Source organism: Pseudomonas sp. LRF_L74 (assembly GCF_965644255.1).
GTDB lineage: Bacteria > Pseudomonadota > Gammaproteobacteria > Pseudomonadales > Pseudomonadaceae > Aquipseudomonas.
The window spans coordinates 109,082-339,767 of the sequence record NZ_CBFFRH010000006.1 but is presented as its reverse complement, the minus strand read 5'-3'; the positions used below and the strand labels follow the sequence as shown (position 1 = coordinate 339,767).

At 64.3% G+C, this 230,686-nt stretch carries 193 protein-coding genes, 2 tRNA genes and 2 pseudogenes (2 of these 197 cut by a window edge); 89 read left to right on the top strand and 108 right to left on the bottom strand.

Annotation, left to right across the window (positions count from 1 at the left end):
* Window positions 1-420 carry the 5' end (the start) of a glutamate-5-semialdehyde dehydrogenase gene (locus ACSZPK_RS17320; RefSeq protein ID WP_437882715.1) on the bottom strand. Its footprint begins 846 nt before the window's first position, so the window shows 420 of its 1,266 coding nt (coding positions 1-420); the start codon lies at window positions 418-420; its stop codon lies off the left edge, out of view.
* A gap of 162 nt (window positions 421-582) precedes the next feature.
* On the opposite strand from ACSZPK_RS17320, the gene ACSZPK_RS17315 reads away from it, so the two are divergent.
* Complete coding sequence (locus ACSZPK_RS17315; protein ID WP_437882714.1) at window positions 583-1,257, top strand: DNA-3-methyladenine glycosylase; 675 nt, start codon at window positions 583-585, stop codon at window positions 1,255-1,257.
* Entirely contained in the window at window positions 1,257-2,573 is a 1,317-nt protein-coding gene (locus ACSZPK_RS17310) for a bifunctional DedA family/phosphatase PAP2 family protein (RefSeq protein WP_437882713.1), read from the top strand. The genes ACSZPK_RS17315 and ACSZPK_RS17310 overlap by 1 nt, the downstream gene beginning before the upstream one ends.
* A gap of 55 nt (window positions 2,574-2,628) precedes the next feature.
* Here the strand turns inward: ACSZPK_RS17310 and ACSZPK_RS17305 are convergent, their stop codons facing one another.
* From ACSZPK_RS17305 to ACSZPK_RS17295, 3 genes are read right to left on the bottom strand one after another with little or no spacing between them, the layout of a single operon-like run.
* Window positions 2,629-3,216, bottom strand: coding sequence for an LON peptidase substrate-binding domain-containing protein (locus ACSZPK_RS17305; protein WP_437882712.1), 588 nt, complete (start codon window positions 3,214-3,216; stop codon window positions 2,629-2,631).
* 11 nt (window positions 3,217-3,227) lie between these two features.
* On the bottom strand, window positions 3,228-3,944 hold the full coding sequence (locus tag ACSZPK_RS17300; RefSeq protein WP_437882711.1) for an LrgB family protein: 717 nt from the start codon (window positions 3,942-3,944) through the stop codon (window positions 3,228-3,230).
* A complete protein-coding gene (locus tag ACSZPK_RS17295; RefSeq protein WP_437882710.1) occupies window positions 3,941-4,303 on the bottom strand; it encodes a CidA/LrgA family protein in 363 nt (120 codons plus the stop codon). Before ACSZPK_RS17295 ends, ACSZPK_RS17300 begins: the two co-directional genes overlap by 4 nt.
* A gap of 115 nt (window positions 4,304-4,418) precedes the next feature.
* Between ACSZPK_RS17295 and ACSZPK_RS17290 the strand changes: the two genes are divergently transcribed.
* Together ACSZPK_RS17290 and ACSZPK_RS17285 are read left to right on the top strand one after the other, a co-directional pair.
* Window positions 4,419-6,119, top strand: a complete 1,701-nt coding sequence (locus ACSZPK_RS17290) for a C13 family peptidase (RefSeq protein WP_437882709.1) — start codon at window positions 4,419-4,421, stop codon at window positions 6,117-6,119.
* Window positions 6,120-6,180: 61 nt separating this feature from the next.
* Window positions 6,181-6,822 carry an oxidoreductase gene (locus ACSZPK_RS17285; RefSeq protein ID WP_437882708.1) on the top strand — a complete coding sequence of 214 codons (642 nt, stop codon included), beginning with the start codon at window positions 6,181-6,183 and terminating at the stop codon, window positions 6,820-6,822.
* A gap of 30 nt (window positions 6,823-6,852) precedes the next feature.
* On the opposite strand, the gene ACSZPK_RS17280 is transcribed toward ACSZPK_RS17285, so the two are convergent.
* The 4 genes from ACSZPK_RS17280 to ACSZPK_RS17265 all read right to left on the bottom strand — a co-directional run bounded on the left by ACSZPK_RS17280 (window position 6,853) and on the right by ACSZPK_RS17265 (window position 11,160).
* Window positions 6,853-7,140 carry a YceK/YidQ family lipoprotein gene (locus ACSZPK_RS17280; RefSeq protein ID WP_437882707.1) on the bottom strand — a complete coding sequence of 96 codons (288 nt, stop codon included), beginning with the start codon at window positions 7,138-7,140 and terminating at the stop codon, window positions 6,853-6,855.
* Window positions 7,133-7,762 (bottom strand): flavin prenyltransferase UbiX, encoded by a 630-nt coding sequence (gene ubiX, locus ACSZPK_RS17275; protein WP_437882706.1) that lies wholly within the window; start codon window positions 7,760-7,762, stop codon window positions 7,133-7,135. Before ubiX ends, ACSZPK_RS17280 begins: the two co-directional genes overlap by 8 nt.
* A 2-nt stretch (window positions 7,763-7,764) precedes the next feature.
* Window positions 7,765-9,117: a UDP-N-acetylmuramate:L-alanyl-gamma-D-glutamyl-meso-diaminopimelate ligase gene (mpl, locus tag ACSZPK_RS17270; RefSeq protein WP_437882705.1), complete on the bottom strand. Its 1,353-nt coding sequence runs from the start codon at window positions 9,115-9,117 to the stop codon at window positions 7,765-7,767.
* Between the two features lie 132 nt (window positions 9,118-9,249).
* Complete coding sequence (locus ACSZPK_RS17265) at window positions 9,250-11,160, bottom strand: sigma-54-dependent Fis family transcriptional regulator (protein WP_437882704.1); 1,911 nt, start codon at window positions 11,158-11,160, stop codon at window positions 9,250-9,252.
* Window positions 11,161-11,451: 291 nt separating this feature from the next.
* Here ACSZPK_RS17265 and exaC point away from each other — a divergent pair, with 291 nt between their 5' ends.
* From exaC to ACSZPK_RS17230, 7 genes and pseudogenes are all read left to right on the top strand, one after another.
* A complete protein-coding gene (exaC, locus tag ACSZPK_RS17260) occupies window positions 11,452-12,972 on the top strand; it encodes an acetaldehyde dehydrogenase ExaC (RefSeq protein WP_437882703.1) in 1,521 nt (506 codons plus the stop codon).
* Between the two features lie 181 nt (window positions 12,973-13,153).
* Complete coding sequence (locus ACSZPK_RS17255; RefSeq protein ID WP_437882702.1) at window positions 13,154-13,606, top strand: N-acetyltransferase family protein; 453 nt, start codon at window positions 13,154-13,156, stop codon at window positions 13,604-13,606.
* A 207-nt stretch (window positions 13,607-13,813) separates the two neighbouring features.
* Entirely contained in the window at window positions 13,814-14,479 is a 666-nt protein-coding gene (locus tag ACSZPK_RS17250; protein WP_437882701.1) for a DedA family protein, read from the top strand.
* A gap of 1 nt (window position 14,480) precedes the next feature.
* Window positions 14,481-15,308, top strand: a complete 828-nt coding sequence (locus tag ACSZPK_RS17245) for a M90 family metallopeptidase (protein WP_437882700.1) — start codon at window positions 14,481-14,483, stop codon at window positions 15,306-15,308.
* Between the two features lie 76 nt (window positions 15,309-15,384).
* Window positions 15,385-15,912, top strand: a complete 528-nt coding sequence (gene ppa, locus ACSZPK_RS17240; protein WP_437882699.1) for an inorganic diphosphatase — start codon at window positions 15,385-15,387, stop codon at window positions 15,910-15,912.
* Between the two features lie 171 nt (window positions 15,913-16,083).
* Window positions 16,084-16,236: pseudogene (locus ACSZPK_RS17235) on the top strand (Arm DNA-binding domain-containing protein); the annotation flags it as partial.
* Window positions 16,237-16,431: 195 nt separating this feature from the next.
* Complete coding sequence (locus ACSZPK_RS17230; RefSeq protein WP_437882698.1) at window positions 16,432-17,661, top strand: O-antigen ligase family protein; 1,230 nt, start codon at window positions 16,432-16,434, stop codon at window positions 17,659-17,661.
* On the opposite strand, the gene cysC is transcribed toward ACSZPK_RS17230, so the two are convergent.
* The 5 genes from cysC to ACSZPK_RS17205 form a co-directional block, all read right to left on the bottom strand.
* Window positions 17,653-18,261, bottom strand: a complete 609-nt coding sequence (gene cysC, locus ACSZPK_RS17225; protein WP_437882697.1) for an adenylyl-sulfate kinase — start codon at window positions 18,259-18,261, stop codon at window positions 17,653-17,655. The two genes, ACSZPK_RS17230 and cysC, sit on opposite strands and share 9 nt — an antisense overlap.
* Window positions 18,262-18,352: 91 nt before the next feature.
* Window positions 18,353-19,495: a non-hydrolyzing UDP-N-acetylglucosamine 2-epimerase gene (wecB, locus tag ACSZPK_RS17220; RefSeq protein ID WP_437882696.1), complete on the bottom strand. Its 1,143-nt coding sequence runs from the start codon at window positions 19,493-19,495 to the stop codon at window positions 18,353-18,355.
* On the bottom strand, window positions 19,486-21,252 hold the full coding sequence (locus ACSZPK_RS17215; RefSeq protein WP_437882695.1) for an ATP-binding cassette domain-containing protein: 1,767 nt from the start codon (window positions 21,250-21,252) through the stop codon (window positions 19,486-19,488). The genes wecB and ACSZPK_RS17215 overlap by 10 nt, the downstream gene beginning before the upstream one ends.
* Complete coding sequence (locus tag ACSZPK_RS17210; RefSeq protein WP_437882694.1) at window positions 21,249-22,307, bottom strand: glycosyltransferase family 4 protein; 1,059 nt, start codon at window positions 22,305-22,307, stop codon at window positions 21,249-21,251. Before ACSZPK_RS17210 ends, ACSZPK_RS17215 begins: the two co-directional genes overlap by 4 nt.
* Window positions 22,304-23,584: a hypothetical protein gene (locus ACSZPK_RS17205; RefSeq protein ID WP_437882693.1), complete on the bottom strand. Its 1,281-nt coding sequence runs from the start codon at window positions 23,582-23,584 to the stop codon at window positions 22,304-22,306. The genes ACSZPK_RS17210 and ACSZPK_RS17205 overlap by 4 nt, the downstream gene beginning before the upstream one ends.
* Window positions 23,585-23,684: 100 nt before the next feature.
* Here ACSZPK_RS17205 and ACSZPK_RS17200 point away from each other — a divergent pair, with 100 nt between their 5' ends.
* From ACSZPK_RS17200 to ACSZPK_RS17165, 8 genes are all read left to right on the top strand, one after another.
* Entirely contained in the window at window positions 23,685-24,809 is a 1,125-nt protein-coding gene (locus tag ACSZPK_RS17200; RefSeq protein ID WP_437882692.1) for a nucleotidyltransferase family protein, read from the top strand.
* Window positions 24,810-25,089: 280 nt separating this feature from the next.
* Window positions 25,090-26,190, top strand: coding sequence for a hypothetical protein (locus tag ACSZPK_RS17195; protein WP_437882691.1), 1,101 nt, complete (start codon window positions 25,090-25,092; stop codon window positions 26,188-26,190).
* On the top strand, window positions 26,190-27,119 hold the full coding sequence (locus tag ACSZPK_RS17190; RefSeq protein WP_437882690.1) for an NAD-dependent epimerase/dehydratase family protein: 930 nt from the start codon (window positions 26,190-26,192) through the stop codon (window positions 27,117-27,119). The genes ACSZPK_RS17195 and ACSZPK_RS17190 overlap by 1 nt, the downstream gene beginning before the upstream one ends.
* 56 nt (window positions 27,120-27,175) lie before the next feature.
* The gene (locus tag ACSZPK_RS17185; protein WP_437882689.1) at window positions 27,176-28,486 is read left to right on the top strand and encodes a hypothetical protein; all 1,311 of its coding nucleotides are present in this window, start codon (window positions 27,176-27,178) and stop codon (window positions 28,484-28,486) included.
* 19 nt (window positions 28,487-28,505) lie between these two features.
* Entirely contained in the window at window positions 28,506-30,350 is a 1,845-nt protein-coding gene (gene asnB, locus ACSZPK_RS17180) for an asparagine synthase (glutamine-hydrolyzing) (RefSeq protein ID WP_437882688.1), read from the top strand.
* On the top strand, window positions 30,343-31,344 hold the full coding sequence (locus ACSZPK_RS17175) for a class I SAM-dependent methyltransferase (protein WP_437882687.1): 1,002 nt from the start codon (window positions 30,343-30,345) through the stop codon (window positions 31,342-31,344). The genes asnB and ACSZPK_RS17175 overlap by 8 nt, the downstream gene beginning before the upstream one ends.
* Window positions 31,341-32,618: a hypothetical protein gene (locus ACSZPK_RS17170; RefSeq protein ID WP_437882686.1), complete on the top strand. Its 1,278-nt coding sequence runs from the start codon at window positions 31,341-31,343 to the stop codon at window positions 32,616-32,618. The genes ACSZPK_RS17175 and ACSZPK_RS17170 overlap by 4 nt, the downstream gene beginning before the upstream one ends.
* Window positions 32,608-33,387: a WecB/TagA/CpsF family glycosyltransferase gene (locus ACSZPK_RS17165; protein WP_437882685.1), complete on the top strand. Its 780-nt coding sequence runs from the start codon at window positions 32,608-32,610 to the stop codon at window positions 33,385-33,387. Before ACSZPK_RS17170 ends, ACSZPK_RS17165 begins: the two co-directional genes overlap by 11 nt.
* Window positions 33,388-33,456: 69 nt before the next feature.
* On the opposite strand, the gene ACSZPK_RS17160 is transcribed toward ACSZPK_RS17165, so the two are convergent.
* Window positions 33,457-34,113, bottom strand: a complete 657-nt coding sequence (locus tag ACSZPK_RS17160; protein WP_437882684.1) for a hypothetical protein — start codon at window positions 34,111-34,113, stop codon at window positions 33,457-33,459.
* A 186-nt stretch (window positions 34,114-34,299) separates the two neighbouring features.
* On the opposite strand from ACSZPK_RS17160, the gene ACSZPK_RS17155 reads away from it, so the two are divergent.
* Window positions 34,300-36,102 carry a monovalent cation:proton antiporter-2 (CPA2) family protein gene (locus ACSZPK_RS17155; protein WP_437882683.1) on the top strand — a complete coding sequence of 601 codons (1,803 nt, stop codon included), beginning with the start codon at window positions 34,300-34,302 and terminating at the stop codon, window positions 36,100-36,102.
* Window positions 36,103-36,204: 102 nt separating this feature from the next.
* Here the strand turns inward: ACSZPK_RS17155 and rlmE are convergent, their stop codons facing one another.
* On the bottom strand, window positions 36,205-36,828 hold the full coding sequence (rlmE, locus tag ACSZPK_RS17150; RefSeq protein ID WP_437882682.1) for a 23S rRNA (uridine(2552)-2'-O)-methyltransferase RlmE: 624 nt from the start codon (window positions 36,826-36,828) through the stop codon (window positions 36,205-36,207).
* A 201-nt stretch (window positions 36,829-37,029) separates the two neighbouring features.
* Here rlmE and ACSZPK_RS17145 point away from each other — a divergent pair, with 201 nt between their 5' ends.
* Together ACSZPK_RS17145 and ACSZPK_RS17140 are read left to right on the top strand one after the other, a co-directional pair.
* Window positions 37,030-38,649: an NAD(P)/FAD-dependent oxidoreductase gene (locus tag ACSZPK_RS17145; RefSeq protein WP_437882681.1), complete on the top strand. Its 1,620-nt coding sequence runs from the start codon at window positions 37,030-37,032 to the stop codon at window positions 38,647-38,649.
* Between the two features lie 11 nt (window positions 38,650-38,660).
* A complete protein-coding gene (locus ACSZPK_RS17140; RefSeq protein ID WP_437882680.1) occupies window positions 38,661-39,389 on the top strand; it encodes a TrmH family RNA methyltransferase in 729 nt (242 codons plus the stop codon).
* 4 nt (window positions 39,390-39,393) lie between these two features.
* Here the strand turns inward: ACSZPK_RS17140 and ACSZPK_RS17135 are convergent, their stop codons facing one another.
* From ACSZPK_RS17135 to ACSZPK_RS17105, 7 genes are all read right to left on the bottom strand, one after another.
* On the bottom strand, window positions 39,394-40,020 hold the full coding sequence (locus tag ACSZPK_RS17135; protein WP_437882679.1) for a dimethylsulfonioproprionate lyase family protein: 627 nt from the start codon (window positions 40,018-40,020) through the stop codon (window positions 39,394-39,396).
* Window positions 40,021-40,150: 130 nt separating this feature from the next.
* Window positions 40,151-41,014 (bottom strand): methylenetetrahydrofolate reductase, encoded by an 864-nt coding sequence (locus ACSZPK_RS17130; protein ID WP_437882678.1) that lies wholly within the window; start codon window positions 41,012-41,014, stop codon window positions 40,151-40,153.
* Window positions 41,015-41,181: 167 nt separating this feature from the next.
* Window positions 41,182-43,074 (bottom strand): UvrD-helicase domain-containing protein, encoded by a 1,893-nt coding sequence (locus ACSZPK_RS17125; protein WP_437882677.1) that lies wholly within the window; start codon window positions 43,072-43,074, stop codon window positions 41,182-41,184.
* Window positions 43,075-43,162: 88 nt separating this feature from the next.
* Entirely contained in the window at window positions 43,163-44,062 is a 900-nt protein-coding gene (locus ACSZPK_RS17120) for a transglutaminase family protein (RefSeq protein ID WP_437882676.1), read from the bottom strand.
* Window positions 44,059-46,554: a circularly permuted type 2 ATP-grasp protein gene (locus tag ACSZPK_RS17115; RefSeq protein WP_437882675.1), complete on the bottom strand. Its 2,496-nt coding sequence runs from the start codon at window positions 46,552-46,554 to the stop codon at window positions 44,059-44,061. Before ACSZPK_RS17115 ends, ACSZPK_RS17120 begins: the two co-directional genes overlap by 4 nt.
* Window positions 46,555-46,765: 211 nt before the next feature.
* Window positions 46,766-50,065, bottom strand: coding sequence for a DUF2126 domain-containing protein (locus ACSZPK_RS17110; protein WP_437882674.1), 3,300 nt, complete (start codon window positions 50,063-50,065; stop codon window positions 46,766-46,768).
* 274 nt (window positions 50,066-50,339) lie between these two features.
* Window positions 50,340-52,661 carry a YgiQ family radical SAM protein gene (locus tag ACSZPK_RS17105; protein ID WP_437882673.1) on the bottom strand — a complete coding sequence of 774 codons (2,322 nt, stop codon included), beginning with the start codon at window positions 52,659-52,661 and terminating at the stop codon, window positions 50,340-50,342.
* Between the two features lie 200 nt (window positions 52,662-52,861).
* On the opposite strand from ACSZPK_RS17105, the gene ACSZPK_RS17100 reads away from it, so the two are divergent.
* A complete protein-coding gene (locus tag ACSZPK_RS17100; protein ID WP_437882672.1) occupies window positions 52,862-54,670 on the top strand; it encodes a diguanylate cyclase domain-containing protein in 1,809 nt (602 codons plus the stop codon).
* Here ACSZPK_RS17100 and alr read toward each other — a convergent pair.
* The 8 genes from alr to rnr form a co-directional block, all read right to left on the bottom strand.
* Window positions 54,661-55,737: an alanine racemase gene (gene alr / locus ACSZPK_RS17095; protein ID WP_437882671.1), complete on the bottom strand. Its 1,077-nt coding sequence runs from the start codon at window positions 55,735-55,737 to the stop codon at window positions 54,661-54,663. The two genes, ACSZPK_RS17100 and alr, sit on opposite strands and share 10 nt — an antisense overlap.
* Before the next feature lie 83 nt (window positions 55,738-55,820).
* Window positions 55,821-57,215: a replicative DNA helicase gene (gene dnaB / locus ACSZPK_RS17090; protein WP_437882670.1), complete on the bottom strand. Its 1,395-nt coding sequence runs from the start codon at window positions 57,213-57,215 to the stop codon at window positions 55,821-55,823.
* 153 nt (window positions 57,216-57,368) lie between these two features.
* Window positions 57,369-57,815, bottom strand: coding sequence for a 50S ribosomal protein L9 (gene rplI, locus ACSZPK_RS17085; protein ID WP_437882669.1), 447 nt, complete (start codon window positions 57,813-57,815; stop codon window positions 57,369-57,371).
* Between the two features lie 21 nt (window positions 57,816-57,836).
* Window positions 57,837-58,721: a hypothetical protein gene (locus tag ACSZPK_RS17080; protein ID WP_437882668.1), complete on the bottom strand. Its 885-nt coding sequence runs from the start codon at window positions 58,719-58,721 to the stop codon at window positions 57,837-57,839.
* 35 nt (window positions 58,722-58,756) lie between these two features.
* Window positions 58,757-58,987, bottom strand: a complete 231-nt coding sequence (rpsR, locus tag ACSZPK_RS17075; RefSeq protein ID WP_003452992.1) for a 30S ribosomal protein S18 — start codon at window positions 58,985-58,987, stop codon at window positions 58,757-58,759.
* Window positions 58,988-59,015: 28 nt separating this feature from the next.
* Window positions 59,016-59,441, bottom strand: a complete 426-nt coding sequence (rpsF, locus tag ACSZPK_RS17070) for a 30S ribosomal protein S6 (RefSeq protein WP_437882667.1) — start codon at window positions 59,439-59,441, stop codon at window positions 59,016-59,018.
* 270 nt (window positions 59,442-59,711) lie between these two features.
* On the bottom strand, window positions 59,712-60,461 hold the full coding sequence (gene rlmB, locus ACSZPK_RS17065; protein ID WP_437882666.1) for a 23S rRNA (guanosine(2251)-2'-O)-methyltransferase RlmB: 750 nt from the start codon (window positions 60,459-60,461) through the stop codon (window positions 59,712-59,714).
* Window positions 60,458-62,959, bottom strand: coding sequence for a ribonuclease R (rnr, locus tag ACSZPK_RS17060; protein WP_437882665.1), 2,502 nt, complete (start codon window positions 62,957-62,959; stop codon window positions 60,458-60,460). Before rnr ends, rlmB begins: the two co-directional genes overlap by 4 nt.
* A 207-nt stretch (window positions 62,960-63,166) precedes the next feature.
* On the opposite strand from rnr, the gene ACSZPK_RS17055 reads away from it, so the two are divergent.
* Together ACSZPK_RS17055 and ACSZPK_RS17050 are read left to right on the top strand one after the other, a co-directional pair.
* Window positions 63,167-63,253: transfer RNA gene (locus tag ACSZPK_RS17055), tRNA-Leu, on the top strand.
* A gap of 109 nt (window positions 63,254-63,362) precedes the next feature.
* Window positions 63,363-63,449, top strand: a tRNA-Leu gene (locus ACSZPK_RS17050).
* A 75-nt stretch (window positions 63,450-63,524) separates the two neighbouring features.
* Here ACSZPK_RS17050 and ACSZPK_RS17045 read toward each other — a convergent pair.
* The 14 genes and pseudogenes from ACSZPK_RS17045 to ACSZPK_RS16980 form a co-directional block, all read right to left on the bottom strand.
* Entirely contained in the window at window positions 63,525-64,409 is an 885-nt protein-coding gene (locus ACSZPK_RS17045; RefSeq protein WP_437882874.1) for a methyl-accepting chemotaxis protein, read from the bottom strand.
* A pseudogene (locus tag ACSZPK_RS17040) lies at window positions 64,383-64,643 on the bottom strand (HAMP domain-containing protein); the annotation flags it as partial. The gene ACSZPK_RS17045 and the pseudogene ACSZPK_RS17040, both read right to left, overlap by 27 nt.
* A gap of 972 nt (window positions 64,644-65,615) precedes the next feature.
* Window positions 65,616-66,911 carry an adenylosuccinate synthase gene (locus ACSZPK_RS17035; RefSeq protein ID WP_437882664.1) on the bottom strand — a complete coding sequence of 432 codons (1,296 nt, stop codon included), beginning with the start codon at window positions 66,909-66,911 and terminating at the stop codon, window positions 65,616-65,618.
* Window positions 66,912-66,966: 55 nt separating this feature from the next.
* Window positions 66,967-68,154, bottom strand: a complete 1,188-nt coding sequence (locus ACSZPK_RS17030; protein ID WP_437882663.1) for an ATP phosphoribosyltransferase regulatory subunit — start codon at window positions 68,152-68,154, stop codon at window positions 66,967-66,969.
* A gap of 35 nt (window positions 68,155-68,189) precedes the next feature.
* Entirely contained in the window at window positions 68,190-68,375 is a 186-nt protein-coding gene (locus ACSZPK_RS17025) for a DUF2065 domain-containing protein (RefSeq protein ID WP_437882662.1), read from the bottom strand.
* A 111-nt stretch (window positions 68,376-68,486) separates the two neighbouring features.
* A complete protein-coding gene (gene hflC, locus ACSZPK_RS17020; protein ID WP_437882661.1) occupies window positions 68,487-69,356 on the bottom strand; it encodes a protease modulator HflC in 870 nt (289 codons plus the stop codon).
* The gene (gene hflK / locus ACSZPK_RS17015) at window positions 69,356-70,528 is read right to left on the bottom strand and encodes an FtsH protease activity modulator HflK (RefSeq protein WP_437882660.1); all 1,173 of its coding nucleotides are present in this window, start codon (window positions 70,526-70,528) and stop codon (window positions 69,356-69,358) included. The genes hflC and hflK overlap by 1 nt, the downstream gene beginning before the upstream one ends.
* Before the next feature lie 95 nt (window positions 70,529-70,623).
* Window positions 70,624-71,925 carry a ribosome rescue GTPase HflX gene (gene hflX / locus ACSZPK_RS17010; protein WP_437882659.1) on the bottom strand — a complete coding sequence of 434 codons (1,302 nt, stop codon included), beginning with the start codon at window positions 71,923-71,925 and terminating at the stop codon, window positions 70,624-70,626.
* Window positions 71,926-71,937: 12 nt separating this feature from the next.
* Window positions 71,938-72,192, bottom strand: coding sequence for an RNA chaperone Hfq (hfq, locus tag ACSZPK_RS17005; RefSeq protein WP_437882658.1), 255 nt, complete (start codon window positions 72,190-72,192; stop codon window positions 71,938-71,940).
* A 96-nt stretch (window positions 72,193-72,288) separates the two neighbouring features.
* Window positions 72,289-73,263: a tRNA (adenosine(37)-N6)-dimethylallyltransferase MiaA gene (gene miaA, locus ACSZPK_RS17000; RefSeq protein WP_437882657.1), complete on the bottom strand. Its 975-nt coding sequence runs from the start codon at window positions 73,261-73,263 to the stop codon at window positions 72,289-72,291.
* A 9-nt stretch (window positions 73,264-73,272) separates the two neighbouring features.
* Entirely contained in the window at window positions 73,273-75,156 is a 1,884-nt protein-coding gene (mutL, locus tag ACSZPK_RS16995) for a DNA mismatch repair endonuclease MutL (RefSeq protein ID WP_437882656.1), read from the bottom strand.
* A complete protein-coding gene (locus tag ACSZPK_RS16990; RefSeq protein WP_437882655.1) occupies window positions 75,153-76,598 on the bottom strand; it encodes an N-acetylmuramoyl-L-alanine amidase in 1,446 nt (481 codons plus the stop codon). The genes mutL and ACSZPK_RS16990 overlap by 4 nt, the downstream gene beginning before the upstream one ends.
* An 88-nt stretch (window positions 76,599-76,686) precedes the next feature.
* Window positions 76,687-77,151 (bottom strand): tRNA (adenosine(37)-N6)-threonylcarbamoyltransferase complex ATPase subunit type 1 TsaE, encoded by a 465-nt coding sequence (tsaE, locus tag ACSZPK_RS16985; protein ID WP_437882654.1) that lies wholly within the window; start codon window positions 77,149-77,151, stop codon window positions 76,687-76,689.
* The gene (locus ACSZPK_RS16980) at window positions 77,139-78,638 is read right to left on the bottom strand and encodes an NAD(P)H-hydrate dehydratase (RefSeq protein WP_437882653.1); all 1,500 of its coding nucleotides are present in this window, start codon (window positions 78,636-78,638) and stop codon (window positions 77,139-77,141) included. The genes tsaE and ACSZPK_RS16980 overlap by 13 nt, the downstream gene beginning before the upstream one ends.
* Before the next feature lie 78 nt (window positions 78,639-78,716).
* Here ACSZPK_RS16980 and queG point away from each other — a divergent pair, with 78 nt between their 5' ends.
* Window positions 78,717-79,778 (top strand): tRNA epoxyqueuosine(34) reductase QueG, encoded by a 1,062-nt coding sequence (queG, locus tag ACSZPK_RS16975; protein ID WP_437882652.1) that lies wholly within the window; start codon window positions 78,717-78,719, stop codon window positions 79,776-79,778.
* 47 nt (window positions 79,779-79,825) lie between these two features.
* Here queG and orn read toward each other — a convergent pair whose 3' ends face one another.
* Both orn and ACSZPK_RS16965 read right to left on the bottom strand, forming a co-directional pair.
* Window positions 79,826-80,371, bottom strand: coding sequence for an oligoribonuclease (orn, locus tag ACSZPK_RS16970; protein WP_437882651.1), 546 nt, complete (start codon window positions 80,369-80,371; stop codon window positions 79,826-79,828).
* A 47-nt stretch (window positions 80,372-80,418) separates the two neighbouring features.
* Entirely contained in the window at window positions 80,419-81,189 is a 771-nt protein-coding gene (locus ACSZPK_RS16965; RefSeq protein WP_437882650.1) for a class I SAM-dependent methyltransferase, read from the bottom strand.
* Window positions 81,190-81,349: 160 nt separating this feature from the next.
* Here ACSZPK_RS16965 and rsgA point away from each other — a divergent pair, with 160 nt between their 5' ends.
* Complete coding sequence (rsgA, locus tag ACSZPK_RS16960) at window positions 81,350-82,381, top strand: small ribosomal subunit biogenesis GTPase RsgA (RefSeq protein WP_437882649.1); 1,032 nt, start codon at window positions 81,350-81,352, stop codon at window positions 82,379-82,381.
* Window positions 82,382-82,412: 31 nt separating this feature from the next.
* Here rsgA and motB read toward each other — a convergent pair whose 3' ends face one another.
* Entirely contained in the window at window positions 82,413-83,441 is a 1,029-nt protein-coding gene (gene motB, locus ACSZPK_RS16955) for a flagellar motor protein MotB (protein ID WP_437882648.1), read from the bottom strand.
* A gap of 5 nt (window positions 83,442-83,446) precedes the next feature.
* Complete coding sequence (motA, locus tag ACSZPK_RS16950) at window positions 83,447-84,298, bottom strand: flagellar motor stator protein MotA (RefSeq protein WP_437882647.1); 852 nt, start codon at window positions 84,296-84,298, stop codon at window positions 83,447-83,449.
* Window positions 84,299-84,417: 119 nt separating this feature from the next.
* On the opposite strand from motA, the gene ACSZPK_RS16945 reads away from it, so the two are divergent.
* From ACSZPK_RS16945 to ACSZPK_RS16925, 5 genes are all read left to right on the top strand, one after another.
* On the top strand, window positions 84,418-85,932 hold the full coding sequence (locus ACSZPK_RS16945) for an HDOD domain-containing protein (RefSeq protein WP_437882646.1): 1,515 nt from the start codon (window positions 84,418-84,420) through the stop codon (window positions 85,930-85,932).
* 140 nt (window positions 85,933-86,072) lie between these two features.
* Window positions 86,073-86,888 carry a rhodanese-like domain-containing protein gene (locus ACSZPK_RS16940; protein WP_437882645.1) on the top strand — a complete coding sequence of 272 codons (816 nt, stop codon included), beginning with the start codon at window positions 86,073-86,075 and terminating at the stop codon, window positions 86,886-86,888.
* Window positions 86,889-87,065: 177 nt separating this feature from the next.
* Window positions 87,066-87,932, top strand: a complete 867-nt coding sequence (gene asd, locus ACSZPK_RS16935; protein ID WP_437882872.1) for an archaetidylserine decarboxylase — start codon at window positions 87,066-87,068, stop codon at window positions 87,930-87,932.
* 124 nt (window positions 87,933-88,056) lie between these two features.
* Window positions 88,057-89,862 carry a molecular chaperone gene (locus ACSZPK_RS16930; RefSeq protein ID WP_437882644.1) on the top strand — a complete coding sequence of 602 codons (1,806 nt, stop codon included), beginning with the start codon at window positions 88,057-88,059 and terminating at the stop codon, window positions 89,860-89,862.
* A 255-nt stretch (window positions 89,863-90,117) separates the two neighbouring features.
* The gene (locus tag ACSZPK_RS16925; protein ID WP_437882643.1) at window positions 90,118-92,184 is read left to right on the top strand and encodes an EAL domain-containing protein; all 2,067 of its coding nucleotides are present in this window, start codon (window positions 90,118-90,120) and stop codon (window positions 92,182-92,184) included.
* Between the two features lie 66 nt (window positions 92,185-92,250).
* On the opposite strand, the gene serB is transcribed toward ACSZPK_RS16925, so the two are convergent.
* A complete protein-coding gene (gene serB / locus ACSZPK_RS16920) occupies window positions 92,251-93,465 on the bottom strand; it encodes a phosphoserine phosphatase SerB (RefSeq protein WP_437882642.1) in 1,215 nt (404 codons plus the stop codon).
* A 295-nt stretch (window positions 93,466-93,760) separates the two neighbouring features.
* On the opposite strand from serB, the gene ACSZPK_RS16915 reads away from it, so the two are divergent.
* On the top strand, window positions 93,761-95,224 hold the full coding sequence (locus tag ACSZPK_RS16915) for an AhpA/YtjB family protein (RefSeq protein WP_437882641.1): 1,464 nt from the start codon (window positions 93,761-93,763) through the stop codon (window positions 95,222-95,224).
* Window positions 95,221-95,775, top strand: a complete 555-nt coding sequence (locus ACSZPK_RS16910) for a metal-dependent hydrolase (protein WP_437882640.1) — start codon at window positions 95,221-95,223, stop codon at window positions 95,773-95,775. Before ACSZPK_RS16915 ends, ACSZPK_RS16910 begins: the two co-directional genes overlap by 4 nt.
* Here ACSZPK_RS16910 and waaA read toward each other — a convergent pair.
* Entirely contained in the window at window positions 95,734-97,008 is a 1,275-nt protein-coding gene (gene waaA / locus ACSZPK_RS16905) for a lipid IV(A) 3-deoxy-D-manno-octulosonic acid transferase (protein ID WP_437882639.1), read from the bottom strand. The two genes, ACSZPK_RS16910 and waaA, sit on opposite strands and share 42 nt — an antisense overlap.
* A gap of 135 nt (window positions 97,009-97,143) precedes the next feature.
* Here waaA and ACSZPK_RS16900 point away from each other — a divergent pair, with 135 nt between their 5' ends.
* From ACSZPK_RS16900 to selO, 7 genes are all read left to right on the top strand, one after another.
* A complete protein-coding gene (locus ACSZPK_RS16900; protein ID WP_437882638.1) occupies window positions 97,144-97,476 on the top strand; it encodes a DMT family transporter in 333 nt (110 codons plus the stop codon).
* A gap of 268 nt (window positions 97,477-97,744) precedes the next feature.
* A complete protein-coding gene (locus ACSZPK_RS16895) occupies window positions 97,745-98,920 on the top strand; it encodes an NAD(P)/FAD-dependent oxidoreductase (protein ID WP_437882637.1) in 1,176 nt (391 codons plus the stop codon).
* Window positions 98,917-99,720, top strand: a complete 804-nt coding sequence (locus ACSZPK_RS16890) for an aldo/keto reductase (protein WP_437882636.1) — start codon at window positions 98,917-98,919, stop codon at window positions 99,718-99,720. The genes ACSZPK_RS16895 and ACSZPK_RS16890 overlap by 4 nt, the downstream gene beginning before the upstream one ends.
* Window positions 99,721-99,821: 101 nt before the next feature.
* Entirely contained in the window at window positions 99,822-100,718 is an 897-nt protein-coding gene (locus ACSZPK_RS16885; RefSeq protein WP_437882635.1) for a metal ABC transporter ATPase, read from the top strand.
* A 481-nt stretch (window positions 100,719-101,199) separates the two neighbouring features.
* Window positions 101,200-102,945, top strand: a complete 1,746-nt coding sequence (locus ACSZPK_RS16880) for a potassium/proton antiporter (RefSeq protein WP_437882634.1) — start codon at window positions 101,200-101,202, stop codon at window positions 102,943-102,945.
* A 103-nt stretch (window positions 102,946-103,048) separates the two neighbouring features.
* Entirely contained in the window at window positions 103,049-106,354 is a 3,306-nt protein-coding gene (gene mscK / locus ACSZPK_RS16875; protein ID WP_437882633.1) for a mechanosensitive channel MscK, read from the top strand.
* Between the two features lie 105 nt (window positions 106,355-106,459).
* Window positions 106,460-107,923, top strand: a complete 1,464-nt coding sequence (gene selO, locus ACSZPK_RS16870) for a protein adenylyltransferase SelO (RefSeq protein ID WP_437882632.1) — start codon at window positions 106,460-106,462, stop codon at window positions 107,921-107,923.
* Between the two features lie 27 nt (window positions 107,924-107,950).
* Here selO and ACSZPK_RS16865 read toward each other — a convergent pair whose 3' ends face one another.
* From ACSZPK_RS16865 to glnE, 14 genes are all read right to left on the bottom strand, one after another.
* The gene (locus ACSZPK_RS16865; RefSeq protein ID WP_437882631.1) at window positions 107,951-108,838 is read right to left on the bottom strand and encodes a glycosyltransferase; all 888 of its coding nucleotides are present in this window, start codon (window positions 108,836-108,838) and stop codon (window positions 107,951-107,953) included.
* Window positions 108,831-109,973 carry a glycosyltransferase gene (locus ACSZPK_RS16860; protein WP_437882630.1) on the bottom strand — a complete coding sequence of 381 codons (1,143 nt, stop codon included), beginning with the start codon at window positions 109,971-109,973 and terminating at the stop codon, window positions 108,831-108,833. Before ACSZPK_RS16860 ends, ACSZPK_RS16865 begins: the two co-directional genes overlap by 8 nt.
* The gene (locus ACSZPK_RS16855; RefSeq protein WP_437882629.1) at window positions 109,970-110,914 is read right to left on the bottom strand and encodes a glycosyltransferase family 2 protein; all 945 of its coding nucleotides are present in this window, start codon (window positions 110,912-110,914) and stop codon (window positions 109,970-109,972) included. Before ACSZPK_RS16855 ends, ACSZPK_RS16860 begins: the two co-directional genes overlap by 4 nt.
* Window positions 110,901-112,655, bottom strand: a complete 1,755-nt coding sequence (locus tag ACSZPK_RS16850; RefSeq protein ID WP_437882628.1) for a carbamoyltransferase family protein — start codon at window positions 112,653-112,655, stop codon at window positions 110,901-110,903. Before ACSZPK_RS16850 ends, ACSZPK_RS16855 begins: the two co-directional genes overlap by 14 nt.
* Window positions 112,656-113,055: 400 nt before the next feature.
* On the bottom strand, window positions 113,056-115,479 hold the full coding sequence (locus ACSZPK_RS16845) for a glucose/quinate/shikimate family membrane-bound PQQ-dependent dehydrogenase (protein WP_437882627.1): 2,424 nt from the start codon (window positions 115,477-115,479) through the stop codon (window positions 113,056-113,058).
* Between the two features lie 199 nt (window positions 115,480-115,678).
* Window positions 115,679-117,121, bottom strand: a complete 1,443-nt coding sequence (locus ACSZPK_RS16840) for a lipopolysaccharide kinase InaA family protein (RefSeq protein WP_437882626.1) — start codon at window positions 117,119-117,121, stop codon at window positions 115,679-115,681.
* Entirely contained in the window at window positions 117,121-117,864 is a 744-nt protein-coding gene (locus tag ACSZPK_RS16835) for a lipopolysaccharide kinase InaA family protein (protein ID WP_437882625.1), read from the bottom strand. Before ACSZPK_RS16835 ends, ACSZPK_RS16840 begins: the two co-directional genes overlap by 1 nt.
* Window positions 117,861-118,592, bottom strand: coding sequence for a lipopolysaccharide kinase InaA family protein (locus ACSZPK_RS16830; protein ID WP_437882624.1), 732 nt, complete (start codon window positions 118,590-118,592; stop codon window positions 117,861-117,863). Before ACSZPK_RS16830 ends, ACSZPK_RS16835 begins: the two co-directional genes overlap by 4 nt.
* Entirely contained in the window at window positions 118,592-119,398 is an 807-nt protein-coding gene (rfaP, locus tag ACSZPK_RS16825) for a lipopolysaccharide core heptose(I) kinase RfaP (protein WP_437882623.1), read from the bottom strand. Before rfaP ends, ACSZPK_RS16830 begins: the two co-directional genes overlap by 1 nt.
* Window positions 119,395-120,516: a glycosyltransferase family 4 protein gene (locus ACSZPK_RS16820; RefSeq protein ID WP_437882622.1), complete on the bottom strand. Its 1,122-nt coding sequence runs from the start codon at window positions 120,514-120,516 to the stop codon at window positions 119,395-119,397. Before ACSZPK_RS16820 ends, rfaP begins: the two co-directional genes overlap by 4 nt.
* Window positions 120,516-121,523, bottom strand: coding sequence for a lipopolysaccharide heptosyltransferase I (gene waaC / locus ACSZPK_RS16815; protein WP_437882621.1), 1,008 nt, complete (start codon window positions 121,521-121,523; stop codon window positions 120,516-120,518). Before waaC ends, ACSZPK_RS16820 begins: the two co-directional genes overlap by 1 nt.
* Window positions 121,524-122,552: a lipopolysaccharide heptosyltransferase II gene (gene waaF, locus ACSZPK_RS16810; protein WP_437882620.1), complete on the bottom strand. Its 1,029-nt coding sequence runs from the start codon at window positions 122,550-122,552 to the stop codon at window positions 121,524-121,526.
* A gap of 72 nt (window positions 122,553-122,624) precedes the next feature.
* Complete coding sequence (locus ACSZPK_RS16805) at window positions 122,625-123,548, bottom strand: branched-chain amino acid transaminase (RefSeq protein ID WP_437882619.1); 924 nt, start codon at window positions 123,546-123,548, stop codon at window positions 122,625-122,627.
* Window positions 123,549-123,639: 91 nt separating this feature from the next.
* Entirely contained in the window at window positions 123,640-126,543 is a 2,904-nt protein-coding gene (gene glnE, locus ACSZPK_RS16800) for a bifunctional [glutamate--ammonia ligase]-adenylyl-L-tyrosine phosphorylase/[glutamate--ammonia-ligase] adenylyltransferase (protein ID WP_437882618.1), read from the bottom strand.
* Window positions 126,544-126,788: 245 nt separating this feature from the next.
* Between glnE and aceE the strand changes: the two genes are divergently transcribed.
* Together aceE and aceF are read left to right on the top strand one after the other, a co-directional pair.
* Window positions 126,789-129,437 carry a pyruvate dehydrogenase (acetyl-transferring), homodimeric type gene (gene aceE / locus ACSZPK_RS16795; protein ID WP_437882617.1) on the top strand — a complete coding sequence of 883 codons (2,649 nt, stop codon included), beginning with the start codon at window positions 126,789-126,791 and terminating at the stop codon, window positions 129,435-129,437.
* A gap of 15 nt (window positions 129,438-129,452) precedes the next feature.
* Complete coding sequence (gene aceF, locus ACSZPK_RS16790; protein WP_437882616.1) at window positions 129,453-131,435, top strand: dihydrolipoyllysine-residue acetyltransferase; 1,983 nt, start codon at window positions 129,453-129,455, stop codon at window positions 131,433-131,435.
* 67 nt (window positions 131,436-131,502) lie between these two features.
* Here the strand turns inward: aceF and ACSZPK_RS16785 are convergent, their stop codons facing one another.
* Both ACSZPK_RS16785 and ACSZPK_RS16780 read right to left on the bottom strand, forming a co-directional pair.
* On the bottom strand, window positions 131,503-132,528 hold the full coding sequence (locus ACSZPK_RS16785; protein WP_437882615.1) for an ABC transporter substrate-binding protein: 1,026 nt from the start codon (window positions 132,526-132,528) through the stop codon (window positions 131,503-131,505).
* 176 nt (window positions 132,529-132,704) lie between these two features.
* Complete coding sequence (locus ACSZPK_RS16780; protein WP_437882614.1) at window positions 132,705-133,478, bottom strand: class II aldolase/adducin family protein; 774 nt, start codon at window positions 133,476-133,478, stop codon at window positions 132,705-132,707.
* Window positions 133,479-133,616: 138 nt separating this feature from the next.
* On the opposite strand from ACSZPK_RS16780, the gene ACSZPK_RS16775 reads away from it, so the two are divergent.
* Window positions 133,617-135,011, top strand: a complete 1,395-nt coding sequence (locus tag ACSZPK_RS16775; RefSeq protein WP_437882613.1) for a PLP-dependent aminotransferase family protein — start codon at window positions 133,617-133,619, stop codon at window positions 135,009-135,011.
* Window positions 135,012-135,157: 146 nt separating this feature from the next.
* On the opposite strand, the gene ACSZPK_RS16770 is transcribed toward ACSZPK_RS16775, so the two are convergent.
* Window positions 135,158-135,691, bottom strand: a complete 534-nt coding sequence (locus ACSZPK_RS16770) for a hypothetical protein (RefSeq protein WP_437882612.1) — start codon at window positions 135,689-135,691, stop codon at window positions 135,158-135,160.
* Between the two features lie 78 nt (window positions 135,692-135,769).
* Between ACSZPK_RS16770 and ACSZPK_RS16765 the strand changes: the two genes are divergently transcribed.
* The 5 genes from ACSZPK_RS16765 to ACSZPK_RS16745 all read left to right on the top strand — a co-directional run bounded on the left by ACSZPK_RS16765 (window position 135,770) and on the right by ACSZPK_RS16745 (window position 141,731).
* Window positions 135,770-138,460: a putative bifunctional diguanylate cyclase/phosphodiesterase gene (locus ACSZPK_RS16765; RefSeq protein ID WP_437882611.1), complete on the top strand. Its 2,691-nt coding sequence runs from the start codon at window positions 135,770-135,772 to the stop codon at window positions 138,458-138,460.
* A 104-nt stretch (window positions 138,461-138,564) separates the two neighbouring features.
* Window positions 138,565-139,209, top strand: a complete 645-nt coding sequence (gene msrA / locus ACSZPK_RS16760; RefSeq protein WP_437882610.1) for a peptide-methionine (S)-S-oxide reductase MsrA — start codon at window positions 138,565-138,567, stop codon at window positions 139,207-139,209.
* A 145-nt stretch (window positions 139,210-139,354) separates the two neighbouring features.
* Window positions 139,355-140,338, top strand: coding sequence for a DctP family TRAP transporter solute-binding subunit (locus ACSZPK_RS16755; protein ID WP_437882870.1), 984 nt, complete (start codon window positions 139,355-139,357; stop codon window positions 140,336-140,338).
* Between the two features lie 133 nt (window positions 140,339-140,471).
* The gene (locus ACSZPK_RS16750; protein WP_437882609.1) at window positions 140,472-141,287 is read left to right on the top strand and encodes an HD-GYP domain-containing protein; all 816 of its coding nucleotides are present in this window, start codon (window positions 140,472-140,474) and stop codon (window positions 141,285-141,287) included.
* Window positions 141,288-141,308: 21 nt separating this feature from the next.
* Window positions 141,309-141,731, top strand: coding sequence for a hypothetical protein (locus tag ACSZPK_RS16745; RefSeq protein WP_437882608.1), 423 nt, complete (start codon window positions 141,309-141,311; stop codon window positions 141,729-141,731).
* Between the two features lie 85 nt (window positions 141,732-141,816).
* On the opposite strand, the gene ACSZPK_RS16740 is transcribed toward ACSZPK_RS16745, so the two are convergent.
* The gene (locus ACSZPK_RS16740) at window positions 141,817-142,656 is read right to left on the bottom strand and encodes a 23S rRNA (adenine(2030)-N(6))-methyltransferase RlmJ (RefSeq protein WP_437882607.1); all 840 of its coding nucleotides are present in this window, start codon (window positions 142,654-142,656) and stop codon (window positions 141,817-141,819) included.
* Between the two features lie 131 nt (window positions 142,657-142,787).
* On the opposite strand from ACSZPK_RS16740, the gene ACSZPK_RS16735 reads away from it, so the two are divergent.
* Both ACSZPK_RS16735 and ACSZPK_RS16730 read left to right on the top strand, forming a co-directional pair.
* Window positions 142,788-144,590, top strand: coding sequence for an acyl-CoA dehydrogenase (locus ACSZPK_RS16735; RefSeq protein ID WP_437882606.1), 1,803 nt, complete (start codon window positions 142,788-142,790; stop codon window positions 144,588-144,590).
* A gap of 203 nt (window positions 144,591-144,793) precedes the next feature.
* Window positions 144,794-145,804: an MsnO8 family LLM class oxidoreductase gene (locus ACSZPK_RS16730; RefSeq protein WP_437882605.1), complete on the top strand. Its 1,011-nt coding sequence runs from the start codon at window positions 144,794-144,796 to the stop codon at window positions 145,802-145,804.
* 32 nt (window positions 145,805-145,836) lie between these two features.
* Here the strand turns inward: ACSZPK_RS16730 and ACSZPK_RS16725 are convergent, their stop codons facing one another.
* On the bottom strand, window positions 145,837-148,560 hold the full coding sequence (locus ACSZPK_RS16725) for an ATP-binding protein (protein ID WP_437882604.1): 2,724 nt from the start codon (window positions 148,558-148,560) through the stop codon (window positions 145,837-145,839).
* A 6-nt stretch (window positions 148,561-148,566) separates the two neighbouring features.
* Window positions 148,567-149,013 (bottom strand): TadE/TadG family type IV pilus assembly protein, encoded by a 447-nt coding sequence (locus ACSZPK_RS16720; RefSeq protein ID WP_437882603.1) that lies wholly within the window; start codon window positions 149,011-149,013, stop codon window positions 148,567-148,569.
* Window positions 149,014-149,159: 146 nt separating this feature from the next.
* Between ACSZPK_RS16720 and ACSZPK_RS16715 the strand changes: the two genes are divergently transcribed.
* Window positions 149,160-149,621, top strand: coding sequence for a prepilin peptidase (locus tag ACSZPK_RS16715; RefSeq protein ID WP_437882602.1), 462 nt, complete (start codon window positions 149,160-149,162; stop codon window positions 149,619-149,621).
* A gap of 144 nt (window positions 149,622-149,765) precedes the next feature.
* On the top strand, window positions 149,766-150,536 hold the full coding sequence (locus tag ACSZPK_RS16710) for a response regulator transcription factor (RefSeq protein WP_437882601.1): 771 nt from the start codon (window positions 149,766-149,768) through the stop codon (window positions 150,534-150,536).
* 8 nt (window positions 150,537-150,544) lie between these two features.
* Here the strand turns inward: ACSZPK_RS16710 and ACSZPK_RS16705 are convergent, their stop codons facing one another.
* From ACSZPK_RS16705 to cpaB, 9 genes are read right to left on the bottom strand one after another with little or no spacing between them, the layout of a single operon-like run.
* Complete coding sequence (locus ACSZPK_RS16705) at window positions 150,545-152,296, bottom strand: pilus assembly protein TadG-related protein (protein ID WP_437882600.1); 1,752 nt, start codon at window positions 152,294-152,296, stop codon at window positions 150,545-150,547.
* A gap of 10 nt (window positions 152,297-152,306) precedes the next feature.
* Complete coding sequence (locus ACSZPK_RS16700) at window positions 152,307-152,570, bottom strand: DUF3613 domain-containing protein (protein WP_437882599.1); 264 nt, start codon at window positions 152,568-152,570, stop codon at window positions 152,307-152,309.
* Window positions 152,563-153,297 carry a tetratricopeptide repeat protein gene (locus tag ACSZPK_RS16695; protein WP_437882598.1) on the bottom strand — a complete coding sequence of 245 codons (735 nt, stop codon included), beginning with the start codon at window positions 153,295-153,297 and terminating at the stop codon, window positions 152,563-152,565. The genes ACSZPK_RS16700 and ACSZPK_RS16695 overlap by 8 nt, the downstream gene beginning before the upstream one ends.
* Window positions 153,294-154,193, bottom strand: coding sequence for a type II secretion system F family protein (locus ACSZPK_RS16690; protein WP_437882597.1), 900 nt, complete (start codon window positions 154,191-154,193; stop codon window positions 153,294-153,296). The genes ACSZPK_RS16695 and ACSZPK_RS16690 overlap by 4 nt, the downstream gene beginning before the upstream one ends.
* Entirely contained in the window at window positions 154,193-155,083 is an 891-nt protein-coding gene (locus ACSZPK_RS16685) for a type II secretion system F family protein (RefSeq protein WP_437882596.1), read from the bottom strand. The genes ACSZPK_RS16690 and ACSZPK_RS16685 overlap by 1 nt, the downstream gene beginning before the upstream one ends.
* Window positions 155,080-156,405 carry a CpaF family protein gene (locus tag ACSZPK_RS16680; protein WP_437882595.1) on the bottom strand — a complete coding sequence of 442 codons (1,326 nt, stop codon included), beginning with the start codon at window positions 156,403-156,405 and terminating at the stop codon, window positions 155,080-155,082. Before ACSZPK_RS16680 ends, ACSZPK_RS16685 begins: the two co-directional genes overlap by 4 nt.
* On the bottom strand, window positions 156,402-157,571 hold the full coding sequence (locus ACSZPK_RS16675; protein WP_437882594.1) for a pilus assembly protein: 1,170 nt from the start codon (window positions 157,569-157,571) through the stop codon (window positions 156,402-156,404). Before ACSZPK_RS16675 ends, ACSZPK_RS16680 begins: the two co-directional genes overlap by 4 nt.
* 6 nt (window positions 157,572-157,577) lie before the next feature.
* Window positions 157,578-158,804: a type II and III secretion system protein family protein gene (locus ACSZPK_RS16670; RefSeq protein WP_437882593.1), complete on the bottom strand. Its 1,227-nt coding sequence runs from the start codon at window positions 158,802-158,804 to the stop codon at window positions 157,578-157,580.
* Window positions 158,805-158,816: 12 nt separating this feature from the next.
* Entirely contained in the window at window positions 158,817-159,764 is a 948-nt protein-coding gene (gene cpaB, locus ACSZPK_RS16665; protein WP_437882592.1) for a Flp pilus assembly protein CpaB, read from the bottom strand.
* A 334-nt stretch (window positions 159,765-160,098) separates the two neighbouring features.
* Here cpaB and ACSZPK_RS16660 point away from each other — a divergent pair, with 334 nt between their 5' ends.
* The 4 genes from ACSZPK_RS16660 (at window position 160,099) to ACSZPK_RS16645 (ending at window position 165,467) form a co-directional block, all read left to right on the top strand.
* Window positions 160,099-160,299: a Flp family type IVb pilin gene (locus ACSZPK_RS16660; RefSeq protein ID WP_437882591.1), complete on the top strand. Its 201-nt coding sequence runs from the start codon at window positions 160,099-160,101 to the stop codon at window positions 160,297-160,299.
* A 26-nt stretch (window positions 160,300-160,325) separates the two neighbouring features.
* Window positions 160,326-160,718, top strand: a complete 393-nt coding sequence (locus ACSZPK_RS16655) for a response regulator (RefSeq protein WP_437882590.1) — start codon at window positions 160,326-160,328, stop codon at window positions 160,716-160,718.
* 162 nt (window positions 160,719-160,880) lie between these two features.
* Window positions 160,881-162,131 carry a serine hydroxymethyltransferase gene (gene glyA / locus ACSZPK_RS16650; RefSeq protein WP_437882589.1) on the top strand — a complete coding sequence of 417 codons (1,251 nt, stop codon included), beginning with the start codon at window positions 160,881-160,883 and terminating at the stop codon, window positions 162,129-162,131.
* 435 nt (window positions 162,132-162,566) lie between these two features.
* Window positions 162,567-165,467 carry a calcium-binding protein gene (locus tag ACSZPK_RS16645; RefSeq protein WP_437882588.1) on the top strand — a complete coding sequence of 967 codons (2,901 nt, stop codon included), beginning with the start codon at window positions 162,567-162,569 and terminating at the stop codon, window positions 165,465-165,467.
* A 50-nt stretch (window positions 165,468-165,517) separates the two neighbouring features.
* Here ACSZPK_RS16645 and yjiA read toward each other — a convergent pair whose 3' ends face one another.
* From yjiA to ACSZPK_RS16630, 3 genes are all read right to left on the bottom strand, one after another.
* Complete coding sequence (yjiA, locus tag ACSZPK_RS16640; protein ID WP_437882587.1) at window positions 165,518-166,489, bottom strand: GTPase; 972 nt, start codon at window positions 166,487-166,489, stop codon at window positions 165,518-165,520.
* 102 nt (window positions 166,490-166,591) lie between these two features.
* Entirely contained in the window at window positions 166,592-166,795 is a 204-nt protein-coding gene (locus tag ACSZPK_RS16635) for a YbdD/YjiX family protein (RefSeq protein WP_437882586.1), read from the bottom strand.
* 10 nt (window positions 166,796-166,805) lie between these two features.
* Window positions 166,806-168,863: a carbon starvation CstA family protein gene (locus ACSZPK_RS16630; protein ID WP_437882585.1), complete on the bottom strand. Its 2,058-nt coding sequence runs from the start codon at window positions 168,861-168,863 to the stop codon at window positions 166,806-166,808.
* A 479-nt stretch (window positions 168,864-169,342) separates the two neighbouring features.
* On the opposite strand from ACSZPK_RS16630, the gene ACSZPK_RS16625 reads away from it, so the two are divergent.
* The 5 genes from ACSZPK_RS16625 to ACSZPK_RS16605 all read left to right on the top strand — a co-directional run bounded on the left by ACSZPK_RS16625 (window position 169,343) and on the right by ACSZPK_RS16605 (window position 175,178).
* Complete coding sequence (locus tag ACSZPK_RS16625; RefSeq protein WP_437882584.1) at window positions 169,343-170,719, top strand: cache domain-containing protein; 1,377 nt, start codon at window positions 169,343-169,345, stop codon at window positions 170,717-170,719.
* Window positions 170,716-171,342 (top strand): response regulator, encoded by a 627-nt coding sequence (locus tag ACSZPK_RS16620; RefSeq protein ID WP_437882583.1) that lies wholly within the window; start codon window positions 170,716-170,718, stop codon window positions 171,340-171,342. Before ACSZPK_RS16625 ends, ACSZPK_RS16620 begins: the two co-directional genes overlap by 4 nt.
* 105 nt (window positions 171,343-171,447) lie before the next feature.
* Window positions 171,448-172,626 carry a DUF3142 domain-containing protein gene (locus ACSZPK_RS16615; RefSeq protein ID WP_437882582.1) on the top strand — a complete coding sequence of 393 codons (1,179 nt, stop codon included), beginning with the start codon at window positions 171,448-171,450 and terminating at the stop codon, window positions 172,624-172,626.
* Window positions 172,613-174,817 carry a hypothetical protein gene (locus tag ACSZPK_RS16610; protein ID WP_437882581.1) on the top strand — a complete coding sequence of 735 codons (2,205 nt, stop codon included), beginning with the start codon at window positions 172,613-172,615 and terminating at the stop codon, window positions 174,815-174,817. The genes ACSZPK_RS16615 and ACSZPK_RS16610 overlap by 14 nt, the downstream gene beginning before the upstream one ends.
* Window positions 174,810-175,178: a PilZ domain-containing protein gene (locus tag ACSZPK_RS16605; protein WP_437882580.1), complete on the top strand. Its 369-nt coding sequence runs from the start codon at window positions 174,810-174,812 to the stop codon at window positions 175,176-175,178. Before ACSZPK_RS16610 ends, ACSZPK_RS16605 begins: the two co-directional genes overlap by 8 nt.
* A gap of 96 nt (window positions 175,179-175,274) precedes the next feature.
* Here the strand turns inward: ACSZPK_RS16605 and ACSZPK_RS16600 are convergent, their stop codons facing one another.
* Entirely contained in the window at window positions 175,275-175,436 is a 162-nt protein-coding gene (locus tag ACSZPK_RS16600) for a hypothetical protein (protein ID WP_437882579.1), read from the bottom strand.
* 107 nt (window positions 175,437-175,543) lie between these two features.
* A complete protein-coding gene (gene radA / locus ACSZPK_RS16595) occupies window positions 175,544-176,908 on the bottom strand; it encodes a DNA repair protein RadA (RefSeq protein ID WP_437882578.1) in 1,365 nt (454 codons plus the stop codon).
* 195 nt (window positions 176,909-177,103) lie between these two features.
* Here radA and ACSZPK_RS16590 point away from each other — a divergent pair, with 195 nt between their 5' ends.
* Window positions 177,104-177,595: a GNAT family N-acetyltransferase gene (locus ACSZPK_RS16590; protein WP_437882577.1), complete on the top strand. Its 492-nt coding sequence runs from the start codon at window positions 177,104-177,106 to the stop codon at window positions 177,593-177,595.
* An 11-nt stretch (window positions 177,596-177,606) separates the two neighbouring features.
* Here the strand turns inward: ACSZPK_RS16590 and ACSZPK_RS16585 are convergent, their stop codons facing one another.
* A complete protein-coding gene (locus ACSZPK_RS16585) occupies window positions 177,607-177,873 on the bottom strand; it encodes a DUF465 domain-containing protein (protein ID WP_437882576.1) in 267 nt (88 codons plus the stop codon).
* A gap of 210 nt (window positions 177,874-178,083) precedes the next feature.
* Between ACSZPK_RS16585 and mscL the strand changes: the two genes are divergently transcribed.
* A complete protein-coding gene (gene mscL / locus ACSZPK_RS16580) occupies window positions 178,084-178,485 on the top strand; it encodes a large-conductance mechanosensitive channel protein MscL (protein ID WP_437882575.1) in 402 nt (133 codons plus the stop codon).
* A gap of 75 nt (window positions 178,486-178,560) precedes the next feature.
* On the opposite strand, the gene ACSZPK_RS16575 is transcribed toward mscL, so the two are convergent.
* From ACSZPK_RS16575 to ACSZPK_RS16555, 5 genes are all read right to left on the bottom strand, one after another.
* Window positions 178,561-180,108, bottom strand: a complete 1,548-nt coding sequence (locus ACSZPK_RS16575) for a TerC family protein (protein WP_437882574.1) — start codon at window positions 180,106-180,108, stop codon at window positions 178,561-178,563.
* Window positions 180,109-180,291: 183 nt separating this feature from the next.
* Window positions 180,292-181,068 carry a ferredoxin--NADP reductase gene (locus ACSZPK_RS16570; RefSeq protein WP_437882573.1) on the bottom strand — a complete coding sequence of 259 codons (777 nt, stop codon included), beginning with the start codon at window positions 181,066-181,068 and terminating at the stop codon, window positions 180,292-180,294.
* 150 nt (window positions 181,069-181,218) lie between these two features.
* Window positions 181,219-182,232: a 4-hydroxy-2-oxovalerate aldolase gene (dmpG, locus tag ACSZPK_RS16565; RefSeq protein ID WP_437882572.1), complete on the bottom strand. Its 1,014-nt coding sequence runs from the start codon at window positions 182,230-182,232 to the stop codon at window positions 181,219-181,221.
* Between the two features lie 11 nt (window positions 182,233-182,243).
* Window positions 182,244-183,182 (bottom strand): acetaldehyde dehydrogenase (acetylating), encoded by a 939-nt coding sequence (locus ACSZPK_RS16560; protein WP_437882571.1) that lies wholly within the window; start codon window positions 183,180-183,182, stop codon window positions 182,244-182,246.
* 19 nt (window positions 183,183-183,201) lie between these two features.
* Window positions 183,202-184,509: an MFS transporter gene (locus tag ACSZPK_RS16555; RefSeq protein WP_437882570.1), complete on the bottom strand. Its 1,308-nt coding sequence runs from the start codon at window positions 184,507-184,509 to the stop codon at window positions 183,202-183,204.
* Window positions 184,510-184,704: 195 nt separating this feature from the next.
* On the opposite strand from ACSZPK_RS16555, the gene ACSZPK_RS16550 reads away from it, so the two are divergent.
* From ACSZPK_RS16550 to ACSZPK_RS16535, 4 genes are all read left to right on the top strand, one after another.
* Window positions 184,705-186,444: an IlvD/Edd family dehydratase gene (locus ACSZPK_RS16550; RefSeq protein WP_437882569.1), complete on the top strand. Its 1,740-nt coding sequence runs from the start codon at window positions 184,705-184,707 to the stop codon at window positions 186,442-186,444.
* A gap of 120 nt (window positions 186,445-186,564) precedes the next feature.
* Entirely contained in the window at window positions 186,565-187,803 is a 1,239-nt protein-coding gene (locus ACSZPK_RS16545) for an OprD family porin (RefSeq protein WP_437882568.1), read from the top strand.
* 90 nt (window positions 187,804-187,893) lie between these two features.
* The gene (locus tag ACSZPK_RS16540; protein WP_437882567.1) at window positions 187,894-188,616 is read left to right on the top strand and encodes a FadR/GntR family transcriptional regulator; all 723 of its coding nucleotides are present in this window, start codon (window positions 187,894-187,896) and stop codon (window positions 188,614-188,616) included.
* Window positions 188,617-188,662: 46 nt separating this feature from the next.
* Window positions 188,663-190,075, top strand: coding sequence for an FAD-binding oxidoreductase (locus ACSZPK_RS16535; protein WP_437882566.1), 1,413 nt, complete (start codon window positions 188,663-188,665; stop codon window positions 190,073-190,075).
* Between the two features lie 82 nt (window positions 190,076-190,157).
* Here the strand turns inward: ACSZPK_RS16535 and ACSZPK_RS16530 are convergent, their stop codons facing one another.
* From ACSZPK_RS16530 to araD1, 4 genes are all read right to left on the bottom strand, one after another.
* Entirely contained in the window at window positions 190,158-191,735 is a 1,578-nt protein-coding gene (locus tag ACSZPK_RS16530) for an aldehyde dehydrogenase (NADP(+)) (protein ID WP_437882565.1), read from the bottom strand.
* A gap of 76 nt (window positions 191,736-191,811) precedes the next feature.
* The gene (locus tag ACSZPK_RS16525) at window positions 191,812-193,368 is read right to left on the bottom strand and encodes a UxaA family hydrolase (protein ID WP_437882564.1); all 1,557 of its coding nucleotides are present in this window, start codon (window positions 193,366-193,368) and stop codon (window positions 191,812-191,814) included.
* Between the two features lie 56 nt (window positions 193,369-193,424).
* Entirely contained in the window at window positions 193,425-194,738 is a 1,314-nt protein-coding gene (locus tag ACSZPK_RS16520) for an MFS transporter (protein ID WP_437882563.1), read from the bottom strand.
* A 96-nt stretch (window positions 194,739-194,834) separates the two neighbouring features.
* Window positions 194,835-195,830 (bottom strand): AraD1 family protein, encoded by a 996-nt coding sequence (gene araD1 / locus ACSZPK_RS16515; RefSeq protein WP_437882562.1) that lies wholly within the window; start codon window positions 195,828-195,830, stop codon window positions 194,835-194,837.
* Window positions 195,831-195,932: 102 nt separating this feature from the next.
* Between araD1 and ACSZPK_RS16510 the strand changes: the two genes are divergently transcribed.
* The 4 genes from ACSZPK_RS16510 (at window position 195,933) to ACSZPK_RS16495 (ending at window position 199,911) form a co-directional block, all read left to right on the top strand.
* Window positions 195,933-196,862, top strand: a complete 930-nt coding sequence (locus ACSZPK_RS16510; RefSeq protein WP_437882561.1) for a LysR family transcriptional regulator — start codon at window positions 195,933-195,935, stop codon at window positions 196,860-196,862.
* Between the two features lie 101 nt (window positions 196,863-196,963).
* Window positions 196,964-198,376 (top strand): multidrug transporter subunit MdtD, encoded by a 1,413-nt coding sequence (gene mdtD, locus ACSZPK_RS16505; RefSeq protein WP_437882560.1) that lies wholly within the window; start codon window positions 196,964-196,966, stop codon window positions 198,374-198,376.
* Window positions 198,377-198,457: 81 nt separating this feature from the next.
* On the top strand, window positions 198,458-199,582 hold the full coding sequence (locus tag ACSZPK_RS16500) for a methyltransferase (protein WP_437882559.1): 1,125 nt from the start codon (window positions 198,458-198,460) through the stop codon (window positions 199,580-199,582).
* 104 nt (window positions 199,583-199,686) lie between these two features.
* Window positions 199,687-199,911, top strand: coding sequence for a hypothetical protein (locus ACSZPK_RS16495; protein WP_437882558.1), 225 nt, complete (start codon window positions 199,687-199,689; stop codon window positions 199,909-199,911).
* 76 nt (window positions 199,912-199,987) lie between these two features.
* Here ACSZPK_RS16495 and ACSZPK_RS16490 read toward each other — a convergent pair whose 3' ends face one another.
* From ACSZPK_RS16490 to ACSZPK_RS16475, 4 genes are all read right to left on the bottom strand, one after another.
* Window positions 199,988-202,375, bottom strand: coding sequence for a TonB-dependent siderophore receptor (locus ACSZPK_RS16490; protein WP_437882557.1), 2,388 nt, complete (start codon window positions 202,373-202,375; stop codon window positions 199,988-199,990).
* A gap of 85 nt (window positions 202,376-202,460) precedes the next feature.
* Window positions 202,461-203,444, bottom strand: coding sequence for a FecR family protein (locus tag ACSZPK_RS16485; protein ID WP_437882556.1), 984 nt, complete (start codon window positions 203,442-203,444; stop codon window positions 202,461-202,463).
* Entirely contained in the window at window positions 203,441-203,935 is a 495-nt protein-coding gene (locus ACSZPK_RS16480; protein WP_437882555.1) for an RNA polymerase sigma factor, read from the bottom strand. Before ACSZPK_RS16480 ends, ACSZPK_RS16485 begins: the two co-directional genes overlap by 4 nt.
* A gap of 183 nt (window positions 203,936-204,118) precedes the next feature.
* Window positions 204,119-204,745 carry a cation transporter gene (locus ACSZPK_RS16475; protein ID WP_437882554.1) on the bottom strand — a complete coding sequence of 209 codons (627 nt, stop codon included), beginning with the start codon at window positions 204,743-204,745 and terminating at the stop codon, window positions 204,119-204,121.
* 62 nt (window positions 204,746-204,807) lie between these two features.
* On the opposite strand from ACSZPK_RS16475, the gene ACSZPK_RS16470 reads away from it, so the two are divergent.
* Window positions 204,808-205,239 carry a MerR family DNA-binding protein gene (locus ACSZPK_RS16470; RefSeq protein ID WP_437882553.1) on the top strand — a complete coding sequence of 144 codons (432 nt, stop codon included), beginning with the start codon at window positions 204,808-204,810 and terminating at the stop codon, window positions 205,237-205,239.
* Between the two features lie 51 nt (window positions 205,240-205,290).
* Here the strand turns inward: ACSZPK_RS16470 and ACSZPK_RS16465 are convergent, their stop codons facing one another.
* Window positions 205,291-205,761 (bottom strand): SecDF P1 head subdomain-containing protein, encoded by a 471-nt coding sequence (locus ACSZPK_RS16465; RefSeq protein ID WP_437882552.1) that lies wholly within the window; start codon window positions 205,759-205,761, stop codon window positions 205,291-205,293.
* Between the two features lie 178 nt (window positions 205,762-205,939).
* Here ACSZPK_RS16465 and ACSZPK_RS16460 point away from each other — a divergent pair, with 178 nt between their 5' ends.
* From ACSZPK_RS16460 to ACSZPK_RS16450, 3 genes are all read left to right on the top strand, one after another.
* Window positions 205,940-207,238, top strand: coding sequence for an NCS2 family permease (locus tag ACSZPK_RS16460; RefSeq protein ID WP_437882868.1), 1,299 nt, complete (start codon window positions 205,940-205,942; stop codon window positions 207,236-207,238).
* Complete coding sequence (gene trmA / locus ACSZPK_RS16455; RefSeq protein ID WP_437882551.1) at window positions 207,235-208,320, top strand: tRNA (uridine(54)-C5)-methyltransferase TrmA; 1,086 nt, start codon at window positions 207,235-207,237, stop codon at window positions 208,318-208,320. The genes ACSZPK_RS16460 and trmA overlap by 4 nt, the downstream gene beginning before the upstream one ends.
* 136 nt (window positions 208,321-208,456) lie before the next feature.
* Window positions 208,457-209,428: an ABC transporter substrate-binding protein gene (locus tag ACSZPK_RS16450; RefSeq protein WP_437882550.1), complete on the top strand. Its 972-nt coding sequence runs from the start codon at window positions 208,457-208,459 to the stop codon at window positions 209,426-209,428.
* Between the two features lie 55 nt (window positions 209,429-209,483).
* Here the strand turns inward: ACSZPK_RS16450 and adeC are convergent, their stop codons facing one another.
* The 3 genes from adeC to ACSZPK_RS16435 are packed head-to-tail and all read right to left on the bottom strand — an operon-like array spanning window position 209,484 to window position 215,228.
* The gene (adeC, locus tag ACSZPK_RS16445; RefSeq protein ID WP_437882549.1) at window positions 209,484-210,926 is read right to left on the bottom strand and encodes an AdeC/AdeK/OprM family multidrug efflux complex outer membrane factor; all 1,443 of its coding nucleotides are present in this window, start codon (window positions 210,924-210,926) and stop codon (window positions 209,484-209,486) included.
* Window positions 210,923-214,063, bottom strand: coding sequence for an efflux RND transporter permease subunit (locus tag ACSZPK_RS16440; protein ID WP_437882548.1), 3,141 nt, complete (start codon window positions 214,061-214,063; stop codon window positions 210,923-210,925). Before ACSZPK_RS16440 ends, adeC begins: the two co-directional genes overlap by 4 nt.
* Window positions 214,064-214,073: 10 nt before the next feature.
* Complete coding sequence (locus ACSZPK_RS16435) at window positions 214,074-215,228, bottom strand: efflux RND transporter periplasmic adaptor subunit (protein WP_437882547.1); 1,155 nt, start codon at window positions 215,226-215,228, stop codon at window positions 214,074-214,076.
* Between the two features lie 195 nt (window positions 215,229-215,423).
* Between ACSZPK_RS16435 and ACSZPK_RS16430 the strand changes: the two genes are divergently transcribed.
* Window positions 215,424-216,059 carry a TetR family transcriptional regulator gene (locus tag ACSZPK_RS16430; RefSeq protein ID WP_437882546.1) on the top strand — a complete coding sequence of 212 codons (636 nt, stop codon included), beginning with the start codon at window positions 215,424-215,426 and terminating at the stop codon, window positions 216,057-216,059.
* Window positions 216,060-216,065: 6 nt separating this feature from the next.
* Here ACSZPK_RS16430 and ACSZPK_RS16425 read toward each other — a convergent pair whose 3' ends face one another.
* Window positions 216,066-216,443: a DUF4345 family protein gene (locus ACSZPK_RS16425; RefSeq protein WP_437882545.1), complete on the bottom strand. Its 378-nt coding sequence runs from the start codon at window positions 216,441-216,443 to the stop codon at window positions 216,066-216,068.
* Window positions 216,444-216,543: 100 nt separating this feature from the next.
* Between ACSZPK_RS16425 and ACSZPK_RS16420 the strand changes: the two genes are divergently transcribed.
* Entirely contained in the window at window positions 216,544-216,969 is a 426-nt protein-coding gene (locus ACSZPK_RS16420; RefSeq protein ID WP_437882544.1) for a DUF411 domain-containing protein, read from the top strand.
* A gap of 55 nt (window positions 216,970-217,024) precedes the next feature.
* Window positions 217,025-217,909 carry a KPN_02809 family neutral zinc metallopeptidase gene (gene ypfJ, locus ACSZPK_RS16415; protein WP_437882543.1) on the top strand — a complete coding sequence of 295 codons (885 nt, stop codon included), beginning with the start codon at window positions 217,025-217,027 and terminating at the stop codon, window positions 217,907-217,909.
* 5 nt (window positions 217,910-217,914) lie between these two features.
* On the opposite strand, the gene ACSZPK_RS16410 is transcribed toward ypfJ, so the two are convergent.
* Together ACSZPK_RS16410 and tesB are read right to left on the bottom strand one after the other, a co-directional pair.
* Window positions 217,915-218,505 (bottom strand): HAD family hydrolase, encoded by a 591-nt coding sequence (locus ACSZPK_RS16410; RefSeq protein WP_437882542.1) that lies wholly within the window; start codon window positions 218,503-218,505, stop codon window positions 217,915-217,917.
* Window positions 218,502-219,371: an acyl-CoA thioesterase II gene (gene tesB, locus ACSZPK_RS16405; RefSeq protein ID WP_437882541.1), complete on the bottom strand. Its 870-nt coding sequence runs from the start codon at window positions 219,369-219,371 to the stop codon at window positions 218,502-218,504. Before tesB ends, ACSZPK_RS16410 begins: the two co-directional genes overlap by 4 nt.
* Window positions 219,372-219,758: 387 nt before the next feature.
* On the opposite strand from tesB, the gene phaC (ACSZPK_RS16400) reads away from it, so the two are divergent.
* From phaC (ACSZPK_RS16400) to ACSZPK_RS16385, 4 genes are all read left to right on the top strand, one after another.
* On the top strand, window positions 219,759-221,453 hold the full coding sequence (phaC, locus tag ACSZPK_RS16400; RefSeq protein ID WP_437882540.1) for a class II poly(R)-hydroxyalkanoic acid synthase: 1,695 nt from the start codon (window positions 219,759-219,761) through the stop codon (window positions 221,451-221,453).
* A gap of 101 nt (window positions 221,454-221,554) precedes the next feature.
* Complete coding sequence (phaZ, locus tag ACSZPK_RS16395) at window positions 221,555-222,412, top strand: poly(3-hydroxyalkanoate) depolymerase (protein ID WP_437882539.1); 858 nt, start codon at window positions 221,555-221,557, stop codon at window positions 222,410-222,412.
* Between the two features lie 123 nt (window positions 222,413-222,535).
* A complete protein-coding gene (gene phaC, locus ACSZPK_RS16390; protein WP_437882538.1) occupies window positions 222,536-224,221 on the top strand; it encodes a class II poly(R)-hydroxyalkanoic acid synthase in 1,686 nt (561 codons plus the stop codon).
* Between the two features lie 23 nt (window positions 224,222-224,244).
* Window positions 224,245-224,859: a TetR/AcrR family transcriptional regulator gene (locus tag ACSZPK_RS16385; RefSeq protein ID WP_437882537.1), complete on the top strand. Its 615-nt coding sequence runs from the start codon at window positions 224,245-224,247 to the stop codon at window positions 224,857-224,859.
* A gap of 51 nt (window positions 224,860-224,910) precedes the next feature.
* Here ACSZPK_RS16385 and ACSZPK_RS16380 read toward each other — a convergent pair whose 3' ends face one another.
* From ACSZPK_RS16380 to ACSZPK_RS16370, 3 genes are all read right to left on the bottom strand, one after another.
* Window positions 224,911-225,771: a phasin family protein gene (locus ACSZPK_RS16380; RefSeq protein ID WP_437882866.1), complete on the bottom strand. Its 861-nt coding sequence runs from the start codon at window positions 225,769-225,771 to the stop codon at window positions 224,911-224,913.
* A 10-nt stretch (window positions 225,772-225,781) separates the two neighbouring features.
* On the bottom strand, window positions 225,782-226,198 hold the full coding sequence (locus ACSZPK_RS16375; RefSeq protein ID WP_437882536.1) for a phasin family protein: 417 nt from the start codon (window positions 226,196-226,198) through the stop codon (window positions 225,782-225,784).
* Window positions 226,199-226,382: 184 nt separating this feature from the next.
* A complete protein-coding gene (locus ACSZPK_RS16370) occupies window positions 226,383-226,661 on the bottom strand; it encodes a polyhydroxyalkanoic acid system family protein (protein ID WP_437882535.1) in 279 nt (92 codons plus the stop codon).
* Between the two features lie 165 nt (window positions 226,662-226,826).
* On the opposite strand from ACSZPK_RS16370, the gene ubiE reads away from it, so the two are divergent.
* From ubiE to ACSZPK_RS16340, 6 genes are all read left to right on the top strand, one after another.
* Entirely contained in the window at window positions 226,827-227,597 is a 771-nt protein-coding gene (gene ubiE / locus ACSZPK_RS16365; RefSeq protein ID WP_437882534.1) for a bifunctional demethylmenaquinone methyltransferase/2-methoxy-6-polyprenyl-1,4-benzoquinol methylase UbiE, read from the top strand.
* Window positions 227,597-228,205 (top strand): ubiquinone biosynthesis accessory factor UbiJ, encoded by a 609-nt coding sequence (locus ACSZPK_RS16360; RefSeq protein WP_437882533.1) that lies wholly within the window; start codon window positions 227,597-227,599, stop codon window positions 228,203-228,205. The genes ubiE and ACSZPK_RS16360 overlap by 1 nt, the downstream gene beginning before the upstream one ends.
* Window positions 228,202-229,797, top strand: coding sequence for a ubiquinone biosynthesis regulatory protein kinase UbiB (gene ubiB, locus ACSZPK_RS16355; RefSeq protein ID WP_437882532.1), 1,596 nt, complete (start codon window positions 228,202-228,204; stop codon window positions 229,795-229,797). The genes ACSZPK_RS16360 and ubiB overlap by 4 nt, the downstream gene beginning before the upstream one ends.
* Window positions 229,798-229,868: 71 nt before the next feature.
* Entirely contained in the window at window positions 229,869-230,270 is a 402-nt protein-coding gene (gene hisI / locus ACSZPK_RS16350; RefSeq protein ID WP_437882531.1) for a phosphoribosyl-AMP cyclohydrolase, read from the top strand.
* Window positions 230,263-230,598: a phosphoribosyl-ATP diphosphatase gene (locus ACSZPK_RS16345; RefSeq protein WP_437882530.1), complete on the top strand. Its 336-nt coding sequence runs from the start codon at window positions 230,263-230,265 to the stop codon at window positions 230,596-230,598. The genes hisI and ACSZPK_RS16345 overlap by 8 nt, the downstream gene beginning before the upstream one ends.
* A gap of 25 nt (window positions 230,599-230,623) precedes the next feature.
* Window positions 230,624-230,686, top strand: partial view of a twin-arginine translocase TatA/TatE family subunit gene (locus ACSZPK_RS16340; protein ID WP_437882529.1) — the start only. Its footprint extends 183 nt past the window's final position; the window shows 63 of its 246 coding nt (coding positions 1-63); its start codon is at window positions 230,624-230,626; its stop codon lies off the right edge, out of view.

Below are 230,686 nucleotides of genomic sequence, written 5' to 3'. Positions count from 1 at the left end.
GCACAGGCTGGCGGCGTCGATGGTCACGTTGGGCCGCGACTCGTAGATGATGCCGATCACGCCCAGCGGCACGCGCATCTTGCCGACCTGGATGCCCGAGGGCAGGTAACGCATGCCCTGGATCTCGCCGATGGGGTCAGGCAGGGTGGCGACCTGGCGCAGGCCTTCGATCATGCTGTCGATGACCTTCGGCGTCAGTGCCAGGCGGTCGAGCATCGCCGGCTCCAGGCCATTGGCCCGGCCGGCGGCCAGGTCCTTGTCGTTGGCGGCGACCAGTTCGTCGCGGGCGGCATCGAGGGCAGCGGCGGCGGCGTGCAGGGCACTGTTCTTCTGCGCGGTGCTGGCGCGCGCGAGCAGGCGCGAAGCCTCGCGGGCCGCGCGGCCAAGGCGGGTCATGTAGTCGAGCACGGACTCAGTCATGGTCTCGGAATGCCAGGCAGTTGAAAAAAGGGGCTGATTATAGCGGGCATGCCTCGCGCCGCACAGCACTGGCGGACAGCCGTAACATGGCGGCACAAGATTCGAGCGCTCGAGCGCGCCTGATTGCTAAGATCGCCCCCTCACGATTGCCCAGGACCTGCCATGCGCGCCCTGCCAGACGCCTTCTTCAATCGCGACGCGCAGATCGTCGCCCGCGAACTGCTCGGCAAGATCATCCGCCACCGTCATCAAGGCCACTGGCTCGCCGCCCGGATCATCGAGACCGAGGCCTACTACGCTGCCGAGAAGGGCAGCCACGCCTCGCTCGGCTACACGGAAAAGCGCCGTGCCCTGTTTCTCGACGGCGGGCACATCTATATGTACTACGCCCGTGGCGGCGACTCGCTGAACTTCAGCGCCGAAGGCCCCGGCAACGCCGTGCTGATCAAATCCGCCGCGCCCTGGCATGACGAGCGCTGCAGCCCTGACAGCCTGGCGCGCATGCAAGCCAACAATCCGGGCAGCCAGGGTCTGGCGCGACCGCTGGACAAGCTTTGCGCTGGCCAGACCCTGCTCTGTCGCGCCCTCGGCCTCAAGGTGCCGGACTGGGATGCCAGGCGCTTCGATCCCGAACGGCTGTTCGTCGAGGACCTCGGCCTACGTCCGGCCGCCATCGTGCAAACCACGCGCCTGGGCATTCCGAGTGGCCGCGACGAGCACCTGCCCTACCGTTTCGTCGATGCCGCCTTCGCTCGCCAATGTACCCGCAACCCTTTGCGCCGAGGTCAGGTCCAAGGCATCGACTATCAATTGCTGGACAACGAGGAAGCCTGTTGATGAGCGAATGGTTGCAGGGCATGAGCCAATGGCTGGAAGCCAACCCGGAATGGCTGGGCGTGAGCCTGTTCCTGATCGCCTGCCTGGAATGCCTGGCCATCGCCGGCATCATCATCCCCGGTACCGTGGTGCTGTTCAGCATCTCGGTGCTGGCCGGCAGCGGCGCCCTGACCTTGTGGGAAACCCTGTTGCTGGCCTACGCCGGCGGGCTGCTCGGCGATGCCCTGTCGTACTGGATCGGCAAGCGATTCCACCAGGGCATCCGCCAGTTGCCAGGTTTGCGCCAGCACCCCGAATGGCTGGGCAGCGCAGAAACCTACTTCCAGCGCTACGGCGTCGCCAGCCTGCTGGTCGGGCGCTTCATCGGCCCGCTGCGCCCGATGCTGCCGATGGTCGCGGGCATGTGCAACATGCCACTGCTGCGCTTCATCCTGGTCAGCCTGCTCGCCGCGGCCGGCTGGGCAGTCGCCTATACCCTTCCCGGCTGGGCCACTGGCGCGGCCTTGCGCCTGCCGCTGCCGGAAGGATTCTGGAAGCAGGCGGCCCTGGTTGCCGCGCCGCTGGCCGTGACGCTGCTGATCATCATCCAGAGCAGCCTGGGCAGGAAACGCTGGGCCAACCCGGCGAGCGCCACCCTGTGCGGTATGTTGCTGCTCGCCCTGATGCTCGGCTGGCCACACATGACGGCCCTGGACCAGGGGCTGATGACCCTGATCCAGGAGCAGCGCCACGCCGCCCTGGACAGCGCGGCCCTGCTGATCACCGGCATGGGCAACTTCGCTACCCAGGTCGCCGCGGCGGTCTTGGTCACGCTGTTACTGCTGTTTTGCCGCCACTGGCGTGCGGCGCTGTTCTTCGCCTGCTGCACCGGGCTTACCGCGCTGGGCAATACCGGACTGAAGATGCTGTTCAACCGGGCACGCCCCGAGGTGCTGCTACAGCCACTGGAAACCTTCAGCTTTCCCAGTGGGCACAGTTCCGGCGCTTTCGCCTTTTTCCTCGCCCTCGGCCTGCTCGCCGGGCGTGGCCAGCCGGCCCGCATGCGCCTGACCTGGTTGCTGCTGGCCGGCCTGCCGGCGCTGGCCATCGCCCTGTCGCGGGTCTACCTCGGCGTGCACTGGCCAACCGATATCCTGGCCGGCTCGTTGCTCGCCGGTACGGTCTGCGCCGCTACGCTGGCGGTGTTCCAGCGCGAGCTGCCCCTCGCGGCCTTGAGCGCGCGGGCCTGGTGGCTGGTTCTGCCGGCGGTGCTGGCACTGCTGTCGGGCGTCAGTGCCTGGGCATTGCCGACGGCATTGCTGAGGTATCAGTACTGAGTGCAAGCGGCAAGAAAGGGCAACCAGGCGCCGAGAGCTTTTACTTGAGCGCCTTTCAAGTCATATCGCCTTGCAGCTCGTCGAGCAGCGCCTGAATACGCTCAAGCCTGCCAAGCGCACTGCCTTCGCCAAGAATCCCGACCTTCTGCTCGATGCTGAACGGCAGCAGGTAGGCCAGGCGGTCGGCCAGCTCCAGTTGCGTGTCGGCACTCATGCTCATGTCCAGCCCGGCAACCAGCGGATGCTCGCCAAGCGCCTGGAGCAGCGCCGCCAGGTCGGCGTGTTCCTCGCCCAGCAGCGCATCGCGGGGCTCATCCAGCCAGCGCACCTGGGCGACCGTCAGTTGGTCCGCCTGCACCTGCGCCTCGATGATCTGGAAGCGCCGGGCACCTTCCACCCGAATCCCCAGCAGGCCATTGGGACGTTGCTGGAAATCACGTATCAGCGCCTCGCAGCCGTACCCGGCGTAGCGCTCGGCGGCAGTCCCCACTTCATTGCCCTCGAAGATTCCGACCACACCGAAACCTTCGCCACGGCGCATGCAGGCGCTGACCATGTCCAGGTAGCGTGCCTCGAACACTTGCAAGTCGAGGACGCAGCCTGGAAACAGCACGGTATTGAGGGGAAACAAGGGCAGATTCATCGGATTCCTCCTCAGGCGACCAGGGCCACGGCCAGCGGCAGGAGAACCGCGGTGGCCATGCCCATCAGGCTCATGGCCAGGGCGGCGAAGGCACCGCTTTCCTCGCTTTCCTGCAGCGCCCGCGAGGTACCGATGGCATGGGCGGTCATGCCCAGGGCAAGCCCCTGCGCCGCCGGGTGATGAACGCCAATGCGGCGCAGCAGTTCAGGGCCGATCATCGCGCCGAGCACGCCAGTGATCAACACGAAAACCGCCGCCAGGGCCGCGATGCCGCCCAACTGCTCGGCCACCAGCATGGCGATGGGCGAGGTTACCGACTTCGGCGCGATGGTCATCAACATCACGCGGTCAGCGCCGAAGGCCCAGGCGCAAGCCACGCCCAGGGCGGTGGCGACCACCCCACCCACGCCCAGGGTGATCAGCACCGGCCAGAACAATTGGCGGATGCGTCGCAGGTTCAGGTACAGCGGCACCGCCAGGGCCACGGTCGCCGGGCCGAGCAGCACGCTGAGCAGGAAGGTGCTGCCTCGGTACTCGTCGTAGGTCAGGCCACAGAGCAGCAGAATCGCGATGACCAGCGCCATGGACACCAGCACCGGCTGCAGGAACACCCAGCGCGTGCGCTCATAGGCGCTGATCGCCAGTTGATAGACGCCCAGGGTGATACCGACGCCGAACAGCGGATGATGGATGAGCGCCTGCCAGGCGGCGGACCATTCCGGGTTCATGACTGATCCTCCGCAGAGGGACGACGATCGATCAGCTTCTGCATCAGCCACCCGCAAAACAGCAGAGCAACCAGCAACGACAGGCCAAGCGCACCGGCCAATGCCCAGAAGTCCGCGGCAATCGCCTTGGCATAGGCCATCACGCCGACCGCCGGTGGCACCAGCAGCAGTGGCAGGTAGCGCAGCAGGCCGCTGGAGGCTTCGTTGATCGGCTTGCTGACCTCACCGCGAATCAGCAGAAAGATGAACAGCAGTAGCATGCCGATGATCGGCCCCGGCAGCATGGTCAAGACCAGCACGTTGAGGGCGGTACCGAGCAGTTGAAACAGTATCAGCCAGGTCAGGCCACGTAGCAGCATGGAAGTCTCCGGGGCGGTTACGGCCGCCATTATAGACAGGCTACCCACGTGGGCGCTGTTCCCCTTTTGTCGTGCCCTCAAGGCATACTCCAGGACCCGTTCAAGGAAGCCAGCCATGCCCCGTCGTCTCGCCCCGATCGCTCTCGCCCTGCTCCTGGCCGCCTGCGGCGAGGGCGAACCGCTGTTACCGCCCAACGCCGTACTGCCCGACGGCGGTCGCTATCGCGGCGAGATCGTCGATGGCCTGCTGCAAGGCGAAGGCCGCCTCGACTACCCCGACGGCTCCTGGTACGCCGGGCACTTCAAGGATGGCCAACTCGAAGGGCGAGGCGAATTGCACTTGGTCGATGGCCACGTCTACAGAGGTGATTTTCATCTGGGCCAGATGCATGGCCAGGGCGTACTCACAGGCTCGGACGGCAGCCGCTACGAAGGCGGTTTCAAACAGGGGCGCATGGATGGCGAAGGTTATCTGAAGCGCGATGGCATGACCTACCGCGGCGGTTTTCGTAACGACCTCTACCATGGCCAGGGCGTATTGGAATCAGGCGATGGCAATCGCTTCCAGGGCCAGTTCGCCAACGGCAGCCCGTCGGGAGCCGGCGTGCGCGTGGCCGACGGCGAGCAACTCAGCGGCACCTTCGACACGCATGGCCTGAACGGCCAGGGCAGCTACCAGAGCGACGATGGCGCGATCTACAGCGGTGGCTTTCACAACAGCGTATTCAGCGGCAAGGGGCGCTATCAGAGTGCCGAGGGGGATGTCTGGGTCGGTCAGTTCGTCGACGGCGCGATGAAAGGCCAGGGCGAGTTCATCGGTGCCGACGGCGAGCGTTACAAGGGCGCGTTCCGCAACTGGCGCTACTCCGGTGAAGGCACCCTGAACCGGGCCGACGGCAGCGTCTATCAAGGCGCTTTCGTCGCGGGCCAATACGCCGGCAGGGGCATCCTCACCGATGCGGACGGCAAGCGCCAGGGCGGCACCTGGAAAAACGGCCTGCGCATACGCGACGAAAGCGGCAAGTCGCTGCCCGACCCACTGGAAATCGGCCTGCTCACCCAGGGCCACCTGCTCGATCAGGCCATCGCCGCCCTGCCCGCCTCGACCCCGGCGGTCGAACTATACAGCCTGACCCTCGCCGGTGACGGCAACCAGAGCGTGTTCCTGCGCGAGGCCGACTACGTCGCCAAGCTGCTGCAGGAACGCTTCGGCGCCTACGGCAACATCACCCTGGCCAATCACCGCGAGCATATCGCCGACCGCCCGATGGCCACCCGCGAAACCCTGGCCCGTGCGGTGCGGGCACTGGCCGAGCGCAGCGGCAAGGAAGACCTATTATTCATCTATCTGACCAGCCACGGCTCCCACGACCACCAACTGAGCCTCGACCAGCCACGCATGAACCTGGACAGCCTGGCGGCCAACGACCTGGCCACATTGCTCGAACCGATCCGCGACCGTTACAAAGTGGTGGTGATATCCGCGTGCTACTCGGGCGGTTTCATCCCCGCGCTGAAGGATGACAAGACCCTGGTGATGACCGCAGCCAGGCCTGACCGTGTTTCGTTCGGCTGCTCGGAGGAAAACGACTTCACCTACTTCGGCCGTGCCCTGTTCGCCGACGCGCTGAACCAGACCGACGACCTGCAACGCGCCTTCGAACTGGCCCGCCAGCATGTTGCCGAATGGGAGAAGGAGGACGACTTCGAACCTTCGGAGCCACAGATCTGGGCTCCCCAGGGCGTGATCGAACGCTGGAAGGCCTTGCGTGCCCGGCAGGCCAGCCAGGCCTTGAATGCACGATACGGCGAATGATTGCGTCACCGCGCGTTCCAAACAGACCAGCGCATTAGGCAGTTGCATAGGGAGAGACCGCATGTATCTGACGCCCCAGCACATCCTGCTCGCCGGAGCCACCGGCCTTACTGGCGAGCACCTGCTAGACCGTCTGCTCAGCGAACCGACCATCAGCCGCGTACTGGCGCCAAGCCGGCGCGCCCTTGCCGAACACAGTCATCTGGTCAATCCGGTTGGCGAACTCGACGTCTTGCTGCCGCAACTCGACGGCAGCGTCGATACCGCCTTCTGCTGCCTGGGCAGCACCATCAGGCAGGCGGGTTCCCGGGAAGCCTTCAGCGCGGTGGACCGCGACATGGTCCTGGCCTTCGCCCACCGCGCCCGCCAACTGGGCGCCCGCCACCTGCTGGTGATCAGCGCCCTCGGCGCGGATGCGGGCTCCAGCGTTTTCTACAACCGCATCAAGGGCGAAATGGAACAAGCCCTGGTCGCCATGGACTGGCCGCAACTGACTATCGCGCGCCCTTCGTTGCTGCGCGGGCCACGCGAGGAAGTGCGTGTCGGTGAAAGCATCGCCGCACCGATCATGGCGCTGATGCCCGGCAAGTACCGCAGCATCCACGTCACCGTGCTGGCCCGCGCTCTATGGCGCCTGGCCCTGGAGGAAGGCAATGGCGTGCGCATCGTCGAGTCCGACGAACTGCGCCGCCTGGGGCGCTGAACACCGCGCCACGAGCGCCGAGCACAACGCTCAATTGCCGCCCTGGACCCGCACGCCGAGCCCCAGCGCCGCAGCCAGGGAGAGCGGCAGCAGCACGCTATCGAGGACGAAGCTGGCCGGCAGATCGACCCCGGCATATTTCGGCGCCAGGGCACCAAAACGATCCTGCGGGCAACAACCGCCGCGCAGCGAATACCAATCCAGGCGAGTGCCCGCGTAGACCACAGGTGCGCCAGGCTTGGCGGCGTCCAGGGTGCGAACGGTGGCGCAACCCGATAGCAGCGCCAGCAGTAGAACGCCCGCGACTGCTTTATTCATCGCCGCCAAGGTGGTGTTCACCCCAGCGCGGCAGCATGTCCTGCGGGATATTCAGCAGATTGAGCACCCGCGCCACGACGAAGTCGATCAGGTCGTCGATGGTCTGTGGCTGGTGATAGAAACCCGGCGATGCCGGCACGATCACCGCACCGAGGTTGGAGAGCTTGAGCATGTTCTCCAGGTGGATGCTCGAATAGGGCGCCTCGCGTGGCACCAGGATCAACTGCCGACGCTCCTTCAGCACCACGTCGGCGGCCCGTTCGATCAGGTTGTTGCAGGCCCCGCTGGCGATGGCCGACAACGTGCCGGTGGAACAAGGCACCACGACCATGGCCGACGGCGCACCTGAGCCGGAAGCTGGCGGAGCCATCCAGTCTTCCTTGCCATACACGCGAACCTGGCCGGGCGCGGCGCCAGTGTATTCGGAGAGAAACGCCTGCATCGCCTGGGGCTTGGACGGCAGGGTCACGTCCGTCTCGGTGGCCATGACCAGCTGCGCGGCCTTGGAGATCAGGAAGTGCACTTCGCGCTCTTCCTGCACCAGGCAATCGAGCAGGCGCAGGCCATACTGCGCGCCCGAAGCCCCCGTCATCGCCAGCGTTATGCGTTCAGGACCGCTCATGGTCAGCCTCCCAAAGCCTCGGCCAGCTTGCCGTGCAGGCCGCCGAAACCGCCGTTGCTCATGATCACCACATGGGTACCGGGTGCCGCCTGGGCCTTCACGCCGGCGATGATCGCCTCCAGCGAATCGCAGACCTCGGTCGGCACCGACGAACCGGCGACGGTGGCGGCCAGGTCCCAGCCCAGATTCGGTGGCGCGTACCAGTAGACCTGGTCGGCCAGGACCACGGAGTCCGGCAGGCCGTCACGGTGGGCACCGAGCTTCATCGAGTTGGAGCGCGGCTCGATCACGGCGATGACCTTGGCATCACCGACACGCTTGCGCAGGCCATCCAGGGTCGTGGCGATGGCGGTCGGATGGTGGGCGAAGTCGTCGTAGACCGTGACCCCCGCAACCTCGGCGACCTTCTCCATGCGCCGCTTGACGCTCTTGAAGCGACTCAGGCCTTCGATACCCAGCGCCGGCACCACGCCCACGTGACGTGCCGCCGCCAGGGTCGCCAGGGCGTTGGCGACGTTGTGCTGGCCAGTCAACGCCCAATCGACAGTCCCTTCGACCTTGCCATCGAACAGCACCTCGAAGCGCGAACCGTCGGCACTGAGCAAGCGCGCCTGCCACTGCCCGCCTTCACCAGTGGTCTGTACCGGACTCCAGCAGCCCATGCTGATCACACGACTCAATGCGGTCTCGGCCGTGGGATGAATGATCAGGCCCTGGCCCGGCACGGTACGCACCAGATGGTGGAACTGCCGTTCGATGGCCGCCAGGTCCGGGAAGATGTCGGCGTGATCGAACTCCAGGTTATTCAGGATCGCCGTACGCGGCCGGTAGTGGACGAACTTCGAGCGCTTATCGAAGAACGCGCTGTCGTACTCGTCGGCCTCGACCACGAAGAACGGCGTGTCGCCCAATCGCGCGGAAATCCCGAAGTTCTGCGGCACACCGCCGATCAGGAAGCCCGGGCTCATGCCCGCGTGCTCCAGCACCCAGGCCAGCATGCTGCTGGTAGTGGTCTTGCCGTGGGTACCGGCAACGCCCAATACCCAGCGGCCTTGCAGCACATGATCAGCCAGCCATTGCGGGCCGCTCACATAAGGCAGCCCCTTGTTCAACACATACTCGACCGCCGGGTTGCCACGCGACAACGCGTTGCCCACCACGACCAGGTCCGGAGCAGGCTCCAGGTGCTCCGGCAGGTAGCCCTGCATCAGCTCGATACCCTGTGCCTGCAACTGGGTGCTCATGGGCGGGTAGACATTGGCGTCGGAGCCGGTGACGCGGTGCCCCTGCTCCTTGGCCAGCACGGCCAGCGAGCCCATGAAGGTGCCGCAGATGCCGAGGATATGAATGTGCATGCGGACTCCGTCGAAGCACTACGAAAAATAGGTCGGCAGATTAGCATGCTGTTGCGGCGGCGGCAGGAGTGCCTCTGCGGCGCGCGGTGCCATGGCGCCTGTGTGCGAGACGATGCCGACGAGCAGAGATACTCAATGGGCCGCCCCACCGCGCGCCAGCCCATGCCTGCGCAACTTGCGGTAGAGCGTATTGCGGCTGATACCGAGCTGCTCGGCCACCCGGCTGACATGCCAGCGCTGCTGCTCCAGCGCAGCCAGCAAGGTACTGCGCTCGGCGTGCTCCAGCCCTCCCCTCGCCGACGCCGCAGGAGCCCTGCCGCCGCGCTGGATATCCACTGGCAGATCAGCCACCTCCACGCGTCCGTCCTCGCTCAGGGCGACCAGCGTGCGCAGCACGGTACGCAGTTGGCGAACGTTGCCTGGCCACGGATAAGCCAGCAAACGTTCGCGCACGCCGCTGCCGAACCGGATGGGTTGCTCGCGGCTCTCCTCGGCCAGCAATTGATCGAGCAACTGCCCCTTGTCGCGGCGCTCACGTAGCGCGGGCAGTTTCAGCACCAGACCGTTGAGCCGGTAATAGAGGTCTTCACGGAACCGGCCATCGGCCACCAGCGCCGCCAGGTCATGGTGGGTCGCACTGATCAGGCGGACGTCGACATCCTGCGGCTGGCCACCCAGCGGCACCACGCTGCGCTCTTCCAGGACCCGCAGCAGGCGAGTCTGCATGGCCAAGGGCATGTCGCCGATCTCATCGAGGAACAAGGTGCCGCCATCGGCCTGTTGCAGCTTGCCGCGCATGCCCTCCTTGCGCGCCCCGGTGAAGCTGCCGCCGCTGTAGCCGAACAGCTCGCTCTCGATCAGGCTCTCCGGGATTGCCGCACAGTTGAGGGCGACGAACGCCTTGGCCGAGCGTGGCCCGGCGCGATGCACAGCCTTGGCGAAGGCTTCCTTGCCCGATCCGGTTTCGCCGTATAGCAGCAACGGCACATCCCGCTCGTAAACCTTCAGCGCCCGGCGAAAATCGCCTGCCAGTCGCTCATCGCCCAGGCAAATCCCGGATGGCGTCGGGGACTGACTCGCCCGACGTACCAGCGGTGCCTGAGACGGCCGGGGCATGGCCCGTACCAATGCGAACAACGACCGCCCCTCCCGCGTACGCAGCGGCCAACTGTTGGTGATCAGCGAGGACGTGCGGGAAAACAGGTCGTCCAGCCGGCACTCGAAAATATCCTCCAGAGCGGCGCCGACCAACTGCTCGCGACTGCGCCCCAACAGGTTGAGGGCACTCTGGTTGACTGCGGATATGCGCCCATCCCCCTCGAACGCCAGCAAGCCCTCGCTGAACAGCCCCACGCACTCGCCCAGCACATGGAAACGCAACAGCCAACTGCATTCGAAACAACGCAGGAAATAGCAACTCTCGATGATCTTCGCCGAGAGGCTGACCAGCGCCATGCTATGAAACTGGCTCTGGCGCGACACCGCCACCCGCGCCGACGACACATCGAGTACCGCCATCAGTTCGCCATGGGGATCGAACACCGGGCTCGCCGAGCAGGTCAGGCCCGTGTGGCGACTGCGAAAATGCTCATCCTGCTGGATGGTCAGCGCCTGACGCTCGACCACACAGGTGCCGATGCCATTGGTGCCTTCGCTGGACTCGCTCCAGTTGGCGCCGAGCCACAGCCCGGCCTGCTCGAAGGACGCCCGTTCGGCATCGTCGGTGACGCAGTTGAGGATCACCCCCTGGGCATCGGTCAACAGCACCGCATGATCATTGCCGGCCAACTGCTGGTACAGGCTGTGCATCTCGCCCTCGGCAATCTCCAGCACCCTGCGCAGGCGCTCGCGGCGCTCCAGCATGCGCGCATGTTCGAGCACCTTGGGGTCACGGGGCAGGGATGGATCGAGATGATGCTGCTCCAGGCAGCGCAGCCAGGAACGGGCAATGGATGGATCGGCGGCCGGCCCGGCGGGTGGAATTTTTCCCCCGGCCACGGTGAGTACCTGGCGGGCATGGCGACTTGATGAACTGGCAGACATCTTATGCAGCTCTCCATTTGACTGGGCGCGGTCGGCTCCACGCTTCTCGAATGCGACTTGCAGCATCCCCCAGGCAACAGCCCGATGCAACGGCCACGCGCCGACTGTCACGCAGACGGTACAAATTGTCACGCAGGCGGCGTACCGAATGCGGGACAGCTACGCTGTCCTGGCAAAGCGTTGTGGGCCGGGCAAGTCCTCTATCGCGGGACATGCCCCAATCTGGCCCGGCCCTTGCTCCGACAGAACTCAGATGCATCGACAAACCGACAAGAATCAGGAGAACTTCCAATGATTTATGCCAATCCCGGTCAGCAGGGCGCCATCGTCACGTTCAAGTCCCGCTACGGCAACTACATCGGCGGCGAGTTCGTCGCGCCGGTCAAGGGTGAATACTTCACCAACACCTCGCCGGTCACCGGCGAAGTGATCGCCGAATTCCCCCGCTCCGGCGCCGAAGACATCGAGAAAGCCCTGGACGCCGCCCACGCCGCCGCCGATGCCTGGGGCAAGACCTCGGTGCAGGACCGCGCGTTGGTGCTGCTGAAGATCGCCGACCGCATCGAAGCCAACCTCGAACTGCTCGCTGTCACCGAAACCTGGGACAACGGCAAGGCCGTGCGCGAGACCCTCAACGCCGACGTGCCGCTGGCCGCCGACCATTTCCGCTACTTCGCCGGCTGCATCCGCGCCCAGGAAGGCAGCGCCGCCGAGATCAACGAGCACACCGCCGCCTACCACTTCCACGAGCCACTGGGCGTGGTCGGGCAGATCATCCCGTGGAACTTCCCGCTGCTGATGGCCGCCTGGAAACTCGCTCCGGCCCTGGCCGCTGGCAACGCCATCGTGCTCAAGCCAGCCGAGCAGACGCCGCTGTCGATCACCGTGCTGATGGAAATCATCGGCGACCTGCTGCCGCCAGGCGTGCTCAACGTCGTTCAGGGCTTCGGCCGTGAAGCTGGCGAAGCATTGGCCACCAGCACGCGCATCGCCAAGATCGCCTTCACCGGCTCGACCCCGGTCGGCTCGCACATCATGAAATGCGCCGCCGCCAACATCATCCCGAGCACCGTGGAACTGGGCGGCAAGAGCCCCAACGTGTTCTTCGAAGACATCATGCAAGCCGAGCCGGCGTTCATCGAAAAGGCCGCCGAAGGCCTGGTCCTGGCGTTCTTCAACCAGGGCGAAGTGTGCACCTGCCCGTCGCGCGCGGTGGTGCAGGAGTCGATCTACGAATCCTTCCTCGAAGTGGTGATGAAGAAGATCAAGGCGATCAAGCGCGGCAACCCGCTGGACACCGAGACCATGGTCGGTGCCCAGGCCTCGCAGCAGCAGTTCGACAAGATCCTCTCGTACATGGACATCGCCCAGCAGGAAGGCGCGCAGATCCTCACCGGCGGCGGCGTCGAAAAGCTGGAAGGCGACCTGGCCACCGGTTACTACGTGCAGCCGACCCTGATCAAGGGCAACAACAAGATGCGCGTGTTCCAGGAAGAAATCTTCGGCCCGGTGGTCGGCATCACCACCTTCAAGGACGAAGCCGAGGCCCTGGCCATCGCCAACGACACCGAGTTCGGCCTGGGCGCCGGCGTGTGGACCCGCGACATCAACCGCGCCTACCGCATGGGCCGTGGGATCAAGGCCGGGCGCGTATGGACCAACTGCTACCACCTGTACCCGGCGCACGCCGCGTTCGGTGGCTACAAGAAATCCGGCGTCGGCCGCGAAAACCACAAGATGATGCTCGACCACTACCAGCAGACCAAAAACCTGCTGGTCAGCTACGACATCAATCCGCTGGGCTTCTTCTGATGCGGGGCCGCCAGGTATCAATGCCTGGCGGCAATACCTGCAACCGCCCACCGCCGCTCCAGCCCGGGGCGGCTCTCGGCGCCGATGCTGGAGCTGGCTCAAACGCCCGCTTGGATTGCGCTTTCAAGTCGCCTTGTGCAGGATTCTTTCCATCAAATCCATGCACGCCGAGGCCCGATCTATGCGCATAGTCCAAGCCACGCTTGAGCACCTGGACCTGCTACTGCCCCTGTTCATCAAATACCGCGAATTCTATGGCGAGCTGCCGCTGCCGGACTCGTCGCGCAAATTCCTCGAGAACCGCCTCAAGCGCAAGGAGTCGGTGATCTACCTGGCCCTGGCCGACAACGAGGACAAGGCGCTCGGTTACTGCCAGCTGTTCCCCAGTTTCTCTTCGCTGTCGCTCAAGCGCGTGTGGATTCTCAACGACATCTATGTGGCCGAAGACGCCCGTCGCATGCTGGTCGCCGACCACCTGATGCAGACCGCCAAGCAGATGGCCAAAAAGACCAATGCCGTGCGCATGCGCGTCGCCTCCAGCCGCGAGTTCGAGACCGCGCACAAGACCTACGAGTCCATCGGTTTTCGCGAAGACACCAAGTTCAAGAACTTCGTCCTCGAACTCGACGAATGAACATCGGCAACACGCCTCAGGCCAAAAGAAGAATGCAGCCACGGCTTAACATTCTGTAACAGCCATATCTGCAATCATCGCCTCCCTCTCCACCGCGCCTGGCGCGGTGTTGCTGCACAGCACCGCCAAACAGCCGCTCATCCCCCTCGTATCCAAGCCGACAATGGCGAGTATACTGCCGCGTCGCTCGTTCCCTACTGGTGTTCAATGGAACTCAACCCGCTCGACCTGATCCTGCACCTAGACGCCTACCTCGACCTGCTCGTACGCAACTACGGGGTCTGGATCTACGCCATTCTGTTCCTGGTGATCTTCTGCGAAACCGGCCTGGTGGTGATGCCCTTCCTGCCCGGCGATTCCCTGCTGTTCATCGCCGGCGCCTTGTGCGCGAACGGCGCCATGGACCCCATGCTGCTCGGTGGCCTGCTGTTCATCGCCGCGGTCAGCGGCGATAGCCTCAACTACCTGATCGGACGAACCAGCGGCGAACGGCTGTTCCGCAACCCGAAATCGAAGATCTTCCGCCGCGACTACCTGCTGCGCACCCAGGCCTTCTACGCCAAGCATGGCGGCAAGACCATCACCCTGGCGCGCTTCCTGCCGATCCTGCGCACCTTCGCGCCATTCGTCGCCGGTATCGGCCACATGCATTACCCGCGCTTCCTCGGTTTCAGCGTGCTCGGCAGCGTGCTGTGGGTAGGCGGCCTGGTGACCCTTGGCTACTTCTTCGGCAACGTACCGTTCATCAAGCACAACCTGTCGCTGCTGGTGATCTTCATCATCCTGCTGTCGATATTGCCCATGGCGATCGGCTTCATTCGCCACCGCATCCAGATCTCCGCCGAGCGCCGTAACGCCAAATCGGCCAACTGACATGTGGTCGCTGCGCGCATGGCGCCGTCGTCGAATCCTCGCACGAGCGCCATATGACGCAGCGATGTGGCAGGCGGTTCTGGACCACCTGCCGATCCTCGACGGACTTGACCAACAGGAGCAGCAGCGCCTGTTCGAGCGCGCCGTACTGTTTCTCCACCACAAGCGCCTCACTGCGTTGCCTGGTGTCGACCTCAGCCTCCAGGACCGTTTGTGCCTGGCCGCCATGGCCGAGCTTCCGTTGCTGCACCTGGCCGACCTTGACTGGTACCAGGGCTTCCATGAGCTGATCCTCTACCCGGATGATTTCCTCAGTCCGCAGCGCTATCGCGACGGCAGCGGCATAGAACACGAATGGGACGCCGAACACAGCGGGGAAGCCTGGCAACATGGCCCGGTGATCCTGGCCTGGCCCGGCGTGCAGGCGAGCGGCGGCTGGGATGCCTACAACCTGGTGATCCACGAACTGGCGCACAAGCTGGACATGCTCGGCGGCGACGCCAACGGCCTGCCGCCCCTGCATCGCAACATGCACATCGAAGCCTGGGCCAGCGCCATGCAAAACGCCTACGACGAGATGAACCGCCAGCTCGATGCCGACCCGGACACGGAAACCGCCATCGACCCGTACGCTGCCGAAAACCCCGCCGAATTCTTCGCCGTCACCAGCGAATACTTCTTCACCGCACCGGATCTGCTGCACACGACCTATCCCGAGGTGTATGCCCAGCTCGCCTTGTTCTACAGACAAGACCCGCTCGTTCGTCTTCAACACCTGCAACGCAACCATCCGGACTACCAGGAAGTCGATATCGAGACGAAAGGCTGAGAATGCCGACGTAGTAACCCCGGCGGAATCTGCCTATAATCTCGCCCACTTTTTGGCCCACATAGGGAAACCCAACATGAGCTACAGCAAGATCCCGGCCGGCAAGGACGTGCCGAACGACATCTACGTCGCCATCGAGATCCCGGCCAACCACGCGCCGATCAAGTACGAAATCGATCACGACACCGATTGCCTGTTCGTCGACCGCTTCATGGCCACCCCGATGTTCTACCCGGCCAACTACGGTTTCATCCCGCACACCCTGGCCGACGACGGCGACCCACTGGACGTGCTGGTCGTGACCCCCTACCCGGTCGCACCAGGCTCCGTGATCCGCGCTCGCCCGGTCGGCGTACTGAACATGACCGACGAGGCCGGCGGCGACGCCAAGCTGATCGCCGTACCGCACGACAAACTGAGCGTCATCTATAAGGACGTTCAGGAGTACACCGACCTGCCAGCCCTGCTCCTGGAGCAGATCAAGCACTTCTTCGAGAACTACAAGGACCTCGAAAAAGGCAAGTGGGTGAAAGTAGAAGGCTGGGGCAACGCTGAAGAAGCCCGCGCAGCCATCGTCAAGGCCGTCGCGGCTTACCAGAAGTAAGCCCCGACTACCCCCTGAAAGCCGGCCACAAGCCGGCTTTTTTAATGCTTGCAGAAACCCAGCAAGATCCTGAAACCCTAGTAAATACGCCACTTACAGCCTAGCATCCGCCCCAGGACATCCAGCAGCCATCCATAAAATCCACAACCAAGGTGTGGGTCAGAAGGAGCAATGGGTAAACTGACCAGCAAGACCGTGGAGTCGATAGCCAAAGCCGCCACACCAGGAAAAACCAATGATGGCGACGGCCTGTACGTCCAGGTATCCAAGAGCGGCGGCACAAGCTGGATATTCCGCGACAAACTGGACGGCCGAGGCCGCGAAGGTGCGTTCGTTTCAGGGACATCATGCGACGACGATACGCTAAACAAGCCCACCGCCTCTCACGACTGAACATCACCCCGTGGGGACGTTCAACTGCAGACCGCAACACGCCATTGTTGTCACGCCTTTGCGATTGTTGTCAGCGGATGGCTTGCCACTGGCGTTGCATTGCCCCTTTAAGAGCCCTTCTTGCCCATGGTTGCCGAACACTACCGAAACAAGCTGTCAGGGGTTTGCACAACACTACTGGCCGTTGGTTTTTTCACGCTACTCAGTGGTTTTCTCTTCAACAATGATGGAAGCCGGCACGCCACACAGTTGCATGCCCTGCTTTTTCTTCCCGCCCTCCTGCTGCTGATCAACGAACGGCTCGCCTGTCATTTGTGGCGCCAACTCTGCGCCTACCTGCTACTGGCGTTGATCGGCTGGACGATAGTGCGCGGGACCCTGGGCTCCGATGCCGACCATCCAGGACTCTACTGGCTGCGAATCGGCCTGTTCATCCTGCTGTATGTCTTTGCCATCTACCACTTGCAGCGGATGCGCCTGCTGAACAGGATCGTCCTGGCGTCGATCATGCTCAGCGCGCTCTTCGCCTGGCTCACGCTCTACAACCAGTTCGTCATCCTGGACAAACCGCTCGCCTATGAAGCCATCCGAGACAATGGCCGCCTGGCCGCTCTAGGCTGGAAGGGTTTTGCCGACTTCTCCCACCCCATCGTGGCCGGCTTGTATTACGGATTCTTCTCACTGCTATTGCTCAGCCTGCTGGTTGAGTTCGAGCTTCGAGGGTGGGCTCTGGTGCTTGCCCTGATCGCTCTTGCAGGCCTGATGAGCTACCTGCTGCTGACGTTTTCCCGAGGTGCCTGGTTCTCCACCCTGGCATCGGGTGCTGTCCTGCTGGTACTGACGCCCAAGGCCCGCGGGCGCTATTGGCTCGCCTGGGGGACGCTCGCGTTGGCCTGCATGATCATCTTTTTCTGGCCGCATGTGCAGAACGAATGGCTGCGCGGCACAAGCCAGCGCAGCCCGATCTGGATGAACTGGCTTGAGCGACTGCCGGAGTTCTGGTTACTGGGCGATGGGCCGGGTCGGAAAATGGTCTACCGCTACCCATGGGGAGACACGGTCTACCACGCACATAGTCTTTACCTGCAACTCTGGTACGAGTTCGGCGTCGTGGCGATCACGCTGTTTCTCGCCCTGCTGGGCTCGCTGGTTCTGAAAGCATGGCGCCTGCGTAACCAGCTGGAAGCACGCGTGGGCTTGTCAGCCCTGGTGTTCGCGCTTGTGGCGATGGTCTCGGATATCTATGCCATCTTTCATCGCCCGAGTGTCTATTGGATCATCCTGTGGCTCCCCGTCGGCTTCCTGATCGCGCTGTCGCCATCAGCGGACAGCCCTGAGAAAGACACGCTAGCCTGACTGTTTGAGCGGAATGTGCAGGGTCACGTACTCGATCAGCCTGGCCAGGCAAATCGGCAAAGACGAGGTTCCCGAGTGGATCGTCAACTCGGGACTGAGAGGAACCTCATAAGGTGCGTCGATCCCCGTGAAGCCTGGGAGAGCGCCTGATCGGGCTCGTCGATACAAGCCCTTGGGATCTCGCGCCTCGCAGGTGGGCAGGTCTGCCTCTATGTAGACTTCATGAAACGCTGGCGCCGCTGCCAGCCGCGCCTGCTCTCGATCCTGGGCATAAGGCGAGATGAACGCGGCAATGCAGATCAGCCCCGCATCGGCAAACAGGGCAGCGACCTGCCCGGCACGGCGAATGTTTTCCGTTCGATCCGACGGGGCGAACCCCAGGTCCGCGTTCAAACCATGGCGCAGGTTATCCCCGTCGAGCACGTAACACGAATAACCCAGGGCCGTCAGAGCCCGTTCCAGGGCCATTGCAAGAGACGACTTCCCGGAGGCCGAGAGCCCGGTCAGCCACAGCACCGCCCCCGCGTGGCCATAGTGCTGCTCCCGCTCTTGCCTGCCGAGGCTGTGCGGCACAGCGGTCAGAATATTCTCAGTGCTCATGGTCTTTCACTGACCCGTGAACGGCCTTCCACGAGAATGAACCGGCATCGCCGACGCGGGCCGAATAATCGATGGAAAAGAATGACCGGGATCATAGGGGCTGACTCAACTCGACCTGCCCTGAACGCCAGGAGCCGTTCCCGGGCATGGAGCCCTCAAACGCGCCATGCAACACATCGAGGATACGCCGGTAGGCCTGACCGTCGCCAAAGGGGTTGCTCCAGGTGACCGTTGCCCGGGTCAATGCCCGGGCGGCCTCGATCAGAGCGACCGCGTCAACCGAAGGAACCAGCGCCGCACCGCCGGTTTCGAGACTCTCCGGGCGTTCGGTATTGGCCCTCAAGATCAAGCAGCGACGACGCAGTATACAAGCCTCTTCCTGCATCCCTCCGCTGTCGGTCAACACCAGCGCAGCACCCTGCATCAAGGCGAGCATGTCCAGATAGCCCACAGGCTCAATGGTTCGGATGCGCCGCTTGCTTTTCAACGTGTCCATATGACGCTGGTCCAAGCGCGGATGAACGGGAAAAATAACGTCCTGATCGAGCGCTTCGGCCAGGCAATCCACGGCATGCATCAGTTGAGCGAAATAGCTTGGGTCATCCGTATTGGATGGCCGATGACACGTCAACAGCAGATACTTATCGGGCTTCAACGACAACGCAGTGTAAATCCCCGAGTGTTGTTGGGCATGACCGCCATAGTGCAGCACGGCATCACTGCCCGTATTGCCGACTACATGGACATTTGTCCCCTGTATCCCTTCCCTGGCCAGTAACTCCGCTTGCAGCGATGAAGGGCAGAACCAGAACTGGGAAAGATGATCAAGCAGAATACGGTTGTTCTCTTCGGGCATGCGCTTATCAAAGCTGCGTAGCCCGGCCTCGACATGCGCCACCGCGATACCTGCCTTGCTGGCAGCCAGCCCTCCGGCCAACGCACTGTTGGTATCGCCCTGCACGATGACGCAGTCAGGCTTCACCCGCTCCAGAACCGGCTGTATGCCCAGCAGCATCCGGCCAAGCTGTATGCCTGCCGACGCTGAGCCAGCCCCCAGGTTGAACTCGGCGGCCGGCAGCTCGAACTCTTCGAAAAAACGGCTATCCATCGCCGCATCGTAGTGCTGGTTGGTATGAATCAGCGTGTACGGCACGCCCTCTCGCACACATGCCGCTAACAATGACGAAAGCTTGATGATTTCTGGGCGGGTGCCCAACACAAACGCTAAATGCATGTACCTCGGGTCTGACCCGCCTCCGTGTTTGCCGGAACATCCACGCCAGTGGCGTGCTCGCCCTGGTGATATGCCTGCAATTTCCCTTTGGTTAGTAACACCGACCGATCGACATAACGCAACGCACTCAAGCGATGAGTGATCAGCAGCACAGCCAATGCCGGCCGCGTGGCCCTCAAGGCTTCGAGGAATCGGCGCTCGGTCAATTCGTCCAGTGCTGCCGTGGCCTCATCCAGAACCAGCAGGTCATGGGCATGCAGCACTGCCCTCGCCAGACCCAGCCGTTGGCGTTCACCACTGGAAAGATGCGACTCGAACTGCGTCACAGGGGTATCAAGCCCATCGGGCAGACGATCCAGCCAAGTGGACATGCCCGCGATAGACAGCGCCTGAATCAATATCCCATCATCGACGGGCTCGTTCAGCAATGCGACGTTTTCACGAAGCGTGCCAGGCAGCAGCGAGGCCTGAGCGCCGGCATACCCGATAGCAGGGGCATGCCTCCAAACCAGTCCCCCTTCGGTTGGCGACCGTTGCCCGATCAACAGATCGACAAGCGTAGACTTGCCCGCTCCCGAAACGCCGACCAGCCCTAGCCACTCGCCTTGATCGATCTGCAGGTCGAGGTTGTGAAGCACGTGACTCTGGGTTCCTGAATAGGCGTAGGCAATCGCATTGCCGCTCAATAATTGCCCCGCAGGCAGCTCGGCAATATGCAAGGGACAGACCCATGTGCGCTCAGAAGCATCCAGCAGCGCATGAAGCTGCTCGACACTCGCCTGGACATAAGTCAACCGCCTCATGGACAAGAACATACGACGCAATGCCGGCAGCAAACGCAAACCAATAGCCGAACACAGCGCAACCGCCCCTATATCGAGTTGCTCGGCATGCTGACGCACGCCGAATAACGTCGCGCCCAGGATGAACAGCAGGGCCAGTTCGATTATCGGGGCCTGCACATCCTGCTGCATCCGCTCACGCGAGGTGACCTTCGCAAACTGCCAAGCCAACGGTCTGTAGCCAGCCAGAACAGCAGGGACCCGACCATAGAGCTGAATTTCCCGCTGACATGCACTGCTGTCCGTAACCCAGCGATGCATATGCTCCTGCAACCCGGCACGCACTTCCCCCTGACGGTGCTTGAGCACATGCTGGGCAGCGAGCCAGACGCCGCTCATCAGCAGCACGCCCATCAGGAACAAACCGCCCAGCAGGGGAAAATGCCAAGAAAGGTAGGCAAGCAACGCCGTCACCACCAGGCTCTCGGTCACCAGATCAAGGCTGGGAAACACCCCGCCGATCATGACCCGGGAAACCATGAGGTTGACGGTGATATTACGCCCCTGTGCGTGCTCCTGGGGCGCCCCGTCGAGCGCACGCGTCAACTCGGCCTCAAGCGCGGCAACCGAGACCTGCAAGGACCAACGGTCAATCAGTTGCCCTCGCACATAGCTCAGAAGGGGCGCCAGGATGGCTTTACACACGACCAAGGCGATAGCCAGCAAGGTCAGGATTACGCCTGCGGAGATGTCTTCTTCTGGCCAGATATCTGGCATGACCGAAGTCGCTGCGCTGCGCCCAAGCAGAACATACAGTGCCAGCGCAAACAGCATGGCCGACGCTGTATCCACACAGGCCCTGAGCAATGCCAGCATCAGCATCAAAAAGACGTTACGCCCCTTCACTCCGCAACGGGTGATCAATGAAAACACGCTCACGAGCGTAAAGTGCCGCATATCGTCAAGGCGCATCATGAATGGGATGTCAGTTCGGCATAAAGCGAGGTCAGCCTGGGGGCTTGTCCGCGCCAGGTAAATTGCGCATGCACGGCGTCGCGCACATGCTGCGGAACCTGCCGTTGGGCGGTATCAAAAGCACAGGCGGCAAGAGCAGGCACCTCCCCCACGGGATACATTGCATCCCAGCCAACCGCATGCAGGATCGCTCGGTTTCCTTCTATGTCCGAGCAGGCGATCGGGACACCTGCGAGCAAGGCTTCGAGCACGACAGTTGGCATGCCCTCGCGCGCGGAAGCCAGAACCATCGCATCGCAACCCGCCATCATGCGCGACGATGATTCGTCATCCTGCCAGCCATGGAAGCGTACGCGCCCTGCCACATCCAGTTGCGCAGCCAACGCCTCGAGGCGGGCACGATCCTCTCCCTGCCCGATGATATGCAGCACTGCCTCGGCCAATGGGCGCTGTGCCAGTGCCTGGACGACGTCGTCCAGGCGCTTGACCGGATCGAGGCGACCAATGGAGAGCAGAGCGGGCTTCCCTTCCAGGCGCTCTTCATCTGCGTGGCCGTCATGGCGCCGCGCATCGATGCAGTTGGGCACGATCAACAGCCTGGGCGGATGCAAACCGCGCGCGGCCAGATCGTCGATCCATCCTTCGTGCAGCAGGATTACCGCCCCGGCGCTTCGCACCAACGCGCGCTCGACCGTAAGGTCCCAAAGCCGCTTCAAGCGGCGGCGCCAGGGCGAGCCGGTGTCGTAATAGCAATGCGGGGTGTAGACGACCGGGACGCCTCGCAGCCAAGCCGACAAGGCCGCGAACGCGACGAAGGGCGTGCGTGCGCCATGCACATGCACCACATCACAGTCAGCCAGGCTGCGCCACAAGGCTGAGTAACGCCCCTGTACAACCGCGCAAGGAGCCGAAGTCGCATCGACGGTCGGCGCCAACACCCGAAACCTGAAGGCTCGATCTTCGCCCAAGGCCTGAACCAGCCCCTGAATGTGCCGGGCCACCCCGCTCGACAGGGGGTGGAACTCCTTGCTGACCTGCAGGACTCGAAGGCTCATGCCCGCTCCCGTGTTCCGGACATCCCCAGACGCGCCAACAGCCCGGAAAGCCCCGTTTCAACCTGACTGAAATTATCGTGCAACCATTGTATTTGCGCCTTGGCGACCTGCTGACGAAAAGCCGCATCGCTGCACAGGCGCTCGTACAAGGCGTGTGCCTGCTCCGCAGTGCTTGCCTGCAACGGCAGCGCCAGCAAATGGCAAGCCCCCTGGTTGCCCTGCAAGGGCGCAGCCAGGCGCATGACCCAGTGGCCTGCCAGTGCGGCGTCGAACAGCGCCGTGGTGCAACAGCCCATCACCAGTCGAGGGGCTTCGCCGGCGCGCAACTCAGGGTGCGGCGCAGGGTGACTCGCCAGCCCCGCCCGGCCCCGGTACGGACTGCGCTCCCGAGGGTGCAACAGTATCCGCGCGCGCGGCGCCAGCGCCAGCAGTTCATCGGCAAAATGACGTAGCCAGGCGCCAAGCCCTTCGCCGAATATCGGGGCATGCGTTTGCGAGAGCAGCGACAGTCCCGAAGGCGGCGTCTCAGGCATTGGGCACACAGCACCACGACCCAGCGCGTCCTCCACCAGCAAACGCTCCGGGCAGCCCGCCGCCGCGAACGCCTGGCGGCTGCGGGGGCCCCACACGACATACCAGTCGGCCCGCGTCGGAAAGAACTCGTCCGTCGGCAATCCGTGCTGAAGGCACACCGTGACCGCGCCCTGGCCAATGGCCGCCCGGCTCATCAGGTCGAAATCGTTGTGCAACACCACCAGGCCTTGCCGTCCCCCCAGCGTACGCGACAGGCTGTCGCGCCAAAGGACACGTCGTGCCAGGCAACTGGCGAGCAGCAGCGAGCGATGACGAAACCAGTGACTGAAGAACGTATGCAGGCTGTTCATCAAGCCCGCCGCCGACGGCCGCATTGGCCTGGCAAGCACGAGATCGGCAGGAAAAATACGCGAGGCAAGGCGCGGATGAGCCAGGACCGTTGCGCCCCCCTCTGGCAAGTGCGCCATGCTACGGGCCAACGTACCCCAACCACTCTCGCCGGCCAGGGTGGCAAGCAGGAGAACCGGGCGGTTCAGCGCCTCAGCCCTGGCGACAGGGCCACGCATCAATAGCCAGGCATCACGCAGCAACGCTACACAGGCTCGCGCCCCGATGGTCGCTGGAGATCGCCCGGCAGTCAGGAAAAAAAGCTCATGACGCACATCGACCGCGGCCTCGCCATAGCGACGGGATAACATCGCCACGTAGTGCGCAAACGATTCCTGCGACCAAGTCGGCGACATTTCGGCTATCCATTATTTAGAGGGCGCCACGCTACCTGTCCGGCTTGCGATTGCCAAGCAGGAAGAGCAGCGGCAGACTGTCGGCGTTTCGAATCGCGAGATGCGTCTTGTCACCATGCTCCCCCCTGCAGATAACGCACGCCTCTCTTCATTGTTGCAGCAAACACTGTGGACCCTCGGTTTTGGCAACCACCACCCCGAGCAGCCAGCCACTCGGTTGGCCAGCTTCGTACGCCACCATGGCGTGGCGGGCCTGATCGACGCCACGCGCCTGGCCAGCCTGCCAGACGCATGCCAAGAGGCACTCGCCCAGGAAAAACGGCATACGACCTTGCGTGCCCTGCAGCTCGCCGCCACCTTGAAGCGCCTGTTCAGTGCCCTGCACAGCGCCCAACTCACGCCCGTGGCACTCAAGGGACCGGCATTGGCAGTGCAAGCACACGGCTCACTGGGCACGCGCAGCAGTGTGGATCTCGACATCCTGATCAACGAAGCGCAATGGCCACAGGCACTGGCCGTACTGCACGAACAGGGCTATACGCCTTTGCCCGGTCAGTCACTGCCCCTGCCCGCCGGCACCCATGAACTGGTGCTGACACATCGCTCAGGCCTGCCTCGGGTCGAGCTGCACCGGCGACTGCTCCGGCACCGCGACCTGCTTGCAAACCTCCAGGGCAACAGTGTGCCGCTGGATATTCTCGCCACACCGATTCACTGCCTGCCCCCGACCTATGCCGTTCCCTACCTGGTCGCCCACGCCAACCAGCATTGCTTTCGCCGGCTGATCTGGCTGATCGACATTCACGCCCTGCTCCAGCACCCGGACTTCGATCCCCGAGAGGCGGCTGATATTTTCGTGCGCAGCGGCACTTGCGGGTCTCTCGATGCCTGCCTAAGCCTGCTGACGCTGCTGTTCGGCTCGTTCGTTGCCGAACAGCTGCAGGCAGTCCGGCGCCCCTGTCAGGCCAGCAAACGGATGGTTGATCTGGCCTTGCAAGGCATCGAGCAGTCGCTGTCGGACAAAGCGCTGGCACTGAACCAGGGCACTGCGAAGCGCGTGTTGATGGACCTGGCGCTACTGGACAATCTACCTGCCCGCCTGCACGCCATAGGCGACTGGCTCAGCCCCACCAACGCCGATCTCCAGTGGACCCGGCTACCCACTCGCCTGAACCTGCTGTATCCACTGCTACGCCTGTGTCGCCTGGTTTTCGGCACGCGCTGAATCACAGCGGCGCCAGCACCGATGTCCAGCACGCCCGGTTGCCGTTCTCAAGCACAGCGGTCGATTGCGCTGATTGCCTGGCCTATGGCACATTGCGCCCACTTCATTGCCTGAATACCTGGCCTTCCGCGCCAGATGGCATGAGGCTTTCCGCGTCTGACTTCGGGTTGATTGCATGCCTACTTCGACAGCGCCGAGCGCTTTTGGCCCAGGCGAGATTTCGCTTGGCGAATTGTGCCTGCGCATACTGCGCTTCTTTCAACGCTTCTATCGATTGCTCGTGATTCCAGCGTTGTTACTGGGAGGACTGGCAGCCCTGGGGATCGCTCAACGCCCCCTGTATTCCGTCAGTGCCTTGCTTGAGGTTCCGAATATTTCCCTGGAAGAATGGCGCCAGGCTCAATCCTATCTATGGGACCGGCGCTGGGTTGCCCATAGCTTCGCGGATGAAGACATCGATGCCGAGCGGCTATTGCGGGCCGCGAACAATCCGGTGTTCTGGGCAAACACCGTCCAGTATCGCTCATCGTTGAACCGCGACGACATTCGCGAAGTCCCTCTGGCGCAGATCGAGAAAGCACGAGGCCTGGGCCTGTCGCTCAACCTGCGTGCGCAAAACGAAGAGCAGGCCGAACATTATCTTGAGCTCCTGACCCGGCACATTGGCCAAGCGCTTCTGGCCAACAATCTGCTGGAGACCGTTCGTGAAGGACAGAAAACCCTGGCCGAACGCCCGCAGCTCAATATCCAGCGGTTGCAGACAACCTTCAACATCCAGCAGGCCGAGCAGCGCATCGCAGATATGCGCAGTGTGCTTGAGCGTTATCCAGAGGCACGTCAGATGGCGCCTAACACGGTGGTCTCCGTTCAGGACAACGGAGGCAAGTACCTGGCCCCTCTACCACAGATCATCGCCCTGGAAGCGACAGTCTCCGATGAACAGGCACACCTGCGGAAACTCCAGCGCGGACTCGCCAAGCTAGATGCCTACGCTCAACTCTTCTCCGGGCTGGACGAGGTGCACCATGCGGCCTCGGGTGACGAAATCCTCACCCGCCTGACGGCCAACAGAGACAAACTGATCAACAGCCAGACCGCGCTCACCACCGAACAGGACGAAGCCATTCAGGAGTTGAACGTCAAGCTGGATCAAGCCCAGGTCAGGCAGGCAGCAATCGGCCTGAAATCACGCTCGGCCCTCTCGCTGCAGCCTATACCGATGCGCAATCCAAAATGGGTGGGCCTACTGGTCTTCGCGGCTTCTCTGCTGGCGCTCTCGCTCTGGCTCGCGCTGTACGTCTGGCTGAGGGGAGAACGTCCCATCCTGACCAAGATTCCCGACAACATCCGACGCCACCTGGTGAACGAGGTGTCGCCGTGATGCGCCTGCTGGTCACAGGCGGCGCCGGTATGATCGGACGCCGTGTGGTTGCCCAGTGGCGCGCCTTGGGCGGTGACGTCGCGGTTCTGGATAACCTTTCCAGCGGTTTGCCCATGCCGGCGCAAGCCAGCCTGGCCGTCGAGGGCGACCTGTGCGACGAGGACACCCTGCACAGGCTGATGCGTACATTTCGTCCGCATGCGATCTTGCACCTCGCCGCGATCCATCACATTCCGACCTGCGAGAACCAGCGCGCCCAATGCCTGAACGTCAACGTGGTGGGAACCGAGCGCCTGCTTGCGGCGGCCACCGAATTCAATGTCGCGCGCGTTGCTCTCGCCTCCAGTGGCGCCGTGTATGCCTGGCAGGAAAACGCCCTGGACGAGCAGCACAGCCCGCTCTTGCCTTGCGACAACTATGCGCTGTCCAAATACTGCAACGAACAGCAACTGCGCTTCTGGAGCAGCCAGGGTCGCCAACGCATTGGCCGCGCCGCACGCATCTTCAACGCCGTCGGGCATGATGACCCGAACGCCCACTTGATCCCCGAAATCCTGAGCCAGTTGAAGCAGTCGTCGAGTGGCCGGGTCCGACTCGGCAACCTGACGCCACGCCGCGACTACCTGCATGCAGACGACATCGCGGCCGGACTCGTGGCGCTCGTCCAGGACTCACGCGAGACGCAGGCCTTCGACGCCCTGAATTTCTGCTCTGGTGTCGAGCACTCGGTGGCGCAACTGGTGCAGGCACTGGCCGATGTGCTCGAACGCACGGTCCAGATCGAGGTCGACCCTGCACGGGTCCGCAGCGTGGACCGGATCAGCCAGTTGGGTAATCCTGAGCGGACGCTGGCTGTACTGGGTTGGCAACCCCGCATGAGCTTCCGCCAAGCGCTGCACCGGGTTGTGTTCCCGGACGTGCTGGCGTGAACGCAGGGACTCGCCCGCATGCCGAAAAGGTAACGGCGAACCGCACGATGAAGCACATGCTCGTGCTGGCCGCCCTGGCATACGGCATCGGCCAAGGAAGCAACTTTCTTTTCCAACTGCAGTTGTTGCATATGCTGGGCGCTGCACAGTACGGCGCTGTAGGGCTGGCCCATCTATTGCTGATGACGCTGATCTTCGTGGCCGATCTGGGCTACGGCTCGTTGTTTCTACGCACCCCACTCGATCACCCACAATGGCTAAATGACTGGCGATGCGCATTGACACACCGCCTGATAGCCAGCTTGTTGCTGCTTGTGCTGGCCAGTCTCTTGATCACGTGCCAATGGCGGGATGCCGCTGCCTCAGCCTATTGGATCGGAGCCGCACCCGCGGCGCTGCTGGCCTTGATCAACTACTCAGGCCCTCTCATCGTGCAGGGTCGGCAAGCCCTGGCAATGATCTTGGGCCAGATTGCCTGGCCAATCGCGCTGCTCCTGAGCACCCTGCCCTACCAATGGTCGTCCTCCGCAGCCACTCGGGCGGGGCTCGCCGTTACCCTGGGCTTTGCCGTTCAGGCACTGGTGCACCTGGCCTACAGTCGCCGGGCAAGGTTGTGGCTCCCGCGACTTGGCCAAGGGCAATTGATTGCCGCCCTGAGGCTTTCGATGCTCGGCATCTGCGGCACGCTGCATGATCGCCTGACGCCTCTGTTGCTCGCGCCGCTAGCCCCCGGCTATTTCCCCTGGTACCTGATTCTGAGCCATGCCCTCAGCGGGCTCTCTGGCATTCAGGCCCAACTGTCGCGCCTGCTGCTGCCCGGTGCAGCGCACCCAACGGGTCGCCTCAGAGCCTTGCTGGCCAGTTCCTGGGGCCTTTGGGGAAGTGCAACTGCGCTGTCGTGCGTACTGCTGCTCCAGGCGCTACCGATAACCGCCGAGCAAAACCGCTGGCTGATGCTGTCCACTCTTGTGCTGCTGGCCTGGGGGCTTTCCATGGCCAGTGGTTTTCTGAGCCTGCCCCTGATCAGTGGCAGCCGGGAGCGCCCATTGCTCCGCCTGCTGCTAATCAGCATGAGCGTCAGCAGCCTGATTCAGTTAGCGGGGGCGTGGGCAGGCTCAGCCCATGGCCTGCTATGGGGTAAAGTTCTGGGGGCGCTAGGCATGATATTCGGCCTGCTCGGCCTGCTGCACATACGTTTCACGGCCTGGGGCTGGACGGCTATCCTGCTGTCGTTACTGGCAGCAGTTGCCAGCTACTCAACTGCAAGCCCATGGCTTGCCCTGCTGATGGCCGCACCAGTCTTGATAGGCCTGCTTGGCCAGCGTACCTGCTACCAGCCGCACGCCATTACCGAGGCCTCGTCATGATACGCAAAGGTTCTTCGCCATGTGCGGATTGATCGCGATACGGGCATTTGCTCACATGGACACGTTGCAGGCACGTGCTCGAGAGGCCCTGGCCAGCCTGGCTCGACGCGGTCCGGACGGTGAAGGATTGGCAACCGTCGAGCACGCTCCCGAGACCGTGCTGGGGCATCGACGCCTGGCTATCTATGATCCCCGGAGCGCAGCCGCACAGCCCATGCGCTGCCCCTATAGCGGCAACGTGCTGGTGTTCAATGGCGCCATCTACAACTTCAAGGCCCTGCGCGAAGAACTGCGTCGGGTTGGCTGCCAATTCGTTACCGACGGCGACACCGAAGTCCTGTTGCAAGGCTGGCGAATCTGGGGCGAAGCCCTGTTCGAGCGCTGTAATGGTATGTGGGCGCTGGTCATCTGGGATGCCCTTAGCGGCGACCTTGTTTACTGCCGTGATCGGCTGGGCGTAAAACCCCTCTACCTGTATCGCGACGGCCGGCATGTCATCCTCGCCAGCGAGATAAAGGCCATTGCCGCCTTTCAGGGCGCCTACCCGCCGCCGAATCCAGAGAAAGTCTTCGACTTCATGGTCACCGGCTTTTCAGAACAGGGTCAGGCCACCTTCTTCCAGGGTGTACAAGCCGTACCGCCGGGACAGGTATGCCGCTTGAGCCGCACAGGACGTTTCAGCACTCGCAGCTACCACCAGTGGCCACACCCTGGAGAGGTCCCGTCATTGAGCGAGGAGGCGCTGTGCGAATTGCTCAATGATTCCGTGCGTTTGCGCATGCAGGCCGATGTTCCGGTCGCCACCCTGTTATCCGGTGGCCTGGACAGCTCGATTATCACCCGACTGGCCCTGGAGGCCAGCTCCGCACAAGGCCCTCAATTGAGAGGCGCCTTCACCTATGCCTATAGCGAAGCGGAGCATGCCGCTTTCGATGAATCCGACAAGGCGGCCGCACTGCTGAGGGACAGCGGCCACGAGCACATGCACAAGGTTCTGCGTTTCTCGCCAACGCCCAGCGCAGAGGAACTCATGGCCCTGGTGGATGCCCAGGGCGAGCCGTTCCCAACCCCATCGATCCTCGCCAGCTATCGCACTTACCTCGCCGCTGCCGATCACGGGTTCAAAGTGGTACTCGGGGGTGAAGGCGCGGATGAACTCCTTGGAGGGTACACCGCCCGCTACCACTCCCTGGCAGTTCGCGACGCATTGTTGAGCGGCCGCTGGAAGCAGGCAGCCCAGTTGCTCAGCTACCGTACGTTCAGCCCCGCTCTGCTGCTTAACCGGTTGGTCTGGGAGTGCCCGCTGCCGATGGTCCGCACCCTGCTCCGTCATCAGCGCCCGAGCGTCGGGGCCATCAGCGGGGAACTCTGGAACGCACAACGTCATCGCCTGGAAGCCCTCGCCGATAACGCTCGCCTGGGGATCGAAGGACGCCTGCGCGACGACCAACTGAACACCCTGCTTCCAGGCGTGCTGCGCATGGCTGACCGCAACAGCATGAATGCGGGGGTCGAGCTGCGCAGCCCGTTCATGGATCACCGTCTGGTAGAGCGCGCCCTGGCCACACCCGCCGCTACGCGCATTGGAGCCCGCCGCTCCAAGGCGCTTCTGCGCTCGGCCTTTCAACGCAAGCTCCCCGCCGCCGTCGCCGATGCCCCTAAAAGCACGGGCTTCGGTCACGCCGAGCAGTTCTTGTTGAAGCGCCTGCCCTGGAAGACATTACTGGACGACCTGCCCGCAGAGCTTGAGGCGCTCATCGACCTCGCTCGCCTGCGCAACGAGCTGTCCGGCCCCAAGCAAGAGCACAGCACGCTCTGGCTAGCGCTTTCGGTCGCCCTCTGGTATCGGAGTATTTATGCCTGAGTACGTCTGGCGCGATGCCCTGGCAGCGGACAGTGGGCAATGCCGCCTGTGCGGTGCCACCGCCCACCAGCGGCACTTCTGGATGGAAGTCTACGCGAGGTCTGGCCAGCAATTGCGCCGCTGCGGTCACTGCGCAGGGGTGTACCTGGCTCCTGGCTTCACCGATGCCGGCCTGGTCGACTTCTACACCACGCGTTACAGGCAACTGTTTCCGAGCGAAGTCCCCTGGCGCAATCTCGCGCGTTTTTTTGCATGGCGTGGCGATCAGGCCGTTGCCCGATCGCGCCTGGCATTAATCGCCCCGCAGTTGCCCGACGGCGCGACCCTGTTCGAACTGGGCTCGGGCTTTGGCGCCTTTCTGGGGCAGGCATCATCAACGAGACCAGACCTGCGCCTGCTGGCCAGCGAACCTGACCGGAGCCACCGCCAGACCCTACTCGACGGCGCGCAGGTCCGGTTTCTGGAGGGACTCTCCGCACTCGAGCCGGAGAGCCTGGATGCGCTGGTCGCCTTCCATGTCCTCGAACATGTCGTCGATCCGCTCGGAACATTAGACTTGGCAGCCCGCGCCCTGCGACCCGGGGGGCAATTGTGGATCGAGGTCCCGGACTTGCTCGGTGACTGGCAAACCCGCCTGTTCGTCCACCCCGCACACCTGAGTTACTTCTGCATGGACAGCTTGCGGAGCCTGGCAATCGCTGCCGGTTTCGACGTTCTATCGTGCGGCCACCACCCTCTTGCGACCATGGGCGGCAACCTCTGGCTTCATGCGCGCCGCCCCACTGAACGGCAGCAAGTAGCGATACCTGCTGCGGCGCCGGAGCGTATTCAGCTGATCGACCGATGGATTGAACGAGTGGGCTGGGGGATCAAGGATCGCCTCAAGGCTGGCCTCAAACAGTGGGCCATTGCCGCATTGGGTCCTGGGTTGGTCGGTGAATGGCAACGCTGGCGGCAATACCAGGCTCGTCGCAACGCGGAGCGCAACAGGTGAGGCTCCCGCTTCTGCTCATCATCGTGCTCTGGGTCCACCTGGGCGACCTCGGCAGCGCCTGGCTCTACAACATCTGGCCGCACGCGGCAGACCTCAGGCTCTTGCGAGACAGCCTGGTGATCGCAACAGCAGCCTGCTGCCTGGCGACGCTTCGTCTTCCCGTGGGCATCATTTTGCCCATGCTGGGCTATGGCGCGCTCGCCCTGAGCTATCTGCTGATCGGCGTAGGAAACGCCCCCAGAGGCTTGCAGATCAGTTCCTTCGGCACGCTGATGATTCCGCCGCTGTTTGTGCTGGTGGGCTATTACTGCATCCGAAATCTGCGGGACCTGCACATGCTCGCGGCCTGGTTGGTCCTGCTGGCCATCGCCAGCACCGCTTTTGGCGCCTGGGAACAGCAGCACACCGACTTCTGGCTCACGACCATGCATTACCCCCAGTACATGCTTGAGGTCAAAGGCCTGAAGCTCGGGGCAAACCCGTTGGACGGCCTGCCATGGAATTTCTATGGTGGCGTCGACCTGCAGCGCCGCGCCGCCGGGCTGCTTGCCTCTCCATTGGCGCAAGGCATGTTCCTGGCCGTGAGCGCCGTGCTGGTGATCGCTTGGCTGGATGCGCGTGCCCGCCTGCTGGGACTGCTCCTGTCTGCATTTCTGTTCGCGGGCATCTGGATGTCAGGAACCCGCGGCGCCATGTTCGCCGGAGGCCTTGCCCTGCTCGGCTATCTGCTCGGCAATCGCTCACTGCTGCCGGGCCGAGGCTGGCGCTGGCTGATTCTGGGCACTACCCTGCTGGCTATCGTGGTCGCGTCCTGGAACATCCTGATCATGAGCATCAACCTTCTTGACGGCTCGAGCGTCGGGCACTGGGCAGCCTTGAAAAAGAACCTGGTCGACCTGCCTCGCGTACTGTTCACAGGCGCCGGGCTTGGCCAGCAGGGAGCGATGGCCGGGCAAGCGGCAGCCAGCACGATCGGGGGCGGCGAAGGCGCCATTTTCAGCATCGCATTCCAACTTGGCGTACCGGCGGCGCTACTCTTCCTGCTCTTCTACGGCAACATGAGCTGGATGTTCTGGCGCACCTATCGCCATCATGGCAGTGCGCTCGCCCTTGCCGCATTTTGGCTATCCGTAGGGCTCACAATCACGCTCGTCACATCCGAACACATGCTTGCAGTGTCGGGTACCGGGGCGTTCTGGCTGCTCTGCGGCGGTGTTCTTCGCAGCCTGTACAGGCTTCCTTCCCCGGCGCTGAAACATTCACATGAAAACTGAATCCATCCGAAGAGTCAGGTTCCTTGGTTGCCCGGCAGACCTGATCAGCCCGCAGGCCCTCCTCGACGACATCGAGCACGCCCTCATAAACGACACACGCATACGCCTGGAGGGGCTCAACGTCGCCAAGCTCGTTGACGCGCGACAAGACCCTGAGTTGATGTACGCCCTGGAACAGGTGGAACGCGTCCATATCGATGGCGCCGGCATCGCCCTCGGCATGAAGTGGCTCAAGTACACCGCTCCGGCCAGGCGAGCCGGAATCGATTTGCTGGGGGACTTGTGTGCCCTGTCTGCTCGCCTGAACGCCTCCATCTACCTGCTCGGCGCGAAGGAAAGCGTGGTGACGCGCACCGCCCAGTGTTTGGCGGCGCGCTATCCTGGACTGCGCATTGCCGGCATCCACGACGGCTACTTCAGTCCAGAGGAAGAACTCAGCGTGGTGGAGGGAATTCGCAACAGCGGCGCGAAACTTCTTTTCATTGGCATCAGCTCACCGAAAAAAGAAGTATTCCTGCGCAAGCATTGGGAACAGTTAGGGGTGAATCTGGGAATGGGGGTCGGCGGTTCGTTCGACGTCATTTCCGGCATGCTGCCCAGGGCACCGAAATGGATGCAACACATCGGCATGGAATGGTGCTTTCGCATGTTGATAGAGCCACGCAGGCTGGGGTGGCGCTACCTGCGAACCAACTTCATATATTCAACGCTATTGGCCAAGTCTAAATTCACCGGCACACAGCATATAGTTGAAGACAGCCATTATTAGACAACCTTGAATTAGGCACGACGCCTGAGCAAAAGGCGGCAGGATTTGCCGCCCCCTTTCTTCGCCTGCTCAATCCGCACTCGGCGCGCCATAACGCCAGCGGGTGAAGTGGTGCAAGGCCAGCAACCCGCAGATAATCGCCAACGGAATCATCAACACGCCCGAGATGATCGAGCCCCACCATGCGATGCTCGATTGCCAGGTCTTGCCTTTGCCTTCCGCCACGATGGCCAGCCGAGTCGCCACCTCCGCGAAACGGACATCAGGCGTCTGCACGCTCACCTGCAGGCGATAGTCACCTGGCTGCAAAGGAATGTGCGCCACGAATCGGGTGATCTCCTCGCTGCCATAGCTGGTGAGCTCCTGGGCTACGCTACCCTGCCCTTCGGCCAGCAATTCGCCGGCCGGGGTCGACAGCTTCCATGCCAGCGTCATTGGCACCGGCGGATACTCGACCCACTGCTCATTCTCCCAGACCTGTCCGCCGGACAGCTTGCGCACCGTGTAAAGCGGCAGCTCCGCAGTGGAAAACACCACGGCCAGCGTATCGAACTCGAGGGTCCGGACCTTGACCGGCAGGTCGATGGTGTTGCCCTGATCGAGCCTGACCGGAACGTCCAGCGGCAACGTGGTCGCCCAGACCGCGAACAGACGCAATGCGATGACCAGCGCCAGCAGGCTCAGGCCCATGCCCGACCAGAGGATCGTTTTGCTCTTGTGACTCAACGCCGACTCCCTACCCAACCATCTACATGAAAGACGTGCAAGGCTACTCGATATGCCGCCATGCATTCACCCTCCATCGAGCAATCCGCGTGGAAACAGGCAGAGAACAGTTTCCACGCGTCCCTGGCGACTCGTTTTAAAATAGGCATCCGGCACCGCCCGGCTTCATTTTCCAAGGAATTAGACATGCCACACGAAGGCGGCCTCCTCCAGGCCTCGGTGATCTTCCTGCTTGCCGCAGTGATTAGCGTGCCACTCGCCAAACGCCTGCAACTGGGCGCGGTGCTCGGTTACCTGCTGGCTGGCGTGATCATCGGCCCGCAGGTGCTCAAGCTGGTCGGCGACCCGGAAAACGTCGCCCACCTCTCCGAGCTGGGGGTCGTGCTCCTGCTGTTCATCATTGGCCTGGAGCTGTCGCCAAGGCGCCTGTGGCTGATGCGCAAGGCCGTGTTTGGCGTAGGCCTGGCCCAGGTCCTGCTGACAGCCATGGTCATCGGTGCGCTGGCCTTCACCCTGTTCGGCCAGTCGCTGGCGACCGCCACCGTGCTCGGCCTGGGGCTGGCCCTGTCGTCCACCGCCCTTGGCCTGCAAAGCCTCGCCGAGAACCATCAGTTGAACAGCCCGCACGGGCGGCTGGCCTTCGCCATCCTGTTGTTCCAGGACATCGCCGCCATCCCGCTGATCGCCCTCGTCCCGATGCTGGCCATCCATGCTGCCGAAGCAGGTGGCGAAGGCACCTGGGCATCGAGCGTGAAGGCCCTGGGCAGCATTGCCGTCGTCGTGGCCGGCGGCCGCTATCTGCTGCGTCCGCTGTTTCGCATCGTCGCCAGGACCGGGCTGCCGGAGGTTTCCACTGCCACGGCCCTGCTGGTGGTCATCGGTACCGCGTGGCTGATGGAAATGGCTGGCGTATCCATGGCGCTCGGCACGTTCCTGGCCGGTCTGCTGCTCGCCGACTCGGAATACCGGCACGAACTCGAATCGCAGATCGAACCGTTCAAAGGACTGCTGCTGGGCCTGTTCTTCATCAGCGTGGGCATGGGCGCCAACCTTGGCCTGCTGCTCGAAGTGCCTGGCTTGATCATCGGCCTGACCCTGCTGCTGGTGCTCATCAAGTTCCCGCTGCTGATGCTGATTGGCCGCGCCCTCGGCGGGCTGGAAACGATATCGGCATTACGCCTCGGTGCCGTGCTCGCCGCTGGCGGTGAGTTCGCCTTCGTCGTATTCAAGCTTGCCCTCGGCGAAGGACTGTTCGATAGCCGGACGTACGACATCCTGCTGGTGACGATCACCCTGTCCATGGCCGTCACGCCATTGTTGCTGCTCGCCATCGGCCATTGGCTGAAACGGCGCCCGCAACCCGTCCGGGCCGTGCCAGAAGAACTGAAGACGATAGAAAGCGACGGGCCACGAGTGGTCATCGCCGGCATGGGCAGGATGGGCCAGATCGTCGCACGCATCCTGCAGGCCCAGGACATTCCTTATGTCGGGCTGGACACCTCGGTCGAGACCATCGAAATGAGTCGTTCGCTCGAACAGGTCCCGGTGTTCTATGGCGACCCGACGCGCCCGGAAATCCTCAGCGCGGCCAAGGTCGGCCAGGCCAGATACTTCATCGTCGCCGTGGACGATGCCGGCCAGGCGACCCGTATCGCCGCCGTGGTCCAGCGGCTTTATCCACACGTCAGGGTCATTGCCCGCGCGCGCAATCGCCAGCACGTTCAGCAGCTATTGCATACCGGTGCCGAGCCCGTGCGCGAACTCCTCTATTCGAGCCTGGAAATCGCCCGTCGCACGCTCAAGGGCTTGGGCCTGAGCGCCACCAAGGTCGAGCACATGATCGAGCAGTTCATCATTCACGACGAGCAGTTGCTGAACGCCCAGCACGAGGCCCGCGGCGACCGCGCCAAGGTGCGGCAGACGGCGCAGGAGGCACGCCTGGAACTGTCGCGCCTGTTCGACGAGGACAAGGCGGACAAGCCGCACTGAGCGGAAACCGCACCACGGGTATCGTCGCTACGCGCCTCTACCTGGGCGGCCGCCCCATCCTGCGGATGCAGCGAATGCCCTTTTTGGCTTGGAGCTTGCGGCTCACTCGCCCTTGAAGCCCTTGGCCACCAGATAGACTTCCCGCGAGCGCGGGCGTGAGGCCTCCGGCTTGCGGATCACCACTTTGTCGAACGAGGTGCGTACATCCTTCAGGTATTCGTCGGAGCCTTCGCCCTGGAACACCTTGGCGACGAAGTTGCCACCCGGCTTGAGCACGCGGCGGACCATGTCCAGCACCAGTTCGACCAGGTACATCGACGCGGCCTGGTCGGCGGCCGCGACGCCGCTGATGTTGGGCGCGATGTCGGAAACGATCAGGTCCGGCAGCCGGCCGTCGAGCGTGTCGAGCAGTTGCTGGAACACGCCGTCGTCGGTGAAGTCGCCCTGGATGAAGTCGACGTTGTCCAGCGGGTCCATCGGCAGGATGTCGCTGGCGATGATCCGCCCCTTCTCGCCCACCAGGCCACCCGCCACCTGCGACCAGCCACCCGGCGCGGAGCCCAGGTCCATGATCAGCATGCCGGGGCGGATCAACTTGTCCTTGTCGTTCAGCTCGATCAGCTTGTAGCTGGCGCGCGAACGCAGGCCATCCTTCTGGGCGCGTTTGACGTAGGGATCGTTGACGTGTTCGTCCAGCCAGCGGCGGCTGCTTTTGGATCGTTTCATGAGAAAGCCATCAAGGTGAGGGCGCTGCCGCGAAGACGCTGGCGGGCGCGAAGCGGCGCAATTATAGGCCGATAACGCCAGCGGCGTTAAATCCACCGCGTCCGTCAGCCGATGCCTGACAGCATCCCGGGTGGACGCGTACAATCCGCGCCCACTTCCCTCCCGCCTCCTTTGCCGGATCGACCGGCCAGGATCAACGCCATGCTTCGCATCAACGAACTGTCCCTGCCCCTCGACCACAGCGCCGACGAGCTGCGCGCGGCCATCGTCAAGCGCCTGAACATCAGCGCCGCCGAGCTGCTGAACTACAGCGTGTTCAAGCGCAGCTACGATGCGCGCAAGAAGAACAGCGTCATTCTGTTCATCTACATCATCGACCTGCAGGTGCGCGACGAGGCGGCGGTCCTGGCGCGTTTCGCCGACGACCACAACGTGCGTCCGGCACCGGACACGAATTACTACCCGGTCGGCCAGGCGCCCGCCGACCTGGACGAGCGCCCGCTGGTGGTGGGCTTCGGTCCCTGTGGATTGTTCGCCGCGCTGCTGCTCGCGCAGATGGGTTTCAGGCCCATCGTGCTGGAGCGCGGCAAGGACGTGCGCAAGCGCACCAAGGACACCTGGGCGCTGTGGCGGCAGAAGGTCCTCACCCCGGAATCCAACGTGCAGTTCGGCGAAGGCGGCGCCGGCCTGTTCTCCGATGGCAAGCTGTACAGCCAGATCAAGGACCCGAAGTTCTACGCGCGCAAGGTGATGGCCGAATTCGTCCGCGCCGGCGCGCCGGAAGAAATCATGTACGTGAGCAAGCCGCACATCGGCACCTTCCGCCTCACCGGCGTGGTCTCGACCATGCGCGAGGAAATCATCGCGCTGGGCGGCGAGGTGCGCTTCGAGCACAAGGTCGAAGACCTGCTGATCGATGGCGGCCAGCTCGAAGGCGTGGTCCTGGCCAATGGCGAAACCATCCGCAGCCGCCATGTGGTCCTGGCCCTGGGCCACAGCTCCCGCGACACCTTCCGCATGCTGCACCGCCAGGGCGTGTACATGGAGGCCAAGCCGTTCGCCGTGGGTTTTCGCGTCGAACACCCGCAATGCATGATCGACCAGGCGCGCCTGGGCAAGTACGCCGGCCACCCGGAACTCGGCGCCGCCGACTACAAGCTGGTGCATCACGCCAGGAACGGCCGCGCGGTGTACAGCTTCTGCATGTGCCCGGGCGGCACCGTGGTGGCCGCTACCTCCGAGCCGGGCCGCGTGGTCACCAATGGCATGAGCCAGTACTCGCGCAACGAACGCAACGCCAACTCCGGCATCGTCGTCGGCATCAACCCCGAGCAGGATTTCCCTGGCGGCCCACTGGCCGGCGTCGAGTTGCAGGAGCGCCTGGAATCGCGCGCCTATGAACTGGGCGGCAGCGACTACTGTGCGCCGGCACAACTGGTCGGCGACTTCATCCGTGGCGTGCCGTCCACCGAGCTGGGCGAAGTGGAGCCCTCATACAAGCCCGGCATTCGCCTGGGCGACCTGGCACCGTCGCTGCCGGACTACGCCATCGAGGCCATCCGCGAAGCGCTGCCGGCCTTCGGCAAACAGATTCGCGGCTTCGACCGGGACGACGCGGTGCTCACCGGCATCGAGACCCGCACCTCCTCGCCGGTACGCATCAGCCGCGATAACGAGAGCTTGCAGAGCCTCAACCTGAAGGGGCTGTACCCGGCCGGCGAAGGCGCCGGCTACGCGGGCGGCATCCTCTCGGCGGGCGTCGACGGCATCAAGATCGCGGAAGCCGTGGCCAAGTCGCTGCTGTCCCGACCAGACTACTGAGCGCCGCATCGATGAAACTCGACGACATCAAGAAACTCCAGCAGAAAAAGTACCGCGCCGAGCTCGGTCACTTTCTGGTGGAGGGCGAACACCTGCTGCTCGAACTGCAAAAGGCGGCATTGCACAACCCACAGCTGCAAAGCAGCCACGTGTACGTGACCAGCGCCTACGAAGATTGGCAAAGCCCGTTCGACACCCAACTGATCAGCGACCGGCAGATGGCGCAAATCGCCGACACCAAGACCCCGCAGGGCATCGTCGCCGTGGTGCCGATGCCTGCGGCGACCACGCCGTCCGCCTCCGTCGCGGGGGAGCGCGCCATCTACCTGCACGAGATCCAGGACCCGGGCAACCTCGGCACCATCCTGCGCACGCTGGCCTGGTTCGGCAGTTTCCGCTGCCTGCTCAGCCCCGGCAGCGTCGATCCGTACAACCCCAAGGTGGTGCGTTCGAGCATGGGCGCGATCTTCCATGCACCGCTGGAACTGGATGTGGAACTGGGCAGCCTGCCCGCTCGCTTCCCGCGTATCGCCTGCCTGGACATGCAGGGCGAGCCGGTGCAGTCGGCCAGTTTCAAAAACTTCGATTGCTACCTGTTCGGCAACGAAGCCCGTGGCGTACCACGCGAACAACTTATCGCCCTCGCCGCCCAACCGTTCACCATTGCCGGCAGCGGCGCCATCGAATCGCTGAACCTGGCGTCGACGGTGAACATGTGCGCGTACGAGTTGAACAGGTAGCCCATCAGGGATGAATCAGCCCCCATAACGCCAGCAAGGGGCGCTCACCTGACTCCATCGAATGGAGTATCGAAGGTGTGTTGTAAATGATGCCGCCCGGCCCTGGGCGCCACCAGCCAGTCCCCTCGCGGAACCACAGGCCCTCGGACAGCACCACGTAGAACTCGCCAGGTGGGTGCTGGTGATAAGGGTAACGAACGCCGGGTTCCATGACCGCGAGGCCGAGCGTGAGTGACTCGCAGCTCAGGCTGGAGCCCGCCCCGATCAGCATGGCATGGCGGTGCCGTTCGACGAAATCGGCATCCTGACCCGGCGCGGCATTGCGCTTGATCCAGCCCGAGTGGGGCAGTAGCGCCTCGATACAGCCCAATAGAACGCCGTCGACTTCTGGCAAGCGACGTGCTTCGTCGAATGCCCGTTCAGCCCATCCACGGATAGGTGCAGGAGGCTCGTCGAGATGATCCCTGGCGGCAGAGTGGCCGAGCTGCGCCTGGACGACTGCGCGCCGGCAATTGGCGATACCGCGGCAATCGTCGGGCGGACCAGCGAAGCGTCCCAGCACATCAGCGATCACGCCAAGCAAACGAGAAGCCTGATCGAGAACGAGTGACTCGTTGTTTATCTCAACCATCAGCGTGGTTCCTCTTGCTGCGGCTTCGTCACAGGAGAGCGATGCATGAAGCCGATCTGCTGGGATCTGAAAATCAATCTGGCCAGACAATAGTTGCTACCGCTGAAACCTGCGATACGTAGGCGCTGAATCAGAGCACAGGCTGCTTCTGCAACGAAGTCGACAGGCGCTGGTTCATCCATTCGACAGCCTCAAGCATGCCGCCGAACGGGTACAGATGCCAGTGAACAGCGCCAAGCTCACGGGCCTCGATCCCGGTCTGCAGTTGCTGCAAATAGCGCTCGGCGCCGACCCGTTTCAGCAGGTTGGTCATCGACAAGCCGTAGCGCTTGAGGATGCCCGCGGAGGTCGATACGCCGAACTGCCGGGCATAGCGCAGCAGCCGGCCGACATCCGTCGGCCCTGGCAAACCGATGCGGATCGGTACGTCGATGCCCCCACCGCGGACCTGCCCGATCCAGCGCAGCGCGGCCTCGGCATCGAAGCCGAGCTGCGTGGTGATCTCCACCGAGCAGCCCGCGTCATGCAGGAAATCGAGTTTCCAGCGCAGTGCCCGCCAAAGTGCGTCGTCAGCGATTTTCGGATGCCCCTCCGGATACCCGGTGATGCCCACATGACGAATGCCATGGCGCGTCAGCACACCGCTGGACAGCAGCGCCAGCGAGTCCTGGAACGGTCCGGCAGGGGTCGCAGGATCACCGCCGACGAGAATAAACCGCGTCGGCGCCGCGACCTCGACCAGGGCGCCAAGCAGGTGGTCGCGGTCCTCGACCGAGCGCAAACGCCGCGAGGAAATGATCGGCACCGGCTCGAAGCCGCACTCGCGAATGATCCGTGCCGCCTCGATGCGCTGGGCATGGTCCTCGTTGCCAAGGAAGGCGATATTGATCGGCGTCGCTGGAGGAATCACATCCCTGGCACGCCTGACTTCGTCGCAGGCCTTGCCGGTAACCTCCAGTGTGTAGGGTGCTGGAACGAGGCTGCTGATGGACATATCGATCTCCGGAAAGTCAGGGAAAGAGCCGCTACGACCCTGGAGCGGGTATTCGCCACGACCACCGGATGATTTCACGACGGCAGGGCGCCGCTAGCCCTGTTGCGCCATCGGATGACACGATCCCGCCATCCTTGTGCCTCACTCGCCGCCTTGACCCGCCCCGCTCAACCCGCCAGCCGGCTCGCCTTGCGCGTGAACCACAACACCCGGCTCACGCCCCGCGTGATCGCCACGTACGCCAGACGCTGGCTCTCGTCGGCCATGGCCTGGTCGTAGCTGTTGCGGAAGAAGCCCGAGTGGGCGTACAGCGCGTTGCGCAGCGGGTGTTTTTCCGCCGTGCCGCCATCGTCGAGGATGATCGCCACTTCGGCTTGCAGGCCCTTGGCGCGGTGAATGGTCATGGCGCGTACCGGCAGTTTCTTGTCCAGTTCGGCCTGGATCGTCTGCAGCGGTTCGTTGCGCCGGCTGAGTACCAGCACGGCGGTGCGCTCGCGGCAGGCACGCGCCTCGGCGTGGGCGCATTGTTCACGAATGACGGCGAGCAGCTTCGGCAATTGGCTGTTGATGTCGAAACCGTTGACGACCTTCAGGCCGTGGTCGCCCTCTTCGGTGGGGCGAAATGCCTGGCAGGTTTTCTCCTGTTTGCAGGCGACAGTCTTGAGCAGCTTTTCGCCATCGCGGATTACCGCGTCGATGGAGCGGTAGTTGGTTTCCAGCACCAGCAAGGCGCTCTTGCCGGTGGCGCCCTGGCTCGGGAAATGCCGATCGAAATCCATGAACAGTTCCGGCGAGCTGCCGCGCCAGCCATAGATCGACTGCCAGTCGTCGCCGATGGCCATCAGGCTGAGGCTTTCGCCCTGGCGCGCCAGGTAACCATGCAGCGCTTGCAGCCACTGGACAATCTGCGGGGAAATGTCCTGGAATTCGTCGATCAGCAGGTGGCTGAACGGCTTGAGGTTATCCACGGCGAGTGAAGCGCCAGGCTGACTCAGGCGGTCGCTCAGGCGCTGGAAGGCAGCGTTGAACGTCATCAGTCCCTGCGCTTGGAGGTTACTTTCGAACTGCCTGTAGAACGGGATCAGCGCTTCGATGAACAGCCGCTCCTGCCCCGAGCAATTGAGTGTTTGCGGCACCAGGGTAGCCGGGCGGATACCGATGCCTTCCATGAATCCGGCCTGTGTGTAGAAGGCCTCGAACACGGGTACGGAGGCCCGTTCGCCTGGCAGCTTGAAGAGATCTTGCGGCGCCTTTCCGGGCTTCTCGGCAGACGGTTCGGGCAGGCCGAGCAAGCGGTGCACGCGCTGGCGGAATTCGCCATCGGCCCTGTAGCAATCCTCGTAGGCCTGTTTGAGCAGGCGCAATTGCGCGGGACGCAGGCGTGCCGAGGTCAGCGGGTTGTCCGGCTCGGCGGCGGCCTTGTCGCCCATCTGTTCGAACCAGGCGGGATTGCCGAGGACGTCCCGCGCCAGCACGGCCATCGCCGAGTGGAAGGTGCGCACGCTCTGTCGCGCCTGGCTGGCGTCGAAGGCGAACTGCCAGAACGCCAGGGTCCGGCACAGTTGCTCACGCAGTTGGGCACAGGACGCATTGGTGAAAGAGATGACCGTCAGCTTCTCCACCTCGATATCCAGGTGGCACAGCATGAACACCACGCGCAGCACCAGGGTAGTGGACTTGCCGGAGCCGGCACCGGCGAAGATTCGCGTGGCCGGTTGGCGGGCGAGGATCATCGCCCATTGCTCATCGGAAGGTGCGCTGACTACACCTGCGCTCACGGCCTCGGCGACCTTGGCGCGCATGGCCTGTTCCTGCGCGGCAGTCACTTTCATTCGTGTAGCAGGGTAAAGGCCCTTGGCAGCGGTTTTTTCGCCCTTGGCCTTGCTCTGGCTGGCCGGTTTGCGCTTACTGGCGGCCGCCTTTTTCTTCGTGCGAGGCGCAGGCTTGTTACGCTGCTGGGCGGCTTCACGCTCGGCATGCAGGTAGGCGCTGGTACGCGGGAAGCAGCGAACCAGCGCCTCATGGAAACGGCGTTTGTAACGCGCGAGGGTGGACAGCATCGGCGGTATCGACCTGGCGGAAAACTGAGCGCAGGGATGATAGGGGCTTCGACGCGAACGGGCCAGTGTCAACAGCCCCTGCCAAGGCCTACAGTTCCGCCAGCGGCTGCACCGTCACCCGCACGTCCGGATCATGACTGCCGCCACCGAGAATCACCCCGCGCAGCGGCGATACATCGGCGAAGTCGCGGCCCCAGCCGAGGGTGATGTGCTCCAGGGCCGGCAGCAGGTTATTGGTGGGGTCGAAATCCACCCAGCCCTGGCGCGGACAGAACACCGAGACCCAGGCATGGGAAGCGTCGGCGCCAATCAGCCGGGGTTGACCAGGCGGCGGCTGGGTCAGCAGGTAGCCACTGACGTAACGCGCGGCCAGGCCACGGGAACGCAGGCAGGCGAGCATCAGGTGGGCGAAGTCCTGGCACACGCCACGCCTGGCTTCCAGCACCTTGACCAGTGGCGTGGCGACCTGGGTTGCCGAGGCATCGAAGGTGAACTCATCGAAGATCTTCTGCATCAGCGCACGCACGGCGAGCAGCAGTGGCCGGCCCTCGGTGAAACACGCGTCGCCGAAGGCACTGAACGCATGCTTGAGGCGCACATAGGGCGACTCGAAACGGTAGCGGGTAGCCTCCAGCGCATCGGAGTCCAGTGCCTGGCCGGTATAGCGCAGCGCCGCGCAGGCCTGCTCCCAGGCCGGCGAATCGGCCAGCTCCAGGGATGGACGCGCCAACACATCCACCCGCAGGCTGGCGATCACCCGCAACTCGTCGTGCGGCCGCTCGAACGCCAGCCGGGTCAACGGGTTGCCATACACATCCAACCCATCCTGGCGCCGGGCCGGATCGGGGCTGATGGTCAGGTGGCGATCCAGGCAACGCTGCCAGGCGCACTCGCGCGGCCACAGGTGGGCAAGCTGCTGGGCCAGGGAAACGGGCGCCGAATAGCGGTAATGGGTGTCGTGAAGCACTTGGTAAGCGGCGTGACTCATAGCGAACTCGTCCGCTGGCTGGCATCGACATGGGCGAAGAAACGCAGGCCCAGTTGATCGGAAACCTGGCCGGCACTCTGGGCAATGGCCAGCAACAGGTCGGCAAGGCCGGCGAGCACCGCGCGGACGCCCGAGCTGCCGAACAGCGGGTTCTCCAGGCTGCCGAGGTTGAACGCACCCAGCGTACGTTCCAGGCTCGCCAGGGCGCCTTCGGCAACGAAGTCGAAGCTCTCGCCCAGGCGGCGGATCGAGCGCAGCAGCATGCGTAGCTGAAACAGCACGGCATGGGGATTCTGGGCATCGAGCAGCAGCAGGTCGAGCACCGGGATCAGTTGCGCCGAAGCCAGGTAGCGGGTGCGGTAGGTGATGCTGCTATTGCCCAGTTCCAACAGCCACTCCAGCGCCGACTGGTCATTGACTGCGCGGCTGACGATGAAGTCGGCGATGCTCTGGGCGATGAACTGCAGGCGTTCGATACAGCGCCCGAGCATGAGAAAACGCCAGCCATCGTCGCGGGTCATGTCGTCCAGGGCAAACCCGGACAATGACGCCAGCGACATCAGCAAGCGGTTGAGAAAGTCCAGTTGCGCCCCCAGGTCGGCCTGCTGCGCCTCCAGCGCATGGGCCTCGCGTTGCAGCTCGATCAGCGCCTGCCAGTTCTCCCTCGAGAGCTTGCCGCGCACGCTGCCGGCCGCCCACTGCAAACGCTGCAGGTTGGCGCGCAGGCTGGGCGGCCATTCGGCACCGAGCACCGCTTGCAGCAGGCGCTCTTCGAGCGTGCCGGTGGCCGCATCGGGCAACAGACCGGTGCGCTCGCCCAAGCCCAGGGCCGCTTGCAGCGCCAGGGGATCGTCGTCATCGTCGACGTAACGGGCCAGCATGATCCGCAGCAGGCGCGCGCTGTCTTCGCAGCGCGAACTGTAGCGACCGAACCAGAACAGGTTTTCCACCACCCGCGACGGCAGGTAAGGGTCGCTGCGCACCAGATCGGCCACGCCCAGCGGCCGCAGCCACTGCCATTGCTCGCCACCGGCCTGCCGTTCGCCGAGCACCCAGGTATCCTTGCTCGCCCCGCCGCGCTGCATCGACACCACTTCGGCATCCGCATCGGCGGCGACCCGGGTCAGACCGCCGGGCATCACCCGATAGCCGTCGACCGTCGCCACGGCGAACACACGCATGCCGATGGCGCGCGACTCCAGGCTACCCTGCGCGGCCTGCCAGATCGGCGCCTGGGACAGATGAGCCTGGGCCTGGGCGACGTAGGCATAAGGACGCGCGCGCAAACGCTTGACCAACGCCTGGCGCTGTTTCTCATTGAGGTCGCGGCCGAAGCGTGGCAGGAAACTCTGCGAAGGAAAGCTCGGCCGAATCAGCAGCTCAGGCAATTTCGCCAGGGCCTCCTCCAGCACCGGCGGCTCGCCACACCACCAACTGGCGACGCTGGGCAGCAGCAACTCCTCGCCGAGCAAGCGCTGGCTGATCGCCGGTAGAAACCCAGGCAAGCCCGGCGACTCCAGCACGCCACTGCCCAAAGCATTGGCGACCAGCACGCGGCCCTGGCGAACCGCTTCGAGCAGGCCGGGCACGCCGAGCGCGGAGTCGCTGCGCAGCTCCAACGGATCGCAGAAGTCATCGTCGAGCCGGCGCAGCACCGCATGCACGCGGCGCAAGCCGGCGAGCGTCTTGAGATAGACGCGAGCGTCGCGCACGGTCAGGTCGCTGCCCTCGACCAGTGGATAACCGAGCTGGCGCGCCAGGTACAGGTGCTCGAAATAGCTTTCGTTGAAGCGGCCGGGCGTCAGCAGCACCACCAGCGGCGACTCGTCGCCCTCGACCGGCGCCTGGCGAGCCAGGGTGTCTTGCAGGGCGCGGAAGAATCCGGCCAGGTGCTGGACCCGCAAGTCACGGTGCAATTCGGGAAACGCGCGGGAAATGATCTGCCGGTTCTCCAGCGCGTAGCCGGCCCCGGACGGTGCCTGGGTACGGTCGCCAGTGACCCACCAGCGGCCATCCGGCGCACGCGCCAGGTCCACCGCATACAGGTGCAGGAAGGTGCCGCCCGGCGGCTGGATACCCTGGCACGGCCAGAGGAAATTGTTGTGGCCGAAGACCAGCTCGGCCGGCAGCAAGCCCTCGGCGATCAGGCGCTGCGGGCCGTAGATATCGGCCAGCACGCCGTTGAGCAGGCTGGCGCGCTGGGCCACCCCGGCGGCGATCTCGCGCCACTCCTCGGCGGGTATCAGGTTGGGCAGCAGGTCCAGTTCCCATGGACGATCCGCGCCATTGGGATCGGCATAGACGTTGTAGGTCACGCCGTTTTCCTGGATCTGCCGGTTCAGCAGTTCCTGGCGCTGGTGCAACTGCGCGGAGGTACTGCGCTGCAGTTGCTCGGCCAGTCGCCGCCAATGCAGGCGGACAGCGCCCTTGGCATCGAGCAGTTCGTCATAGGCGGCCGTGTTGTGCGGATAGTCGGCAAGCAGGTCAGGCATGGTTCGATCTTGTTCGCGTCAGTTCATCGCATCGACGTTCAGGTTAGAGACTTGGGGCGGCGTTGAGGCAGGAGCGGACGTTTCGGTTTGCCGTCACTCCCGCGAAGGCGGGAGCCCAGATGCTTCGGGTCTTTTGGGTTCCCGCCTTCGCGGGAATGACGAATATTTCAACCGGTTGCAATTTGTGTCCGCTCCTGCCTAACCCCCTCCCTCAATGCCTGCGCAGGTCCAGCGTCATCGGCAGCTCATCGCTCACCGTCGGCAACAGGCCGGATAGTTTGCCGGGGCTGTGGCCAATACGGAAGAAGCGCGACAGGCGCCGACTCTCCGCCTCGTAGGCATTCACCGGCAGGGTTTCGTAGTTGCGCCCGCCTGGGTGGGCGACATGATACTGGCATCCGCCCAGGGAGCGATTCATCCAAGTATCGACCAGATCGAACACCAGCGGCGCATGCACGCCGATGGTGGGTTGCAGGCAGTTCGGCGGCTGCCAGGCGCGGTAGCGTACGGCGCCGACGAACTCGCCGACCCGGCCGCTGGCGCGCAACGGCACCGCCACGCCGTTGCAGGTCAACACGTAGCGATCCGGCGCGAGGCCGTCGAGGCGTACCTGCAAACGCTCCAGTGACGAGTCCACATAGCGCACGCTGCCGCCGACGGCCCCCTCCTCGCCCAGCACATGCCAGGGCTCCAGGGCCTGACGCAGCTCCAGGCCGATGCCCTTGACCGCGTGATCGCCAACCTTGGGGAAACGGAACTCGAAGTGCGGCGCGAACCACTCCGCGCGCACGGCAAAACCCGCCTCGCCGAGCTCTTGCAGCACATCGTGAAAATCCTGCTCGACGAAGTGCGGCAACAGGAAACGATCATGCAGCTCGGTGCCCCAGCGCGCCAGTTTCGGCGGCGCGTAGGGCTCGTTCCAGAAACGTGCGACCAGCGCGCGCAGCAACACCTGCTGAGCCAGGCTCATGCGCGCATGCGGCGGCATCTCGAAGGCGCGCAGCTCGAGCAGGCCCAGGCGCCCGGAAGACGAATCCGGCGAGTACAGCTTGTCGATACAGAACTCGGCGCGATGGGTGTTGCCGGTGACATCCACCAGCAGGTTGCGCAGCAGGCGGTCGATCAGCCACGGCGGGCTTTCCCGCCCCGGCTCGGGCATCTGCGCGAAGGCGACCTCCAGTTCGTACAGCGCATCGTTGCGTGCTTCGTCCACCCGTGGCGCCTGGGAGGTCGGGCCGATGAACAGGCCGGAGAACAGGTACGACAGCGAGGGATGGTTGTGCCAGTAGCTGATCAGGCTGCGCAGCAGGTCCGGCCGGCGCAGGAACGGCGAATCCGCCGGGGTCGCGCCACCGAGCACGAAATGGTTGCCGCCGCCGGTGCCGGTGTGACGACCGTCGATCATGAACTTCTCACTGGACAGGCGCGTCTGCCGCGCCGCCTCGTAGAGGAACTCGGTGCGCTCGACCAACTCGTCCCAGGTCGCGGCCGGGTGAATGTTCACCTCGATCACACCCGGGTCCGGCGTTACGCGGAACGTTTCGAGGCGCGCATCCCTGGGCGGTTCGTAACCCTCCATGACCACCGGGCAACGCAACTCGGCGGCGGTCTCCTCGATGGCCGCGACCAGTTCCAGATAATCCTCCAGACGACTCAGCGGCGGCATGAACAGATACAGGCGGCCATCGCGCGGTTCCGCACACAGCGCGGTACGCACGACATCGGCCGCCGACTCGAACGGCTTCGGCGCGACCTGCTCATTCAGCGCCTGGCGGGCATTCGGATACAGCGGCGCATGCAACTGGCGCTGCAACTGCTGGCGTCCCGGCAGCGGCGCAAACGCCTGGTTGGGGTCTTGCGCCTGGACGTAGGGGTAGTCGAATTCGCTGACCCAGGGCTGCGAGTCCAGCGGCAGCCGATAGCCCAGCGGCGAGTCGCCGGGAATCAACCGGCAATGCTCGTCGCGCAGGAACCACGACCCGGTCTGCCAATGCAGCTCGTCGGCACTGCGCGCCAGCGGCAGCACATGACCGACCACGTCGCCGACGCCCCGGCAGAACACCTTGCGCATGCGCTCGCGCTCCAGCGGGTCGGCCAGGCGCGGATCGTCCGGGCTGACATTGGCCGGCAGGCGACGCTCGCGCCACAGGTAATACAGCCAGTCCTCGTAGGCCGGGAACACATGCTCGCCAGCCAGCCCCAGATGGCCGGCCAGGGCCGTGAGAAAACGCCTGGCGAGGCGTGCATCGGCGCCGTAATAGCGGGTTTCATCGGCGAGCAGCGCTGGATCGTGCCAGATCGGCTCGCCGTCCTTGCGCCAGAAACAGTTCAACGACCAGCGCGGCAACTGCTCGCCGGGATACCACTTGCCCTGGCCGAAATGCACCAGTGCATGGGGCGCGTAGTGCTCGCGCAAACGATGGAACAGTTCGCCGGCCAGGCGCCGTTTGTTCGGGCCGAGGGCGGCGGTGTTCCACTCCGCATCGTCCGGGTAGTCGATGGCGACGAAGGTTGGCTCGCCGCCCATGGTCAGGCGTACGTCGTGGTAATCGAGGTCATCGTCGACCTGCCGGCCGAGCTCGACGATCGCCTGCCACTGCTCATCGCTGTAGGGCTTGGTGACCCGTGGCGCCTCCCAGATCCGCTCGATGCGCATCTCGTGGCTGAACTCGACCTCGCACTCGTCCACGCCGCCGCTGATCGGTGCCGCCGAGGACGGCTCCGGGCTGCACGCCAGGGGAATATGCCCCTCCCCCGCGAACAGGCCGGACGTCGGGTCCAGGCCGATCCAGCCGGCGCCGGGCAGATACACCTCGCACCAGGCGTGCAGGTCGGTGAAGTCCACGTCGGTGCCGCTCGGGCCATCGAGGGATTTCACATCGGCGGTGAGCTGGATCAGGTAGCCGGAGACGAACCGTGCCGCCAGGCCGAGGTGACGCAGCACCTGCACCAGCAGCCAGGCCGAGTCCCGGCAGGAGCCGGAGGCCAGGGCAAGGGTTTCCTCGGGCGCCTGCACGCCAGGCTCCATGCGGATCAGGTAGCTGATGTCAGCGGACAGGCGCTGATTGATCTCGACCAGGAAATCCACGCTCGGCCTGGGCGTACGCGCAATCCCGGTCAGGTATTTGGCGAACAACGGCGTGCTCGGCAACATCACCAGGTACGGCGCCAGTTCGCGCTGTTCGCCCGCGGTGTAGGCGAAGGGAATCTTTTCCGCATAGGGTTCGAGGAAGAAGTCGAACGGATTGAACACCGCCATCTCGGCGACCAGGTCGACGGCGACTTTCAGCTCGCGGGTCTTGTCCGGGAACACCAGGCGCGCCAGGTAATTGCCCTGCGGGTCCTGCTGCCAATTGATGAAGTGTTCGCCCGGCGATACGTCGAGGGCGTAGGAAAGGATGCGGGTGCGGCTATGCGGCGCCGGGCGCAGGCGGACGATCTGCGGACCGAGATTGACCAGACGGTCGTAGCGGTAATGCGTGACATGATGCAGTGCGACATGAATCGACACGGCGGGCCTCCTGCAAGCCAGAGCGATAGGGGACACCGCGCAAGAGTTATGCCAGCGTGCGAACGGCACTGGCACCAGCGCCTACGCAGCCCAGACGCACCAATATATGGCACAAGGATGCACAACGACGGGCAGCGCGCACGGAATTGGCCCTGCGAGAGCGGTTCGGGTGTCAGGCAACGATAGCTGGAGAATGTTGCGCCGAAAGGCGCCGGGAACCTTTCAGGCAGGCCGTTCCGAGGTCGGTGCGGGGAGCCCCGCCACCGCCCCGGTCTCAACGCGGTACGGCGGGCTTTCTCTTCGCTTTGCCTGGAGCGCCCTTGCCGCCGCGGCTTTGTTCCTTGCGCCGCGCCTCGGCGGCGGCCTTGGCTTCTTCGCGCTTGTCCCAGGCCTTGCTGCCATCGCTCGCGCGCGGCGGCAGGCCAGTGTGCTGGGTGAGGATGCGACCGCTGCTGGTTTGCTTGCCGGTGTTGCCGGCGACCTTCCTGCTGCCGGCGGGCGTGGAGTTCTTGCGCCGTGCGCTCTGGTACTCGTCGCTCTGCGGCTGGTGGGTCGGGATCAACTGGTGCTTGCCATTGCCGATCAGGTCGGCGCGGCCCATCCGCTCCAGCGCCGCGCGCAGCATCGGCCAGCCCTTGGGATCGTGGTAGCGCAGGAAAGCCTTGTGCAGGCGGCGTTGCTCCTCGCTCTTGACGATCTCCACGCCATCGCTCTTGTAGGTGACCTTGCGCAGCGGGTTCTTGCCCGAGTGGTACATGGCCGTGGCGGTGGCCATCGGCGACGGGTAGAAGGCCTGCACCTGATCGGCGCGGAAGTCGTTGCGCTTGAGCCACAGGGCGAGGTTCATCATGTCCTCGTCGGTGGTGCCCGGATGCGCGGCGATGAAGTACGGGATCAGGTACTGCTCCTTGCCGGCTTCCTTCGAGTACTTCTCGAACATGCGCTTGAAGGTGTCGTAGCTGCCGATGCCCGGCTTCATCATCTTGTCCAGCGGCCCGCGCTCGGTGTGCTCCGGGGCGATCTTCAGGTAGCCGCCGACATGGTGGGTCACCAGCTCCTTGACGTACTCCGGCGACTCCACGGCCAGGTCGTAGCGCAGGCCGGAAGCGATGAGGATTTTCTTCACGCCAGGCAATGCACGGGCCTTGCGGTACAGCTCGATCAGCGACGAGTGATCCGTGTTGAGGTTCTCGCAGATGCCGGGGAACACGCAGGACGGCTTGCGGCAGTGGGTCTCGATGTCCGTGCTCTTGCAGGCGATGCGATACATGTTGGCGGTCGGCCCGCCGAGGTCGGAGACCACGCCGGTGAACCCCGGCACCTTGTCGCGCATTTCCTCGATCTCGCGGATGATCGAGTCGTGGGAGCGGTTCTGGATGATCCGTCCTTCATGCTCGGTGATCGAGCAGAAGGTACAGCCGCCGAAGCAGCCACGCATGATGTTCACCGAGAAACGGATCATGTCGTAGGCCGGGATCTTCTCCTTGCCGTACACCGGGTGCGGGATGCGCGCATAGGGCATGCCGAACACGTAGTCCATTTCCTCGGTGGTCATGGGGATGGGCGGCGGGTTGAACCACACGTCCACCTCGCCATGTTTCTGCACCAGGGCGCGGGCGTTGCCGGGGTTGGTTTCCAGGTGCAGCACGCGGTTGGCATGGGCGTAGAGCACCGGATCGTTGCGTACCTTCTCGAAGGACGGCAGGCGGATCACCGTCTTGTCGCGCTCCAGGCGCGGGTGCGCGAGCAGTTGCACGACCTTGGCTTGGTTGGGGTCGTCCTGCTCGCCTGAGCCGGCCGCGCCCTTCTCCTGCTCGATGGCGCAGGCGGCGCTGTCCTGGGTGTTGACGTAGGGGTTGATGATCTTGTCGACCTTGCCCGGACGGTCGATGCGCGTGGAATCGATCTCGAACCAGCCCTCGGGCGTATCGGGACGGATGAAGGCCGTGCCGCGCACATCGGTGATGCGCTCGATCGGCTCGCCGAAGGCCAGGCGCTGGGCGATCTCGACCACGGCGCGCTCGGCGTTGCCGTAGAGCAGGATATCGGCGGTGGCGTCCATCAGGATCGAACGGCGCACCTTGTCCTGCCAGTAGTCGTAATGGGCGATGCGGCGCAGCGAAGCCTCGATGCCGCCGAGCACCACCGGCACCTGACTGTAGGCCTCCTTGCAGCGCTGGCTGTAGACCAGGCTGGCACGGTCCGGGCGCTTGCCAGCCAGGCCGCCCGGCGTGTAGGCGTCGTCGGAACGCATTTTCTTGTCGGCGGTGTAACGATTGATCATCGAGTCCATGTTGCCCGCGGCGACGCCGAAGAACAGGTTCGGCTTGCCGAGCTTCATGAAGTCGTCTTTCGAGCGCCAGTCCGGTTGGGCGATGATGCCCACGCGAAAGCCCTGGGCCTCCAGCAACCGGCCAATGATCGCCATGCCGAACGATGGATGGTCGACGTAGGCATCGCCGCTGACAATGATGATGTCGCAGCTGTCCCAGCCGAGCTGGTCCATCTCGGCACGGCTCATCGGCAGGAACGGCGCGGCGCCGAAACACTCGGCCCAGTATTTCGGGTAATCGAACAACGGCTTGGCGGCTTGCATGTTTTTTGATCAATCGGGCATTTCACGGGGCGCGGAATATAGCACAAAAAATGAACAAGTCCGACTGTGGCGGACGGACTTTATTTGCTCGGGATAGGCGCGCGTTCTGAAAGACCTTGTCGCTATACTCGCTGAAAATTCGTACAGGCTTGGAGTAGTGCCCGGTGCGGTTCGCGATCTTCTTTTCATGCGTAGCCCAGATGTTGTTGAACATCGCCCTTGCAGCCCCGGTGCAACTGGCTGCTGGCGATAGCGGCCGCAGTCTCAACGACAGCATCGAGCTTCTCGAAGACGTCGGCGCCCGGCTGAGCGTCGCCGACCTGGCCAGCCCCGACGTGCAGGCCCGCTTTCAGCCGGCCGACGGCAAGGCCAGTGTCGGCCAGAGCCGCAACCCCTGGTGGATCAAGGTGACCCTGCAACGTGGCCCGCAGGCGCCAACGCAGTGGTGGCTGGAAGTCGCCGCAGTGACCCTGCTCGACCTGCGCCTGTACCTGCCCGACGGCCAGGGCGGCTGGAGCGAGCGCCAGTCCGGCGAGCTGACCGGCTTCAAGGAAGGCCGCGACCACCCCTATCGGCGAATCCTCCTGCGCCTGCCGTCCCTCGAGGCGGACCAGCCATTGACCTTCTACCTGCGCAGCTTCGATCCGGCCGGCAACTCGTTCCCGCTCAAGGTCTGGCAACTGGACGATATCCGTGACCTGTCGACCTGGGAAAACCTGTTTCTCGGCCTGGTCTATGGCGTGATCTTCGCCATGCTCCTGTACAACCTGTTCATCTTCATCAGCCTGCGCGACGCCGCCTACTTCTGGTATGTGCTGGCCACCACCGGCGCACTGTTGATGATCCTGGCGATGACCGGCCACGGTTTCCAGTTGCTCTGGCCGAATGGCCCGGTGCCCGTCTGGCTGGATCGCATCAGCATCCCGGCGCTCTGGGGCTTCAGCGCCTGCCTGTTCACCCAGACCCTGCTGCAGACCCGCCAGTACGTGCGCTGGGCCCATCACATGCTGAGCTTCGCCTGCTGCCTGTACGTGCTGGCCGTGCTGGCCGACGTGGCCGGCTACCGGATGATCGGCGCCTGGGTCTTCGTGGTACTGGCCTTCACCGCGATCCCGGCCTCGCTGTGGTCGGCCTTTCGCCGCTGGCGCCAGGGCTACATGCCTGCCCTGCTCTACCTCTGCGGCTTCGGCATGATCCTCGGCAGCGTCAACCTGCTGCTGCTGCGCGCCACCGGCATCCTCCAGCCGGCGCCCTGGAATTCCTACGTATTCCCGGTGGCTGTCGCCGCCGAATCGATCCTGTTCTCCTTCGCCCTGGCCAACCGCATCCAGATGCTCAAACTGGCCAGGGCCGCCGCGCTGGAACGCGCTAACAAGGAAAAGAGCGCGCGCCTGGCGCATATCCAGGCCAGCGCCGCGCAACTGACCATCGCCGTGGAAGAGCGCACCGCCGAACTGGCCCTGGCCAACAAGCAGTTGAGCGAGCGCGAACGGGAACTGCAGCAGGTGGCGTTCCATGACGCGCTGACCGAATTGCCCAACCGCCGCTACCTGATCGAACGGGTCGAAGCCGCCTTCGCCGATGCCCGCCGGCGTGACGAATCGGTGGCCCTGCTATTGATCGACCTCGATCACTTCAAGCCGATCAACGACCGCCATGGCCACGATGCCGGCGACCTGATGCTGCAAGTCACCGCCCAGCGCATGCGTGATTGCGTGCGCGGCAGCGACATGGTCGCGCGCCTCGGCGGCGATGAGTTCGCCGTGCTGCTCTGCGGCGCGGATGTGCAGGCCCACGCCGGTGAAGCGGCAGACCGCCTGCTGCGAGAGCTGGCGCAACCGGTCGCCTATGCGGACACCTCGTTGGCGGTGAGCATCAGTATCGGCGTGGCCCTTTATCCCCGGCACGCCGAGCAGTTCGCCAGCCTGTACAAGGCCGCCGACGAAGCGCTGTACCAGGCCAAGCAGCAGGGCCGCTCGAACTGGGTACAACGCGCCGATCAGGCCTGATAGCGACGCGGCACGCGGGCGGTGACCTTGCTCAACAACTCGTAGCCGATGGTCCCGGCGGCACGCGCCACCTCGTCCACCGGCAGGTTGGCGCCCCACAGCTCCACCGCGTCACCGACCTGCGCCAACGGCACGTCGCTCAGGTCGACGGTGAGCATGTCCATCGAAACCCTGCCGGCCAGCGGAACGCGCTGGCCATGCAGCCAGGCTGGCGTACCTGCGGGCGCCTGGCGCGGATAACCGTCGGCATAGCCGCAGCTCAGCGTGCCGATGCGCGACGGCCGGCGGGCGGTCCAGCCGGCGCCATAACCGATGCTGTCGCCCTCGGCCACGTCGTGGATGGCGATGATTTCGGCCATCAGGCTCATGGCCGGCTTGAGCCCCAGTTCCGCAGCCGTCATATCCAGCAATGGCGTGGCGCCATAGAGCATGATGCCGGGGCGAATCCAGTCCAGGTGCGCGGCCGGCAATGTCACCACCGCCGCGGAGTTGGCCAGGCTGCGCAGATCGAAATCCAGGCCCAGCAGGCCGAGGAACTCGCCGATCTGCTGCTCGTTGAGCCAGTGGCCACGCTCGTCGGCACAGGCGAAATGGCTGATCAGGTTGAGTTCGGCGACCTGGGGCGCGGCGCGCAGGCGGGCATGGGCGGCACGCACCCCGTCGGCCGAAAAACCCAGGCGATGCATGCCGGTGTCGGCCTTGATCCAGACGTTGATAGGCCGTGGCAAATCGGCCGCCAGCAGCGCTGCCAACTGCTCTTCGCCTTGCACCACGATATCCAGGCCGAGCTGGGCCGCAATGGGCAGCTCGCTCGCGGAGAAACAGCCTTCGAGCAGCAAAAGGCGCGCGCTGGCATGCAGGGCGCGGACCTCGGCCGCCTCCTCCAGGCTGGCCACGGCAAAGCCATCGACCTCGTCATGCAAGGTGGTGACCACCTCGCGCACGCCATGCCCGTAGGCATTCGCCTTGACCACCGCAAAGGCCTGGCGGCCGGGCGCGCAACGCTTGGCGATGGCGTAGTTGTGGCGAATGGCGGCCAGGTCGACGACGGCAACGAGCGGGCGCATGCAAACAGCTCCAGGCAGAGACGAAAACGGGCGCCCATATTAACCGCTGGGCACCCGTTGTCATTGAGCCTGATCAGAATCGATCACTCGTCCTCGAACTGGTACATCCCCGGCGCCAGGTTTTCGAAGCGCGAATATTTACCGAGGAAGGCCAGGCGCGCAGTACCCAGCGGACCGTTACGCTGCTTGCCGATGATGATCTCGGCGACCCCCTTGAACTCGGTTTCCGGGTGATAGACCTCGTCCCGGTAGACGAACATGATGATATCGGCGTCCTGCTCAATCGCGCCGGATTCACGCAGGTCGGAGTTGATCGGGCGCTTGTTCGGCCGCTGCTCCAGGCCGCGGTTGAGCTGCGACAGGGCGATCACCGGACAATTGAATTCCTTGGCCAGGGCCTTGAGCGAGCGCGAGATTTCGGAAATCTCGTTGACCCGGTTGTCGCCGCTGGAGCCGGGAATCTGCATGAGTTGCAGGTAGTCGACCATGATCAGGCCGATCTCGCCGTGCTCGCGGGCCAGGCGCCGGGTGCGCGCACGCATCTCCGAGGGCGAGATACCCGCCGTATCGTCGATGAACAGCTTGCGGTCGTTGAGCAGGTTGACCGCCGAGGTCAGGCGCGGCCAATCGTCGTCGTCGAGGCGACCAGCGCGGACCTTGGTCTGGTCGATCCGTCCGAGGGAGGCGAGCATACGAATCACGATCGATTCCGACGGCATCTCCAGCGAGTAGACCAGGATCGCCTTGTCGCTGCGCATCAGCGCGTTTTCCACCAGGTTCATGGCGAAAGTGGTCTTACCCATCGACGGACGGCCGGCGACGATGATCATGTCGGCCGGCTGCAGACCGCTGGTGAGGTTGTCCAGGTCGGTGAAGCCGGTGGACAGGCCGGTGATCGCATCGCCGGCGTTGAACAACTCGTCGATGCGGTCGATGGCCTTGACCAGGATGTCGTTGATCCCCACCGGGCCACCGGTCTTCGGCCGCGCCTCGGCGATCTGGAAGATCAGGCGCTCGGCCTCGTCGAGGATCTCCTCGCCAGTACGTCCTTGCGGGGCATAGGCGCTGTCGGCGATCTCGTTGCTGATGCCGATCAACTGGCGCAGGGTCGCGCGCTCGCGGATGATCTGCGAGTAAGCCTTGATGTTGGCCACCGACGGGGTGTTCTTCGCCAGTTCGCCGAGGTAGGCCAGGCCGCCGACCTGGCTCAACTGGCCTTCCTTGTCCAGTTGCTCGGACAGGGTCACCACGTCGAACGGCTCGTTGCGCTCGGCGAGCTTGTAGATGGCGCGGAAGATCAGGCGATGGTCGTGGCGGTAGAAGTCGCCATCCGAGACCTGGTCGAGCACGCGCTCCCAGGACTGGTTGTCCAGCATCAGGCCGCCGAGCACGGCCTGCTCGGCCTCGATGGAGTGCGGCGGCACCTTGAGCGCGGCGGTTTCCAGGTCGTACTGCTGGGGGACGCTGATATCGTTCATGGCACCTGTGATTCCAGAGACTCAGAGGCTTGTGCAAAACCATGGTTTTGCAAAAGGCTCTGTACAAAAAACAACGGGCACGACACCGCAATGCAATGTCGTGCCCGATTGTCAGCAGGCCGGCACCGAGGTGCAAGCCCGCAGGTCGGCCAATTAAGCTGCGATCACGATCAGCTTGACGGTGGCCTCGACATCGCTGTGCAGGTGCACGGCCACATCGTATTCACCGGTCTGACGGATGGTGCCGTTCGGCAGACGCACTTCGCTCTTCGCCACTTCGACGCCAGAGGCGGTCAGGGCATCAGCGATGTCGTGGGTGCCGATCGAACCGAACAGTTTGCCTTCATCGCCAGCGGTGGCGGTGATGGTCACTTCCAGCTCGGCCAGTTGGGCAGCGCGAGTTTCAGCGGAAGCTTTCTTATCGGCAGCAGCCTTTTCCAGCTCGGCACGACGCGCTTCGAAAGCAGCGACGTTGTCAGCGGTGGCAGCGGTAGCTTTGCCTTGCGGCAGCAGGTAGTTACGGCCGTAACCAGCCTTTACTTTGACCTTGTCGCCCAGGTTGCCCAGGTTGGCGATTTTTTCCAGCAGGATGACTTCCATTTGGCATTAACCTCTTAACTTTTAACCTTCACCGTTCGTGGGACCGGTGCCTTTGTTCGGCTGGCGACCACGAAAACCAATCAGACTGTCGACGATGGCCAAGACCACCAGTAACGAATAAATCAACTGGACGAACACCAGCAACGATACATACAACCCTACCAGCCAGAACTTGCCGATCCGGCCCTGCGCACAGAGCCCATGCAGCAATGCGATCCCGGCGAATGCCAGCGGCACACTGCATATGGGCATCATCATCGCCATGCCCGGACCGAGATTCGGCCCCAGGAACATGAAGACCAACAGTGCAAACGCCACTACCGGCGAGAACCGCAGGGAACGGAATTCGTCCCCGAAACCTCCCGGGTTGTACAACATCGCCTGCCAGTAACGCCCCAGTATCAGGCATAGCAGGCTGGCGATCTGCAGCATGGCTGCCATCAAACCGATCAACATAGGTGCGATCAACGACTCGAGGCTCGCTCGCTCCTCCACCGAAAACTGCTGGTAAAACGACATCTGCGGCATCAATGCCTGCAACTGCTTCACCAACTCATCGATGGGCTCACGGAAAACCGCTCCCAGAATCAGACCGAACACCAGGCCAACCGCGACACTGACAAGCAGTACCCGCGCCCAGGATTGGCCAGCGCGCAAAACCAGCGCCAGGCCAAGCGAACCGGATAACGCCAAGAAGACGTTGGGTTCATCGAAATACCACCAGATCAACGCCGGTAGCATCGCCCAGGCCAGGACACCAACAGCATCCCTCGGCCCCCGCCGCAGCAGCACCAGGCAACTTGCAGCAGCACTCAACCAGAACAACAGCGGCAAAACTGCCGATCCAACCACTACGAGAGTGGCCTGCATGCGACCGCGCATGATGAATTCAGCAATGGCGCGCATGCGATTTATCCCTTACGACTGCCGACCGTCAGGCCTCAACGGCCGTGGCTGTCGGTGTAGGGCAGCAGGGCCAGGTAACGGGCGCGCTTGATAGCGGTCGCCAGCTGACGCTGGTATTTGGCCTTGGTACCGGTGATACGGCTAGGAACGATCTTGCCGGTTTCGGAGATGTAGGCTTTCAGGGTGTTGAGATCTTTGAAGTCGATCTCTTTCACGCCTTCGGCGGTGAAACGGCAGAACTTACGACGACGGAAAAAACGTGCCATGACAGTGGCTCCTCAATAGCTCTGTGGATTACTCGTCAGCGTTGTCGTTGCTGTCGCTGTTGTCGCCGTCGTCGCCTTCGGCGCCGTCGGTGTTTTCAACGCGATCGCGACGCTCACGACGCTCACTGCGGTTTTCCTCGGCCTTGAGCATCTCGGACTGACCGGTAACGGCTTCGTCGCGACGGATGATCAGGTTGCGGATGACTGCATCGTTGTAGCGGAAGTTGTCTTCCAGCTCGGACAGAGCCTTGGCGGACGCTTCGACGTTCAACAGGATGTAGTGGGCTTTGTGCACATTGTTGATGGCATAAGCCAGTTGGCGACGGCCCCAGTCTTCCAGGCGATGGATCTTGCCACCGTCTTCTTCGATCAGCTTGGTATAACGCTCGACCATGCCGCCGACTTGCTCGCTCTGGTCCGGGTGAACCAGAAAGATGATTTCGTAATGACGCATGAATGCTCCTTACGGGTTGTAGCCTGTCAACGAAAAGTGATCAGGCAAGGAGTGAATGACTCGTTCTGACTTGCCGACGGAAAGACGCGCGAGCGCCCGCCCGGACGGCAAGGGCCGACATTCTAGGGAAGCGGCCGGAATGGCGCAAGGCAAATTGAATGAAAAATAGACAGTAGCGGGAAGTGAAAGCAGGCCGTAACGGGCCGAGCACTGTAGAGTATTCAGGCAAACGAAGGGCGCCACTCGGGCGCCCTTCTCCCTGGATCGAGCTCAAGACTTCCGACCGCCCCTCTGCCTGACCACTTCGAACAGACAGACGCCAGCGGCAACCGAGACATTCAGAGAACTGACACTCCCCGCCATCGGCAGCTTGACCAGATAGTCGCAATGCTCACGGGTCAGACGGCGCATGCCCTTGCCTTCGGCGCCCATGACCAGCACTGTCGGGCCGGTCATGTCCTGCTCGTAGATCATCTGCGTGGCTTCGCCAGCCGTGCCGACGACCCACAAGCCCTTCTGCTGGAGTTTTTCCAGGGTCCGCGCCAGGTTGGTCACGGCCACCAGCGGGATCACCTCGGCCGCGCCACAGGCCACCTTGCGTACGGTGGCGTTCAGCGTGGCGGATTTGTCCTTGGGTACGATCACCGCCAGGGCGCCCGCCGCATCGGCGGTGCGCAGGCAGGCACCAAGGTTGTGCGGATCGGTCACGCCGTCGAGCACCAGCAGCAACGGCGCCCCCTCATGGCGATCGAGCAACTCGTCGAGCATCGCCTCGCCCCAGACCTGGCTCGGGCTGACTTCGGCCACGACGCCCTGGTGCACGCCCTCGGCCCACTCGTCCAGCTCGCGACGGTCCTTGTTGCCAACCGGCACACGACTCTCACCGGCCAGGCCGAGCAGCGTCTGCACCCGTGGATCGCCACGTCCCTCCGCCAGCCAGAGCTGCTTGACGCGCCTGGGATGGTGACGCAGCAGCGCCTCCACCGCATGCACGCCATAGACCTTTTCCAACTGGCTCATGACTTGGTCCCGCGCTTACGCGGCTTGGCCGCGCCAGACTTGGGCTCGGCCTTCGCCGCAGGCTTGCGCCCGCCGCCAGAGGATGCCTTGCCGGCTGGCTTGCCGCCGGTCTTGGCACCCGCCATCAAGGCCTTCTTGATATCGCGGCTCTTCTGCACATCGGCAGTCGAGGCGCCGGCAACCTTGCTACGCCGCTCGCTCTTCTCCGCGGGAGCGGCACGCCCCTTGCGATCCGTGGCGTCTGGCTTGCCTTCGGCCAGCTCGAAATCGATCTTGCGCTCGTCCAGGTCGACGCGCATGACCTTGACCGACACGCTGTCGCCCAGGCGGAAGCTGCGACCGCTACGCTCGCCGGACAGGCGATGGTGAACCGGATCGAAATGGTAGTAATCGCCCGGCAAGGCGGTGACGTGCACCAGGCCTTCCACATAGATGTCACGCAACTCGACGAAGATACCGAAGCCGGTGGCGGCAGTGATCACGCCTTCGAAGGTCTCGCCCACGCGATCACGCATGAACTCGCACTTCAGCCAGTTCACCACGTCACGGGTCGCTTCGTCGGCACGCCGCTCGCTCATCGAGCACTGCTCGCCAAGCTGCTCCAGCGCGGCTTCGTCGTACGGGTAGATACGCGCCTTGGGCATGCTCGCCGCACCAGCACGCTGCACGTGCTTGGTCTCCCGGCGTGAACGGATCACGCTACGAATCGCCCGGTGTACCAACAGGTCCGGGTAACGCCGGATCGGCGAGGTGAAGTGGGTGTACGCCTCGTAGTTGAGACCGAAGTGCCCATTGTTGTCGGCGGTGTAGACCGCCTGGCTCAGCGAACGCAGCATCACCGTCTGGATCAGGTGGTAATCGGGGCGCTCGCGGATGCTTTGCAGCAGCCTCTGGTAATCCTTCGGCGTCGGGCCGTCCTTGCCTTTGCCCAGGCTCAGGCCAAGCTCGCCAAGGAAGGCCTTGAGTTTCTCCAGGCGATCCGGCGGCGGACCGTCATGCACCCGGTACAGCGAGGGAATCTCGTGATCCTGCATGAACCGCGCGGTCGCCACGTTGGCCGCGAGCATGCACTCCTCGATCAGCTTGTGCGCATCGTTGCGCTGGGTCGGGCGGATCTCGGCGATCTTGCGTTCGCTGCCGAAGACGATACGGGTCTCCTGGGTCTCGAAGTCGATCGCGCCCCGCTCGTGCCGGGCTGCCAGCAGTACCTGATAGAGAGAATAGAGCTGCTTGAGGTGCGGCAGCACCTCGGCGTACTCATCGCGCAGCGCCTTGCCTTCCGAGCTTTTCGGCTGCTCCAGCATGTAGCTGACCTTGTTATAGGTCAGGCGCGCATGGGAATGGATCACCGCCTCGTAGAACTGGTAGTCGAGCATTTCCCCGGACTTGGAAATGCTCATCTCGCAGACCATCGCCAGGCGGTCGACATGCGGGTTGAGCGAGCACAGCCCGTTGGACAGCTCCTCCGGCAGCATCGGGATCACCCGCTCGGGGAAATACACCGAGTTGCCGCGCTTCTGCGCTTCTTCATCCAGGGGCGAGCCGACCCTCACATAATGAGAGACATCGGCAATCGCGACGTACAGCTTCCAGCCGCCGGAGAACAGCTTCCAGCGGCCACTGTTCTTCTCGCAGTAGACGGCGTCGTCGAAGTCGCGGGCATCCTCGCCATCGATGGTGACGAACGGCAGATGGCGCAGATCGACGCGCTTCTCCTTGTCCTTCTCCTCGACTTGCGGGCGCAGCTTGCGCGCTTCCTTGACCACCGCTTCCGGCCAGACATGGGGAATGTCGTAGCTACGCAACGCCACGTCGATTTCCATCCCCGGCGCCATGTAGTTGCCAACCACCTCGACGATGTCGCCCTGGGGCTGGAAGCGCGCGGTCGGCCAATGGGTGATCTTGATTTCGACGAACTGGCCGATCTTCGCACCGGCGGTACGACCAGGCGTCACCAGCACTTCCTGCTGGATCTTCGGGTTGTCGGCTTCGACATAGCCGATGCCGGCTTCTTCGAAGTAGCGACCGACGATGCTCTCGTGGGCACGCTCGATGACCTCGACGATGGCGCCTTCGCGGCGGCCGCGACGATCGAAGCCAGCGACCCGCGCCAGCACACGATCACCATCGAATACCAGGCGCATCTGCGCCGGGCTGAGGAACAGGTCGTCGCTGCCATCGTCCGGCGCCAGGAAACCGAAGCCGTCGCGGTGACCGCTGACGCGACCACGGATCAGGTCCAGCTTGTCCACCGGTGCATAGGTGCCACGGCGGGTGTAGATCAGTTGCCCATCGCGCTCCATCGCACGCAGGCGGCGACGCAGCGCCTCGAGGTCTTCATCCGTGGACAAGCCGAATTCTTCGACCAGTTCCTCGCGAGAGGCTGGAGAACCGCGCTCGGACAGATGACTGAGGATCAGCTCACGGCTGGGAATAGGATTATCGTATTTTTCCGCCTCGCGGGCGGCCTCGGGATCGAGGGATTGCCAATCGGCCATTAAGTGAAAGTACCTTTACGCATATATAGATGTGTGTTTGCCATGGGCGTATTGAAGCGCGAAACAGGCTTCAGGGTCAGCTTTTTGCATGACAATAATTTTTCGGCATCAGGGGTTTACAAGGAAAAACCCGGCCCGTATAGTTCGCGCCCACAACGTTGCCGAGACGTTGTAACACGGAAACAGCGATTAATCATTGTTTCCCGTGCCCAGGTGGCGGAATTGGTAGACGCACTAGGTTCAGGTCCTAGCGGTGGCAACACCGTGGAAGTTCGAGTCTTCTCCTGGGCACCACTTATTCAGAAGCCGAGTCAACGACTCGGTTTCGAATCGAACGGCGCAGCAAAGCCGATCAGGCAACTGATGAATGCTGCAAGAAGTCGATGAGCGATCATCGCAATGTGCCCAGGTGGCGGAATTGGTAGACGCACTAGGTTCAGGTCCTAGCGGTGGCAACACCGTGGAAGTTCGAGTCTTCTCCTGGGCACCACATTCGAAAAACCGAATCGCAAGATTCGGTTTTTTTTCGACCGCTGAAAAGGAGACGGCAACCGCACCAGGTCGATCAGACCTTGAACTGGGCGAAGCTGGCTTTCAACTGGCCGACAAGCTTATCCAGCACACGACCGCTCGCCGCCGTCTCGCTGACCTCACGGGCGGCAAGCTGCGCCTCATGATGAATCACCTCCACCCGCCCACGCACCGCACCCGCGCCATCGGCCTGCTCGGCAGCCGCACGACTGGCACTGTCGATGGCGCCGTGCACGTCATCCACCGACGCCTGCACGGTCTGCTGCAGGCGCACACTGTCGCGCAGCACCTGCAAACCCAGTGCGGCCTGCTCACCAGCCTGGCCAATGACACCGACCGCCTCGCGCGCGCCCTGCTGCAAGGCACCGATGTGTGCCTGGATATCGCCGGTCGACTGCTGGGTCTTGCTGGCCAGAGCACGCACCTCGTCAGCGACCACCGCGAAGCCACGTCCACTCTCCCCAGCCCGCGCCGCCTCGATGGCCGCGTTCAACGCCAGCAAATTGGTCTGCTCGGCAATCGAGCGGATCACTGTCAGCACAACTTCGATCTGCTCACTCTGTCGAGCCAGACGCTCGATCACCGCGGAACCGGTGCCAACCTGGGCAACCAACTCCTCGATCAGGGCACCGACCCGCTCCGCCATTGCCGCATTGTCACGCGCCGCCTGGCGAATCGCCGTGACCCGCTGACGCGCCTCCTCCATCGCCTGACGCTGGACCTCGGCCGTGCCGGCCATTTCCTGCAACGCCTGCAGGCTACCCGCCACCTCGTCACGCTGGCGCCCGGAGGCCGCCTCGGCGGCGGCACTCCTGGCAGTCAGGCTGCGGATTTCCTCACCCGTCTTCAGCGCCACCTCGCCCGCCTCACGCACGATAGGCTGCAACTTGGCGATGAAGCGATTCACCGCATCAGCCATATCGCCAACCTCATCGCGACTATCGAGTTGCACCCGACGGGTCAGGTCACCCTCGCCAGCCGCCAGGTCATGCAAGGCCGCAATCAGCAACTGCAGGCGACTGAGCACCCGCCAGCCGAGCACCAGCGCCACAGCAGCCAGCACCAACAACCCAACCACCAGCAATCCGCCAGCAATGCGCCAACGCAAGCTGCCGGCCGCCCCCTGCACCAGTTCCTCGCTGTTGCGACTCATGTCATGGGTGGCCTGCTCCGCAACCTGCAAACGCTGCTGCAACGCCTGAGAACTGTCCTGTGCCGCCCCCGCCAGGCTACTGTCGACCAGGGTGCCGGCATTGCCCACCAGCGTAGCGAAACGGCTGTCCAGAGCAGCCAATTGTTTCTCCGCCTCGGCCATGGACAAACCCAACTGGATCTTGCCGATCGACGAGCCCATCGGACTGATATCCACCTCGATCACATAAACGTCAGGGCTGCGCGACGCAGCATCCACCAGCTTGTCGAGCGGCGTATCGCCGTTACCTTTGGTGACCAGATCACGCACCAGGGGATTGCTACGGTTGAAGTTGCGCGTGAGACGCTGGCCTTCGGCATCGTAATAAATGGCGAACAACACGCTCGGATCGCGCTGCACGATGCGGGTATAGGCGGTGAGCGCCGGCGCGTCCTTGTCCCAGATGGCCTTGGGCGCCACACCGGCGAGCAATTGCGCCATGGAGTTGCCTGACTGTTTCAGGTTCTCTCCCAGCACCTTGCGCAACTGCTCCTGTTCTTCCTTCAACTGCGTGGTCAGCCCGCCGGACAGGCGGGTACGCGTGTTGCTGGACAGCGTCGACAACCCCTCGCGCATCTCGCGACTCGCCGTGTCGAGTTCGCTGGACAGGCGAGCGCTTTCATTTGCCAGGCGCGCAGTGAGATCAACGGCCAGCCCATCCACCGTGGTCCGCGTAAGCCATACCGCGACGCCGACCTGCGCCAGCACGGCCAGGCCAAGGGTGATGAAGACAGGACGCAGCAGGCGGCTTTTCAATAACGAAAACAGCATGGACCCGATACCTCTCCAGTCGAGCGAAGCTACAGCAGCTAAATCGGCTGCACTCGGCAAAACTGAAGCAAGAACAGGGCCTGTTTACGTTTATGCGCCCTCTGAGTGCAGCACAAACAAAGAAGGCCGCATGAGCGGCCTTCTTTTCGATCCGATCAAGGATCAGGCGTACGGATGACGCAGCACGATGGTCTCGTTGCGATCCGGGCCGGTGGAGATGATATCGATCGGCGCACCAACCAGCTCTTCCACACGCTTGATGTAGGCGCGGGCATTGGCCGGCAGCTCTTCCAGCGTCCTGGCACCAACGGTGGACTCGCTCCAGCCCGGCAGCTCTTCGTAGACCGGTTGCAGGCCGATGTAGCTGTCTGCGTCAGTCGGTGCGTCGACCAGAACCTCGCCATTCTGGTCCTTGTAACCCACGCAGATGCGGATGGTTTCCAGGCCGTCGAGTACGTCCAGCTTGGTCAGGCACAGGCCGGAGAGGCTGTTGATCTCGATCGCGCGGCGCAGAATCACGGCATCAAACCAGCCGCAACGACGGGCGCGACCGGTGGTGGAGCCGAACTCATGGCCGCGCTTGGCCAGATAGGCGCCGGTTTCGTCGAACAGCTCGGTCGGGAACGGACCGGAACCGACGCGGGTGGTGTAGGCCTTGGTGATACCGAGGATGTAATCCAGGTACAGAGGACCGAAACCGGAACCCGTGGCGGTCCCGCCAGCAGTGGTACTGGAGCTGGTAACGAATGGATAGGTACCGTGATCGATATCCAGCAGCGAGCCCTGGGCACCCTCGAACATGATGAAGGCACCTTCCCTGCGCAACTCGTGCAGGCGTGCGGCGACATCGGTGATCATCGGCTGCAGGATCTCGGCATAAGACAGCGCCTCATCCAGGGTCTTCTGGAAGTCGACCGCCGGTTCCTTGTAGTAATTCTGCAGCACGAAATTATGGTAATCGAGCAGCTCGCCCAGCTTGGCGGCAAAACGCTCGCGATGGAACAGGTCGCCAATGCGCAGGCCACGGCGCGCCACCTTGTCTTCGTAGGCCGGGCCAATACCGCGGCCAGTGGTGCCGATCTTGGCATCGCCACGGGCTTTCTCACGCGCCTGGTCCAAGGCAACGTGGTACGGCAGGATCAGGGTGCAGGACGGGCTGATGCGCAGACGCTCACGCACCGGCACGCCCTTCTCTTCGAGCTTGGTGATTTCGCGCAGCAGCGCGTCGGGAGCGACGACCACGCCATTGCCGATCAGGCACTGCACGTTCTCACGCAGGATGCCCGACGGAATCAGGTGCAGGACGGTTTTCTCACCGTCGATCACCAGGGTGTGGCCGGCGTTGTGGCCGCCCTGATAACGCACGACGGCGGCAGCCTGGTCGGTCAGCAGATCGACGATCTTGCCCTTGCCTTCATCACCCCACTGGGTGCCCAGGACGACGACATTCTTACCCATAACTCTGATCCTCTTCACGGAAGCTCGACACCGGTCTCGGCCGGCGAGAAATCATTCAGCGCGGCAGCGCGACAACCTGCCACTGTCCGTCACGCAGCTCCAGGCCGCGATCGCAATTCACTTCGATGGCCACGGACGCATCCTGGCCTGGCAACGCCTGCACGACGCGCACACCGTCACGGCGCAGGCGCTGGATTTCTTGCCACAACCGGACATCCCCGGCCTGCGGCGCCCAGACACCGGCAGCGACCTCGTCCACCTGCATGTCCCCCAGGCTGACCAGGGTCTTCAGGTCGGTCGAAAAACCGGTGGCAGGACGTGCCCGACCGAAATCAGCACCGATGTCGTCATAACGACCACCCTGGGCGATGGACTGCCCTTCGCCGGGTACGAACGCGGCGAACACCACGCCCGTGTGATAGTGGTAACCACGCAGCTCACCCAGATCGAAATAAAGCGGCAGCGCAGGGTAGCGCAGCGCCAGTTCGTCAGCGATGACCCGCAACTCATCCAGGGCGGACAGCACCGCATCGGGGGCACCGGCGAGAATGACCCGCGCCTGATCCAGCACATCACGCTCACCGCAAAGCTGTACCAGTGCGCGCAGCATGCCAGCCAGGTCGGCCGGCAGCGCGGCGGTCAGCGCCTCGACCTCGTCGATGGCCTTGCGTTGCAGAGCATCGAACAGGCGCTGCTCGACCTCACCGCTGAGCGAGGCGGCACGGGCCAGCCCTCTATAGATGCCGACATGGCCAAGGTCCATGTGCACATCCGGCACCCGCGCCACATCCAGGGTATCGAGCATCAGGCTGATGACTTCGACATCCGCCGCCGGACTGGCATCGCCATAAAGCTCGGCGCCCAACTGGATCGGGCTGCGCGAGGTCGACAAGGCACGCGGGCGTGCATGCAGCACACTGCCGGCGTAGCACAGCCGGCTGGGGCCTTCGCGGCGCAGGGTGTGCGCATCGATACGCGCGACCTGGGGCGTGATGTCGGCACGAAAACCCATCAGGCGCCCGGACTGTGGATCGGTGACCTTGAAGGTACGCAGATCCAGGTCCTGGCCGGCACCGGTGAGCAGGGATTCAAGGTATTCGATATGGGGCGTCACGACGAACTCGTAACCCCAGCATTGGAACAGGTCCAGCACCTGGCGGCGTGCCGCCTCGATTCGCGCCGCTTCCGGCGGCAGCACTTCTTCGATGCCATCTGGCAGTAGCCAGCGGTCTACCGTTGCCATTTCGCCATTCCTCTTTCGGTCTGGGCGGCGAGCCATCAGTGAAGCAGATAAAGGAGGACGGTTCCCAGCAGCATGCTGGCAAGTCCCATGACGCGCACCTGCCGGTCAGACAGTTGCGCCAGTAGCGCAAGCAACTTGCGCAAACGCTGCGGATAAGCAAAAGGAAGGATGCCTTCCAGCACCAGTAACAAACACAACGCGATGCCGATTTCCTGAAACATGATTCCCACAGACGCAAAAAAGCCGGGTTTTTCCCGGCTGCCGCATGATAACAACGTTTTCCCCGACGGTCACCCCGACACGGCCGAATGGCCGCGCCAGGGCGATCGATATCAGGGCTTGGACTGCTTCAGATAGCGGAAGAACTCGCTGTTCGGGTCCAGCACCAACACGTCACTCTTGCTGGTGAAGCTGTCGCGATAGGCGCCCAGGCTACGGTAGAAGGCATAGAACTCAGGGTCCGCACCGTAGGCTGCCGCATAGATCGACGCCGCCTTGGCATCGCCATCGCCACGCACTTCTTCCGCCTCGCGATAGGCCTCGGCCAGCAGCACGCGCTTCTGCCGGTCGGCATCGGCACGAATCCCCTCGGCCAGTTCCTTGCCCTTGGCGCGATGCTCGCGGGCCTCGCGCTCACGCTCGGAACTCATGCGATCGAAGACGCTGGTATAGACCTCTTTCGGCAAGTCGATGGCCTTGACGCGCACGTCGACGACCTCGATGCCCAGCTCTTTCTGCGCCATGGTATTCAGCGAACTGGTGATCGCCGCCATCAGGCTGTCACGCTCGCCGGACACCACCTGGTGCAGGGTGCGGGTACCGAACTGGTTGGCCAACGCGGAAATCAGGCGCTGCGACAGGCGATCGTCGGCAATCTGCTTCATACCCGAGGTCGCGGTGTAGAAGCGCTCGGCATCGGCCACCCGCCACTTCGCGTAGGCATCAACCATCACCGCTTTCTTTTCCTGGGTCAGGATGCGCTGGATGGGCGACTCCAGAGTCAGCAGGCGCGCGTCGAACTTGCGCACCTGGTTGACCACCGGGATCTTCACATGCAGGCCCGGAGCCACGTCGGCCACGTCGATCTTACCGAAGCGCAGCTGCACGGCCTTTTCGGTCTGGTTGACGATGTACAGGCTGTTCCAGGCGATGACCGCCAGAATGATCAGGCCGATCAAGCCGAATATGGACTTGTTGCTCATCAACGGCCCTCCCTGGTGCGCAGGTCACGCTGATCGAGACCATTGATGATCCGCGTGGTCGTATCGCCGGCACCTGCAGAATCCGAAACAGCGCCCGACTGCGGGCGATTACCACTGCCGACCATCTTGTCCAGCGGCAGGTACAGCAGGTTGTTCTGGCCGTCCTTGCCGGTGACCAGCACCTTGCTCGAAGTGCTCAGGACCTGTTGCATGGTGTCCAGATAGAGACGCTGGCGCGTGACTTCGGGCGCCTTGCGGTACTCGGTCAGCAGCTTGCTGAAGCGATCCGCCTCGCCCTGCGCGCGTGAAACCACTTCATCGCGATAGCCATTGGCATCTTCGATGATCCGCTGCGCCTGGCCACGCGCCTCGGGCACCACGCCATTGGCATAGCTCTCGGCCTGGTTGCGCTCTTTCTGCTCGTCTTCACGGGCACGAATCACATCATCGAAGGCATCCTTGACCTCGGCCGGCGCGGTCGCGCGCTGGATGTTCACCTGAGTCACGGTAATGCCGGTGCCATAGGTATCGAGGAAGTCCTGCAGACGCTTGCTCACCTCGACCGACATCTTTTCACGGCCGAGGGTGATCACCTCGTCCATCGAGGTGGAACCGGCGACGTGGCGCAAGGCACTTTCGGTGGCGTGCTGGAGACTGACCTCCGGCTGGTCCACGTTGAGCACGAAGTCCTTCAGGTTGGTGATCTTGTACTGCACGGTCAGCGGCACCTCGACGATGTTCTCGTCTTCGGTCAGCATCGTGCCCTGCTTGGTGAACGAACGCTCGCGGGTCACGTTCTCCTGGAACTTCTTGTCGATCGGCGGGAAGTAGATGTTCAGGCCCTGCCCGACCGTCTCGTGGTATTTGCCGAGACGCAGGATCACCGCCTGCTCCTGGGCATCGACGATATACACCGCGTTCCACAGCCAGATCAGCAGTACGACGACAACGCCGATGCCCAGCAGGCCGAAGCCGCCGCCACCCGAATGGCTACCGCTGTCGTCGCCACTGCTGCGTTTCTTTCCGCCACCGAAGATACCGTTCAGGCTCTCCTGCAGCTTGCGAAAGGCCTCATCCAGATCCGGCGGTCCCTTGCGACCACCACCGCCATTCCTGCGGCCTCCCCAGGGATCCTGATTGTTCGAGTTGCCCCCCGGCTCATTCCAAGCCATAGCGCTCTCCATCTGATAAAGCGAAGACGCGCCCGCGGCGCGCCGCCCAATGCTACAGATGCCTGGCTCACGCCGCAAAAACGACGATCCAGGCTTTATTGCAAAGTGTGTTGCTCGATGAACGCGTCGGGCTGCCACCCTTCTCGACTGACCAGGCGATTCAACTCTACACGTGGCAAGCGCACCGCCAATAGCGCAGCACCCTCCTCGTCATGCCCCTCACTACGCACCGCATTCAACGCAAAGAACTGTGCACGCAAACGTCCGAGCGCCTGCGGCAAGCGCAAAGTGCCAACGAAAAGATCGTCGCCGAGCAACTCGGCAACCGCCTGGCGCAGCAGATCGAGCCCCTTGCCCTGCCGGGCAGACAACCAGACTCGCTGCGGACGACCATCGCCATCGCGCTGGATCTGCGGCTCGACCGCCTCGAGCAGATCGATCTTGTTGTACACCTCAAGGATAGGCAGCTCGTTCGCACCGATCTCGCCCAGCACCGCCATCACCTGTTCGATCTGCTCGTCACGCTCGGGCTCATGGGAATCGATCACATGCAGCAGCAGGTCGGCATTGCTCGATTCTTCGAGCGTAGCCCGGAAAGCCTCGACCAGCTTGTGCGGCAAATGGCGAATGAAGCCTACGGTATCGGCCAAGACCACCGGCCCGAGGTCGTCCAGTTCGAGGCGACGCAGGGTCGGGTCGAGGGTGGCGAACAATTGATCGGCCGCGTAGACCTCGGACGTGGTCAAGGCATTGAACAGGGTGGACTTGCCGGCGTTGGTGTAGCCGACCAGCGACACAGAGGGAATATCCGCACGCCGACGCCCGCGGCGAGCCTGCTCACGCTGGCCGCGAACCTTTTCCAGGCGCTGCTTGATCTGGCGGATACGCACACGCAACAGCCGGCGGTCAGTCTCGAGCTGGGTTTCCCCAGGCCCGCGCAGACCGATACCGCCTTTCTGCCGCTCAAGGTGAGTCCAGCCTCGCACCAGGCGCGTGCTCATGTGTTCGAGCTGGGCCAGCTCGACCTGCAGCTTGCCTTCATGGGTACGCGCGCGCTGGGCGAAGATGTCGAGGATGAGCCCTGTACGATCAAGCACACGACACTCGAACATCCGCTCCAGGTTTCGCTCCTGGCTCGGCGTCAGGGTGTGATTGAAGATGACCAGCTCAGCCTCTTCGGCTTTGACCTGGTCGCGAATTTCCTCGACCTTGCCGCTACCGATCAGAAACTTTGCAGTGGGCTGATGGCGTGCCACGCTGACGAACGCCACTAGGTCCGCCCCCGCAGAAAGCGCCAGTTCACGGAACTCCTGCGGATCTTCGCGCGCCTCGGGATCGTTGCCCTCAAGGTGAACGAGGATCGCTCGCTCACCACCACCGTGGCGTTCAAAGAACAAGGCGAACTCCCGTCAAGCGTTGCCCGGCTCGTTCTGCTCGCCTTCACCGACGCTCGGCAGGCGCACGGGGCGGCTCGGGACGACGGTGGAAATGGCGTGTTTGTAGACCATCTGGCTGACCGTGTTCTTCAGCAGGATGACGAATTGGTCGAAGGACTCGATCTGGCCCTGCAGCTTGATGCCGTTGACCAGATAGATGGAAACGGGGACGCGTTCCTTACGCAATGTATTGAGGTAAGGGTCTTGTAGCGAATGCCCTTTTGACATGTGCCGCACTCCTGTAGGGGTCAAAGGTATTTAAGCAAAGTTGGCTTATGCCGTATCACGATTTAAAACAAAGGATAGCTGGCCGCCGAATGGGACTCACCCCAATATGGAGATCGAGTTCAGGTATTTCAAGGCAACGGGAAGATTGTCATTGGCCAGGCTATCGAGCCAATGCAGATCGCTCCAACTGCGCAACCAGGTGAATTGCCGCTTGGCCAATTGGCGGGTAGCGACGATTCCCCTGTCCAGCATTTCGTCATGCGTCGATTTGCCATCCAGATAATCCCACACCTGGCGATAACCTACCGCACGAATGGAAGGCAGACCCGGATGCAGATCACTGCGCTGGCGCAGAAGTTCGACCTCATCGACGAATCCCTGTTCCAACATCGTGCGAAAACGCAGAGCGATGCGCTCATGCAGGATCGACCGCTGCTGGGGGGCAATGGCAAAACGAGCGACAGTATAAGGCAAACGCGAGGCGTCGGAGCGCTCTGATCCGCCATTTTCAGCAGCTTGTCGCAGCCGATGGGCAGTCATGCTCATGCCACTCACCCGATAGACCTCCAGCGCACGGATCAAACGCTGCGGGTCATTGCGATGAATGCGCCGTGCCGACTCGGGGTCGACCTCGGCCAATTGGCGATGCAGCACCTCCAAGCCTTCCTCCGCCGCCAGCGCCTCAAGCTGCGCGCGCACGCCCTGATCGGCGGCCGGCATCTCGGCCAGGCCATCGACCAGGGCCTTGTAATACAGCATGGTGCCGCCGACCAGCAGCGGAATGCGCCCGCGAGCGGTGATATCCGCCATAGCGTCCAGGGCATCGCGACGAAACTCGGCGGCCGAGTAGGCTTGCGCCGGATCGCAGATATCGATCAGGCGATGCGGATATCGCGCCAGGGTCTGGGCGTCGGGCTTGGCGGTGCCGATATCCATGCCGCGATAGACCAGCGCCGAGTCGACGCTGATCAACTCGCAGGGCAAAGCATCGGCCAGGGCCATGGCCAGGTCGGTCTTGCCGGCAGCGGTAGGGCCCATCAGGAAGATGGCCGGGGGCAGAGAGGCGCTCATCAGGTTCTATCAGCGCCCACGCATGAACAGTTTGTCCAGGTCATCCATGCCCAGTTGGGTCCAGGTCGGTCGGCCATGATTGCACTGACCGCTGCGCTCGGTGCTTTCCATGTCGCGCAGCAGGGCATTCATCTCGGGAATGGTCAGGCGCCGGTTGGCACGCACGGAACCGTGGCAGGCCATGGTCCCCAACAACTCGTTGAGGTGGGCCTGGATGCGGTCGCTGGTGCCGTATTCGAGCAGATCGGCCAGCACGTCGCTGACCAGGCGGCTTGCCTGGGCCTGCTTGAGCAGCGCTGGAATCTGCCGGATCGCCAGGGTCTCCGGCCCCAGGCGCTGCAACTCGAAACCGAGACGCATGAACCATTGAGCATGTTCTTCGGCGCAATCCACCTCACGCTGACTCATCGCAACGGACTCGGGCACCAGCAACGGCTGACCACGCAATCCTTCATTGGCCATCGCCGTTTTCAGGCGCTCGTAAGTGATGCGCTCGTGAGCGGCATGCATGTCCACGAGGACCATGCCCTGGGCATTCTCGGCCAGGATATAAACGCCCTTGAGCTGCGCCAGGGAGTAACCGAGCGGCGGAATATCGCCTGCGCTTTCAGGCAGCGCTGCGGGTTGCTGTTCGGGCAGCGGTGCAAAGTACTCGCGATAGGCGCCCTGCACTTCGGCCAAAGGAGCGCCGGGCTGTGTACGCGGCGCCTGGTAACCGGCCCCTGGCGAACGCCATACCGACGCCGCCGGCTGCTGCACGGCTTGTTCGAGGACACTGGCCGACAGGCCCATCTCGGCCTGCGGGCCGAACTCGCCGGCGGCCTGGCCGGTAGCACGAATCACCGGGGCGACCGAGGCCGGCGCTGCCAGTTGGTCCTCAGGACGGACTTCGCCCAGGGCACGGTGCAGGGTGCCGTAGAGGAAGTCGTGGACCATGCGGCTGTCGCGGAAACGCACTTCGTGCTTGGTCGGGTGGACGTTGACATCCACCACGCTCGGATCGATCTCCAGGAACAGCACGAAAGTCGGGTGGCGCCCGTTGAACAGCACATCGCGATAGGCCTGGCGCACCGCATGGGCGACCAGTTTGTCGCGCACCATGCGGCCATTGACGTAGAAATACTGCAGGTCAGCCTGGCTGCGCGAGAAGGTCGGCAGGCCGACCCAGCCCCAAAGACGCAGGCCACCGCGCTCGATCTCTATCGGCAACGCCTGCTCGAGGAACGCCGCGCCACAGACATTGGCCACGCGGCGCGCGCGGGAAATCTCGTCTGGCGCCTCATGCAAGGCAAGGATGGTCTTGCCGTTGTGACGCAAGTGAAAAGCCACATCGAAGCGCGCCAGGGCTAGGCGCTTGAGGACTTCCTGCAGATGATCGAATTCGGTCTTCTCGGCCTTGAGGAATTTGCGCCGCGCCGGGGTATTGAAGAACAGATCACGCACCTCGACGGTCGTGCCGACCGGATGCGCGGCCGGCTGCACGCGCGCCTCCATGTCGCGCCCCTCGGTTTCGACCTGCCAGGCCTCGCTGGCATCGGCGGTGCGCGAGGTCATGGTCAGCCGGGCCACCGAGCTGATCGATGCCAGCGCCTCGCCACGGAACCCCAGGCTGATCACGCTTTCCAGGTCTTCCAACTCGCGAATCTTGCTGGTCGCGTGGCGCGCCAGGGCCAAGGGCAGGTCATCGGCGGGAATTCCCCCCCCGTCGTCACGCACGCGGAGTAACTTGACGCCACCCTGCTCGACCTCGACATCGACGCGCGAAGCACCCGCATCCAGGCTGTTCTCCAGCAGTTCCTTGAGCACCGAGGCCGGACGCTCGACCACCTCGCCCGCGGCGATCTGGTTGGCCAGGCGCGGGCTCAGCAGGTGAATGCGTGCCGTCTCGCTCATGGCTGCGCCGCCAGGGAGGTCGCCGGAATGTTCAGCAGTTGTCCGACCTTGATGGTGTCGTTCTTCAGCGAGTTTGCACTGCGCAGGGCGGCCAGGCTGACCTGGTAGCGCTGGGCGATCAGTGCCAGGCTTTCGCCGGAAGCGACCCGGTGCTCACGCGGTCCCGCATCGATCTTGCCGGAGTCGCGCAACCAGGCAACGTAAGTGCCCGGCGGCGGATTCTGCTGGAAGAACTGGCGAACCCCGGCGGTGATGGAACGCGCCAGAGCCTGCTGATGGCCGCTGGTGGCCAGTTTCTTGGCCTCGTTGGGGTTGGAGATGAAGCCGGTCTCTACCAGGATCGATGGAATGTCCGGTGATTTCAGCACCATGAAGCCGGCCTGCTCGACCCTGCGCTTGTGCAATGGCGTGACGCTGCCGACATGGCCGAGGACCTTCTGCCCGACATTGAGGCTGGAGGCCAGCGAGGCGGTCATCGACAGGTCCAGCAAGACGCCGGCGAGCATACGGTCCTTGTCATCCAGGCTGACGTTGCCGGCACCACCGATCAGGTCGGACTGGTTCTCGCTGTCCGCCAGCCAGCGCGCGGTCTCGGAGGTCGCCCCGCGCTCGGACAAGGCGAACACCGAGGCGCCGAAGGCACTGCGACTGGGCGCGGCGTCGGCATGGATGGAGACGAACAGGTCCGCACCTTTCTTGCGGGCGATCTCGGTGCGCTTGCGCAGCGGAATGAAGTAGTCGCCAGTTCGCGTCAGCTCGGCCCTGAAGCCTTTCTCGGCGTTGATCTGGCGTTGCAGTTCCTTGGCGATGGACAAGGTGAGGTTCTTCTCGAAGACGCTGCGATTCGGCCCGATCGCGCCGGGATCTTCGCCACCATGCCCGGCATCGATGGCGATCACGATATCGCGCTTGGCGCCGGGGGCCACAGGCTGCCTGGCCGGTGGCTCGGGTGCCGCCGGCACCACGGGCGCCTGGGCGACCTTGTCGGCGGCCGTGGTGCCGGCATCGCTCGGCGGCGGCGTTGTCGCGCCAGCAGCGGCGGCGGCATCGTCATACAGGTCGACGACCAGCCGGTTGCCGTACTGCTGATTGGGCGCCAGGGTGAAGCTCTTCGGCGTCACCACGGACGACAGATCGAGGACCAGACGCAGATCGGTCGGCGTGCGCTGGGCCGAGCGAATCGAGGTGATCGGCGTATTACTGAGCGACAACTGTTCGAGTTTGGTGGCCAGTTCGGCGCCATTGACGTCGATCACGATGCGATTGGGCGCCGCCAGGGTGAACACACTATGCTGTACCGGGCCGGACAGATCGAACACCAGCCGGGTGTTATCCGGAGCGCGCCACAGGCGGACCCCACGCACTTGCGTAGCGGCCAGCACATCGACAGCCATCGCCGCCAACAGAATCCCCACCCCGCCAATCAGTGCGCGCATGCGCATAGCTTTCCTCATTTCTTGTGTACAAAGCTCTTGGTATCAGGCGTGAAAGACGTCATACGGCCTGCCTGCAAAGCCGAGGACAGCAGGTTCATATGCCTGCCAGAGCGGTGCACCAGGTTTCGGCGCGCGGTGTATGGGGCTGCAGCAGAAGGCTGCGGCCTGTTTCGTGGGGACTAATGGTAATGTCCAGGTCGGCCTTTGGCAAAACGCCCGCGCCGCGCTGCGGCCATTCGATCAGGCACAGGCTGGTGCCGTCGAAGTAGTCGCGGATACCGAGAAACTCCAACTCCTCCGGGTCGACCAGACGGTAGAGGTCGAAATGGTAGACCCGCTTGCCCTCCAGCTCGTAGGGTTCGACTAGGGTGAAGGTCGGGCTTTTCACCGCCCCGCCATGCCCCAGGCCACGTACGATGCCACGTGACAGCGTGGTCTTGCCGGCGCCGAGATCGCCATGCAGATAAATGATTCCGACGCCGCCGGTCACGGCGGCCAGGCGAGCGCCCAGGGCATGCATGGCGTCTTCGCCATCGGCGTACAGGTTCAGGGCCGGCATGGGCTGTGCTCCTCCAGTAGCTGACGAATGGCCGCAGTCAGGTCGCTGGCCGCCAGGCCCCGCCCACCACGCGCCAGGCGTTCACCGGCGGTGGCGTGCAGCCAGACCCCCAGGGACGCGGCGTCGAAGGCCGGCAGCGCCTGGGCACGCAAGGCACCGATCAATCCCGCCAGCACGTCGCCGAAGCCAGCTCCAGCCATGGCCGGGTGACCACGATCGCACAGGCTCAATCGCCCATCCGGCGCAGCCACCAGGCTGCCAGCGCCCTTGAGTACCACAACCGCGCGATAGCGCCTGGCCAGTTCCAGTGCCGCCCCCGGGCGATCAGACTGGACCTCTGCCGTGCTGCGCTCCAGCAGGCGTGCCGCTTCGCCGGGATGAGGCGTGAGCACGCAATCGGCCGGCAGGTTGACGACCTGTTCGGCCAGCAGGTTGAGCGCATCGGCATCCCACACCTGGGGCAAATCCTGGGCCGCTGCGGCACTCAGCAGGCTGCGCCCCCATGCGCCCTGCCCCAGCCCAGGCCCGACCACCAGCACGTCCGCGCGCTGGCACAGGGTCGGCAACTGGTAGGTCGACTGGATGGCGTGGCACATGATTTCCGGATGACGCGTCAGGGATGCCGCAACATGTTCAGGACGGGTCGCCAGCGACACCATGCCCGCACCGGCGCGCAAAGCCGCCTCGCTACTCAACAACGTAGCGCCGCCCATGCCATGGTCACCGCCGATCACCAGCAGGTGGCCGAAGCGCCCCTTGTGCGAGGTCAGCGAACGCGGAGCCAACCGCGGCAGAGCGTCGCCAGCCAGACGCACAGCGCTTGACGGGTGCGCCGCGACGATCCTTGGATCGGCCTGCAAGTCAGCGAACTGCAATTCACCTACCCAGTCCGGAGCATCACCTGTGAACAGACCGAGCTTGAGGCCGATCAGGGTAACGGTGAGATCGGCACGCACCGCGTGCTCCGCCACCGTACCGCTATCGGCATGCAGCCCGGAAGGGATATCCACGGCCAGCACCGGCAGACCACTGGCATTGATGCGCTCGATGATCGCCGCGTAAGGCTCACGCAAATCGCCCTGGAACCCAGTACCGAGCAAGGCGTCGACCAGAACGCCCTGCAATTGCGCCTGCGCGCTCCATGGAAGGATCGAAACGCCGAGCCCCTTGGCTTCATCGTAGGCGAGAGCCGCATCTCCCTTCAGCTTGTCGATTCCACCCGCGCTCAGCACCTGCACCGACCAGCCGGCCTTGTGCGCCAGCGTGGCGATCAGATAACCGTCGCCGGCGTTATTGCCCGAGCCGGCCAGCACGGTCAGCGAATCGGCCTGCGGCCAGCGGCGACGCAGGGCACGCCAGATGGCATGGGCGGCACGCCGCATCAGTTCGAAACCAGGCGTACCGGCATCGATCAGGCGGGCGTCCAGCGCTCGAATCTGTGCGGCGCTATATAAAGGCAACGGCAGTGACGTCTCGTCTGTCGGCATATCCACAGGCTTCCGATTGGGGCTGATGCCCATAAAGTGGCAGAATTATACGCACCTCGTTCCCGGTTTCAGCCTGTCATGCATCCCGCCACACCCGACCTCGTCGAACTTGCCCTCGCCATCAAGGCGTGGGGGCGCGAACTCGGCTTCCAGCAGGTGGGCATTACCGACGTGGAACTGGGCGAACACGAGCAGCACCTGCAACGCTGGCTGGACGCCGGCTACCAGGGCGAGATGGACTATATGGCCGCCCATGGCAGCAAACGTTCCCGCCCGGACGAATTGGTGCCGGGGACGTTGCGCGTAGTCTCCCTGCGCATGGATTACCTGCCCGGCGACACGCGCATGAGCGAGTGCCTGGCCCAGCCGGAAAAAGCCTACGTTTCGCGCTATGCCCTGGGCCGCGACTACCACAAGCTGATCCGCAAGCGCCTGCAGCAACTGGCCGAGCGCGTGCAGCAGGCAATCGGCCCGTTCGGCTACCGCGCCTTCGTCGACAGCGCGCCAGTGCTGGAAAAGGCCATCGCCGAGAAGTCCGGGCTGGGCTGGATCGGCAAGAACACCCTGGCGCTCAATCGCAAGGCCGGCAGTTGGTTCTTCCTTGGCGAGCTGTTCATCGACATGGCGCTGCCAATCGATGCGCCGCATGGCAGCGAGCACTGCGGCAAATGCACCGCCTGCCTGGATATCTGCCCGACCAACGCCTTCGTCGGGCCTTATCGACTGGACGCCCGGCGCTGCATTTCCTACCTGACCATCGAGTACAAGGGCAGCATTCCCCTCGATCTGCGGCCGCTGATCGGCAACCGGGTGTTCGGCTGCGACGACTGCCAGATGGTCTGCCCGTGGAACCGCTTCGCCCGCCCCACCGAGCAGGGTGACTTCCAGCCACGCCACGGCCTGGACAACGCCGAACTGAGCGAGCTGTTCCGCTGGAGCGAAGAGGAGTTCCTCAGCCGTACCGAAGGCTCCCCCCTGCGCCGTGCCGGCTACGAGCGCTGGCTGCGCAACCTGGCGGTCGGCCTGGGCAATGCGCCGTCGAGCATTCCAGTCATCGAGGCCTTGCAGGCACGGCGGGATCATCCGTCGGAGCTGGTCCGCGAGCACGTCGGCTGGGCGCTGCACAGGCACGGAAGCTGAGGCGATAAGCCCATCCTAATGCGACGGGCCTGGCACTTTCACAGCGATCAGACCTTGAGGAAATGCTCGCGGTAGTACTTGAGCTCGGCGATGGATTCGCGGATATCGTCCAGTGCCTGGTGGCTGCCCTGCTTCTGGAAACCGTCCTTGAGCTGCGGCGCCCACAGGCCGGCAAGGATCTTCAGGGTCGAGACATCCAGGTAGCGGTAATGGAAGTACGACTCCAGCGCCGGCATGTACTTGTACAGGAAGCGTCGATCCTGGCCGATGCTGTTGCCGCAGATCGGCGACTTGCCCTTGGGTACCCACTGTTCGAGGAAGGCGATGGTCTGCGCCTCCGCCTCCGCCTGGCTGATGCGGCTTTCGCGTACGCGCTGGGTCAGGCCGCTCTCGCCATGGGTGCGGGTGTTCCACTCATCCATGCCGGCGAGGAGCTCGTCGCTTTGGTGCACGGCGATGACCGGGCCTTCGGCCAGGATGTTGAGTTCGCTGTCGGTAACGATGGTCGCCATCTCGATGATGACGTCCCGCTCCGGCTCAAGCCCGGTCATTTCCAGGTCGATCCAGATCAGGTTGCTGGCGTTCTGTGGCATGCAATGCACTCCTCGATTCAGGTGCACAGTTTAGCAGCCTGTCGCCTCTAGAGCCGCCAGATCAACAGTCGCGAATCGCGCCAATCGTTGAGTTCGATGACCTCATGGGCCGGCACCTCGGGAATGGCAAAGCTGTTGCTGATCAGCAACGCGCCGCCACGCATCTGTTCACGGGCCTTGCGCCACAGGCGCGGCATCGGCGCCGGCGAGAGGAAGCAATAGACGACGTCATAAGGCTGCAGATGCTCATCCCACAGGCTGCGGTAACGCACCGTGCAGTTACCCCAGGGCAGGCAGCGTAGCCAGGCGACGAGGAACACCAGCGGCGCGGTTTCCACGCCGACCACCTGGCTTTGTGGGTAACGCCTGGCGATCTCGACCAGCGTCGCCCCCAGGCCACAGCCAAGGTCGATAAAACGAAAGTCCGCCGGTAATTGCGCCAGCCGCTCACACAATTGTTGCCGCGTTCGCGCACCGCTCAGGTAGAGCGGCACCTGCTCGCGGAAGCTGTTCCAGTTGACCAGCAGGAGCGCCACGAATGCGGCCAGCAGCCAGGCGGACGGCAGCGCTCGACTCTGCAGCGCCAACAGCGCGGGAACGAAGACCAGGTTGATCGGCAACCACCAGCGGCGCAGCCCCAGGCAGTCCCCGATGACGGCGGCCAGCAGCCCCAGGAAAATCGCCGCCAGCCAGATCGGCAGGCGCGTCGAGAACAACGTGGCCAGCCCCCAGACCACGACGGCCATGATCGACAAAGCCAGCCCCTGGGCAAGAAGAGCACGGGCAGCGGGGAAGCGAAGGGGTGAAACGCTAGTCATCGGCTTGTCCTGGAAATCTGCCGCAGTTTTACCAACTCCGGCATTCGAGGAAAAGCATTGGCAATCCAGACCGCCCGATCAGCGGGCACGAGGCGTTTGCAAACGTTCGCTTGTTGAGCCCGTGCTAAACTCGCCGCCGTTTATCGCCCCCGGAATCAGCATGGCCAAACGCCAACTCACCCGCCGCCAGAACTGGCGCATCGAAAAGGTCCAGGAAGAACGCGCGGCGCGGGCCGCCAAGCGTGAAGCGCGCATGCTCGACGAGCTGGAGGGTGGCGACCTGGGCCCGGAACAGACGGGCCTGGTCATCGCCCACTTCGGCGTGCAGGTCGAGGTCGAGGCGCTGGAGGGCGAGCTGGCCGGTCAGGTGCAGCGTTGCCACTTGCGCGCCAACCTGCCGGCACTGGTGACCGGCGACCGCGTGGTCTGGCGCGCCGGCAACCAGGGCAACGGAGTGATCGTCGCACAGTTGCCGCGCACCTCGGAGCTGTGCCGCCCGGACATGCGCGGCCAGCTCAAGCCGGTAGCCGGCAACGTCGACCTGATCGTCATCGTCTTCGCGCCGCTGCCCCACGCCCACGCCAACCTGATCGACCGCTACCTGATTGCCGCTGAACATGCGGGTATCCAGCCGCTGCTGCTGCTGAACAAGGCCGACCTGATCGACGAAGACAACGCCCGCCATCTGGACCCGCTGCTGGATACCTATCACCAGCTCGGCTACCCCTTGCTCGAAGTATCCGCCCACAAGGGCACCAGCATGGACGAGTTGCAGGCCAGGCTGGATGGTCACGTCAGCGTGTTCGTCGGGCAATCCGGGGTCGGCAAATCATCCCTGGTCAACAGCCTGCTTCCAGGTGTCGACACGCGGGTCGGCGAGCTGTCCGAACTGACCGGCAAAGGCACCCACACCACCACCACGGCCCGCCTGTTCCACTTCCCGGCTGGCGGCGAGCTGATCGACTCCCCCGGCATTCGCGAATTCGGCCTTGGCCACGTCAGCCGCGACGACGTGGAAGCCGGCTTCATCGAGTTCAAGGATCTGCTCGGCACGTGTCGCTTCCGCGACTGCAAACATGACCGCGAACCTGGCTGCGCACTGCTCATGGCCCTGGAAGAGGGCCGTATTCAGCCTCAGCGCATGGCCAGTTACCGGCACATCATCGCCAGCCTGCCCGAGTCCGACTACTGATGAAAAAGCCGCGATTCTCGCGGCTTTTTCATCACTCCTTCACATCGTCGAACTTCAGCGCGCCCTGCTCGAAGATATTCAATTTCTGCCTGGATTGCGGCTGAGCACTGGCGGCCGGCGCGGCGCCCTGGGCTGGCGGCGCACTTTCGGTTGGCGGCAACGCTTCGCCCGGATCGCTCTCCTGGCCACCTTCGATGGCGCGCTGGGCCTTCTTGGTCAGGACCACAATATCGATGCGCCGGTTGACCGGATTGAACGGATCGGTGCGGTCGAACAACGCCGACGAGGCGAACCCGACGACACGCGCCACGCTGTCATCCGGATAACCGCCGGCCACCAGGGCCCGCCGCGCGGCGTTGGCACGGTTGGCCGAGAGCTCCCAGTTGCCGAAGTCGCCCTTGCCCGAATACGGCTTGGCGTCGGTATGGCCACTGATGCTGATCTTGTTCGGCACTTCCCTGATGGTCTCGGCCAGGGTCAGCAGGATGTCCTCGAAATAGGTCTGCAACTGTGCACTGCCCAGGTTGAACATCGGCCGGTTGTCGGCGTCGGTGATCTGGATGCGCAGGCCGTCCTGGGTGATCTCCAGCAGGATCTGATCCTTGAAGTTCTGCAGTTGCGGATTCTCGTCGATCTTGGTCTGCAGCTCCTTGAGCAACAGTTCCAGGCGCTCCTTCTCGATCTGCTCAGCGAGCTTCTCGGCTTCGTCGACATCCGGCTTGGTTTCCTTGATGTCATTGATCGAATCCACCGAGGAGTCCGGCGCGTCCGGCGAATCCTTGAGATCGGGATTGAGGGTGCGGTCCGGCGCCGGCGTGGGCGTGCCGCCCAGGTCAATGACGTAAGGGCTGGCGCTTTCGGTGAAGCCGACCGGGTCCTGGAAGTAGCCGGAGATGGCCTTCTTCTGCTCCGGCGTAGCCGAGGACATCAGCCACAACACCAGGAAGAACGCCATCATCGCCGTGGCGAAGTCGGCGAAGGCGATCTTCCAGGCACCGCCATGGTGCCCGGCAGCGGTCTTCTTGATCCGCTTTACGATAATCGGCTGGTTGTTTTCCATATCCGTCAGCTACCGCGCATCGCCTGCTCAAGCTCGCTGAAGCTGGGCCGGTGCGCCGGATACAGCACCTTGCGCCCGAACTCGACGGCCAGCGTCGGTGGCATGCCGGAAGCCGAGGACACCAGGCAGGCCTTGATCGCTTCGAATACGTTCAGCTCTTCCTTGGCGTCGTGCTCCAGGCTGACCGCCAGCGGGCCGAAGAAGCCATAGGCGGCGAGAATCCCGAGGAAGGTTCCGACCAGGGCCGCGCCGACGTGCACGCCGAGTTCGGCCTGGGCCACTTCGCCGAGCAGGGCCATGGTCACCACGATACCCAATACAGCCGCGACGATCCCGAAGCCTGGCAGGCCATCGGAAATCCGCGCCACGGCGTGGGCAGGGTGGTCGAGTTCCTCCTTCAGGCCGTTCAACTCCATGTCGAACAGGCCCTCCAGTTCGTGGGGTGCCATGTTGCCGGACGACATGATGCGCAGGTAATCGCAGATGAACTCGGTCATCCGCGTATCCTTGAGGATGCCCGGATATTTACTGAAGATCGGGCTGGCGGCTGGGTCCTCGACGTCGGCCTCGATGGCCATCATGCCTTCGCGGCGGCTCTTGTTGAGGATTTCGTAGAGCAGCTTGAGGATTTCCAGGTAGAACGCATGGGTGAAGCGCGAAGAAAACATCTTCAGCGACTTCTTCAGGATGTGCATGAATGCACTGCCCGGGTTGGCCTGCAGGAATGCGCCCAACGCCGCGCCGCCGATGATCATCACCTCGAAGGGTTGGATAAGGGCGGCAATCTTGCCGTGAGAAAGCACGTAGCCGCCAAGGACGCTGGCGAATACGACGATGATGCCGATGATTTTTGCCATGTAGATGAGCTTGCAGAGGTCGGTTTCAAGGGGCCCGCATGCGGGCTCTTCTATTTGTCGGAACTATTGCGCCAGACTATAGCCACTTATTGCGAAAAGCCAGTTTTGGCCGGACCTGCATGCCTACTACGAAAAACGCACCACGCACCCTCGACGCCTGGCTCAAGGAGCTCGACGGCGTACGCCTGCCCGTGGACAGCACGCAGCAGGAACGGGTGCGCCGGGCGATGCTCGACAATCGCCGCTCGCTACGCGACATCGCCGACCTGATCCAGAACAGCCCGACCATCGCCCTCGGCTTGCTGCGTGCGGCAAATCGAAGCAGCAACAGCCTCAGCGAGCCGTCGGAAAGCCTCGAGGTCGCCCTCAACCGCCTGGGCCTTAAACGCGCCGAATCCATCGTCTCGCAGATGCCGCCGCTCGGTAACGAGCCGCCTCCCCAGGCACTCGCCCAACTGCAACTGATCAGTCATCACGCCTCGCAGCAGGCCAGCGGCCTGTTCGCCTCGCGCCTGGCCCGGCTGTGGCAGGAAATCCACTGGAACAGCCTGCTGTTCCTCGCTCCGTTCTGGCCACTGGTGTACGCCTACCCTCACTACTTCGAGCAGTGGGAACGCCGGGTCCTCGGCGACGGCGAATCCGCCAGACGGGTCGAGCGTGAGCTGCTCGGCGTCTCGGTTATCCAACTGGGCCTGACCGTCGCCCAACGCTGGCGCCTGCCGGAATGGATAGTCCAGGGCTATCGCCTGCTGGGCCATGACCGGCGCCTGCTGGTGCAGGCCTTGCACATCGCGCACGACAACGAGCACCCGTTGCACCAGCAGCAGATGCTCGACGCCGATCCCAACCTGCGGCGCTGGCTCACCCAGCCGGCCAACAGCATCCTGCTGGCCAACGGCCTGGCCATCTCCAGCCACCAGAACTGGAGCGCGCCCCACACCCTGCGCTGGCAACAACTGACGGGGCTGTATCTGCAGGTGCCGCTGGGCGAAGTCCAGCAACTCATCCATCAGCATGCCGTCAGCAGCGCACGCCAGCACAGCGTCACAGGCCTCTGGCATCCGGCCCTCGCCCTGATCTGGCCATGGAGCGATTGCCGCCTGCGCAGCAAGCAGCCCCCCAAGCCGGCGAAGACCGAACCCAACGTGTGGAAGGAACAGTGCACCCGCCTGCTGGCCACCCCGTCACCGTTCAGTAATGTCCTGCAACTGACCGAATGCGCCCGCCTGGCACTGGAAGCCGGCGGAATGTCGCGCACGCTGATTCTTCTGGCCGACCGCAGCCAGAGCCGCCTGATGGCCCAGCAGGCCGTTGGCCTGGTGAAGGAAGCGGCGCAACTGCGCCTCGATCCAGCGACCAGCCAGGTGCTCAAGCATCTATTGAGCAAGCCGGGCCAGTTGCGCCTGACCCCCGCCAATATCGCCAAGTTCTCGGCCCTGTTGCCCGGCAGCCTGAAAGCCCTGTTTCCCAGCGAACACCTGCTGCTGCGCTCGATCGCCAGCAACGAGCGGGTGGTGATGCTGATCGTTGCCGACCAGGGCGGCCTGGAAATAAGCGACAATGTGTTTCAGGCCTTTGGCAAGACCGCACAGTGCATCGAACGAGCGTTGGCGACGTTCGCCAGGAAAACCTGAAGCGGGAAGCGTTTCCAGCGTGAATGCGTTGCCGGGCGCCTCGGATGTTCACTCCGGCCCAGGCGGCGTTGCCACTCATCCTCAAGCCACTGCCGTTTCCTATACAATTCGCCCTTTCCATTGATTGCCACAGGTTCAGCATGTCCGCATTCTCCACCTTGCCGCTGGTGATCGAACCGGCCGACCTTGCCGCCCGCCTGGACGCGCCAGAGCTGATTCTGGTCGACCTCAGCAGCGCCGCCCGCTACGACGCCGGACACATCCCCGGTGCGCGCTTCATCGATGGCAAGCGCACCCAGCGCGGCACGCCGCCCGCGCCAGGACTGGCCCCTGACCTCGAACAATTGCAGGCGCTGTTCGCCGAACTCGGCCATCGCGCCGACGCGGTCTACGTGGTCTACGACGACGAAGGCGGTGGCTGGGCGGGACGCTTCATCTGGCTGCTCGATGTGATCGGCCATCCGTATTACCACTTCCTCAACGGCGGCCTGAAGGCCTGGCTCGGCGAGGACCGCGCTGTCTCCAGCGAAGTGCCACCGGCAGGCAGCGCGCCGGTCACCCTGACCTTGCACGACGAACCGACCGCCACCCTCGATTACCTGCGCCAGCGCCTCGGTGCCAATGACCTGGCGATCTGGGATGCCCGCAGCGCCGAGGAATTCCGCGGCGAGAAGGTGCTAGCGGCCAAAGGCGGTCACCTTCCCGGCGCCCGCCATTTCGAGTGGACCGACGGCATGGACCCCGACCGCGACCTGCGCATTCGCACGGACATCCGCCAGCTCCTCGAACAGAAGGGCATCACCCCCGACAAGGAAATCATCACCCACTGCCAGACCCATCGCCGCTCCGGCTTCACCTACCTGGTGGCCAAGGCGCTGGGGTATCCGCGAGTCAAGGCCTACGCCGGCTCCTGGTCCGAATGGGGCAATCACCCCGACACACCCGTCGAACGCTGAGAACCTGCTAACGATCTGCTGCGCGTCGGCTAAACGGCGTTGAAAACCGCTTCGGCATGCTCATTTACAATACGTAAAGTCGCCCGCGACTCCGACCATGCCTCAGCCGTTTTCGCCACCGTTTATCTCTAGCTCGCGAGATCGTGAGCAGGTTCTGAGAACGGAGCTCAACAAGGAATATCGATGAAACAGTGCCTGTTTATCCTCAGCCAGTACCTGCTGCCCCATCACCTGCTGTCGCGCCTGATCGGCTGCGCCGCCGAATGCCGCGCAGCGTGGTTCAAGAATCGTCTGATCGGCTGGTTCGCCCGCCAGTACCAGGTCGACATGAACGAAGCACAGGTCGAGGACCTCTCCGCCTACGCTCACTTCAACGACTTCTTCACCCGCGCCCTGAAAGAAGGCGCCCGTCCGCTGGACCAGACGCCCGGCGCGATCCTCTCCCCCGCCGACGGAGCCATCAGCCAGCTCGGCCCCATCGAGCAAGGCCGCATCTTCCAGGCCAAGGGCCACAGCTTCAGCGTGCTGGAGCTGCTCGGGGGCGACGCGCAGCGCGCAGCGCCATTCATGGGCGGTGATTTCGCGACCGTCTATCTGTCGCCCAAGGACTATCACCGCGTACACATGCCGCTGGCCGGCACCCTGCGCGAAATGGTCTATGTGCCGGGCCGCCTGTTCTCGGTCAACCAGACCACGGCGGAGAATGTCCCGGAGTTGTTCGCCCGCAACGAGCGCGTGGTCTGCCTGTTCGATAGCGAACGCGGCCCGATGGCGGTGGTGCTGGTCGGCGCCATGATCGTCGCCAGCATCGAGACGGTCTGGGCCGGCCTGGTCACGCCACCCAGGCGCCAGTTGAAGAGCGTCCGTTACGATGAGGCGGCACGCGGCCCGATCCACCTGGAAAAAGGCGCGGAACTCGGGCGCTTCAAACTGGGCTCGACGGCCATCGTGCTGTTCGCTCCGCACCAGGTCGAATGGAACGCAGGCCTGGCGTCCGGCACCCCGGTGCGCATGGGCGAGGCGCTTGCCCTGCCACGCACCTGAGCCCCTGGGCTTTGGCACGCCGCCACGGCCATGAGAAAGCCTACCCAGCCCCGACGGCTGCACCGCCGTCAGGATGCTGCTAGAGTTCCGTACATTCCAAGCCTGAGCCTGTACTAGATCCCGCATGGACAAGACGAGCCCACACAAGCATTTGCGCGTTCCGGTCCCCGACAAGCAGGGTCTTTCCTTCTGCGACGGAAGCCCGCGTGACCTCAAACGCTGGATTGCCGGTCTGCCCAAGGCGAACATCGGCGAAACCGCTCGCCAGCTGTACCAGAGCCTGGTCGAACTCAACCAGGTGATCACTCCGGTCGACATCCGCCTGCAACTGCTCGAACTGCTGCGCCCCGAGGTGTACTTCGTCTGCACTCACCTGGAGCGCCATTTCCTCAACCAGTCCATCGTCCTCGACGAACGCCCGCGCAAGGTCGCCAACCTGTGCCAGGCCCTGCAGAACCATCTGGCGATCGGCTACAAGCTGATCATCACGCGCGTGGCGGATCGTTTCAGCAAGGACCGCGCGCAGATTCTCGCCGCCGCGCTGCAACGTGCCAGCCACAGCCTGTATGGCCCCCTGGTGCGCTCAAGCCAGCTTTACTGTCCGGTTCCCGAAGGCCTGTGGCTGGAACTGCACCAACTGCATGCCATCGCCCGCCAGTTCGGCCTGCACAAGGGACAGATCGCCGACAGGCTGGCCCAGGATGGCAAGGGCCTGAGCCAGGAGCAGGTCTACCTCGCCGCCCTGCTGCTGGGCTGTGCACGTTGCAATCAACTGCGCCAGAACAGCATCGCCCGCCTGGCGGAAGCACTCGAAGGCTGGAGCCTGCACGCCCGGCTGCTGCCGGCCGATGATCCATACAGCCTGTTCGCCTTCCTGCCCCAGCAGGACGGCCCGCCCCGTTATCGCTCGCTGTTCAAGGATGGCGAGCGCCAACACATGCTCGGCCTCGACCCTCATCAATTGGTCGACTCGATCAAGGAATACCTGCTGACCGACGCCAAGGACCGCAACGACAAACTCCTGCGGGTCCCGGAAAACATCAGTGAAGACCTGCTCCAGCACCTTGGCTCGGCCTGGGGCGATATCGCCGCGCGCACCTTCCAGCGCAACCCCGGGCGCGGCAGCCTGACCCTGTGCATCGGCATGAGCGCCGTGCACTTCTTCCTCGGCGGCAAGCGCAGTTTCAGCGACCAGCTCAAGCTGCCCGAGGCGCCGCAAAGCGTACAGTTCAAACCGGTCAGCGGCGCGCCGGACATCTGGTCCAATGCCTTCGATGCACAGCCTGGCAACAACGACTGGGAAAACGGCCTGCCCTTCGAAGAAATCAAGTACCACAAGCCGATCGCAGACGAACCCGAGCAGGACAAGCAGGGTGATGCCTATCCGCTCTTCGAGCTGGGTATCGTCAACCACAGCCCCGGCGGTTATTGCCTGAGCTGGCCCAAGGAAGTCCCCGGGCAGATGCAGGCCGGCGAAGTGATCGCCATTCAGGACACCCCCGGCCAGGCCTGGAGCGTCGGTGTGGTGCGCTGGATTCGCCAGGTCCGCGGCGGCGGCACGCAGATGGGCATCGAGCTGATCGCACCGCTGGCCCAGCCCTGCGGCCTGCAACTGGTGCGCAAGAGCGAGCAGAGCAGCCAGTTCCTGCGCGCCCTGCTGCTGCCGGCGATCAGCGCCATCTCGCGCCCGGCGACCCTGATCACCCCACGCCTGCCATTCCAGGAAAGCAACAAGGTCACGATCAACCTCAATGGCGAAGAAACCCGCGCCATCCTGGTGCGTCGCCAGACCAGCACGGGCAGTTTCAGCCAGTTCGAATACCGAAAACTTGACGAGGAAAACACCACGCCCGGGACACCTGTCACAGCCTCGCAAACCGCCAGCAAGAGCGGGGATGAAGACTTTGACTCACTCTGGAAGTCTCTGTAGGCTCCCCCGTCTGTCGCCTTTTTCACCCCTTGCTCGGCACTTTAAGAACCGGTCAAAGCCTCGCGGGCTAGAGCCAGGCAAGACCGAAGGCGGTCCCGCGAATCGAGCGAAGAAGGTACTGGGCTCGCGCTTGAATTTACGTGTTGTAAACGAGCATTTGATGGGGGCGCCTGGCCTGGACGCGTACCCAAGCTCGATTTCAACGCGGCATGACCGACGCGCAGCAGACTTTGAACAGGTTCTCAGAAGTAACCCATGGCTATCGAACGAAAGACTATCCGCCTGCTCATTCTCGAGGATTCACAGAACGAGGCCGAGCGCCTCGTCAGCCTGTTCCGCAATGCTGGCCGCGCAACCCGCGTTCACCGCCTGACCTCCAGCGAAGACCTCGCCGAGACCCTGCAACAGCCCTGGGACTTGTTGATCACGGCACCAAGCAGCGAGCATCTCGCCCCCCACGAAGCGATCACCGCAATCCGCCGCCAGGCCAAGGATCTGCCGGTCATCCACCTGACCGCCGGCAATGAATCCGATGACATCACCGAGGCCCTGGCCCTGGGCGCCCAGGATGCCGTGCCCCAGGGCGAGGACGAGCGCCTGATCCTGGTCGCCAACCGCGAACTGGCCAACCTCGAGGAACGCCGCGCCCGGCGTGCGGCGGAAGTCAGCCTGCGCGAAGCGGAGAAACGCTGCCAGTTGCTGCTCGACAGCTCTGTGGATGCCATTGCCTACGTCCACGACGGCATGCACATCTATGCCAACCGTGCCTACCTGCAACTGTTCGACTATGAAGACGGCGAAGAGCTGGAAGGCATGCCGATGATCGACCTGATCGACTCGGCCGACCAGGCAGCCTTCAAGGACTTGCTGAAGAACTACAGCAGCGAGGAAAGCGCCTCCGAGCTGACCTGCCACTGGGTCAGGGCCGACGGCCAGCGCTTCCAGGCCCGCATGAGCCTGTCGCAGGCGACCTATGACAGCGAGCCGTGCATCCAGGTGGTGATACGCAACGAGACCGACAACGCCGAACTGGAAGAAAAGCTGCGTGAAATCAGCAGCCAGGACCTGGTCACGGGATTGTTCAACCGCACCCACTTCCTCGAACTGATGGATGCCGCCGCCCAGCGCGTCGTCACCGATGGCCAGGTCGCGACACTCGCCTACCTGCGCGTCGATCGCTATACCCAACTGCAAGGCGAGATCGGCCTGGCCGACACCGACCTGCTGCTCACCGACCTGGCCCAACTGCTGCGCAAGCACTTTGGCAAGCATGCCGAGGTGGCCCGTTTCAGCGATGACGTATTCGCCATCCTGCTCCCTGGCATCGCGCCAGAGCACACCATCGACGCCTTGAAAAAGCTGCTCAAGGACGTCGAAGGCAACCTCTTCGACATCAATGGCCGTACCGTCCAGGCCACCCTGTCCATCGGCGTGGCCGGCCTCAACGAGACCACCACCAAGGCCCAGGATGCATTCGACCGGGCCCACCGTTGCGCCGAGGAGCTCAGCGACGGCAACGGTCTCAAGCTGTATGACCCGGCCGACGAACTGGCCGCCGCCGCCAACCGTGGCAACATCACCGCGATTGTCCAGCAAGCCCTGGACAACAACAGTTTCCGCCTGCTGTTCCAGCCGATCATCAGCCTGCGCGGCGACAACGACGAGCACTATGAAGTCCTGCTGCGCCTGGTCAATCCCAAGGGCGAGGAAGTCCCGCCGGCCGAATTCCTCGCCGCGGCGCAGGAGTCGGGACTGGGCAGCAAGCTCGACCGCTGGGTGATCCTCAACGCGATCAAACTGCTGGCCGACCACCGCAGCAAGGGCAACAGAACCCGCCTGTTCATCAACCTGTCCAGCAACAGCCTGCAGGACCCGACCCTGCTCAGTTGGCTCGGCGCGGCACTGAAGGCCGCGCGCCTGCCTTCCGATGCCCTGGCGTTCCAGCTTGGCGAGGCCGACGCGGTCACCTACCTGAAGCAGGCCAAGGCCCTCACCCAAGGGCTTGCCGAGCTGCACTGCAAGGTCTCGCTCAACCAGTTCGGCTGTGCGCTCAACCCGTTCAATACGCTGAAACACCTGACCGTCGACTTCGTCAAGATCGACGGTTCCTTCATCCAGGACCTGAGCCAGGCGGAGAACCAGGAAACGCTGAAGGTCATGCTTGCCAGCCTGCACGCCCAGGCCAAGCTGACCATCGTTCCCTACGTGGAAAGCGCCAGTGTCCTGGCGACCCTGTGGCAGGCTGGAGTCAACTACATCCAGGGCCATTATCTGCAGGGGCCGAGCCAGTCGATGGATTACGACTTCTCGGCGGATGAATGAAGGCGGACCAGCCCGAGGCAAAAGCGGCAGGCCTGAAATGGCCCGACGCCCTTACCTTTATGTCCATCATTCCTGCCCATCGCGGTCGCGAAAGCCCAGCAGATAGAGAATGCCGTCCAGCCCCAGGGTGGAGATGGCCTGCTTGGCCGATTGCTTGACCAGCGGCTTGGCCCGGAACGCCACGCCCAGGCCGGCCAGGGCCAGCATCGGCAAGTCGTTGGCGCCGTCGCCCACGGCGATGGTCTGCTCCAGGCGCAGGCCTTCGCGCTCGGCCAGTTCACGCAGCAGGTCAGCCTTGCGCTGAGCGTCGACGATCGGCTCGACCGCCACGCCGGTGACCTTGCCATCGACGATCTGCAGCTCGTTGGCGAACACGTAGTCGATGCCCAGCTTGGCTTGCAACTGCTTGGCGAAATAGGTGAAGCCGCCGGACAGGATGGCGGTCTTGTAGCCCAGGCGCTTGAGTTCGGCGAACAACACTTCGGCACCTTCGGTCAGGCGCAGCGACGCGCCGATATCGATCAGCACGTCTTCGGACAGGCCCTGCAGCAGTGCCAGGCGCTCCTTGAAGCTGGCGCGGAAATCCAGCTCGCCACGCATGGCGCGCTCGGTGATTTCGGCGACACGATCACCGACGCCGGCCGCCTTGGCCAACTCATCGATGACTTCGGCCTCGATCAGCGTCGAATCCATGTCGAACACCGCCAGGCGGCGGTTGCGGCGGAACACCGAATCACGCTGGAAGGCGATATCCACGTTCAGTTCCTGGGCCACGCTGAGGAACTCGGCACGTAGCGCGGCCGCGTCGGCCGGCTCGCCACGCACGGAGAACTCGATGCAGCCCTTGCCCTGGTCGGCCGGCATGTCCAGCGGCATGCGTCCGGACAGACGGTCGATATGGTCGATATTGAGGCCGTACTTGGCGGTGATCGAGCTGACCCGCTGCAACTGCTCGGCGGTAACCTTGCGCGTCAGCAGAGTGACCATGTAGCGCGGCTTGCCCTGCCCGTCGACCCACTGCTGGTAGTCCGCCTCGGCAACCGGGGTGAAACGCACTTGCTGGTCCAGCTTGTAGGCGCTGAACAGGACATCCTTGAGTACCGAGGAGGCCTGCGCGGTATCCGGGATTTCCACCAGAATGCCGAACGACAGGGTGTCGTGGATCACGGCCTGGCCGATATCGAGGATATTCACGCCGCCCTGGGCCAGCACGCCAGTAATGGCGGCGGTCAGGCCGGGTCGGTCTTCCCCGGTGATATTGATCAGGACGATTTCGCGCACGGTTCACTCCAGATACTTGATGAGGCAACGGCCCTCGGAACCTGCCCACGCTTGGCCAAACAGCGCTGAAAACGACTGCGGCATGTGCAGTAAAGTCGCCCGCGACTCCGACCGTGCCTCAGTCCTTTTCGCCACCGTTCATCTCTGGCTCGCAAGATCGCGGGAAGGCTCTTGAACCCGTGAAAAGGGCCACATTCTACCCAGTTCATCGATGACAGGGCACGTGCGACGTTTGACCCCCAAGGGGTGGCCGGTATACTGCGCGGCAATTCAATTGCCATAAGAGCCGCGCTCTGTGAACCGGCCCTCTCAGGTCAAACCCGATAATTTCTTCCTGCTGCTCTTCAATGCACTGCGTCAGCGGCGGATTCCCCTTGCCTTGCGCATCGCCAGTCACAGCCTGGTGCTGGTCGCCCTGGCCCTGCTGATCTATGCCTGGGTCATGGGTATGCAGTTCAAGCAGGCCATGCAGCAGCAGGCCGAGGCCGTTGGCCAGAGCCTGACCGCGCAGACCGCCGCGTCGGCCACCGAACTGCTGGTGTCGAACGACATCCTCAGCCTCAATGTACTGCTCAGCAATCTGGTGAAGAATCCGCTGGTCGCCCACGCCGCCATCTACAGCACCGATGGCCGTGTTCTCGCCGAGGCCGGATCGCGCCCCAGCCACAGCCTACTCGGCGACGATAACGAAGGCCTGTACTCGACCTCCATCACCTTCCAGGAGGTCATGGCCGGTCAGTTGCGCATCAGCCTCGACATGGCGCAGTTCCAGCAACCGATGACCGTCAGCCTGCAGAGCATGGGGCTGATCAGCCTGATCCTGCTGGCCCTGACCCTGTCGCTGAGCCTGCGCCTGGGCCGCTATATTTCCACGCCGCTGTTGCAACTGCGGGTCTGGCTGCGCGACCCGGACGATCCGGCTCCTGGCGCCGGCCGCCAGGACGAGATCGGCGACATCGCCCGCCAGTTGCAGGCCCGCCTGGTACCGCCCAGGCCACAGCCGGCCGAGCCCGAGGAGGACTTCGAGGAGCTGGACGAAGAGGCCTTCGAGGTCGACGACCTGCAGGACGATGACGAGCACGCCGCGCCGCGCCAGTCCATCGACGACGAAGAAGACGAAGACGACGCCTTCGCCGACCTGCGTGATGACTACGCCCCGCCGGCGCCGGTGACGCCGGTCGTCCGGCCCCCCGGCCATAGCGCCATCCTCGCCGTGCAACTGGGCGCTCAGGAACAACTGCGCCATCTGCCACGCACACGCCTGCTGGATCTGCTGCAACGCTATCGCGACTGCCTGAACCAGGCCGCGTCGCTGTACCAGGGCAAGCTCTACACCCTCAACGACGGCAGCAGCCTGATGCTGTTCGGCACCCAGAGCAGCGGCGCCGACTACCTGACCCATGCCCTGTGCTGTGGCGAACTGCTGCGCGCCCTGGGCCATGCCCTGCAGATCGAGGTGGCCGACAGCGGCCTCACCCTGCAGTTGCAACTGGGCCTGACCAGCGGCGACGAACTGGACCCGCCGAGCCAGACCGACCTGCTGCTCAGCGAGCTGGCCCAGGATGCCCTGGCGCTGTCACAGCACAGCCGCAACCTGCTGCTGGTGCAACGGCATATCGCCGACGACCCGCTGGTGCGCCAGCGCGCCCGTATCCGCGCCATCGCCAGCCCGGAAGGCAGCAGTTGCGTGGAACGCCTGCTCGATCCCTACCCGTCCATGCTCGAGCGCCAGCTGGCGCGCATGCACGAGCGCCAGTGACCACCCTGATCACCCACCCGCTGCCGATCCTGGCAGTCGGCCTGGCGCTCGGGCCACGTGTGATTCCGCCACGCCTGCTGCTCGCAGGATTGCTGGCAACCCTGCTGCCGGACGCCGATGTGCTGGCATTCAAATTCGGTATCGCCTACGCCGATGCCTTCGGCCATCGCGGCTTCAGTCACTCGCTGCTACTGGCGGGAATCCTGGGACTGCTGGCCGCGCTCGGCTGCCGCGGGCTGCATTGCGGCCCGCTCAAGGCCTTCGCCTGGATCAGCCTGGCGACCGCATCGCATAGCCTGCTCGACGCCGCCACCGACGGCGGCATGGGCGTAGCCTGGCTATGGCCGTGGAGTGAGCAGCGCTTCTTCCTGCCTTGGCGCCCCATCGAGGTCTCGCCTTTCGTGAAGGGCTTCTTCACCGAGCGCGGCCTGGTCGTGTTGGCGTCCGAGGCCCGCTGGGTGTGGCTGCCGTGCCTGGTCGTCGCCCTCGGCGGGATGAGCCTGCGCGCGCTATTTCGACGGCAACAGGCGAGCCAGCCCGGCCAGCAATAAGCCCAAGGCGCCCTGATTGGCCTTGATCACACTCAAGCCGGCATCGGCCATCGAAGCGGCCCGCGACGGCTCGTCGAACAGCGAACGCACCTGACGCTGCAGCCCCTCGACATCTTCCACTTCGAGCAAGTCGCCAGCCCCACGCAACTGCATGGCGATCTCGAGGAAATTGAACAGGTGCGGCCCACTCAGCAGCGGCTTGCCGAGCGCCGCCGGTTCCAGCAGGTTGTGCCCGCCATTGGGCACCAGGCTGCCACCGACGAAAGCCAGGTCGGCCAGGGCGTAGAGGAACAGCAACTCACCCAGGGTATCGCCCAGCAACACTCTGGTGTCGTCGAGCACCGGCTCGTCCAGGGAACGCCGTCGCGTGGCGAAACCTTCGCGCTGGCACAGCTCGAAGACACCCTGGAAACGCTCGGGATGGCGGGGCACGAGGATCAGCAATGCCTGCGGATGGGTCGCCAACACCTGACGATGAGCCGCGAGAACGATCTCATCCTCACCGGCATGGGTACTCGCCGCGATCCAGACCGGGCGCGCAGCGGCCTGCCAGTCCTGCCGCAACTGCGTTGCACGCACCTGCAGCGCCGGATCGACCGTCAGGTCGAACTTGATCGAACCGGTCACCTCGACGCAGCCGGATCGCGCCCCGAGCTGGCGGAAGCGCTCGGCCTCGACCTCGGTCTGCGCGGCGATCAGCGCCAGCTCGGCGAGCATCGGCGCGGTCAGCTTGCGCAACCTCGCGTAACCACGCGCCGAACGCTCGGACAGGCGGGCATTGGCCAGCACCACCGGAATGCCGCGGCGGGCACAGCGGTGAATATGGTTGGGCCACAGCTCGGTCTCCATGATCACCGCCAGGCGCGGACGGATGCGCCGCAGGAAACGCGCACTGGCCCAAGGGAAGTCGTAAGGCAGGTAACAATGCTGAACGCGATCACCGAACAGCGCCTGGATGCGCTCGGAGCCGGTCGGCGTCATGCAGGTCACGGTCACCGGCAAGTGCGGGTAGCGCGCCAGCAACTCACGAATCATCGGCGCGGCGGCGATACTCTCGCCCAGCGACACCGCATGCACCCAGATGCCGCCCTTTTTCATCGCCGGCAGGCCAAGGGCAAAACGCTCGCCGATACGCCGCGCATAGGCGGGTGCCTTCCAGGCCCGCCACAGCAAACGCAGGACAATCAAAGGCACAAGCAGGTGCAGCAGCAGGGTGTAGATGCGTCTATTCATGGGCGCGCAGCTTAGGGTCTGTCCGCGCCTCGCTGCAAGCCAGGTCGTTCGCCACGACAATTCACGACGGAAGCAGAACAACCCGTCGTCCCCGGCTCATGCCAGAATGCCAGCCAATTTCACCGGAGCGCTGTCATGAACGCTTACATCTATCTGGCCATCGCCGTCACCGCGGAAGTCATCGGCACCACGGCGCTGAAAGCTGTCGAGGGCTTCAGCAAGCCGATTCCCCTGGCCCTTACCGTACTCGGCTATGGCGTGGCGTTCTGGATGCTCAGCCTGGTGATGAAGAGCATTCCGGTGGGGGTCACCTACGCCATCTGGTCGGGCCTGGGCATCGTCCTGATCAGCATCGCCTCGCTGTTCATCTATGGCCAGAAGCTCGACCTGCCCGCCCTGCTGGGTATCGGCCTGATCATCTCCGGCGTGCTGGTGATCCAGCTGTTCTCCGGTGCCAGCGGGCATTGATACATGGCGATGAGTGCGGGGCCGCTTTGAGGCAGGAGCGGACGTTCGTTCTTCCGTCATTCCCGCGAAGGCGGGAATCCAGAAACGCTTTTTTGGGCTCCCGCCTTCGCGGGAGTGACGGAGGAATAACGAATGTCCGCAATTGCCTCATTCCCGCCATCCAAAAAACTCAAGCAACGCCGGAAAACAGCTCGCCGAACCGTACTTCCACCCTCAGTGCTTTTCATGGACGTTATACTGCCAACCCGTTTTCCATGAGCCTCGTTGCATGTCCCAAGCTCTCAGTACCGATGTCCTGATCGTCGGCGGCGGTGTCGCCGGTCTCTGGCTCAATGCCCGCCTGCGCCAACAGGGCTATGCCACGATTCTGCTGGAAAGCGGCGCGCTGGGCGGCGGGCAAAGCCTGAAGTCCCAGGGCATCATCCATGGCGGCGCCAAATATGCGCTGCATGGTGCCCTGACCGGCGCCTCCGAGGCCATCGCCGACATGCCACGGCGCTGGCGCGAGGCGCTGATCGGCAGCGGCGAGCTGGACCTCAGCGGCGTGCGCGTGCTGTCCGAATTCCACTACCTGTGGTCGCCCGGCACCCTGGCCGGCAACCTCACCAGTTTCTTCGCCAGCAAGGCCGTGCGTGGCCGCGTCGACCAGGTCAAGGGCGATGCCCTGCCAGCCGCCCTGCAACATCCGAAATTCAAGGGCAAGGTCTATCGCCTGGCCGAACTGGTGCTGGACGTGCCCAGCCTGATCGCACGCCTGGCCGAGCTGGCCGGCGACAGCCTGCTGGCCGGACATGACATCCAGCCGATCGACGAAGGCGATGAATGGGTCGGCCTGCGCGTGGACGGTCGCGAGATCCGCGCCCAGCGAATCGTCCTCAGCGCCGGCGAAGGCAACGCGGGGCTGCTCGAAACCCTGGGCCTGGAGCAACCGCGCCAGCAGACCCGGCCGCTGCACATGGTCATGCTCAAGAGCCCTCGGCTCAAGCCGCTGTACGCCCACTGCCTGGGCGGCGGGCCGAAGCCGCGCATTACCGTCACCACCCACCCGTCGAGCGACGGCCAATGGGTCTGGTACCTGGGTGGCGACCTCGCCGAGGCCGACGGAGTGGCACGCAGCGAAGCCGAGCAGATCGCCGTGGCGCGCAAGGAACTGGGCAACCTGCTGCCGTGGATCGACCTTGGCGACGCGCAATGGGCCACCTTGCGCGTCGACCGCGCCGAGCCGGCACAGTCCAGCCTGGTCCGCCCGGATAACGCCTTCCTTGCCGAGCAGGGCCGCCTGCTGGTCGGCTGGCCGACCAAGCTGGCACTGTCACCGGACCTGAGCGACCGCGTCTTCGCCGCGCTGACGCGCGACGCGATTCAACCCGCCAGCCACCCTGTAGCGCCAGAGCTGCCGCGCCCGCCCCTTGGCGAGCCGGCCTGGGAGAACCTGCTGCCATGAGCCTGCATGCCCTGCGTCGCCCCCTCGGCTCGACCGGGCTGGTCGTTTCTCCGCTCGGCCTGGGCACGGTCAAGCTGGGGCGCGACCAGGGCGTGAAGTACCCCAACGGCTTCGCCATTCCCGACGATAAAGCCGCCCTGGCCCTGCTCGCCCAGGCTCGCGAGCTGGGCATCAACCTGATCGACACCGCGCCAGCCTATGGCGTCAGCGAACAGCGCCTCGGCCCGCTGCTGCGCGGCCAGCGCCAGGACTGGGTGATCGTCAGCAAGGTCGGCGAGGAATTCGAACAAGGCCAGTCGCACTTCGATTTCAGCCCGGCCCATGCTCGCCACTCCCTGGAGCGCAGCCTGAAACGCCTGGAGACCGACTGCATCGACCTGCTGCTGGTGCACTCCGACGGCAATGACATGCAGATTCTCCAGCACAGCGGCCTCTATGAAGAACTGGCGCGCTTCAAGGCTGAAGGCAAGATCCGCGCGTTCGGCCTGTCCGGCAAGACCGCCGAGGGCGGGCTGTTCGCTCTCGATCACGGCGACTGCGCGATGGTCACCTACAACCTCGCCGAACAAGGCGAGAAGCCGGTGCTCGATCACGCCGCGGCCCACGGCAAGGGCATCCTGATCAAGAAGGCCCTGGCCAGCGGCCACGCCTGCCTGGCCGAAGGCCGTGACCCGGTCGAGGCCAGCTTCGAGCTGCTGTTCAGCCACCCCGGCGTCACCAGCGCCATCGTCGGCACCATCAATCCGCAACATCTCGCCGCTAATGTCGAGACTGCGGCGCGGGTCATCGCCCGGCAGTAGAAGCCCGCGCGCAGGTTGGGCAGTGAAGGCCATCGTCTACACTGCTCACTCCACTCACTCGCTGCCCGCCAGCCTTGCGGCAGCCAGCCGAAGGAACCGACATGCCGAGACTACTGGCCAGGAAAAACCCCGGCACCTTCAAGACCCTGCCGCTCTATGTCGAAGCCGGCGCGGACGCCCTCAACTACCGCGGCCTCGGCCTGCCAATGAATTTCAGCCAGACCCTGGGGCGGCGAAAACCGGTGGAGATCGCCGACGGTTCGCGCTTCGCTGTCGAGCTGGCCAACCTGGGCGTTTCCGTGCGCCTGACCCTGCATTGGCAAGGACAGGACTACTGGCTGCTGGTGCGCCAGCGCCGCCCGGATCGCGGCGACGTGGTGCTCAAGCTGATTTCCGGCTATGTCCCCGCCCATGAAATCGCCCTGCCACTGCTGACCGCCATCCAGGAAGTCGCCGAGGAGTGCCTGATCGAGACCGCCGACGGCTGGCTCGGCGGGCGCTTCGGCGATACCTGGCTGCCGACGCCCTACGAGGGTCGCCTGCGTTATCGCGAGACCAGTCATTTTCGCCTCAGTCCGCTCTCGGGATCGGCGCGTCCGGTGCAATGCGGCAACCTGACCCTGATGGAGCGCCCGCGCGCCTACGTGCACCTGCCGACCGCGTCGCTGCAACTGGTCTACGACATGACCCTGGAACTGCCCAGGGATTGCCGCCAGCCCAGCCTGTTCCATGTCGACGAATGCCTGACCGACGGCCAACTGGTGGCCCAGCTGGAACGCCGTCGCCCGGACCTCTACCTGCTGCGCCTGGCCAATGGGCGGCCCACCGACGAACTGTTCACCCTCAAGCAGGGCACGCCAATCCCAGCCAGCACGCGCGGTGTATGGCTCTCGGAAAGCTTCGCCCGCCAGGACGGCTGGGTGGTGCGCGACGAACGCATCCGCTGGAAGGACTGGAGGGAAGAAACAAAGGAGTCGCTGGCGGCTAGGGTCTGTTGACGTTTCGTCGCGACCGCGCCGGAGCCAGTTTTTACACGAGGCGAGGCGCGAGATGCGAAGTTTAGTGGGCTAAATGAGCCATCGAGTAACGCTGCATCGTGTAAAAACTGGCCCGGCCCTGCGGGTTGTGCGAGAAATAACCCCCGCTGTCGTTGCAGGACTTGGTAAGGGAATGGCCATTGCCTGCATCCTGCGCCTAACCGGGGGTTATTTCTCGCGACAACGCGGCTTGCGCCGAAACGTCAACAGACCCTAGGAGCTCCTGCCAGGGATAAGGGCGCTCGACAGAAGGACTCGCACAGGATGGTGCGAACCCGCCGGGCCGCGCGATCTCGCCATTACGCCAAGGAGTTGAATTACCGATCTTTTATCGCTGCAGACCCTTGCGGCCCCTTGCCTCCTGCGGGTTAGAATCAGGCTGGCATGCGCACTGCATGTCCTTCGCCTCACCCTCGAATCATGACCCCAGGAGCCTCACCCCGTGGATGCAACCGCCATCAATAGCCTGTTCCTGATCGGCGCGCTGCTGGTAGGCGCAAGCATCCTGGTGAGCTCGGTTTCCTCGCGCCTGGGCATCCCGATCCTGGTCATCATCCTCGCGGTCGGCATGGTCGCCGGGGTCGACGGCCCTGGCGGCATCGGCTTCAGCAACTACCCCATGGCCTACCTGGTCGGCAACCTGGCCCTGGCGGTGATCCTGCTCGACGGCGGCTTGCGCACACGGGTGTCGAGTTTCCGCGTGGCCCTGTGGCCGGCCCTGTCGCTGGCCACGGTCGGCGTCCTGATCACCACCGGCCTGACCGGCATGGCGGCGGCCTGGCTGTTCGACCTCAACCTGATGCAGGGCCTGTTGATCGGCGCCATCGTCGGCTCCACCGATGCGGCGGCGGTATTCTCCCTGCTCGGCGGCAAAGGCCTCAACGAGCGGGTCACGGCGACCCTGGAGATCGAGTCGGGCAGCAACGACCCGATGGCGGTGTTCCTCACCGTGACCCTGATCGACATGCTCGCCAAGGGCCAGAGCGACTTCAGCATCGCCTTCATCGGCCACCTGCTCAGCGAATTCGGCATCGGTGCGGTGCTCGGCCTGGGCGGCGGCTGGCTGCTGCTCAACCTGGTCAACCGCATCCACCTGCCCAACGGCCTCTATCCGTTGCTGGTGGTCAGCGGCGGCCTGCTGACCTTCGCCCTGACCAACGCCCTGCATGGCAGCGGCATCCTCGCCGCCTACCTGTGCGGCCTGGTGCTCGGCAACCGGCCGATCCGCTCGCGCCACAGCATCCTGCACATGCTCGACGGCATGGCCTGGCTGGCGCAGATCGGCATGTTCCTGGTGCTTGGCCTGCTGGTCACCCCGCACGACCTGCTGCCCATCGCGATTCCGGCCCTGGCCCTGGCGCTGTGGATGATTCTCTTCGCCCGTCCACTCTCGGTGCTGATCGGCCTGCTGCCGTTCCGCGCCTTCCATGACCGCGAGAAAGTCTTCATCGCCTGGGTCGGCCTGCGTGGCGCGGTACCGATCATTCTCGCGGTATTCCCGATGATGGCCGGCCTGGAATACTCGCAGCTGTACTTCAACCTGGCGTTCTTCATCGTCCTGGTGTCGCTGCTGCTGCAAGGTGCCAGCCTGCCGCTGGCGGCCAAGCTGCTGCGCGTGACCGTACCGCCGGAGCCGGCACCGTTCTCCCGGGCCGGGCTGGAAATCCATGCGACCAGCGAGTGGGAACTGTTCGTCTACCGCCTGGGTGCGGAGAAGTGGTGCATCGGCGCCGCCCTGCGCGAGCTGAAGATGCCCGAAGGCACGCGCATCGCCGCGCTGTTCCGCGGCCAGGAACTGCTCCATCCGTCTGGCAGTACGGTGCTGGAAGCGGGAGACGTGCTGTGCGTGGTCGGCCACGAACACGACCTGCCGGCCCTCGGCAAGCTGTTCAGCCAGGCGCCCCAGCGCGGCCAGGACCTGCGTTTCTTCGGCGACTTCGTGCTCGAGGCCGATGCCGAGCTGTCCGCCGTCTGCGCCCTTTACGGCCTGAAGCTGAACGACAACGAAGACAGCCACATGTCCCTCGGTCGCCTGATCGTCCATGAGATCGGCGGCCAGCCGATCATCGGCGACCAGATCGAATGGAACGGCCTGACCTGGACCGTCGCCCAGATGGAAGGGAACAAGGTGCGCAAGATCGGCGTCAGAATGCCCGAAGGTCAGGGCAAGCCTGGTCTGTTTCTCTGAAACAGCGCAATTGTCCATGACCTCTTTCATACCGCGCGGTGCCCCGCCGCGTGGCACCTGGCCTATGATTAGCCGCAACCTTTCCTCGAGCCGCCCGAACGCGATGTCACTCCTGCGCACCTTCATTCCCGCCGCCCTGCTCTGCCTGCTTGCCTGCAACCTGCAGGCCGCGACACTGCCCACCGCCAGTGCCATCCAGCAGAGCATCGATACCCTCGCCGAACGCAAGCTGCCCGAGGCCGACCAGAAGCTGGCGCAGCAGAGCCTGGAGCAGACCCTGGCATTCCTCGCCGCCAAGGCCGACAGCGAACAGCGCCTGGACAACCTCAAGCGCCAGCTGGCCGACGCCCCGCGCCAGATCAGCGAGGCCCAGCGCGAGTACACCCGGCTCAAGGCCAGCAACCCGACGCTGGTCGCCGAGCGTTACGGCAAGTCCAATGCCACGCAACTCGATGCCCTGCTCAGCCAGCGCTCCACCCAGTTGGCCGACTGGCAGCAGCAACTGACCGAAGCCAATAGCCTGATCGTCACCGCCCAGACCCGCCCCGAGCGCGCCCAGGCGGAAATCAGCAGCAACCAGAGCCGCTCGCTGCAGATCAACACCCTGCTCAAGGCCGGCAAGGACCAAGGCAAGACCCTGAGTGCCGAACAACGCGGCGCCCTGAACGCCGAACTCGCGGCGCTGGCGGCGCGCACCGAGCTGCTGCGCCAGGAGCTGGCCGGCAACGACCAGTTGCAGGATCTCGGCAACGCCCGCCACGACCTGCTCACCGAGCGCATCAAGCGCCAGGAGCAGGAAACCCTGGACCTGCAATCGCTGATCAACGACAAGCGTCGCGCCAGCTCCGAGGAGACCGTCGCACAACTCTCCCGCGAAGCGGCGACGGCCACCCCCGACGGTCTGATCGCCCAGGAGCGCGCCACCAATCTCAAGCTCTCCGACTATCTGTTGCGCGCCACCGACCGCCTCAATGCACTGACCCGGCAGAACCTGGAAACCAAGCAGCGCCTGGACACGGTCAACCAGACCGACCAGGCCCTGGAAGAGCAGATCAACGTGCTCAAGGGCAGCCTGCTGCTGTCGAAGATCCTCTACCAGCAGAAACAGGCGCTGCCACGCTTGCACAAGGACGACGGCAACCTGGCTGACGAAATCGCCGATATCCGCCTGTACCAGTTCGAGCTGAGCCAGCAGCGCGATGCGCTGAACAGCCTGCCCACCTATGTCGACAGCCTGCTCGCCAACCAGCCCAAGGAGCAGAACACACCGGAGCTGCGCGAGACCCTGCTGCAACTGGCCAGCACCCGCAGCGACCTGTACGACCGCCTGAGCCGTGAACTGAACTCGCTGCTCAACGAGTCGATAACCTTGCAACTGAACCAGAAACAGTTGCTCGACACCACGGTCGCCCTGCGCAAGAGCCTCGACGAGCAGATGTTCTGGATTCCCAGCAACAACCCGCTGGACCTGGCCTGGCTGAAACAAGCGCCGAACTTCCTGCGCAACCAGCTCGACGCCATGCCCTGGGCATCCGCTGCGCAAGAGTTGAGCGCCGGCCTCGCCGATCGCCCGTGGCTGTTCGTCCCCCTGCTACTGCTGATCGGCGCCCTGCTGTGGCGGCGGCGCTGGCTGTACCAGAAACTCACCGACCTGCACGAAGACATCGGCCATTTCAGGCGCGACAGCCAGTTGCACACCCCCTTGGCGATCTTCATCAACGTCTTGCTGGCGTTGCCGGTAACCCTGCTGCTGGCCCTCGGCGGCCTGGCCCTGCAGATCGACGCCCGAGGGCAGAACGCCGCCCTCGGCAGCGCCCTGCTGGAAATGGCCGAAGCCTGGCTGGTGTTCTACACCTTCTATCGCATCCTCTCCCCTGGCGGCGTGGCGGACCTGCACTTTCGCTGGCCACGGGCGCAGATCGCCTACCTGAGTCGCCAGGCCCGCAGCCTTGGCGTCACCGTGATGGCCCTGGTCGCGGTGGTCACCGTGGCCGAGCAGCAGCCCGCGGCCCTGGCCGAGGACGTGATCGGTATCGCCGTGGTCCTCACCTGTTTCGCCCTGATGACCTGGATCGTCGCCCGCCTGACCGTGGCCCAGCCGATGCGCGAAAACACCTCGCCGTTCCGCCTGCTGATCGGCATGGGCTTCACCGCCCTGCCGGTGGCGCTGATGCTGGCGGTAGGCTTCGGCTACTACTACACCGCCCTGAAGCTGACCGACCGGCTGATCGACACCCTCTACCTGCTGATGTTCTGGCAGATCCTCGAGGCCGCCCTGGGTCGTGGCCTGGCCGTGGCCGCCCGGCGCCTGGCCTACCAGCGTGCGCTGGCCGCCCGCCAGGCGCAGACCAGCGAAAGCGAGGACGGCACCGAAGTACCGATCGAAGAGCCGAAACTGGACATCGAGCAGGTCAACCAGCAATCCCTGCGCCTGGTGCGCATCGGCCTGCTGTGCGCCTTCATCGCCTGCCTGTACCTGGTCTGGTCCGATCTGCTCGGGGTGTTCACCTACCTGGACAACATCACCCTCTACCAATACACCAGCGGCACCGGCAGCGCCGCGAGCATGGTGCCGATCAGCATGCTCGACGTGCTCGGCGCCCTGATCATCATCGGCCTGACCCTGACCTTCGCGCGCAACCTGCCGGGCCTGCTGGAAGTGCTGGTGCTGTCACGCCTGAAGCTGTCGCAGGGTAGTGCCTACGCGACGACCACCTTGCTGTCCTACGCCATCGTCGGCCTCGGCGTGGTCACCACGCTGTCCACCCTGGGCGTCAGTTGGGACAAACTGCAATGGCTGGTGGCGGCGCTGTCGGTGGGTATCGGCTTCGGTATGCAGGCGATCTTCGCCAACTTCATTTCCGGCATCATCCTGCTGTTCGAGCGGCCGATCCGGATCGGCGACCTGATCACCATCGGCACGGTCACCGGCACGGTCAATCGCATCCGCATCCGCGCCACCCACATCACCGATGGCGACCGCAAGGCCGTGGTGGTGCCGAACCAGATCCTGCTGACCAGCCAACTGATCAACTGGACCCTGACCGACACCATCACCCGCGTGGTCCTGACCTTCGCCGTCAACCGCGGCACCGACCTGGAACTGGTGCGCAAACTGCTGCTGCAAGCGACCCAGGAGAACCCACGGGTACTGCGCGACCCCTCGGCCACCGTGCAGATCAGGGCCTATGGCGCCACCACCCTGGATCATGAGTTGAAGGTCTACGTGCGCGAACTCGGTGACCGCAGCCTGGCCACCGACGAGCTCAATCGCCGGGTCGACGAGCTGTTCAGGGAGAACGGCATCAACCTGATCACCACGCCGAAGATGGACATCACCCTGGGTCGCCGCATCGAGCAGCAGGCACCGGCGGTGACCCATGTCGATGAGGACACGCCCAAGGGCTGACACGAAGGGGCAGGTCCGCTGGGCCCTATCGGCATTCCTGCCCGGTATTGGACGCCCGTGCCCCAGGTGCGGACAATGCTTACTCATACAAGCGGGAGCCATCCCTTGAAACGCCTCGACGACCTGCAGTTCGACAATCGCTTCGCCCGCCTCGGCGACACCTTCTCCATCGAAGTGCTGCCCGAGCCGATCGCCGAGCCGCGCCTGGTGGTGGCCAGTCCATCGGCCATGGCGCTGCTCGACCTCGACCCCGCCGAGAGCGAGCGACAGGTATTCGCCGAGCTGTTCAGCGGCAACCAGCTATGGAGCGACGCCGAGCCACGGGCGATGGTCTATTCCGGGCACCAGTTCGGCAGCTACAACCCGCGCCTGGGCGATGGCCGCGGCCTGCTGCTCGGCGAAGTGCGCAACGCTGCCGGGCAATCCTGGGACCTGCACCTGAAAGGCGCCGGGCAGACGCCCTTTTCGCGCATGGGCGATGGCCGTGCGGTGCTGCGCAGTTCGATCCGCGAATTCCTCGCCAGCGAATACCTGCACGCCCTGGGTATTCCCAGCAGCCGCGCGCTGTGCGTGATCGGCTCGAGCACGCCGGTATGGCGCGAACGCCAGGAAAGCGCGGCGATGGTCTTGCGCCTGGCCCCCAGCCACGTACGCTTCGGCCACTTCGAATACTTCTACTACACCCGGCAGCACGAGCACTTGAAGACCCTGCTCGAGCATGTGCTCGCCCAGCACTTCCCGGCGTGCCTGGAGCAAGCGCAGCCCTATGCCGCCTTCTTCCGCGAGGTGGTGGAACGCAACGCCGAACTGATCGCCCGCTGGCAGGCCTACGGCTTCTGCCATGGCGTGATGAACACCGACAACATGTCGATCCTTGGCATCACCTTCGACTACGGTCCCTACGCCTTCCTCGACGACTTCGACGAAGGCCACATCTGCAACCACTCCGACAGCGAAGGACGCTACAGCTTCAGCAACCAGGTGCCCATCGGCCAGTGGAACCTGGCCGCCCTGGCCCAGGCCCTGACGCCTTACGTCGACGTGGATGAACTGCGCGCCAGCATCGCCTTGTTCCTGCCGCTGTACCAGGCCCAGTACCTGGACCTGATGCGCAAGCGGCTGGGCCTCAGCCAGGCCGAGGATGGCGACGAGGCCCTGGTGCGACGCCTGTTGCAACTGATGCAGCAGGGCCGCGCGGTAGACTACAACCTGTTTTTCCGTCGTCTCGGCGAGCAGGCCCCGGAAGAGGCGGTGAAGGTGCTGCGCGACGACTTCGTCGACCTGGTCGCCTTCGATGCCTGGGCCAGCGACTACTGCGCCCGTGCCGCCCGCGAAGAGCATGACCAGGCGCAACGCCGACAGCGCATGCACGCGGTCAACCCGCTCTACGTGCTACGCAACTACCTGGCCCAGCAGGCCATCGAAGCCGCCGAGCGCGGCGACTATGCCCCCGTGCGCGAACTGCATGAGGTGCTCGGCCAGCCCTTCACCGAGCAGGCCGGCAAGCAACGCTTCGCCGAGCGGCCGCCCGAGTGGGGCAAGCATCTGGAAATCAGTTGCTCGTCATGAAGCGCCACCCCTTGCGGACGGCAAGTATCAGGCGACTTGCTGGCGACTCTTGCCAAAGCACAGCCGGGCCAGGCCGCGCAGGGTCTTGCCATTCCAGTGACGCAGCGGCAGCTCAGCCAGCAGTTGCCGGGCCAGCGCCTTGTCGTCGCGGGCACACTTGAGCAGCATCGAGTTGCGAAAGCGCGCGCAGACACGCTCATAGGCGGGATGGTCCTGAAACTTCGCATACGTCGCCAGCACCGTGTCGACCATGAAGCGGCGGTTCTTGTAGGTGTTGGTATGGTGCACCCGGTACTTGGCCAGCACATCGGGCAGGATGTCGATGAAGTAACCGGCCTGGGTGATCTTCAGCTCGACCAGCAAATCCTCCAGGCGAATCTCCGGGTCGAAGCCGCCGACCCGTTCCAGCGCCTCGCGCCGGAACAGAAGGGTCGGCGCGGGGGCCCCGGTCTCGTCGCCCAGGAACACGCCGTCGAAATCCAGGCGGCGAAACGCGTGTGCGCGAAAGCGCTGGTCCAAGACCTGCCCCTGAGCGTCGATGAGCTGGATGTTGGACCCGCATATGCCGACTTCCGGCTTGCCGTGCATATGCTCTACCTGCCTGGCGATGCGCTCCGGCAGCATGATGTCGTCGGACCCCAGCGGCGCGATCAGGCTGCCCCTGGAACGCGCGATACAGTCGTTCAGGGTGCGTGCCAGCCCCTGGTTGGCCTGTGCCACGAAATCGAACGCATAGCGAGCCTGCAAGGCGCTGATCCGCTCGACGCTGTCGTCGCGGGAACCGTCATCGACGACGATCAGCTCGATGTTCGGATAGGTCTGCGCCAGCACGCTCTCGATGCAGGCCTCGATGTAGGGCGCGTGGTTATAGGAAGAGATGATCACGCTGACCAGGGGCTGGGCGGACTCAGGCATCGCTAGGCGGCTCCCGCTGCAACAGTTGCTCGATGGCCTGGCGGTACTGCCGGCGAAAATCACCGATGTCGTGCGCCTGGCGCAGGTAGCGATAGGCGCGCTCGCCCTCTTCGCGCCGCTGTTCCTCGCTCAGGCTCAGGACCTCCCGCAGACGCTGGGCCAGGACCGTGGCGTTTGCGGACGGAAATAGGCGCCCGCCACAGTCCTCGAGAATCGGCTTGAGGCTGGGGATATCCGAGCCCACCACCGGCAAGCGGGCGCTCATGCCTTCGAGCAGAGCCAGGGGCAGCCCTTCGCTCAACGACGGCATGACGAACACATCGAAGGCCTTGAGGTATTGCAAGGCATCGTCCCTGGCGCCCAGCAGATGCACGCGACCGCTCAGGCCTGCCTCGGCGATGACCGCTTCCAGCTCAGGACGAGCGCGTCCCTCGCCGATGATCGCAAGGTACGCGGCGGAGTCTTGCAACTCGGCGAAAGCACGAATCAGGTGGATGTGCCCCTTGACCGGAACCAGCCTGCCGATGGTGCCGAAAATCAATGCATGGGCTGGCAGCCCGAGCAATTCACGGCTCCTGGCCTTGTCATGCTGCAAGGCCTCGGCCTTGTCGATATCGATGGCGTTGTTGATCTGCAGCGTGTTGCCCGGCGTGAAACCGGCGTTACTGGCAAGCAGGTAATCGCGCACCGCACGCGACACCCCCACCAGGCGCCAGGCCGGCGTCAGGAGCCGGCGCAACTGCCAGCGCCGATAGGGCCGGTCATACTCGCCGAAGCCATGGGCCACGCCAATGAAGCCGCGCACCGGCAGCCAGCGGCCAAGCATCATGAAGATATTTATGGGCTTGAAGCGGTGCGCGACCACCAGGTCGTAGCCTTCGGCGCGACAATGCTTGTAGAGGGCCCAGAGCACGCGCAGGCGCAAACCGCCGGTGGCGCTCTTGCTGAAATCGAAGTAATGCACGTGTTCCGCCTTGCTCAACGGATCACCGCTGCCGGGGCGGCCACGCAGGAAGGCCGTCGTCACCTCATAGGCGTCCGTCGGAAGCGCCTGGACCACCTGCTCGGCGAGGTCGGAGGCATTGACGTTGTAGTAGTTCTGCAGTTGCAGCACCTTGATACGGCGTTCGCTCATCTAGCTGTGCCTCCCCGCAACCAGAGTCGTACGGCCTTGCGCGAATATGACCATCTGAAAATCACGCGCCAGTCCTGACGCACGGCCTCACGGAAAAAACGCTTGGCGTCGTCCGCTCGGTTGGCGATCAGCGAGGTGCGGAACAGCGACAGGCAGCGCTGCACGCGAAACTCGCCCTGCAACACCATCGCCGCCGCCGCCAGCCGCTGTGGCGAAAACACCTCGTCGACCAGTTCAAGCCCGCCAGCCAGCGCGTGCTGCGACTGGTGACGAAGGCTGTCGTCGTGCTTGTGTACGAACGCCAGGGGCTTGGCGAGAACCGAGCAGGGTTCGTTCCACAGCACTTGGGCGAACACCGGGATGTCCTCGCCACTGCGGAAGCTCTCGGGGTATACGCCACGCTGGAACACATCCCGATGCATGGCACACGCGCCATTCGACAGCGCCAGCTTCTTGTCCAGCAGGTAAGCCCTGAGCCGCTCCAGCGGCACGCTCGGCAGGTCATCCGGCAGGTGCTCGCGACGGCGCCCGTCGGGCGAGATCGAGCAGTGGCCGCCAATGATGAAGCGGCTTTGCGGATGGCTGGCGATATGTTCGGCCAGCGCGAGCAGCGCCTGGGGCGCCAGTTCGTCGTCGGCGTCGAGGAACACCAGGAACTGGCCGGTGGACTCGGCGATGCCACGGTTGCGCGCGGATGACGGCCCGCCGTTTTCCTTGTGGATAACCCGCAGGCGCCCGGGGAAACGCGCCAGCAAGGCATCGGCGACCGCCACGGTGTCGTCACGCGAACCATCGTTGACCAGCAGCAGCTCGGCGCTGGTCGTATCGAGCTGGGCGACCACCGACTCGACCGCGCGCGGCAAGGTGCGTGCGTAGTTGTACGCGGGAATCACCACACTGATCAGCGGGCGCTCGACGACCGACGGCTCAGACGCAGTCATACCAATCCTTGCCGTCCTTGACCACGAGGATGTCCTCCATGATCAGGTACTGCAGGTCGGAACCGTAGAACATGTTCAGCGCGTCGGTCGGCGAGCAGATCATCGGCTCGCCACGGCGGTTGAGCGAGGTGTTCAGCGACACGCCGTTGCCGGTGAGTTTTTCCAGCTCGACCATCAGGTCGTACCAGCGCGGATTGTGGCGACGCTCCAGGACCTGGGCACGCGACGTACCGTCTTCGTGGACCACTTCGCCGACGCGGTTCTTCCATTCGTCATTGACCTCGAAGGTGAAGGTCATGAACGGGCTCGGGTGGTCGACCTTGAGCATCTGCGGCGCCACGCTGTCGAGCATCGACGGGCAGAACGGCCTCCAGCGCTCGCGGAACTTGATCTGCTCGTTGATCCGGTCGGCGACGCCCGGCACGCTCGGGCAGCCGATGATCGAGCGACCGCCGAGGGCACGCGGGCCGAACTCCATGCGGCCCTGGAACCAGGCCACCGGGTTGGCGTCGACCATGATCCTGGCGATGCGCTGGGCGGTGTTGTCGATACGGCGGAACGTCGGCCTGGCCGGGTGACGGGCGCAGGCGGCGATCACGTCTTCGTTGCTGTACGACGGGCCGAGGTAGACGTGCTCCATCTTCTCCACCGGCACGCCGCGCTGGTGCGAGATGTAGGCGGCCGCGCCAACCGCGGTGCCGGCATCGCCGGAGGCCGGCTGGACGAACAGCTCCTTGACGTCGTCGCGGGCGATGATCTTCTGGTTCAGCTTGACGTTCAGCGCGCAGCCGCCGGCGAAGGCGATCTTGCCGGTTTCCTTGAGGATGTCGCCGAGGTAGTACTCCATCATCTGCAGCGCGAGTTTCTCGAACAGCGCCTGCATGCTCGCCGCGTAATGGATGTATGGGTCGTCGGCGATGTCGCCTTCGCGCTTGGGTCCGAGCCACTCGATCAGCTTGGGCGAGAAGTAGTAGCCCTTGCCTTTCTCCTTGTAGCGACGGAAGCCGATGACGTTGGCGTAGTCGGTGTTGATGATCAACTCACCATTCTCGAACGTGGCCAGGCGCGAGAAATCGTACTTGGCGGCATCGCCGTAGGGCGCCATGCCCATGACCTTGAACTCGCCGTCGAGCATCTCGAAGCCGAGGAACTCGGTGATCGCGCCATACAGGCCGCCCAGCGAGTCCGGGTCGTAGAACTCCTTGATCTTGTGGATCTTGCCGTTCTCGCCGTAGCCGAAGAAGGTGGTGGCGTACTCGCCCTTGCCGTCGATGCCGAGGATCGCGGTCTTCTCGCTGAAGCCCGAGCAGTGATAGGCGCTGGACGCATGGGCCAGGTGATGCTCGACCGGCTCGATCTTGACTTTCTTCAGGTCGAAGCCCAGTTGCTGCAGGCACCACTCGATGCGTTTCTTGTAGCGGTAGTAGCGGCGATTGCCCAGCAGGATCGCATCGAGGGCGCGGTCCGGCGCGTACCAGTAGCGCTTGGCGTAATGCCAGCGAGCCTTCTCGAAGAGGCTGATCGGCGCGAAGGGAATGGCCACCACGTCGACATCGGACGGCTTGATGCCCGCCTGCTCCAGACAGAACTTGGCCGATTCGTAGGGCATGCGGTTCTTGGCGTGCTTGTCACGCACGAAGCGCTCTTCTTCGACAGCGGCGATCAGCTTGCCGTCGATGTACAGGGCCGCGGACGGATCATGACTGAGCGCGCCGGACAGGCCGAGAATGGTCAATGCCAACGGAATAGCCTCTTGCAACTGCGGGCAGCACGACGCCGCCTCAAAAAAGGAAGGCCAGACGTGCCTGGCACGTCTAGCCGAAATAAGGCGGGGGATTATAACGGTATAAGGCGAAAAGACGAAAAAAGCGCTGGAAGCCGAAGGCTGGACGAAATCCTCTTCGTCCGGCCTCGGGCTTCCAGCGCTTCAGGATGTTTTCGCTTGTGCCTCAATGACTGCGTTGAGGCACAAGTGGTCGTCCTTACTCGGTGTATTTAGTCGTCGTTCCCGCGAAGGCGGGAACCCAGAAGACTCGACGCTTTTTTGGATTCCCGCCTTCGCGGGAATGACGAGGCCATAAACCGATCATCGAACAACTATCCGTTCACGCCTCAAAACTGCCTGCCGCAAACCTCTTGCACTACGGCAACGCGTAGGCGATCACGTAGTCGCCACGGTCCGGCGACTGACGGGCGCCACCGGCGGAGATGACCACGTACTGCTTGCCGGTCTTCGGCGACTTGTAGGTCATCGGGCCGCCCTGGCTGCCGACCGGCAGGCGGGCTTTCCAGATTTCCTTGCCGTTGGCGCTGTCGAAGGCGCGCAGGTAGTAGTCCTGGGTGCCGGCGATGAACACCAGGCCGCCCTGGGTCGACAGGGTGCCACCGAGGGTCGGCATGCCGATCGGCATGGGCAGGCCCATTTTCACGCCCAGCGGGCCGGTATCCTCGACGGTGCCGACCGGAACCTGCCAGGCGATCTGCCGGGTCTTCAGGTCGATGGCGCTGAGCGTGCCATAAGGCGGCGCCTGGCATGGAATGCCCGCGGCCGACAGGAAGCGGTTCTTGTTCACCGAGTACGGCGTGCCTTTCAGCGGCACCGCGCCCATGCCGGTGTTGACCGCCTCACCGCCCGACGAGGTCGCGCCCTCTTTGTTCTCGGTGGGGATCATCTGCACCCAGAGTCCCAGGCGCATGTCGTTGACGAAGATGAAGCCATGCACCGGATCGGTGGAGATGCCGCCCCAGTTCAGGCCGCCCAAGGAGCCGGGGAAGCTCAGCGACACATCGGTGCCCGGCGCGGTGTAGAGCCCCTCGTAGCGCATCTTCTTGAAGGCGATGCGGCACATCAGCTGATCGAACGGCGTGGCGCCCCACATATCCGACTCGGTCAGGGTCTGCGCACCGATCTGCGGCATACCGACGGAGCGCGGCTGAGTTGGCGAGTACGGCTCGTTGGTGATGTCCGCCGCCTTGACCGGGACCTCCTTGACCTCGGTCAGCGGCTTGCCGGTAACGCGGTCGAGGACGAACAACTGGCCGGCCTTGGTGCCGATGACCAGCGCCGGAACCTTGCTGCCATCTTCTTTGGGGAAGTCGATCAAGCTCGGCTGCATCGGCAGGTCGAAGTCCCACAGGTCGTTGTGCACGGTCTGGTAGACCCATTTCTCGTTGCCGGTGGTCGCGTCGACCGCCAGTATCGAAGCGCCGTATTTGTGGTTCAGTTGGGTACGTTCCACGCCCCACAGGTCGGTGGACGGGCTGCCCATCGGCAGGAACACGGTGTTCATCGCCGCGTCGTAAGACATCGGCGCCCAGGCGTTCGGCGTGCTGCGCACGTAGCTCTTGCCATCGACCGGCGCCTGCTTGTCCTGCGGGTTGCCCGGATCGAAGGCCCAGCGCAGCGCGCCGCTGATCACATCGAAACCACGGATCACGCCACCCGGCATGTCGGTCTTGACGTTGTCAGGGATGCGCCCGCCGACCACCACGGTGGTGCCGGCCATGACCGGCGGCGAAGTCAGTACATACTGCGGGTCGGGCGCATCGCCCAGGCCGGCGCGCAGGTCGACCCGGCCGTTGTCGCCGAAGCCCTGGCAGAACTCGCCGGTATCGGCGTCGATGGCGATCAGTTGCGCATCGATGGTGTTCATCAGCACGCGCCGCTGGCAGTTGGCACCGGCCGGCACGCTGACCTCGGTCACCGGAGTCGAGTCCGGCACGCTCGGCTGCGCCAGTTGCTCGGTGGCGTCGAAGTAGGCCAGGCCACGGCAGCGCATCCACACCGAGGACTTGGCGTTGATTTCGCGCTTCCACAGTTCCTTGCCGCTGTCGATACCGACGGCGATCACGTTGTTGTGCGGGGTGCAGAGGAACAGCCTGTCGCCGACCTGCAGCGGCGTCTGCTGGTCTTCCGCGCCGTTGCCGGTGGGGCTCTCAGGCACGTCGCCGGTATGGAAGGTCCAGGCCACCTTGAGGTCTTTGACGGTGTCGCGGTTGATCTGGTCCAGCGCGGCGAAGCGCGAGCCACCGGCGGTGTTGCCGTAGTGCGCCCAGTTCTTCTGCTCGGTTTCCGGCGTCACGGCGGTCACTTGCGGGCCGTTGCCATTGGCCACCGGCGGATGCGGGATGAACATGCCGTAGAAACCTGCGGCGATGGCTATGGCACACAACGCGGCGAAGGCATAACCGCCCTTGCCCGTGCGCTGGCCCACACCGCGCTTGAGGCTCGGCAGCAGCAGCGCCAGCACCAGGGCGATGACGCCGAACATGAACACGCGGGAAACCAGCGGCCAGAAATTCAGGCCGACGTCCCACAGTGCCCAGGCGACCGTGGCGGCGAAGACCACCCAGAAGCCATTGATGCCAGCCGGCCGCGCAGCCGCGACCAGCACACCGCAGACCAGCAGACCGATGCCGGCCAACAGGAAGTACCAGCTCCCCCCCAGGGTCGCGAGGTAAGCGCCACCCACGGCGAAGGCCAGGCCGATCAGGGTAATGGCCACCCCTACCAGCAAGGCGATCCAGCGCGCCGGTCCGTTGGCGCGCGTCGTTGTCTGATTCATCGAAAAACTCCTGCGATAGCAGATGGAGCCCGAGGCTCTGCAATATTTAGAGAAGTATTGTTCTTGGAAGGCGACGGATTCTGCCGATCAACGGCATGCGTTACACCTGGCTGAATCAACGGGCATCGCCCATCCGGCCCTGGGCGGACGGGTGATAGCCAATAACCATGCGGCTTTGCGTCGCAGCGCTTTGCGTTCGTTAATCGCCCACTTTTGCCAAAGGCAGGCGACTATCGAGCAAACGATAGAGCGATGAGCCCTCTGGCCAGTTGCGCAGCAGACGGGCGCGGTCACGGGCATAGGCTCGACGGAAGCTCCACTCACTGCGATGGGCCTGCATCGCGTCGAGATCGATCAGCATCCAGCGGCCATCGTCCCAGAGCAGGTTGTGCCCCTTCAGGTCGCCATGGCTGATGCGCTCACGCAGCAGGGCGGCGAGCAAGGTCTCCAGTGCCCGCAGATCCGCTTCGGGCGGCGCACTGTCGACATACGGGGCGAAGCGGGCAATCAGGTCAGGGCCGAAGCAGCGCTCGGTGACCAGGTAGGACTTGCTCCGCAACCAGCACCAGCGCCGCTCGACCACGGCCAGCGGCCTGGGCGTGGCGATGCCCAGCACAGCCAGGCGGTGCCCTTCGCGCCAGCTGTGCCAGGCACGGCTGGGGCGCCAGAAACGCTTGAACCAGTGGACGACGCCCTTGATGTTGTAGCGCTTGACCACCAACGGCCGAGCATCGAGCTCGATCAGCGATACCGTGGCCGTGCCGCCATCCTTCACCACCTGGCCGCCCTCGGTGAGCAGGTCGAGATTGTGCAACAGCGGTTGCAGCAGCGTTTCGTCGGCACGGCTGACCACCTGGAGCGCCGACGGTCCCTTGCGGGCGCTGAACAGGCTGCAGTCGCGAGCGACCTTCTTCAGGTAGTCGCGCAGGCGCCAGCGGCGCACCTTGGCGATTTCCTTGAGCAGCGCTTCCAGCGGCAACGCGTGCTCGCCGTTGGCCAACAGGTAATACACCAGCAGTTCTTCGAGAAAAGGCTCCAGCTCGACCGGCAACTGGGCGAAGAAGACCCCGAGGTTCTCCAGCACCCTGCCGCGCGACAGCGGCTGGCCCGGCACTTCGGCCTGCACGCCGCCGCCGTCGATCAGGTACAGCTCACCCTTGCAGCGCAGCAGGTTGTCCAGGTGCAGGTCGGCCTGCCACAGGCCTTTGCCGTGCAAGGTAGCAAGCGCCGTCAGCGCCTCGCCGAGAACCGTCTGCTGCCCGTCGTCGAGCAGGGGCCGCTTGGCCACCGCCTGCCAGGCCTCGCCCAGGCTTTCGGCCGGTTCGAGATAGTCGAACAACAGCCAGCCGCCCCCCGCGTCCAGGCCATCGACCAGCAGCGCCGGCGTGGCAAGGCCCTGTCCGGCAAGCAGGCGTGCCCCCCGCAGCTCACGCTCGAACTGGCGGGCGGCGCGACTGCCCACCAGCAGCTTGGCCAGCACCTTGCGCCCGCGCCACAGGCCGACGCCGACATAGCGCTGCCCCGGTAACACGCGCAACAAGCGCTCGACGACCAGCGTCGCCGTACCGGCCGCATCGGCCAGTTCGAGCTGCATGGGCAATGTCGGCGCGCGGCCGGTGCCGGCCAGTTGCGCGAGGCGCATCAGCGTGTCTCCTTGCGCTGCTGGCGAGCGAGCAGGCGAGCGCCCCAGGCATCCAGGTCGGCGGCGTCATCCAGGTAGGCGCCCAGCAGAATACGCAGATCATCCTCCCGCCACGCTGTCGCACGGCGCAGCAGGGGTTCCAGATCCTTGACCCGATCCCGCCGCCCAAGCAGCAGCGGGCGGGTTTTCTCAAGATCGATCAGGCAGGCATCGAAGCCCTCACCCTGCACCTTGAGAAAGATGTGCTTGGGATAAAAACAGCCATGCATCTGCCCCGCCGCGTGCAGGCGCCGGGCCAGCAGCCCGCACGCCTTGAGCACCGCACTACGCGTGGCCTCGCCATGCGACGGCCAGTTTTCCAGCCAGTGGCTGAGGTCCTGCCAGCCATCCAGGGCACGGGTCAGCAACACCGCGCGGCGCTCGCCAGCCGACTTGCGCTCGGCGAAGAACGCCGCCTGCAAGGCGGGAATACCCAACTCGAGGTAGTGGCGGATATTGCGGAACTCGCGGGCGAAGGTCGGCTCGCCGAAGGGGCGGGCAAGGCTGCGCGTCAGGTAATTGCTCTGGCGCTTGAGATAATAGGCCGCCTCGCCCAGGTCCAGGCGATAGACACTGCTCCAGCCACCGCGCTCGGTGTTGGGTTCGTCCACGGCCTGCAATTTCAGGTTCCAGAGCGCGTCGAAGCTGGCCAGGCCGTGACGCTCGAGCAGGGCCCGATCCTCGGTGGCGATGAAATCGTTCATTCCCGTCCCTCGAAATACTTGAGCACCTGCCTGATCCACTGCTTGTCATCGGTCGTCAACCGCTTATGGCAGCGGTAGCGCAGGAAAAAGCGCAGTCGCTGGCTGCGGCTCAGCCTGTACTTGGCCACCTTGTCCAGGCAGGCCAGGTCCTTGAGCATGCGCCGGCGCAGGAAGGCGCCCCACCAGAAGTCGCCGGTCGGGCAGTCGATCAGAAACAGGGTCTGCTGGTCGTCGACCAGCAGGTTGCGCCACTTCAGGTCGTTGTGGGCGAAGCCATGGCCATGCAGGGTCCGCGTGGCTTCGGCCAGTTGCCGGCTGATCGCGTCGACCCAGCGTGGATCGGCCAGGCGTGGATCGGCATCGCGGGCCAGCACCGCCAGATCCAGGGTATTGGGCAACTCGCGGGTGATCAGCGCGCCACGCCGGAACATGCCCAGACGGCGCTGCAAGCCATAGGCGACGATGGGCGCCGTGGGGATGCCCCACCTGGCAAAGCATTGCAGGTTCTGCCATTCGGCCTTGACCCGGGGCCGCCCGAGGAAACGTCGCAAGCCCTTGCCCGCGCCCCAGTAGCGCTTGACGTAGTAGCGCACGCCCTCGAACTCGACACGGATCACCTCCGACAGCGGGTCGCGAGTCAGGTGCTCGCCCTCCAGCGCGAACACGGCCTCAAGGCTGGCGAACGCCTGCAACTGCGCATAGGCCGGTTCCAGACGCCAGCCCGCCATCAGAGCGCACCGCCGTAGCGCAGCTTGCGCTGGTACAGCTTGGCCGCCTTGCGCTCCAGCCAGGCCAGCAGGCGCGCTTCGTCACGCAGGATCTGGCGCAGCGGCAGGCGGAAATAATCGCGCAGGAAACGCAGGCCGTCACGCCGGGTCATGCCGATATCCAGCACCGAGAAATACAGGGCTGCGAGGTCCTTGTTGCGCCAGCGCACCGGCACCGCATCGCGGGTCTGGGCACGGTGCAGATCGATCACCGACAAGCGCAGGTCGTCGGCGCTGACCGGCTTGTCGGTGTGTAGCAAGAAGTGGCAGATGTAGCAGTCACGGTGGTTGACCCCGGCGCGATGCATGGTGCCGACCATCTTCGCCACTTCGGCGATCAGCGCGCGCTTGAGGCGTGGCTCTGGCGGCTGCTGGAGCCAGTCCCTGGAGAACACATCAAGATCGACGGTCGGCGCCAGCTCTTCGGTGATGATGAAGGAGTGCTGGGTCGCCGGGTTGTCGCCACGTTCGCCATAGGCCAGCGCCGTCATGGTCGGCACGCCTGCCTGGTGCAGGCGCGCGAGGGCGGTCCATTCCTGGCCGGCGCCGAGCACCGGCAACTTGGCGGTCAGCAGGTTCTTGGCGATCTCGCCCCAGCCGATGCCGCGATGGATCTTGACGAAGAAACCGCGCCCGTCGACCTCGGTGCGCAGGGTGCGCCGGCCTTCCAGCTCGCGATAGACCTGGCCTTCCAGTGCCTCGACGGCTGCGAAGGGATCACGCCCGGCCCACAGGCTGGCGAACGGTTCGTTCAGCACGACTTTCATCCGCGCTCCGCCAGAATGACATCGGCCGCGTGCTGCGGCATGGAATAGAGATCGGCCGTTTCGGCGAAGCTCAGGCCATTGCGCTGCCAGCGGCGGCGCGCGGCATCGTCGGCAAGCATTTCAGCGAGCATGCGGTTCAGGGTTTCCTGCTGGAAGGGAGCCGGCACCACGCGGCCGGCATCGGCGTCGGCAATATAGTGGGCGTAGCCGCACACTTGCGTGACAAGCACCGGCAGGCCGGAGACCAGGGCCTCGAGCAGTACGGTGCCGGTGTTTTCGTTGTAGGCGGGATGGATCAGCAGATCGGCGCCGAGCAGGAACCGCGGGATGTCGCTGCGGCCCTTGAGAATCCGCACCCGATCCGACACCCCGAGGGTCTTGGCCTGCAACTGGAACGCACGCGGATCGTCCTGGCCGATGGCTATCAGCCGGGTGCGCGCCCTCAGCGCGCGCGGCAGCGAGGCAAGCGCCCTGAGGCTGCGGTCCAGGCCCTTGGTCTTGAACCCGGAGCCGATCTGCACCAGCAACAGCTCGTCGTCTTTCAACTCGAACTCAGCCCGGAATGCGGCACGCACCTCGGCGGCATTGGCCGGCGCGCGGCGGTCCTGGGCGATACCCGGCGGCAGCAGGTGGAAGCGCTCGGCCGGCGTGCCGTAGTGCTTGACGAACAGCGGCTGCTGCACCTCGGAGATCATCAGGATCTCGGTCGGCGAGGACGGATCGAACACGGCTCGCTCGTAGTTGGCGAAATGCTTGTAGCGGCCCCAGCGTCGATACAACGGGTTGCGCAGAGTCTGGGCCTTTTCCTCGAAGCAGCTGTCGGCGGCGTAGTAGACGTCCAGCCCCGGCATCTTGTTGAAACCGATCACCCGGTCCACCGGACGGCGCGCCAGGTCGGCCTCGACCCAGGCGGTGAGCTTCTCGTTACGCGTGTGGTTGAACAGCGCCTTGACCGGCACCACCACCACCTCGAAACCCGCCGGGATATCGCCTTCCCAGATCGGCGTGTACACGCGAATGGCATGGCCACGCTGCTGGCACTCCAGGGCGATGCGCAGGAAATCACGCTGCAAGCCACCGAAGGGGAAATACTTGTAGAGAATGAAGGCCAAGCGCATCAGGCCAGGCCCTCCGGCAGATTGAGCAGCAATGCCTGCAGTTCGGTGCTGACACGCTCCGCCCCCAGGGTGTCGAAGCAGGGGGCACGGCGGTCGCCGCTGCCGGCGCCGGGCCCGGTCGCGCACAGATGCACCTGGGAACGGCCATAGGCGCCCACGCGCCCAGGCAAAGTCGGGCCATAGAGAGAAATGGTCGGCACATCCAGGGCCGCCGCCAGATGGCCAAGGCCGGTATCCACGGCCACACAGGCCGTGGCCCCGGCGATCACCTTGGCCACCCCGGCCAGGCTCAGGCGCGGCAGCACCGCGGCGCCGGGAATCCCTTCGACAATCCGCTCGGCCCGCCTTTTTTCGCTCTCGTTGCCCCAGGGCAGGCGAATCGCCCAGCCCAATGCCGCCATGTCCTCGGCCAGGGCGCGCCAGTCGGCCTCCGGCCAATGCTTGCTCGGCCAGGTGGTGCCATGCAGGAACATCAGGTACGGCTGCGTGCCCGGGTCGGCCAGCAGGTGGCGATCCAGGCCGTAGTCGCCAATGCCATCTGGCGGCGGATAACGCAGCGCCTGGGCGAACAGCTGGCGGGTCCGCTCCAGGGCATGCTGCTCACGCGGCACGTTGAAGGTGCGGGCATAGAAACGCGTCGCGACCGGCTCACGCGCCGACTCGTGATCGAAGCCGGCGACCGGCGCCTTGACGTAGCGGGTCAGCCAGGCACTTTTCAGCAGGCCCTGGGCATCGATCACCAGGTCGTACTGGGTCTCGCGCAGGCGTGCCTTGAAGCGTCGCCACTCGCCATTGCACAGGGTCTTGAACAGGTTCTTGCGCCAGCGCCGGATCGCTACCGGGATCACCTGGGCAACGGCCGGGTGCCAGGCCGGAATCTCGGCGAAGCCCTCCTCCACCACCCAGTCGAACTGGATGCCGGGCAGCGCCCGCGCCGCATCGGTCAAGGCCGGCAGGGTATGGATGACATCGCCGAGCGATGAGGTCTTGATCAGCAGAACCCGCACTCAGACGCCCTCGGCCATGGCCAGGCGTTCCAGCGCTTCGATCACCGGCGCGGGCTTCAGCTCGCGCAGGCAGTTGTAGTGGCCGAAACGGCAGGTCCGCTCGAAACACGGACTGCACTCGATGCCCAGGCGGACGATCTCCACATGCTCGGCCAGCGGCGGGGTGAAGCCCGGCGAAGTCGAGCCATAAATGGCCACCAGCGGGCGATCCAGCGCCGCCGCGACGTGCATCAGGCCGGAGTCGTTGGAGGCAACCGCCGTGGCCGCCGACATCAGGTCGATGGCCTCGGCCAGGGAGGTTTCCCCGGCCAGGTTGCTGACTTCCTCGCGCAAACCGGGGATCAGTCGCTGGCGAATGGTCTCGCCACCGGGATGGTCCTTCTTCGAGCCGAACAGCCAGACCTGCCAACCCGCGCGAATCTTGGTCTCGGCCACTTCGGCGTAGTGCTCGGCCGGCCAGCGCTTGGCCTCGCCGAACTCGGCGCCGGGGCACAGCGCCAGCACCGGGCGGTCCAGGCTCAGGCCGAACTTGGCCAGGGCCTGTTCACGGCTGGCTTCGTCGATACGCAGGCGCGGCTGAGGATACGGCCTGGCCAGCGCAGTGCCCGCGTCATAGGCCAGGGCCATGAAGCGCTCGATCATCAGCGGGTAACGCGCCTTGTCCAGCTTGCGGATGTCGTTGAGCAGGCCATAGCGCATCTCGCCTTTCCAGCCGGTGCGCTTGGCGATGCCGGCGAAGAACGGCACCAGCGCCGACTTCAGCGAATTGGGCAGGAGGATGGCCTGGTCGTAGCGGCCCTTGAGCGACTTGCCGATCGTGCGCCGGGTCGCCAGGTCGAACACGCCATGGCCGAGCGGAAAACTCAGGGCGGCACGCACCTCGGGCATGCGCTCGAGGATCGGCCGGCTCCACTCGGGCGCCAGCACGTCGATCGCGCAGCCGGGATGACGCTGTTTCAGGCACACGAACAGGGTCTGCGCCATCACCATGTCGCCGACCCAGCTCGGTCCGATGATCAGAATATTCATAGAGCAGCTTCAAGCCGCAAGCCGCAAGCCGAAGTGGCTCGAACGAACCACGTGCAGCCTGCCGCCCGCCACTTACTTCACCAGGGTCCGCCATTCGCCGTGGGCGCTGGTCTTGCCGGTCACCAGGTCGAAGTAGGCTTTCTGCAGTTTCTCGGTGATCGGGCCACGGCTGCCGATACCGATCTGGCGGCCATCGACTTCGCGGATCGGCGTGACTTCGGCGGCGGTGCCGGTGAAGAACGCTTCGTCGGCGATATACACCTCGTCGCGGGTGATGCGCTTCTCGACCACCGGGATACCCAGCTCGCCGGCCAGGGTCAGCACGCTGGCGCGGGTGATACCGTTGAGGCAGGAGGTCACTTCCGGGGTGTAGATCACGCCGTTCTTGATCAGGAAGATGTTCTCGCCCGAACCCTCGGCCACGTAGCCTTCCGGGTCCAGCAGCATGGCTTCGTCGGCACCGCCGGAAACGGCTTCCTGCAGGGCCAGCATCGAGTTGATGTAGTTGCCGTTGGCCTTGGCGCGGGTCATGGCGATGTTGACGTGGTGGCGGGTGAAGGAGCTGGTGCGCACCTTGATGCCCTTCTGCAGCGCTTCTTCGCCCATGTACGCGCCCCAATGCCAGGCGGCGACGATGACGTGGACCTTCAGGCTGTCGGCGCGGATGCCCATGCCTTCGCTTCCGTAGAACACCATCGGGCGGATGTAGGCGCTTTCCAGGTTGTTCTCGCGCACGGCGGCGCGGGTCGCCTCGTTGATCTCGTCCTTGGTGAACGGGATCTTCATGTTCATGATGTGCGCCGAATCGAACAGGCGGTCGGTGTGCGCCTGCAGGCGGAACACCGCGGTGCCGTCCGGCGTGTTGTAGGCACGCACGCCTTCGAAGACGCCCATGCCGTAATGCAGGGTGTGGGTCAGCACATGGGTGGTAGCGTCGCGCCATTGCACCAGTTCGCCGTCATACCAGATCACGCCATCACGATCGGACATGGACATCGTTGCCTGCTCCTCAAATAAGTCGCTTGGTTAGATTCGTTCAACGCGCCGGCACGGCCTGGGGCCACGCCGACAGATGTTCCTGCCGGGCTCAGTTCAGGCCCAGCTCGCGCCAGATGCGCATCACGCCACGCCGCTCATCCTGGAACTGCTCGCCAGTGACCTTGCCCGGCTGCTTCTGCAACGCCTGGCGATGGGCGACGGAGCGGTAGGCCTTGTAGGCTTCCTGCAACAGTGCGACGTCGCTGGCGGGCATCAATCCGGCATCACACAAACCATCGAGGATGCGCATGTTGTCGGTATAGCGCAGCAGCTGTGGGTGCCGCCACGACCACGCCAGGGCCGCGTATTGCACCATAAATTCGATATCGACGATACCTCCGGCATCCTGCTTGAGGTCGAAGGCACTGTCCTGCTCGAAAGCATTGGCGCCCAGGCCGGCCTGGGTCGTCGGGGTGCCAAGGTTGTCGCGCATCTTCGCGCGCATCTCGCCGACCTCGCGGCGCAAGCCGTGCAGATCACGCTCGCGACCCAGCACTGCGGCGCGTACACGCTCGACGCCCTCGCCCACTTGCGGACAACCGACCAGCACCCGTGCGCGCACCAGCGCCTGGTGCTCCCAGGTCCAGGCTTCCTGCTGCTGGTAACGCTCGAAGGCGCCCAGCGAGCTGACCAGCAGGCCAGCGGCACCGGATGGACGCAGGCGCATGTCCACTTCATACAGTTGCCCAGAGGTGGTCTGGGTGGTCAGCAGGTGAATGATGCGCTGGCCCAGCCGGGCGAAGAACTGAGCCCCGTCGATGGGCTTGGCGCCATCGGTCTCGGCCTGGGAGTCGCCATCGTGGATGAACACCAGGTCGAGGTCCGAGCCATGCCCCAGCTCCAGGCCGCCGACCTTGCCGTAGCCGACGATCACAAAGCAGGGATCGCAGGCACTGCCATCGGCGCGGCGCGGCACGCCATGGCGCAGCGCCAGTTGGCGCCAGGCCAGGTTGAGCACCTGGTCGAGAATCGCCTCGGCCAGCCAGGTCAGGTAATCACTGACCTTCATCAGCGGCAAGGTGCCGGCGATTTCCGAAGCCGCCACGCGCAGGCCGTGGGCCAGCTTGAAATGGCGCAGTGCTTCCATCTGCTGCTCCAGGTCGTCCTCGGGAATCCGCGTCAGGCGCTCACGCAGCTCGGCGATCAGTTCCGGCGCCTGCGGCGGGCTGAACAGCCGTCCTTCGTTGAGCAACTCGTCGAGCAGCAGCGGGAAACGGCTGATCTGCTCGGCGATCCATGGACTGGCCGCACAGAGGCGCAACAGGCGCTGCAAAGCCAGCGGATTCTCGCTCAGCAGCACCAGATAGGCCGAACGGCGCGCCACCGCTTCGACCAGTGGCAACACACGTTCGAGTACCAGATCGGGATTGCCCTGCTCGACGATCTGCGCCAGCAAACGCGGCACGAAGGCATCCAGGCGCTCGCGCCCGAGGCGCTGCATGGTACGCACCTGGCTGCCGTTGCGCAGGCCGACCAGGCGTTGCTGCGCGGCGAGCGCATCGACGAAACCCGCCTCCTCCAACTGGCGCCGGGCGCCTTCTTCCTCCAGCGCGCCATTCCATAGCGGCAGCCACTCGCCACTGGGATCGACCTCAACCTCGCCATTCTCGTCCTCGTCAGGATCGGCGATGACCTGGCGGAAATGCCAGTCGACCCGCTCGCGCCAGTAGTCGAGACGCTCACGAAACGCGGCCCAGGAATCGAAGCCCATGATCAAGGCAACCCGCGCCTGGTCCTGGGCGTTGTCCGGCAGCATCTGCGTCTGCCGGTCGGCGATGGCCTGCAGGGCGTGCTCGGTGTAGCGCAGGAATTCGTACGCCTCGCGCAACTCGGCAACCACCGGCGACGGCAGGTAGCCCTGCCCCTCCAGGGTCGCCAGGACCTTGAGCAACGGCCGCTGCTGCAGGCTGAGGTCGCGCCCGCCATGGATCAGCTGGAAAGCCTGGGCGATGAATTCGATCTCGCGGATACCGCCGGAGCCGAGCTTGATATTGTCGGCCATGCCCTTGCGCCGTACTTCCTGCTGGATCAGCAGCTTCATGGCGCGCAGCGCTTCGATGGCGGAGAAGTCCAGGTAGCGGCGGTAGACGAACGGTCGCAGCATCTCCAGCAATTGCGCGCCGGCGGCCTGATCGCCACCCACCACCCGTGCCTTGATCATCGCGTAGCGCTCCCAGTCGCGACCCTGGTCCTGATAATACTGTTCCAGTGCGTTGAAGCTGAGCACCAGCGCACCCGCCGAGCCATAGGGGCGCAGGCGCATATCGGTGCGGAACACGAAGCCATCGGCGGTGATCGCATCCAGCGCCTTGATCAGCCGCTGACCGAGGCGGATGAAGAATTCCTGGTTGTCGATCGCACGCTTGGCGCCTTCGGTCTCGCCGCCCTCGGGGTAGCCGAAGATCAGGTCGATGTCCGAGGACAGGTTCAGTTCATGGGCACCGAGCTTGCCCATGCCGAGAATGACCATGTGCTGGGCCTGGCCGCTCCTTCGCCCCACCGGCGTACCGAAGGACTGGCAATGACGCGGGTACAACCATTGGTAGGCCTCGTCGATGCTGGCATCGGCGAGGTCCGACAGGTCGCGACAGGTCTCGGCCAAGTCCGCCAGGCGATTGACGTCGCGCCAGATGATGCGCAATTGCTGGCGATTACGGAAATGCCGCAGGACCCGGCCAAGATCGTCCTCACTGACGCACGCCTGCACCCGCTGCCGCAGCGCCTCACGCAGCTCGCCAGGCACATAGCGGCGCTCCAGCTCACCGCTGCCGGCAAGCTCGTCCAGCAGCCCCGAGTCGCGCCGCGCCTGCTCGATGACGAAGTCACTGCAGGCGCAGGCGCGGCGCAGAGCCTCGCGGCGCGCCTCGGGCCAGGCGGCACAATTCACCTCGCCACTACGGTCGGCGAGAGACAGAAGAACGGCGGGCAGGAACGCCAGTGGCGGCAGGCTCATGGTCTATCCTTGAAGGCTGACGCCCGCCCCGTGAGACGGGAACCTGGCGCGGCAGCACGCTGATTATTTTGTAGTTTTACTACGAAAGATGTGCCGAGGGCGCTGTAATAAACGTCGTTTTGTAGTAAAACTACAGGTCGGCCGTGCTAACCCCGGCCTAATAAAGACATTTACGTAGCCTGCCCAAAAAGCGGGCACGAACCCTGGCTTCCGATTCTGGAAGCCTTTCCGCCCTGGAGCAAGCCATGCAAGACCTTGATCCCGTCGAAACCCAGGAATGGCTGGACGCGCTTGAGTCCGTCCTCGACAAAGAAGGCGAGGACCGCGCCCACTATCTGCTGACTCGCATGGGCGAGCTGGCCACGCGCAGCGGCACCCAACTGCCTTACGCCATCACCACGCCGTACCGCAACACCATCCCGGTAACCCGTGAAGCACGCATGCCGGGCGACCTGTTCATGGAGCGCCGCATCCGCTCGATCGTTCGCTGGAACGCTCTGGCCATGGTCATGCGCGCCAACATGAAGGACCCGGACCTGGGTGGGCACATTTCCACCTTCGCTTCCAGCGCGACCCTGTACGACATCGGCTTCAACTACTTCTTCCAGGCTCCCACCGACGAGCATGGCGGCGACCTGATCTACTACCAGGGCCATGCCTCCCCTGGCATCTATGCCCGCGCCTTCCTCGAAGGTCGCCTGAGCGAAGACCAGATGAACAACTTCCGTCAGGAAGTGGACGGCAAGGGCCTCTCGTCCTATCCGCACCCGCACCTGATGCCTGACTTCTGGCAGTTCCCCACCGTTTCCATGGGCCTGGGCCCGATCACCGCGATCTACCAGGCACGCTTCATGAAGTACCTGGAAAACCGTGGCTTCATCCCGGCCGGCAAGCAGAAGGTCTGGTGCTTCATCGGCGACGGCGAGACCGACGAGCCGGAAACCCTCGGCGCCATCTCCCTGGCCGGCCGCGAGAACCTGGACAACCTGATCTTCGTCATCAACTGCAACCTGCAGCGCCTCGACGGCCCGGTTCGCGGCAACGGCAAGATCATCCAGGAGCTCGAAGGCGTGTTCCGTGGCGCCAACTGGAACGTCAACAAGGTCATCTGGGGCCGCATGTGGGACCCGCTGTTCGCCCAGGACGAAGACGGCCGCATGCAGCGGCGCATGGACGCCGCCATCGACGGCGAATACCAGAACTACAAGGCCAAGGACGGCGCCTACGTACGCAAGCACTTCTTCGGCCACGATCCGGAGCTGCTCAAACGCGTCGAGAACCTGTCGGACGAGGAAATCTTCAACCTCAACCGTGGCGGCCATGACCCGTACAAGGTCTATGCGGCCTACCACCAGGCGGTCAACCACAAGGGCCAGCCGACCGTCATCCTGGCCAAGACCATCAAGGGCTATGGCACCGGCGCCGGCGAAGCGAAGAACACCGCGCACAACACCAAGAAGGTCGATATCGAGTCGCTGAAGAAATTCCGCGATCGCTTCGACATTCCGCTGAACGACTCGCAACTGGAAGAACTGCCGTTCTACCGTCCGGCCGAAGACAGCGCGGAAATGAAGTACCTGCGCAAGTGCCGCGACAAACTCGGCGGCCATCTGCCACAGCGCAACCGCGGCACCATCAGCATCCCGACCCCGCCGCTGGACACCCTCAAGGCGGTGCTGGACGGTTCCGGCGACCGCGAAATCTCCACCACCATGGCTTTCGGGCGGATTCTCGCGTCGCTGGTCAAGGACAAGGAACTGGGCAAGCGCATCGTGCCGATCCTGGCCGACGAAGCCCGTACCTTCGGTATGGAAGGCATGTTCCGCCAGCTCGGCATCTATTCGCCGGTCGGCCAACTGTACGAGCCGGTCGACCGCGACCAGGTGATGTACTACCGCGAAGAGAAAGACGGCCAGATCCTCCAGGAAGGCCTCAACGAGGCCGGCGCGTTCTCCTCGTTCATCGCCGCCGGTACCGCCTACAGCAACTACAACACGCCGATGCTGCCGGTCTACATCTTCTATTCGATGTTCGGCTTCCAGCGTATCGGTGACCTGGCCTGGGCGGCTGGCGACGGCCAGACCCGCGGCTTCCTGCTGGGCGGCACCTCCGGCCGCACCACGCTGAACGGCGAAGGCCTGCAGCACGAGGACGGCCACAGCCACATCCTCGCCAGCACCATCCCCAACGTGCGCAGCTACGACCCGACCTATGCCTACGAGCTGGCGGTGATCGTCCGCGAAGGCACGCACCGGATGATGACCCTGCAGGAAAACGTCTACTACTACATCACCGTGATGAACGAGAACTACCAGCAGCCGGCCATGCCGGAAGGGGTAGAGGACGGCATCATCAAGGGCATGTACCTGCTCGAAGAGGACAACCGCGAAGCGGCGCACCATGTACAACTGCTGGGTTGCGGCACGATCCTCAACGAAGTCCGCGAAGCGGCGAAGATCCTGCGCAACGACTACAACATCGGCACCGATGTGTGGAGCGTCACCAGCTTCAACGAACTGCGCCGCGACGGCCTGGCCGTGGAGCGCAGCAACCGCCTGCACCCGGAGCAGAAGCCCAAGCAGAGCTACGTCGAGCAGTGCCTGAGCAGCCGCAAGGGCGCCGTGGTCGCCAGCACCGACTACATGAAACTGTTCGCCGAGCAGATTCGCCAGTGGGTGCCGGTCAAGGAATACAAGGTCCTGGGCACCGACGGCTTCGGCCGCAGCGACAGCCGCAAGAAACTGCGCGACTTCTTCGAAGTGGATCGCCGCTGGGTCGTCCTGGCCGCGCTCGAAGCGCTGGCCGATCGTGGTGAAATCGAGCGCAAGGTGGTGGCCGAGGCCATCGTCAAGTTCGGTATCGACCCTGAAAAACGCAACCCCCTGGACTGCTAATTAAGGAGCCAAGCGATGAGTGAATTGATTCGCGTGCCCGACATCGGCGGCGGTGAGGGCGAAGTAATCGAGCTGCTGGTCAAGGTCGGCGACCGTGTCGAGGCCGACCAGAGCGTCCTGACCCTGGAGTCGGACAAAGCCAGCATGGAAATCCCCTCGCCGAAGGCGGGGGTGATCAAGAGCCTCAAGGTCAAGCTGGGGGACACCCTGAAGACCGGCGACGAACTGCTGGAACTGGACGTCGAGGGCGGCGCCGCAGCCGCTCCGGCCGAGCAGCCGAAGCAGGAAGAAGCGGCCCCGGTCGCGGCATCGGCAGCCCCGCAAGCAGCCGCTGCGCCCCAGGCGCCGGCTGCTGGCAATGCCGCACCGCAAGAGGTCAAGGTTCCGGATATCGGTTCCAGCGGCAAGGCCAGCGTGATCGAGGTTTCGGTCAAGCCGGGCGACACCATCGAGGCCGATCAATCGTTGATCACCCTCGAATCGGACAAGGCCAGCATGGAAATCCCCTCGCCGGCTGCCGGCGTGGTGGAAAGCGTGTCGGTCAAGGTCGGTGACGAAGTCGGCACCGGCGACCTGATCCTGGTGCTCAAGGGCGCTGCCGGTGCCGCTCAGCCACAGGTTGCCAGCGCACCCGTCGTCGCTCCGAGCGAAGCCCCGACTCCGGCCGCAGCCCCCGCTGCTGCCGAAGAGCCGGCTGGCGAGAGCAGCGAAGAAGTCCGTATTCCGGACATCGGCGCCGACGCCGCTGGCGTCATCGAAGTGCTGGTCAAGGTCGGTGATACGGTCGAAGCCGAGCAATCGCTGATCGTCCTCGAATCGGCCAAGGCCAGTATGGAGATTCCGGCACCCAAGGCCGGCGTCATCGAGAGCATCTCGATCAAGCTCGGTGACCAGGCCAAGACCGGCGACCTGATCCTGGTCCTCAAGGTCCAGGGCAAGACCGCCACCAAGCCTGCCGCTGCGCCAGCTCCAGCCCAGGCTGCCGCGCCAGAACCAGCCAAGCCTGCCAGCGCTCCGGCCCAGACCGCAGCGCAAGCCGCGCCTGCCGCCGCCGCGCCGAACCGCGATGGCAGCAAAGCCCACGCCGGCCCGGCCGTACGCCAGCTCGCTCGCGAGTTCGGCGTCGACCTGGCGGCCGTAGCGGGCACCGGTCCGAAAGGCCGTATCCTCAAGGAAGACGTGCAGGCGTTCGTCAAATCCGAGCTGCAGAAAGCCAAGTCGGCGCCTGCCGCCGCAGCCGCTGCTGGCGCGACTGGCGGTGCCGGCATTCCGCCGATCCCGAGCGTCGACTTCAGCAAGTTCGGTGAAGTCGAGGAAGTCGCCCTGACCCGCCTGATGCAGGTCGGTGCCACCAACCTGCATCGCAGTTGGCTGAACGTGCCGCACGTGACCCAGTTCGACTCGGCCGACATCACCGAGCTGGAAGCTTTCCGCGTCAGCCAGAAAGCCGTGGCGGAAAAGGCCGGCGTCAAGCTGACCGTGCTGCCGCTGCTGCTCAAGGCCAGCGCCTACCTGCTCAAGGAAATGCCGGAGTTCAACAGCTCCCTGGCGCCGAGCGGCAAGGCCGTGATCCGCAAGAAGTACGTGCACATCGGCTTCGCCGTCGATACGCCGGACGGCCTGCTGGTGCCGGTGATCAAGAACGTCGACCAGAAGAGCCTGCTGCAACTCGCTGCCGAAGCCGCCGCCCTGGCGGAAAAAGCGCGGACCAAGAAGCTCTCCGCTGACGACATGCAGGGTGCCTGCTTCACCATCTCCAGCCTCGGCCACATTGGCGGCACCGGTTTCACGCCGATCGTCAACGCGCCGGAAGTGGCGATCCTCGGTGTCAGCAAGGCCACCATCCAGCCGGTCTGGGACGGCAAGGCCTTCCAGCCCAAGCTGATGCTGCCGCTGTCGCTGTCCTACGATCACCGGGTGATCAACGGCGCTGCCGCGGCGCGCTTCACCAAGCGCCTGGGCGACGTGCTGGCCGATATCCGTACGATGCTGCTGTAAGCGGACTGCGGAAATAAAAGACGCCCTTGCCTCTTCACGAGGCAAGGGCGTTTTTTATTGGAAGCGTTTAGCGAGCAACCCAAGCATTGAATCGCTCTTCAAGATCCTCGCCATGATCAACCCAAAACTCGTCATTGAGCCTCAGGGCACCTTCCAGATTTTGCGGTGAGGTATTCAAGCGCGCCACCAGACCTTTATCGAGAAGGCCACTGACCTTCTTGTTGGTCGAACCATAACCGAGTTTCTCGGTATGGATCTTCTGTTGCTCCGGCTGTAGCGACATTGCGATAAAGGCCTTGGCGGCTTCACGGTTCTTGCTACCTTTGGGGATCGCCCAGGAATCGCTGGAATAAATGCTGCCGCCCCAGATGATGCCCATATTCGCACCCTCCTCTTGCGCAGCAAAAACCCTGCCGTTGAATGCCGTACTCATCACGACATCGCCACTGGCGAGAAACTGCATCGGCTGCGCACCAGACTCCCACCATTGGATATACGGCTTGATCTGATCGAGTTTCTTGAACGCCCGAGTGACGCCTTCCGGCGTGGCCAGCACCTTGTAAACCTCGGCTGGACTGACGCCACCTGCCATCAGCGCGAACTCCAGGGTGTACTTCGCGCCTTTGCGCAAGGCACGCTTGCCCGGATATTTCTGCACATCCCAGAAATCCCCCCAACCTTGCGGAGCGGACTTGAGCTTGTCGGCGTTATAGGCGACAGCCATCGACCACACCAGCAGGCCTGCACCGCAATCGGACAACGTACCTGGAAGGAAATCCTCAGGTTTCAGGTCAAGCCCGGCCAGAGGCTCGAACAGTCCAGTCTCACAACCGCGCAGCAACTCAGGACCTTCGACCTGAACAACATCCCAGGTGACGTTGTTGGTAGTGACCATGGCCTGTATCAGCCCCATCTCACCGTTGTACTCACCGGCGATGACTTTGTTGCCACTGGCTTTCTCGAAAGGTTGATAGAACGCCTCAGTCTGGACCTGCTTACTGGCCCCGCCAAAGGAAATCACGGTTAAGTCCTTCGCTACTGCACCTGTTGCCAGGGTGGATGCGAGCACGGCGGAAAGAATCTGTTTTTTCATTACTACCTCTGCTTGGAATAATTGTTAATGGCAGTTGTTTCAACACGCCTCACTTCACGGCTTTAAAGTCGCATTCGGTTTTTCCGATGGTTGCGAGGGCTAGCACATACCTATTGTTATTGCAGGCCGATGTTCATTCCGGCTCAGGGTGTTGCTCTTGGATCTTCATTTCGACGTCATTGGCAGTATTCGGACCTCTGCTCGGCAATCAGGCGTTTGGTGGACTCCCAAGCCAACAGATGCAAGCCGCTATCGATTTCGTCTTGAGACTGGCGGGCTACCAGCTCACAAACCGATGCCGACGGATAACGCAACTGACGGCCGCCAGCCAGAGCGGCAACCTGCGCCTGACAGGAACGCTCAAGGAAATAGATCTGATTGAAGGCCTCGGCGATGCTGCCACCTACAGCTAGCAACCCGTGGTTGCGCAGGATCATCGCCTGATTGTTACCCAGATCAGCTACAAGCCGGCTGCGCTCGGCCGGATCGAGCGCGATACCTTCATAGTCGTGGTAACTGAGGCAGCCGTAATACTTCAGAGCATGCTGGCTGATTGGCAGGAGACCATCCTCCTGGGCCGAAACAGCAATGCCGGCGCTGGTGTGCGTGTGAACAACACAAGCCACATCCTCACGGGCGTCGTGCACAGCTGAATGGATATTGAAACCAGCCCGGTTGATGCTATCGGGCGACAACCGAGAGTCGACGATGTTGCCATGGATATCGACCTTGACCAGATCGCTGGCACGCATTTCGTGGAATAGCACGCCGTAACGGTTGATCAGGAAAAATCCCTCCTCTCCCGGCACGCGAGCAGAAATATGCGTATCGATCAGGTCCGTCATACGGAAATACGCAACCAGCCGGTAAAGGGCTGCGAGCTCGCAACGCTGCTCCCACTCCTCATCGCTGATAGCCTCGCGGGCGCTGGTGTAATCCTGCTCGTACATCGGTGTTCCCTTTGCAGTCTGTGTGTTTGGCTGTAAAGATGCTGCCGCAGCGGCCCCCTAACAGGCCATGCACAGCCACACTGCAAAAGCGGCAGGACTGTCAGGGTCTTTTCACCAGTACACCTTCGATGTCATTCCATGCTCCTGATCGACCCCACCTCAGCCACACCTCTAGTTCAACAGATAGTCAATGCCATTCGCCTGGCGATCGAGGAGCGTCGTCTGCGTCCCGGCAGCAAGTTGCCGTCGATCCGGAAGTTGTCCCAGACCAATCAAGTCAGCCATTTCACGGTGGTCGAAGCCTATGACCGCCTCGTAGCGCTGGGCTATCTGGAAGCCGTACGCAATGCCGGCTTCTTCGTTCGCGGCCAGCATGAAGAACCCACGTCCCTATCCAAGGCAGAACCGCAAGGTGATTTCGACTTCGACGACCATCTGCTGCTGCGCAAAGTCTTTCATCCACTGGATGTGGATATTCGCCCCGGAGTGGGCACGCTGCCGGAAAGTGTTCTGGTGCAGCAAGGATTGCCTCGCAGCCTGCATGCATTAGCCCGGGAGAACAGCCATTCGCTATACAGCTATGGCAACGCCAAAGGACATGCCGCCTTGCGTGGGAAGATCGCTGATCTGCTAGGCGATTTGCAGGTTTCAGCCTCGACGGAGCAGATTCTGCTGACTGGCGGGGCAAGTCAGGCCCTCGATCTGGTTAGCCGCTACTTGGTACAGCGTGGCGATACGGTACTGGTCGACGAGCCGGGTTATCACAACCTGTTCCTCAACCTGCGCGTCCAAGGTGCAAAGCTGGTGGGTGTACCGCGAACACCTGGCGGTATTGACCTGTTCGCCCTGGAAGCAACATTGCAGTTACACCGCCCCAAGGTTTACTTCATCAACACGCGCCTGCAAACCCCAACAGGTACCAGCCTGGAGGCCGCGGTATGCCACCGTCTGCTGCAACTGGCGGAGAAATATGACTTCCTGATCGTCGAGGACGACATCTACGCCGACATGGATCCCAAGGCCCAAGTCTGCCTGTCCAGCCTGGACCAGCTCTCACGGGTGATCTATATCGGCAGTTTTTCCAAGGTCATCGCACCGTCTCTGCGCTGCGGCTTCATTGCCGCCCGTCCGGAACTGATCGATGAACTGGAATCACTAAAGATGGCTTGCGGCCTGACCAGCTCGGAGCTGACCGAGGCACTGGCTTACGACATATTGCTGCAAGGGCGCCAGCGCAAGCATGTCAAGCAACTGCGCGAAGAGCTGATGCGAGCCCACGAACAGGTGGTACCCCGCCTTAAGGAAGCGGGCATGGAACTGTTCTTTGAGCCACGAGCCGGCCTGTTTCTCTGGGCCCGTCACAGAGAGATCGAAGATGCGACTGCCATGGCCATCCGTGCCCGTAATGCACGCATTCTGCTTGCTCCTGGTCAATTATTCATGCCCGAAGCACGGCCAGTGCCATGGCTGCGTTTTAACGTCCTACACAGCCTAGACGAGCGCTTGTACCGTTTTCTCAGCGCATTACGCTAGAGCCTGTCAGATCAACCGACGACTCTGGAAAACGATCGTCAAGCCCCATTGATCATCCAGAACGCAAGCCGAACGGGTACCAGCAGCCCCGACAACTGATTGATCGAGGCGGGCCTCAGGTATCTCGCTTGAGACCTAACTTGGCGTCAATTGCCCTTCTGCACGTTACGGATCAGAAAGCTGATCGCCTTGGCCAGTTCGTCGGCCCCTCTCTGGTCGCGCAGGACCTGCAACCAGGGGCTGCCATCGAGCGGATTGCGCAGGGTGCAGGCGATACCGCTTGCCGGACATTCGTAACGCACATAGGGGTCCACGCCAAACACCGATAGACTCTGGCGGTTCACAGCCATCTCGATACCCTTCTCGACCCTGGACTCTTCACGCACCAGCAACTCGCCAGGCGCAGAGACCGACAGGCGGTATTGCAGGCTACGACGATCCGCCTTGCCAACCTGGTAGCCAGCCCTCAGGGCATAGGTTTCCAGCAAGGCATTGACGTGCGCAAGCAGGGCCTCGCGCTCATCCTGGGTCATATACAAGCGTTTGATTTCATTGAGATAACGTACCTGTTCGTCGCCACTCAGCTGGGCCTCTTGCGCCACCGAGGGAAGCACCAGCGCCCCCCATAAGCCACAAAACAGCAATATCCCGCTCAGTCTTCTTGTCAGTCCCTGCGGCATGATGCACCCTTGCCAGAATTTGTCTGATTTCACAGGCCTAGGCCTGCCCCTGCCAGCATACTGGAAGCCCGCCGTTTGATGAAAAGCCATCCCGATTCCGCCAGTCGTCCGGCGGTCGAGGTTGTGACGCAGTTGCCAGTGCCGTCTCGGCTGGGAATGCTGCGCTTCGAACGTATTGACGAGGCAAGTTGGGCCCTGCTGTTCATCGATCCGGCCTGCGAGCGTCAGTTGGGCGTTGCCGCCGCGGATCTCTGCGCCCTGGTCGACGCGCCCTATGCCAGCCTGATGGAGCCGGAAGCCCGCCACCAGTTGCATGACGACATCCAGTTGCAGTTGGCGAGCGCCCCGCACTATCTGGTGCGCTACCGACTGCACACACCCGGCGGCCCGCTGCATATGCTGGAGATCGGCGAACCCTTCCAGCAACGTGGGCGCCAATTACTGCGCGGCTACCTGCTGATCACCGGCGACATCGGCGATACCGACGAACATCAGCGGCTGGGCGAACTGGAAGCGCAGAACACACGCCTGGCGACATCCCTGGAGCTTTATCAACGCGCCCAGGACGATCACCTGCAGCACCTGATCCGCTCTCGCGCACAGCAGAGCCTGATCGTACGCCTGGCTCGCCATCGCTACAGCGCGCTGGAACCATTCAGGGAAGCCGCCGAACTGATCACCCAGGCGGCCTGCGAGGTCTACGACGTCGCCCGGGCGAGCATCTGGCTGCTCAAGGGCTCGATCATGGAGCCGGTCGCCCTCTACCGTCGCGACATCGACCACCATGAACTACCGCCTTGCCTCGATTGCAGCCACTACCCCCGCTACATAGAAGCACTGCACAGCGGCCGCGCCATCGACGCCCACGATGCCCAGCAGGACCCACGTACCAGCGAATTGGCCAAGCACTACCTCAAGCCACAGAAAATCAACGCCATACTCGACGCCAGCGTGCGCCTGGATGGCGACGTGCAGGCCGTGTTGTGCCTGGAAAACATCGGTGCGCCGCGGGTCTGGCGTAGCGACGAAATCACCTTCGCCGGGGAGCTGGCCGACCAGTTCGCCCAGGTCATGAGTAGCCAGCAACGCGATGACGCAGCCAATGCCCTGCAGTTGTTCCAGCGCGCCGTCGAGCAGAGCGCCAGCGGCTTCCTGCTGATCGACGGCGATGGGCGGGTCGTCTACGTCAACCCGAGCTTCACCTCGATCACCCAGTACAGCAGCGAAGAAGTCCACGGGCGGCGAATCGCCGAGCTACCGGCCATGGAGAACCTCGGCGACCTGCTGTTCGACACCCAGTCGGGGCTGGCCGAGCGCAACAGTTGGCAGGGCGAGTTCCGCAGCCGGCGCAAGAACCTGGAACCGTACTGGGGCCATCTGTCGATCTCCAAGGTGTACAACGATGACGGCGAACTCACCCACTACATCGGCATCTACGAAGACATCACCCAGAGCAAGATGGCCCAGCAACGCATCGAGCGCCTGGCCTACAACGACAACCTCACCGGCCTGGGCAACCGCCCGTACTTCATCCGCAGCCTGGATGAGCGCTTCAAGCGCAACAATGGCAAGCCGTTCAGCCTGCTGCTGGTGGACATCGACAACTTCAAGCGGATCAACGACAGCCTCGGCCACCAGACCGGCGACAAGCTGCTGATGAGCCTCGCCCGCCGCCTGCGCAATACCCTGAACAAGAACAGCAGCCTGGCCCGCTTCGCCAGCAACGAATTCGCCGTGCTGCTCGATGGCGCCGACGCCGGTAACGGCCTGCAACTGGCCAGTACCGTGCTACAGACCCTGGACAAGCCGTTGTTCGTCGACAACCAGTTGATCAACGTCACCGCCTCGGTCGGCCTGGCCTGCGCGCCTGAGCATGGCGCCGATCCGAACATCCTGATGAAGCACGCCGGCCTGGCCCTGCATAAGGCCAAGGCCAACGGCAAGCATCAGGTGCAGATTTTCACCGAGTCGATGAACGCCGAGGCGCACAACAAGCTGTTCGTCGAAAACAACCTGCGCCGGGCGCTGACCCAGAACGAGCTGGAAGTCTACTACCAGCCCAAGCTATGCCTGCGCACGGGCCGTCTCAATGGTCTGGAGGCACTGCTGCGCTGGCAGCATCCGGAAAAAGGCATGATCCGCCCGGACCAGTTCATCAGTGTCGCCGAAGAAACCGGCCTGATCATCCCGATCGGCAAGTGGGTCACACGCCAGGCCTGTCGCATGTGCAAGGAGTTGGCCGCGCTGGGCCTGGGCGAAGTCCAGGTGGCGATCAACCTGTCGGCCAAGCAGTTCACCGACCCGGACCTGGTTGGCTCGATCGCCACCATCCTCCATGAAGAACAGATGCCCGCCCACCTGCTCGAACTGGAACTGACGGAAAGCCTGCTGCTGGAAGGCGACGAGGAAACCCGGCAACAAGTGGCACGCCTGAAGACCCTTGGCCTGTCGCTGGCGATGGACGACTTCGGCACCGGCTATTCGTCGCTGAGCTACCTGAAGAAATTCCCCATCGACGTGATCAAGATCGACCGCAGCTTCGTCAAGGACATCCCCGAGAACCAGGACGACATGGAAATCACCTCGGCGGTGATCGCCATGGCCCACGGTCTCAAGCTCAAGGTGGTCGCCGAAGGCATCGAGACCGCCGCCCAGCTCGCGTTCCTGCGCAAGCAGAAGTGCGACGTCGGCCAGGGCTACCTGTTCGACCGCCCGATTCCCAGTCGCGACCTGGTCGAGCGACTGCGCCGTTATCCACGCCAGGGCTGAGCAGGACACACGGAACGCCCGTACGGTTTTTCGTTCCGCGCCCCAACCGCCACGTTTGCCCCTAAACTGGGTGCCCACGCACCGTCATAGCCCCGGAGACAATCATGGTCCTGCGCTCCCAGATCCTCGTGCACAAGCAAAACCTGCCCACCGCCGAGCAGGCCCTGCCCGGCCGGGATGTTCCAGTCCCGGTTCCCCAGCATCACTATGTCAACGGCAATCCACTACAGGGGCCTTTCCCCTCCGGCCTGCAACAGGCGGTGTTCGCCATGGGCTGTTTCTGGGGCGTGGAACGTCGTTTCTGGCAACAGCCCGGCGTATGGAGCACGGCAGCCGGTTATGCCGGCGGCCTGACGCCGAACCCGACCTACGAAGAAGTCTGCTCCGGCCTGACCGGCCACACCGAAGTGGTGCTGGTGGTCTTCGACCCGCGCCAGATCGCTTACGACGACCTGCTCAAGCTGTTCTGGGAGGCCCACGATCCAACCCAGGGCATGCGCCAGGGCAACGACACCGGCACCCAATATCGCTCAGCCATTTATTGTCAGGACGAGAAACAACTGAGCGCCGCCCTGGAGAGCCAGGAACGCTTCCAGGCACAACTGGACAAGGCCGGCCTGGGCGCGATCACCACGCAGATCAGCCTGGCGCCGCCCTTCTACTATGCCGAGGCCTACCACCAGCAGTACCTGGCCAAGAATCCGAACGGCTATTGCGGCTTGCGCGGCACCGGCGTCTGCCTCGTTTGAGTGCCTGAACGCGCGCTGTTGCGCATTTCTGGTGCGCGACAGCGACAACTGACACATGCCTCCTGTAGATTCGCGCTGAAGCAGCCCTGCGCCGGCTGCCAAATGGACATTCCGCAGCAGTATCACGGAGGTTAGCGTGAGTCGAATTCTAAAAAGCGCGTATATCGTGGCCCTTGCCCTGTTCAGCCTGAATGGCACTGCCGCCGAGCCGATCGTCATCAGCTTCTCCCATGTGGTCGCCGACGACACGCCCAAGGGCCAAGGCGCACTGCTGTTCAAGAAACTGGTCGAGCAGCGCCTGGGCGGGCAGGTCAAGGTCGAGATCCACGCCAACTCCAGCCTCTATGGCGACGCCGACGAATTGCAGGCGCTGCTGGACGACAAGGTGCAGATGCTCGCGCCGTCGTTGGCCAAGTTCAGCGACTACACCAAACAGTTGCAGGTGTTCGACCTGCCCTTCCTGTTCGATGACCTGGATGCCGTCAACCGCTTCCAGAAGCGCCCCAAGGGCAAGCAACTGCTGACGTCGATGGAAAAGCGCAACATCACCGGCCTGGCCTATTGGCACAACGGCATGAAGCAACTCTCCGCGACCCGCGCGCTGCACGCTCCAGTCGATGCCCGTGGCCTGAGCTTCCGCATCCAGGCCTCGCCCGTGCTGGAAAGCCAGTTCGAGTCCCTTGGCGCCAAGGCGGTCAAGATTCCCTTCGCCCAGACCCTCGACGCCATGCGCAACGGCCAGGTCCAAGGAACGGAAAACACCTGGTCGAACCTGCTGAGCCAGAACTATGCGTCCGTGCAGCCGTACATGGTCGAAAGCAACCATGGCGTGCTGGACTATATGCTGGTGGCCAACAGCACGTTCTGGTACTCGATACCGCACAGCGTGCGTACCGAACTGGAAGGCATCATCGACGAAGTGACCTATTCAGTGAACAACGCCGCCGACACCCAGAACCGCGAAGCCCGCCAGCAACTGGCAAGCGACGCCAAGGTGCACCTGATCAGCCTCAGCAACGAGGAACGCAATGCCTGGCGCCAGGCGATGCGGCCGGTCTGGCAGCAATATGAAAACGAGATCGGCAAGGACATCATCGAAGCCGCACAAACGGTCAATCGTCGCCGCTGACCGAACACGCCAGAAAACCGACCTGCCCGGCGGGTCGGTCGGCGCTTCATCTGCCCCCGCGTGAAGGCCGCAGCTTGCGGCTAGACTAGGCTCTTATCACCTCGCTCCTCTTCCCGGACCGGCCAGAGCCTGCATGCCCGACAAGACCCAACTCATCACGCCAGAACAATTGTGCGTCGGCTTGTACATACACCTCGATCTCGCCTGGTGGGAACACGGTTTCACCTTCAGCAAGTTCAAGATCAAGGACGAGGCGCATATCGCCGCCCTGCACAAACTCGGCCTCAAACAGGTGCGCTACGACCCATCGCGCAGCGACTGCGAGCCGCTGCAGTTGCAGCCAGAGGCCCCACAAACAGCGACGCCCGCAGGGCCCGGCCCCGCGAGCGTAGAAGAGCAGGCTCGCCAGGAGCGGGTCGCCAAGCTCGGCGTACTACGCAAGCGCCTGGCCGAAGTGGAGCGCAAATTCGTGCAGACCAGCCAGATGGTCAAGCAGCTCAATCAGGCCTTGCGCAACAGCCCCGAAGACGTAGTCAAGCAGACTGGCGCGGTGGTCAACGAACTGGTCGCCGCGATCATGACCGAGGACGGCGTGGTGTTGCACAGCATCAACGGCAAGGCGGCGGAGGATGCCTACTTCCATTCGCTGAACGTCGCTGTCCTGTCGATGCTCCTCGGCCGCCAGCTCGGCTACGACAGCGAGGCTTGCCACACCCTGGGCATGGGCGGCCTGCTGCATGACATGGGCAAGCTCGACGTGCCGAGCCAGGTGCTGCTCAAGACCACGCCGCTGAACCGCGCCGAGCTGCAATTCCTGCAACTGCACACCGAGTTCGGCCTCAAGCGCGGGCAGAAACTGATGCTCGACGACGAGGTGCTGCGCATCATCCACGAGCATCACGAACACTGCGACGGCACGGGTTATCCGCGCAAGCTGGTGGAGTCGTAGATCGGCCGCCTGACCAGGGTCGTGAGCATCGCCAACCGCTTCGACAACCTGTGCAACCCGGTCAACCCTCGCGACGGGCTCAGTCCCCATGAAGCCCTGGCGAACATGTATGGCCAGGAGCGCAGCCATTTCGACGAGGTGATGCTCAAGGCCTTCATCCGCTGCATGGGCGTCTACCCGCCCGGTAGCCTGGTGCAGCTCAGCGACGAGCGCTACGCCCTGGTGCTGGGCATGAGTCCGACCCAACCGCTGAAGCCGACCCTGATCGTCTACGACGCCGAAGTGCCCAAGAGCGAGGCGCTGATCGTCGACCTGGAACAGGAACGCGACCTGTCCATCGCCCGCAGCCTGCGCCCGGCACAGCTTCCCCAGGCCGAACTGGAATACCTCAACCCGCGCCAGCAGGTGAGCTACTACGTCGATCCTCGGCAACGAGGGAAATAGACGCGGCCGGGCATTTTCGCGGGCAGAGAATATGCGCTCGACTGGCTGCGCCGCCCGGGCAGCACGGCGTCGGCCCCTTGGCCGCTCACTTGTCCTCGATCAACCAGTCCAGCCGCCAGTCACCCGCACTCTGCGCCAGATGCCCGCTCAACCAGGGCAACAGCCCGCGCAATTCATCCTCCAGCCCCCATGGCGGATTGGCGATGACCAGTCCCGAGCCGCTGAGACGGGTCGCATCGTCCGGCGCATGCACGAACAGCTCGGCACGCAGCAGTTTGGGGGCGCTGGATTTCTGCAGCTGTTGGTAGAAACGCTTGAGCTGGCGCTCGTCCTTGATCGGGTACCAGATCGCCACGACCGTCTGGCGCATACGGCCAATGGCTTCATCCAGGGCGGTGACGCAGCGCTCCAGCTCGTCGGGCTTCTCGAACGGCGGGTCGATCAACAACAGGGCACGCTTCTCCGGCACCGGCAGCAAGGCCCGTGGCACATGCCAGCCTTCGCCACGATGCACGGCCACGCGGCGATCGCCGCTCATGTTGTCCTTGAGCAACTGGCCATCTTGCGGATGTTTCTCGTTGAGCAGCACACGGTCCTGCTCACGGGTCAAGGCGCGGGCCAACTCGGGCGAACCAGGGTAGTAACGCAACGCGCCGTCCGGGTTCAGCGCCCGGATAACGCCAAGGTAATCGGCAGTCACCCCGGGCAGGTCGTCGGCCTGCCACAAACGTGCGATGCCCTCCAGCCACTCGCCCGTGCGGCTGGCCTGGTCGCCTTGCAGGTCATAGAGGCCGACGCCAGCGTGGCTGTCGAGGCAGACGAAGGGCGCATCCTTGCGTGACAGCAAGGCGATGATCCGGCTCAGGACAATGTGTTTGAGCACGTCGGCGTGGTTGCCGGCATGGAAGGCGTGACGGTAGTTCATGATCTAGGGTTCCTCGCGAGGCGCGCAGTTTACCAGCGGCCAGGGTTCTGCCGCGCCATCATCGTCATCGATGGTAATGGGCGCCGCGCATTCACAGGCCTACACTCGTCGCGACAATCAGGAGACCCGTCATGGCCGAAACCCTGCTCTGTGCCCGCAACCTGGCGTTCGAACTCTATGAAGTGCTGGATGCCGAAGCCCTGACCCGGCGCGAACGTTTCGCCGAGCACAACCGGGAAACCTTCGCTGCGGCCCTGGATACCGCACGCAGCATCGCCGAACAGTTGTTCGCCCCGCACAACCGCAAGGGGGATGAATACGAGCCGCAGTATCACGACGGCAGCGCCACCTTGATCCCCGAGGTCAAGCCGGCGGTCGATGCGTTTCTCGCCGCGGGTTTCCACAACGCCGCGCGCAGCTTCGAGCAGGGTGGCATGCAGTTGCCAACGCTGCTGTCCCAGGCCTGCTTCGCTCACTTCCAGGCCGCCAACGTCGGCAGCTCGGCCTATCCGTTCCTGACCATGGGCGCGGCCAACCTGATCGAGAGTTTCGCCAGCGACGAGCAGAAACGGCGTTTCCTGCAACCGATGATAGAGGGCCGCTGCTTCGGCACCATGGCCCTCACCGAGCCTCATGCGGGCTCCTCGCTGGCGGATATCCGCACCCGCGCCGAGCCGGCGGCAGACGGCAGTTATCGGCTCAAGGGCAACAAGATATTCATCTCCGCTGGCGACCATCCGTTGTCGGCAAACATCGTGCACCTGGTCCTGGCCAGGCTGCCGGACGCCCCTGCCGGGGTAAAAGGCATCTCGCTGTTCATCGTGCCCAAGTTTCTGCTCAATCAGGACGGCTCCCTCGGTAAACGCAACGATGTGGTCCTCGCCGGTCTGTTCCACAAGATGGGCTTTCGCGGCACCACCTCCACCGCATTGAATTTCGGCGACCACGGCGAATGCGTCGGCTACCTGGTGGGCAAGCCCCATGCCGGGTTGTCGTACATGTTCCAGATGATGAACGAGGCCCGCATCGGCGTCGGCATGGGCGCGGTGATGCTCGGCTACGCCGGCTATCTCTACGCCCTGGACTACGCCCGCGAGCGCCCGCAGGGCCGCCTGCCCGACGGCAAGGACCCGGCCAGCAAGCAGGTGCCGATCATCGAGCATGCCGACGTGCGGCGCATGCTGTTGACCCAGAAAGCCTATGTCGAAGGCGCCTTCGACCTCGCGCTGTACGCCGCGCGTCTGGTCGACGACAGCCAGACCCTGGCCGATGCCGAACAACGCAGGCAGGCCCATGAACTGCTCGACCTGCTCACGCCCATCGTCAAGTCCTGGCCCTCGACGTTCTGCCTGAAGGCCAACGAGCTGGCGATCCAGGTGCTCGGCGGTCACGGCTATACCCGCGAATATCCGGTGGAACAGTACTACCGCGACAACCGTCTCAACCCCATCCATGAAGGCACCCATGGCATCCAGTCCCTGGACCTGCTCGGCCGCAAGCTCGCGCAGAACGGGAGCGCCGGCCTCAGGCAGTTGCATGGGCTGATGCAGGACTGCTGCCAGCGGGCCCGCGCGCACGATGCGCTGGACGCACTGCGCCAGCCACTGGAACGGCTGCTGGGGCATCTGTCGACGGTCACCCAAACCCTGCTCGGCGAGCTGGAGCAGGGCAACGTCAACCTGGCCCTGGCCAACTCGGCGCTGTATCTCGACACCTTCGGCCATGCGCTGATCGGCTGGCGCTGGCTGGAGCAGGCGATTCGTGCCGAGGAGGGCCTGGCGCGAGGCAATGCCGAGGACACCGATTTCTACAAAGGCAAACTGCAGGCGGCGAAATACTTCCTGACCTGGGAAATACCCGGCTGCCATCATGCCCTGGCGCTGCTCGAAACGCGCGACCCGACATGCCTGGACATGCGCGCCGAGTGGTTTTGAACGACGGACTGCGGGCGGCTGATCGCCGGGCGCGACCTTGCAGTGCCCAAGCGCCTACCTGGATTCCCGTATCGCCCGCGATAGCCTGCCGAGCGTCTTGATCGACTCTGCGCTCTGACTTGACTGCGCCTGCCAGGTAGCCCGCCCCCTCTCGACAAGGGCTATCATCCGCGCCCTGGATCATTCCCCACAGGACCCACCCAGTGGCTCTACGACTCAGCGTGATCGACCAGACGCCCGTGCACGGCGACCGCCCGCGCCTCGCCGCGCCCCAGGCCTCGGTGGAACTGGCCGTGGCCTGCGAAGCCTTTGGCTACCACCGCTACTGGCTCGCCGAGCACCATGACAGCATCCAGTTCGCCGGTCCGGCGCCGGAGATCCTGCTGGCCCGTATCGCCAGCGCCACCGAGCGCATGCGCATCGGCAGCGGCGGCGTGATGCTGCCGCACTACAGCCCGTTCAAGGTGGCGGAGACCTTCGCCCTGCTCGGTTCGCTGTTTCCCGGTCGCATCGACCTGGGCATCGGCCGCGCACCGGGCGGCAGCCAGCTCAGCTCCATGGCCCTGGCCGCTCCGGGGTTGCTCGACCAGCACGACCACTACCCGCGCCAGGCCAGCGAACTCTGCGGTTTCCTGCGCGGTGATCTGCCGGCCAGCCACCCGTTCGCCCACCTGCATTGCGCGGTCGACGACAGCACGCGCCCGGAGCTGTGGATGCTCGGTTCCAGCGGCGGCAGCGCGGGCTTCGCCGGGCAGCTCGGCATGGGCCTGGCCCTGGCTCGCTTCATCGACCCGCAAGGCTGCGATCCGGCGATCTTCCACAACCACGCCCAGCAGTTCGAGGCCGCCGGTCATGGCTCGCGGCCGCCGCGCCTGCTGGCCCTGGCGGTGATCTGCGCGGCCTCCGACGAGCAGGCCCGCGACATTGCCGGCAGCGCCGCCCTGCGCAAGGTGCTCAGCGGCCAGCGTCCTCAACTGCCGCTGCTCAGCCCCGGCGAGGTCGCCGAACGCTATCGCGGCATGAGCGCGGCGCAACGCGAAGCGTTCGATAGCACCCTGGGCAACATGGTGGTCGGCTCACCGGCGACCTGTCGCCAGCAGATCATCGATCTGGCCGAACGCTTCGGCTGCGAGGAAATCGGTATCGTCACCGTCACTCACGGCCTGGCTGAACGCCTGGAGAGCTATCGACTGCTGGCGCGGGCGCTGCTCTGAGGCGAGAAGGGCATCGGCGCAGGAGCAGAGGCTCAGGCTTCTCCAGGCGCAGCGCCGTCCTCTACCGCGCTCGTGCTTTCGACTATCGGCAAGGCAATACAGAACCTGGCGCCCTGCCCGACGTTCTCCACGCTCAGCGTGCCGCCCATCTGCTGGACGATGCCGTAGCTGACCGACAGGCCCAGGCCGGTGCCCTTGCCGACCGGCTTGGTAGTGAAGAAGGGTTCGAAGATACGGCCGAGGATGCGCGGCTCGATACCGCCGCCGTTGTCCTCGACCCAGAGTTTCACCTGCTGCTCGTCGTGGCTCGCGCTCAGGCGAATCCAGGGTTGCAACCGCGGCTGTTGCTCCTGCTTGCCGAGCATGGCGTCGCGGGCGTTGACCATCAGGTTGATCAGCACCTGCTCAAGCTGATCCGCATGCCCCTGTACCGGCGCGGTAGCCTCGGGCACCTCGACCCGCAGCTCGACCCCCTTGCCGCGCAGGCCTTCGTCGAGCAGTGACAGGGCGCCTTCCAGCGCCTGCAACGGATCGAAGACCTGGCGCTCGATCTCCGAACGCCGACCGAACACCCGCATGTGATCGACGATGCGTGCCGCACGCTGGATCTGCGCCTCGATGCGCACCAGCTTGTCCTGCAGGTACTGGGGCGGCATCTGCGTATCCGATGCCAGCCGCTTGAGCACATTGGCCACGGCCATGCGCATGACGTTCAACGGCTGGTTCATTTCGTGGGCCATGCCGGTGGCCATCTCGCCCAGGGTGGCCATCTTCGCGCCCTGGAACAGTTGCTGCTGGGCGTGCCGCACTTCAGTGTTGTCGCGGCCCACGGCCTGGATTTCCAGCAGCCGCCCCTGTTCGTCGAAGATGCCACGGTCGGCCCAGATCCACCAGGCCTGCTGGCGGCCGGGCAGTTGCAGGTAGATTTCCGCCGTGCCCAACGGCTGCTCCGGCGTCAGTGCCAGCAGGCGCTCGTTGAAGGCCTGGCGCTGCTCGTCGGACAGCCAGTCGCCGAGGTTGGCGCCGACCATCTGCTGCGGCGTACGCTCCAGGTAGTCGGCCAACGGCCGGTTGGCGAAGATCAGCCGCAGATCGGGGGAATAGCGGCAGATCATCGCCGGCGAATCCTCGACCAGGATGCGGTAGCGCTCCTCACTCTCGCGGATACGTTCAGCGGCCTGGGTCGCCTCCGTTACGTCCAGCCACAGGCCGACCGCCTCGCGCGGCTGGCCCAGCTCGTCACGCAGCAGCTTGGCTTCGTCCAGCAGCCAGTGGTAGCTGCCCTGGTTGTCGCGCAGGCGATAGCGGCGGCTCACGCCACCTTCGCGCAGCAGCTCACGGGTGCGCGAGAAGAACAGTTCGATGTCTTCCGGATGCACCTTGTCGGCCAACTGGCTGGCGCGCAGGTCTTCAGTACGCCAGCCCAGCAATGGCGTCAGGCTGTCGCTGCAGAACTCCAGCTCCAGCGCACCTTCGGCATAGGCCTGCACGTAGATCACCGCTGGCGCGCTGGCCACCAGGTTGCGCAAGCGGGCATGGGCGGAGGTGGCCCGGGCCTCTTCATGCTTGATGTCGCTGACGTCCAGGGTGCAGCCGACGATGCGCCGCTGGCGGCCTTCGCTCAAGGCGAGGGCCTGCACCCGCTGCCATGCTTCGCCGTCCCTGCGCAGGCGCAGGCTCTGGACGAAGCCGGCGCTGCCCGACTCGACCCCGCGCAGGCGCACGCGGAACTCGTCGCGGTCGGCGGGATGGATCGCCTCCAGCCACTGTTCCAGCGAGGGCTGCTGCTCCAGTCCCCATACCTGGGCAAGCTCAGGCGCCACATCGAAACGTTGAGTCTCTGCCTGGTACTCCCACCAGCCACTGCCCAGCAAGCGCTGCAACGCCTGCATCCGCCCGAGGCGATGGGACTGCTCATGCTCGGCTAGGCGTCGCAGCAGCGGGCCGACGATCACCGCACAGAACTGCAGCCAGTCTTCGACCGGCACGTCGGGCGCCGCACCGCGTGGGTCGTAGCCCACGGCAATCAGGCAGGCCTGGCAGCGGCCGGCTTCGTGGAAGGGCACCAGCCAGCCGGAGCGATCGCCCAGCAACGCGGCGAGAGCGGGCGAAACGTCGATTGCCAGCGGGTCGATCAACGCAGGCCGCGCAAGGCCATTGTCCAGGGCTTCGCCCAGCGCCTGGCAATCACGCCACAAGCTCTCATCGCCCAGGCGATGGTAGTGGGCATAGACCTGCCAGCCCCGTTCGCCATTCAGGGCCAGGGCCAGGTTCGGCATGCGCAGGCGCTGGGCCAGTTGTTGCAGCACCTCGGCGCAGTTCTCGCGCATGTGCGCATAGACCGAGTCACGCAGGCGGGCGCCCAGGCGCCAGCTTTCCAGCAGCCCCTGCAGGCGCGACTCGCCGCTACGCGCCTGGGCCAGCACGTCGGAGATGTCCTGCAACACCAGTAGCCAGCCATCCTGCTCGCGCCGCAGCCAGCCACGGGTATTGAGCGGGGTTCCGTCCAGGCAAACGAAGTCCAGGTCCAGGGACGCGCCAAGGTGGCTGGCCAGCTCATCGTCCAGATAGGCCGCGCTCTCGCGGCTGAGGTACTCGCGCAGCGGGCGCGCGCCTTCGCTCCCGGGCAAGCGGGTCGAACGATCGCCACCGACCGCCAGCACCGTGCCCAGACGGTCGAGCTGCAACGCCAGGCCTCCCGGTGGCGCCTGCAGACCGAGGGCGTCGCTGACCTGCGGTTGTCCGAACAGACGCATGGGCGCTCACTCCGTAAGCTTGAGGGTCGAGGTGGAAACCAGGGTCGCCGGTACGTCGGGCAGCTTGCCGATACCCGGCAACAGCAGTGGCGGGATCAGTGGGTGGTTGCCGTAGTCGTACTGGATGCGAACGGTCAAAAGACCGTTGACCAGGGTGGTCTGGCTGCTCAGGTAGGGGCGGAAGGCCGCTGGCAGCCAGCTCATGCGCTGGCTCACCACGGTGTTGGTCTCCGCCGTGGCCAGGGCGCTGAAATTGCTCACCGCCGGATTGATCGCAATGACCCGCCGTACCGCCTCGGCCGAGGCTTCGTTGAGCGACTGCACCAGCAGGATCGGCAGGCTGTAGCTGACCGCGCCATAGAACAACGAGAAGAACATCACGAATACCAGGGCGAACTCGATAGCCGCCGCGCCACGCTGGGAATGTCTGCCTGAGCGGATCGGATTGTTCATCGATGGATACCTGTGGATGCCGCGCCCAAGCGGCGCCTGGACAGCGACGAATCGACGATTTGCCGCATACGACGCGGGTGCCAACTACACTGCGCCCAGTTGCCCTGAGCATAGAACCACTCCCCCGGACTTGCCCCGCACCCTCTATGGAAGCACTGATACTGCTGGCCTGGCTGGCCCTGTGTACCTGGCATGACCTGGCCGGATTGCGCATTTCCAACTGGCTGACCCTGGGTGGCTGCGCGGTTGCCCTCGCCTGCCTGCTGGGCAACGGCCAGACATGGCTCGGCGCGTCTCCCGCTGCCGCGCTTGGCGGCTTGGCCCTGGCCCTGTTGCTGGGCCTGCCCGGCTACGCCTTGCGCCGCTTCGGTGCCGGCGATGTGAAGCTGCTGTCGTTCATCGCCCTGGCCGCCACGCCCGGGATTCTCCTGCGCTGCGTGGCCGCTGCCGGCATCGTCCTGGCGCTGTGGGCGCTGGCGTCGCGGCCACTGTGGCCACGCCTGCCTGGAGCCATGCGTACCCGCCTGCATTACCTGGCGCCGGAAAACCTCCATGGCTATCCCTTCTCGCCTTTTCTGTTTATCGGCTACCTGATCAGCTGTTTTTGACTTGGCAGGCCGTTCATCTACAACTAGATAACAGTCAGGCGGGCCAGCAAGCGCGCGCCCAGACCAGCATGTCGCCATCAATCCATCCGGCCTTCGGGAAACCAGGTGAGGCGCTCGTGACAATAGACAAGGGGCGACTACGACATGGAACGGTTGAAGAAAGGCGTCAAACTGCTGATCGTCGATGATGACCACGCGGCCTTGCAGGAGCTGTGCGAATACCTCGACGACAGCGATTTCATCTGCCTGCCCTGCCAGCAGCCGCGCGAAGCCATCGAGCTGTTCCAGGCCGACCACGAGATCGGCCTGGTGCTGTGCGACCTGGACATGCCGCAGATGGATGGCATCGCCCTGGTCCGCGAACTGGAGCGCATCGCGGGCGATGATCATCCGTTCGAAAGCATCCTGTTGACCGGCAAGGGCCAGGCCAGCGACGTGGTCGACGCCATGCGCGTGGGCATCGCCGACTATTACCAGAAGCCGGTGGACATGACCCTGCTGCTGCTCGCCCTGCAGCGCCTGGAGCTCAAGCTGCGCGACCGCCTGGAGCACTACAACATGCTCGAAGCCCTGAACCAGAAGCTGCATTTCGTCGCCACCTCGGTGGACGAGCTGTACCGCGAGTTCAGCCATGCCAAGCGCAGCAGCGGCAAGACCGAACCCACCACGCTCAAGGAGCAGCAGCCCGTGGTGCTGCCGGCCTACTTCGAGGCACTGTCGCCGCGCCAGCTCGACGTTGCCCGCCTGGTCTGCAAAGGCATGACCAACTACCAGATCGCCTGCGAGCTGGGCATCACCGAAAACACCGTGAAACTGTACGTCTCCCAGGTGCTGCGCCTGACCCACATGCACAACCGCACGCAGTTGGCCCTGGCCCTGTCGCCGGGCAAGAGCGGCCGCGCGACGACCCACTGACCCCCGGCTCATCGCACCAACTGCGGTGAGCTGAGATGGACATCCTCCAGCGTCACGTCGGCGAAGCCTACCTTGATGCCCAGGGCGGTAAGCAGCGGGTTGAGGATAGCGCTGCTCAGTTGACTGACTGCCATGTTGAGCAATGCATCCGGTCCCCCCGCCAGGGCAAGCACCGCCTGCACCACCGCATTGGTCGCATACTGGATGACCCCATTGAGCAAACATCCCAGGTTCAGGACCGTAGGGACACACTGGCTGTAGAGAATCTGGACATTATCGACGACCACCGAAGGAAGACTGACGCTCACCGGCGAGTAAAGGGTCTGGGGATTAGGCGTGATGGTCTTGCTCAGGGTGCCGTTCGAATTCGCCGTGGTCGTCACCGTGTAGGCCAGGGTTCCCGATGCGCTACCGATCACGGCGCTATTTCCGCCCAGTTTCAGGTCAGCATTGAGAATCGTCAGCGCCCCCACACTGAGCCGGATGCTTCCTGGATTTGATTTCGAGCTGCTGGAGGTCAGCGCGATGCTGTCGGTGCTGGTCTGCGCTTCGATTTCCACCCTGCCAGGGTTTGTGCATTGAATACTCTTCAAACCGGCGGTCGCCTCCGCCAGGCCAACGCGAACGGCGATATCCACATCGGCATCGATCACATTGGTCCCGATGGGTAGCAGTTTGGATAACGAAGGATTGACCTTCAGCACCAGGCTCATCTGCCCGGTGCTGGCCTGGGTACGCCAGGTGCCGGTTGCCGGGTCGATGCCGGCCGGGCCGGAAGCGAACTTCGGCGCCTCGGTGATCTCCAGCGTCGCACTGGCCAGGTTGGCGACACTCAACGCCAGTTCCACCGAACGCGTGCCATTGGCAGCGATGGCCCCCACGGTCAGCAGGTCGAACAGGTTGACGGTGGTCTTCAGCGCCTCGCGGCCGGTCCCGGCGGCGAGGCCGAGCACCTGGCCCAAGGTCGTGGTCACGCCCGGCAGATTGAGCAGCTTGGCCCCTGACAGGTCCACGCTGCTGAGGCCACTGGTCTTCATCAGCGAGCCGACCACCTGTACATACGGCAGCACGCCGATACGCGTATCCAGCAACTCATCGAGCGTGCCGATACCCGCCTGGGCCTGGAGCAGGTCGAGAAAGTCCAGCAGGCTCACGTTGGCCGTCGCAATACCTTGCGGGGTCAGTACGCCAAGGTTGACGTTGCCGTCGAGTACGCCCTTGAGTACCGGCGCCAGCAATGGCGATGCACTGCCATCCAGGCGCAGCAGGCCACTGCCGACGGTGAAACTGGCCACCGCGGTGCGCCGCGCGATGGCTTCGGCCGGCAGCTCGACGGTGGCGCCGAACAGGCCACCGAAGATCAGGCTCGCGGCGACCTTCTTGCGCACCTTTACCTTGACCCCGTCGACCAGGGTCGCCGAGGCGTTCAGGTCGCGCTTGGCGTCGCTGCCGATCACCACCCCGCCGATCGTCGCTTCCAGCGTCGCGTTGGCGCCCGGAGCGAAGCCATTGCGCAGCGCACTCTGTAAGGCGCGGCCCTGGGCCGTGGCATTGTTCCAGGTAACGCCCGCAGCCGCGCACTCGCCACCGAGGTTGGCCGCCTCCAGCGCCGCCATGTCCGCCACGCGCTGCAAGGTGCGCTTCTCCATGTACAACCGGCCACTGTCCACCGCCAGGGCCACGAACAGCAGCAACAGGCCCAACAGGACCACCGCCATCAGGCCGATGGCACCGCGCTGGCGAGAGAAGGAGGCAGCCATGGTCGTTACCTCAGTCGCTGGAACCGCCCTGCTCGCCCGAACTGTCGTCGAACCATTCCGGGATCGCATGCTTGTAGCTCTCCAGCCAGCGCTGGTAGCTGAGTTCCCGCTCGCTGGGCGTCTGTACCTGCGCCTGGGCCGACGCCTGTTGCCCGCTGCGTTGCAGTTCCAGCCAACTGTCGACGTTGTCCGGCTTGCCCTCGCGCTCGGCGGCCTGCCCGCCCAGGGGCGACAGCAGCACGGCGATGACCAGCCATATGCGTGGGCTATTCATGCTTCACCTCCTTTGACGACTCGTTCAGCACGGGCCCGGCATCAGCCAACGGCAGCGCCGCTCCGGACGAAGCCCCCAGCTCCCGGGCCAGCGCTTCGGCGCTGCGGGTCTGCGCACTGCTCAGGCCAACCTTGTCGATCAGCTTGGCCGCCTGCTCCCAGCGTTCCTGATACAGCAGCAGCGCCAGCAGGTTGATCGCCGGGCGGCTCTGCGCCTGGTTCAGCTCCAGGGCCGTAAGCAGTTCGAAGCGGGCCGCCTCGACGCGGCCCTGGCGCAGGTAAAGCACGCCGAGGTCATTGCGGATACGCGCGTCGGTGGGCTCCAGGCGCGCGGCTTCGCCCAGTTGCAGCTCGGCCTCGCGCAGATCGCCACGACTCACCGCCAGTTGTCCCAGGCCGTGGTGCCCGGCAGCGCTCAGGCAGGTATCGAGCAGGCTCTGGTACAACCCACGCGCCTCGCTACGATCCAGCCGGCGCAGCAATTGCGCCTTGCCCAGGCGCACATCCGGCAGGCTGTCGGGCAGTCCCTGCAGATGCGCCAGCGCGGCGTGCAGGCGTCCCTCTGCCGCCATATCACGGGCAAGGTTGAGCTCCAGGTTCTGCTCCTGATTCGGCTTGGCACACGCCGGCGCCAGCGGCCCGCCCGCCTGCCGGGCCTGCAACAGTTCCGGGAGACTGGCGCAACCGGAAAGCCCCGCCAACGTCACTGCAACGATCCATCCTTTCATCCAGCCATGCCTCGCAATGCATGGCCGATCGCATTGAAGCCGGGGCCGGCCAATACGATCAGCAACGCGGGAAAGAGAAACAGCATCATCACCACCGCCATCTTCGCCGAGAGCCTGGAGATGTACTCCTGCAGCCGCGTCAGCCGACGCTGGTCGAGTACGCGCTTGAGCGCCAGCAAGGAATTCATCGCCCCGCCCCCCTGGCGAATCAGTTGCTGGAGAATGGCCAGGCAATCGGTCACTTCGTCCACCGCCAGCAAGTTGCCGAGCTGGCTCAACTGGTCGGCCAGTTCCGCACCGGAATCCACCCTGGCGAGAACGATGCGCAGCTCCCAGCTCAGTTGCGGCAGGATCTGCCGCGCCTCCTGGCTGAGCACGCGGATCGCCTGTTCCACGGTCAGGCCGGACTCGAACAGCACCCGCAGCAGCGGAATGAAGGTCGTGATCTCCACGGTGAGCTGCCGCTGGCGGCGCGTGGCCGCCATCACCAGCAGGCGCTTGGGCAGCAGATAACCCGTGCCTGCCGCGAGGAACGGCCAGATCCAGGCGTACTTGGAGGGGGTGGAAAACGCCTGGAACAGCACGGTGACGAAAATCAACAACAACGGCAGCAGGAACTGGCTGACCAGGAACATCGCCCGCCGCCTGGCGCGGCGCCAGCCGACACGGTTGAGCAGGACCAGGGTCTCGCTGTCCTTGGCCAGCATGCGCAGGCCCCAATCGCTGCTGCCGATACGAATCAGCAAGCCGTTCCAGAACGCCTGATCGCCTTCGTCGTCCACGCCGCTGTGCAGGCGATGCAAGACCCGGTTCGCGCGCTGCCCTTCCTGCAGCCAGGCGACGATCAGCAGTGCCGCCGCCAGGGCCAGGCACAGGGTGAACAGTAACCAGGGCATCACACCGACCTCGTCATGCGCCAGAGCAAGAAACTGCCGAACGCTTCGAGGCCCAGCGAGACCATCAGCATCTGCCGACCGTCGGCCTGGCTCCACATATTCATCAGATAGCTCGGGTTGACCGAAAGGATGTATACCGCCATCAGCAGCGGCAAACCGCCCAGCACCCAGGCGGTGATCCGTGTTTCGCCGGTCATGGCACGGAACTGGCGGGCGATGTGATCGCGCTCCTGGATCAGGTTGATCAGGTTCTGCAGCAATTCGCTCGCACTGCCGCCGTAGCGATGATTGACGCGTATGCCCAGGGCCAGGATCTGCAACTCTTCCAGGCCATAGATAGTGGCCGTCTCCTGCAACGCTTCATCCAGCTCCACGCCCAACTGCACGTTGCGGCTGACCCGGTGCATCGAGCCCCTGAGCGGCTCCGGCGCGGCGAGGATGGCACGAATCATCGCGTCGCCCAGGGTGCGTCCGGTCTGCAGGCTGCGCAGCACCTGATCGAGCATCAGCGGAAGCTGCTCGATCATGCGTTTATTGCGCCGCCGCGAACGCCAGTCCAGGTACAGGCGCAGCAGGATCGGCGGCAGAATCATCATCACCAGCCACAGGAACAGGCCGCCGAACAGCCCGCCGGTCATCATCAGGCCCAGCCACGACAGCAGTATCAGGCGCATGCGCTCGCTGGGCACGTTCAGGCCGGCGCGCAGGAACGCCCTTTCCAGCAGGGTCAGCGCCACCGTCCCGCGCAGCGCCGGCTCGCCGACCGTCACCAGGCCGAGCCGCGCCAGCACCTGTTCTTCCACGGTCTTGCGCTTGCCGCTCTGCCACAGCATTACCGCGCAGGCGGTCATCAGCAGCGCGAGCACGAGCATGATCAGTACCGCGGTCACCGTAGTTCACCTTGCATATGACGCAGTTTATCGCCCGCCGGATTGACCGCCTCGCGGGTGAAGCGGCCGGCGAGGCGGTCGAAACGGAACAGGGTGTTGGTCACATAGATATCGTCACGGATATCCACCACCTCGACGATCTCGGTGATGCAGCGCTTGCCATTGGGCAGGCGGGTGAGCTGGACCACTACGTCCAGCGCGGCGCAGATCATCTGCCGCAACGTGCGTTCGGCGACCTGCATGCCAGTGAGGCCGACCAGGGTTTCCAGGCGCAGCAGCGCGTCGAGGGCGTTGTTGGCGTGCACCGTGCTCATCGAGCCGTCATGGCCCGTGTTCATCGCCTGCAGCACGTCGAGCACTTCCACGCCACGCACCTCGCCGAGAATGATCCGGTCGGGACGCATGCGCAGGGCATTGCGGATCAGGTCGCGGGCCGCCACTTCGCCGGCGCCCTCGGCATTCGGCGGACGGGTTTCCAGGCGCACCACATGGGGGTGGTTGAGCTGCAACTCGGCGGTATCCTCGATGGTGACAATCCGCTCGTGGCTATCGATGAGCTGGCTGAGGACGTTGAGCAAGGTGGTCTTGCCGGTGCCGGTGCCGCCGCTGACCAGGATGTTGCAACGCTTGCCGACCGCCGCGCGGATGAAATTCAGCATCGGTTCGTCGAGGCTCTGGTAGGCGATCAGGTCGGTACTGCGCAGCAAATCCTTGCGGAATTTGCGGATCGACAGGCAGGGGCCGTCGAGAGCCACCGGAGGGATGATCGCATTGACCCGGCTGCCGTCCGGCAGGCGCGCGTCGACCATCGGGCTGGACTCGTCCAGGCGCCGCCCGAGGGGCGCGAGGATACGCTGGATCACCCGCTGGACGTGGCTGTCGTCGATGAAGCGCAGCTCGCTTTGCGCCAGCACGCCTTCGCTTTCGACGAAAATCCGCGCAGGACCGTTGACCAGGATTTCCGTCACCGTGGGGTCACGCAGCAACATCTCCAGAGGACCGAATCCGGTGAGCTCATCCACCAGTTCCTCGGCCATGTGCTCGACTTCGTAGCGCGACAAGGCCAGGCGATGGCGGTTGACGTACTCCACCACCTTGTCGGTGACGTACTGGGAAATGGCCGGACGCGCGGCCTCCAGCACATTCACCGCGTCTTCGTCGATGGAGTCGATGATGTAGCGGTGCAGCACCAGTTTCAGGCGCTGGCCATCGTTCGGCGTCGCGGCCTGGACGGCAGGCTGGGCAGGCGCGGCCTGGGCCGGTTGCGTGGGCACCGCGGCCGGACGCGCGCTGGCACCGCCGAAAAAACCCTCGGACTTCATGGCCGCCCGCTCCAGCGGCGGAACCAGCCGGTATGCGCCTCATGCTCGTGACCGATCAGCGCCTCGCCAAGCTGGCGCAAGGTCTGGCTGACCTTCTCGCGCGGTGCCGTTTCATACAGCGACTGGCCGAGGTTCTTGGCATTCAGCCGCGCTTCCGGGCAGAACGGCAGCACGCCATACACCGCCAGGTCGAAGGTTTCCCCCAGCGCCTTGGCATCCGGCGCCACACCTTTGAGGTAGCGGTCGACCAGCAGTTGCACATGGTCGAGCTTGAGCCCCGCGTCACGCCAGAAATTCAACAGGGACAGATTGCGCCGCGCCCCCGGCACGCTCTGGTCGCAGAGCCACAGCACATGGCTGGAGCGGTTGAGCAGGATGCGCAGCGCCTCGCTGTCGGGTTGCCCGGCAAGGTTGACCACGATCTGCTGGAACGACTGGTTGAAGGCACCCAGCAACAGGTAGATCTCAGCGGCGCTGGCGCTTTCCAGGGCGTCGCCATGCTCGGCGCAGGCCAGGATGCTCAGGCCTTGGGCATGCTTGGCAAAGGCACTGCTGATCAGGCTGGTGTCCAGGCGCCGCAGGTTGCGCAGCGCATCGCCGAAAAAGAAGGTCGACTCCAGCCCGAGCAGCCCCAGGCTGTCGGCGGCGGGCAGGCCGAGGTCGAGCAACAGCGTGCGTTGCCCGGCCGCCTGCATGGCCATGGCCAGGTGGGTGGCGACCAGTGCGCTGTCGCCCCCCTGGTCGCGGGTGAATATCGCGGTCATGCGCTCGCCCTGCCACACCGGCGGCACACTGGGCAGGCGCTTGGTCAGCCGCCTGGCCAGGCCAGCCACTTCGCTGGCACGGGCGCCATAGGCGATGAAGTCCCGGGCGCCGGCACGCATGGCGTTGAGCACCAGGTGATTGTCCAGGCCATCGCCGAGGGCGACGATGGCCAGCAGCGGCCGCGCCTCGACCATGCCTTCGATCAGCGAACTCTGCGTGGTCAGGTTGTCACGGTCGAGGCCGATGAACAGGATGGACGCGGATGTGGCATCGACCAACGAGAGCAATTCGTCCAACGACCCCCTGCCGGCGCTGAGCACCTGGCCCACCGGAACCAGGGCGCTCTGCAGCCAATCCATGTCGGTGGCGTTGCGGGTCAGGGCGAGGAAGGTCTGACTCATATCGAATCACTCCGATAAACCGGCGCGACTGTCGAAGTCGCCGTTTTCCTTGAAATAAAGCTCGAACGCACTGGGGTCGTAGCGCCGCAGCCGCTCCCCCGGCAGGTCGGGCAGGCGGGCGCCGACGGCCAGTGGCTGGACCAGGCGCGGGGTGACGATCATCAGCAGCTCGCGGTCCTGGCGATTGATGTTCGAGTTGCGGAAAAACGCCCCGAGCACCGGGATGTCGCCCAGGCCGGGAAACTTGTCGACACTGGCGGCGTTGCTGCTGCTGATCAGGCCGCTGATGACGAAGCTCTCGCCATCGGCCAGGGCAATGCTGGTATCGGTACGCCGCACGTTGAGCGCCGGCACCTGGGTGCCGGCGATGGAGATACCGGCGGTGAAGTCCAGCTCGCTGACCTCAGGCGCGACCTTGAGCAGGATGCGCTGGCTGCCGATCACCGTGGGCGTCAGGGTCAGGCGTATGCCGAACTCCTTGTACTCGATGCTGATGTTGCTGCCGTCGCCGCTTGGCACCGGCACCGGGAACTCGCCACCGGCCAGGAAGCTCGCGCTCTGCCCACTCAACGCCACCAGGCTGGGCTTGGCCAGGGTGTAGGCGAAGCCGCTGTTTTCCAGGGCATTGAGGATGCCCAGCACCTTGCTGCTGCCACCGCCCCAGACGATGTTGAAGCCGTCGTTGTTCAGCGGAATGGCCGAGGTGACCGAACTGACCGCCCCCGGTGAAACGGTCGTATCAGGCACCGTCCCCGGCGCGCCGAACAGGAAATTGTTCGAGCCCTTGCCAAAGATCGAGGTGCCCACTTCCTTGAGCTTGCCGCGACTGACTTCGACGAAGCGGATATCGGTCTGCACCTGGCTGGGCGCGATGTCCTGCGGCTGGGCGACCGAGGCGAGCAGTTCCGCCGTGGCCTGGCCTGCGACCCGTACCTGGCTGTAGCGTGGCGCCTTGCTGCAGGCGGTCCAGACCATCAGGCTGGTGCTGCCCGGCTTCTTGCCGGTGAGCAGGAATGCCTTGTTCCCCACCGGCTGCACATCGGCAATGCCTGGGTCGCCCACCGCGATGCGCTGTACCGGCAACGGAAACGGCACCTCCTGCTGGCTGCCCTGGACGATATCCACCACCGCAGGCGCCGCACTCAGCGCGGAGCAGGACGATGCGGCGTGCACGGCCTGGGCCAGCCCCCCTCCGATTAGAAATACCGCTGCGTACCTAGCGATTCTGCCCATGGCGTTCCTGCCTCAAGGTGTATTGCGGTTGGACTCGCTGCCACGAATGACTTCGATGCCGTTGCCTGCCTGCGCCCGTGGCGCCGGCCCCGTGGCTGGCCGCACGGCAGCGGCCAGCGGCACGGCCGGCACCCGCGCGGCCGCCGCGAGCTGGTCGATCTGCACCAGGCGCCGCTGCGCCTCGTCCTGGGCGACCTCGGGCACGCCATCCGAGCTCATGTACTGCGCCAGCAATTTCTCGTCGGCACTGCGCACCGCCAGGCGCAGCAATCCGGACTGGCTAGCCAGCAACAGCCGGGTGACCTGGGCTTCGGGAACGGCAAGCACCGCGGAATGCGCGGTTTGCCGGACAATGCCGTCTTCGGCGGATGTCGCAGGATTGGCCGGCTGGCCATCGTTCTTCAGGCCCAGCACCGGGCCGATGCCAAGCAGGCGCATGGAGGGCAGCACCACCTGGGCACTGTCGGCGTGGAGCGCATCGCCAGCGAGGAACAGCAGCACATCGACATAATCGCCGGGGCGCAAGTGATGGCCTGCGACGGTCACCTCGTCCACCGCCACCGCCACCGCGCGCTCGCCAGGGCGAATCATCTGCGCCAGCGAGCTGCCCGTGGCGAAACTCGACTCATTGAGCCAGGAGCCAGTCGGCAGATCGACCCAGGCGGTGCGGCCAACAACCTTGTCCGGGGAACCGAAACTGCCCGGCGGCACATTGCGCACGTGCTCGATGGCCAGGTCCTCGGCCACGACCGGGGTGAAAGCCTTGAGCGGACGGATCAACACCACGACCGGCGCACTGAGTGCCTGCTCGACCTGCTCGCCAGTCGTAGTGGCGGTGCCAGGCACCTGCCCGGGTGCGGCCGGCTGTGGCGCTCTGCTGAGATAGACCCCCCAGTAGCCGGCGGCCATCGCCCCGATCATCAAAAGCCCCGCCAGAGACAAAGTAACGCGGCTGTTCATACGGCAGACTCCTTCGCCGTTTCATCCAGAAAAAGCAGCCCCTAGAGACCGGCCCATGCGCACCCTGTGAACGATGCGAAGCACGGTGCCGTTCGTCAGCAGCATAGGTTCAATTCCATGGATGCGCAGGCAAGACATACGAGGAACTCCACTGCCGTGCCGCCAGAGCGAAACGCTTGCCAAGCGCGGCACGCACGCCAGTAAAACAACGCCACAAAATCGTCAGGATGGCCACTATCACTTTACGACTAATACTTTTTCGAGCTTGCACGAGCAGCGGCCACCGACTAACTCTCAAGACGTAACTTCGTCCGCAGTTCAGGAGTGCACCACGATGCTTAATCGAATCATGTTCAACATCCTCAGTCGTTTCGTCCGGGATGAGCGGGGTGCATCCGGTATCGAGTACGCGATCATCGCGGCGATGGTGGCCCTGGTCCTCATCGCCTTCGTCGCCGACGACGGCATCAGCGGCAGCATCAAGGGTATTTTCGAGGCCATCAAAACCTCGCTCTCCGGCGCGACCGACGAATAGCATCGCCCGCCGACAAGGAGCAGCCCATGCCGCTACCCGCCCGCCAGGAAATCCTCCTCGTCGACGACGAGGAGGACATTCTGCTCGAACTCGCCGAGCTGATCGAAAGCGAGGGTTTCGTCTGCCACACCGCGTCCTCGGTCCGTGCCGCGCTGGCGCAACTCGAACGGCACCCCGGCATCGCCCTGGCCATCACGGACCTGCGCATGCCCGAGGAGAGCGGTCTTCGTTTGATCCAGCGCCTGCGCCAGAACGAAAGCCGCCGCGACCTGCCGGTGATCGTCACGTCAGGCCACGCCGAGATGGACGATGTGGTCGAAGCCCTGCGCCTGCAGGTCATCGACTTCTTCCGCAAGCCGATCTACCACGACATGCTGTTCCAGACCCTGAACCGGCTCTTCCCGGTGGCCGGAGGCTAGCCTGGCGTTTTTCTCCAACCTTGTAGCTCAAGGCCCGCTGCCCGAGGCGGCCTTGAACGCCTTTCGTCCTCGCCATGATCGCCATTCATGTGCCAGCCCCCTGCGCTTGGGGTAGAATCCATGCCCTCTCACTACCGCCCAGCTGACTCCAGGGGATTTGCCATGTTCAGCCGTGATTTGACCATCGCCAAGTACGACGCCGAGCTCTTCGAAGCCATGCAACAGGAAGCCCTGCGCCAGGAAGAGCACATCGAGCTGATCGCTTCCGAGAACTACACCAGCCCCGCCGTGATGGAAGCCCAGGGCAGCGTGCTGACCAACAAGTACGCCGAAGGCTACCCGGGCAAGCGCTACTACGGCGGTTGCGAGTACGTCGACATCGTCGAGCAGCTTGCGATTGACAGAGCCAAGCAACTGTTCGGCGCCGATTACGCCAACGTCCAGCCGCACGCGGGCTCGCAAGCCAACGCCGCGGTCTACCTGGCCCTGCTCAGCGCCGGCGACACCATCCTCGGCATGAGCCTGGCCCACGGCGGCCACCTGACCCACGGCGCCTCGGTATCCTCCTCCGGCAAGCTGTACAACGCCGTGCAGTACGGCATCGACGGCAACGGCCTGATCGACTACGACGAAGTCGAGCGCCTGGCCGTCGAGCACAAGCCGAAGATGATCGTCGCCGGTTTCTCCGCCTATTCGCAGGTACTGGACTTCGCCCGCTTCCGTGCCATCGCCGACAAGGTCGGGGCCTACCTGTTCGTCGACATGGCCCACGTCGCCGGCCTGGTCGCCGCGGGCGTGTACCCGAACCCGGTACCGTTCGCCGACGTGGTCACCACCACCACCCACAAGACCCTGCGCGGCCCGCGCGGCGGCCTGATCCTGGCGCGCAAGAACGAAGAGATCGAGAAGAAGCTCAACTCCGCCGTCTTCCCTGGCGCCCAGGGCGGCCCGCTGGAGCACGTGATCGCGGCCAAGGCCGTGTGCTTCAAGGAAGCCTTGCAGCCTGAGTTCAAGGCCTACCAGGAACAAGTGGTGAAGAACGCCCAGGCCATGGCCCAGGTGTTCATCGACCGTGGTTTCGACGTGGTTTCCGGCGGCACCAAGAACCACCTGTTCCTGCTCTCGCTGATCAAGCAGGAAATCTCCGGTAAAGATGCCGACGCCGCCCTCGGCCGCGCGTTCATCACCGTGAACAAGAACTCGGTGCCGAACGACCCGCGTTCGCCGTTCGTGACGTCCGGCCTGCGCTTCGGTACGCCTGCCGTGACCACCCGTGGCTTCAAGGAAGTCGAGTGCCGCGAACTGGCCACCTGGATCTGCGACATCCTGGAAAACATGGGCGACGAGTCGGTAATCGACCGCGTCCGCGAGCAAGTCAAAGCCATCTGCGCCAAGCTGCCGGTTTACAAATAACCCGTAGCCAACCGCTAAAAAGAAACCCGGCCTCGAGCCGGGTTTCTTTTTGCTGCGTCATTTTCACTGCCAGCACCCTTGCAGAACGTTCACCCGATGCCTCAACGATAAAGCTTCTCTTTTTCGACAAAAAATTGTCAAAAATAAAACCTTTAAAATCATTCATATAAAATCACAAGAACAGAAAAGCCAAAATACCGCCGAACGGTCGTAGGCAGATAGCAGCAAAATCTTTAAACCATCTCGCTTCCGGTCTTTACCGCCGCACATCTGCTGCGGGCCGGATTCGGGGAACACGACATGGCAAACGACGAGGAAGGAGCAATCAAGGCCCAGGCATTGGAAACGAACGAGACAACAGCCAGAGACAGTCATGCAGTCGTCGCCTCGCTCGTCCTTCGTGACGCAAGCCGGCTTTCAAACACGCAACCACTTGTGCTCCTGCTGGGCACGGCAGCCAGCGAAAAGCTCAACGGCAGCGCTGCCGACGAGTACGTGCTCGGCCTGGAAGGCAACGACAAGCTTTACGGCAATGCTGGCAACGACCTGCTGGAAGGTGGCGCGGGGCGCGATACGCTCACGGGCGGCGAAGGCGCGGATACGTTCCGTTTCAGTTCCCGGCTGGACAGCTACCGCACCAGCACGACCGCCTACACCGACAACATCACCGACTTCGACGGCAGCCAGGACTGCATCGACCTGACCGGCCTCGCCTTCACAGGCCTGGGCAACGGCTACAACGGCACGCTCAAGGTCAGCTACAACGGCACCAGCGACCGCACCTACCTGAAGTCCTATGAAGCCGACGCCGATGGCAATCGTTTCGAACTGAGCCTGCTGGGCAATCAGGTGGACAGCCTCAATGCCGGCACGATCATCTTCAATCGTGTCTCCGGCACCGATGGCAACGACGCGATCAATGGCGGCGAGGGCAATGATCTGCTGCTGGGCAACGCCGGCAACGACAAGCTCAACGGCAGCGGTGGCGACGACACCCTGGTTGGCGGGGCTGGCAAGGACACCCTGAACGGCGGCGCCGGCAGCGATGTGTTCCGCTTCGACGACCTGCTCGACAGCTACCGCAACTACGGCGAGGCCAATATCGCCGCGGCCGATACCATCCAGGACTTCACCGTCGGCGTCGACAAGATCGACCTCTCGGCCCTGGGCATCGTCGGCCTCGGCAACGGCTACGACCATACCGTCTACATGACCCTCAACGACTCGGGCACCAAGACCTCGCTGAAGTCGCGCGAGCCGGACGCCGACGGCAATACCCTGGAAATATCCCTGACGGGCAACTTCATCGGCAGCCTGAGCGAAGCGGACTTCATCTTCGCCGAGGCCTCGCCGCAGAACACCCTGTTCGTGCCGACGCTCGGCCAGTCCAATGCGCGCATGCTGCGCATGAAGATGGACGACGAGCAATCCGGCGTCACCGAGATGGTCAAGGATCTGGCGCGCTACACCGACTTCGACAAGGTCGAGAGCCTGTTCTTCGATGCCAACGGCAACCCGGTGGACATCGCGGTTGGCGGTAGCACCGTGACGGGCCGCTCAACGGCATCCGAGGCCGAGAAAGCCAAGGCCTGGTGGTACAGCGATACCGACGCGCCTGGCCAGGCCTTGCTCAACGCGGTGGCCAACCTGAGCAGCCAGCTCGCCTCGCTGCAAGCCAAGGGCGACGTGACCATGGCCATCGTCTGGGGCCAGGGCGAAGACGACGCCATGACCTACGCCCTGGCCGAGGACAAGCAGGCGGCCATCGAGTTGTACAAGGCCAACACCCTCAAGGTCTTCGATTACCTGAAGGCCCAGCTCGGCCTGCCCGAACTCAACGTCTACGTGATGCTCACCGGCAACTACCAGGCCGAAGCCGCCGACCTGCGCGGCTACAGCGCCCAGGAAATCGCCGACATTGTCGCCGGCACCCAGGCCATCCGCCAGGCTCAGCTGGAAATCGCCGCCAGCCGCGACGACGTGAAGATCGCCGTCGACTACAGCGACCTGCCGATGCGCTATGACGTCGACCCGCTGCTCTACTACTACTACGACGTGTGGCACATGCCCGGCGACGCGGGCGAGATCATCGGCCAGCGCCTGGCCGACTTCATCGCCAGCGACCTCGGCTATCCGAGCGACCCCTGCGACAATGGCGACCCGGATGCGATCTCGCGCTACCCGGTCAATCACATCGCCGGCAGCGAGCAGGACGACGTGCTGGTCGGCACCGCCGCCGGCGACCTGATCGACGGCGGCGGCGGCAACGACTACATGGAGGGCGGCGAGGGCGGCGACGTGTACATCGTCGACAGTGCGGGAGACGTGATCGTCGAGAACGCTGCCAATGTCGTCGACGTCTATGACATGGTCATCGCCTCGGTGGACTGGAGTCTCGGCGCCAACCTGGAGAACCTGTCCCTGGCCGGCGAGGCACGCAACGGCACCGGCAACAACCTGCGCAACATCATCGGCGGCAACGACCACGACAACCTGCTCGACGGCGGCGCCGGCGTGGATGCGCTGATCGGCGGCAAGGGCAACGACAGCTACATCGTCGACGACGCCGAGGACGAGGTCGTCGAAGGCAGCGACGCCGGCCATGACCAGGTGTTCAGCTACGCCGCCGCCTACACCCTGTCGGCCAACGTCGAGGACCTCTACCTGCTGGCGCCCCACAACGCCAATGGCACCGGCAATGCCCTGGACAACGTGATCTACGCCAACGCGTACGACAACGCAGTCAACGGCGGTGCCGGCAACGACACCCTCTCCTACCAGTTCGCCGAAGCCGGCGTGACGGTACGCATGACCACGTCCCAGGCCCAGGCAACCGGCGGCTCCGGCTACGACAGCCTGCGCAACCTGGAGAACCTGATCGGCAGCGATTACGACGACAACCTGGCGGGCAACGCAGTCGCCAATATCCTCAAGGGCGGTGCCGGCAACGACGTGCTCAACGGCCGCGAGGGCGACGACGTACTCGACGGCGGTGCCGGCAGCGACAGCCTGACCGGCGGCAGCGGAGCCGACCGTTTCGTATTCGGCAAGCTGGAAGACATGGGCCTTGGCGATCTGGCCGACCTCATCCGCGATTTCAACGCGGCCGAAGGCGACCGCATCGACCTCTCCGCCCTCGACGCCAACCCGCTGACCGAAGCGCGCGACGCCTTCAGCTTCATCGGCAACGAGTCATTCAGCCCGTGCGACGCCACCGGTCAACTGCGCTTCGCCGATGGCGTGCTGTACGGCAGCAGCAACGCCGACAGCGCCGCGGAGTTCATGATCCGCTTGTATGGAGTGAATCAACTTTCGCAGAACGACGTGATGGTTTAGCCATCGCCGGTGGGTATCGCTGCGCTCAGGTACGCGATACCCATCACGCGTCAAGACGACAACGCCGCGAACCCCGCGCGAATCCGCTCTTCCGGCAGGTTGTCGCCGATGAACACCAGCACGCTTTCCCGTGTCTCGTCGTCGCGCCATTCGGCATCCCAGTCAAAACCGTAGAGGCGCAGCACACCCTGGAACACCAGGCGCCGGTTCTCGCCGGCGACGTTGAGCACGCCCTTGTAGCGCAGCAGCGCATTGCCGTGCTCCTCCAGCAGGCTTTCCATGAAGGCACTGAGCCGGTCGATATCCAGCGGCGCATCGCTGCGCAGCACCAGGCTGGCAATGCGGTCGCTGTTCTTGCTGGTCACGACCGGGCGCAAGGTCAGCGCCGGGCCGATATCGGCATCCAGTTCGAAACCATGCACATCGAGCAGTTCGGCCAGGTCGATGCGACCATGCTCGACGAGACGGACCGGCGCGCGGCGGTTGATGCGCTGCAAGCGCTGGGTCAATGCCTCGACCTGCTCGGGCGTGCCCAGGTCGGTCTTGCTCAGCAGGATGCGGTCGGCGAAACCGACCTGGGCCTGGGCGATGCTTTCCTGCAAGTGGCGCTCGGCATTCACCGCGTCGACCAGGGTGATGATGCCGTCGAGCATGTAGCGCTGGGCCAGTTCCTCGGTGGCGAAGAAGGTCTGCGCCACCGGCGCGGGATCGGCCAGGCCAGTGCACTCGATCACCAGCCGCTCGAAGTCCAGCTCGCCGCTGTCGAGCCTCTCCAGCAGCAGGAACAGCGCCTTCTCCAGCTCGACGTGGATCGAGCAGCAGACGCAGCCATTGGCCAGGGTCATGACCTCGACCGGCTGGCTGCCGAGCAACTGGCCATCGATGGGCGTTTCGCTGAATTCGTTTTCGATCACCGCCAGCTTCAGGCCATGCTCGGCCAGCAACATGTGGCGCAGCAGGGTGGTCTTGCCGGCACCGAGAAAGCCGGTGAGGACGGTGACGGGAATGGGGCGTTGAGACATTCGCGTTTTCCTTATCGGAGGGACGAAGCGCAGGCAGCACTTCGCTCCCCCCTGAAAATGAACACGCCACGGCAAGCGTGGCGTGTGGAGGTTACCTGAGGATTAGCAACAGCGGATCGGCCGTCCCTTGCCGCCCCCATAGCGAGCATCCTGGCGTTCGCGAAAGAACGCCTCGTAGCTCATCACCGGTTTGTCCGGATGCGTGTTGCGCATGTGTTCGACGTAGTTGTCGTAATCGGGCATGCCGACCAGCATCTTGGCGGCCTGCCCGAGGTATTTGCCCATGCGGCTCAAGTCATTGAACATCGCGTGCGCCTCAGTTGTTCGGGATCGACCGGAACGGCGACTCCTTGTCGCTGCGCTCCGGCTTGACCCACGCCTGGCGGCCGATCTTCAGGGCGAAGAGCAGCACGCTCAGCACCACGAACAGGAACAGCACGGTCAGGGTGGCATTGGTGTAGGCGTTGAAGATCACGTGCTGCATCTGGCCGATGTCCTTGGCCGGCGCCAGGACCTGGCCGGCGTTCAGTGCATCGCTGTACTTCCTGGCCAGGGCCAGGAAGCCAACGGCCGGGTTCGGATCGAGCAGCTTGATCAGGCCAGCGCTGGTGGTGCAGATCAGCAGCCAGGAGGCCGGGATCAAGGTGACCCAGACGTAGCGCTGACGCTTCATCTTGATCAGCACCACGCTGCCCAGCATCAGGGCGATGCCGGCGAGCATCTGGTTGGAGATACCGAACAGCGGCCACAGGGTGTTGATGCCGCCCAGCGGATCGACCACGCCCTGGTACAGCAACCAGCCCCACAGCCCGACGCAGCCGGCGGTGGCAACGATGTTGGCGCCCCAGGACTCGGTTTTCCTCAGGGCCGGCACGAAGTTGCCCAGCAGGTCCTGCAGCATGAAGCGCCCGGCACGGGTGCCGGCGTCCACCGCGGTGAGGATGAACAGCGCCTCGAACAGGATCGCGAAGTGGTACCAGAACGCCATGGTGTTCTCGCCCGGCAGCACGTTGTGCAGGATCTGCGCGATACCGACGGCCAGGGTCGGCGCACCGCCGGCACGGGCCAGGATGGTGTGCTCGCCGATGTCATGGGCCGTCTGCTGGAGCAGTTCGGGCGTGACCACGAAGCCCCAGTTGCTGACGGCCGCCGCCACGGCATTGACGTCACCGCCAACCACGGCGGCCGGGCTGTTCATCGCAAAGTACACGCCCGGCTCGATCACCGACGCGGCGACCATGGCCATGATGGCGACGAACGACTCCATCAGCATGCCGCCGTAGCCGATGTAGCGGGCATGGGATTCGTTGGCCAGCAGCTTGGGCGTGGTGCCCGAGCTGATCAGCGCGTGGAAGCCCGACACCGCGCCGCAGGCGATGGTGATGAACAGGAAGGGGAACAGCGTGCCTTTCCACACCGGGCCGGTGCCGTCGGTGAACTGGGTCAGCGCCGGCATCTTCAGCTCCGGCATGGTGACCAGGATGCCGATGGCCAGGGCGATGATGGTGCCGATCTTGAGGAAGGTCGACAGGTAGTCGCGCGGCGCCAGGATCAGCCACACCGGCAGCACGGCGGCGACGAAACCATAGCCGATCAGCATCCAGGTGATCTGCACGCCGGTGAAGGTGAAGGCCGGGCCCCACACCGGGTCGCCGGCAACCACGCCGCCGAGCCAGATGGAGGTGAGCAGCAGCACCACGCCGATGATCGAGATTTCGCCGATGCGCCCCGGACGGATGAAGCGCATGTACACGCCCATGAAGATCGCGATGGGCAGCGTGGCGATCACCGTGAACATGCCCCATGGGCTCTCGGCCAGGGCCTTGACCACGATCAGCGCCAGCACCGCGAGGATGATGATCATGATCAGGAAGCAGCCGAACAGGGCGATGGTGCCGGGGATGCGGCCCATTTCCTCGCGCACCATGTCGCCGAGGGAGCGACCGTTGCGACGGGTGGACATGAACAGGACCATGAAGTCCTGCACCGCGCCGGCCAGTACCACCCCGGCGATCAGCCACAGGGTGCCGGGCAGGTAGCCCATCTGTGCGGCGAGCACCGGGCCGACCAGCGGGCCGGCGCCGGCGATGGCGGCGAAGTGGTGACCGAAGAGGATGTGCTTGTTGGTCGGGACGTAGTCCAGGCCATCGTTGTTGAGTACGGCAGGGGTGGCGCGAGCGGGGTCCAGTTGCATCACCTTGGTGGCGATGAACAGGCTGTAGTAGCGGTAGGCGACGAGATAGATCGCCACGGCAGCGACGACTATCCACAAGGCATTGATGGACTCACCACGATTCAGCGCCACAGTACCCAGCGCACAAGCGCCCAGTACGGCAACGGCGAACCAGGCGACATGGCTGGCCATTCTGGTCATTGGATTCTCCTGCCACGCGCGATGGCTGTGGCGATACTTGTTATTGTTCGAGCCCGACCCGAGACCACGAGAACGCGCGACGACGGTCCGGCAGAGCCGGTCAACTATCCCTGTCCGAGCTGGGCGAAGACATTCGCAGAACTACCGGCAGCCACTACGTAGAACTACGCAGAAAAACATCCAGTTCCCCCTTGGTTACCGTCGAAGGTCCGATAACCTTCGCCAGCAAGCTTAGTCGCAGATTGAGACCTTTTGGGGCTCGTTTGGATGACGGCTTCGAGGCAGGAGCGGACGTTCGTGCGATGACCGTTATTGCTCGGTGTATTTAGCCGTCACTCCCGCGAAGGCGGGAGCCCAAAAAAGCGCTTCTGGATTCCCGCCTGCGCGGGAATGACGGTGAACGTAAGCGTCCGCAATTGCCTCAAAGCGGCCTTGCCCGAAACCTGAAACAAAGCGCCAACAGCCCCCAGAGAACCCTCATGCAACTCAAACACAAGATCGTCGCCCTCAGCGTACTGCCCCTGCTTCTGGCGGTCGCCGTGGTCTGCCTGCTGGTGCTGGTGCAGAACCAGCGCCTGGGCGAGCAGCAGGCGCAACTGATCGAGCGCAGCATCCTCGCCAGCAAGCAGGCCGAGCTCAAGCACTACGTGGAAATGGCCCTGAGCACCATCGAGCCGCTCTACGGCAGCGGGCGCGACGACGAGGAAACCAAGCGCCAGGTACTCGCCCTGCTGGCGCGAATCAACTTCGGTGCCGATGGCTACTTCTTCGTCTACGACAGCAACGGCAAGAGCCTGATGCATCCGCGCCAGGGCGACCTGGTCGGCAAGGACCTGTGGAACATGACCGACGCCCATGGCCTGCTGGTGATCCAGGCGCTGGTCAAGAGCGCCCGGGACGGCGGCGGTTTTCAGCGCTACGGCTGGCAGAAACCCTCCACCGGCCAGCCCTCGGAGAAACTGGCCTACGTGACCATGCTCGAACGCTGGGACTGGATGCTCGGCACCGGCATCTACCTGGAGGACGTCGATCATGCGATCGCCCAGGTGCGCCACGACGTGGGCAACGGCATCCGCACCACCATGCTGGCCATCGCCGCCGTCGCGCTGATCGCCGTGCTGCTGGTATTCGCCAGCGGTCTGACCCTCAACGTCAGCGAGCAGCGCCTGGCCGACCGCAAGCTGCAACAACTGACCCAGCGCATCGTCACCTCCCAGGAAGAAGAGCGCTCGCGCCTGTCCCGCGAGCTGCACGACGGCATCAGCCAGTTGCTGGTGTCGATCAAGTTCAAGTTCGAACTGGCGGCCCATGAACTGGCGGCCGGCAAGGCCAGCGCTGGCGAGACATTACGCCAAGGCATCGAACGCCTGGCCGGTGCCATCGGCGAAGTACGGCGCATCTCCCATGACCTGCACCCCTCGCTGCTCGACACCCTCGGCCTGGCATCGGCGATCGGCCAACTGGCCAGCGAATTCGAGCAACGCAGCGGCCTGCGGGTGAACTACGACAACCGCCTGGGCGACACGCGCCTGAGCGACGGCATGAACGTCGCACTGTTCCGCATCCTCCAGGAGGCGCTGACCAACATCGAACGCCACGCCCATGCCCGCCAGGTCGATATCGCCCTGGCCGGCAACGAGCACCGGGTGACCTTGCGCATCCGCGACGACGGCCAAGGCTTCAATCCACGCCAGGTCGAGCAACACAGCGGCGGCATCGGCCTGCGCAACATTCGCGAACGGGTCGAGCATTTCGGCGGCACCTTCAGCATTGTTTCCACGGCTTCCGGCACCGAACTCGACGTGGCCCTGTTACTCTCTGCCGCCCCGCCCGTTGCCGAGGTGCAACTGCCATGACCCCGATTCGCATCGCCCTGGTCGATGACCATGCCCTGGTACGCGATGGCGTGCGCACGCTGCTGTCGATGGTCGAGCGCTTCGAGATCGTCGGCGAGGCCGGCAGCGGCAGCGAGGCCCTGGAACTGGTCGGACGTGAACAGCCGGACATCCTGCTGATGGACATCGGCCTCAAGGACATCAACGGCCTGGAGCTGACCGGCATCATCAAGAAGCGGCACCCGGCGATCAAAGTGCTGATCCTGAGCATGTACGACAACCAGGAATACGTCAGCAGCTCGCTGCGCATGGGCGCTTCGGGCTACGTGCTCAAGGAGGCGCCGTCAACGGAAATCATCTCGGCCATCGAGGTACTCGCCGTCGGCGGGCGCTTCTACTCCGGCGACATCGCGCAGAAGCTCGGCGGCGGTGGCGGCGACGAGCAGGAGCTGACCCCGCGCGAGCGCCAGGTCCTGCTGATGATGGCCCAGGGCCTGAACAACAAGGCCATGGCGCGGGAGTTGCAGATCAGCGTGCGTACCGTGGAAACCCACCGCCTGAGCATCCGCCGCAAGCTGGACATCGAAAAGCCCGCCGACCTGGTCAAGCATGCGATGGACTATGGCTGGGCGCCGCAGGCCTAACAGGCCGTTGAACGAGTACCGTAGAGACCCGCCCAGCATCTCCACGCGCGTTCGACGTTGCTACTTGCACCCCGCCTCCAGAGGCTTGTAGCTTAGCGCCCCACCATGCGCACCCTTGCCTTTTTCTGCCTCTTCCTGCTCCTGGCCGGCTGTCCTGCGGACGCGCCGCCGACGCCGCTCGACCAGCAGGTTTACATCTGGCAACGCCAGTGGCAGCCGGCCCATGCCCAGGTGCTGGCGCAGACCCGCGGCGATTTCTCGACCCTGCGCGTGCTGGCCTTGCAGGCCCATCCCAAGGCGGGATGGGCGCGGGCTTATGCGGACCTGCGACTGCTCGCCGAGGACCGTCGCCCGGTGATCGCCGTGGTGCGCCTGGATGGCCAGTTGCCGCGATTGGACCAGGGCGAAATCATCCGCCAGATCACCGATCTGCTGCGCGACTGGCAGGCGGCTGGAATCGACTTGAGAGGCGTGGAGATCGACCACGATTGCGCCACCGCACGCCTGCCCGCGTATGCCGAAATGTTGCAGTCACTGCGCCCTGCGCTGCCGGCCGGCTTGCCGTTGAGCATCACCGCACTGCCGACCTGGCTGGACAGTGGCAGGCTGGATGACCTGCTGCGCCAGGTCGACGGTTCGGTATTGCAGGTCCACGCGGTGAACGATCCGCGCGATGGCCTGTTCGACCCGCAGCAAGCGCTGCGCTGGGCCGAACGCTATGCCGAGCGCAGCGAGCGCCCATTCCTGCTGGCGCTGCCCGCCTATGGCGTGGCCTTGATCGACTCATCGACCCTGGTCGAGAGCGAGGCGCCGCTGAATGCCAGCGGCACCCGCCGTGAGCTGATGGCCGATCCGCAGCAGGTCGCCGATCTGCTGGCCGCCTTACGCGGACGGCATCCACCCAACCTGAGCGGCATCATCTGGTTTCGCCTGCCCCTGCCCGGCGATCGTCGGGCCTGGCCGTTGTCGACCTTGCAGGCCGTGATCCATGGCGAACCGCTGCAAGCGGCCCTGGACGTCGAGGCCAGCCAGCCCGGCCCGCTGCACGAACTGGCCCTGTTCAACCCTGGCAATCGTGACGCCGAGCTGCCCAGACGCATCACCCTGGCCCATAGTGACTGCGAGGCGGCAGACGCCCTCCCCGGCTACCGTCTGGAACGCACGCCCACAGGGCCGGCCTTCATCCGCAAGGAGCCCGCTCGCCTGGCCGCCGGGCAACGACACGCACTCGGTTGGGCGCGCTGTACAACGTTCGATCAAGGAGCGATTCATGTCTCACCCTGAGTGGCAACGCCACCTGTTCGCGCTCGGCCTCGGCATGCTGCTGCCGTTGGCCTCGGCCATGGCCTGCGGCCCGGACTTCCCCTACCGCCTGCTGGAGGATCGGGAGAACGCGCTGGCCCAACTGCCCGAAGGCAGTTTCAGCAATGAGGTCCGCCTGTTCGGCAACCCCGTCGCCGGCCTGGGCCAGGCCAGCGATGCGACCCTGACGCAATACTGGGGTAACGCCGAGCGTCTGCCGGTGCAGCGTGACGAGATAGAAAAAGCCCAGTTGAGCGACGGTCGCTATGAGCGCGTCCAGCATCTGCGCAGCCTCGCCGATGCCCATCAGGCTGAGCGGGAAGGCGCCGACCTGTCGGCCGAGCTGCGCCTGTACACGGCCGGCGCCGTGGCGTTCGCCCAGGGCGACGCGAGCCTGGCCGCCGAGTATTTCAACCGCGTTCTCGCCCTGCCCGGGGCAGAACGCCAGTTGCGCAGCACCTGGGCGGCCTATTCCCTTGGCCGCAGCCTGGCGCGGATCGCAGTCGGCGCAACCGACCCAGTACTCGGCGACGAACAGCGCCAGCACGACTATCGGGAGCAGGCCCGTCGTGCCTTCGAACAGACCCGCGAACTGACCGTCGCCGGCTTCGACGACCCGCTCGAACTGGCCATCGCCAGCCTTGGCGAACAGGCACGCCTGGACCTGGCCGAGAGGAACTGGAGCCAGGCGATCCAGCTTTACGCCAGCCAGTCTATCCATCGCTCGGAGACCGGCACCAGCTCGTTGCAGGAAGTCAGCGCCAGCCTCTCCGCCCTGAGCGATGAAGAACTGCTGCCGCTGTTGCGCCAGCCAGCTGTTCGCCAACTCCTGACGGCCAGCCTGTTGGCCAACCTGGGCAACCAGGCGCTGTCGGCATCACGTCTGCTGGCGCTGATCCAGCGCGCCGGCATCGAACGCCTCGACGATGCCGACCGCCTCGCCGCCCTGGCCTATCGCCAAGGCGACTACGTCGCCACCCAGCGTTTTCTCGAGCATGCCGACGACAGCGGCCTGGGCTGGTGGCTGAAGGCCAAGATGGCCTTGCGCGCGGGCGACAAGGCCGCCGCCAGCCTGGCCTATGCCCAGGCCGCCAAGCGCTTCCCCGATGAAGAAAGCTGGGGCTTGCGACGCAGCGGAGACTGGCTCTATGAGTCGGTCAAGCCGAAGTGCCGGATCGAAGGCGAATCCGCCATCCTGGCCATGGAGCGCGGCGACTACCTGGAAGCCTTCGACCAGCTCTATCGCAGTGGCGAACTGTACTGGCAGGACGCCGCCGCGGTCGCCGAGCGGGTACTCGCCAGCGACGAATTGAAAGGCTACGTGGACAGCCATGTGCCCAGCGTGCCGAGCGTCAAAGCCGGCGAACGGGTGGACTCCTGGAGCCGGCAGCCGGCCATGGAGCTGCGTGAGCTGCTGGCTCGCCGCCTGATGCGCGATGGCCGTTATAGCGAAGCGATTCCCTACTTCGCCCACCTGGACCTGCAGGAAGCCGCACGCCATTACCAGAATGCCTTGCAGGAGGCCAATAGCGCCTGGACCGACATCGGCCGCGCCGAGGGCTACTTCCAGGCCGCGCGTATCGCTCGCCGCCATGGCATGGAGCTGCTCGGCTACGAGCTGGGCCCGGACAACCGCGTCTACGACGGCAACTTCGGCAATGACGAGGCGTCAGGCAGCCTGCCGATCAAAGCCGCGGCCCTGCTCAGCGCCGACGAGGCGCAGCGCTGGAACGCCACGACCGCCAAGCCCTACCGGCGCTATCACTACCGCTGGATCGCCGCCGACCTGGCCAGTCGCGCCGCCGACCTGGTGCCGGAGCGCAGCCAGGCCTTCGCCACCACCCTGTGCGCGGCGACCGACTGGATGATCAATGTCGATCCGGAAAAGGCGCAGGGCTACTTCCAGCGCTATATCGATCACGGCGCCTTGCGCCGGCCACTCGACACAGCCTTCGTGTTCGGCGTCGGCGCCTGCGAGGAACCGGATTTCGACCGTGCCCGCGACCGCTTGTGGGTCGAGCGTGGCCAGGCGATACGTGATGCAGTTCGCAGCAATCGCTACGCCCTGGGCGTTGGCCTGCTCGCCGCGGTCGCCGCCGCCATCTACTGGCGGCGGCGCCGGGCAGGCTTGGCTATAGTGGACAAAACCGCAGAGGACAACCGCCATGAGTGACAACAACGAGCGTCGGCGCTTTCAGCGCATCGCCTTCGACGCCGCCACCGAGCTTGCCCAGGGCGAATGCCATTGGCCGGTGGAGCTGCATGATCTTTCCCTGAGGGGACTGCTGGTCGAACGCCCGGTCGACTGGAACGGCCACGCCGACCAGCCATTCACCGCGACCATCACCCTCACCCCGGAGACCCGCCTGCAGATGGAGGTGGAACTGGCCCGCGTCGACGACGGCCTGCTCGGCTTCGTCTGCCGTCACATCGATCTCGACTCGATCAGCCATCTGCGTCGGCTGGTCGAACTCAACCTCGGCAACGAAGACCTGCTGGAGCGCGAGCTGGCGGCGCTGGGTAGGACGGAGTAGGTTTTCTGCCAGGATGCAGGATGGGGCGGACCGCTTGGTTCCACCCTTCCTGCCAAAAGCGTTCACTTGCGAGCCAGTACGGCAGACCCTAGGCCTTCACTTCCCCCAGCACGCCGCATCGGCTTCCTGGCGACGGGCACGACGTGCCTTGGTCCGCTGCGATTCAAGATGGATGACCGAACGCCCATCGCGGGCACGCTTGGGTGGCTCGGCATCGAAGGTGAAAGCCTTGGCGAAGATATCGAAGAACAGGAACATGAGGGAGTCTCCTCTATGGACACGCCCTCATCCTGCGACCGCTCCAGCACGGCAAACTTGATCTCGATCAATCGTCGCAAAACCGCTCCAGCGGCAGAACGCCGCAGTCACTCGAACAAGGCATCCAGTGCCTGTTCCAGACGGGTCACAGCGATGATCTGCAGGCCGGCCGGGGCTTCCTTGGGCGCATTGCCCCTGGGCACGATGGCGCGTTTGAAGCCATGCTTGGCCGCCTCCTTGAGGCGCTCCTGGCCACTGGGCACCGGGCGAATTTCGCCAGAAAGGCCGATCTCACCAAATACCAGCAGGTCATGCGCCAAGGGTTTGTTGCGCAAGCTGGAAATCACTGCCGCCATCAAGGCCAGGTCGGACGCGGTTTCCAGCACCTTGACCCCGCCGACCACGTTGAGGAACACGTCCTGGTCGTAGGTCGGGATGCCGCCATGGCGGTGCAGCACCGCGAGCAGCATGGCCAATCGGTTCTGGTCCAGGCCAAGGGTGACACGGCGCGGGTTGGCCATGTGGCTGGTGTCGACCAGCGCCTGCACCTCGACCAGCATCGGCCGGGTGCCTTCCCAGGTGGCCATGACCACGCTGCCGGGCACCGACTCCTGGGCGCGGGTGAGGAAGATCGCCGAGGGGTTGGTGACCTCCTTGAGTCCCTTGTCGGTCATGCCGAACACGCCCAGCTCGTTGACCGCGCCGAAGCGGTTCTTCACCGCCCGCAGCAAACGCAGGCGGCCATCCGGGTCGCCCTCGAAATACAGCACGGTATCGACCATGTGCTCCAGTACGCGAGGCCCGGCCAGCGCGCCTTCCTTGGTGACATGGCCGACGAGAAAGACCGCCGTGCCGCTCTGCTTGGCAAAGCGCACCAGCAGCGCCGCGCTCTCGCGCACCTGGGCAACGCCACCAGGGGCCGATTGCAGTTGCTCGGTGAAGATGGTCTGGATCGAGTCGATGACCATCACCTTGGGTTTTTCCTGGCGCGCGGTGGCGATGATCGACTCGATGCAGGTCTCGGTCATCACCTTGAGCCTGTCCTGGGGCAGTTCCAGGCGGCGGGCGCGCATCGCCACCTGCTGTTGCGACTCTTCGCCGGTGACGTACAGCGCCGGCAGGCGCTGGGCGATGTTGCACAGGGTCTGCAGGAGGATGGTCGACTTGCCGATGCCCGGGTCGCCACCGATCAGCACCACCGACCCCTCCACCAGGCCGCCGCCGAGCACGCGGTCGAGTTCGCCGGAAACGGTGGAGAATCGCGGCACCTCTTCGACGCTGACCTCGGCCAGGGTCTTGACCTGCGCCTGCTGTCCGGCCCAGCCGCCGCGACCGCTGGGCGTCGCCGAACCGGCTTCGAGCTGGGTTTCGGTCAGGGTGTTCCAGGCGCCGCACTCGCCGCACTGCCCGGCCCACTTGGGAAAGGTCGCGCCACATTCGGTGCAGCCATACATGCGCTTGGCTTTGGCCATGGAAATCGTCCTGCCTGATGAGCGAAGGCGGCAAGGATAGCGAAATACTGTATGGATTTACAGACAGCCCTCGTGCCGGGGTGTTGATATCCGGCTACAACCCGCGTCAATATTGGGCTGTAGTTAGTTAGCAAACTACTTTCGGTATGCCCTGTGCGGGATGATAATGGCCATCCGGCTGTCGAGGTGTCTGCCATGTTGATCGAACTCGTTCCTACCTGTGCAGAGCAGTCACCACTGATCCGCAACCTCTACCAGTTCTATGCCTACGAGTCTTCGGACTGGGAACAGGAAGACGTCGACCTGGACGGTCGCTTCTATATCCACGATCCGCATCTGCAGCGCTACTGGCAGGAGCCGGACTGGAGCGCGCAGTTGATCCTGGTCGACGGATTCATCGCTGGCTTCCTGCTCATCGAGCGCAACCAAGAGCCCAGTGTCGACGCCCTGGAGTTCGCCGACCTGTTCGTCCTGCGCAAATACCGGCGCAAGGGGATCGGCAGTGCGATCCTGCGCCAGGTGATCACGGGCGGCGGTCGCTGGCTGGTCAGCTTCTACGAACAGGACCCACTGGCCAGCGCCTTCTGCCGGCGAGTCCTGGAAGACTTGCCACTGGCGCTGTCCAAGCTGGCCGACTCGGCAGACGAGCCCGGACTGCAGCGTTACCTGCTGGTGCCACAGCCGTAGCTAGTGCGCTGTCATTTGCCCGCGCAGTTTCTGCCACAGTTGCAGCAACCGCCTTCAGCCTTGCGTGTCTGCCGCGCCAGGTCCTCGCGCAGGCCGGAGCGTTGCAGTTTGAGTGCCGACAGGGGCATGTCGTCCGGACGCTCGATACCGATCTCGATACGCTCGATGCGCCGGTCGATATCGTCGTATTGCTCGGCCAGGGCCGCGTAGCCCGTGCTGGTGCGGCGCAGTTGCGGCTTGTGGTCGGGTTCGGCTTGAGAGAAGTAGTCGATGTGCATGGTCGCATTCCCATTCGCTGAAATTTCGACCACTCTAGTTGCGCACCTCGCCTTGTCCGTTGATCCTGATCAAGGATGGCACCATCGCCCTCGGCGGCCCGCCAGCTACGCAGGCCGCCTCGCCCAGGTTTCCAGGCACAGTTGACCGGAACCGTCCCCCAGCGGCAAAGTCACCACTTTCAGTCTCTACAGACCTATCAAGGAGCATCAATGAGCATCATCAGCGAGTTCAAAGCCTTCGCCGTCAAAGGCAACGTGGTCGACATGGCAGTGGGGATCATCATCGGCGCCGCGTTCGGCAAGATCGTGTCGTCCTTCGTCGGCGATGTGGTCATGCCGCCACTGGGCCTGCTGATCGGCGGCGTGGACTTCTCCGACCTGGCCATCGTGCTCAAGGAAGCCCAGGGCGACACACCCGCCGTTCTTCTCGCGTACGGCAAATTCATCCAGAGCATCTTCGACTTCCTGATCATCGCCTTCGCCATCTTCATGGGCGTGAAAGTGATCAACAAGGTTCGCAACCAGGCCGAACCGGCCGGCCCGACCAAGGACCAGGCGCTGCTCGCCGAGATTCGCGACTTGCTCAAAACGCAACAGGACAAGAATCCTTAAGCCGATTCAAGAGCACTGGAACGCTGGAGGCTGAAGAACGGCAATCAGCCTCCAGTGCTTTTCAGTCGCAAGCGTCTATTGCGGTATCAGTAACAGTCGGCTGATCCGCCTTTCCTTCACTTCGACCACCGTCAGCCGCCAACCGGCGAACTCGACCACATCGCCGATCACCGGCAAACGATCGAGCAGGCTCATGGCCAAGCCAGAGAGCGTCTGATAATCCTCGGTCGCCTGGGCGCGCAAGCCGGTACGCTCGCGCACCACCGACAGGTTGAGGGCACCGTTGACGCGGAAGCCGCCCTCCACCGTCTCGATATCCGGCCCGTCCACTTCGCTGGCATCCGGCAGCTCGCCGGCAATCGCCTCGAGGATATCGGTCAGCGTCAGCATGCCCTCGAAGCCGCCGAACTCGTTGACCACGAACGCCACGTGCGTCGAGGCCTGGCGCATCTGCTCCAGGGCGCCGAGCACGGCGCAGCTATCGGGCAGGTTGAGCGGACGGCGCAGCAGGCTTTCCAGATCGGGCTGCTCGCCTTTGAGCAACTCCTTGAACAGCTCTTTCTTGTGCACGTAGCCCAAGGGCTCATCGACCTGGCCATCACGGATCACCAGCAGGCGTGAGTACGGCGACTCCAGCAACGCCTGGTGAATCTTTTCCGAGGTGTCACTGAGGTCGATGTGGTGGGTCTCGACCCGGTCGGTCATGACATTCTTGATCGACAGCTCGGCCAGGCCCAGCACGCCACTGATCATCACCCGCTCGCGGCGGTCGAACAGCGCGGCCTGGCCATCGTCGCCATCGAGCATGTCGGCGATGTCCTCGCCCACTTCCGCCGCTTCGTACTTGCCTCCGAGCAGACGCAGCACGGCATGGGCCGTGCGCTCACGCACGCCCCGCTGGCCCCGCAGGTGGCGCTTGCGCTTGAAGCGGGTCAATTGGTTGGCCAGCTCGATGAGAATCGAGAAGCCGATGGCCGCATACAGATAGCCCTTGGGAATGTGGAAGCCCAGGCCTTCGGCGGTCAGGCTGAAGCCGATCATCAGCAAGAAGCCCAGGCACAGCATGATCACCGTCGGGTGGGCGTTGACGAAGCGGGTCAGCGGTTTGCTCGCCACGATCATCAGGCCGATGGAGATGATCACCGCGATCATCATCACTTCCAACTGTTCGACCATGCCCACGGCGGTGATCACCGCGTCCAGGGAAAACACCGCGTCGAGTACGACGATCTGCGCCACCACCGGCCAGAACAGCGCGTAGGTCTTGTTCGCGCCAGCCTGATGGGTGCGCCCTTCCAGGCGTTCGTGCAACTCCATGGTCGCCTTGAACAACAGGAACACACCGCCGAACAACATGATCAGGTCACGCCCGGAAAATGACTTGCCGAACACCTCGAACAGCGGCTCGGTCAGGGTCACCAGCCAGGAAATGCTGGCCAGCAGGCCCAGGCGCATGAGCAAGGCCAGGCTCAGGCCGATCAGCCGCGCGCGGTCGCGCTGATGCGGCGGCAACTTGTCGGCGAGGATGGCGATGAACACGAGGTTGTCGATGCCCAGGACGATTTCCAGGACGATCAGGGTCAGCAGGCCAAGCCATGCCGTGGGATCGAGAAGCCACTCCATGTCAGTGGCGCCTCGGCGAGCGGGAGGATGGAACGGGGAAAAGGGCCAAGGTCGGCCGGCAACAGTCGCTGTCCATGAGGTTCGATCAGAGAAAAGGGACGTCCATGCTAAGGGCAATCCCCGGATGGACTCAGCGCTAAAGCGTTACCAATTCTTAACGCTGTCCGCCGCCAGCCACAGCCGTTACCAGTAATTCTCCACCGCCACCGCACCGGGGCGGCGACTGAGGGACAGTTGCATGTCGCGGGTCTTCAGCACCGCGCGGGTGTCTTCGATCATCTGCGGATTGCCGCACAACATGACCCGTGAGTGTTCCGGGGTGAGTTGCAGACCGGCGGCGCGCTCCAGCTCGCCATTCTCGATCAGCGTGGTGACCCGTGCATTCAACGCCCCGGGAACCTGCTCGCGCGTGACCACCGGCACATAGACCAGCTTGCTCCCCGCGCCTTCCAGCCACTCGCGCTGCGGCAGCTCGGCGATCAGTTCCTGATAGGCCAGCTCGCCAGCGTCACGGGCGCTGTAGACCAGCACGATGCGTTCGAAGCGCTGCCACGCCTCCAGGTCCTGGAGGATCGACAGGAACGGCGCCAGGCCGGTGCCGGTGCCGATCAGCCACAGGTCGCGGCCATCGGGGAAACGGTCGAGGGTGAGGTAGCCGAAGGCCTGCTTGTCGACCAGCAGTTCGTCGCCGACCTGCAGGCGGCTCAGCTCGCTGGTGAATTCCCCGTCCGGCACGACGATGGAGAAAAACTCGAGGTAATCGTCATGCGGCGCCGAGAGCATCGAATAGGCGCGCCAGACGATACTGCCATCGGCCTTGCGCACGCCGAGACGGGCGAACTGGCCGGCACGGAAACGATAACCCGCGTCGCGGGTGCAGCGCAGGCTGAACAGGCTGGGCGACCAGACGCGAATATCGGTGAGGGTCTGGCGGGTGAACTTCTCGTCGCTGCTGGCCATGCCGGGCCTCCGTCGTTTCGGGGGCGCTAGTGTCGCCGAAAGCGACGTCCAGAAACACCCGTGGCCATTGCGCCAATTATCCAGGCAAGCGCCGGGCACTGGCAGCGCCCGACGCCGACCGGGCTGCCACGGGCTCCGGACAGACGCGGTTCAGGCCTTGTGCAACAGGTCCAGGGCGACGTCGACGATCATGTCCTCCTGGCCACCGACCATCCGTCGCTTGCCCAACTCGACGAGGATATCCAGCGTTTTCAGGCCATAGCGGGCCGCCGCCCGTTCAGCATGGCGCAGGAAGCTGGAGTAGACCCCGGCATAGCCCAGGCCAAGGGTTTCCCGATCAACCCGGACCGGACGGTCCTGCAGCGGACGCACGATATCGTCGGCGGCGTCCATCAGGGCGTAGAGCGCGCAGCCATGGTTCCAGCCCAGGCGCTCGGCGGCGGCGATGAACACTTCCAGCGGTGCATTGCCGGCTCCCGCCCCCATGCCGGCGAGGCTGGCGTCGATACGGTCGCAACCTTCCTCCACCGCGACGATGGAGTTGGCCACGCCCAGCGACAGGTTGTGATGGGCATGCATGCCCGTCTGGGTTTCGGGCTCTAGGATCGCCTTGAACGCGCGCATGCGGTCACGGATATCGTTCATGTTCATGGCGCCACCGGAGTCGGCCATATAAATGCACTGGGCACCATAGCGCTCCATCAGCTTGCCCTGCTCGGCGAGTTTCTCGGCCGGGATCATGTGGCTCATCATCAGGAATCCGACGGTGTCCATGCCCAGTTCGCGGGCGTATTCGATATGTTGCCGCGCGACATCGGCCTCGGTGCAGTGCGTGGCCACACGGACTACCCGTGCGCCAGCGTCGTAGGCGGCCTTGAGGTCGTGTACCGTACCGATGCCAGGCAACAACAAGGTGGCGATCCGCGCATGGCTGACCACATCGGCCACCGCCTCGATGTACTCCAGGTCCGAGTGACGGGCGAAGCCGTAGTTGAAGCTCGAACCTTGCAGGCCATCACCATGGGCGACCTCGATCGAGTCAACCCGCGCCTTGTCCAGCGCGCGCGCAATGTCACGGGCATGGTCCAGCGTGTACTGGTGCCGAATGGCATGGCTGCCGTCGCGCAGGGTCACGTCGGAGATGTAGATTTTCTTGCCGTTCATAACTGCGCTCCTCAGCCGTTGATCATCGACACGGCCATGCGCTCGGCGGTGGCCAGCGCGGCGGAGGTCATGATGTCGAGATTACCGGCGTAGGCCGGCAGGTAATGGGCGGCGCCCTCCACTTCGAGAAACACCGAAGTCTTCAGGCCGCTGAAGCGACCGTGGCCGGGAATACTCAGTGGCGCAGAGGCGGGAATCTCTTCGAACTGCACCTGCTGCTTGAGGCGATAACCTGGCACGTAGGACTGCACGGCGGCGGCCATCTCCTCGATGGATGCACGCACCCGCTCCTGGTCTGCCGGCGCCGATAGCACGAACACCGTGTCGCGCATCATCAACGGCGGCTCGGCCGGGTTCATGACGATGATCGCCTTGCCCTTGGCCGCACCGCCGATCACTTCGATGGCCTTGCTGGTGGTTTCGGTGAACTCGTCGATATTTGCGCGAGTACCAGGGCCAGCCGACTTCGAGGCGATGGAGGCGACGATCTCGGCGTAATGCACCGGCGCCACCCGGGAGACCGCGGCGACCATGGGTATGGTCGCCTGGCCGCCACAGGTAACCATATTGACGTTGGTCTTGCCCAGGTGCTCTTCGAGGTTGACCACGGGCACGCAGTACGGGCCGATCGCCGCCGGTGTCAGGTCGATCAGGCGGATACCGGGACGGACCTGGCGCAGGAAGGCGTCGTTGTGCACGTGAGCGCCTGCCGAGGTGGCATCGAAGACAAAATCGATATCCTGGAAAACGGGCAACCGCACCAATCCCTCGACCCCCTCATGGGTCACCGCCACCCCGAGTCGCGCGGCGCGGGCAAGACCGTCGGACGCCGCATCGATGCCGACCATCGCGCCCATCTCCAGGTGCCTGGCATTGCGCATTACCTTGATCATCAGGTCGCTGCCGATGTTTCCGGACCCGACGATGGCGACTTTCAGCTTTCTACTCATGCATCTGCTCCAGATCGACTCAGGACGCCTGACCGAGCGCATTGCCGCGTTCACTCAGGGTCTTCTTTTCCAGTTGGGTGTAAACGATGTAGGTAAGCAGTACGCCGCTGATCATCACCGCCGAGAGGAAATACAGGCCGGAGGCCAGGCTGCCGGTGTATGCCTTCAACGCCCCGATACCGAACGGTCCGATATAGCCGCCAAGGTTGCCGAACGAATTGATCAGGGCAATGCCCGCCGCCGCGCTGGCGCCACTGAGAAAGCGGCCAGGCAGAACCCAGAAGATCGCGGTCACCGAGAACAGGCTGAAGCCGGTCAGGCACAACGCCAGCAGTTGCAGCAGCGGAGCGCCCAGCCAGGCGCTGAGGAACAGCCCTGCCGCGCCGAGCACGTAAAGCACGGTGAGGTGGCCGTAGCGATCATTGAGGCGGTCGGAACTGCGCGGAATCAGCAGCAGGCCGATCACGCCGAAGACATAGGGGATCGCGGAGATGAACCCGGTCGTCAGGTCGCTGCCACCGAACTGATGGACCAGCGTCGGCAGCCACAGGCCGAGGCCATAGGTGCTCAGCGTGCTCGGCAGATACAACAAGGCGAGCAGTAGCACACGGCGATCGGCCAGGGCACGCAGCGGATTGGCGTGTTCGGTCTGCCCATATTCCTGGCGATCCCGGTCCAGTTCGGCGAGCAGCCACTTGCGGTCGTTGTCGGCCAGCCAGCGCGCGTCATGCGGGGTATCGGGCAACAGGATGAGCGTCGGCCAGGCGAGCAGTACCGCAGGCAGGCCGATGGTGATGAACAGCCACTGCCAGCCATGCAGCCCGGCCATGCCATCCATGCCGAGCAGGGCCCCTGACAGCGGGCCGGTGACCATCAGCGCAATCGGCTGCGAGAGGATGAAGAACCCCAGCACCTTGCCGCGATGACGTACCGGGTACCAGCGGGTGATGTAGTACAGCACGCCAGGGAAGAACCCAGCCTCCGCCGCGCCGAGCAGGAAGCGCATGACATAGAAGCTGTAGGCGCCCTGGACGAACGCCATGCCGATGGTGATCAGGCCCCATGTAATCAGAATGCGGGCGAACCAGCGACGTGCGCCGAAGCGTTCGAGCAGCAGGTTGCTAGGCACCTCAAAGATGAAATAGCCGATGAAGAACAGGCCGGCGCCGAAACCGTAGGCCATGTCGCTGATGCCCAGGTCGGCATTCATGTGCAACTTGGCGAAGCCCACGGCGGAGCGGTCAATGAAGGCGACGAGATAAAGCAGGATCAGGAAGGGGATCAGCCTGAGCGTAAGCGTGCGAATGATCCGAGTGTCCGGATTCATGGCGGTCTCCACAGTTGTTTTTGTTATGGAACGGTTGCCTGGTGGTGCCTGGGTCGGGTGCCGTTGGCATCATGCCAAGTCAGCCAGACAATAAAGTATTACTTTTTACCGTGCAACTCTTTAAAAACCACTTTAATAGCGGTAGATTCAGCGCGTCACTATCAAATTAGTAATACAATAAGAGTTGACCGCGCCATGACTGACCAAAAAAACCCGCTTCGCTCCGCGCAATGGTTCGGTACCGCCGACAAGAACGGCTTCATGTACCGCAGCTGGATGAAGAACCAGGGCATCCCGGACCATGAATTCCAGGGCAAGCCGATCATCGGCATCTGTAACACCTGGTCAGAGCTCACACCGTGTAATGCCCACTTCCGCAAGATCGCCGAACACGTGAAGAAAGGTGTGCTGGAAGCCGGCGGTTTTCCCGTCGAATTCCCGGTGTTTTCCAGCGGCGAGTCCAACCTGCGCCCCACCGCCATGCTGACCCGCAACCTGGCGAGCATGGATGTCGAGGAGGCCATTCGCGGCAACCCGGTGGATGCCGTGGTGCTGCTCACCGGCTGCGACAAGACCACGCCAGCCCTGCTGATGGGGGCCGCCAGTTGCGACGTGCCGGCGATCGTGGTCACCGGCGGGCCGATGCTCAACGGCAAGCACAAGGGCAAGGACATCGGCTCCGGCACCGTCGTCTGGCAAATGCATGAAGCTTACAAGGGCGGCCAGATCAGCCTGGACGAATTCCTCAGCGCCGAAGCCGGCATGTCCCGCTCGGCCGGCACCTGCAACACCATGGGCACGGCCTCGACCATGGCCTGCATGGCCGAGGCGCTGGGCACCTCGCTGCCGCACAACGCGGCGATCCCGGCGGTGGACTCGCGCCGCTACGTGCTCGCCCACCTGTCCGGCATGCGCATCGTCGACATGGTCCACGAAGACCTGCGCCTGTCGAAGATCCTGACCAAGGCCGCCTTCGAGAACGCGATCAGGATCAACGCCGCCATCGGTGGCTCGACCAACGCGGTGATCCATCTCAAGGCCATCGCCGGACGCATCGGTGTCGAACTCGACCTGGAAGACTGGACCCGAATCGGCAAGGGCACGCCAACCATCGTCGACCTGCAACCCTCCGGGCGCTTCCTCATGGAGGAGTTCTATTACGCCGGCGGTTTGCCCGCCGTGATCCGTCGCCTCGGCGAAGGCGGCCTGCTGCCCAACCCACAGGCCCTGACCGCCAACGGCAAGAGCATCTGGGCCAACTGCCAGGCTTCGCCGCAATATGACGACGAGGTGGTGCGGACCCTCGACAATCCATTGATCGCCGATGGTGGCCTGTGCATCCTGCGCGGCAACCTGTCGCCGCGCGGCGCGGTGATCAAGCCCTCTGCCGCGACCCCGGCGCTGATGCAGCATCGCGGTCGTGCCGTGGTGTTCGAGAACTTCGACGACTACAAGGCGCGGATCGCCGATCCGCACCTGGACGTCGACGAAACCTGCGTGCTGGTGCTGAAGAACGCCGGACCCAAGGGTTATCCGGGCATGGCCGAAGTCGGCAACATGGGCCTGCCGCCCAAGGTTCTGGCCAAGGGCATCACCGACATGGTGCGCATTTCCGACGCCCGCATGAGCGGCACCGCCTACGGTACCGTCGTCCTGCACGTCGCCCCGGAAGCCGCCGCCGGCGGCCCACTCGCCGCCGTGCGCAACGGCGACTTCATCGAACTCGACTGCGCCAACGGCCGCCTGCACCTGGACATCAGCGACCAGGAGCTGGCCGGGCGCCTGGCCGACCTGCAAGCGGATACCAGCGCGAAGATTTTCGACAGTGGTTACGCACGCCTGTATGTCGACCACGTGCTACAGGCCGACCAGGGTTGCGACTTCGACTTTCTGGTCGGCTGCCGCGGCTCCGCCGTGCCTCGCCATTCGCATTGATCCCTTTGGCGCCTGACCGCGCCCGCTCATTCGATACCGGGGCGGCAATGCTGCCCCCCACCACCACTCGGGCGTCGGATGCCCACGCTCGCCAACCGCAAGACCGGGAGTACAACAATAATGACCCGTACCGCCACGCACCTGACCACCTGCCTGCTGGCCACCATCAGCCTGCCCGCACTGGCCGATGACGCCGGCTTCTTCGAAGGCGCCAGCGCCAGCCTCGACACGCGCAACTTCTACTTCAATCGCGACTTCCGCCAGGCCGGCGCCAGCCAGTCCAGGCAGGAGGAATGGGCCCAGGGCTTCATGCTCAAGGCGCAGTCCGGCTATACCCCGGGCCCGGTCGGCTTCGGCCTGGACCTGGTCGGCATGCTCGGGGTCAAGCTCGACAGCGGTGCCGGGCGCGCCAACAGCGGCTTGCTGCCGACCCACGACGACGGGCATGGCGCGGACGAATTCTCACGCCTGGGCGCGGTGGCCAAGGTCAGGCTCTCCCAGACAGAGCTGAAGGTCGGCGAACTGTTCCCGGAGTTGCCGATCCTGCTGCGCAACGATGCCCGCCTGTTGCCGCAGAGCTACCAGGGCGGCATGCTCACCTCGCGTGAAATCGACGGCCTGACCCTGCACGGCGGCCAGTTCCGCTCCGCCAGCCAACGCAACTCCACGGACGATGCCGACCTCGCCGCCGAAGGCCTGAGCGGCTTTACCTCGGACCGTTTCAACTACGCTGGCGCTGAATATCGCTTCAACGCCGAACGGACCCTGGTCGGTATCTGGCAGTCCCAACTCAAGGACATCTACCGGCAGCGCTACTACAACCTCACGCACAAACAGCAGTTCGGCGACTGGACGCTGACCGCCAACCTGGGCCTGTTCACCGGTGAAGAAGACGGCAGTGCCCAAGCGGGCGACCTGGACAACAGATCGCTGACCAGCCTGTTGTCCATCGCCCACGGTGGTCACACCCTCCATGCCGGCTACCAGCGCATGTACGGCGATGACGGCGCCCTGCTGCTCAGCGGCGCCAGCACGCCGCTGGTCAACGATATCCAGGTGCGCAACTTCATCCTCGCCGGTGAGCGCTCCTGGCAATTACGCTACGACTACAACTTCGCCGCAGCCGGCATTCCCGGCCTGACCGCCTTCGCCCGCTACGTGCGCGGCAGCGATGTGGAACTGAGCGGCGCCACCACAGGGCACGAGTGGGAGCGCAATCTCGATGTCACCTACACCGTGCAGAGCGGACCGCTGAAGAACCTCGCACTGCGCTGGCGCAACGCGATGGTGCGCTCCAGTTTCGGCGCCGATATCGACGAGAACCGGCTGATCATCGCCTACACCCTGCCGCTGAAATGAGCAACGGTGGCCGGCCTGGGTCCCGCTCGCCGAATCGGCGCGCCAGCGATGCTATGATGCGCGGCATTTCGTCGGACCTCTGCCGCCCCCATGGATTACCAGAAACCCAAGCCCCGCAAGAGCATGCATGCCCGGATCGTCCAGGAGCTGGGCATGCACATCGTCTCCGGCCGTTTCAAGCCCGAAGAGAAGCTGCCGCTGGAAGCCAGCCTGTGCGAGGAGTACCAGGTCAGCCGGCCGGTGCTGCGCGAAGCCACCCGGGTGCTGGCCGCCAAGGGCCTGGTCTATGCCAAGCCTCGGGTCGGCACCCTGGTGCGCTCGCGCCGGGAATGGCACCTGCTCGATCCCGACGTCCTCTATTGGCTGGTGCAATCCACCCCGCAGAGCGAATTCTTCAACACCCTGGCCGGTGTGCGGCGCATCCTCGAGCCGGAAATCGCCGCGATGGCCGCCACCACCGCCACCGATGCGGACATCGCGGCCATCGAAGCGGCCTATGTGCGCATGGAGAAAGCGCAAACCCGCCAGGAGTTGCTGCAACCGGACCTGGACTTCCATCGGGCCATCGCCGAAGCCACCCACAACGACCTGCTCGCCTATATGTGCAACATGCTCTCGTTGCCGCTGAGCGAATCGATCAACGTCACCAACCTGCGGCCCAATACCCAGGCCCTCAGCCTGCCGCGGCACAAAGCCATTCTCACCGCGATCAAAAACCGCGACGCCCTCGGCGCGCGCCATGCGTCGCTGGTCCAGCTCGACGACACGCGCATGGCCCTCGATACGGTGATGAACGAACTGACACCGTTGTAGCGGCCCGCCATGCGGGCCGTCCCCATTCATTCCGAAGGAGCCCGTGATGACACTGCCCGCCACCGACACCAGCCGTGCGCCCCTGCCCGTCGCCCTGTGCGAAGCGCTGAGCGCACGCCTCGGCGAACGCTTCAGCACTTCGCTCGCGATGCGTGAGCACCACGGCCGCGACGAATCGCTCTACGACCCGCTACCGCCCGATGCCGTGGCCTTCGCCAATGACCAGGACGATATCGTCGCGATCCTGCGCCTGTGCCACCAGCACCGTGTACCAGTAATCCCCTACGGCAGCGGCTCCTCCCTGGAAGGCCACCTGCTGGCGGTCAACGGCGGCCTCAGCCTGGATGTATCGCGGATGGACCAGGTCATCGATTTCGTCCCCGAAGACCTCAGCATCACCGTGCAGCCCGGCATCACGCGCAAGGCCCTCAACGAGTACCTGCGCGCCAGCGGCCTGTTCTTCCCGATCGACCCCGGCGCCGACGCCAGCATCGGCGGCATGTGCGCCACTCGCGCCTCGGGCACCAACGCGGTGCGCTACGGCACCATGCGTGAAAACGTGCTCGCGCTGACCGCCATCCTGGCCGACGGGCGCGTGGTGAAGACCGGCTCGCGGGCAAAGAAATCCTCCGCCGGCTATGACCTGGCGCGCCTGTTCATCGGCAGCGAAGGCACCCTCGGGGTGATCAGCGAAATCACTCTCAAGCTACACCCGCAACCGGAGGCGACCTGCGCAGCCGTGTGCAGCTTCGCCTCGGTAGAGGGCGCCGTGCAAACGGTGATCGAGACCATCCAGCTGGGTATTCCGGTGGCCCGCGCCGAACTGGTCGACGCCCTGGCGATTCAGGCCATGAACCGCTACTTCAAGCTGACCCTGCACGAAACGCCGACTCTTTTCCTGGAGTTCCATGGCAATGAACACAGCGTTGCCGAACAGGCCGCCAGCGTGCAGGAACTGGCCGACGGCAATGGTGGCAGCGGCTTCCAGTGGGCAACCCGGCAGGAGGAACGCAACCGCCTGTGGAGCGCCCGGCACAATGCCCTGTTCGCCTTCCTGCAACTGAAACCTGGCTGCCGCGCCTCGTCCACCGACGTCTGCGTGCCGATCTCGCGACTGGCCGAATGTGTTCTGGGCACCCAGGAAGACTTGCGCCAGTCATCGTTGCCAGCCCCGATCTTCGGCCATGTAGGCGACGGCAACTTCCACGTCTGCCTGCTGCTCGACCCCAATGATCCGGCCGAAGTCGCAGAGTCCGAACGGATGAACCGCCTGATCGTCCAGCGCGCCCTGGCCGCCGGCGGCACCTGCAGCGGCGAACACGGCATCGGCCTGCACAAGATCGGCTACCTGCTGGAGGAACACGGCGAGGTGGCGGTCGATGTGATGCGGGCGATCAAACACACGCTCGATCCGCACAACCTGATGAACCCGGGGAAAATCTTCAGCTTCCAGGCTTGAAGCGTGGGCAAACGCTAATCGGCGCTTCGCCGGCAAGGCGCCTGCTCCCAGGTAGTGCGGCGTCATCCACCGCCGCTACGGACTACACCGGCTCGCGGCTGCTGGAACCGTTCAGCAGCCGGACGATGCCCAGTGGGTTGGCGTTCTTCAGCGCATCCGGCAGCAGCGCATCCGGGTAGTTCTGGTAGCACACCGGGCGTAGAAAGCGGTCGATGGCCAGGCTGCCGACAGACGTACCACGGGCGTCCGAGGTGGCCGGGTACGGTCCACCGTGCACCATGGCGTCGCACACCTCCACGCCAGTCGGGTAGCCATTGAGCAGCAGACGACCCGCTTTCTGTTCGAGCACCGGCACCAGGTCGGCGAATGCAGCCAGGTCGGCCGGCTCGGCGATCAGGGTGGCGGTGAGCTGACCGTGCAGGCCATGCAACGCCTCGATCAGTTCAGCCTTGTCGGCGACTTCGATGACGACGGTGGTGGGGCCGAAGACCTCTTCCTGCAGCAGTTCGTCGCCGTTCAACAGCAGGCTGACATCGGCCTGGAACAACTGCGGCCTGGCCTGGCTGCCTTCCTGGTTCTGCCCGGCCAGGTGCTTGACGCCCGGGTGGGCGTGCAGCGCGGCCAGGCCTTTCGCGTAGCTCTTCAGGGTGCCGGCATTGAGCATGGTTTGCGGCACCTGGTCGGCCATGCGCGCCGACAGGCTATCGAGGAACTGGCTGAACGGCGCGGAACGGATACCGATCACCAGGCCCGGATTGGTGCAGAACTGGCCGCAGCCCATCACCACCGAACCCGCCAGCTCGCCGGCGACCTGCTCGCCGCGCTGCTTGAGCGCTTCAGGCAAGACCAGCACCGGGTTGATGCTGGACATCTCGGCGAATACCGGGATCGGCTGCGCACGCGCCGCCGCCATGTCGCACAGGGCGCGGCCGCCACGCAGCGAGCCGGTGAAGCCGACCGCCTGGATCGCCGGGTGCTTGACCAGGGCTTCACCGACGCCAGCGCCGTAGATCATGTTGAACACGCCGACCGGCATGCCGGTTTTCTCGGCGGCGCGGATGATCGCGTCGGCCACGTATTCGGCAGTCGCCATGTGCCCGCTGTGGGCCTTGAACACCACCGGGCAGCCGGCAGCCAGCGCCGCGGCGGTGTCACCACCGGCGGTGGAGAAAGCCAGGGGGAAATTGCTGGCACCGAACACCGCAACCGGACCGACGCCCAGGCGCACCTGGCGCAGATCGACGCGCGGCAGCGGCTGGCGCTCGGGCAATGCCGTATCGATGCGCGCGCCGTAGAAATCACCACGGCGCAGGACATTGGCGAACAGGCGCATCTGGCCGCTGGTGCGGCCACGCTCGCCCTGAATGCGTGCAGTAGGCAGCGCCGTCTCACGGACCACCAGGGCCACGAATTCGGCGTCCAGCGCATCCAGTTCATCAGCCACGGCATCGAGGAATTCGGCGCGCCGGCCCGCGGGCAACGCCCGATAGCGCGGATAAGCCGCCGCCGCGGCCACGGCCGCGGCGTCCACCTCGTCGGGCGTCGCCTGGAAGAAGTCATACGGCAGCCGTTCACCCGTGCTGGCATCGTAGCTGTGGATAATCGTGCGGCCTTCGGCGCTACGACGCCCTGCCACGTAGTTCTTTCCGCAAATATTCATATCCTCACTCCTCACTCTCGGTAGGGCTCATGCTGCTCGCGTAGAAAGCGCTCATCTCACAGGCGACGAAGCCCGCTCAGGTGATCGCACCGATCTGCCAGGGCACGAACTCGTTCTGGCCGTAGCCATGCCGTTCGCTCTTGCTGCGCTCGCCCGAAGCGACACGCAGCATCAGTTCGAAGATGTGCGCGCCGCGCTCTTCGATGGTCGTGCTGCCGTCGGCGATGCCTCCGCAGTTCACGTCCATGTCTTCTTCCTGGGTCTCGAACAGGCGGTTGTTGGTAGCCAGCTTGATCGCCGGCGACGGCGCACAGCCGTAGGCCGAACCGCGTCCCGTGGTGAAGGCGATCAGGTTGGCGCCGCCCGCGACCTGCCCGGTGGCGGAGATCGGGTCGTAGCCAGGGGTATCCATGAACACCAGCCCGCGGGCGGTCACCGCCTCGGCATATTCATAGACATCCACCAGGTTGGTGGAACCGGCCTTGGCCACCGCGCCGAGCGACTTCTCGAGAATGGTGGTCAGGCCACCCGCCTTGTTGCCGGCCGACGGGTTGTTGTTCAGCTCGGCGTTCATCCGTGCGCAATATGCTTCCCACCAGTGGATGCGCTTGATCAGTTTTTCGCCAACGTGCTGGCTGACCGCGCGGCGGGTCAGCAGGTGTTCGGCGCCGTAGACCTCCGGGGTCTCCGAGAGGATCGCCGTGCCACCGGCGGCGACCAGGCGATCCACCGCGTTACCCAATGCCGGGTTGGCGGTGATACCGGAGTAGCCGTCGGAACCGCCACACTGCAGGCCGACGATCAGGTGCCTGGCGCTCACCGGCTCGCGCCGCACCTGGTTGGCCTCGCCCAGCAACGACTTGACCTGGGCGATGCCACTGGCAATGGTCTTCGACGTGCCGCCGGTGCCCTGGATGGTGAAGGTGCGCAGCTGATTGCCGGCAGCCAGGCCGCGGGCCTTGAGCAGGTCTTCGATCTGGTTGGTTTCGCAACCGAGGCCGATCATCAGCACGGCATGGAAGTTGGCATGGACCGCGTAGCCGCCAAGGGTGCGTTGCAGCATCGCCAGGGCTTCGCCACCCGGATCGACCGCGCAACCGACCCCATGGGTCAGCGCCACTACGCCATCGACGTTGGCGTAAGGCGCCAGCGCCTCGGGATGGATATCGCGGCGGAAATGGTCGGCGATGGCACGCGCCACCGTGGCCGAGCAGTTCACCGAGGTGAGGATGCCGATGTAGTTGCGCGTGGCGACGCGACCGTCGGCGCGGACGATGCCCTGGAAGGTGGCTTCGCTGCATGGCGTTTCGCGGGCATCGACGCCAAAGGCGTAGTCGCGGGAAAAGTCGCCCATCTCGACGTTGTGTACGTGGACATGATCGCCGACTTCGATCAGCTGCGAGGCGAAGCCGATGATCTGGCCGTAGCGACGCAGTGGCTCGCCTGCCGCGATGCGCCGGGTAGCGACCTTGTGTCCAGCCGGGATGGCCTGGCGCACGGTAATCCCCTCGGCCTCGATGCGCAGGCCGGCAGTCAGCGGCTGGCGTGCTACCAGCACGTCGTCCAGCGGGTTCAGGCGAATCACGGCGGCAGCGATATTCTGCTCGGCGCCGACCTTGGTTATCAGTTCCATCACGGGTACCTCTTTATCGTTATGGGCGAGCGCCTTCTCGCGCCCGCATCAGACGCTCAGGCGTGGCCACGCTCGCGGTAATCGATCAGGCCGGAGAACAGCACCAGGCCCATGGCCATGGCGACGAAGAAGATCAGCGCCAGGAAATAGGAGCCGGTGAACTGCACGATCAGACCGATCAGGATCGGCACCACCACGCCGGCCATGTTGCCCCAGAAATTCATGCTGCCACCGAGCACCCCGGAGCGTGACTTGCCGCCCAGAATCGCGGGCAGGCACCAGTACATGCCACACCAGCGGATGAAGAACAGGGCGACGCACAGCAGGGCGACCACGGCGGTCGCGTCGGGGGTATAGGCCACGGCCAGGATGCACAATGCGGCGATCAGTGCCGAGCCGCTGAACATGCTGCGCATCACCAGATTCGGCGCGCCACCGGCGGCCTTCCATTTGTCGGCGATGGCGCCGCCGACGATCTCGCCAACGAAACCGCACATGAAAATCAGGAAGGTCGCGCCGCCCATCGCCTTGATATCCATGTCGTGGGCCTTGTGCAGGTAACTCGGCATCCAGGTCATCAGGCCGTAGAACACGCTGTTGTAGCAGGCATAGCCGGCGAACATCGCCAGCACCGAGCGGCTGGCGATCAGCTCGCGCAGTTTCGGCTTGGCTCCGCTCGCGGTGCTGATCGGGTTGCCGCTACGGATATGTTCGAGTTCGAGCGCGTTGACCTTCGGGTGTTCGGCCGGGTTGTTGCGGATGTACCACCAGGCCCAGATACCAACCAGGATGGTGCCGACACCGGCGATCAGGAAGGCGATGCGCCAGGAACCGAACCAGGCGATCAGCCAGGCGGTGAGGATCGCCCCCAGGGCCGTGCCCAGTGGCGCGCCACCGTCGACCAGCGTGGCCCCGCGACCACGCTCGTTGGCCGTCAGCCAGTTGCCGTTGAGTTTGGCGCCGGCCGGCATGATCGGCGACTCGGTGACACCCAGGCCAATGCGGGTCAGCAGCAGCGAGATCCAGCCGGTGGAAGCCGCGCCGAGGGCCTGAAACGCGCCCCAGCCGACCGTGGCCAGGCCAACGATGCCGCGGGCGTTGAAACGGTCGAGCAGCATGCCGCCGGGAATCTGCATCAGGGCGTAGGACCAGAAGAAGGCGCTGAGCATCAGCCCTTCCATCGCCGGGGTCATGCTGAACTCTTCGGAAATCAGCGGCATCGCCACCGACAGCGAGGCACGGTCAATGTAGTTGATCGCCGCCAGCAACAGCAGGATGAGGAAGATGCGCCAGCGTACGGTGGTCGGGCGTTGGGCGTCGGAGAGCGGCACACTCGCCGCCGCCATGGCCTGGGCGTCAGTGGTTTTCATGGGCGTCTCGATTATTGTGGTTGTTGTTCAACGTCGCCGGGGTCGGGCCCGACGAATCATGCGGCCGTCACGGTAGGCCGAGTCCGTATTGCAAACTTAAAGTGCCTTGACCCCGCCCACGGCAAAGCTCGGTTCACGAACCTGCAGCCCATTGACCAGTGGCGCCCCGAACTCGCTCAAGCTGATTTCGAAGCGGTCGCCGGGCTGGGCTTTCACGCCGTCGGCGAACGACAGGGTGGCAGTACCGAAGAAGTGGATATGCACATCGCCGGGACGCAGGAACTGGGCGTACTTGAAATGGTGGAACTCCAGGTTGTCGAAGCTGTGGCACATGTTCTGTTCGCCGGAGATGAACGGCTTTTCCCAGAGCAGCTGTCCATCCCGGACGATACGCGAGGTGCCAGTCAGGTCCGTGGGCAATTCGCCCACCCTCAGCTCCGGGCCGTAGGAGCAGGCCCGCAGCTTGGAATGCGCCAGATACAGGTAACTGCGGCGCTCCATCACATGGTCGGAAAACTCGTTGCCCAGGGCGAAGCCGAGCCGGTACGGCTGGCCGTCCTGACCGATGACGTAGAGCCCCGCCAACTCCGGTTCCTCTCCGGCATCCTCGGCGAAGGACGGTGACGGGAAAGCCGCGCCAGGACGCACCACGATGCCGCCGTCGCCCTTGTAGAACCATTCCGGCTGGGCACCGACCTCCCCCGTGGCCGGCTTGCCGCCGTCGATGCCCCACTGGAACATGCGCAGCGTGTCGGTCATGGTCGACTCGTCCCGGGCCTTCTGCTGGTGCATCTTGTCCCGTGTCGAAGCGCTGCCCAGGTGGGTCAGGCCAGTGCCACTGATCAGGCAATGCGCCGGGTCCTCGTGGTCCAGCGGCGGCAGTACCCGGCCCGCCTCGAGCAACTCGGCGTAATCCGGCCCGGGTAACGTGCCACGGCTCAGCACTTCGTCCTGCAGGCCATGCCCCGCCGCGATGGCGGCCAGCGCCAACTCACGGGTCGAACCGGTGCGCTGTACCACCTGGACGGTATCGCCTTCGATCAGGCCGACCTGACGCTGGCCGTTGGTGTTCTCGAACTGGATCAGACGCATGGCGGATTCGCTCTTGTGTTTATCGATGGCGCCACTTTACGAACAGCCCCACAGGCTGCCTAATGACAACCCCTGATCACGCGATAACTTTCCCTCATCCCCATGATCGCCTCTTTGCCTGCCCTGGTTTCGCGCCTGCGCCTCAAACAACTGCGCCTGCTCATCGCCCTGGATGAACAGGGCTCGCTGCACAAAGCCGCCGAGCAGGTCGCCATCACCCAGCCCGGCGCGACCAAGGCACTCAACGAAATCGAGTCGGCCTTCGGCACGCGCCTGTTCAACCGCACCAGCCAGGGCCTGGAGGCCAACGACCTGGGACGTTGCGCGATCCGCTATGCACGCCTGATCCACACCGACCTGAAACACCTGCGCGAAGAGATGCTCGGCATCCTCCAGGGCCAGGGAGGCCGCCTCGCCGTGGGCAGCGTGATGGGCGCGGTGCCGTTGCTGGTGCGCAGTCTGTCGCGGCTGCGCCAGGCACAGCCGGAACTGTCGGTGGAGATCGTCGAGGACACCAGCGCGCGCCTGCTCGCCCTGATCGACCAGGGCCGCCTCGACCTGGCGATCTGCCGCACCAGCGTCAGCCAGCGCCCGGACGCCTATGACAGTGAGTTGCTCGGCCAGGAGCCCTTGCAGGTGGTGGCGCACCCGGACCATCCGCTGACCGAACTCGCCGCCTTGTCACTTGCCGAACTGGCCGCCTGCCGCTGGATCATCTACCCGGCGAACATGCCGATGCGCTTGGTGCTGGAACGCGAATTCAGCGAGGCCGGGCTGGAGTTTCCACGCTTCCCCATCGAAACCGCGTCGACCTTCACCACCCTGATGCTGCTGCAGGACGATCCACAGACCATCGCCCTGATGCCCCGCGAGGTCGCAGAACATGCTGCCCGCTTCGGCATGCTGGCGATCCTGCCACTGCAACTGCGCTCACGCAGCGAACCCATTTCTGCGATCAAACGCCACGGCTCGCCGCTGTCCGCCCCCGCGCGGTTGCTGCTCGACGAGTTACGCCGCGCCGCGAACAGCTGATCGCCGCGCCACGTGCAGGACGGCCACGACGTGAAGCGATCCGGGACATTTTCCCGCGACATACGTCAAACTTCCCTCTCACCCGCCCACGCCCGCCGACCATGCCCATACTCGATACCCGCACCGCCCGCCTGCTGCCCTGGATCGTCGCCATCGCCTTTTTCATGCAGACGCTGGACGGCACCATCCTCAATACCGCGCTGCCGGCCATGGCCCTGAGCCTGGGTGAAGACCCGCTGCGCATGCAGTCGGTGGTCATCGCCTACATGCTCACCGTGGCCCTGCTGATTCCCGCTTCCGGCTGGCTGGCCGACCGCTTCGGCACGCGGCAGATATTTTTCGGCGCGATCCTGCTGTTCAGCTTCGGCTCGCTGCTCTGCGCCGTGTCCCAGTCGCTGGCCATGCTGGTCATCGCCCGGATCATCCAGGGCCTGGGCGGTGCGTTGATGATGCCGGTGGGGCGCTTGATCGTGCTGCGCGCCTATCCACGGACCGAACTGGTGCGGATCATGAGCTTCATCACCCTGCCCGGCCTGCTCGGCCCGTTGATCGGCCCGACCCTGGGCGGCTGGCTGGTGGAGTACACCAGTTGGCACTGGATCTTCCTCATCAACCTGCCGGTCGGCGCCCTCGGTTGCTGGGCCGCGTTGCGCTTCATGCCCGACCTGCGCGGCGCCGAGCGTACGCGCTTCGATCTGCCCGGTTTCGCCCTGTTCGGCACCGCCATGTTGCTGCTCACCTTGTCCCTGGAGGGCCTTGGCGAACTGCATATGCCCCATGTCCGGGTGATGCTTCTGCTGCTCAGCGGCCTGGCCTGCCTGGCAGCCTATTGGCTGCGGGCCGGACGCACCGAACATGCGCTGTTTCCTCCGCTGCTGTTCCACACCCGCAGCTTCGCCGTCGGCATCCTCGGCAATATCTTCGCCCGCCTGGGCAGTGGCGCGCTGCCGTTCCTGACCCCGTTGCTGCTGCAACTGGGCCTGGGCTACTCGCCGGCCGAGGCCGGCATGGGCATGATTCCCCTGGCGTTGGCGGCGATGGCCATGAAGCCGCTGGCCAAACCGTTGATCGATCGCCTCGGCTACCGTCGCGTGCTCACGGGTAACACCCTGCTGCTCGGGGCACTGATCGCCAGCATGGCACTGGTCGACGGGCAGACCTCGACGCTGCAACTGGCGATCCAGCTGGGCCTGATCGGCGCCTTCAACTCGCTGCAGTTCACCGCGATGAACACCGTGACCCTGATCGACCTCCCCGACCAGCAGGCCAGCAGCGGCAATAGCCTGCTGTCGGTCGTGGTGCAGTTGTCGATCAGCATGGGCATCGCCACCGGTGCGGCGCTGCTTGGCGGCTTCAACCTGGACCGAAGCGAGGTCGACAGCGTACTGGGCGCCTTCCAGGGCACCTACCTGTGCCTCGGCCTGTTGTCGATGATGGCCGCGGCGATCTTTCTCCAGTTATCCGCGGAAAGCGGGCGCAGTGCCCGCCAGGTCAAGGTCGACGTCGAGGAATAAGGCAACAGACGAGAACAGCGCTCTTCCCGGCGGTTCGCGGGTCTGTGCGAGAATGCCCGCCTTTTTCCAAGAACACCGACCATGCCGCTTCTCATCACGCCTTTCGCCGAACGGGAGCTGATCCGTCAGCCGCATCAGCCGAACGAGCCCTTGCAGGCCTTCGACGCCGCCGACGAGTACCTGCTCAAGCATATCCACGAGCAGGGGTTGCCGAGCGGCTGCCGGGTGTTGCTGCTCAACGACGGCTTCGGTGCCCTGGCCTGTTCACTCGCAGGGCATGCGCAGGTGACCAGCAGCACTGACTCGTACCTGGGCCAGGCAGCCTTGCACAAGAACCTGCAGGACAACGGCCTGCCCCTGGCGTCGGTGAAGTTCGTGCCGGCCAGCGAAACGCCCCACGGGCCATTCGACCTGGTGCTGATCCGCGTGCCCAAGACCCTGGCCTTGCTCGAGGAACAACTGATCCGCCTGCACGGCCAACTCGCCGACGGCGCCCAGGTCATCGCCGGAGCGATGATCAAGCACCTGCCTCGGGCGGCAGGCGACCTGCTGGAACGCTACGTCGGCCCGGTGCAGGCATCGCTGGCGGTGAAGAAAGCCCGCCTGCTGGTCGCCACGCCCGCGTACAAACCCCAGCCGACCTCGCCCTATCCGACCCGCTATCGCCTGGACAAGCCGGCCATCGAGCTGCTCAACCACGCCAACCTGTTCTGCCGTGAAGGCCTGGATATCGGCACCCGCGCCTTTCTGCCGCATCTGCCGCAAGCCCTCGGCGAACGCCGCGTGGCCGACCTCGGCTGCGGCAACGGCGTGCTCGGCATCGTCTACGCCCTGAGTAATCCCCAGGCTCATATGACCCTGGTCGACGAATCCTACATGGCCGTGCAGTCGGCCCGGGAGAACTGGCGGGCGGCGCTGGGCGAACGCCCGGCAGATATCCGCGCGGGAGACGGCCTGGCCGAGCAAGCGGCGGACTCCCTCGACCTGGTGCTGTGCAACCCGCCGTTCCACCAGCAGCAGGTGGTCGGCGACTTCCTCGCCTGGCGCATGTTCCAGCAGGCACGCGCGGCGCTGGTAGCGGGTGGTGAACTGTGGATCGTCGGCAACCGCCATCTCGGCTACCACGCCAAGCTCAAACGCTTGTTCCGTGGCGTGGAGCAGGTTGCCGCCACGCCGAAGTTCGTCGTGCTGAAGGCTGGCAAATAATCGACAGCGGCGATATTTACCATTACAGATATCGACTTTTTTATCTGATCATTGAATTTAACAATAGGCACCACTTCCCCAACGACCCCAATGAGGTGCCTCAAATGAAACGTCCACTCTTCGCCCTGCTGCTCGTCGCCGGCCTGTCTTCCGCGGCGTTCGCCACACCACGCGACGGCAGCCATGGCAACAATGCACTGAACAGCGACAGCAGCCAGCAGTCCCATGCCGCGATCACTGTCGCCGAGCACAAGCCGGTCATTCGCAGCGGCAGCCACGGCAACAACGACTACGCCGGCGTGATTCGCTTCACTACCCTGGTCGCATGAACGTGACGGCGCCGTTCAGGCGCGCAGAAAAGACAAGGGCGCCCATGCAGGCGCCCTTTCCATTTGTGCGGCTGACTCAGAAATCCACGGTCGCCGAGACTTTCAGCGTGCGTGGCGCGCCCTGGGTCAGGTAGCCGCCGTTGGTCGAGGCCCAGTAGTCCTTGTCGGCGACGTTCTCCAGGCTCGCGCGCACGGTAACGTCGCGCTGATCGACCTTGAACGCGTAGCGAGCGCCCAGGTCGACACGGGTCCAGGCCGGGATGCTGTAGACGTTGCCGGTGTCATAGAACTGCCCGCCGGTGCGCAACAGCAGGCCATTGAGCGCCAGGCCGGGGACGCCGGGCACGTCCCAGTCCGCACTCACGTTGAACTGGAACTCCGGCACGCCCACGGCGCGATTGCCATCGTTGGTTCCTCCCGCCGTACCACTCAGTTCGGTGTCGATCAGCGTACCGCCGGCCAGCAGGCGCAGACCGGGCAGAGGCTCGCCGAACACACTCAACTCGATGCCCTGGTTACGCTGTTCGGCATCCACGCGATATACCAGGTCGGTACCGGTCACGCCCTGGGGCAGCTCGATGCGATACACGCCCAGGCTGCCGCCGTAGGTGCCCCAGTCCAGCTTGACGCCCACCTCGGTCTGATTCGCCCGGTAGGGCGCGAACATTTCGCCATAGTTGCTCGATGCGCTCGGCGCGGTTGGTCCCTGAATGAGCGACTCGATATGGTTGGCGTAGATCGACAGGTAGTCGGTGGGCTTGATGACCAGGCCGTAGATCGGCGTGACGATGCTCTTGTCGTAATCCGACGTACGAATGCCGGTGCCTGCGTTCCAGGCGTCCGCGCCGATGGACTGCCGGCGCACGCCGAGCGTCAGCAGCACGCGCTCGTCCAGGAAGCCCAGGGTGTCTGAAAGCGCCAGGCTGCGGTTGCGCACCTTCGCCGTGGTGCGTGGGTCGTGAAGGTCGCCGGTCGCGGTCGCCAGCGGCGGGGCCACATCCACCGGCTCATAGAGATTGCTATAGCGACGATTGCCGGTCGCGGTCGACTCGAAGGCATTGCGCTTTTCCTGCCACAGGCCATTCACCGCCAGGTTCAGTTGATGGCTCACCGGCCCAGTCACCAGGCTGCCACGCAAGCCGGCCACCGTGCTGAGGGTCTCCTGGTCGAGCGGCGAGTAGAGGCGACCAATGCGCGAAGACCCATCGAGCGCGTAGACATAGGACGAACCATAGACACCGTTCTCACGCGTGTACTTGCCGCCCGCCGCCATGTACGCGGTCCAGTGCTCGCTCAGGTCATACTCGGCGTTGACCATGGCGAAGGTATCCTCCAACTGCGACCAGCTCCACGGCTGGGCATAGTTGGTGGTCGAGTCCGGGGCCTTGGGAACCTTGCCACCGAGCGCGGTGCCGGCGGTCAGGTACACCGGCGAGCGGCCCTCGTTGAGGCGTTGTTTCTGATAGCCGAAGTCAGTGGAAAGCCGCAGCCTTTCACCACGGAAATCCAGGCCGAATGCGGCCATCGTGAAGTGGCTGTGTTCATCCTCGACCGCCGTCTCGCCGTCACGCTTGGCCAGATTGGCGCGCACGCCGAAACGGTTGTCTTCGCCGAAGCGCTGGCCCAGGTCGACATGCCCGCCGGTCCGACTGTCGCTGGCGTAGTCCAGCGTGACGCTACGCGTGGGCGTGTCCTCGGCATGCTTGGAGACGACGTTGATCGCCCCGCCGATACCGCTGCCGCCGGGCGCCGCGCCATTGAGAAAGGCATTCGCGCCCTTGAATACCTCGACCCGCTCGATGGCCTCGGTGCCGATGATCTGCCGCGGCAGAATGCCGTAGAGCCCATTGAAGGCGATGTCATCGGTGTACAACTGGAAGCCACGGATCACGAAGACCTGGGAAAAGTTGCCGAACCCATAGGATTGGCGGACCGCCGGATCACTGTTGAGCACATCGCCGAGCGTCTGCGCCTGGCGGCTCTCGATCAGCTCGCGGGTATAGCTGGTGAAGCTGAAGGGCACGTCCTGCATGTCCTGGTTACCCAGCATGCCAATGCGCCCACCGCGGGCGACCTGGCCGCCAGCGTATGGGCTCGGCAGGTCGGCACGGCCATTGCCCTGGCCAGTGACGCGGGTGGCATCCAGTTGCAACGAACCGTCGGTGGCCGCCGGCAGCAGGGTGACCGTGCCATCGTCGCCGGTGTGGAAGGTCAGGCCGCTGCCCTGCAGCAGGCGCTGCAAGCCTTCGCTGATCGAGAAGTCGCCTTTCAACGCCGCGCTGGTCGCGCCGCCACGGGTCAGGCTCGCGTCATACAGCAGGCGCACATTGGCCTGTTCGGCGAAATCGGTGAGCGCGCTTTCCAGGCTTTGGGCCGGGACGTCGAGTTCGATGGCGAAGGCGCCGGATGCGCCAAGCGCGAGGGGAATGGCGAAAAACGCCGAAGACAGACGGGTCGACCGCATGGGAAATTCCTGTGCTCCGCAGAGTGGTTCGTATATGCGGGGACAGAAGACGAAAGCGGCGTGGATTTCTGAACCGGGATGAGAATTATTTTTTGCCGTTCGTCGGTAGCCACGGATCGGCATCACGACTCGTCACCAAGACCACCCCCGGCAGGCGCACCAGGCGTACCGGCAGGTTGTGCTCGATGGCGGCCATCACCGCTTGCGGGTCGTCGAGGGCGAACACGCCGGTGACCCGCAGATCGCGCGTGGCCTGGTCGAGGAAGACCACGCGGGCGCGCTGGCTGCGCTGCAGCTCGGCGAACACGTCGCTCAGCGCGCGTGAGCGGAACACCAGCTTGCCGCGTTGCCAGGCCAGGCGTTGGCGGGCATCCAGCGGCTGCACGGCCTCGCGCTGGCCTGCCAGCCATTGCACCTGTTGTTCGGCGTTGACCGCCACCGCCGGCTGGCTCGCGCTGGCGGCCTGCACTTGGCCGTGCGTCACCGCGAGCAGCACCTTGTCGTCGCCCAGGTTGACGTCGAAGCGCGTGCCGGTGACACGAATGCGCGCGGCGCCGGCTTCGACGAAGAAGGGTTTGCCGGCGTCCGGCGCCACCTGGAAATCCGCTTCGCCACGGTACAGGCGCACCTCGCGGCGGTCGCCATGCGGGCTCCAGTCCAGCGCGGTATCGCCGTTGAGGGTCAGCACCGAACCATCGTCCAGGCGCACCTCACGCACCTCGCCCGGCGCCGTGTGGATATCCGCGTAGAGACCGACCCACAGCCCTTGCGGCAGCCAGGCCGCCAGCGCCAGGGACGCTGCCGTGGCCAGCGGCACGGCCCAGCGCAACCGGCGGCTACGCCGCGTCAGCGGGACAACCTGGCTATCCGGCTCAAGGTCGGCCGCGCGCTCGCCAACCTGGCCGAGCAGCGCCCACAGGCTTTCCACCTCTCGCACGGCGGCCTCATGCTCGGGCGCAGCCTGGCGCCAGGCCGCTGCGGCTTCACGGTCGGCGGCAGTGGCGCGTCCGGAGTGCAGCAGCACCTGCCATTCCCGGGCCTGGGCGAGAAGCGTGGAACGTGAAATCACGGGAGGCTGTCCATGTGCTGCTGGCAATGTTCGAGAGCCTGAAGGATATAGCGTCCGGCCATTCTTTCCGAGACCCCGAGGCGCTCGCCGATTTCACGCTGGGTCAGGCCATCGAGTCGATTCCACAGCAGGGCCTGGCGCAGATGGGGCGGCAACGCCTGCAACACCTCACGCAGGCGCATCAGGCTTTCACTGCCGCTGGCGGCCCGTTCCGGGTCAGGCTGTTCGGATACCAGCTCATCGCTGACGATCTCCTGGCTGGGCCGCGCGTCCTGTTGACGGCGGTGATCGATGACCAGATTGCGCGCGATGCGGTAGAGGAAGGCGCGCAGGTTGCCAATCTCCGTCGCGCCGCGCCGATTGAAGCGCAGCCAGGTTTCCTGACGCAGATCGGCAGCCAATTCCGAGCACTTCACCTGACGCACGAGAAAACGCAGCAGTTCACCGGAGTGACGCTGGAACTGGCTGTCTTCTGATTGCGGGTCCGACACGACGCGCCCTGGCTGTTCGACGAGAAGACGGGAAAATATATCTGTTGAGAACAACTTTCAATTGTATTGCGACCATCGTGTCGTCACTTGGCAGAAAATCATCCTCATCGGGGCTCGATCAACCGGCGCAACGCGTCGCTGACCGGCATCCGCCGCACCGCACTGACTCGGGCCCGCCCACGCTCAGTGCGCATGGCCGTGCGCCCCGGCCAGTTCATCGCGGGCCTGGCGCAGCACCTGGATGGACGCGCTGATCGCCAGGCACCCCATGACCGATGCCACCATCAGGTCCGGCCAGGCACTGCCAGTACCGAATACCCCCAGGGCGGCCAGCAGGACCGCGAGATTGCCCAGGGCATCGTTGCGTGTGCACAGCCAGACGCTGCGCATGTTGCTGTCGCCCTCGCGGTAGGCATAGAGCAACGCGGCGACCGCCAGGTTGGTCAACAGCGCCATGACGCCGATCACGCCCATGGCCGGCGCGCTCGGCACCTCGCCCCGGAACAGTTGCCAGAGCGCCATGCCCAGTACGCCGACGCCGAAGGCCAACATGCACAGCGCCTTGAATTGCGAGGCGCGGGCGCGCATCGCCAGGCCCATGCCCAGCACCCAGAGGCTGATGCCATAGTTGGCCGCATCGCCGAGAAAGTCCGCCGAATCGGCCAGCAGCGCCACCGAACCGGCACTGACGCCCGCGATGATCTCAACGGCGAACATGGCGAAGTTGGCCAGCAGGGCGATCCACAGAATGCGCTTGTAGCGTTGCGAAGCACGTGGATCGGGTTCGTGGTTACAACAATGTGCGCTCATGGGTGTTCCTCCGATTCAGGACTGGCGCTACGCTAAACCCTGTAGCGACTACGGAGTCAACCATGAGCAAACCCCTGACCATCGGTGCCCTGAGCCGTGACAGTGGCGTCAACCTGGAAACCATCCGCTTCTATGAACGCAGCGGCCTGCTGCCCGCGCCCAAGCGCAGCGCCTCGGGCTATCGCCATTACGAAAGCGTCGACGTTCGCCGCCTGCGCTTCATCCGTCGTGGCCGCGAACTGGGCTTCAGCCTGGAGGAAATCCGCAGCCTGCTCGACCTGGCCGCCCACCCCGAACAGCCTTGCGATACCGCCGACCGCATGGCTCGCGAGCATCTGCTGGCCGTCGAAGCGCGTATCCGCGATCTGCAGAACATGCAGGCCGAGCTGCACAAACTGGCCGCCTGCCACAGTGGCCATGCCGAACATTGCCGGCTGCTGGAGGCCTTGGCAGACAAGGACTGCTGCCTGCCGGGACAGCAGGAAGGCGGTTGAAAACCGCACCCGCCACGGGGTCGTTTTGGCCACGGCCTGCTGAGTCGTGCCTCAGCGCTGCAGTGCGCCCGCCAGGCGCAACGCCTCTTCGGCAGAACGGAATCCGCTAATCACGATACGGCCATCGTCGATCGGCGCCTCGACCAGGGGCGCAAGACGCAATTGGCCATCGACCAGAATCGCCAGCGGTTGCCCCAGTTCGCCACGGGTCAAGCGCTCCAGATCATTGCGGCCCTCGGGATTGAAGGTCAGCAACACGACCGGTTGGCCGCTCTCGTCGAACAATGCCTCGGCGCTGTCCAGGTCGTACTCGTCGAGTCGGGCGCGCGGCTCGACCCAGTAGGGCAGTTCGCTGCGCTCGTAGCTCATGCGTATCCAGCCTGGGTGGTCGCTGGTTGCCGCGCGGTGCAACCCCAGGCCATGGCGTGACGGTGGCGAGTCGCTGGAGCAGGCGTTGAGGACGAACATGCCGGCCAGGACGAGCGCGAACGACCGCCAGCGTTGCATGGGTAGCCGATCCATGGGTTTTCTCCTGCGGCGTTGCGGTGTGTATCTGACCGGCCAGGAGCGCCGTGGTTCGCGTGGTCAGAAATTCACCAGGGCCTGGTGAGCTGCTATGATGCGCGCCTTTTTTCGACCGCCCGGCATGCACGCCCTGTGCTTGACTTGTGCCGGTCGCAACGCCGCCGAGATCGTCACCATGCTGGAAAGACTCTTCCAACTCAGTGCCCATGGCACCACGGTTCGCCGCGAACTGCTCGCAGGGCTGACCACCTTCCTGACCATGGCCTACATCCTCTTCGTCAACCCGGAAATCCTCGGCAAGACCGGCATGGACGTCGGCGCGGTATTCGTCGCCACCTGCCTGGCCGCGGCCTTCGGCTCGCTGGTCATGGGCCTGGTCGCCAATTACCCGATCGCCCTCGCCCCCGGCATGGGCCTCAACGCCTTCTTCACCTTCACCGTGGTCATGCACCTGGGCCACAGTTGGCAGACGGCACTGGGCGCGGTGTTCATCTCGGCCACGCTGTTCTTCCTGCTCTCGGTGTTGCGCATCCGCGAATGGATCGTCAACAGCATCCCGCTACCGCTGCGCTCGGCCATCGCCGCCGGCATCGGCCTGTTCCTCGCCCTGATCGCCCTGCAACAGGCCGGCCTGGTGGTGGACAACCCGGCGACCCTGGTCGGCCTCGGCGATCTCGGCGCTCCCGGCCCGCTGCTGGCGATCCTCGGTTTCTTCCTGATCGTCGCCCTGGAGGCGCGCCGCGTGACCGGCGCGGTGATGATCGGCATCCTCGCCGTGACCCTGATCGCCGTGGCCATCGGCCTCACGCCGTTCCGGGGCGTGGTGTCGATGCCGCCGTCGCTGGCCCCGACCTTCCTGCAACTGGACATCATGGGCGCCCTGGACGTGGGCATGATCAGCGTGATCTTCGCCTTCCTGTTCGTCGACCTGTTCGACAACACCGGCACCCTGATCGGTGTGGCCAAGCGCGCCGGCCTGATGCGTGCCGATGGCCACCTGCCGAAAATGGGCCGCGCACTGATCGCCGACAGCACCGCCGCCATGGGTGGCTCGCTGCTCGGCACCTCGACCACCACCAGTTACATCGAGTCGGCCTCGGGCGTCGCCGCGGGCGGGCGCACCGGACTGACCGCCTGCGTGGTCGCCGCGCTGTTCCTGCTCGCCCTGTTCTTCGCCCCGCTGGCCGGCACCGTGCCCGCCTACGCGACCGCGCCCGCCTTGCTGTTCGTCGCGGTGCTGATGACCTCCGGCCTGGCCGAGATCGACTGGCATGACATCACTGAAGCCGCGCCGGTGGTGATCACCGCCCTGGCCATGCCGCTGACCTACTCCATCGCCAACGGCATCGCCTTCGGCTTCATCGCCTGGGTGATGATCAAGACCCTGGCGGGGCGCTTCAAGGATCTCAACCCGGCCCTGGTGATTCTCGCCGCGCTGTTCGTCGTCAAGTTCGCCTTCGGTACCGCCGCATGAGCCTGATTCGCAACCCTGAAAGCTACGCCGTACAGCTCGACGAGAAAGCCGCCCGCCTGCGCGACCTGCTCGCGCCTTTCGCCGCTCCCGAGCCGCAAGTCTTCGACTCGCCTTGGGAGCACTACCGCCTGCGCGCGGAGTTCCGCCTGTGGCGCGAAGGCGAGGATCGGCACTACGCGATGTTCGCCGCCGGCGACAAGCACACGCCGATCCTGATCGACGACTTCCCCATCGCCAGCCAACGCATCAATCAACTGATGCCGCGACTGAAAGCAGCGTGGCAGGCCAGCAAGGCGCTGTCGTTCAAGCTGTTCCAGGTCGAATTCCTCACCACCCTTTCTGGCGATGCGCTGATCACCCTCTGCTACCACCGCCCGCTGGATGCCGCCTGGCAGGCAGATGCCGAACGCCTGGCGGCCGACCTTGGCGTGAGCGTGATCGGCCGCTCCCGTGGCCAGCGCCTGGTGATCGGCCGGGATTTCGTCGAGGAACAACTGCAGGTCGCCGGCCGCACCTTCCGCTATCGCCAGCCGGAAGGCGCCTTCACCCAGCCCAACGGCATCGTCTGCCAGAAGATGCTGCAGTGGGCCTACGACGCCCTGGGCGAGCGCCAGGACGACCTGCTGGAGCTGTATTGCGGCAATGGCAACTTCACCCTGCCGCTGTCGACCCGCGTGCGCAAGGTGCTGGCCACCGAGATCAGCAAGAGTTCGGTCAACGCCGCCCTGGCCAACCTGGCCGATAACGCTATCGACAGCATCGAGCTGGTGCGCCTGTCCGCCGAGGAACTGACCCAGGCCCTGAACAATGTGCGTCCGTTTCGCCGCCTGGCCGGCATCGACCTCGCCTCGTACGACTTCGGCACGGTGTTCGTCGATCCGCCCCGCGCCGGCATGGACCCGGACACCTGCGAGCTGACCCGTCGCTTCGAGCGCATTCTCTATATCTCCTGCAACCCGGAGACCCTGGCGAGCAACATCGCGCAGTTGCACGACAGCCATCGCATCGAGCGCTGCGCCCTGTTCGACCAGTTCCCCTGGACCCACCACATGGAGTCGGGCGTGCTGCTGGTGCGACGCTAGTGGCGCGCTCATTACCCGGTTATTTTAAAATGCAAAAATAGAATAATAACAACAGCTATAAATGCACTAGCATCGGCGCTCTACATTCATCGAGCGACCGTACCGGCGGAGCCCGAACCCTACCCGGAGTCCGTCCATGCGTTTATCTACTTTCACCTCCCGCGGCCTGCTGCTCAGCCTGCTCGTCGCCGCTGCCGCCCAGGCGCAAGAGCTCCCGACTCTGCGCCTGGGCGATGTGAAAGGTGACCGTTATGCCTCGCTACGCGCCAGCGGCGAGCTGGAAAACCTGCCCTACAACGTGAAGCTGACCCCCTTCGCCGCCGGCGCACCGGTGCTCGAAGCCTTGAACGCCGATGCCTTGGACGTGGGTTTCACCGGCGACATCCCGTTCCTCTTCGTGCATGCCGCCGGCGCCCCGGTCAAAGCGGTGGGTGCCTGGCGCTATAACACCCACACCGTCGCCCTGGTGGTGAATGGCGACTCGCCCGTGAACAGTGTCGCGGACCTGAAGGGCAAGCGCATCGCGGTCAATCGCGGTGGCTGGGGTCACTTCCTGGCCCTGGGTCTGTTGGAGAGAAATGGCCTGAGCGAGCAAGACGTGGTTTTCTCCTTCCTCGGTCCGGTCGACGGCCGCGCGGCACTGGCACGCCAATCGGTCGACGCCTGGGTGCCGTGGGAACCCTACACCTCCAATGCCTTGCTGGTGGATCACGCCCGCGTGATTGCCGATGGCGACGGCATCATGACCGGTTACTCCTACGCCCTGGCCAGCGAAAAGGCCCTGGTCGACACACAGAAAAAGGCCTTGATCGCCGACCTGCTGGTGCGCCTGGCCCGTGCCCAGCAATGGGCGCTGGCCCATCCACAGGAAATGGCCGATGCCCTCGCCGAAGACCTCAAACTGCCGCCGCAGGTGGCCAAGCGCTGGGTCGAACAGGCGCAGATCACCCCGGTCGCCCTCGATGACACGGTTGCCGACAGCCTGCAGAAAGCCGCCGATTTCTTCCACCGCCACGGTGTCCTGCCCAAGGCGCTGCAGGTGAGGCAAGCCTTCGACTTCAGCCTGAACCAGGGGGTGGAAAACGTCGTGGAGACGGCGGCACGCTGACAGGCATTGCGCCTGCCGCAGATAAAACAACGGGGACCTTGCGGTCCCCGTTTTTTCACTCGGCGTCTTTGCTGGCCAGTGACGAACGCTCGTCCCAGCCACCGCCGAGGGCCTTGTACAGGTCGACCTCGCTGGTGAGCTGGTTGAGACGATCGCTGATCAGTTGCTGCTGGGCGCTGAACAACTGGCGCTGGGCGTCGAGCAGGGTCAGGTAGCTGTCCACGCCCGTGCGGAAGCGGCGATCGGCCAGGTTGTAGTAGTTCTGGCTGGTATCGACCAGGGCACGCTGGGCCTGCAGTTGCTCTTCGTAGGTGGTCCGTGCGGCAAGGCCGTCGGAAACCTCCTGGAACGCCGTCTGGATCGCCTTCTCGTAGGTCGCCACCTGCAGGTTCTTCTGCACCTTCACGTAGTCCAGGCTGGCACTCAGGGAGCCGGCGGTGAAGATCGGCAGGCTCAGTTGTGGCTGGAACAACCAGGTGCCGGAACCGCCGTCGAACAGACCGGAGAGCTGGCTGCTGGCGGTGCCGGCGCTGGCGGTCAGGCTGATGGTCGGGAAGAACGCGGCGCGGGCGGCGCCGATACTGGCATTGACCGCCTTGAGCTGGTGCTCGGCCTGGAGGATGTCCGGGCGGCGTTGCAGCAGATCGGACGGCAGGCCGGCCGGCACTTCGGCCAGGACATCGTCGTCGAGCGCCTGGCCTTGCGGCAGGTCGCCCGGCACGCCAGTGCCAAGCAGCAGGGCCAGGGCGTTGCGGTCCTGGGCAACCTGGCGCTGGTACTGGGCCAGCGTCGCCTGGGCGCTCTGCACGGACGTGCGGGCCTGAGCCAGGCTCAGGGCGTCGCTCACACCGACGTTGAAGCTGCGCTCGGTCAGGGCGTAGCTCTTCTGGTAGGTGTCCAGGGTATCGCGGGTCAGCTTGAGCAGGGCTTCGTCGGCCTGCAGGGTCAGGTAAGCGTTGGCCACGCTGGCGACCAGGCTGATCTGCGTGCTGCGCTGCCCTTGTTCAGTGGCGAAGTACTGCTCCAGGGCCTGCTGGCTGAGGCTGCGCAGGCGACCGAACAGATCCAGTTCCCAGGCACTGACACCGATGTTGGCGCTGTAAGTGCCGCTGACGGTTGTCTGGCCGCTCTGCGACAGGTCGGCCGGGGTGCGTTCGCGGGCACCGCTGCCGGCGATCGACACCGTCGGGAACAGGTTCGAACGCTGGATGCGGTACTGCGCGCGATAGGACTCGACGTTCAGCGCCGCGATACGCAGGTCGCGGTTATTGCTCAACGAGGTTTCGATCAGCCGTTGCAGCGCCGGATCGCGGAAGAACTCGCGCCAGCTCAGCTCGGCAGCCGCCTTGCTCGCCTGGGCGTTGCCGCTGCCGGCGTAGGCCTCGCCTTGAGGCCAGGCGTTTTCCACTGGCGAATCCGGACGCTGGTAGTCTGGAATCAGGGTGCAGCCGCCGAGCACGAAGCTGGCGACCGCGACAGACAACAGGGACAGCCTCATTCGGCAGCCTCCTTCTTGATGGCTTTTTTGCTGGCCCGGTCTCCGGACAGCGAGCAGACCAGCACATAGAACAACGGAATCCAGAAGATCGCCAGCACCGTCGCGCTGAGCATGCCGCCGATCACGCCGGTACCGATGGCGTGCTGGCTGCCCGAACCGGCGCCGCTGGAGATCGCCATCGGCAGCACGCCGAGGATGAACGCCAGCGAGGTCATGATGATCGGGCGCAGGCGCATGCGGCTGGCTTCGATGGCCGCGTCGACCAGGCTCTTGCCCTGTTCGTGCAATTCCTTGGCGAACTCGACGATGAGGATGGCGTTCTTCGCCGCCAGGCCGATGGTGGTCAACAGGCCGACGAGGAAGAATACGTCGTTGGACAGCCCCCTCATGCTGGTGAACACCAGCGCACCGATGACCCCCAACGGCACCACCAGCATCACCGCGAACGGGATCGACCAGCTTTCGTACAATGCCGCCAGGCAGAGGAACACTACCAGGATCGCGAGGGAGAACAGAGCGGTCGTCTGCGAACCGGCCAGACGCTCCTCGTAGGACAGGCCCGTCCAGGAGTAACCGATCCCCTGCGGCAGCTTAGCCATGATCTGCTCGACCGCCGCCATCGCCTCGCCGGAGCTGTAGCCGGGGGCCGGCTCACCGAGAATCTCGATGGCAGGCACGCCGTTGTAACGCGACAGTTTCGGCGAACCATAGACCCAGTGGCCGCTGGCAAAGGCGCTGAACGGCACCATTTCACCGCTGTCGTTGCGCACGAACCATTTCTGCAGGTCTTCCGGCTCCATCCGCGAGTTCGGCTGGCCCTGCAGATAGACCTTCTTCACCCGGCCACGGTCGATGAAGTCGTTCACATAGCTGGAGCCCCAGGCGATGCTCAGGGTGTCGTTGACATCCGACAGACTGACGCCGTGGGCACGGGCCTTCTCGTCGTCGATGTCGAGCTGGTACTGCGGCTCGTCGCTCAGGCCGTTGATCCGGGTCCGGATCAGCACCGGGTTCTTCGCCGCTTCCGCCATGAACTGCCCCGCGGCCTTGGTCAACTCGTCGTGGCCGACACCGGCCTGGTCCTGCAGGAACACGTCGAAACCGGTGGCGTTACCCAGCTCCAGCACCGCGGGCGGCGGGAAGGCGAAGACCATGGCGTCACGGAAGCTGAAGAAATGCTGCTGCGCCCGACCGGCCAGGGCGAACACGCTGTTCTGCGCGCCGGCACGCTCCTCCCAGGGCTTGAGCATGATGAACGCCATGCCCGAACTCTGGCCACGGCCGGCGAAGTTGAAGCCGGTCACGGTGAATACCGACTTGACCGCGCTGGTCTCGTCCTTGAGCAGGTAGGCGCGCATCTGGTCGACCACCGCCTGGGTCCGCTCGGCGCTGGAACCGGCCGGCGTCTGTACCTGGGCGAACAATACGCCCTGGTCCTCGTCCGGCAGGAACGAGGTCGGGATGCGGGTGAACATCCAGACCATGATGCCGACGATCACCAGGTACATCAGCAGGTACGGCGTCTTGTGCCGCAGCATGCTGCCGACGCTACGCTCGTAGCGGTGCACGTTGCGCTCGAAGGTGCGGTTGAACCAGCCGAAGAAGCCGCGCTTGCCTTCGCCGTGGTCGCCCTTCTTGATCGGCTTGAGCATGGTCGCGCACAGCGCCGGGGTGAATACCAGGGCGACCAGCACCGACAGGGCCATGGCCGAGACGATGGTGATCGAGAACTGCCGGTAGATCACCCCCGTGGAGCCGCTGAAGAACGCCATCGGCAGCAACACCGCCGAGAGCACCAGGGCGATACCGACCAGCGCGCCCTGGATCTGGCCCATGGACTTGCGTGTGGCTTCCAGTGGCGACAGGCCTTCTTCGGCCATCACCCGCTCGACGTTTTCCACCACCACGATGGCATCGTCCACCAGCAGGCCGATGGCCAGGACCATGGCGAACATGGTCAGGGTGTTGATGGTGAAGCCGCAGGCCGCCAGCACGCCGAAGGTACCGAGCAGGACCACCGGCACCGCCAGGGTCGGGATGATGGTGGCGCGCAAGTTCTGCAGGAACAGGAACATCACCAGGAACACCAGGACGATGGCCTCGCCCAGGGTATGCACCACGTTCTCGATGGAGGTGGAAACCACCGGCGTGGTGTCGTAGGGGAACACCACCTTCATGCCAGCCGGGAAGAACGGCTCCAGTTCCTTGATGGTCTCGCGGATCGCCTTGGCGGTGTCCAGCGCGTTGGCGCCGGTCGCCAGCTTGATCGCCATACCCGAGGCGGCGTTACCGTTGTACTGGGCGCTGATGCTGTAGTTCTCGCCGCCCAGCTCGACCTGGGCCACGTCACGCAGGCGGACCTGGGAACCGTCGCGGTTGACCTTGAGCAGGATCGCACTGAACTGTTCCGGCGTCTGCAAACGGGTCTTGCCGACGATGGTGGCGTTGAGCTGGGTGCCGGGGGCAGCCGGCAAGCCGCCGATCTGGCCGGAGGAAACCTGGACGTTCTGCGCCTGAATCGCCGTTTTCACGTCGACCGGGGTCAGCTGGAAATTGTTCAGTTTGGCCGGATCGAGCCAGATGCGCATGGCGTACTGGGCACCGAACACCTGGAAGTCACCCACTCCCTTGGTGCGCGAAATCGGGTCCTGAAGGTTGGAGACGATGTAGTCGGCCAGATCGCTCCTGTCCATGCTGCCGTCTTCGGAAACCACGCCGATCACCAGCAGGAAGTTCTTCACTGCCTTGGTCACGCGGAGACCCTGCTGCTGCACTTCCTGCGGCAACAACGGCGTCGCCAGTTGCAGCTTGTTCTGCACCTGAACCTGGGCGATGTCGGCATTGGTGCCCTGCTCGAAGGTCACGGTGATGGTCATACTGCCGTCGGCGTTACTCTCCGAGCTGATGTAGCGCAGCCCGTCGAGGCCGTTCATCTGCTGCTCAATCACCTGGACCACGGTGTCCTGCACGGTCTGCGCGGACGCGCCCGGGTAGGTCACCTGGATACTGATGGCCGGCGGGGCGATGCTCGGGTACTGGTTGATCGGCAACTTGAGGATGGACAGGCCGCCCGCCAGCATGATCACCAATGCGATCACCCAGGCGAAGATCGGCCGGTCGATAAAGAATCTCGACATCTCGCGCTCCTTATTGGCCTTGTGCCTGGCCATCGGCCGCGCCTTGCTGCTTGGCAGCGGCCTCGGCGACGTTGGTGGCAGCGACGGCTTTCACTTCCGCGCCCGGCTGTACGTATTGCAGACCTTCGGTAATCAGTCGGTCGCCGGCATTCAAGCCCTTGCTGACCAGCCAGCGGTCGCCGACGGTACGCTCGGTCTCCAACTGGCGCAGCTCGACCTTGTTCTGCGCATCGACCACCAGAGCGGTCGGCGTGCCCTTCTGGTTGCGGGTGATGCCTTGTTGCGGAGCGAGAATCGCCTGCTGGCGCACGCCAGACTGCAACTGCGCATGAACGAACATGCCTGGCAGCAGAATATGGTCAGGGTTGGGGAATACGGCACGCAAGGTCACCGAGCCGGTGCCTTCGTCCACCGAGACCTCGGAGAACTCCAGGGTACCGCTCTGTGGATAGACGCTGCCATCCTCGAGGGTCAGGCTGACCTTGGCGGCATTTTCGCCAGCCTTCTCCAGTTGCCCGCTGGCCAGGTCACGGCGCAGGCGCAGCAGGTCCTTGGTCGGCTGGGTGACATCGACGTAGATCGGGTCGAGCTGCTGAATGGTCGCCAGGGCGGTGGTCTGGCCATTGCTGACCAGGGCCCCCTCGGTCACCGCCGAGCGGCCGATACGGCCGCCGATCGGCGCCAGCACCTTGGTGTAGCGCAGGTTGATCTTCGCCTGCTCCAGGGCTGCCTCGGCCTGCAGGCGCGAAGCACGGGCATCGTCATAGGACTGGCGGCTGACGGCCTGGTCATCGACCAGCGACTTGTAGCGCTCGGCCAGGGACTTGGCCGAGGCCAGGGTGGCTTCGGCGCTTTGCAGGGCGGCCTGGTAGACCGACGGATCGACCTGGTACAGCTGCTGCCCGGCCTTCACTTCGGAACCCTCGGTGAACAGGCGCTTCTGCAGGATGCCATCGACCTGTGGACGAACCTCGGCGACCCGATAGGCGCTGGTGCGACCCGGCAATTCAGTGGTGAGCGTGAAGCTTTCCGGCTGCAGGGTGACGACACCCACCTGCGGGACTTGTTGCGGCGCCTGTGCCGCATCTTCCTTGCATCCGGCAAGGGTGAGCGTGGCCACGGCAATGGCGGAGACCAAAGCGGTGAAGGCTGGCTTCTTCAGCATCGGAGAGAACCTCATTTTTCGAATTCTTCCCAGGCGGGAATACCTTGGCAGAGCGCCGAGGGTGGATTGTTTAGGCAGCTAACGAATATACTTACATCCGAGAATGTTTGTAAATAAGCATATAACTGTCTATGTGAAAGTTTGTGTCGCGTTTGACGCCCTTTCCAAACCGTATGGATCATTGAAGGCCCTGCCATGGCAAGACGAACGAAAGAGGAAGCAGAAGAGACGCGCATGCAGATTCTCGATGCAGCCGAGCGTACCTTTCATGACCATGGAGTCTCGCACACGTCCTTAAATGATATTGCGGCGGCGGCGGGCGTCACCCGCGGCGCCATCTACTGGCACTTCGAAAACAAGGGCGACGTTTTCCAGGCCATGCTCGACCGCCTGCGACTGCCCCTGGACGATCTCGCCCAGGCCTGCGAGAACGAGGACGAACCCGACCCGCTCGGACATATGCAGAAACTCCTGATTAAACTGCTCACCGATGTCGAGCACGATTCTCATCGGCGTTGCGTCAGTGAAATCCTCCACTACAAATGCGAGTACTCTGCCGACCTCGGCGACCTGCGCCAGAAGATGCAGGCGCTGAGCCGGGACTGCGACCAGCGCATCACCCTCTCCCTGAGCAATGCCATCAAGCGTGGCCAACTGCCTGCCGACCTCGATTGCCAGCGCGCGGCGACCTGCATGTACGCCTACATAGAAGGCCTGCATCGCCACTGGCTGCTCGACCCATCGCGCGGCTCACTGGCGGACAACGCCCAGTGGCTGGTCGCCACCCTGTTCGACATGCTGCGCCTGAGCCCGACCCTACGGCGCAACTGAACGACCTTAAATGCGGCGCAGGGCAAACCAGGCCCAGACAGCGGAAACCACTTCGAACAGCAATGCAACCAGGTTGAAGGTCTGCTGCTCACCGCCATCCAGCCATAACCCCGCCAGGCGTCCCAGGGCCAGCGCGGCATAGAGCAGCACCAGCAGCATCAGCGTCGCCCGCAGCAAATCGACGCGCAACAGCGCCAGGACCATGTACAACCCGATCGCCACTTGCAATGCTCCGTAATAGGCGCGTACATCGGTGATCGCAGCCGGAGCCATCAGCAACATACCGCTTGCATTGGCCATTTCCTGCGGCCGAACCAGGTAGGCCAGGCCGAAACCGACCAGGACCAGGGCCTGGACGATCAGCAGAATGCGGGCAGACAGCATGGCGATTCTCCTCGATGGGTTACATGCACAAACAAGTCACGTCCGGAACGGCACGACGCGTGCGCTACTATCCGGCTCCACTCAACCAGAGACCACCGCCATGCGCAAACTGCTCCTCGCTTTTGCACTCATCGCTCCGGCACTGCAGGCGGCCGAACCGTTGGCCATGGATGTCCACCGCGACGCCAATTGCGGCGGCTGCAAGGCCTGGATCAGCCATCTTGAGGCCAGTGGCATCCGGGTCAACGACCATGTGGAACAGGACATGAGCGCCGTGAAGCAGCGCCTGGGCGTGCCGCCACGCCTGTCGTCCTGCCACACCGGGGTGATCGACGGCCAGTTCGTCGAGGGCCACGTCCCCGCCGCCGACATCTTCAAGATGCGCGCACAACGCGACCTGCTCGGTATCGCCGTTCCGGGCATGCCCGCTGGCTCGCCGGGCATGGAGACTGGCGAGCGCCGCGACGCCTATGCTGTGATCGGCCTGCAACGCGACGGCCAAGAGCGTATCGTCGCCGAACACTGAACAAACCGTGCGTAGGCCTTGAGGCCTCTGCCCACAGATAGAATGGAGAAGATACATGCGCTGGCAACGTGGACGACGTAGCGACAATGTGGAAGACACACGCGGCAGTAGTAGTGGTAGTGGTGGTGGCGGCCTGCGCCTCGGCGGGGGTCGACTGAGCCTGGGCGGCGTGGCCGCGGTGGTGGTGGTCAGCCTGCTGATGGGGGCCAACCCGCTGGATATCCTCAGCCAGCTGGCGGGATATGAAGCGCCATCGGCCTCACAGCAGCAACAACAGCAACAACAAGCCGGCGACGATCCGCAGCGTGACTTCGTACGGGCCATCCTCGGCGACACCGAAGACACCTGGCGGGAGATTTTCCAGGCCAACGGCCGCCAGTACCAAGACCCCAAGCTGATCCTGTTCAATGGCGGCGTGAGTTCCGCCTGTGGCTTTGCCGACTCGGCGGTCGGGCCGTTCTATTGCCCTGGCGATCAGCGGGTCTACCTCGACCTGCAATTCTTCGATGACCTGGCCAAGCGCTATGCCGCGGCCGGCGATTTCGCCCAGGCCTACGTCATCGCCCATGAGGTCGGTCACCACGTCCAGACCCTGCTCGGCGTCTCGGACAAGGTCAATGCCGCACGCCGCAACGGCCAGCACCTGGAAGGCGCCAACGGTCTGCTGGTGCGCCAGGAACTGCAGGCCGACTGCCTGGCCGGGGTCTGGGCCCATCATGCTCAGCGGCGCCTGGACTGGCTGGAGACGGGCGACCTGGAAGAAGCGCTGACCGCCGCCAATGCCATCGGTGACGACCGCTTGCAGCGCCAGGCACAGGGACGCGTGGTTCCCGACTCATTCACCCATGGCACGTCAGAGCAACGAGTCCGCTGGTTCAAGACCGGCTTCGAACAGGGCCAGGTCGGCCAGTGCGATACCTTTTCCGCCAGGAGTCTTTGAGAACCTCAGCCGAGCCGCTGGAACAAGGCATGGCAGTCGACGGCGAAATCGTCCGTCAACTGCGGCCAGGGGTTTTCCGGCAGATTCACCAGCACGCCGCGCGCACCGGCGGCTCGTGCGCATTCGAGATCGAAACGGTAATCGCCGACCATCACCATATGCCGTGGCTCGACTGACCATAGGTCCGCCAGCTTCAGCAATCCTTGCGGATCAGGTTTTGGGGCGGCCTCATCGCGGCCGACCACATCTTCACTGGCGAAACAGCCGCCAAGACCGATGGCGGCCAGGGTCAGCAACGCCAACTCGTGAGCATTGCGCGTCAGGATGCCCAGCCGATGGCCACGTGCATGCAAGGTCTTGACCAGCTCGACCGCTCCCGACGCGGCCTGGGCAGCGATTGCCAACTCCCGCTCATGCTCCAGCAACCAGGCATGCTTGGCCTGCGCCTCGGCTTCCGGCAGTGCCGCCAGGTGATGCAGGATGTCGTCCTCCGGCGGGATGCCCAGGGCCACGCGGATGGCAGCGAAGTCATGCACGGCAACGGTCAGCGTGCCGTCCATGTCGAACACCCAGTGGCGGATCGCGGCCAGGTTCATTGCCAGTCCTCGCGCAGGCGGATCAGGCCTTCCTGGCTGGCCGAAGCCACCAGTTCGCCGGAGCGGTTGAAGATGCTCGCCCGGGAAAAGCCGCGCGCGTTGCCCGCCCAGGGACTGTCCATGGCGTAGAGCAGCCAGTCGTCCATGCGCAGGTTGGCGTGGTACCACAGCGAATGATCGAGGCTGGCGACCTGCATGAACTTCTGGAACACCGAGACCCCATGCGGCAGCAGCGCGGTGGTCAGCAGGTTGAAATCGCTGGCATAGGCCAACAGCAGCTTGTGCAGTTGTGGCTCGTCCGGCAGCTCACCAGCAGCTTTGAACCAGACGTACTTGATCGGCTCGGCCGGCTCGGGAGCGAACGGATTGACGCTGGTCACCGGGCGGATTTCGATGGGCTTGTCGCTGGTCATCAGGTCGCGGATACGTTCGGGAATCAGCGCCGCGACCTGTCGTGCCAGGTCGGTCTCGGATGCCAGGTTCTCCGGACCTGGCACATCGGGCATCGGCACCTGGTGATGAAAGCCGCCTTCGTCATGCTGGAACGACGCGCTGCAGGTGAATATCTGCTGCCCCTTCTGCACCGCCGTCACCCGGCGGGTGCTGAAGCTGCCGCCGTCGCGCACCCGGTCAACCTGGTAGACCACCGGCAGGCTGGCATCGCCGGGGCGCAAAAAATAACCGTGCAGGGAATGCACATGGCGGTTCTCTTCCACAGTCTGGTTGGCCGCCGACACGCATTGACCAAGGACCTGGCCACCGAACAACTGGCGAAAGCCAAGGTCCTGGCTCCGGCCGCGGAACAGGTTCTCTTCGATCTGCTCCATGCTCAGCAACGCGACCAGATCATCCAGCACTTGGCTCATACAGACCCTCCTTCGGGCACACATCAGGCATGCAGCGAATGGTAAAGGCTTTGCGCGCCACTGTCGGCTGTCTCGTGCAAACATCGCTGTTTTTCCGGGTTCGAACGCAGCGTCCGGCCCCCGCGCCCCGTGCGCCAATGACAGCGGGAGAAATCGACTAGTCTCCATCATCTATAGACCGTGTATCGCTGAACTTGCGCGCGCGCGCGAACTCAGGTAACCAAGTGCCTGTAGGTTGCATGCAGTTGGCTCGGCAGCGACTCCCGATCTCCACTCGCCGAGGGAGATCGGACGCTCGGGCCAGGCGCCACGTAGCTACGGAGATGATCCGTCCCGGTAACCCGAGGCTGATGCAGCGCCAGGCCTCAGGACAATGGAGCGTCGTGAATGTCTCAAAAGAACTACGAAGACCTGCAGCGTCAAGCCTCGGAAAACACCCTGGGCCTGAATCCGGTAATCGGTCTTCGCGGCAAGGATCTCCTGGCGACTGCCCGCATGGTGCTCGGCCAGGCGATCAAGCAGCCCTTTCACAGCGCCAGGCACACGGCCCGTTTCGCCCTGGAAGTGAAGAAGGTCCTGCTCGGCCAGACGGTGCTGCGACCTGCGGAAGGCGATCGCCGCTTCAACGATCCGGCCTGGAGCCAGAACCCGCTCTACCGCCGCTATCTGCAACTCTATCTCGCCTGGCGCAACGAACTGCACGAGTGGATCGAAGAAGCCAACCTCAATGCCCAGGACATCAGCCGTGGCCACTTCGTCATCAGCCTGATGACCGAGGCCTTCGCCCCGAGCAACAGCATGGCCAACCCGGCAGCGGTCAAGCGCTTCTTCGAGACCGGCGGCAAGAGCCTGCTCGACGGCCTCGCCCACCTGGCCAAGGACATCGTGCAGAACGGCGGCATGCCCAGCCAGGTCAACATGGATGCCTTCGAGGTCGGCAAGAACCTGGCGATCACCGAAGGCGCGGTGGTCTACCGTAACGACCTGCTCGAACTGATCCAGTACGGCCCGGTCACCGAGCAGGTGCATGAGCGGCCGCTGCTGGTGGTGCCGCCACAGATCAACAAGTTCTACGTCTTCGACCTGTCGCCGGAAAAGAGCGTGGCGCGCTTCCTGCTGCGCAACGGCGTGCAGACCTTCGTGGTCAGCTGGCGCAACCCGACCAAGGCCCAGCGCGAATGGGGCCTGTCCACCTATATCGAAGCGCTCAAGCAGGCGATCGACGTGGTCCTGGCGATTACCGGCAGCAAAGACCTCAACCTGCTCGGCGCCTGCTCCGGCGGCATCACCACCGCCTCGCTGCTCGGCCACTATGCGGCCCTCGGCGAAACCAAGGTGCATGCGCTGACCCTGCTGGTCAGCGTGCTCGACACCCGGCTCGATACCCAGGTCTCGCTGTTCATCGACGAAGAAACCCTGGAAAGCGCCAAGCGCCGTTCCTACCAGGCCGGCGTGCTGGAAGGCAAAGACATGGCCAAGGTGTTCGCCTGGATGCGCCCCAATGACCTGGTGTGGAACTACTGGGTCAATAACTACTTGCTCGGCAACGAACCGCCGGTGTTCGACATCCTCTACTGGAACAACGACACCACGCGCCTGCCGGCCGCCTTCCATGGCGACCTGATCGACCTGTTCCAGACCAACCCGCTCACCCGCGCCAATGCCCTGGAGGTCTGTGGCACGCCGATCGACCTCAGGCAGGTGACCTGCGACATCTTCTGCCTGGCCGGCGCCACCGACCACATCACGCCCTGGGAGTCCTGCTACAGGTCGTCGCTGCTGTTCGGTGGCAAGGTCGAGTTCGTGCTGTCCAACAGCGGCCATATCCAGAGCATCCTCAATCCGCCCGGCAACCCCAAGGCGCGCTATTCGACCAACAGCGAGCCGCAGCCAGAAGACCAGGTGCGCACCGCCAAGGCCTGGCAGGAAGGCGCCAGCAAGCACGCCGACTCCTGGTGGCTGCACTGGCAGAAGTGGCTGGCCGAACGTTCCGGAAAAATGAAGAAGGCCCCAGCCAAACTGGGCAACAAGACCCACCTCGCAAGCGAGGCGGCTCCTGGCACCTACGTGCACGAACGCTGAAACGACCTATACCTTTAACGCTGCGACATGGCGGCAGACGCGCCATCGACAACGGTACTTTCACCACGCTTCGAACGGCACCAGAACACAGGGCTCAGCGCATGCCGCAACCTTTCGCGTTCCGCACCATCGACCTGGACGGACAGACCATCCGCACCGCCGTGCGTCCAGGCTCGGGCGTGCTCACGCCCTTGCTGATCTTCAACGGCATCGGCGCCAACCTCGAACTGGTGATGCCCTTCGTCCAGGCTCTCGACCCGGACCTGGAGGTGATCGCCTTCGACGTGCCCGGCGTCGGCGGTTCGTCGACGCCCAGCGTGCCCTACCGTTTTCCCGGCCTGGCCAAACTGGCCGCACGCATGCTCGATTACCTCGACTACGGCCAGGTCAACGCGATCGGCGTGTCCTGGGGCGGCGCCCTGGCCCAGCAGTTCGCCCATGACTACCCGGAGCGCTGCAAGAAGCTGGTGCTCGCCGCCACCTCGGCCGGCGCCATCATGGTCCCGGGCAAGCCCCGCGTGCTCTGGCGCATGGCCAGCCCGCGACGCTACATCCAGCCATCCTATGGCGTGCACATCGCCCCGGACATCTATGGCGGTGCCTTCCGCCGCGACCCGAAGCTGGCCCTGGCGCATGCCAGCAAGGTCCGCTCGGGCGGCAAGATGGGCTACTACTGGCAACTGTTCGCCGGTCTCGGCTGGACCAGCATGCACTGGCTGCACAAGATCAGGCAGCCCACCCTGGTGCTCGCCGGCGACGACGACCCGATCATTCCGCTGATCAACATGCGCGTGCTGGCCTGGCGCATCCCCAACGCGGAACTGCACGTGATCGACGACGGTCACCTGTTCCTCGTGACCCGCGCCGAAGCCGTCGCGCCGATCATCATGAAGTTTCTCGAAGAAGAACGGCACCGCGCCGTGATGCACCCGCAGGCCGCGCCCATGCGCAGCCACTGAAGCAAACGCGTTTCCCGCCCAGGTGGGCGGACAGTTCATTGCGCGGCAGTCCGGTACTCAGCCCGGCGCGCCAGGTACAGGCCTTACCGTCAATGGATGACGGCTCGACGAACGGAGCAGACCATGCGCGACAAGAACGACACCCCCGGCGCGATGCCGGTGCCCTCGAACTTCATGAGTGCGCAAAGCGCGGTGATCGGTGGCCAGGGCCGCAACCTGCTGTCGACCCTGCGCACCCTGACGCTGCAGAGCGCTCGCCAGCCGATGCACAGCGCCCGCCACCTGCTCGCCTTCGGCGGCCAGCTCGGCCGGGTCCTGCTCGGCGACACGCCGCACCAGCCCAACCCGAAAGACAGCCGCTTCAGCGATCCGACCTGGCAGCTCAATCCGTTCTACAGCCGCACCCTGCAAGCCTATCTCGCCTGGCAGAAACACCTGAAGGCCTGGATCGACGAGAGCGACCTGTCGGAAGACGACCGCATCCGCGCGCACTTCCTGTTCTCGTTGCTCAACGATGCCCTCTCGCCAAGCAACACCCTGCTCAACCCGCTGGCGGTCAAGGAGCTGTTCAACAGTGGCGGCACCAGCCTGCTGCGTGGCGTCCGGCACATGCTCGACGACCTGGTGAACAACAACGGCATGCCCCGCCAGGTCAGCCGCCGCGACTTCGAAGTGGGGCGCAACCTGGCCAACACGCCGGGCTCGGTGATCTACCGCAACGAGATGTTCGAGCTGCTGCACTACAAACCCATGAGCGAGAAGCAGTACGTCAAGCCGCTATTGATCGTGCCGCCGCAGATCAACAAGTTCTATATCTTCGACCTGAGCCCGGAAAAGAGCTTCCTGCAGTACTGCCTGAAGAACGGCTTGCAGACCTTCATGATCAGTTGGCGCAACCCGGACGGACGCCACCGCGAATGGGGCCTTTCAAGCTACGTGCAGGCGGCCGAGGAAGCCATGGGCGTGTGCCGTGCGATCACCGGCAGCAAGGACGTCAACCTGCTCGGCGCCTGCGCTGGCGGCCTCACTATCGCGGCCCTGCAAGGCCACCTGCAGGCCCGCCGGCAACTGCGCAAGGTCGGTTGCTCGACCTACCTGGTCAGCCTCATGGACAGCCAGGTCGACAGCCCGGCGATGCTGTTCGCCGATGAACAGACCCTGGAGTCGGCCAAGCGCCGCTCCTACCAGCGCGGCGTCCTCGACGGCCGCGACATGGCCCGGGTGTTCGCCTGGATGCGCCCCAACGACCTGGTGTGGAACTACTGGGTCAACAACTATCTGATGGGCAAGCAGCCACCGGCCTTCGACATCCTGTTCTGGAACAACGACAACACCCGCCTGCCTGCGGCGATGCACGGCGACCTGCTCGACCTGTTCAAGCACAACCCGCTGACCCGCCCGGGCGGCATGGAGGTGTGCGGCACGCCGATCGACCTATCCAAGGTCGGCGTCGACAGTTTCAACGTGGCCGGCATCAACGACCACATCACGCCCTGGGACTCGGTCTATCGCTCGATGCTGCTGCTCGGTGGCGACAAGCGCTTCGTGCTCTCCAACAGCGGCCACATCCAGAGCATTCTCAACCCGCCCGGCAACCCCAAGGCCAACTTCCTCGAAAACGACAAGTTCAGCCGCGACCATCGCGCCTGGTACTACGACGCGCAAAAGCAGGAAGGCAGTTGGTGGCCACACTGGCTGGCCTGGATCCAGGAACGTTCCGGCGAGCAGCAGCCAACCGTGCGCAAGGTCGGCAACAGCAAGTTCCCTGCGCAGGAGGCCGCTCCCGGCACCTACGTCCACGTACGCTGAAACGGCAGGAGGAAGGGCACGGCATGAAGACTCGCGACCGCATACTCGAATGTGCCCTGGCCCTGTTCAACCAGCAGGGCGAGCCCAATGTCTCGACCCTGGAAATCGCCACGGAGATGGGCATCAGCCCCGGTAATCTTTACTACCACTTCCACGGCAAGGAACCGCTGACCATGGCGCTGCTGGAACGCTTCCAGAGCGAGATGGCGCCCCTGCTCGACCCGCCGAACGAGATCCGACTGGGCATCGAGGAGCATTGGCTGTTCCTCAACCTGATCGTCGAGCGCCTGGAGCAATACCGCTTTCTATTCCAGGACCTGTCCAACCTGGCCGGGCGCCTGCCCAAGCTCGCGCGAGCGATCCGCAACTGGCTCAACCAGCTCAAGCGCACCCTGGCCGAACTCCTCGTGCGCCTGAAAAAGAGAGGCTACCTGCACAGCGATACCCAGGCCATGGGGCAACTGGTCGAACAGATCACCCTGACCCTGCTGTTCTCCCTCGACTACCAGCGCATCCTCGGTCTGGAGGCCAGGGTCAGCCAGGTCGTCTACCAGGTGATGATGCTGGTCACACCGCACATGGAAGACCGTGCGCGCACGGCCGCCGAACACCTCGCCCAAGGCTACCTGAGCGCCTGATAGCAAAACGCCCGGCACGAGGCCGGGCGCTTTCATCACACGTCGAACCAATCAGGACTGAGTGGACGGCGAGCCTGCTGCGCTTGGCGTCGCTGCCACAGTGGCTGCTGGCGCAGCCGTGGCCGTGGCCGTGCTCGTAGCGGAAGCGGCCGGCTTGGCCGCGGCGGGTTTCGCGGCAGGTTTGCTTGCCGGTTTTTTCACGGCAGGTTTGCTGGCCGGCTTGGCCGCCGCTTTCGGAGCAGCCTTGGCCGCAGGTTTTGCCGCGGCCTTGGTGGCAGGCTTGGCCGCCGCCTTGACCGCTGCCGGTTTGGCGGCAGGCTTCGGCGCTGGCTTGGCGGCTGCGGTTTTGGCTGCTGGCTTGGCAGCCGGTTTGGCCGCGGCTTTCGGCGCTGCCTTCGCCACAGGTTTTGCCGTAGTCGCCTTGGCAGCCGTCTTCGCAGCGGCTTTAGGCGCTGGCTCGGCAGAGAGGCCGGTCAGTTTTTCGATCTGCCTGGTCAGGGCGTCGACCTTGCCTTCCAGCGATTTCACTTCGTTACGGCTGGGCACGCCCAAGCGGGAAATCGCGTTATTGAGGCGCTTGTCGAAAGCCTCCTCGAGCTCGCCCCACTTGCCGAGGGCCTTGCCCTTGACCTCATCGACCTTGAGCTTGGCCGAGCCGACGCTCGACTTGACCGCACCGGCCTGCTTGCCCGCTTCGGTCTTGGCTTCCTTCTCGGCTTTCTCGCCATCCTTCACCAGGCCATCGAACAGCTTGGCGCCATCCTTGCTGACCTTCGAATAGGCCCCGAGGCCAGCCAGCCAAATCTGACGCGAGTACTTTTCGATCTCGCCGATCCAAGAAGAGGATTCTTTCTTCACTGCAGTCGCTTTCTTTTCCACGGGCTTTGCCGCGGTCGGTTTCTTGACAGCCATCCTGCTCTCCTTAATGGGTTCGCGCCGCGCGCTCAAGCAACTCGTTCAACTCGTCCAGCTTAGCAGAGAGTGCCTCAACGTCCTGCCGGGAGGGAATACCCAGACGGTTGAGCCCGGCGGCGACACGGTCATCGAAGGCTTTTTCAATCTTTTCGAGACGTTCGCCGACACCCGACCGGATACTCCTGACCTGCTCCCGCAACTGGCCGTTAGCAGCTTCGACCCGCGAATCGACCAGACGTTTACTCTGCTTCTCGACACGTTCACCGGTCTTGACCAGTTCGCGAAAATAATCGGTACCTTCCTGGCCGGCCTTCACGTAGGCGCCGAGGCCAGCAAGCCATACCCGGTGGGCATAGGACTTGACATCGGTCAGTAGCGCCTTGCTTTCGTTGACGGCGTTCTTCCTTACGGCAACCTTGGCCATGGCAATCATCCTCGGTTTTCTGTGAAATGAAGGAACTGACAGCGAAGGTAGTCGGGAAAATTAGAAATCGCATACTAAGGGCTGTTGGCATTTCGTCACGGCCGCGACGGCGCCAGCTTGTGTGCGGAGCCGCCCCCTCCCTTCGGCTTGCACGAACCGTCAACAGCGCCCGGGACAGCCGCCCTCAAGCCTGCAAATGCTTGTCCAGGGTCTTTTCGATCTCGCGCTTGATCGGACCGCTCATCGCCGACAGCAACATGCCGAGGTTGACCTCGACACGCACGTCGCTGGCACCAACGGCGATACTGCCGTCGACGCCGCCGCGCTTGAACTCGATGGTGTCGCCGCTCCACTGGTATTTCACGTCGTATTCGCTGGCCAGGCGGTCGGCCAAGGCCTGGGCCTTCTCGCGAGCGGCCTCGTGGCCAAGGGAATGGGTTCGTTCAACGCTAATGCGAGCCATGCCTGCGCGTCTCCTGCGCGTCCAGATGTCGCGCGACTATAGCAAGAACTCGCCCAGGCTCTGTTCCCGTTTCGGCAAGGCCGCGCCGAAAGGGAAACAGACCTTACGCCCGCGGCGGGCTTTTCGGTTTAAAATGCCCGTCACTTCGATTCAGGTGAACGCGACATGAACGATCCGCGCAAGACCCAGGACCACGAGCCGACCACGCACTTCGGCTTCCAGGACGTGCCTGAAAGCAAGAAGGCCGAGAAGGTCGCCGAGGTATTCCACTCGGTCGCCGCCAAGTACGACCTGATGAACGACCTGCTCTCCGGCGGCATGCACCGCCTGTGGAAGCGCTTCACCATCGAGCTGTCGGGCGTGCGCTCGGGCAACCGGGTGCTGGATATCGCCGGCGGCACTGGCGACCTGACCCGCAAGTTCTCCAGCATCGTCGGCGCGACGGGCCAGGTGGTACTGGCCGACATCAACGACTCGATGCTCAAGGTCGGCCGTGATCGCCTGCTCGACAAAGGCGTGGCCGGCAACGTGGTATTCGTCCAGGCCGACGCGGAAAAGCTGCCGTTCCCGGACAACCACTTCGACGTGGTCACCATCGCCTTCGGCCTGCGCAACGTCACCCACAAGGAAGATGCCCTGCGCTCCATGCTGCGCGTGCTCAAGCCGGGCGGCCGCCTGCTGGTGCTGGAGTTCTCCAAACCGGCCAACCCGCTGCTGTCCAAGGCCTACGACACCTACTCGTTCGCCTTCATGCCGCTGATGGGCAAGCTGATCACCAACGACGCCGACAGCTACCGCTACCTGGCCGAATCGATCCGCATGCACCCGGATCAGGACACGTTGAAGGCGATGATGCTCGAAGCCGGCTTCGAACGCGTCACCTACCACAACATGACCGGCGGCATCGTCGCCCTGCACCGGGGCATCAAGCCCTGATGTTCAGCCAGGCGCTGCTGGCGACGGCGGAACATGGCCTCGACCGGGTGCTGCGCATGGACAGCACCGCCCTGCCACGCCTCGCCCGCCTGCAAGGCAAGGTGATCCGGATCGAGGCATCGGCATTCTCGCTGTACCTGCTGCCCAGCGCGGAGGGCTTGCGCCTGGCCAGCCACTGGGAGCATGCCGACTGCACCTTGCGCGCACCGAATGCCAGTCTGCTGCGCCTGGCCCTGGGCAAGCACAAGACTGCCGTGCTGCATGAGCCGGAAGTGGAACTCGAAGGCGACAGCGCCGCCCTGCTCGACCTCGCGGCGATCCTCCAGGACCTGGAGCTGGACTGGGAGTTCGAAGTCTCGCAGTGGCTCGGCCCGGTCGCCAGCCAGTTGCTCAGCGGACACCTGCGCAGCCGCTTCAACTGGACCCGCGACAACCTCGACAGCCTGCGCGACAACCTGGCCGATTATCTCGCCGAGGAATCGCGCCTGTTGGTCGGCCGCCGCGAGGCTGAAGCCCGTTTCGCCGAGCTGGACCGCCTGAAACTGGCCCTCGACCGCCTCGACGCGCGCGTCGCCAACCTCGCCCGCAAGGTAAATCCATCAGCATGAAGCTGCTTGCCGCCCGCCGCCTGTTGCGCATTCTGCGCGTCGTCATCCGCTACCGCCTGGACGATCTGCTGCTCGATCTGCCCCTGCCGGTCTGGTTGCGCCTGAGCCGATTCCTCCTGCCCTGGCGCTGGCTGCCGCGTGGCAAGAGCGAGTTGAACCGTGGCGCGGCCTTGCGCCTGGCGCTGCAGGACCTGGGGCCGATCTTCATCAAGTTCGGCCAGTTGCTCTCGACCCGCCGCGACCTGCTGCCTCCGGATATCGCCGACGAGCTGGCCTTCCTCCAGGATCAGGTGCCGCCCTTTCCCGCCGAACAATCCATCGCCCTGATCGAGGAACAGCTCGGCACCTCCATCGCCTCGGCCTTCGCCCATTTCGAGGTCGAACCGCTGGCTTCGGCCTCGGTGGCCCAGGTCCACGCCGCCCGCCTGAAGACGGGCGAAGAGGTCGTGGTCAAGGTCGTGCGCCCAGGCCTGCGCCCGATCATCCGCTCCGACCTGGCCTGGCTGTTCATCATCGCTCGCGTGGCCGAACGCGCGTCCGCCGACGCCCGGCGCCTGCGTCCGGTCGAAGTGGTGCAGGACTACGAGAAGACCATCTACGACGAACTCGACCTGCTGCGCGAGGCGGCCAATGCCAGCCAGTTGCGGCGCAACTTCGAGGGTTCGGAGCTGCTCTACGTACCGCAGATCCACTGGGACTGGTGCCGCCCCAAGGTGCTGGTCATGGAGCGCATCTACGGCGTGCCGGTGACCGACCTGGAGGTGCTGGCCGACCAGCGCACCAACATGAAACTGCTGGCCGAGCGCGGTGTGGAAATCTTCTTCACCCAAGTGTTCCGCGACAGCTTCTTCCACGCCGACATGCACCCCGGCAACATCTTCGTCAGCACCCGCACGCCCTGGAGCCCGCAGTACATCGCGGTGGACTGTGGCATCGTCGGCAGCCTCACGCCCGAGGACCAGGACTACCTGGCGCGCAACCTGCTGGCGTTCTTCAAGCGCGACTACCGCAAGGTCGCGCAACTGCACATCGACTCCGGCTGGGTGCCGGCGGAAACCCGGGTCAACGATTTCGAAGCGGCGATCCGCACCGTCTGCGAACCGATCTTCGAGAAGCCGCTGAAGGACATCTCCTTCGGCCAACTGCTGCTGCGCCTGTTCCAGACCGCACGGCGCTTCAACATGGAAGTGCAACCGCAACTCGTGCTGCTGCAAAAGACCCTGCTCAACATCGAAGGCCTCGGCCGCCAGCTCTATCCCGAGCTGGACCTGTGGAGCACCGCCCAGCCCTATCTCGAACGCTGGATGCGTGAACGCGTCAGCCCGCGCAGCCTGCTGAGCAACCTGCAAAGCCAGGTCGAACAGGTGCCGCACCTGGCGACCATGACCCGCGACCTGCTCGAACGCGCCAGCCAGCCCCACGCCCACGATCCGGCACCGCCCTGGCGCGAGCGCGGCGACCACTGGCTGCTGCGACTGATTGGCGCGGGCCTGCTGCTCGGCGCCGCCAGCCTCGGCCTGAACGGCCATATGGAGGCCTGGCCAAGCTGGCTGCTGCTGGCCGGCGGTCTGTATCTGGTCCTGCGCCGATAGCCCTTGGCGGGAGGCACTGGCAAACTAGCCGCCCTGAATCCGCGTCACCGCGACTCGTTGTGGAACATGAAATGAAAGACTGGCTCGACGAAATCAACTGGAACGAAGACGGCCTGGTGCCGGCCATCGCCCAGGATCACAAGACCGGGCGCATCCTGATGATGGCCTGGATGAACCGCGAAGCCCTGGCGCTCACCGCCAGCGAGCAGCGCGCCATCTACTGGTCGCGCTCGCGCGGCAAACTGTGGCGCAAGGGCGAGGAATCCGGTCACGTACAACATCTGCATGAGCTGCGCCTGGACTGCGACGCCGATGTCATCGTGCTGCTGGTCGAGCAGGTAGGCGGCATCGCCTGCCATACCGGGCGCGAGAGCTGCTTCTACCGGGTCTGGGACAACGGCGGCTGGAAGGTCGTCGACAGCGTGCTCAAGGACCCTGACGCCATTTACCACACGGGGCACAGCCATGAGTGATACTCTTTCTCGCCTGGCAGAGGTACTGGAGGCCCGCAAAGGTGCGGCACCCGATAGCTCCTATGTCGCCAGCCTGTACCACAAGGGGCTGAACAAGATTCTGGAAAAGGTCGGCGAAGAATCGATCGAGACCATCCTGGCCGCCAAGGATGCCGCTCAGAGCGGTGACAGCAGCGACCTGATCTACGAGACCGCCGACCTCTGGTTCCACAGCCTGGTCATGCTCGCCGCCCTCGGCCAGCACCCCCAGGCCGTTCTGGATGAACTGGACCGCCGTTTCGGCCTGTCCGGGCATGCCGAGAAAGCGGCGCGCTCCACCACCGAATGAACTGATTGTTGCGAGGACTTGCCACATGGGCATCTTTGACTGGAAACACTGGATCGTCATCCTCATCGTCGTCGTGCTGGTGTTCGGC

Coding starts and splice junctions, on each gene's coding strand:
- ACSZPK_RS17315 (WP_437882714.1), top strand. CDS start 583: ATGCGCGCCCTGCCAGACGCCTTCTTCAATCGCGACGCGCAGATCGTC.
- ACSZPK_RS17310 (WP_437882713.1), top strand. CDS start 1,257: ATGAGCGAATGGTTGCAGGGCATGAGCCAATGGCTGGAAGCCAACCCG.
- ACSZPK_RS17305 (WP_437882712.1), bottom strand. CDS start 3,216: ATGAATCTGCCCTTGTTTCCCCTCAATACCGTGCTGTTTCCAGGCTGC.
- ACSZPK_RS17300 (WP_437882711.1), bottom strand. CDS start 3,944: ATGAACCCGGAATGGTCCGCCGCCTGGCAGGCGCTCATCCATCATCCG.
- ACSZPK_RS17295 (WP_437882710.1), bottom strand. CDS start 4,303: ATGCTGCTACGTGGCCTGACCTGGCTGATACTGTTTCAACTGCTCGGT.
- ACSZPK_RS17290 (WP_437882709.1), top strand. CDS start 4,419: ATGCCCCGTCGTCTCGCCCCGATCGCTCTCGCCCTGCTCCTGGCCGCC.
- ACSZPK_RS17285 (WP_437882708.1), top strand. CDS start 6,181: ATGTATCTGACGCCCCAGCACATCCTGCTCGCCGGAGCCACCGGCCTT.
- ACSZPK_RS17280 (WP_437882707.1), bottom strand. CDS start 7,140: ATGAATAAAGCAGTCGCGGGCGTTCTACTGCTGGCGCTGCTATCGGGT.
- ubiX (WP_437882706.1), bottom strand. CDS start 7,762: ATGAGCGGTCCTGAACGCATAACGCTGGCGATGACGGGGGCTTCGGGC.
- mpl (WP_437882705.1), bottom strand. CDS start 9,117: ATGCACATTCATATCCTCGGCATCTGCGGCACCTTCATGGGCTCGCTG.
- ACSZPK_RS17265 (WP_437882704.1), bottom strand. CDS start 11,160: ATGTCTGCCAGTTCATCAAGTCGCCATGCCCGCCAGGTACTCACCGTG.
- exaC (WP_437882703.1), top strand. CDS start 11,452: ATGATTTATGCCAATCCCGGTCAGCAGGGCGCCATCGTCACGTTCAAG.
- ACSZPK_RS17255 (WP_437882702.1), top strand. CDS start 13,154: ATGCGCATAGTCCAAGCCACGCTTGAGCACCTGGACCTGCTACTGCCC.
- ACSZPK_RS17250 (WP_437882701.1), top strand. CDS start 13,814: ATGGAACTCAACCCGCTCGACCTGATCCTGCACCTAGACGCCTACCTC.
- ACSZPK_RS17245 (WP_437882700.1), top strand. CDS start 14,481: ATGTGGTCGCTGCGCGCATGGCGCCGTCGTCGAATCCTCGCACGAGCG.
- ppa (WP_437882699.1), top strand. CDS start 15,385: ATGAGCTACAGCAAGATCCCGGCCGGCAAGGACGTGCCGAACGACATC.
- ACSZPK_RS17230 (WP_437882698.1), top strand. CDS start 16,432: ATGGTTGCCGAACACTACCGAAACAAGCTGTCAGGGGTTTGCACAACA.
- cysC (WP_437882697.1), bottom strand. CDS start 18,261: ATGAGCACTGAGAATATTCTGACCGCTGTGCCGCACAGCCTCGGCAGG.
- wecB (WP_437882696.1), bottom strand. CDS start 19,495: ATGCATTTAGCGTTTGTGTTGGGCACCCGCCCAGAAATCATCAAGCTT.
- ACSZPK_RS17215 (WP_437882695.1), bottom strand. CDS start 21,252: ATGATGCGCCTTGACGATATGCGGCACTTTACGCTCGTGAGCGTGTTT.
- ACSZPK_RS17210 (WP_437882694.1), bottom strand. CDS start 22,307: ATGAGCCTTCGAGTCCTGCAGGTCAGCAAGGAGTTCCACCCCCTGTCG.
- ACSZPK_RS17205 (WP_437882693.1), bottom strand. CDS start 23,584: ATGTCGCCGACTTGGTCGCAGGAATCGTTTGCGCACTACGTGGCGATG.
- ACSZPK_RS17200 (WP_437882692.1), top strand. CDS start 23,685: ATGCGTCTTGTCACCATGCTCCCCCCTGCAGATAACGCACGCCTCTCT.
- ACSZPK_RS17190 (WP_437882690.1), top strand. CDS start 26,190: ATGCGCCTGCTGGTCACAGGCGGCGCCGGTATGATCGGACGCCGTGTG.
- ACSZPK_RS17185 (WP_437882689.1), top strand. CDS start 27,176: ATGCTCGTGCTGGCCGCCCTGGCATACGGCATCGGCCAAGGAAGCAAC.
- asnB (WP_437882688.1), top strand. CDS start 28,506: ATGTGCGGATTGATCGCGATACGGGCATTTGCTCACATGGACACGTTG.
- ACSZPK_RS17175 (WP_437882687.1), top strand. CDS start 30,343: ATGCCTGAGTACGTCTGGCGCGATGCCCTGGCAGCGGACAGTGGGCAA.
- ACSZPK_RS17165 (WP_437882685.1), top strand. CDS start 32,608: ATGAAAACTGAATCCATCCGAAGAGTCAGGTTCCTTGGTTGCCCGGCA.
- ACSZPK_RS17155 (WP_437882683.1), top strand. CDS start 34,300: ATGCCACACGAAGGCGGCCTCCTCCAGGCCTCGGTGATCTTCCTGCTT.
- rlmE (WP_437882682.1), bottom strand. CDS start 36,828: ATGAAACGATCCAAAAGCAGCCGCCGCTGGCTGGACGAACACGTCAAC.
- ACSZPK_RS17145 (WP_437882681.1), top strand. CDS start 37,030: ATGCTTCGCATCAACGAACTGTCCCTGCCCCTCGACCACAGCGCCGAC.
- ACSZPK_RS17140 (WP_437882680.1), top strand. CDS start 38,661: ATGAAACTCGACGACATCAAGAAACTCCAGCAGAAAAAGTACCGCGCC.
- ACSZPK_RS17135 (WP_437882679.1), bottom strand. CDS start 40,020: ATGGTTGAGATAAACAACGAGTCACTCGTTCTCGATCAGGCTTCTCGT.
- ACSZPK_RS17130 (WP_437882678.1), bottom strand. CDS start 41,014: ATGTCCATCAGCAGCCTCGTTCCAGCACCCTACACACTGGAGGTTACC.
- ACSZPK_RS17125 (WP_437882677.1), bottom strand. CDS start 43,074: ATGCTGTCCACCCTCGCGCGTTACAAACGCCGTTTCCATGAGGCGCTG.
- ACSZPK_RS17120 (WP_437882676.1), bottom strand. CDS start 44,062: ATGAGTCACGCCGCTTACCAAGTGCTTCACGACACCCATTACCGCTAT.
- ACSZPK_RS17115 (WP_437882675.1), bottom strand. CDS start 46,554: ATGCCTGACCTGCTTGCCGACTATCCGCACAACACGGCCGCCTATGAC.
- ACSZPK_RS17105 (WP_437882673.1), bottom strand. CDS start 52,661: ATGCAAGCCGCCAAGCCGTTGTTCGATTACCCGAAATACTGGGCCGAG.
- ACSZPK_RS17100 (WP_437882672.1), top strand. CDS start 52,862: ATGTTGTTGAACATCGCCCTTGCAGCCCCGGTGCAACTGGCTGCTGGC.
- alr (WP_437882671.1), bottom strand. CDS start 55,737: ATGCGCCCGCTCGTTGCCGTCGTCGACCTGGCCGCCATTCGCCACAAC.
- dnaB (WP_437882670.1), bottom strand. CDS start 57,215: ATGAACGATATCAGCGTCCCCCAGCAGTACGACCTGGAAACCGCCGCG.
- rplI (WP_437882669.1), bottom strand. CDS start 57,815: ATGGAAGTCATCCTGCTGGAAAAAATCGCCAACCTGGGCAACCTGGGC.
- ACSZPK_RS17080 (WP_437882668.1), bottom strand. CDS start 58,721: ATGCGCGCCATTGCTGAATTCATCATGCGCGGTCGCATGCAGGCCACT.
- rpsR (WP_003452992.1), bottom strand. CDS start 58,987: ATGGCACGTTTTTTCCGTCGTCGTAAGTTCTGCCGTTTCACCGCCGAA.
- rpsF (WP_437882667.1), bottom strand. CDS start 59,441: ATGCGTCATTACGAAATCATCTTTCTGGTTCACCCGGACCAGAGCGAG.
- rlmB (WP_437882666.1), bottom strand. CDS start 60,461: ATGAGCCAGTTGGAAAAGGTCTATGGCGTGCATGCGGTGGAGGCGCTG.
- rnr (WP_437882665.1), bottom strand. CDS start 62,959: ATGGCCGATTGGCAATCCCTCGATCCCGAGGCCGCCCGCGAGGCGGAA.
- ACSZPK_RS17045 (WP_437882874.1), bottom strand. CDS start 64,409: ATGGCTGATGCGGTGAATCGCTTCATCGCCAAGTTGCAGCCTATCGTG.
- ACSZPK_RS17035 (WP_437882664.1), bottom strand. CDS start 66,911: ATGGGTAAGAATGTCGTCGTCCTGGGCACCCAGTGGGGTGATGAAGGC.
- ACSZPK_RS17030 (WP_437882663.1), bottom strand. CDS start 68,154: ATGGCAACGGTAGACCGCTGGCTACTGCCAGATGGCATCGAAGAAGTG.
- ACSZPK_RS17025 (WP_437882662.1), bottom strand. CDS start 68,375: ATGTTTCAGGAAATCGGCATCGCGTTGTGTTTGTTACTGGTGCTGGAA.
- hflC (WP_437882661.1), bottom strand. CDS start 69,356: ATGAGCAACAAGTCCATATTCGGCTTGATCGGCCTGATCATTCTGGCG.
- hflK (WP_437882660.1), bottom strand. CDS start 70,528: ATGGCTTGGAATGAGCCGGGGGGCAACTCGAACAATCAGGATCCCTGG.
- hfq (WP_437882658.1), bottom strand. CDS start 72,192: ATGTCAAAAGGGCATTCGCTACAAGACCCTTACCTCAATACATTGCGT.
- miaA (WP_437882657.1), bottom strand. CDS start 73,263: ATGAGCGCCTCTCTGCCCCCGGCCATCTTCCTGATGGGCCCTACCGCT.
- mutL (WP_437882656.1), bottom strand. CDS start 75,156: ATGAGCGAGACGGCACGCATTCACCTGCTGAGCCCGCGCCTGGCCAAC.
- ACSZPK_RS16990 (WP_437882655.1), bottom strand. CDS start 76,598: ATGCGCATGCGCGCACTGATTGGCGGGGTGGGGATTCTGTTGGCGGCG.
- tsaE (WP_437882654.1), bottom strand. CDS start 77,151: ATGCCGGCCCTGAACCTGTACGCCGATGGCGAAGACGCCATGCATGCC.
- ACSZPK_RS16980 (WP_437882653.1), bottom strand. CDS start 78,638: ATGCCGACAGACGAGACGTCACTGCCGTTGCCTTTATATAGCGCCGCA.
- queG (WP_437882652.1), top strand. CDS start 78,717: ATGCATCCCGCCACACCCGACCTCGTCGAACTTGCCCTCGCCATCAAG.
- orn (WP_437882651.1), bottom strand. CDS start 80,371: ATGCCACAGAACGCCAGCAACCTGATCTGGATCGACCTGGAAATGACC.
- ACSZPK_RS16965 (WP_437882650.1), bottom strand. CDS start 81,189: ATGACTAGCGTTTCACCCCTTCGCTTCCCCGCTGCCCGTGCTCTTCTT.
- rsgA (WP_437882649.1), top strand. CDS start 81,350: ATGGCCAAACGCCAACTCACCCGCCGCCAGAACTGGCGCATCGAAAAG.
- motB (WP_437882648.1), bottom strand. CDS start 83,441: ATGGAAAACAACCAGCCGATTATCGTAAAGCGGATCAAGAAGACCGCT.
- motA (WP_437882647.1), bottom strand. CDS start 84,298: ATGGCAAAAATCATCGGCATCATCGTCGTATTCGCCAGCGTCCTTGGC.
- ACSZPK_RS16945 (WP_437882646.1), top strand. CDS start 84,418: ATGCCTACTACGAAAAACGCACCACGCACCCTCGACGCCTGGCTCAAG.
- ACSZPK_RS16940 (WP_437882645.1), top strand. CDS start 86,073: ATGTCCGCATTCTCCACCTTGCCGCTGGTGATCGAACCGGCCGACCTT.
- ACSZPK_RS16930 (WP_437882644.1), top strand. CDS start 88,057: ATGGACAAGACGAGCCCACACAAGCATTTGCGCGTTCCGGTCCCCGAC.
- ACSZPK_RS16925 (WP_437882643.1), top strand. CDS start 90,118: ATGGCTATCGAACGAAAGACTATCCGCCTGCTCATTCTCGAGGATTCA.
- waaA (WP_437882639.1), bottom strand. CDS start 97,008: ATGAATAGACGCATCTACACCCTGCTGCTGCACCTGCTTGTGCCTTTG.
- ACSZPK_RS16900 (WP_437882638.1), top strand. CDS start 97,144: ATGAACGCTTACATCTATCTGGCCATCGCCGTCACCGCGGAAGTCATC.
- ACSZPK_RS16895 (WP_437882637.1), top strand. CDS start 97,745: ATGTCCCAAGCTCTCAGTACCGATGTCCTGATCGTCGGCGGCGGTGTC.
- ACSZPK_RS16890 (WP_437882636.1), top strand. CDS start 98,917: ATGAGCCTGCATGCCCTGCGTCGCCCCCTCGGCTCGACCGGGCTGGTC.
- ACSZPK_RS16885 (WP_437882635.1), top strand. CDS start 99,822: ATGCCGAGACTACTGGCCAGGAAAAACCCCGGCACCTTCAAGACCCTG.
- mscK (WP_437882633.1), top strand. CDS start 103,049: ATGTCACTCCTGCGCACCTTCATTCCCGCCGCCCTGCTCTGCCTGCTT.
- ACSZPK_RS16865 (WP_437882631.1), bottom strand. CDS start 108,838: ATGCCTGAGTCCGCCCAGCCCCTGGTCAGCGTGATCATCTCTTCCTAT.
- ACSZPK_RS16860 (WP_437882630.1), bottom strand. CDS start 109,973: ATGAGCGAACGCCGTATCAAGGTGCTGCAACTGCAGAACTACTACAAC.
- ACSZPK_RS16855 (WP_437882629.1), bottom strand. CDS start 110,914: ATGACTGCGTCTGAGCCGTCGGTCGTCGAGCGCCCGCTGATCAGTGTG.
- ACSZPK_RS16845 (WP_437882627.1), bottom strand. CDS start 115,479: ATGAATCAGACAACGACGCGCGCCAACGGACCGGCGCGCTGGATCGCC.
- ACSZPK_RS16840 (WP_437882626.1), bottom strand. CDS start 117,121: ATGCGCCTCGCGCAACTGGCCGGCACCGGCCGCGCGCCGACATTGCCC.
- ACSZPK_RS16835 (WP_437882625.1), bottom strand. CDS start 117,864: ATGAACGATTTCATCGCCACCGAGGATCGGGCCCTGCTCGAGCGTCAC.
- ACSZPK_RS16830 (WP_437882624.1), bottom strand. CDS start 118,592: ATGGCGGGCTGGCGTCTGGAACCGGCCTATGCGCAGTTGCAGGCGTTC.
- rfaP (WP_437882623.1), bottom strand. CDS start 119,398: ATGAAAGTCGTGCTGAACGAACCGTTCGCCAGCCTGTGGGCCGGGCGT.
- ACSZPK_RS16820 (WP_437882622.1), bottom strand. CDS start 120,516: ATGCGCTTGGCCTTCATTCTCTACAAGTATTTCCCCTTCGGTGGCTTG.
- waaF (WP_437882620.1), bottom strand. CDS start 122,552: ATGAATATTCTGATCATCGGACCGAGCTGGGTCGGCGACATGGTGATG.
- ACSZPK_RS16805 (WP_437882619.1), bottom strand. CDS start 123,548: ATGTCCATGTCCGATCGTGATGGCGTGATCTGGTATGACGGCGAACTG.
- glnE (WP_437882618.1), bottom strand. CDS start 126,543: ATGAGCCTGCCGCCACTGGCGTTCCTGCCCGCCGTTCTTCTGTCTCTC.
- aceE (WP_437882617.1), top strand. CDS start 126,789: ATGCAAGACCTTGATCCCGTCGAAACCCAGGAATGGCTGGACGCGCTT.
- aceF (WP_437882616.1), top strand. CDS start 129,453: ATGAGTGAATTGATTCGCGTGCCCGACATCGGCGGCGGTGAGGGCGAA.
- ACSZPK_RS16785 (WP_437882615.1), bottom strand. CDS start 132,528: ATGAAAAAACAGATTCTTTCCGCCGTGCTCGCATCCACCCTGGCAACA.
- ACSZPK_RS16780 (WP_437882614.1), bottom strand. CDS start 133,478: ATGTACGAGCAGGATTACACCAGCGCCCGCGAGGCTATCAGCGATGAG.
- ACSZPK_RS16775 (WP_437882613.1), top strand. CDS start 133,617: ATGCTCCTGATCGACCCCACCTCAGCCACACCTCTAGTTCAACAGATA.
- ACSZPK_RS16770 (WP_437882612.1), bottom strand. CDS start 135,691: ATGCCGCAGGGACTGACAAGAAGACTGAGCGGGATATTGCTGTTTTGT.
- ACSZPK_RS16765 (WP_437882611.1), top strand. CDS start 135,770: ATGAAAAGCCATCCCGATTCCGCCAGTCGTCCGGCGGTCGAGGTTGTG.
- msrA (WP_437882610.1), top strand. CDS start 138,565: ATGGTCCTGCGCTCCCAGATCCTCGTGCACAAGCAAAACCTGCCCACC.
- ACSZPK_RS16750 (WP_437882609.1), top strand. CDS start 140,472: ATGCCCGACAAGACCCAACTCATCACGCCAGAACAATTGTGCGTCGGC.
- ACSZPK_RS16740 (WP_437882607.1), bottom strand. CDS start 142,656: ATGAACTACCGTCACGCCTTCCATGCCGGCAACCACGCCGACGTGCTC.
- ACSZPK_RS16735 (WP_437882606.1), top strand. CDS start 142,788: ATGGCCGAAACCCTGCTCTGTGCCCGCAACCTGGCGTTCGAACTCTAT.
- ACSZPK_RS16725 (WP_437882604.1), bottom strand. CDS start 148,560: ATGCGTCTGTTCGGACAACCGCAGGTCAGCGACGCCCTCGGTCTGCAG.
- ACSZPK_RS16720 (WP_437882603.1), bottom strand. CDS start 149,013: ATGAACAATCCGATCCGCTCAGGCAGACATTCCCAGCGTGGCGCGGCG.
- ACSZPK_RS16715 (WP_437882602.1), top strand. CDS start 149,160: ATGGAAGCACTGATACTGCTGGCCTGGCTGGCCCTGTGTACCTGGCAT.
- ACSZPK_RS16710 (WP_437882601.1), top strand. CDS start 149,766: ATGGAACGGTTGAAGAAAGGCGTCAAACTGCTGATCGTCGATGATGAC.
- ACSZPK_RS16705 (WP_437882600.1), bottom strand. CDS start 152,296: ATGGCTGCCTCCTTCTCTCGCCAGCGCGGTGCCATCGGCCTGATGGCG.
- ACSZPK_RS16700 (WP_437882599.1), bottom strand. CDS start 152,570: ATGAATAGCCCACGCATATGGCTGGTCATCGCCGTGCTGCTGTCGCCC.
- ACSZPK_RS16695 (WP_437882598.1), bottom strand. CDS start 153,297: ATGAAAGGATGGATCGTTGCAGTGACGTTGGCGGGGCTTTCCGGTTGC.
- ACSZPK_RS16690 (WP_437882597.1), bottom strand. CDS start 154,193: ATGCCCTGGTTACTGTTCACCCTGTGCCTGGCCCTGGCGGCGGCACTG.
- ACSZPK_RS16680 (WP_437882595.1), bottom strand. CDS start 156,405: ATGAAGTCCGAGGGTTTTTTCGGCGGTGCCAGCGCGCGTCCGGCCGCG.
- ACSZPK_RS16675 (WP_437882594.1), bottom strand. CDS start 157,571: ATGAGTCAGACCTTCCTCGCCCTGACCCGCAACGCCACCGACATGGAT.
- ACSZPK_RS16670 (WP_437882593.1), bottom strand. CDS start 158,804: ATGGGCAGAATCGCTAGGTACGCAGCGGTATTTCTAATCGGAGGGGGG.
- cpaB (WP_437882592.1), bottom strand. CDS start 159,764: ATGAACAGCCGCGTTACTTTGTCTCTGGCGGGGCTTTTGATGATCGGG.
- ACSZPK_RS16660 (WP_437882591.1), top strand. CDS start 160,099: ATGCTTAATCGAATCATGTTCAACATCCTCAGTCGTTTCGTCCGGGAT.
- ACSZPK_RS16655 (WP_437882590.1), top strand. CDS start 160,326: ATGCCGCTACCCGCCCGCCAGGAAATCCTCCTCGTCGACGACGAGGAG.
- glyA (WP_437882589.1), top strand. CDS start 160,881: ATGTTCAGCCGTGATTTGACCATCGCCAAGTACGACGCCGAGCTCTTC.
- yjiA (WP_437882587.1), bottom strand. CDS start 166,489: ATGTCTCAACGCCCCATTCCCGTCACCGTCCTCACCGGCTTTCTCGGT.
- ACSZPK_RS16635 (WP_437882586.1), bottom strand. CDS start 166,795: ATGTTCAATGACTTGAGCCGCATGGGCAAATACCTCGGGCAGGCCGCC.
- ACSZPK_RS16630 (WP_437882585.1), bottom strand. CDS start 168,863: ATGACCAGAATGGCCAGCCATGTCGCCTGGTTCGCCGTTGCCGTACTG.
- ACSZPK_RS16625 (WP_437882584.1), top strand. CDS start 169,343: ATGCAACTCAAACACAAGATCGTCGCCCTCAGCGTACTGCCCCTGCTT.
- ACSZPK_RS16620 (WP_437882583.1), top strand. CDS start 170,716: ATGACCCCGATTCGCATCGCCCTGGTCGATGACCATGCCCTGGTACGC.
- ACSZPK_RS16615 (WP_437882582.1), top strand. CDS start 171,448: ATGCGCACCCTTGCCTTTTTCTGCCTCTTCCTGCTCCTGGCCGGCTGT.
- ACSZPK_RS16610 (WP_437882581.1), top strand. CDS start 172,613: ATGTCTCACCCTGAGTGGCAACGCCACCTGTTCGCGCTCGGCCTCGGC.
- ACSZPK_RS16605 (WP_437882580.1), top strand. CDS start 174,810: ATGAGTGACAACAACGAGCGTCGGCGCTTTCAGCGCATCGCCTTCGAC.
- ACSZPK_RS16600 (WP_437882579.1), bottom strand. CDS start 175,436: ATGTTCCTGTTCTTCGATATCTTCGCCAAGGCTTTCACCTTCGATGCC.
- radA (WP_437882578.1), bottom strand. CDS start 176,908: ATGGCCAAAGCCAAGCGCATGTATGGCTGCACCGAATGTGGCGCGACC.
- ACSZPK_RS16590 (WP_437882577.1), top strand. CDS start 177,104: ATGTTGATCGAACTCGTTCCTACCTGTGCAGAGCAGTCACCACTGATC.
- ACSZPK_RS16585 (WP_437882576.1), bottom strand. CDS start 177,873: ATGCACATCGACTACTTCTCTCAAGCCGAACCCGACCACAAGCCGCAA.
- mscL (WP_437882575.1), top strand. CDS start 178,084: ATGAGCATCATCAGCGAGTTCAAAGCCTTCGCCGTCAAAGGCAACGTG.
- ACSZPK_RS16575 (WP_437882574.1), bottom strand. CDS start 180,108: ATGGAGTGGCTTCTCGATCCCACGGCATGGCTTGGCCTGCTGACCCTG.
- ACSZPK_RS16570 (WP_437882573.1), bottom strand. CDS start 181,068: ATGGCCAGCAGCGACGAGAAGTTCACCCGCCAGACCCTCACCGATATT.
- dmpG (WP_437882572.1), bottom strand. CDS start 182,232: ATGAACGGCAAGAAAATCTACATCTCCGACGTGACCCTGCGCGACGGC.
- ACSZPK_RS16560 (WP_437882571.1), bottom strand. CDS start 183,182: ATGAGTAGAAAGCTGAAAGTCGCCATCGTCGGGTCCGGAAACATCGGC.
- ACSZPK_RS16555 (WP_437882570.1), bottom strand. CDS start 184,509: ATGAATCCGGACACTCGGATCATTCGCACGCTTACGCTCAGGCTGATC.
- ACSZPK_RS16550 (WP_437882569.1), top strand. CDS start 184,705: ATGACTGACCAAAAAAACCCGCTTCGCTCCGCGCAATGGTTCGGTACC.
- ACSZPK_RS16545 (WP_437882568.1), top strand. CDS start 186,565: ATGACCCGTACCGCCACGCACCTGACCACCTGCCTGCTGGCCACCATC.
- ACSZPK_RS16540 (WP_437882567.1), top strand. CDS start 187,894: ATGGATTACCAGAAACCCAAGCCCCGCAAGAGCATGCATGCCCGGATC.
- ACSZPK_RS16535 (WP_437882566.1), top strand. CDS start 188,663: ATGACACTGCCCGCCACCGACACCAGCCGTGCGCCCCTGCCCGTCGCC.
- ACSZPK_RS16530 (WP_437882565.1), bottom strand. CDS start 191,735: ATGAATATTTGCGGAAAGAACTACGTGGCAGGGCGTCGTAGCGCCGAA.
- ACSZPK_RS16525 (WP_437882564.1), bottom strand. CDS start 193,368: ATGGAACTGATAACCAAGGTCGGCGCCGAGCAGAATATCGCTGCCGCC.
- ACSZPK_RS16520 (WP_437882563.1), bottom strand. CDS start 194,738: ATGAAAACCACTGACGCCCAGGCCATGGCGGCGGCGAGTGTGCCGCTC.
- araD1 (WP_437882562.1), bottom strand. CDS start 195,830: ATGCGTCTGATCCAGTTCGAGAACACCAACGGCCAGCGTCAGGTCGGC.
- ACSZPK_RS16510 (WP_437882561.1), top strand. CDS start 195,933: ATGATCGCCTCTTTGCCTGCCCTGGTTTCGCGCCTGCGCCTCAAACAA.
- mdtD (WP_437882560.1), top strand. CDS start 196,964: ATGCCCATACTCGATACCCGCACCGCCCGCCTGCTGCCCTGGATCGTC.
- ACSZPK_RS16500 (WP_437882559.1), top strand. CDS start 198,458: ATGCCGCTTCTCATCACGCCTTTCGCCGAACGGGAGCTGATCCGTCAG.
- ACSZPK_RS16495 (WP_437882558.1), top strand. CDS start 199,687: ATGAAACGTCCACTCTTCGCCCTGCTGCTCGTCGCCGGCCTGTCTTCC.
- ACSZPK_RS16490 (WP_437882557.1), bottom strand. CDS start 202,375: ATGCGGTCGACCCGTCTGTCTTCGGCGTTTTTCGCCATTCCCCTCGCG.
- ACSZPK_RS16475 (WP_437882554.1), bottom strand. CDS start 204,745: ATGAGCGCACATTGTTGTAACCACGAACCCGATCCACGTGCTTCGCAA.
- ACSZPK_RS16470 (WP_437882553.1), top strand. CDS start 204,808: ATGAGCAAACCCCTGACCATCGGTGCCCTGAGCCGTGACAGTGGCGTC.
- ACSZPK_RS16465 (WP_437882552.1), bottom strand. CDS start 205,761: ATGGATCGGCTACCCATGCAACGCTGGCGGTCGTTCGCGCTCGTCCTG.
- ACSZPK_RS16460 (WP_437882868.1), top strand. CDS start 205,940: ATGCTGGAAAGACTCTTCCAACTCAGTGCCCATGGCACCACGGTTCGC.
- trmA (WP_437882551.1), top strand. CDS start 207,235: ATGAGCCTGATTCGCAACCCTGAAAGCTACGCCGTACAGCTCGACGAG.
- ACSZPK_RS16450 (WP_437882550.1), top strand. CDS start 208,457: ATGCGTTTATCTACTTTCACCTCCCGCGGCCTGCTGCTCAGCCTGCTC.
- adeC (WP_437882549.1), bottom strand. CDS start 210,926: ATGAGGCTGTCCCTGTTGTCTGTCGCGGTCGCCAGCTTCGTGCTCGGC.
- ACSZPK_RS16440 (WP_437882548.1), bottom strand. CDS start 214,063: ATGTCGAGATTCTTTATCGACCGGCCGATCTTCGCCTGGGTGATCGCA.
- ACSZPK_RS16435 (WP_437882547.1), bottom strand. CDS start 215,228: ATGCTGAAGAAGCCAGCCTTCACCGCTTTGGTCTCCGCCATTGCCGTG.
- ACSZPK_RS16430 (WP_437882546.1), top strand. CDS start 215,424: ATGGCAAGACGAACGAAAGAGGAAGCAGAAGAGACGCGCATGCAGATT.
- ACSZPK_RS16425 (WP_437882545.1), bottom strand. CDS start 216,443: ATGCTGTCTGCCCGCATTCTGCTGATCGTCCAGGCCCTGGTCCTGGTC.
- ACSZPK_RS16420 (WP_437882544.1), top strand. CDS start 216,544: ATGCGCAAACTGCTCCTCGCTTTTGCACTCATCGCTCCGGCACTGCAG.
- ypfJ (WP_437882543.1), top strand. CDS start 217,025: ATGCGCTGGCAACGTGGACGACGTAGCGACAATGTGGAAGACACACGC.
- ACSZPK_RS16410 (WP_437882542.1), bottom strand. CDS start 218,505: ATGAACCTGGCCGCGATCCGCCACTGGGTGTTCGACATGGACGGCACG.
- tesB (WP_437882541.1), bottom strand. CDS start 219,371: ATGAGCCAAGTGCTGGATGATCTGGTCGCGTTGCTGAGCATGGAGCAG.
- phaC (WP_437882540.1), top strand. CDS start 219,759: ATGTCTCAAAAGAACTACGAAGACCTGCAGCGTCAAGCCTCGGAAAAC.
- phaZ (WP_437882539.1), top strand. CDS start 221,555: ATGCCGCAACCTTTCGCGTTCCGCACCATCGACCTGGACGGACAGACC.
- phaC (WP_437882538.1), top strand. CDS start 222,536: ATGCGCGACAAGAACGACACCCCCGGCGCGATGCCGGTGCCCTCGAAC.
- ACSZPK_RS16385 (WP_437882537.1), top strand. CDS start 224,245: ATGAAGACTCGCGACCGCATACTCGAATGTGCCCTGGCCCTGTTCAAC.
- ACSZPK_RS16380 (WP_437882866.1), bottom strand. CDS start 225,771: ATGGCTGTCAAGAAACCGACCGCGGCAAAGCCCGTGGAAAAGAAAGCG.
- ACSZPK_RS16375 (WP_437882536.1), bottom strand. CDS start 226,198: ATGGCCAAGGTTGCCGTAAGGAAGAACGCCGTCAACGAAAGCAAGGCG.
- ACSZPK_RS16370 (WP_437882535.1), bottom strand. CDS start 226,661: ATGGCTCGCATTAGCGTTGAACGAACCCATTCCCTTGGCCACGAGGCC.
- ubiE (WP_437882534.1), top strand. CDS start 226,827: ATGAACGATCCGCGCAAGACCCAGGACCACGAGCCGACCACGCACTTC.
- ACSZPK_RS16360 (WP_437882533.1), top strand. CDS start 227,597: ATGTTCAGCCAGGCGCTGCTGGCGACGGCGGAACATGGCCTCGACCGG.
- ubiB (WP_437882532.1), top strand. CDS start 228,202: ATGAAGCTGCTTGCCGCCCGCCGCCTGTTGCGCATTCTGCGCGTCGTC.
- hisI (WP_437882531.1), top strand. CDS start 229,869: ATGAAAGACTGGCTCGACGAAATCAACTGGAACGAAGACGGCCTGGTG.
- ACSZPK_RS16345 (WP_437882530.1), top strand. CDS start 230,263: ATGAGTGATACTCTTTCTCGCCTGGCAGAGGTACTGGAGGCCCGCAAA.